This window comes from Actinoalloteichus hymeniacidonis (assembly GCF_014203365.1).
Lineage (GTDB): Bacteria > Actinomycetota > Actinomycetes > Mycobacteriales > Pseudonocardiaceae > Actinoalloteichus_A > Actinoalloteichus_A hymeniacidonis.
On sequence record NZ_JACHIS010000001.1, the window covers coordinates 5,005,389 to 5,234,698 of the forward strand.

The 229,310-nt window shown below is 67.7% G+C and carries 210 protein-coding genes, 1 tRNA gene, 1 pseudogene and 1 CRISPR repeat array (2 of these 213 cut by a window edge); of the genes and pseudogenes, 106 read left to right on the top strand and 106 right to left on the bottom strand.

Annotation, left to right across the window (positions count from 1 at the left end):
• Positions 1–761: the 3' end of a phosphonate ABC transporter, permease protein PhnE gene (phnE, locus tag BKA25_RS21025; RefSeq protein ID WP_069847259.1), read on the top strand. 952 nt of this gene lie to the left of the window's left edge; 761 of the gene's 1,713 nt are visible here — the last part of the coding sequence; its start codon lies beyond the left edge, outside the window; its stop codon occupies positions 759–761.
• Positions 762–1,091: 330 nt separating this feature from the next.
• On the opposite strand, the gene BKA25_RS21030 is transcribed toward phnE, so the two are convergent.
• Positions 1,092–1,616, bottom strand: a complete 525-nt coding sequence (locus BKA25_RS21030; RefSeq protein WP_069847257.1) for a helix-turn-helix domain-containing protein — start codon at positions 1,614–1,616, stop codon at positions 1,092–1,094.
• Positions 1,617–1,699: 83 nt separating this feature from the next.
• Here BKA25_RS21030 and BKA25_RS21035 point away from each other — a divergent pair, with 83 nt between their 5' ends.
• Both BKA25_RS21035 and BKA25_RS21040 read left to right on the top strand, forming a co-directional pair.
• A complete protein-coding gene (locus tag BKA25_RS21035; RefSeq protein WP_236750516.1) occupies positions 1,700–2,602 on the top strand; it encodes an alpha/beta hydrolase in 903 nt (300 codons plus the stop codon).
• 39 nt (positions 2,603–2,641) lie between these two features.
• Positions 2,642–3,505 (top strand): CPBP family intramembrane glutamic endopeptidase, encoded by an 864-nt coding sequence (locus BKA25_RS21040; RefSeq protein WP_084642624.1) that lies wholly within the window; start codon positions 2,642–2,644, stop codon positions 3,503–3,505.
• Positions 3,506–3,534: 29 nt separating this feature from the next.
• Here the strand turns inward: BKA25_RS21040 and BKA25_RS21045 are convergent, their stop codons facing one another.
• Positions 3,535–4,017 carry a MarR family winged helix-turn-helix transcriptional regulator gene (locus BKA25_RS21045; protein WP_236750514.1) on the bottom strand — a complete coding sequence of 161 codons (483 nt, stop codon included), beginning with the start codon at positions 4,015–4,017 and terminating at the stop codon, positions 3,535–3,537.
• A gap of 69 nt (positions 4,018–4,086) precedes the next feature.
• On the opposite strand from BKA25_RS21045, the gene BKA25_RS21050 reads away from it, so the two are divergent.
• Entirely contained in the window at positions 4,087–4,602 is a 516-nt protein-coding gene (locus BKA25_RS21050; protein ID WP_069853339.1) for a hypothetical protein, read from the top strand.
• A gap of 549 nt (positions 4,603–5,151) precedes the next feature.
• Here BKA25_RS21050 and BKA25_RS21055 read toward each other — a convergent pair.
• The 6 genes from BKA25_RS21055 to BKA25_RS21080 form a co-directional block, all read right to left on the bottom strand.
• Positions 5,152–6,072, bottom strand: a complete 921-nt coding sequence (locus BKA25_RS21055; protein ID WP_069847253.1) for a Vgb family protein — start codon at positions 6,070–6,072, stop codon at positions 5,152–5,154.
• Positions 6,073–6,210: 138 nt separating this feature from the next.
• Positions 6,211–6,939, bottom strand: coding sequence for a class I SAM-dependent methyltransferase (locus BKA25_RS21060; RefSeq protein WP_069847251.1), 729 nt, complete (start codon positions 6,937–6,939; stop codon positions 6,211–6,213).
• Between the two features lie 41 nt (positions 6,940–6,980).
• Positions 6,981–7,574, bottom strand: a complete 594-nt coding sequence (locus BKA25_RS21065; protein WP_069847249.1) for a hypothetical protein — start codon at positions 7,572–7,574, stop codon at positions 6,981–6,983.
• A gap of 103 nt (positions 7,575–7,677) precedes the next feature.
• On the bottom strand, positions 7,678–7,905 hold the full coding sequence (locus BKA25_RS21070; protein ID WP_069847247.1) for a hypothetical protein: 228 nt from the start codon (positions 7,903–7,905) through the stop codon (positions 7,678–7,680).
• Positions 7,902–8,279, bottom strand: a complete 378-nt coding sequence (locus tag BKA25_RS21075) for a hypothetical protein (protein WP_069847246.1) — start codon at positions 8,277–8,279, stop codon at positions 7,902–7,904. The genes BKA25_RS21070 and BKA25_RS21075 overlap by 4 nt, the downstream gene beginning before the upstream one ends.
• The gene (locus BKA25_RS21080) at positions 8,276–8,497 is read right to left on the bottom strand and encodes a hypothetical protein (protein ID WP_069847244.1); all 222 of its coding nucleotides are present in this window, start codon (positions 8,495–8,497) and stop codon (positions 8,276–8,278) included. Before BKA25_RS21080 ends, BKA25_RS21075 begins: the two co-directional genes overlap by 4 nt.
• Before the next feature lie 185 nt (positions 8,498–8,682).
• Here BKA25_RS21080 and BKA25_RS21085 point away from each other — a divergent pair, with 185 nt between their 5' ends.
• The 4 genes from BKA25_RS21085 to BKA25_RS21100 all read left to right on the top strand — a co-directional run bounded on the left by BKA25_RS21085 (position 8,683) and on the right by BKA25_RS21100 (position 10,465).
• Positions 8,683–9,549 carry a helix-turn-helix domain-containing protein gene (locus BKA25_RS21085; RefSeq protein WP_069847242.1) on the top strand — a complete coding sequence of 289 codons (867 nt, stop codon included), beginning with the start codon at positions 8,683–8,685 and terminating at the stop codon, positions 9,547–9,549.
• Positions 9,546–9,740, top strand: a complete 195-nt coding sequence (locus BKA25_RS21090; RefSeq protein ID WP_069847241.1) for a DUF397 domain-containing protein — start codon at positions 9,546–9,548, stop codon at positions 9,738–9,740. The genes BKA25_RS21085 and BKA25_RS21090 overlap by 4 nt, the downstream gene beginning before the upstream one ends.
• Before the next feature lie 146 nt (positions 9,741–9,886).
• Positions 9,887–10,084, top strand: coding sequence for a DUF397 domain-containing protein (locus BKA25_RS21095; protein WP_069847239.1), 198 nt, complete (start codon positions 9,887–9,889; stop codon positions 10,082–10,084).
• A 135-nt stretch (positions 10,085–10,219) separates the two neighbouring features.
• Positions 10,220–10,465: a DUF397 domain-containing protein gene (locus BKA25_RS21100; protein WP_311734502.1), complete on the top strand. Its 246-nt coding sequence runs from the start codon at positions 10,220–10,222 to the stop codon at positions 10,463–10,465.
• A 53-nt stretch (positions 10,466–10,518) separates the two neighbouring features.
• Here the strand turns inward: BKA25_RS21100 and BKA25_RS21105 are convergent, their stop codons facing one another.
• Positions 10,519–10,869, bottom strand: coding sequence for an immunity protein CdiI family protein (locus BKA25_RS21105; protein ID WP_069847237.1), 351 nt, complete (start codon positions 10,867–10,869; stop codon positions 10,519–10,521).
• A 108-nt stretch (positions 10,870–10,977) separates the two neighbouring features.
• On the opposite strand from BKA25_RS21105, the gene BKA25_RS21110 reads away from it, so the two are divergent.
• The 3 genes from BKA25_RS21110 (at position 10,978) to BKA25_RS21120 (ending at position 12,462) form a co-directional block, all read left to right on the top strand.
• Positions 10,978–11,754 (top strand): hypothetical protein, encoded by a 777-nt coding sequence (locus tag BKA25_RS21110; protein WP_069847235.1) that lies wholly within the window; start codon positions 10,978–10,980, stop codon positions 11,752–11,754.
• Entirely contained in the window at positions 11,751–12,101 is a 351-nt protein-coding gene (locus tag BKA25_RS21115) for an immunity protein CdiI family protein (RefSeq protein WP_069847233.1), read from the top strand. The genes BKA25_RS21110 and BKA25_RS21115 overlap by 4 nt, the downstream gene beginning before the upstream one ends.
• 94 nt (positions 12,102–12,195) lie before the next feature.
• Positions 12,196–12,462 (top strand): immunity protein CdiI family protein, encoded by a 267-nt coding sequence (locus BKA25_RS21120; RefSeq protein WP_157420970.1) that lies wholly within the window; start codon positions 12,196–12,198, stop codon positions 12,460–12,462.
• A 49-nt stretch (positions 12,463–12,511) separates the two neighbouring features.
• Here BKA25_RS21120 and BKA25_RS28780 read toward each other — a convergent pair whose 3' ends face one another.
• On the bottom strand, positions 12,512–12,979 hold the full coding sequence (locus BKA25_RS28780) for an immunity protein CdiI family protein (protein ID WP_512699153.1): 468 nt from the start codon (positions 12,977–12,979) through the stop codon (positions 12,512–12,514).
• Here BKA25_RS28780 and BKA25_RS21130 point away from each other — a divergent pair.
• Positions 12,890–13,243, top strand: coding sequence for an immunity protein CdiI family protein (locus BKA25_RS21130; RefSeq protein ID WP_069847228.1), 354 nt, complete (start codon positions 12,890–12,892; stop codon positions 13,241–13,243). The two genes, BKA25_RS28780 and BKA25_RS21130, sit on opposite strands and share 90 nt — an antisense overlap.
• A 95-nt stretch (positions 13,244–13,338) precedes the next feature.
• Here BKA25_RS21130 and BKA25_RS21135 read toward each other — a convergent pair whose 3' ends face one another.
• On the bottom strand, positions 13,339–13,479 hold the full coding sequence (locus BKA25_RS21135; protein ID WP_184285098.1) for a hypothetical protein: 141 nt from the start codon (positions 13,477–13,479) through the stop codon (positions 13,339–13,341).
• 236 nt (positions 13,480–13,715) lie between these two features.
• Positions 13,716–14,465 (bottom strand): SDR family NAD(P)-dependent oxidoreductase, encoded by a 750-nt coding sequence (locus tag BKA25_RS21140; RefSeq protein WP_069847227.1) that lies wholly within the window; start codon positions 14,463–14,465, stop codon positions 13,716–13,718.
• 89 nt (positions 14,466–14,554) lie between these two features.
• Here BKA25_RS21140 and BKA25_RS21145 point away from each other — a divergent pair, with 89 nt between their 5' ends.
• Together BKA25_RS21145 and BKA25_RS21150 are read left to right on the top strand one after the other, a co-directional pair.
• Positions 14,555–15,154: a TetR/AcrR family transcriptional regulator gene (locus tag BKA25_RS21145; protein WP_216637801.1), complete on the top strand. Its 600-nt coding sequence runs from the start codon at positions 14,555–14,557 to the stop codon at positions 15,152–15,154.
• Between the two features lie 168 nt (positions 15,155–15,322).
• Positions 15,323–15,613, top strand: a complete 291-nt coding sequence (locus BKA25_RS21150; RefSeq protein WP_069847223.1) for a putative quinol monooxygenase — start codon at positions 15,323–15,325, stop codon at positions 15,611–15,613.
• A gap of 85 nt (positions 15,614–15,698) precedes the next feature.
• On the opposite strand, the gene BKA25_RS21155 is transcribed toward BKA25_RS21150, so the two are convergent.
• On the bottom strand, positions 15,699–16,091 hold the full coding sequence (locus tag BKA25_RS21155; protein WP_069853337.1) for a MerR family transcriptional regulator: 393 nt from the start codon (positions 16,089–16,091) through the stop codon (positions 15,699–15,701).
• Positions 16,092–16,485: 394 nt separating this feature from the next.
• On the opposite strand from BKA25_RS21155, the gene BKA25_RS21160 reads away from it, so the two are divergent.
• Positions 16,486–17,997, top strand: a complete 1,512-nt coding sequence (locus tag BKA25_RS21160) for a SulP family inorganic anion transporter (RefSeq protein ID WP_069847220.1) — start codon at positions 16,486–16,488, stop codon at positions 17,995–17,997.
• 121 nt (positions 17,998–18,118) lie between these two features.
• Here the strand turns inward: BKA25_RS21160 and BKA25_RS21165 are convergent, their stop codons facing one another.
• From BKA25_RS21165 to BKA25_RS21175, 3 genes are all read right to left on the bottom strand, one after another.
• Entirely contained in the window at positions 18,119–18,373 is a 255-nt protein-coding gene (locus tag BKA25_RS21165) for a hypothetical protein (RefSeq protein ID WP_069847218.1), read from the bottom strand.
• Positions 18,374–18,833: 460 nt separating this feature from the next.
• Positions 18,834–20,240 (bottom strand): aminopeptidase P family protein, encoded by a 1,407-nt coding sequence (locus tag BKA25_RS21170; RefSeq protein ID WP_069847216.1) that lies wholly within the window; start codon positions 20,238–20,240, stop codon positions 18,834–18,836.
• Between the two features lie 288 nt (positions 20,241–20,528).
• Positions 20,529–21,371 carry an AraC family transcriptional regulator gene (locus tag BKA25_RS21175; protein WP_069853336.1) on the bottom strand — a complete coding sequence of 281 codons (843 nt, stop codon included), beginning with the start codon at positions 21,369–21,371 and terminating at the stop codon, positions 20,529–20,531.
• Positions 21,372–21,447: 76 nt separating this feature from the next.
• Between BKA25_RS21175 and BKA25_RS21180 the strand changes: the two genes are divergently transcribed.
• The gene (locus tag BKA25_RS21180) at positions 21,448–21,858 is read left to right on the top strand and encodes a DUF2000 domain-containing protein (RefSeq protein WP_069847214.1); all 411 of its coding nucleotides are present in this window, start codon (positions 21,448–21,450) and stop codon (positions 21,856–21,858) included.
• Between the two features lie 12 nt (positions 21,859–21,870).
• Here BKA25_RS21180 and BKA25_RS21185 read toward each other — a convergent pair whose 3' ends face one another.
• Both BKA25_RS21185 and BKA25_RS21190 read right to left on the bottom strand, forming a co-directional pair.
• Positions 21,871–22,977: a DNA alkylation repair protein gene (locus BKA25_RS21185; protein WP_069847213.1), complete on the bottom strand. Its 1,107-nt coding sequence runs from the start codon at positions 22,975–22,977 to the stop codon at positions 21,871–21,873.
• 235 nt (positions 22,978–23,212) lie between these two features.
• A complete protein-coding gene (locus tag BKA25_RS21190) occupies positions 23,213–23,614 on the bottom strand; it encodes a winged helix-turn-helix transcriptional regulator (RefSeq protein ID WP_069847211.1) in 402 nt (133 codons plus the stop codon).
• Between the two features lie 111 nt (positions 23,615–23,725).
• Between BKA25_RS21190 and BKA25_RS21195 the strand changes: the two genes are divergently transcribed.
• Together BKA25_RS21195 and BKA25_RS21200 are read left to right on the top strand one after the other, a co-directional pair.
• The gene (locus BKA25_RS21195; protein ID WP_069847209.1) at positions 23,726–23,923 is read left to right on the top strand and encodes a hypothetical protein; all 198 of its coding nucleotides are present in this window, start codon (positions 23,726–23,728) and stop codon (positions 23,921–23,923) included.
• Between the two features lie 236 nt (positions 23,924–24,159).
• Positions 24,160–26,112, top strand: a complete 1,953-nt coding sequence (locus BKA25_RS21200; protein ID WP_084642621.1) for a LamG-like jellyroll fold domain-containing protein — start codon at positions 24,160–24,162, stop codon at positions 26,110–26,112.
• 131 nt (positions 26,113–26,243) lie between these two features.
• On the opposite strand, the gene BKA25_RS21205 is transcribed toward BKA25_RS21200, so the two are convergent.
• Positions 26,244–29,351: a bifunctional cytochrome P450/NADPH--P450 reductase gene (locus BKA25_RS21205; RefSeq protein ID WP_069847208.1), complete on the bottom strand. Its 3,108-nt coding sequence runs from the start codon at positions 29,349–29,351 to the stop codon at positions 26,244–26,246.
• Positions 29,352–29,543: 192 nt separating this feature from the next.
• On the opposite strand from BKA25_RS21205, the gene BKA25_RS21210 reads away from it, so the two are divergent.
• The 5 genes from BKA25_RS21210 to BKA25_RS21230 all read left to right on the top strand — a co-directional run bounded on the left by BKA25_RS21210 (position 29,544) and on the right by BKA25_RS21230 (position 35,679).
• Positions 29,544–30,182, top strand: coding sequence for a TetR/AcrR family transcriptional regulator (locus BKA25_RS21210; protein ID WP_069847206.1), 639 nt, complete (start codon positions 29,544–29,546; stop codon positions 30,180–30,182).
• 90 nt (positions 30,183–30,272) lie between these two features.
• Positions 30,273–31,775: an MFS transporter gene (locus BKA25_RS21215; RefSeq protein ID WP_157420969.1), complete on the top strand. Its 1,503-nt coding sequence runs from the start codon at positions 30,273–30,275 to the stop codon at positions 31,773–31,775.
• 32 nt (positions 31,776–31,807) lie between these two features.
• Positions 31,808–32,389, top strand: coding sequence for a TetR/AcrR family transcriptional regulator (locus tag BKA25_RS21220; protein WP_069847205.1), 582 nt, complete (start codon positions 31,808–31,810; stop codon positions 32,387–32,389).
• Positions 32,390–32,445: 56 nt separating this feature from the next.
• Complete coding sequence (locus BKA25_RS21225; RefSeq protein ID WP_069847203.1) at positions 32,446–33,030, top strand: sugar O-acetyltransferase; 585 nt, start codon at positions 32,446–32,448, stop codon at positions 33,028–33,030.
• A 723-nt stretch (positions 33,031–33,753) separates the two neighbouring features.
• A complete protein-coding gene (locus BKA25_RS21230) occupies positions 33,754–35,679 on the top strand; it encodes a M48 family metallopeptidase (protein WP_069847201.1) in 1,926 nt (641 codons plus the stop codon).
• A 474-nt stretch (positions 35,680–36,153) separates the two neighbouring features.
• Here BKA25_RS21230 and BKA25_RS21235 read toward each other — a convergent pair whose 3' ends face one another.
• The 3 genes from BKA25_RS21235 to BKA25_RS21245 all read right to left on the bottom strand — a co-directional run bounded on the left by BKA25_RS21235 (position 36,154) and on the right by BKA25_RS21245 (position 38,225).
• Positions 36,154–36,822: a hypothetical protein gene (locus BKA25_RS21235; protein ID WP_069853333.1), complete on the bottom strand. Its 669-nt coding sequence runs from the start codon at positions 36,820–36,822 to the stop codon at positions 36,154–36,156.
• Positions 36,819–37,337: an RNA polymerase sigma factor gene (locus tag BKA25_RS21240; protein WP_069847199.1), complete on the bottom strand. Its 519-nt coding sequence runs from the start codon at positions 37,335–37,337 to the stop codon at positions 36,819–36,821. Before BKA25_RS21240 ends, BKA25_RS21235 begins: the two co-directional genes overlap by 4 nt.
• A 375-nt stretch (positions 37,338–37,712) precedes the next feature.
• Entirely contained in the window at positions 37,713–38,225 is a 513-nt protein-coding gene (locus tag BKA25_RS21245) for a MarR family winged helix-turn-helix transcriptional regulator (protein ID WP_069847197.1), read from the bottom strand.
• Positions 38,226–38,430: 205 nt separating this feature from the next.
• Between BKA25_RS21245 and BKA25_RS21250 the strand changes: the two genes are divergently transcribed.
• Positions 38,431–39,582: a cytochrome P450 family protein gene (locus tag BKA25_RS21250; protein ID WP_069847195.1), complete on the top strand. Its 1,152-nt coding sequence runs from the start codon at positions 38,431–38,433 to the stop codon at positions 39,580–39,582.
• Between the two features lie 48 nt (positions 39,583–39,630).
• Here the strand turns inward: BKA25_RS21250 and BKA25_RS21255 are convergent, their stop codons facing one another.
• The 8 genes from BKA25_RS21255 to BKA25_RS21290 all read right to left on the bottom strand — a co-directional run bounded on the left by BKA25_RS21255 (position 39,631) and on the right by BKA25_RS21290 (position 48,455).
• A complete protein-coding gene (locus BKA25_RS21255) occupies positions 39,631–41,676 on the bottom strand; it encodes a heavy metal translocating P-type ATPase (RefSeq protein ID WP_084642617.1) in 2,046 nt (681 codons plus the stop codon).
• Positions 41,677–41,837: 161 nt separating this feature from the next.
• Complete coding sequence (locus BKA25_RS21260; protein ID WP_069847194.1) at positions 41,838–42,119, bottom strand: metal-sensitive transcriptional regulator; 282 nt, start codon at positions 42,117–42,119, stop codon at positions 41,838–41,840.
• Positions 42,120–42,422: 303 nt separating this feature from the next.
• Complete coding sequence (locus tag BKA25_RS21265; RefSeq protein WP_069847192.1) at positions 42,423–43,028, bottom strand: TetR/AcrR family transcriptional regulator; 606 nt, start codon at positions 43,026–43,028, stop codon at positions 42,423–42,425.
• A gap of 78 nt (positions 43,029–43,106) precedes the next feature.
• Complete coding sequence (locus BKA25_RS21270) at positions 43,107–44,303, bottom strand: cytochrome P450 (RefSeq protein ID WP_069847190.1); 1,197 nt, start codon at positions 44,301–44,303, stop codon at positions 43,107–43,109.
• A 93-nt stretch (positions 44,304–44,396) separates the two neighbouring features.
• Positions 44,397–44,657, bottom strand: coding sequence for a helix-turn-helix domain-containing protein (locus BKA25_RS21275; protein WP_069847189.1), 261 nt, complete (start codon positions 44,655–44,657; stop codon positions 44,397–44,399).
• 232 nt (positions 44,658–44,889) lie between these two features.
• Positions 44,890–45,996 carry a winged helix DNA-binding domain-containing protein gene (locus BKA25_RS21280; protein WP_069847187.1) on the bottom strand — a complete coding sequence of 369 codons (1,107 nt, stop codon included), beginning with the start codon at positions 45,994–45,996 and terminating at the stop codon, positions 44,890–44,892.
• Positions 45,997–46,316: 320 nt separating this feature from the next.
• A complete protein-coding gene (locus tag BKA25_RS21285; protein WP_084642615.1) occupies positions 46,317–47,351 on the bottom strand; it encodes a radical SAM protein in 1,035 nt (344 codons plus the stop codon).
• 93 nt (positions 47,352–47,444) lie between these two features.
• Positions 47,445–48,455, bottom strand: coding sequence for a radical SAM protein (locus BKA25_RS21290; RefSeq protein WP_069847183.1), 1,011 nt, complete (start codon positions 48,453–48,455; stop codon positions 47,445–47,447).
• Positions 48,456–48,919: 464 nt separating this feature from the next.
• On the opposite strand from BKA25_RS21290, the gene BKA25_RS21295 reads away from it, so the two are divergent.
• Entirely contained in the window at positions 48,920–50,371 is a 1,452-nt protein-coding gene (locus BKA25_RS21295; protein WP_069847182.1) for a DHA2 family efflux MFS transporter permease subunit, read from the top strand.
• Positions 50,372–50,428: 57 nt separating this feature from the next.
• Here the strand turns inward: BKA25_RS21295 and BKA25_RS21300 are convergent, their stop codons facing one another.
• From BKA25_RS21300 to BKA25_RS21310, 3 genes are all read right to left on the bottom strand, one after another.
• Positions 50,429–51,703 (bottom strand): DegT/DnrJ/EryC1/StrS family aminotransferase, encoded by a 1,275-nt coding sequence (locus tag BKA25_RS21300; protein WP_069847180.1) that lies wholly within the window; start codon positions 51,701–51,703, stop codon positions 50,429–50,431.
• A gap of 219 nt (positions 51,704–51,922) precedes the next feature.
• Positions 51,923–52,702, bottom strand: a complete 780-nt coding sequence (locus tag BKA25_RS21305; RefSeq protein WP_069847178.1) for a class I SAM-dependent methyltransferase — start codon at positions 52,700–52,702, stop codon at positions 51,923–51,925.
• Positions 52,703–52,824: 122 nt separating this feature from the next.
• Positions 52,825–53,307 (bottom strand): carboxymuconolactone decarboxylase family protein, encoded by a 483-nt coding sequence (locus BKA25_RS21310; RefSeq protein ID WP_069847177.1) that lies wholly within the window; start codon positions 53,305–53,307, stop codon positions 52,825–52,827.
• 271 nt (positions 53,308–53,578) lie between these two features.
• Here BKA25_RS21310 and BKA25_RS21315 point away from each other — a divergent pair, with 271 nt between their 5' ends.
• Positions 53,579–54,841, top strand: coding sequence for a glycosyltransferase family 4 protein (locus BKA25_RS21315; RefSeq protein WP_157420968.1), 1,263 nt, complete (start codon positions 53,579–53,581; stop codon positions 54,839–54,841).
• A 58-nt stretch (positions 54,842–54,899) separates the two neighbouring features.
• Here the strand turns inward: BKA25_RS21315 and BKA25_RS21320 are convergent, their stop codons facing one another.
• The 3 genes from BKA25_RS21320 to BKA25_RS21330 are packed head-to-tail and all read right to left on the bottom strand — an operon-like array spanning position 54,900 to position 57,777.
• A complete protein-coding gene (locus BKA25_RS21320) occupies positions 54,900–55,898 on the bottom strand; it encodes a zinc-dependent alcohol dehydrogenase (RefSeq protein WP_069847173.1) in 999 nt (332 codons plus the stop codon).
• A gap of 8 nt (positions 55,899–55,906) precedes the next feature.
• The gene (locus tag BKA25_RS21325; RefSeq protein ID WP_069847171.1) at positions 55,907–56,650 is read right to left on the bottom strand and encodes a TylF/MycF/NovP-related O-methyltransferase; all 744 of its coding nucleotides are present in this window, start codon (positions 56,648–56,650) and stop codon (positions 55,907–55,909) included.
• Positions 56,650–57,777 (bottom strand): radical SAM protein, encoded by a 1,128-nt coding sequence (locus tag BKA25_RS21330; RefSeq protein ID WP_084642608.1) that lies wholly within the window; start codon positions 57,775–57,777, stop codon positions 56,650–56,652. The genes BKA25_RS21325 and BKA25_RS21330 overlap by 1 nt, the downstream gene beginning before the upstream one ends.
• An 881-nt stretch (positions 57,778–58,658) precedes the next feature.
• Between BKA25_RS21330 and BKA25_RS21335 the strand changes: the two genes are divergently transcribed.
• Positions 58,659–59,861 carry a 2-deoxy-scyllo-inosose synthase gene (locus tag BKA25_RS21335; protein WP_157420967.1) on the top strand — a complete coding sequence of 401 codons (1,203 nt, stop codon included), beginning with the start codon at positions 58,659–58,661 and terminating at the stop codon, positions 59,859–59,861.
• Complete coding sequence (locus BKA25_RS21340; protein WP_069847166.1) at positions 59,858–61,498, top strand: FAD-dependent oxidoreductase; 1,641 nt, start codon at positions 59,858–59,860, stop codon at positions 61,496–61,498. The genes BKA25_RS21335 and BKA25_RS21340 overlap by 4 nt, the downstream gene beginning before the upstream one ends.
• 69 nt (positions 61,499–61,567) lie before the next feature.
• On the opposite strand, the gene BKA25_RS21345 is transcribed toward BKA25_RS21340, so the two are convergent.
• Together BKA25_RS21345 and BKA25_RS21350 are read right to left on the bottom strand one after the other, a co-directional pair.
• Positions 61,568–62,530, bottom strand: a complete 963-nt coding sequence (locus BKA25_RS21345) for a hypothetical protein (RefSeq protein WP_069847164.1) — start codon at positions 62,528–62,530, stop codon at positions 61,568–61,570.
• A gap of 8 nt (positions 62,531–62,538) precedes the next feature.
• The gene (locus BKA25_RS21350) at positions 62,539–64,284 is read right to left on the bottom strand and encodes a hypothetical protein (protein ID WP_069847162.1); all 1,746 of its coding nucleotides are present in this window, start codon (positions 64,282–64,284) and stop codon (positions 62,539–62,541) included.
• Positions 64,285–64,643: 359 nt separating this feature from the next.
• Between BKA25_RS21350 and BKA25_RS21355 the strand changes: the two genes are divergently transcribed.
• The 7 genes from BKA25_RS21355 to BKA25_RS21385 all read left to right on the top strand — a co-directional run bounded on the left by BKA25_RS21355 (position 64,644) and on the right by BKA25_RS21385 (position 73,430).
• The gene (locus BKA25_RS21355) at positions 64,644–66,098 is read left to right on the top strand and encodes an NAD(P)/FAD-dependent oxidoreductase (RefSeq protein ID WP_084642607.1); all 1,455 of its coding nucleotides are present in this window, start codon (positions 64,644–64,646) and stop codon (positions 66,096–66,098) included.
• A gap of 25 nt (positions 66,099–66,123) precedes the next feature.
• Positions 66,124–66,924, top strand: coding sequence for a methyltransferase domain-containing protein (locus BKA25_RS21360; RefSeq protein WP_069847159.1), 801 nt, complete (start codon positions 66,124–66,126; stop codon positions 66,922–66,924).
• Positions 66,925–67,319: 395 nt separating this feature from the next.
• Positions 67,320–69,122: a hypothetical protein gene (locus tag BKA25_RS21365; RefSeq protein ID WP_069847158.1), complete on the top strand. Its 1,803-nt coding sequence runs from the start codon at positions 67,320–67,322 to the stop codon at positions 69,120–69,122.
• Between the two features lie 116 nt (positions 69,123–69,238).
• Positions 69,239–70,585, top strand: coding sequence for an aminotransferase class III-fold pyridoxal phosphate-dependent enzyme (locus BKA25_RS21370; protein ID WP_069847156.1), 1,347 nt, complete (start codon positions 69,239–69,241; stop codon positions 70,583–70,585).
• 49 nt (positions 70,586–70,634) lie between these two features.
• Positions 70,635–71,408: an APH(3') family aminoglycoside O-phosphotransferase gene (locus BKA25_RS21375; protein ID WP_069853331.1), complete on the top strand. Its 774-nt coding sequence runs from the start codon at positions 70,635–70,637 to the stop codon at positions 71,406–71,408.
• A 21-nt stretch (positions 71,409–71,429) separates the two neighbouring features.
• Entirely contained in the window at positions 71,430–72,194 is a 765-nt protein-coding gene (locus BKA25_RS21380; RefSeq protein WP_069847154.1) for a PIG-L deacetylase family protein, read from the top strand.
• 81 nt (positions 72,195–72,275) lie between these two features.
• Positions 72,276–73,430, top strand: a complete 1,155-nt coding sequence (locus BKA25_RS21385) for a DUF371 domain-containing protein (RefSeq protein ID WP_069847152.1) — start codon at positions 72,276–72,278, stop codon at positions 73,428–73,430.
• A 136-nt stretch (positions 73,431–73,566) separates the two neighbouring features.
• Here the strand turns inward: BKA25_RS21385 and kamB are convergent, their stop codons facing one another.
• Complete coding sequence (gene kamB, locus BKA25_RS21390) at positions 73,567–74,253, bottom strand: 16S rRNA (adenine(1408)-N(1))-methyltransferase KamB (protein ID WP_069847150.1); 687 nt, start codon at positions 74,251–74,253, stop codon at positions 73,567–73,569.
• A gap of 103 nt (positions 74,254–74,356) precedes the next feature.
• Here kamB and BKA25_RS21395 point away from each other — a divergent pair, with 103 nt between their 5' ends.
• Positions 74,357–75,538 (top strand): epoxide hydrolase family protein, encoded by a 1,182-nt coding sequence (locus BKA25_RS21395; protein ID WP_069847148.1) that lies wholly within the window; start codon positions 74,357–74,359, stop codon positions 75,536–75,538.
• Positions 75,539–75,580: 42 nt separating this feature from the next.
• Here the strand turns inward: BKA25_RS21395 and BKA25_RS21400 are convergent, their stop codons facing one another.
• Positions 75,581–78,913: a DUF4132 domain-containing protein gene (locus BKA25_RS21400; protein ID WP_069847146.1), complete on the bottom strand. Its 3,333-nt coding sequence runs from the start codon at positions 78,911–78,913 to the stop codon at positions 75,581–75,583.
• Between the two features lie 1,437 nt (positions 78,914–80,350).
• Between BKA25_RS21400 and BKA25_RS21405 the strand changes: the two are divergent.
• The 3 genes and pseudogenes from BKA25_RS21405 to BKA25_RS21410 form a co-directional block, all read left to right on the top strand.
• Positions 80,351–83,065: pseudogene (locus BKA25_RS21405) on the top strand (helix-turn-helix transcriptional regulator); the annotation flags it as partial.
• A 159-nt stretch (positions 83,066–83,224) separates the two neighbouring features.
• Positions 83,225–84,451 (top strand): class I SAM-dependent methyltransferase, encoded by a 1,227-nt coding sequence (locus BKA25_RS28050; RefSeq protein WP_069853330.1) that lies wholly within the window; start codon positions 83,225–83,227, stop codon positions 84,449–84,451.
• The gene (locus BKA25_RS21410) at positions 84,444–85,448 is read left to right on the top strand and encodes an NAD-dependent epimerase/dehydratase family protein (protein WP_236750502.1); all 1,005 of its coding nucleotides are present in this window, start codon (positions 84,444–84,446) and stop codon (positions 85,446–85,448) included. Before BKA25_RS28050 ends, BKA25_RS21410 begins: the two co-directional genes overlap by 8 nt.
• 119 nt (positions 85,449–85,567) lie before the next feature.
• Here BKA25_RS21410 and BKA25_RS21415 read toward each other — a convergent pair whose 3' ends face one another.
• Entirely contained in the window at positions 85,568–86,674 is a 1,107-nt protein-coding gene (locus tag BKA25_RS21415) for an alpha/beta fold hydrolase (RefSeq protein ID WP_069847142.1), read from the bottom strand.
• Positions 86,675–86,698: 24 nt separating this feature from the next.
• Between BKA25_RS21415 and BKA25_RS21420 the strand changes: the two genes are divergently transcribed.
• Positions 86,699–87,004: an AbrB/MazE/SpoVT family DNA-binding domain-containing protein gene (locus BKA25_RS21420; RefSeq protein ID WP_216637798.1), complete on the top strand. Its 306-nt coding sequence runs from the start codon at positions 86,699–86,701 to the stop codon at positions 87,002–87,004.
• 120 nt (positions 87,005–87,124) lie between these two features.
• Here the strand turns inward: BKA25_RS21420 and BKA25_RS21425 are convergent, their stop codons facing one another.
• Genes BKA25_RS21425 through BKA25_RS21435 form a run of 3 tightly spaced genes read right to left on the bottom strand, consistent with a single transcriptional unit; the run spans position 87,125 to position 88,544 of the window.
• The gene (locus BKA25_RS21425; RefSeq protein WP_069847140.1) at positions 87,125–87,394 is read right to left on the bottom strand and encodes a hypothetical protein; all 270 of its coding nucleotides are present in this window, start codon (positions 87,392–87,394) and stop codon (positions 87,125–87,127) included.
• Positions 87,391–87,906: a hypothetical protein gene (locus BKA25_RS21430; RefSeq protein ID WP_069847139.1), complete on the bottom strand. Its 516-nt coding sequence runs from the start codon at positions 87,904–87,906 to the stop codon at positions 87,391–87,393. Before BKA25_RS21430 ends, BKA25_RS21425 begins: the two co-directional genes overlap by 4 nt.
• Complete coding sequence (locus tag BKA25_RS21435; RefSeq protein WP_069847137.1) at positions 87,903–88,544, bottom strand: hypothetical protein; 642 nt, start codon at positions 88,542–88,544, stop codon at positions 87,903–87,905. The genes BKA25_RS21430 and BKA25_RS21435 overlap by 4 nt, the downstream gene beginning before the upstream one ends.
• Before the next feature lie 119 nt (positions 88,545–88,663).
• Here BKA25_RS21435 and BKA25_RS21440 point away from each other — a divergent pair, with 119 nt between their 5' ends.
• The 7 genes from BKA25_RS21440 to BKA25_RS21470 all read left to right on the top strand — a co-directional run bounded on the left by BKA25_RS21440 (position 88,664) and on the right by BKA25_RS21470 (position 96,425).
• Positions 88,664–89,518: a helix-turn-helix domain-containing protein gene (locus tag BKA25_RS21440; protein WP_084642601.1), complete on the top strand. Its 855-nt coding sequence runs from the start codon at positions 88,664–88,666 to the stop codon at positions 89,516–89,518.
• Positions 89,515–89,703 carry a DUF397 domain-containing protein gene (locus BKA25_RS21445; protein WP_084642599.1) on the top strand — a complete coding sequence of 63 codons (189 nt, stop codon included), beginning with the start codon at positions 89,515–89,517 and terminating at the stop codon, positions 89,701–89,703. Before BKA25_RS21440 ends, BKA25_RS21445 begins: the two co-directional genes overlap by 4 nt.
• A gap of 150 nt (positions 89,704–89,853) precedes the next feature.
• Positions 89,854–90,036 (top strand): DUF397 domain-containing protein, encoded by a 183-nt coding sequence (locus tag BKA25_RS21450; RefSeq protein ID WP_069847134.1) that lies wholly within the window; start codon positions 89,854–89,856, stop codon positions 90,034–90,036.
• 303 nt (positions 90,037–90,339) lie between these two features.
• Entirely contained in the window at positions 90,340–91,104 is a 765-nt protein-coding gene (locus tag BKA25_RS21455; RefSeq protein ID WP_157420965.1) for a hypothetical protein, read from the top strand.
• 4 nt (positions 91,105–91,108) lie between these two features.
• Positions 91,109–91,447 (top strand): immunity protein CdiI family protein, encoded by a 339-nt coding sequence (locus BKA25_RS21460; protein ID WP_069847132.1) that lies wholly within the window; start codon positions 91,109–91,111, stop codon positions 91,445–91,447.
• Positions 91,448–91,588: 141 nt separating this feature from the next.
• Entirely contained in the window at positions 91,589–93,991 is a 2,403-nt protein-coding gene (locus BKA25_RS21465) for a tetratricopeptide repeat protein (RefSeq protein WP_069847131.1), read from the top strand.
• Positions 93,992–94,166: 175 nt separating this feature from the next.
• Positions 94,167–96,425: a tetratricopeptide repeat protein gene (locus tag BKA25_RS21470; protein WP_184285099.1), complete on the top strand. Its 2,259-nt coding sequence runs from the start codon at positions 94,167–94,169 to the stop codon at positions 96,423–96,425.
• Positions 96,426–96,594: 169 nt separating this feature from the next.
• On the opposite strand, the gene BKA25_RS21475 is transcribed toward BKA25_RS21470, so the two are convergent.
• From BKA25_RS21475 to BKA25_RS21555, 17 genes are read right to left on the bottom strand one after another with little or no spacing between them, the layout of a single operon-like run.
• Positions 96,595–97,740 carry an ABC transporter permease gene (locus tag BKA25_RS21475; RefSeq protein WP_069847127.1) on the bottom strand — a complete coding sequence of 382 codons (1,146 nt, stop codon included), beginning with the start codon at positions 97,738–97,740 and terminating at the stop codon, positions 96,595–96,597.
• Positions 97,737–98,915 carry an ABC transporter permease gene (locus BKA25_RS21480; protein WP_069847126.1) on the bottom strand — a complete coding sequence of 393 codons (1,179 nt, stop codon included), beginning with the start codon at positions 98,913–98,915 and terminating at the stop codon, positions 97,737–97,739. Before BKA25_RS21480 ends, BKA25_RS21475 begins: the two co-directional genes overlap by 4 nt.
• A 2-nt stretch (positions 98,916–98,917) precedes the next feature.
• The gene (locus BKA25_RS21485; protein ID WP_069847124.1) at positions 98,918–99,856 is read right to left on the bottom strand and encodes an ABC transporter ATP-binding protein; all 939 of its coding nucleotides are present in this window, start codon (positions 99,854–99,856) and stop codon (positions 98,918–98,920) included.
• On the bottom strand, positions 99,853–100,896 hold the full coding sequence (locus BKA25_RS21490; RefSeq protein WP_069847122.1) for a right-handed parallel beta-helix repeat-containing protein: 1,044 nt from the start codon (positions 100,894–100,896) through the stop codon (positions 99,853–99,855). Before BKA25_RS21490 ends, BKA25_RS21485 begins: the two co-directional genes overlap by 4 nt.
• Entirely contained in the window at positions 100,887–101,411 is a 525-nt protein-coding gene (locus BKA25_RS21495; protein ID WP_084642593.1) for a 4'-phosphopantetheinyl transferase superfamily protein, read from the bottom strand. The genes BKA25_RS21490 and BKA25_RS21495 overlap by 10 nt, the downstream gene beginning before the upstream one ends.
• On the bottom strand, positions 101,408–102,193 hold the full coding sequence (locus tag BKA25_RS21500) for an alpha/beta fold hydrolase (protein ID WP_069847120.1): 786 nt from the start codon (positions 102,191–102,193) through the stop codon (positions 101,408–101,410). Before BKA25_RS21500 ends, BKA25_RS21495 begins: the two co-directional genes overlap by 4 nt.
• Positions 102,194–102,205: 12 nt before the next feature.
• Positions 102,206–103,072: an ester cyclase gene (locus tag BKA25_RS21505; RefSeq protein ID WP_236750500.1), complete on the bottom strand. Its 867-nt coding sequence runs from the start codon at positions 103,070–103,072 to the stop codon at positions 102,206–102,208.
• A complete protein-coding gene (locus BKA25_RS28490) occupies positions 103,069–103,527 on the bottom strand; it encodes a holo-ACP synthase (RefSeq protein ID WP_069847118.1) in 459 nt (152 codons plus the stop codon). The genes BKA25_RS21505 and BKA25_RS28490 overlap by 4 nt, the downstream gene beginning before the upstream one ends.
• Positions 103,524–104,426 carry an ACP S-malonyltransferase gene (locus tag BKA25_RS21515; protein ID WP_069853325.1) on the bottom strand — a complete coding sequence of 301 codons (903 nt, stop codon included), beginning with the start codon at positions 104,424–104,426 and terminating at the stop codon, positions 103,524–103,526. The genes BKA25_RS28490 and BKA25_RS21515 overlap by 4 nt, the downstream gene beginning before the upstream one ends.
• 17 nt (positions 104,427–104,443) lie before the next feature.
• On the bottom strand, positions 104,444–105,307 hold the full coding sequence (locus BKA25_RS21520) for an alpha/beta fold hydrolase (protein ID WP_069847116.1): 864 nt from the start codon (positions 105,305–105,307) through the stop codon (positions 104,444–104,446).
• Positions 105,304–106,545 carry an NAD(P)/FAD-dependent oxidoreductase gene (locus tag BKA25_RS21525; protein ID WP_069853324.1) on the bottom strand — a complete coding sequence of 414 codons (1,242 nt, stop codon included), beginning with the start codon at positions 106,543–106,545 and terminating at the stop codon, positions 105,304–105,306. The genes BKA25_RS21520 and BKA25_RS21525 overlap by 4 nt, the downstream gene beginning before the upstream one ends.
• Positions 106,542–107,273 carry a nitroreductase family protein gene (locus BKA25_RS21530; protein ID WP_069847115.1) on the bottom strand — a complete coding sequence of 244 codons (732 nt, stop codon included), beginning with the start codon at positions 107,271–107,273 and terminating at the stop codon, positions 106,542–106,544. Before BKA25_RS21530 ends, BKA25_RS21525 begins: the two co-directional genes overlap by 4 nt.
• A complete protein-coding gene (locus BKA25_RS21535; protein ID WP_069847113.1) occupies positions 107,270–109,570 on the bottom strand; it encodes a beta-ketoacyl-[acyl-carrier-protein] synthase family protein in 2,301 nt (766 codons plus the stop codon). The genes BKA25_RS21530 and BKA25_RS21535 overlap by 4 nt, the downstream gene beginning before the upstream one ends.
• A 27-nt stretch (positions 109,571–109,597) precedes the next feature.
• Positions 109,598–110,662 carry a glycine cleavage T C-terminal barrel domain-containing protein gene (locus BKA25_RS21540; RefSeq protein ID WP_069847111.1) on the bottom strand — a complete coding sequence of 355 codons (1,065 nt, stop codon included), beginning with the start codon at positions 110,660–110,662 and terminating at the stop codon, positions 109,598–109,600.
• A 3-nt stretch (positions 110,663–110,665) separates the two neighbouring features.
• Positions 110,666–111,190: a 3-hydroxyacyl-ACP dehydratase FabZ gene (gene fabZ, locus BKA25_RS21545; RefSeq protein WP_084642591.1), complete on the bottom strand. Its 525-nt coding sequence runs from the start codon at positions 111,188–111,190 to the stop codon at positions 110,666–110,668.
• On the bottom strand, positions 111,187–111,489 hold the full coding sequence (locus BKA25_RS21550) for an acyl carrier protein (RefSeq protein ID WP_069847109.1): 303 nt from the start codon (positions 111,487–111,489) through the stop codon (positions 111,187–111,189). The genes fabZ and BKA25_RS21550 overlap by 4 nt, the downstream gene beginning before the upstream one ends.
• 35 nt (positions 111,490–111,524) lie before the next feature.
• A complete protein-coding gene (locus BKA25_RS21555) occupies positions 111,525–112,274 on the bottom strand; it encodes a 3-oxoacyl-ACP reductase family protein (protein ID WP_069853322.1) in 750 nt (249 codons plus the stop codon).
• A 305-nt stretch (positions 112,275–112,579) separates the two neighbouring features.
• On the opposite strand from BKA25_RS21555, the gene BKA25_RS21560 reads away from it, so the two are divergent.
• Positions 112,580–114,193 carry an FAD-dependent monooxygenase gene (locus tag BKA25_RS21560; RefSeq protein ID WP_069853321.1) on the top strand — a complete coding sequence of 538 codons (1,614 nt, stop codon included), beginning with the start codon at positions 112,580–112,582 and terminating at the stop codon, positions 114,191–114,193.
• 298 nt (positions 114,194–114,491) lie between these two features.
• Here the strand turns inward: BKA25_RS21560 and BKA25_RS21565 are convergent, their stop codons facing one another.
• Complete coding sequence (locus BKA25_RS21565; RefSeq protein ID WP_084642589.1) at positions 114,492–115,367, bottom strand: HD domain-containing protein; 876 nt, start codon at positions 115,365–115,367, stop codon at positions 114,492–114,494.
• Between the two features lie 209 nt (positions 115,368–115,576).
• On the opposite strand from BKA25_RS21565, the gene BKA25_RS21570 reads away from it, so the two are divergent.
• Together BKA25_RS21570 and BKA25_RS21575 are read left to right on the top strand one after the other, a co-directional pair.
• On the top strand, positions 115,577–116,023 hold the full coding sequence (locus BKA25_RS21570) for a hypothetical protein (RefSeq protein ID WP_157420964.1): 447 nt from the start codon (positions 115,577–115,579) through the stop codon (positions 116,021–116,023).
• Between the two features lie 6 nt (positions 116,024–116,029).
• Positions 116,030–116,726: direct repeats of the CRISPR family, unit length 38 nt; unit sequence AGTTGCGATCCTCAGCGGGCCCGGAGGCCCGCTGCCAC.
• Positions 116,727–116,950: 224 nt separating this feature from the next.
• Entirely contained in the window at positions 116,951–117,637 is a 687-nt protein-coding gene (locus BKA25_RS21575; protein ID WP_069847106.1) for a YdcF family protein, read from the top strand.
• A gap of 10 nt (positions 117,638–117,647) precedes the next feature.
• Here the strand turns inward: BKA25_RS21575 and BKA25_RS21580 are convergent, their stop codons facing one another.
• Together BKA25_RS21580 and BKA25_RS21585 are read right to left on the bottom strand one after the other, a co-directional pair.
• Positions 117,648–119,222: an AfsR/SARP family transcriptional regulator gene (locus BKA25_RS21580; RefSeq protein ID WP_069847104.1), complete on the bottom strand. Its 1,575-nt coding sequence runs from the start codon at positions 119,220–119,222 to the stop codon at positions 117,648–117,650.
• Positions 119,222–120,415, bottom strand: coding sequence for a macrolide family glycosyltransferase (locus BKA25_RS21585; RefSeq protein WP_069853319.1), 1,194 nt, complete (start codon positions 120,413–120,415; stop codon positions 119,222–119,224). The genes BKA25_RS21580 and BKA25_RS21585 overlap by 1 nt, the downstream gene beginning before the upstream one ends.
• A gap of 485 nt (positions 120,416–120,900) precedes the next feature.
• Here BKA25_RS21585 and BKA25_RS21590 point away from each other — a divergent pair, with 485 nt between their 5' ends.
• Positions 120,901–122,010 (top strand): DegT/DnrJ/EryC1/StrS family aminotransferase, encoded by a 1,110-nt coding sequence (locus BKA25_RS21590; RefSeq protein ID WP_069847102.1) that lies wholly within the window; start codon positions 120,901–120,903, stop codon positions 122,008–122,010.
• Here BKA25_RS21590 and BKA25_RS21595 read toward each other — a convergent pair.
• Both BKA25_RS21595 and BKA25_RS21600 read right to left on the bottom strand, forming a co-directional pair.
• On the bottom strand, positions 121,976–123,439 hold the full coding sequence (locus BKA25_RS21595; protein ID WP_069847100.1) for an NDP-hexose 2,3-dehydratase family protein: 1,464 nt from the start codon (positions 123,437–123,439) through the stop codon (positions 121,976–121,978). The two genes, BKA25_RS21590 and BKA25_RS21595, sit on opposite strands and share 35 nt — an antisense overlap.
• Positions 123,440–123,527: 88 nt before the next feature.
• Positions 123,528–124,133, bottom strand: a complete 606-nt coding sequence (locus tag BKA25_RS21600) for a dTDP-4-dehydrorhamnose 3,5-epimerase family protein (RefSeq protein ID WP_069847099.1) — start codon at positions 124,131–124,133, stop codon at positions 123,528–123,530.
• 663 nt (positions 124,134–124,796) lie between these two features.
• On the opposite strand from BKA25_RS21600, the gene BKA25_RS21605 reads away from it, so the two are divergent.
• The gene (locus BKA25_RS21605) at positions 124,797–125,627 is read left to right on the top strand and encodes a nitroreductase/quinone reductase family protein (RefSeq protein WP_069847097.1); all 831 of its coding nucleotides are present in this window, start codon (positions 124,797–124,799) and stop codon (positions 125,625–125,627) included.
• Positions 125,628–125,724: 97 nt separating this feature from the next.
• Here the strand turns inward: BKA25_RS21605 and BKA25_RS21610 are convergent, their stop codons facing one another.
• The gene (locus BKA25_RS21610; protein ID WP_216637797.1) at positions 125,725–126,744 is read right to left on the bottom strand and encodes a LacI family DNA-binding transcriptional regulator; all 1,020 of its coding nucleotides are present in this window, start codon (positions 126,742–126,744) and stop codon (positions 125,725–125,727) included.
• Between the two features lie 275 nt (positions 126,745–127,019).
• Here BKA25_RS21610 and BKA25_RS28495 point away from each other — a divergent pair, with 275 nt between their 5' ends.
• The 8 genes from BKA25_RS28495 to BKA25_RS21645 all read left to right on the top strand — a co-directional run bounded on the left by BKA25_RS28495 (position 127,020) and on the right by BKA25_RS21645 (position 134,616).
• Positions 127,020–127,577: a hypothetical protein gene (locus tag BKA25_RS28495; RefSeq protein WP_069847095.1), complete on the top strand. Its 558-nt coding sequence runs from the start codon at positions 127,020–127,022 to the stop codon at positions 127,575–127,577.
• Positions 127,507–128,655 carry an HAD-IA family hydrolase gene (locus tag BKA25_RS21615; protein ID WP_311734522.1) on the top strand — a complete coding sequence of 383 codons (1,149 nt, stop codon included), beginning with the start codon at positions 127,507–127,509 and terminating at the stop codon, positions 128,653–128,655. Before BKA25_RS28495 ends, BKA25_RS21615 begins: the two co-directional genes overlap by 71 nt.
• A gap of 36 nt (positions 128,656–128,691) precedes the next feature.
• Complete coding sequence (locus tag BKA25_RS21620) at positions 128,692–129,609, top strand: DUF8171 family membrane protein (protein ID WP_216637796.1); 918 nt, start codon at positions 128,692–128,694, stop codon at positions 129,607–129,609.
• A gap of 57 nt (positions 129,610–129,666) precedes the next feature.
• Positions 129,667–131,409 (top strand): ABC transporter ATP-binding protein, encoded by a 1,743-nt coding sequence (locus BKA25_RS21625; RefSeq protein WP_084642585.1) that lies wholly within the window; start codon positions 129,667–129,669, stop codon positions 131,407–131,409.
• Positions 131,406–132,242 (top strand): energy-coupling factor transporter transmembrane component T family protein, encoded by an 837-nt coding sequence (locus BKA25_RS21630; protein ID WP_069847090.1) that lies wholly within the window; start codon positions 131,406–131,408, stop codon positions 132,240–132,242. The genes BKA25_RS21625 and BKA25_RS21630 overlap by 4 nt, the downstream gene beginning before the upstream one ends.
• Before the next feature lie 132 nt (positions 132,243–132,374).
• A complete protein-coding gene (locus tag BKA25_RS21635; protein WP_069847088.1) occupies positions 132,375–132,716 on the top strand; it encodes a YciI family protein in 342 nt (113 codons plus the stop codon).
• Between the two features lie 10 nt (positions 132,717–132,726).
• Positions 132,727–134,022 (top strand): RNA polymerase sigma factor, encoded by a 1,296-nt coding sequence (locus tag BKA25_RS21640; protein WP_069847086.1) that lies wholly within the window; start codon positions 132,727–132,729, stop codon positions 134,020–134,022.
• Between the two features lie 66 nt (positions 134,023–134,088).
• Positions 134,089–134,616, top strand: a complete 528-nt coding sequence (locus BKA25_RS21645) for a GNAT family N-acetyltransferase (protein WP_157420962.1) — start codon at positions 134,089–134,091, stop codon at positions 134,614–134,616.
• Between the two features lie 49 nt (positions 134,617–134,665).
• On the opposite strand, the gene BKA25_RS21650 is transcribed toward BKA25_RS21645, so the two are convergent.
• Entirely contained in the window at positions 134,666–135,598 is a 933-nt protein-coding gene (locus BKA25_RS21650; RefSeq protein WP_069847085.1) for a LysR family transcriptional regulator, read from the bottom strand.
• Between the two features lie 97 nt (positions 135,599–135,695).
• On the opposite strand from BKA25_RS21650, the gene BKA25_RS21655 reads away from it, so the two are divergent.
• The 3 genes from BKA25_RS21655 to BKA25_RS21665 are packed head-to-tail and all read left to right on the top strand — an operon-like array spanning position 135,696 to position 138,835.
• On the top strand, positions 135,696–136,949 hold the full coding sequence (locus tag BKA25_RS21655; RefSeq protein WP_069847083.1) for an MFS transporter: 1,254 nt from the start codon (positions 135,696–135,698) through the stop codon (positions 136,947–136,949).
• Positions 136,946–138,196, top strand: a complete 1,251-nt coding sequence (locus BKA25_RS21660) for an LLM class flavin-dependent oxidoreductase (RefSeq protein WP_172803738.1) — start codon at positions 136,946–136,948, stop codon at positions 138,194–138,196. Before BKA25_RS21655 ends, BKA25_RS21660 begins: the two co-directional genes overlap by 4 nt.
• Before the next feature lie 57 nt (positions 138,197–138,253).
• Positions 138,254–138,835, top strand: coding sequence for a GNAT family N-acetyltransferase (locus BKA25_RS21665; protein ID WP_069847080.1), 582 nt, complete (start codon positions 138,254–138,256; stop codon positions 138,833–138,835).
• Here BKA25_RS21665 and BKA25_RS21670 read toward each other — a convergent pair.
• Positions 138,822–139,751: a LysR family transcriptional regulator gene (locus BKA25_RS21670; RefSeq protein WP_069847079.1), complete on the bottom strand. Its 930-nt coding sequence runs from the start codon at positions 139,749–139,751 to the stop codon at positions 138,822–138,824. The two genes, BKA25_RS21665 and BKA25_RS21670, sit on opposite strands and share 14 nt — an antisense overlap.
• Positions 139,752–139,836: 85 nt before the next feature.
• Here BKA25_RS21670 and BKA25_RS21675 point away from each other — a divergent pair, with 85 nt between their 5' ends.
• Entirely contained in the window at positions 139,837–141,150 is a 1,314-nt protein-coding gene (locus BKA25_RS21675) for an aspartate aminotransferase family protein (RefSeq protein ID WP_069847077.1), read from the top strand.
• A 218-nt stretch (positions 141,151–141,368) separates the two neighbouring features.
• Positions 141,369–142,583, top strand: a complete 1,215-nt coding sequence (locus BKA25_RS21680; RefSeq protein ID WP_069853315.1) for an acyltransferase family protein — start codon at positions 141,369–141,371, stop codon at positions 142,581–142,583.
• A 25-nt stretch (positions 142,584–142,608) separates the two neighbouring features.
• On the opposite strand, the gene BKA25_RS21685 is transcribed toward BKA25_RS21680, so the two are convergent.
• The 3 genes from BKA25_RS21685 to BKA25_RS21695 are packed head-to-tail and all read right to left on the bottom strand — an operon-like array spanning position 142,609 to position 145,162.
• Positions 142,609–143,082, bottom strand: a complete 474-nt coding sequence (locus BKA25_RS21685) for a hypothetical protein (protein ID WP_069847075.1) — start codon at positions 143,080–143,082, stop codon at positions 142,609–142,611.
• A complete protein-coding gene (locus BKA25_RS21690; protein ID WP_069847073.1) occupies positions 143,079–144,491 on the bottom strand; it encodes an ATP-binding protein in 1,413 nt (470 codons plus the stop codon). Before BKA25_RS21690 ends, BKA25_RS21685 begins: the two co-directional genes overlap by 4 nt.
• Positions 144,488–145,162, bottom strand: a complete 675-nt coding sequence (locus BKA25_RS21695) for a response regulator (RefSeq protein WP_069847072.1) — start codon at positions 145,160–145,162, stop codon at positions 144,488–144,490. The genes BKA25_RS21690 and BKA25_RS21695 overlap by 4 nt, the downstream gene beginning before the upstream one ends.
• A 112-nt stretch (positions 145,163–145,274) precedes the next feature.
• On the opposite strand from BKA25_RS21695, the gene BKA25_RS21700 reads away from it, so the two are divergent.
• From BKA25_RS21700 to BKA25_RS21710, 3 genes are all read left to right on the top strand, one after another.
• The gene (locus tag BKA25_RS21700) at positions 145,275–146,036 is read left to right on the top strand and encodes an SGNH/GDSL hydrolase family protein (RefSeq protein WP_069847070.1); all 762 of its coding nucleotides are present in this window, start codon (positions 145,275–145,277) and stop codon (positions 146,034–146,036) included.
• 215 nt (positions 146,037–146,251) lie between these two features.
• Positions 146,252–146,995 carry a MerR family transcriptional regulator gene (locus tag BKA25_RS21705; protein WP_069847068.1) on the top strand — a complete coding sequence of 248 codons (744 nt, stop codon included), beginning with the start codon at positions 146,252–146,254 and terminating at the stop codon, positions 146,993–146,995.
• Between the two features lie 55 nt (positions 146,996–147,050).
• Complete coding sequence (locus BKA25_RS21710; RefSeq protein ID WP_069847066.1) at positions 147,051–147,689, top strand: GOLPH3/VPS74 family protein; 639 nt, start codon at positions 147,051–147,053, stop codon at positions 147,687–147,689.
• A gap of 23 nt (positions 147,690–147,712) precedes the next feature.
• On the opposite strand, the gene BKA25_RS21715 is transcribed toward BKA25_RS21710, so the two are convergent.
• The 3 genes from BKA25_RS21715 to BKA25_RS21725 are packed head-to-tail and all read right to left on the bottom strand — an operon-like array spanning position 147,713 to position 149,696.
• Entirely contained in the window at positions 147,713–148,315 is a 603-nt protein-coding gene (locus tag BKA25_RS21715) for a response regulator transcription factor (RefSeq protein ID WP_069847065.1), read from the bottom strand.
• The gene (locus tag BKA25_RS21720) at positions 148,312–149,472 is read right to left on the bottom strand and encodes a sensor histidine kinase (protein WP_216637795.1); all 1,161 of its coding nucleotides are present in this window, start codon (positions 149,470–149,472) and stop codon (positions 148,312–148,314) included. The genes BKA25_RS21715 and BKA25_RS21720 overlap by 4 nt, the downstream gene beginning before the upstream one ends.
• Positions 149,472–149,696 carry a hypothetical protein gene (locus BKA25_RS21725; protein WP_069847063.1) on the bottom strand — a complete coding sequence of 75 codons (225 nt, stop codon included), beginning with the start codon at positions 149,694–149,696 and terminating at the stop codon, positions 149,472–149,474. The genes BKA25_RS21720 and BKA25_RS21725 overlap by 1 nt, the downstream gene beginning before the upstream one ends.
• Positions 149,697–149,859: 163 nt before the next feature.
• On the opposite strand from BKA25_RS21725, the gene BKA25_RS21730 reads away from it, so the two are divergent.
• From BKA25_RS21730 to BKA25_RS21740, 3 genes are all read left to right on the top strand, one after another.
• Positions 149,860–150,744 carry an ABC transporter ATP-binding protein gene (locus BKA25_RS21730; protein ID WP_069847061.1) on the top strand — a complete coding sequence of 295 codons (885 nt, stop codon included), beginning with the start codon at positions 149,860–149,862 and terminating at the stop codon, positions 150,742–150,744.
• Between the two features lie 47 nt (positions 150,745–150,791).
• Positions 150,792–151,514 (top strand): ABC transporter permease, encoded by a 723-nt coding sequence (locus BKA25_RS21735; RefSeq protein ID WP_069847059.1) that lies wholly within the window; start codon positions 150,792–150,794, stop codon positions 151,512–151,514.
• Positions 151,515–151,943: 429 nt separating this feature from the next.
• A complete protein-coding gene (locus BKA25_RS21740) occupies positions 151,944–152,651 on the top strand; it encodes a DUF3159 domain-containing protein (protein WP_236750498.1) in 708 nt (235 codons plus the stop codon).
• A 478-nt stretch (positions 152,652–153,129) separates the two neighbouring features.
• Here BKA25_RS21740 and BKA25_RS21745 read toward each other — a convergent pair whose 3' ends face one another.
• Positions 153,130–155,022: a S9 family peptidase gene (locus BKA25_RS21745; RefSeq protein ID WP_069847056.1), complete on the bottom strand. Its 1,893-nt coding sequence runs from the start codon at positions 155,020–155,022 to the stop codon at positions 153,130–153,132.
• Positions 155,023–155,304: 282 nt separating this feature from the next.
• Between BKA25_RS21745 and BKA25_RS21750 the strand changes: the two genes are divergently transcribed.
• The 3 genes from BKA25_RS21750 to BKA25_RS21760 all read left to right on the top strand — a co-directional run bounded on the left by BKA25_RS21750 (position 155,305) and on the right by BKA25_RS21760 (position 159,162).
• Complete coding sequence (locus tag BKA25_RS21750; RefSeq protein ID WP_069847055.1) at positions 155,305–156,066, top strand: MerR family transcriptional regulator; 762 nt, start codon at positions 155,305–155,307, stop codon at positions 156,064–156,066.
• 121 nt (positions 156,067–156,187) lie between these two features.
• On the top strand, positions 156,188–157,732 hold the full coding sequence (locus tag BKA25_RS21755) for a GMC family oxidoreductase (protein ID WP_069847053.1): 1,545 nt from the start codon (positions 156,188–156,190) through the stop codon (positions 157,730–157,732).
• Positions 157,729–159,162, top strand: coding sequence for an aldehyde dehydrogenase family protein (locus tag BKA25_RS21760; RefSeq protein ID WP_069847051.1), 1,434 nt, complete (start codon positions 157,729–157,731; stop codon positions 159,160–159,162). The genes BKA25_RS21755 and BKA25_RS21760 overlap by 4 nt, the downstream gene beginning before the upstream one ends.
• Positions 159,163–159,232: 70 nt before the next feature.
• Here BKA25_RS21760 and BKA25_RS21765 read toward each other — a convergent pair whose 3' ends face one another.
• Genes BKA25_RS21765 through BKA25_RS21775 form a run of 3 tightly spaced genes read right to left on the bottom strand, consistent with a single transcriptional unit; the run spans position 159,233 to position 161,705 of the window.
• Positions 159,233–160,870 carry a WXG100-like domain-containing protein gene (locus BKA25_RS21765; protein WP_069847049.1) on the bottom strand — a complete coding sequence of 546 codons (1,638 nt, stop codon included), beginning with the start codon at positions 160,868–160,870 and terminating at the stop codon, positions 159,233–159,235.
• Positions 160,867–161,190, bottom strand: coding sequence for a WXG100 family type VII secretion target (locus tag BKA25_RS21770; protein ID WP_069847047.1), 324 nt, complete (start codon positions 161,188–161,190; stop codon positions 160,867–160,869). The genes BKA25_RS21765 and BKA25_RS21770 overlap by 4 nt, the downstream gene beginning before the upstream one ends.
• Complete coding sequence (locus BKA25_RS21775) at positions 161,190–161,705, bottom strand: YbaB/EbfC family nucleoid-associated protein (RefSeq protein ID WP_069847046.1); 516 nt, start codon at positions 161,703–161,705, stop codon at positions 161,190–161,192. Before BKA25_RS21775 ends, BKA25_RS21770 begins: the two co-directional genes overlap by 1 nt.
• A 456-nt stretch (positions 161,706–162,161) precedes the next feature.
• Here BKA25_RS21775 and BKA25_RS21780 point away from each other — a divergent pair, with 456 nt between their 5' ends.
• From BKA25_RS21780 to BKA25_RS21815, 8 genes are all read left to right on the top strand, one after another.
• A complete protein-coding gene (locus BKA25_RS21780) occupies positions 162,162–163,184 on the top strand; it encodes a zinc-dependent alcohol dehydrogenase family protein (protein ID WP_069847044.1) in 1,023 nt (340 codons plus the stop codon).
• Positions 163,185–163,220: 36 nt separating this feature from the next.
• Positions 163,221–163,622 (top strand): (R)-mandelonitrile lyase, encoded by a 402-nt coding sequence (locus BKA25_RS21785; protein ID WP_069847042.1) that lies wholly within the window; start codon positions 163,221–163,223, stop codon positions 163,620–163,622.
• A gap of 201 nt (positions 163,623–163,823) precedes the next feature.
• On the top strand, positions 163,824–164,873 hold the full coding sequence (locus tag BKA25_RS21790; protein ID WP_069847041.1) for an NAD(P)-dependent alcohol dehydrogenase: 1,050 nt from the start codon (positions 163,824–163,826) through the stop codon (positions 164,871–164,873).
• A 113-nt stretch (positions 164,874–164,986) separates the two neighbouring features.
• Positions 164,987–165,883, top strand: coding sequence for a helix-turn-helix domain-containing protein (locus BKA25_RS21795; RefSeq protein WP_236750496.1), 897 nt, complete (start codon positions 164,987–164,989; stop codon positions 165,881–165,883).
• Between the two features lie 92 nt (positions 165,884–165,975).
• Positions 165,976–167,505, top strand: coding sequence for an MFS transporter (locus BKA25_RS21800; protein ID WP_069847039.1), 1,530 nt, complete (start codon positions 165,976–165,978; stop codon positions 167,503–167,505).
• Positions 167,506–167,543: 38 nt separating this feature from the next.
• On the top strand, positions 167,544–168,119 hold the full coding sequence (locus BKA25_RS21805; protein ID WP_069847037.1) for a TetR/AcrR family transcriptional regulator: 576 nt from the start codon (positions 167,544–167,546) through the stop codon (positions 168,117–168,119).
• A gap of 68 nt (positions 168,120–168,187) precedes the next feature.
• On the top strand, positions 168,188–169,855 hold the full coding sequence (locus BKA25_RS21810) for an alpha/beta hydrolase (RefSeq protein ID WP_236750494.1): 1,668 nt from the start codon (positions 168,188–168,190) through the stop codon (positions 169,853–169,855).
• 366 nt (positions 169,856–170,221) lie between these two features.
• Positions 170,222–171,604, top strand: coding sequence for a glycoside hydrolase family 10 protein (locus tag BKA25_RS21815; RefSeq protein WP_375791863.1), 1,383 nt, complete (start codon positions 170,222–170,224; stop codon positions 171,602–171,604).
• 155 nt (positions 171,605–171,759) lie between these two features.
• Here the strand turns inward: BKA25_RS21815 and BKA25_RS21820 are convergent, their stop codons facing one another.
• Positions 171,760–172,773: an NADP-dependent oxidoreductase gene (locus tag BKA25_RS21820; RefSeq protein WP_069847036.1), complete on the bottom strand. Its 1,014-nt coding sequence runs from the start codon at positions 172,771–172,773 to the stop codon at positions 171,760–171,762.
• A 203-nt stretch (positions 172,774–172,976) separates the two neighbouring features.
• On the opposite strand from BKA25_RS21820, the gene BKA25_RS21825 reads away from it, so the two are divergent.
• Positions 172,977–173,837, top strand: coding sequence for a helix-turn-helix transcriptional regulator (locus tag BKA25_RS21825; protein ID WP_084642582.1), 861 nt, complete (start codon positions 172,977–172,979; stop codon positions 173,835–173,837).
• Positions 173,838–173,887: 50 nt separating this feature from the next.
• Here BKA25_RS21825 and BKA25_RS21830 read toward each other — a convergent pair whose 3' ends face one another.
• Positions 173,888–174,802 (bottom strand): LysR family transcriptional regulator, encoded by a 915-nt coding sequence (locus BKA25_RS21830; RefSeq protein ID WP_069847034.1) that lies wholly within the window; start codon positions 174,800–174,802, stop codon positions 173,888–173,890.
• 116 nt (positions 174,803–174,918) lie between these two features.
• On the opposite strand from BKA25_RS21830, the gene BKA25_RS21835 reads away from it, so the two are divergent.
• From BKA25_RS21835 to BKA25_RS21845, 3 genes are all read left to right on the top strand, one after another.
• On the top strand, positions 174,919–175,365 hold the full coding sequence (locus BKA25_RS21835; protein ID WP_069847032.1) for an ester cyclase: 447 nt from the start codon (positions 174,919–174,921) through the stop codon (positions 175,363–175,365).
• 189 nt (positions 175,366–175,554) lie between these two features.
• On the top strand, positions 175,555–175,953 hold the full coding sequence (cmtR, locus tag BKA25_RS21840; RefSeq protein ID WP_069847030.1) for a Cd(II)/Pb(II)-sensing metalloregulatory transcriptional regulator CmtR: 399 nt from the start codon (positions 175,555–175,557) through the stop codon (positions 175,951–175,953).
• Positions 175,950–177,941 (top strand): heavy metal translocating P-type ATPase, encoded by a 1,992-nt coding sequence (locus tag BKA25_RS21845; protein ID WP_084642580.1) that lies wholly within the window; start codon positions 175,950–175,952, stop codon positions 177,939–177,941. The genes cmtR and BKA25_RS21845 overlap by 4 nt, the downstream gene beginning before the upstream one ends.
• Positions 177,942–177,973: 32 nt before the next feature.
• Here the strand turns inward: BKA25_RS21845 and BKA25_RS21850 are convergent, their stop codons facing one another.
• Complete coding sequence (locus BKA25_RS21850; protein WP_069847028.1) at positions 177,974–178,813, bottom strand: helix-turn-helix transcriptional regulator; 840 nt, start codon at positions 178,811–178,813, stop codon at positions 177,974–177,976.
• Between the two features lie 283 nt (positions 178,814–179,096).
• On the opposite strand from BKA25_RS21850, the gene BKA25_RS21855 reads away from it, so the two are divergent.
• Positions 179,097–180,041 (top strand): SDR family oxidoreductase, encoded by a 945-nt coding sequence (locus tag BKA25_RS21855; protein WP_069847027.1) that lies wholly within the window; start codon positions 179,097–179,099, stop codon positions 180,039–180,041.
• A 99-nt stretch (positions 180,042–180,140) separates the two neighbouring features.
• Here the strand turns inward: BKA25_RS21855 and BKA25_RS21860 are convergent, their stop codons facing one another.
• From BKA25_RS21860 to BKA25_RS21875, 4 genes are all read right to left on the bottom strand, one after another.
• Positions 180,141–182,666: an excinuclease ABC subunit UvrA gene (locus BKA25_RS21860; RefSeq protein ID WP_069853309.1), complete on the bottom strand. Its 2,526-nt coding sequence runs from the start codon at positions 182,664–182,666 to the stop codon at positions 180,141–180,143.
• Positions 182,663–183,199, bottom strand: coding sequence for a pyridoxamine 5'-phosphate oxidase family protein (locus tag BKA25_RS21865; protein ID WP_069853308.1), 537 nt, complete (start codon positions 183,197–183,199; stop codon positions 182,663–182,665). The genes BKA25_RS21860 and BKA25_RS21865 overlap by 4 nt, the downstream gene beginning before the upstream one ends.
• A gap of 181 nt (positions 183,200–183,380) precedes the next feature.
• On the bottom strand, positions 183,381–184,418 hold the full coding sequence (locus BKA25_RS21870) for an aldo/keto reductase (RefSeq protein WP_069847025.1): 1,038 nt from the start codon (positions 184,416–184,418) through the stop codon (positions 183,381–183,383).
• 69 nt (positions 184,419–184,487) lie between these two features.
• On the bottom strand, positions 184,488–185,465 hold the full coding sequence (locus BKA25_RS21875; RefSeq protein ID WP_069847023.1) for a helix-turn-helix transcriptional regulator: 978 nt from the start codon (positions 185,463–185,465) through the stop codon (positions 184,488–184,490).
• Positions 185,466–185,579: 114 nt separating this feature from the next.
• Between BKA25_RS21875 and BKA25_RS21880 the strand changes: the two genes are divergently transcribed.
• Positions 185,580–185,999 (top strand): VOC family protein, encoded by a 420-nt coding sequence (locus BKA25_RS21880; RefSeq protein WP_069847022.1) that lies wholly within the window; start codon positions 185,580–185,582, stop codon positions 185,997–185,999.
• 92 nt (positions 186,000–186,091) lie between these two features.
• Here BKA25_RS21880 and BKA25_RS21885 read toward each other — a convergent pair whose 3' ends face one another.
• Positions 186,092–187,069, bottom strand: a complete 978-nt coding sequence (locus BKA25_RS21885; protein WP_069847020.1) for a helix-turn-helix transcriptional regulator — start codon at positions 187,067–187,069, stop codon at positions 186,092–186,094.
• 83 nt (positions 187,070–187,152) lie between these two features.
• On the opposite strand from BKA25_RS21885, the gene BKA25_RS21890 reads away from it, so the two are divergent.
• Positions 187,153–187,554, top strand: a complete 402-nt coding sequence (locus tag BKA25_RS21890) for a RidA family protein (RefSeq protein ID WP_069847018.1) — start codon at positions 187,153–187,155, stop codon at positions 187,552–187,554.
• Positions 187,555–187,653: 99 nt separating this feature from the next.
• Here the strand turns inward: BKA25_RS21890 and BKA25_RS21895 are convergent, their stop codons facing one another.
• Entirely contained in the window at positions 187,654–188,835 is a 1,182-nt protein-coding gene (locus BKA25_RS21895; protein WP_084642578.1) for an oxygenase MpaB family protein, read from the bottom strand.
• Positions 188,836–189,129: 294 nt separating this feature from the next.
• Between BKA25_RS21895 and BKA25_RS21900 the strand changes: the two genes are divergently transcribed.
• Together BKA25_RS21900 and BKA25_RS21905 are read left to right on the top strand one after the other, a co-directional pair.
• The gene (locus BKA25_RS21900) at positions 189,130–190,050 is read left to right on the top strand and encodes an ABC transporter ATP-binding protein (protein ID WP_069853306.1); all 921 of its coding nucleotides are present in this window, start codon (positions 189,130–189,132) and stop codon (positions 190,048–190,050) included.
• Complete coding sequence (locus tag BKA25_RS21905) at positions 190,047–191,684, top strand: ABC transporter permease (RefSeq protein WP_069847016.1); 1,638 nt, start codon at positions 190,047–190,049, stop codon at positions 191,682–191,684. Before BKA25_RS21900 ends, BKA25_RS21905 begins: the two co-directional genes overlap by 4 nt.
• 15 nt (positions 191,685–191,699) lie before the next feature.
• Here the strand turns inward: BKA25_RS21905 and BKA25_RS21910 are convergent, their stop codons facing one another.
• On the bottom strand, positions 191,700–192,167 hold the full coding sequence (locus BKA25_RS21910; RefSeq protein ID WP_069847014.1) for a GbsR/MarR family transcriptional regulator: 468 nt from the start codon (positions 192,165–192,167) through the stop codon (positions 191,700–191,702).
• 77 nt (positions 192,168–192,244) lie between these two features.
• Here BKA25_RS21910 and BKA25_RS21915 point away from each other — a divergent pair, with 77 nt between their 5' ends.
• From BKA25_RS21915 to BKA25_RS21930, 4 genes are all read left to right on the top strand, one after another.
• Positions 192,245–193,108: an ABC transporter ATP-binding protein gene (locus BKA25_RS21915; RefSeq protein ID WP_084642577.1), complete on the top strand. Its 864-nt coding sequence runs from the start codon at positions 192,245–192,247 to the stop codon at positions 193,106–193,108.
• Positions 193,105–193,815, top strand: coding sequence for a fluoroquinolone export ABC transporter permease subunit (locus BKA25_RS21920; RefSeq protein WP_069847011.1), 711 nt, complete (start codon positions 193,105–193,107; stop codon positions 193,813–193,815). Before BKA25_RS21915 ends, BKA25_RS21920 begins: the two co-directional genes overlap by 4 nt.
• Position 193,816: 1 nt before the next feature.
• Entirely contained in the window at positions 193,817–194,548 is a 732-nt protein-coding gene (locus BKA25_RS21925; RefSeq protein ID WP_084642575.1) for an Rv2686c family ABC transporter permease subunit, read from the top strand.
• A 261-nt stretch (positions 194,549–194,809) separates the two neighbouring features.
• A complete protein-coding gene (locus tag BKA25_RS21930; RefSeq protein WP_172803737.1) occupies positions 194,810–196,027 on the top strand; it encodes an NAD(P)/FAD-dependent oxidoreductase in 1,218 nt (405 codons plus the stop codon).
• 58 nt (positions 196,028–196,085) lie between these two features.
• Here BKA25_RS21930 and BKA25_RS21935 read toward each other — a convergent pair whose 3' ends face one another.
• Together BKA25_RS21935 and BKA25_RS21940 are read right to left on the bottom strand one after the other, a co-directional pair.
• Entirely contained in the window at positions 196,086–196,424 is a 339-nt protein-coding gene (locus BKA25_RS21935) for a helix-turn-helix domain-containing protein (RefSeq protein ID WP_069847007.1), read from the bottom strand.
• Between the two features lie 83 nt (positions 196,425–196,507).
• Positions 196,508–197,515, bottom strand: a complete 1,008-nt coding sequence (locus BKA25_RS21940) for an AraC family transcriptional regulator (RefSeq protein ID WP_084642573.1) — start codon at positions 197,513–197,515, stop codon at positions 196,508–196,510.
• 186 nt (positions 197,516–197,701) lie between these two features.
• Here BKA25_RS21940 and BKA25_RS21945 point away from each other — a divergent pair, with 186 nt between their 5' ends.
• Positions 197,702–198,442, top strand: coding sequence for an SDR family oxidoreductase (locus BKA25_RS21945; protein WP_069847004.1), 741 nt, complete (start codon positions 197,702–197,704; stop codon positions 198,440–198,442).
• Between the two features lie 95 nt (positions 198,443–198,537).
• Here the strand turns inward: BKA25_RS21945 and BKA25_RS21950 are convergent, their stop codons facing one another.
• From BKA25_RS21950 to BKA25_RS21960, 3 genes are all read right to left on the bottom strand, one after another.
• Complete coding sequence (locus BKA25_RS21950; RefSeq protein ID WP_069847002.1) at positions 198,538–199,581, bottom strand: CNNM domain-containing protein; 1,044 nt, start codon at positions 199,579–199,581, stop codon at positions 198,538–198,540.
• On the bottom strand, positions 199,578–200,966 hold the full coding sequence (locus BKA25_RS21955) for a hemolysin family protein (protein ID WP_069847000.1): 1,389 nt from the start codon (positions 200,964–200,966) through the stop codon (positions 199,578–199,580). Before BKA25_RS21955 ends, BKA25_RS21950 begins: the two co-directional genes overlap by 4 nt.
• A gap of 492 nt (positions 200,967–201,458) precedes the next feature.
• Positions 201,459–202,481: a quinone oxidoreductase family protein gene (locus tag BKA25_RS21960; protein ID WP_084642571.1), complete on the bottom strand. Its 1,023-nt coding sequence runs from the start codon at positions 202,479–202,481 to the stop codon at positions 201,459–201,461.
• Positions 202,482–202,510: 29 nt separating this feature from the next.
• Between BKA25_RS21960 and BKA25_RS21965 the strand changes: the two genes are divergently transcribed.
• Positions 202,511–202,972, top strand: coding sequence for a MarR family winged helix-turn-helix transcriptional regulator (locus BKA25_RS21965; protein ID WP_069846999.1), 462 nt, complete (start codon positions 202,511–202,513; stop codon positions 202,970–202,972).
• A gap of 10 nt (positions 202,973–202,982) precedes the next feature.
• On the opposite strand, the gene BKA25_RS21970 is transcribed toward BKA25_RS21965, so the two are convergent.
• Positions 202,983–203,915: a LysR family transcriptional regulator gene (locus BKA25_RS21970; RefSeq protein ID WP_311734523.1), complete on the bottom strand. Its 933-nt coding sequence runs from the start codon at positions 203,913–203,915 to the stop codon at positions 202,983–202,985.
• 241 nt (positions 203,916–204,156) lie between these two features.
• Here BKA25_RS21970 and BKA25_RS21975 point away from each other — a divergent pair, with 241 nt between their 5' ends.
• The 5 genes from BKA25_RS21975 to BKA25_RS21995 all read left to right on the top strand — a co-directional run bounded on the left by BKA25_RS21975 (position 204,157) and on the right by BKA25_RS21995 (position 208,258).
• On the top strand, positions 204,157–204,822 hold the full coding sequence (locus BKA25_RS21975) for a hydrolase (RefSeq protein WP_069846995.1): 666 nt from the start codon (positions 204,157–204,159) through the stop codon (positions 204,820–204,822).
• Positions 204,823–204,963: 141 nt separating this feature from the next.
• Positions 204,964–205,365 (top strand): nuclear transport factor 2 family protein, encoded by a 402-nt coding sequence (locus BKA25_RS21980; protein ID WP_216637793.1) that lies wholly within the window; start codon positions 204,964–204,966, stop codon positions 205,363–205,365.
• Positions 205,366–205,546: 181 nt separating this feature from the next.
• Positions 205,547–206,383 carry a CPBP family intramembrane glutamic endopeptidase gene (locus BKA25_RS21985; RefSeq protein WP_069846994.1) on the top strand — a complete coding sequence of 279 codons (837 nt, stop codon included), beginning with the start codon at positions 205,547–205,549 and terminating at the stop codon, positions 206,381–206,383.
• Between the two features lie 10 nt (positions 206,384–206,393).
• A complete protein-coding gene (locus BKA25_RS21990) occupies positions 206,394–207,578 on the top strand; it encodes a sensor histidine kinase (RefSeq protein ID WP_236750490.1) in 1,185 nt (394 codons plus the stop codon).
• Positions 207,575–208,258 (top strand): response regulator, encoded by a 684-nt coding sequence (locus BKA25_RS21995; protein ID WP_069846991.1) that lies wholly within the window; start codon positions 207,575–207,577, stop codon positions 208,256–208,258. Before BKA25_RS21990 ends, BKA25_RS21995 begins: the two co-directional genes overlap by 4 nt.
• 179 nt (positions 208,259–208,437) lie before the next feature.
• On the opposite strand, the gene rpmF is transcribed toward BKA25_RS21995, so the two are convergent.
• Together rpmF and mrf are read right to left on the bottom strand one after the other, a co-directional pair.
• Positions 208,438–208,599: a 50S ribosomal protein L32 gene (gene rpmF, locus BKA25_RS22000; protein ID WP_069846989.1), complete on the bottom strand. Its 162-nt coding sequence runs from the start codon at positions 208,597–208,599 to the stop codon at positions 208,438–208,440.
• Positions 208,600–208,761: 162 nt separating this feature from the next.
• Positions 208,762–209,991 carry a ribosome hibernation factor-recruiting GTPase MRF gene (mrf, locus tag BKA25_RS22005; protein WP_069846987.1) on the bottom strand — a complete coding sequence of 410 codons (1,230 nt, stop codon included), beginning with the start codon at positions 209,989–209,991 and terminating at the stop codon, positions 208,762–208,764.
• Between the two features lie 418 nt (positions 209,992–210,409).
• Here mrf and BKA25_RS28785 point away from each other — a divergent pair, with 418 nt between their 5' ends.
• Positions 210,410–212,119 carry an AfsR/SARP family transcriptional regulator gene (locus BKA25_RS28785; RefSeq protein ID WP_512699159.1) on the top strand — a complete coding sequence of 570 codons (1,710 nt, stop codon included), beginning with the start codon at positions 210,410–210,412 and terminating at the stop codon, positions 212,117–212,119.
• An 8-nt stretch (positions 212,120–212,127) separates the two neighbouring features.
• On the opposite strand, the gene BKA25_RS22015 is transcribed toward BKA25_RS28785, so the two are convergent.
• Complete coding sequence (locus tag BKA25_RS22015) at positions 212,128–212,862, bottom strand: glucose 1-dehydrogenase (RefSeq protein WP_069846984.1); 735 nt, start codon at positions 212,860–212,862, stop codon at positions 212,128–212,130.
• Positions 212,863–213,086: 224 nt separating this feature from the next.
• On the opposite strand from BKA25_RS22015, the gene BKA25_RS22020 reads away from it, so the two are divergent.
• Positions 213,087–214,292 (top strand): MFS transporter, encoded by a 1,206-nt coding sequence (locus tag BKA25_RS22020; RefSeq protein ID WP_157420959.1) that lies wholly within the window; start codon positions 213,087–213,089, stop codon positions 214,290–214,292.
• 203 nt (positions 214,293–214,495) lie between these two features.
• Here the strand turns inward: BKA25_RS22020 and BKA25_RS22025 are convergent, their stop codons facing one another.
• Together BKA25_RS22025 and BKA25_RS22030 are read right to left on the bottom strand one after the other, a co-directional pair.
• The gene (locus BKA25_RS22025) at positions 214,496–215,347 is read right to left on the bottom strand and encodes an LLM class flavin-dependent oxidoreductase (RefSeq protein WP_069846982.1); all 852 of its coding nucleotides are present in this window, start codon (positions 215,345–215,347) and stop codon (positions 214,496–214,498) included.
• A gap of 101 nt (positions 215,348–215,448) precedes the next feature.
• On the bottom strand, positions 215,449–218,133 hold the full coding sequence (locus BKA25_RS22030) for an AfsR/SARP family transcriptional regulator (RefSeq protein ID WP_184285100.1): 2,685 nt from the start codon (positions 218,131–218,133) through the stop codon (positions 215,449–215,451).
• A 103-nt stretch (positions 218,134–218,236) separates the two neighbouring features.
• On the opposite strand from BKA25_RS22030, the gene BKA25_RS22035 reads away from it, so the two are divergent.
• Positions 218,237–218,911 carry a hemerythrin domain-containing protein gene (locus BKA25_RS22035; protein ID WP_069846980.1) on the top strand — a complete coding sequence of 225 codons (675 nt, stop codon included), beginning with the start codon at positions 218,237–218,239 and terminating at the stop codon, positions 218,909–218,911.
• Positions 218,912–219,571: 660 nt separating this feature from the next.
• Here the strand turns inward: BKA25_RS22035 and BKA25_RS22040 are convergent.
• The 4 genes from BKA25_RS22040 to BKA25_RS22055 form a co-directional block, all read right to left on the bottom strand.
• Complete coding sequence (locus BKA25_RS22040) at positions 219,572–220,306, bottom strand: SDR family NAD(P)-dependent oxidoreductase (protein WP_069846978.1); 735 nt, start codon at positions 220,304–220,306, stop codon at positions 219,572–219,574.
• A 643-nt stretch (positions 220,307–220,949) separates the two neighbouring features.
• Positions 220,950–221,022 (bottom strand) — tRNA-Ala (locus BKA25_RS22045).
• 173 nt (positions 221,023–221,195) lie between these two features.
• Positions 221,196–222,029, bottom strand: a complete 834-nt coding sequence (locus BKA25_RS22050; RefSeq protein WP_084642569.1) for a DsbA family protein — start codon at positions 222,027–222,029, stop codon at positions 221,196–221,198.
• A 208-nt stretch (positions 222,030–222,237) separates the two neighbouring features.
• Positions 222,238–223,593 (bottom strand): MFS transporter, encoded by a 1,356-nt coding sequence (locus BKA25_RS22055; RefSeq protein ID WP_069846976.1) that lies wholly within the window; start codon positions 223,591–223,593, stop codon positions 222,238–222,240.
• Positions 223,594–223,857: 264 nt separating this feature from the next.
• On the opposite strand from BKA25_RS22055, the gene hrpB reads away from it, so the two are divergent.
• Positions 223,858–226,347: an ATP-dependent helicase HrpB gene (hrpB, locus tag BKA25_RS22060; protein WP_069853300.1), complete on the top strand. Its 2,490-nt coding sequence runs from the start codon at positions 223,858–223,860 to the stop codon at positions 226,345–226,347.
• Between the two features lie 67 nt (positions 226,348–226,414).
• Here the strand turns inward: hrpB and BKA25_RS22065 are convergent, their stop codons facing one another.
• Complete coding sequence (locus tag BKA25_RS22065; RefSeq protein ID WP_311734505.1) at positions 226,415–228,271, bottom strand: bifunctional metallophosphatase/5'-nucleotidase; 1,857 nt, start codon at positions 228,269–228,271, stop codon at positions 226,415–226,417.
• 239 nt (positions 228,272–228,510) lie between these two features.
• Positions 228,511–229,310, bottom strand: the final stretch of a protein-coding gene (locus tag BKA25_RS28065; RefSeq protein ID WP_069846974.1) for a choice-of-anchor I family protein. Its footprint extends 1,159 nt past the window's final position; the window shows 800 of its 1,959 coding nt (coding positions 1,160–1,959); its start codon lies beyond the right edge, outside the window; the stop codon is at positions 228,511–228,513.

Sequence of the window (229,310 nt, forward strand, 5' to 3'; positions counted from 1 at the left end):
CGTGGCGGATGCGCCGTCGAGGAATCCTGTATGCCGTGGTCAGCACGGTGATCGTCGTAGCATCGATCGCCGGGGCAGGCATCTCGCCGCTGGCCTTCTTCGAAGCACTGCCCCGGATTTTCGAGGTGCTCGGCCAGTTCCTCCCGCCGCAGACCGGCGGCATCCTGCCCACGCTGCTGGCCGCGCTGTGGGTGACGGTGAAGATCGCGCTGGCCGCGACGCTGATCGGCGTCGTGCTGTCGATCCCGATCGGCGCGCTCGCCGCCGCCAACGTGGCCCCGAATGCGCGGGTAGCGCGGTTCTTCCGCCTGATCATCCTCATCATTCGCGGGATTCCCGAGTTGATCCTGGCGATCGTCTTCGTCGTCATCACCGGACTCGGCGAGGTGGCGGGCGCGGTCGCCTTGGGCATCGGCGGGATCGGCCTACTCGGCAAACTCGTCGCCGACTCCTTGGAAGAGGTCGACCCCGGCCCGGAACGCGCACTACGGGCGACCGGGGCAGGCCGACTCCAGGTGTTCCTCGCCGCCACCGTGCCCGCAGCGGGCAAGGCGCTCGTCGGACACGCGCTTTACCTGCTGGACACCAACATCCGCTCCGCGACCCTGCTCGGCATCGTCGGCGCGGGCGGCATCGGCTTCTACCTGCTCAACGCCGCCCGAGTCCTGGACTTCGGCGTCGTCACCACGGTGCTGATCCTGATCTTCGCCACGGTGATGCTGGTCGAGCTGCTGGCGATGTGGCTGCGGAGTCGGTGGTGAGAGGAGGCGCCTCGCATGGGCGGGGCGCTTCCTGGAGGCGACGATCGGCGGCTTGCTGCGAAACACCCCCGCGTGCGCGGGGCGGATGGCGTGATGGTCGAGCCCGACCGAGCGGAAGCAGAAACACCCCCGCGTGCGCGGGGCGGATTTCGCGTTGCACCGCAGGATCACCGCCGCCGGGGAAACACCCCCGCGTGCGCGGGGCGGATACTTGTTGACCTGGGGTTCTACCGATCAGTAACCGAGTTTTCGACCACTTGGATTTCGAGTCTATCGATCAGGAGCCCCGACCAGAGCAGCACAGCCACCCTCAGCCGCCCCGCCAAGTCATCACACCGGCTTATCGGGCACCGCAACCAGACTGATGACGTGCCGGGTGCGCCCCTCGCCGGGCTCGTTACGGCGTTCGACGGCTGCTTCGAGTTCTTCGACGAGTTCGGTGTATTCCTCGTCGGTGACCCAGACGACGCCCTGCCGGTAGAGCAGGTTCTCCTGCGCGGGTTCGGTGTCCTCGCGGCTCAGGTAGCGGTCGAAGTCGCCGATCAGGGCGCCGCTGAAGACGGCGAAGGCCTTGCGGTGGTCGTCCTTGGTCATGGTCTCGCGGACGTCGCCCTCTATGCGCGCCTTCTCCTGCCGAACGCGGTAGCTGCGTTCGACGGTGCCGCGGACGGGTCTTTCCCGCACAACCTCCAGGATCTCGGCCTGGGCGAGCGCGGCGACGTGCCGGTACATCGTCGCCGCCGGGATATCGGGCAGCCGTTCGCGCAGCTGAGCGGTGGTCAGCTCATCGTGACCCAACAGGGTTTGCAGGATGCGCAGCCGAACTGGGTGGAGAAGAAGATCCGCGGTCGCCATGGCTACATGTTCTCACATCTGATAACGTTCTCGCCATTGAGAACATTCGCACGTCAGGGAGCGGAACGTTGTACGACCTCGATATGACGATCACGGCAGACGACGGCACCGCGCTGGCAGGCACCCTGTCGCTGCCCATCGGACCGGGTCCGCACCCCACCGTCCTGCTGTTGCACGGCTCCGGTCCGCTGGACCGCGATGGCAACGCGGCGAAGCTCAGGTCGAATATCGGCCCGGAGCTGGCCACGGCCTTGGCGGCCAAGGGAATCGGCATGCTGCGCTACGACCGGCGCGGCGCGGGCGCCACCCCCGGCGACTGGCAGCGCACCGGCTTCTACGACAACCGCCGCGATGCCGCCGCCGCGATCACGGCGTTGGCCGCGCATCCCGACGTGCGCACCGATTCCATCGGCGTCATCGGCCACAGCGAGGGCGCCCTGCACGCCATGGCTTTGGCCGCCCAGGACGAGGTCCGCGCCGTGGTGTTGCTGGCCGGTTTCGCCGGAGTGGGCGAGGACGCCCTGCGTTGGCAGGCCCGTTCGGTGATCCAGGGCATGCCCGCGCCCGTGCGGCTGCTGCGCCGTCCGGCCGAGGCCCTGCTCAACCGGGTTCTCAACCGCCTCAAGAACTCCACCACCGACGTGGTCCGGATTGCGGGCGCCCCGATGAACGCCCGATGGATGCGCGAGATGCTCACCCACGACACCCGCAAGGACCTGGTGGCCGCCAAGGCCGAGGTCCTCGCCATCACCGGCGACAAGGACATCCAGGTCGATCCCGCCGATCTGATCGCGATCGAACGGCTGGTGCCCGGCGCCGTCGAGATCCACCGCAGCCCCGACCTCACCCACATCCTGCGCCGCGATTCGGGCACACCGAGTTTGCGGTCCTACCGCCGACTGTTCGGCGAGCCGGTCGACCCCGACCTGCTCTCGCTGGTCGGCACCTGGTTGCGCGAGCGACTGACCGCTACCCCGAACGCCTGATCCACTCCCCCAGCACTATCCGAGAAGGAGCACTTCGGCATGTCCACGTCAGCTTCGAACACCGGAAAATACAGCGGCGATCTCGTGTTGTTCATGGCGATCGCCTTCGTCGTGAGCTGGGCGTTGTGGGGAGTGGCGATCGCGATGGGCGGGCCCGCGGTGAACCCGGCCGCGACCCTGCCCCACCTGGTGGGGGCGTTCGGCCCGGCGATCGCGGCACTGGTGATCCGCATCCGCCGAGGTCGACGCGGTGAACCCGTCCCCGAACACGCGGTGCGCTCCCGATTCAAGACCCTGGGCTGGGTGCCGGTGTTGATGGTGCTGGCCTCGGCGACCGTGCTGTCGGGCGGCCTGCTCGCGGGCGTGTCGGGCAGTGCCCCCATGCCCAGCGTCGACACCGCGATGGCCGTGTTGACCGCGCAGAGCCCGGTGATGTTCCTGGCCATGATGGTGATCTCCGGCCCGCTGGCGGAGGAACCGGGCTGGCGCGGCACCGCCTACCCGAGGATGCGCGCGTCGATGAGCCGCCTCCAGATCGGTCTGGTGCTCGGCACCATCTGGGCGGTGTGGCATCTGCCGCTGTTCTTCATCGCCGGAACCGTCCAGTCCCAGCTCGGCCTGGCCACGCCCAGCGGCGTGCTGTTCGCGGTCAGCTCCATCCCGATGGCGATGCTGTGCTGCTGCGCCTACGAGCGGGCCGGCGTCGTGGCCTCGGTGGCCGTGCACTTCGCGGTGAACCTGACGATGGTCCTGACGAATGTGCAGGCTCCCGTCACCCTGGCGCTGATCATGGGAATTCAGGCGATCGTCGTCGCGATCCTGCTGGCCACGGGCAAGGACAAGGCCGCATCGGGAGCCCCGGCCGCGACCAGCGACGAACCGAAGGTCGCCGAGAACGCCTGAGCAGGTCGGCCAGCTCGCCCGCCGTTCGACTAGGACTCACCGGCCGATCCACGCCGCGTTGTCCGGGTCAGTTCCCGGGTCTGTTCTTGAAGGATGTCGATCGTGCGGGTCACGTAGTCCGCGATGAGTTCCTGCTCCGCAGGCGAGTAGCGCGCCACCATGGCCTGCATCGCCGTGGACAGGCCGCCGAAGATCTCCCCGAAACCTTCCCGGCCCCTGCCTGCCACGCTGATCACCACGCGGCGGCGGTCGGCGGGGTCGGGGGTCTTCGTCACCAGGTCCAAGCGTTCCAAGCGATCGACCATGCCGGTCACCGCTCCCGGTGTCAGACCGATCAGTGTCGCCAGTGCCCCCGCCGAAAGTGGGCCGTGGGCGCCGATGACCCCCAGCGCCCGCTGATCGACCGCGCTGACTCCCAGGTATGACCCGACCGCCTCATGGAACGCGACCACCGCCGTACTGAGTTCACGTCCCAACGCAGGCCCCGGATCGCCGTCTTCTCCTCGCGCCACCAAATCAGTATACCGAGCTAAATATTTCGGTACGCTGAAGTAATTCGTGCTGCGATGGGAGGGCTCTCGATGAGTACGGCACTGCGTGGTGAGTTCAGGTTGGCGTTGGAGGTGCCCGGCTGGGCATGGCGGTTCTACCTGCGTCATTTCCTGCCGATCGTCGGGTTGTCGCTGGTCGCCTCGGTGCAACGGCTGATGGTGGTGAACTGGGCGGAGCAGATCCCGACCGCGGCCGTGGTGGCCTCGGAGATCCTGGTGCTGGGCGCGCGGCTGCTGCTGTTCGTGGTGCTCTGGCAGTTGGCCATGCGCAACACCGCGTGGCACTGGGACAACCTGTCCGAGTTCGCCCGGCTGCATTGGCCGAGCCTGCTGATCCAGGGCGCACTGCTTTCGGTGGCATTCCTGGTCTTCGACCTGCTCGCGGAGAACGTCGTGGCGGGCTTACTGGCCGAGGAAACCAGGTCGACCTACCTCGCGGTGCTGCTGTTCGTGAAGAACCCGACCGTCATCGCCTTCACCTTCGTCTGGTGGGTGGGGCTGGCGCGTCAGATGCTGCGCACGGCCCCCGAGAAAACCCCGGCCTGAAGCGCGGCCGTCTGGGTCTCGCGCGCACCAGGATGCTCGGTCTGCGGTGGGCAATCCGGCATCACGCGCGCGATCGATCGATTCGAGGGACACCCACCGCGCGCCGCCGGGGCCGGGCGCGATGCCATGCGGTTCGGATCCGGTGGACAGTTCGTCGCTTCGGATGTCGTCATCGCGGGCGAATGCACCGCCGCAGCTCTCGGCTAGCTCGAGCAGGGGAACACCCCCGCGTGCGCGGGGCGGATCCCGTCGGCGTGGTACCTGACCGTCAAGGGGCAGGAACACCCCCGCGTGCGCGGGGCGGATATTATCGTAGAGGTGGCAGCGTGAAGCACACAGGGAACACCCCCGCGTGCGCGGGGCGGATACTTGTTGACCTGGGGTTCTACCGACCGGTAACCGGGTTTTCGACCACTAAGAATTCGAGTCTAGAGATCGATCGACGCCGCGACCACACCGCCACCGTCGCACCCGACAGACCGCCCGCCCCGCGACCAACGGCCCTCGAAAGCCCGCCAGCCCCATCACATTCACCACCCGAACAAAACCTCAGCGACCAGACGTACGTTCTCCCGACGGCGTCACGCGCGCGATCGCGCCAGCCTCCAGTGCGATCCAGAGCCCACCGTCGGCGCCGAGCGCGATGCCGTGTGGTTCCGGCTTGTCGGCGGGAAGGTCATAGCTTCGGATAGCGCCCTCATGATCGATTCGACCGGCCCGTCCCGCGCCCCATTCGGTGAACCAGCAGGCCCCATCGGGCCCGGCGGTGATGGCATGGGGCCGGGCGTCGCGGTCGGGCAGTGGAAACTCGGTGATGGCTCCATCGACGGTGATCCGACCGATCTGGCCTGCGATGATCTCGACGAACCACAGTGCGTCGTCACTGCCCCGCGTGATGCCGACCGGCCCCGCGCCCTCGGTCGGCAGCGGGAAGACGGTCACCTCGCCGCCGGTGGTAATACGGCCGATGGCGTTGGCCTGGTTCATCGTGAACCACAGCGCGCCATCCGGGCCTGCGACGATCATGGAGGGAAAGGTGCCGGTATCCGGCAGCGCGAACTCGGTGATCTCGCCCGCGGGGGTGATCCGCCCGATTCGGTCGGTGTTCATCTCGGTGAACCACAGCGCGTCGTCGGGTCCGACCGCGAGGCCGTAGGGCGCGGAGTCCGGGGTGGGCAGCTCGAATTCGCTGATGTCGCCGTCGGTGGTGCTGCGGCCGATCCGATTTCCGTGCAGCTCGGTGAACCACAGGGCATCGTCCGGCCCGGCGACGATGAGCGCGGGCCCGGCGGTGGCGGAGTCCAGGGCGTGGGTGCGTTGAGTTCCGTCGAGCGCCATCCGACCGATCCGCCCCTGGTGGACATGGGTGAACCACATCGCGCCGTCCGGACCGGCCGCGGTCGCATAGGGCCCCTCGCCGGGCTCCCCCGCCGGAAACGCCACGATCGTCACATCAGGGCCGTTGGTCATGCCGGACAGTAAAGCCGCCGGACCCTACGGGCGCGAACGCATTTCGCGCCCGTAGGTCCCGTTGCTTCGCCCCGACCGCGTCTCAGGCGGCTCCGGCAAGCCACTCGTCACCGGAGCCGCAGAGCCAAGAAGCAGAGATCACTCGGCTTCGAGCACGAAGAACAGGAAGCTCGGCGCGGTCTCCAACAGGTAGAACACGTCGGGGAACAGCTCGCGCCCGGCTTCGTCAGGCTGGGGTTCGCTGATGCGCGCGATCCGGAAGCCCGCTGCGGTGAAGTCGTCGGTCATCTTGTGGAGCGGCCGGTTCCAGAAGGCGAGTTGGATGGTTGTGCCGCCCATCTCGAACTCGCCGACGTCGCGGTAGACCTCGAAGTAGTTGGGCCTGTGCCCGGACATCCGTTGGATGCAGTAATCAGCCGTCGGGTGATTGACCGAGGCGATGAGTCGCCCGCCGGGTCGCAGCACGCGCCGCAGTTCAGCGAGTGTCGGCCCCCAGTCCTTCAGGTAGTGCAGGGACAGCGAGGCGATGACGTCGTCGAATTCGCCGTCCGCATAAGGCAGTGGCTCGGCGAGGTCGTGGACCCGCAGGTCGACGTCGTCCCCGAGCCGTTTCCTGGCGATCTCCAGCATCCCGGCGCTCTTGTCGAATCCGCTCACGAGGGCGCCCCGGTCGCGCAGCTCCTTGCTGAGCGGGCCCGCACCACAACCGGCGTCGAGGATCTTGCGTCCGGCCACGTCGCCTGCCAGCCGCAGGGTCGCGGGCCGTTCGTAGTAGGCGTTCTCGAGGCTGCTCTCGTTCTCGGTGTTGTATATCTCGGCGAAGCTGTTGTAGTTGTTCACCTGGTCGGACTCGGGGATCGACGTCATACAGACGATCTTGGCAGTCTCGGCTGAGCCAAGTCTGTCGATCAGAATTCTCCGGACACCGCAAGGTGTTCTGGCAGCGTGGCCGGGCCCGATAACGAGGCCAGCAGACAGCGGTTGCAGGGCGCACCGCAGCCGGGGGCGAGTTGTTCGAGGTCCTCGCCGAGCCGGAACAGCGCGCCGCACCGGGCCGTCATCGTGGTGGCGGATAGCCCGCTGTCCTCGACGATGTGGACGTCGATGGTGCCGCGTCGCCGGACGAACAGCCGGAAGTCGGAGCCGACCGGTTCGATGGCGGGTTCGTCCCAGATGATCGCCTGACAGTCGGCGCAGTCGACGACCTCGGCGGGCACGCCCGGCAGCATCTCGGCTGGCGGCGGCCCGATGGTCAGCGGGATTCCGCAGAGCGAGAAGGCCTGTTCTCCGGCGCTGGGCAGGGTTTCGCCTTCGTCGACGAACACGGCGTGCCGCTGGCAGACGATGCCGACCTCGGGCAGCGTGACCTGGTCGATCAGCAGCGGGTCGGTGGCGCGGAGGGGTTCGTCGGGGTTCGCGGTGGGTTCGACGACCGGCTCGGATGCCGGGATCGCGGGCTCGGCATTGCTGCCGTGTTGGTCGCCGGGTGTGCGGTCGGTCATCGTCGGTCTCCCGCCATCGCCAGGACATAGGGCCGAATCCGCGCCGCCCGGCGGAGAAATCGTGCGGTGATCTGACTGCGCCGCCGGGGCTGGGGAAGAGTGGTCACGAGGCACGCACCAGGGTGAGAGCGGGCGAGGCGAGGAGCCGCAGACAGTCGGGGCAGCGTTGATCGTCGTAATAGCACTCGTGGATCGGCGACCGATTGAGCGCGACGAACCGCGACCGCCCGCACATCGGGGAGACGACCACCGATTCGGCCCGGTAGTCGGCTCGACCGTGGTGTGTCTCGCCTGGGCGCACCGCGCGGACGAACCACTCGACCGGCCTCACGACGGCCTCGCCGCGAACTCGGCTTCCCGCACCAGCCGGAGGAGTTCGGGTAGCTGGCGATCCTCGATCACCCAGCGGCCCAAGGAACCGAGCCGATTCAGGACGGACAGCTCCAGACCGTGACCCACATGCCGAAGCTGGAGTTGGTTCGGCTCGGTATGCCGCATCGCCGCCAGCCTCGCCATGCCGCGCTGTTCCACGGTCGTGAGGAACAGCCGGGCATCGCGCCGGGCGAGTTCGGTGCTCACGGTCGATCTGGTGCCGCGCCCGCCATCGAAAACGAGGACCCGACCCTCATAACCGACGGCCACCCGCACCGCATGCCGCACACACCGGTGAATCCAGTGGGCGGGCACCGATCCCATCACGATCACCGGGCACCCCCAGCTGGAAGCGGCGTGCGGGCACCAACGCGAAACTCCTCCTGCATCGCCGCCGCCTCGGCGGCACAGCGAGCCAGGATCGACGCGGCCGAGACCGTGCGGGGCCGCCGATGCCGGGCCGGATCTGGGGAAACGGGCCGGTAGCTCCACACCGTGAGGACCGCGCCGAAGACGACGAGCAGAACGCCGGTCAGGACGAGCGCGGTCATGAGGCACCGCCGGGACGAAGCCAGCAGTAGCGCTGGGATCGAACTATCTCTTGCTCTTGCACTGACGAGACCTCCGAAAACCTTGGTTCAGTGGCGCAGAACCAGTCTGCGATTCGGAAGCAACACGCGTCAATGACACGTTCGGGTGTACTCGCCCAACAAGGCGCTGATCTAGCCTGTGCTGCATGAACCGCACCAGAAACGGCGCGAAAAGCCCTCGCGCACGAGCGTTGGGGAGCGCGCTAGCGGAAGCCCGACATGCTGCGGGCCTCACTCAACGCGCGACGGCTTCGCGCCTCGGCGTGCACCACACTCGTATCGCTCGCGCCGAAACCGGTGCGCATCCGCCTTCATCCGAGGACACCGCAAGCATCCTGGCGCTCTTCGGTATCACGGGCGCGCACCGTGACGAGATTCTGGAGATGGCCCGCGACATCGATCGCGGAAACTGGACTGTGACGGGTGCTGGCGTGCCATCGGCGCTTACCACTCTGGTCGACTACGAACGGGAAGCCACCGCGATCACCGTGAGCACACCGTTGTTGGTGCCCGGTCTGCTGCAAACCATGTCCTACGCGCGGGCGATCATCAGCGCCGGTGATGCCACGCCGGAGGAGATCGAAGCCCGAACCATGTACCGGATGGGACGCCAAGAGATTCTTCGGGCCGCCACGGCCCCGCGCTTCATGTCGATCTTCCATGAGTGGGCGCTGCAAAGCCCGGTCGGCGGACACGCGGCGATGGCTGAACAGATGAAACGTCTGCTGAGCTGGATCGAACACGACCACATCTCGGTGCAGGTCGTGCCGTCCTCAATAGGCCCGTCTGTCTCGTCTTCCGGCAACTTCTCGATCTACGAGTTTGATCGGTCACCGCCCATCGTCCACTTGGAACACCTCTCGGCATCGACTTTCGTCGACGACGCCCGCCATATCGCGAATTTTCTGGCAGCCCGGGAAATTGTCCTGAAGGAAGCGATGAGCCCCGAAGAGTCAATCAAGCTCATCACCGATGTATATCTACCTCACCATCAAGAAAGGCAGGACCGATGACCTCTGTGAGGCTTCAGCATTGGCGGAAATCCAGTCGAAGCGCACAAGAAACCGACTGCATCGAGATCGGTGATGCACCCGGCATCGTCGGCATCCGCGACACCAAGAACCGCGACGGCGGCACCCTCATCGTCGACCGCCCCGCCTTCGACAGATTCATCGCCGCCACCAAGGCGAACCGGCTGGCCTAGGACGATCGGCGGTGGCGGGCACGATGGCTGTCCGCCACCAGCGACACCACCCGAACGGCCATTGCGCGAAACCCTTTCCGCAGTCGACCATCACGACATGGCGCTAAACCCTACCCAACATTTCCGCATGAGGACGGAGTTCAGCTATGACGCGACACCCGCAACTCGCCGGATGGCGCAAATCCAGCCGCTCCCAGAACACCACTGACTGCGTCGAGGTTGGCGCAGCACCGGGCATCGTCGGCATCCGCGACACCAAGAACCGCGACGGCGGCACCCTCATCATCGGCCGCCCCACCTTCGACAGATTCATCGCCGCAACCAAGGCGAACCGACTGACCTGAGGCTATCCCGTGTGGTGGCGAGCAGACACCACTCGCCACCGCCGCCGCGCTCGTTACAGTTTGCGGCAAGTCGCCCACCAGTCCACTTGGCAACTTTCGCCATGAGAGACGGGTCGAGGGACCTGATCACAACGTATGCGGACCGCCATCGCCGAAGGGATGACAACCATGAACGCGTTGCGGGGATGGAAAAAGGCAACAAGATCGGCTGAGGCGACCAACTGCGTCGAGGTAGGCCGAGCCTCCAACCAGTTCGGCATCCGTGACACCAAGAACCGCGACGGCGGCACCCTCGTCATCGACCGCCCGACCTTCAACAGGTTCATCGCCGCAACCAAGGCAAGCCAACTGACCTACCAGGTCAAATACGCCGAAGCATGATCTAACGAAGCGTGTGCTCTAGGGCGCACCGGACTGGGGTTCCGAGTCCGAGCTCACTGGTCCGCGAAGACGACCGCACCGCTAGGAATCGCCCCGTACCCCCGATACTCGACGCTGGTCACGACCGGCGACTCCTGGTGGATCCGCGCCGCCAACCGTCGCCCTCGCTCCAACCAGGCACCCTCTTGCGCGGGACTGGAGAAATCGGAGTCCTGCGGGACATCCGCGTTGTAGGTGGCCTGGAACTCCTCATCCCACACCACGAGTTCACGCACTAGATCCGGACCAAGCCGAAGGTCCTCGGCCGCCTCGTCGATCTCATGGTCGGTGGTCTCCTCCGGATCGGCGACGTAGTAAACCGGAGTCTCCCGAAAACCGGCGTGCAACCGGACCTCGTATCCCATCAAACATCTCAACCCCTTCGGTCTTCCTGCGGCCGCGCTACCCGCTCTACCCCACGCCCCGGCTTTACGGCACCATGGGGTCCGTCACGAAGAGTAGGGGGGCGATTCGTGTCTGTCACCGAGGTCATCGCGCAGCTGCGCCGAGCGCACGCCCTGCTGACCGAAGCCCGCAACGCCACCAGTCAAGCCGACAAGGCCATCACCGACGGCGCGGCAACCTTCGCCACCGCCACCACCGGGTCAAGCCAGCCCGAGGTAGAGAAGATCGCCCACCTAGCCGCAACCGCCAGCAGTCAGGTCCAAGACGCCCGTGGCGACTTCGCCCAGGTCCAAGCCATCATCGATGCCTACTGCCAGCACATCGCCGGACATGACCTGACCGATGTCACTAAACCGCAAGGGTTGAGCCCTGCAACAGTTGAGAACCCGCCAATAGAGCACGACAAGACCAACTCATCCGACGGGCCGCGCGCAGCCCCGGAGTCTTACGCCGACCTGATCGCCGAACTGCAACGCAACGGCGCGAAAATAAGTTCTGACAAGGTGGTGCGAGTTGGCAGGCACCGCGACGGGCGTGTGATCTGGCTGGAGGAGGGAGACATCGACCGTTCTGGCCGGGCCCACATCCTTCGACCAGCCCGGCGCAAGGATTTCGAGGCTGCGGGAATCCCACTCGATAAGGTTATCGACACAATTTTTCACCTGGTTGAGAATCACGAACCCATAGATACAGATGGGCGCGGAGGCGCTATCTATGAGATAGACACCGCAGGAGGACCCAAAGGCCTCAAGGTCGCGATAGGCGACAACGGCTACATAGTAACCTCGCACCAGGTCCACAAAAATCGACTGAGAAAACGATCAAAGTCGAGCGAAGGGCGATGACCATGAAACTAGAAATGGTGCTCCTGGCAGGCTTTTTCCAAGGACCACTTTTCTATGATGATCCCATGGACGGCCTATGGACCAGCCATACGGCGGACGAGGCGGGCGAAGACCTCGGCCTCAGTTCAGCGCTGGTCGCCGACCTCACAGCCTGGGACGACGAGTTCCAAGCCATCTACGATGGGAACTACCCGCCTGACTCCCACTTCCCCAGCCTCGAAGCGGAACAAGCATGGGTCGAACGCGGCAAGGAACTCGCCGCAAGGATCAAACAAGAATCGGATCTGGTCACCAGCGTCGATTACCAGGCCGACGGCCAGATCAACGACGGCGAGTGTGTGATCTGAAGGTGTGTGACGCACCACGCGAGGCCTTCGGTATCTCGATGTTGGCTGGTTTTTCGAGGGGATGCTCTACTACCGGGATCCAGACAACTGCTGGATGCACCACTGGCCCGACGAAGCGGGACAAGATCTCGGGCTCAGCTCAGGACTCGTCGCCGAACTCAACGCTTGGGACGACGAGTACCAGGCCATCTACGACGACAACTACCCACCCGACTCCCGCTTCCCCACCCCTGAAGCCGAACAAGCCTGGGTCGAGAAAGGCAAGGAACTCGCAATCCGGATCAAGCAGGAATCCCCACTCCTCACCAGCATCGACTACCAAGCCGACGGCCAAATCCTCAACGGTGAGTGCATGATCTGACGCGGCAAGCATCCTGCGATGCACCCGGCTACGGCTCCGCGTTCAGGCTTCACCGATCAGAGAAGACGACCGCACCGCTTGGAGTCGCCCCGTACCCCCGATACTCGACGCTGGTCACGACCGGCGACTCCTGGTGGATCCGCGCCGCCAACCGTCGCCCTCGCTCCAACCAGGCACCCTCTTGCTCGGGACTGGAGAAATTGGAGCCCTGCGGAACATCCGCGTTGTAGGTGGCCTGGAACTCCTCATCCCACACCACGAGTTCACGCGCTACATCCGGACCAAGCCGAAGGTCCTCGGCCGCCTCGTCGATCTCATGGACGATGGTCTCCTCCGGATCTGCGACGTAGTAAACCGGGTCTCCCGAAAACCGGCGTGCAACCGGACCTCGTATGCCATTGCTGCCTTGGCCTCCATAGGAGTCACGTTGCCCCACCCCATCGACGTCGCCCTGCTGGTCGGCTGGCAGGAGGACCCGTTCTACTACTACGCCGACGACCCCGAGGAGTACGGCCACTCGATCGACGAAGCACAGGAAGACCTTCAGCTTCCGGCAGCCTTGGTGGCCGACATCAAGACGTGGGATGCCCAGTATCAGGCAACCTACGATCCCGATGGATATGTGTGGTCGAAGTCCGGGTTCGCCTCACCGGAGATCGAAGCCGCGTGGCGGGAACGCGGCAAGGAACTGGCCGCCCGCCTCAAACAGGAGTCCCCCGTGGTCGCCAGCGTGAACTATCGCGCCAACGGCGTGATCCCGGACAAGACCTGCATGTTCTGACCATCGCTCCCCGGCCCCGCCCGCACATCCGCTCCCTCAGCCGCCATCCCCCGCCAACCGAATCCGCAGGATCTCGGCGAGATCCTCGGCGCGGCTCAACCGTTGCGCAGTTGGTCGATCTGCTCCACGGCGGCTCGTTCATCGGATCGGACGCGCTCCAGCAGGATTCCCCGCTCCTCGTCATCGGAGACGGTGCCGCTGTCGAGCCGGTCGGTGCTCTCCGGCAAGTCACGCATCTCGTCGAGGCTGAAGCCCAACGGTTTCATCCGACCGGATCACCATCAGCCGCGCCACAACGGCCTCGGCGTAGAGGCGGAAAACGCCCTGCGAACGAGCTGACGAGGCGACTCCGACCGAGCTGGCGTCCTGGGTGCACGACGTACTCGCGCGGGCTCGGTAGGGAACGCGACCCGACGTGAAGGGCAGCCGCTACGGTCGCCCTTCGCGTCGGGTTCGCCGAGGACGCTGCCCGTCAGATCTGGTTCTCTCCGCCGTCGACGTACAGGTTCGCACCGAGCATGAAACTGCTGTCGGACGAGGCGAGGAAGGCCACCGCAGCCGCGATCTCGTCCGGGCGGCCCATCCGCTCGATCGCGATGTTGGCTCCCTTTTCCGCCTTGAAGGCCGCTGCGTTCTCCTCCCCCACGACTTCGTTGATGCCCGTGGTGTCGACCGGTCCCGGCGAGATGGCGTTCACGCGGATGCCGCGCCCCACCAGCTCGTTCGCCCAGACGCGCACGAACGTCCGTAACGCCGCCTTGGACGCGGCGTAGGCGCCGAATCCCTCCATCCCGTTATCGGCGGCCGTGGAGGCGTTGATGATCACCGAAGCGCCCTCGTTGAGCAGCGGCAGAGACTTCTGCACGGTGAAGACGGTGCCCGTGACGTTGACGTCGAAAATGTGGTTGAGGGTTTCCGGCGTAGTCGCCTCAAGCGTCACGAGAGAGGCTGCGGCGGCGTTGGCGAACAGAATGTCCAGGCCCTGGCCGCGAGCCGCGACCATCTCATAGAGCCGGTCCAGGTCGTCCGGGTTCGTGATGTCACCCGGCACCGCCGTCACGTTCCGGCCGATGACCTTCACCGCATCGTCCAGTTCGGCCTTACGCCTGCCCGTGATGAACACATGTGCGCCCTCATCCACGAACCGCGCGGCGGTAGCCCGGCCGATTCCCCGCGTGCCGCCACCGGTGACGACGGCGATCTTGCCTTCCAACCGGTTCATCCTTGCCCCTCTCATTTCGGCACTGATCGGTGCCGAATTCAACGGTAGCACTTCAGCACCGATCGGTGCAGAAGTGCTACCGTGTGGCCGTGGACAAGGCACAGATCGGTCGACCACGGGCGTTCGACGCCGAGGCGGCACTGGAGAAGGCGGTGGGCGTCTTCGTGGAACATGGCTACGAGGGAGCGAGTCTCACCGCTCTGACCGAGGGCATGGGCATCTCTCGCAAGAGCATGTACGCCGCCTTCGGAAACAAAGAGGAGCTCTACCGGAAGGCGCTCCAGCGCTACACGGAGGGTCGCGGCTCCTATATCTGCGAAGCGCTGGAGGCGCCTACCGCGCATGAAGTGGCCACCCTGTTCCTCACCGGGGCGGTCGAAGCCAACACACAACCGGGATGCCCCAGCGGCTGCCTAGGTGTCCAGGGCGCACTCGCCGTCGGCGAGACCGGGCAGGCCGCGCGCGAGGCCTCGTCCGAATGGCGCACCCGGGGCCAAGAGCACCTGCGCAAGCGATTTCAGCGGGCCGTCGACGACGGCGACCTACCCTCCGAAGCCGATCCGACACTCATCGCCCGCTACCTCGTGACGATCTCCAACGGTATGGCCGTGCAGGCGACCGGCGGCGCGAGTCGCGAGGACCTCCAGCGAGTCGCCGACGCCGCCCTCCGAAACTGGCCACCAAGGTGACCAGGGCTACGCGAGAACCTCGGCGCAGCCGAGGCTGCACCTGACTTGTCGGTGAGTCCACTTATCGTCAATTCCGGCAGCCTCGAACAACACGATCTGCGTTTTCTGCGCGGTTCGATGCGAGGGCGGAGCCACCACCGGATCGTGACTACGGAAAGGTCGCCGTCGATGCTGATCATCTCGGGCATGCTGCAGGTCGCACCCGAGGACCGGGACGCATACCTCGCGAGAACCTCGGAGTTCCTCGTCCGCTCCAGAGCAAAGCCGGGCTGCGTCGATTTCGTGATGGCCGCCGATCCCGTCGAGCCCGGACGCATCAATCTTCTTGAGATCTGGGAGTCCGAAGAACACCTTGCCGCACATCAGGCGACCGCCAATCCCCCGGAGCCGATGCCTGCGGTACTCAACGACGACGTGAAGAAGTATCAGGTCGGTTCGGTGGGGCCTGTCTTCGGCTGAGCGCACCGAATCGGGCTAGCCGCCCCGATGTCCGTCCACTATGGAAACACCGCGATCTCCCGACCTGGCAGGACTCCGACGACCTTCAACGATCGGCGGAATCCCCCGCCAACCGGATGCGCAAGGTCTGGGCGAAGTCCTCGGCGCGGCTCAACTGGATGCGCAGTTTGTCGATCTGCTCGACGGCGGCTCGTTCATAGACGCGGATGCGCTCCAGCAGGATCTCGCGTTCCTCGGCGTCGGAGACGGTGCCGCTGTCGAGGCGGTCGGTGCTCTCCAGCAGGTCGCGCATCTCGTCGAGGCTGAAGCCCAGCGGTTTCATCCGGCGGATCACCATCAGGCGCGCGACATCGGCCTCGGTGTAGAGGCGGAAACCGCCCTGGGAACGAGCCGACGGGACGACCAGGCCGGTCTCCTCGTAGTGCCGGATCGTGCGCAGCGACAGCTCGGTGCGCGCCGCGACCTCGCCGATCTGCATGTGCTCGTCGCCCACTCCTGGTGACCCCGTTCGCCGCCGTCCGATGGGATGTCCGCCACCCCGATGAACTCTACCCTTACGTCAGGGTAGAGTTGCCGATCGCGAGTGGCTCTCCGCCATCGCGCCATCGTGTCGGGGTCGGCGTCGCCTCCGGTGAATCGTCGATCCCCGCAGGAGCCAGTGTGCGCGATCCCAGGATGCTCGGCGTCACCGCCTGGCCGCCGTGACGCCCATCCCGGAGCTGAGTCTGGGCGCAGGTAGCGCCCGCATCCGACGTCCCATTCTGCGGTTCCGGCTCTGTCGGGGCCGTTCGCGCGGCGTGCCGCACCGGCACCGCGCGCCGCATCGCCCGTCCCGCAAGGGCGGGCCCGAGTACGACAGGTAACCGCTTCCCGTGTCCTCCCCCGGTTCCGCCGTGTCGCCGCGCGCCCGGCTGCGCGCCCTGGCCCCCGATTGGCTGCGCGACCCCAAGGTCTGGCGCACCGAGATCCTCGGCGGGCTCGTCGTCGCGCTGGCGCTGATCCCCGAGGCCATCTCGTTCTCCATCATCGCCGGAGTCGACCCCGCCATCGGGTTGTTCGCCTCGTTCACCATGGCCGTGGTGATCTCCGTGGTCGGCGGCCGTCGCGCCATGATCTCCGCCGCGACCGGCGCCGTCGCCCTGGTCATCGCCCCGTTGAACTTCAACCACGGCCTGGGCTACCTGGTCGCCGCGGTCATCCTCGCCGGTGTCTTCCAGATCGTCTTCGGCGCGCTCGGCGTGGCCAAGCTGATGCGCTTCATCCCGCGCTCGGTGATGGTCGGCTTCGTCAACTCCCTCGCGATCCTGATCTTCCTGGCCCAGGTGCCGGAGATGCAGGACGTGCCGTGGGTCGCCTACCCGTTGTTGCTCGGCGGGCTGACGATGATGGTGCTGTTGCCGAAGATCACCACCGTGGTGCCCGCGCCACTGGTCTCGATCGTGGTGTTGACCGTCATCACCCTCGGCGCGGGCCTCGCCGTGCCGACGGTCGGCGACAAGGGCGAGCTGCCGTCCGCGCTGCCGACGCTGGGGCTGCCCGACGTTCCCTTCACCCTGGACACCCTGACCATCATCGCGCCCTACGCGTTCGCGATGGCGCTGGTCGGGCTGATGGAATCGTTGATGACCGCCAAGCTGGTCGACGACATCACCGACACCCATTCCTCCAAGACCCGCGAGTCGATCGGCCAGGGCATCGCCAATATCGTCACCGGCTTCTTCGGCGGGATGGGCGGCTGCGCGATGATCGGCCAGACCATGATCAACGTGAAGGTCTCCGGCGCCCGCACCCGGCTGTCGACCTTCCTCGCGGGCGCGTTCCTCATGGTGCTGTGCATCGTGTTCGGGCCGATCGTCTCCGACATTCCGATGGCCGCGCTGGTCGCCGTCATGGTCATGGTGTCCTTCGCGACCTTCGATTGGCACTCGATCGCACCGAAGACTCTGCGCCGAATGCCCCTCGGCGAGCTCGCGGTCATGCTGATCACCGTGGCCTGCGTGGTGCTCACCCACAACCTCGCGGTCGGTGTCGTCGCAGGCACGATCACCGCGATGGTCATCTTCGCCAACCGGGTCGCGCACCTCGCGGAGGTCACCGCCGTCGTCGACCCCGATGGCACGACCGTCGTCTACCGGGTCACCGGCGAACTGTTCTTCGCGTCCTCCAACGACCTAGTCGGCCAGTTCGACTACGCGGGTGACCCGCCGAACGTCGTCATCGACCTCGGCGCGGCGCACATCTGGGATGCGTCCTCGGTCGCCGCGCTCGACGCGATCGAGACGAAGTACGCGAAGCGCGGCAAGAGCGTCGAGATCACCGGGCTCAATCCGCCGAGCGCCCGGATCCACGGAAAACTCACCGGAGAACTCAGCGCGGGACACTGACTTCGAACCCAACCGATAAAGCGCCGCCAGTACCGAAGGATTCCCGGATCTGGCGGCGCTGCTAAATCAGATTAAGCGGAAAGCGGCCGAGAAAGTCATTCGATACCCGACCACGCCACCGTCACCCACCGAGCAGGCCGGAATACTCGGGACCGTGGCCATAGTGGCCCCAGACCGGCGAGTTCTCGTAGTGCGAGACGATGATGCTGATCGGGACCTTGATGACGAAAGAATTGTCCCCATAAGAATTATCGCCGTCCAAGAACTCGTCCATGTTCACCATCACGTCACGTCCCGAATAGTCGGCGCGGCCCGCCACCGAGTCCTCGGCCTGCGCGGGAACCGCCGAAATGACGGCGAGGGCGGCACTGGCCACGACGGCACCTACAGCGATACGGGAAACACAGTGGGACATAGTCGTTCTCCGTTCTTCGCAATCAGGATCGAACAGCGGACAGTCTGGCGGATAAAACAGTTGCGTGGCGAAGCAAACATCAGGTTCACCCAAAAGAGCTCAAACCGGACTAACCGTTCACATTTAGTTCGCCACTTGATTGAATTGCGACGAACCGACATCTACCACACGTCGGATCCCGGATGAAGAGAAGTCACCCGCCGCCACCTCAGTCAACGAATCAACTATTGACAGCCGAAGAATGGCCTTGCTAAGTATGCGGCCGAATGGGTTGAACCGCTCATTCGCTCGGGTCCGAATCCTTGACCGATCATCAAACGTCCTGCTATTTGCCCGCTGGCAGGCCGCCGACCCGGTCACCGGCCCCGAAGACGACGGTGGGCCGACGAGAGATTCACCCGTCGGCCCACACCCTGCACGCTCAGCTCTGGTGGTCCCGCACCCACCGCTCGATGTCGGCCGAGTGGATCGGCAGCTCCGAGGACAGCACCTCGGGTGCTCCCGAGGTGACCAACAGGTCGTCCTCGGTGCGGACGCCGATGCCGCGCAGCTCCGGCGGCACGGTCTCGTCGTTCGGGTGGAAGTACAGGCCGGGTTCGACGGTCAACACCATGCGCTCCTCCAGCGTGCCCCCGTGATACGCCGCCGCCGAGGCATGCGGGGAGTCGTGCACGTCGATGCCCAGGTAGTGGCCGATGCCGCAGACGATGAACCGCCGATGCTGCTGGCCGTTCGGGTCCATCGCCTCATCCACCGACACCGGCAGCAGGCCCCAGTCGTGCAGGCCCTCGGCCAGCACCCGCAGGGCCGTGTCGTGGAAGGCCAGGTAATCCCGGCCGGGCCGGACCTCCTCGATCGCCGCCAGGTGCGCGGCGGTCACCAGGTCGTACACCTGACGCTGTGCGGCGGAGAAAGTGCCCGAGGCCGGGAAAGTCCTGGTCACGTCGGCGGTGTAGCAGGATTTCACCTCGACTCCGGCGTCCAGCAACACGAGGTGATCGGGCCGCACCGGCCCGTCGCAGCGCACCCAGTGCAGCACCGGGGCGTTCGGTCCGGAGGCGACGATCGTCGCGTAACCGGGGCCGTTGCCCGCGCTGCGCGCCACCCGGTCGAAGGTGCCCTGCAACCAGCGTTCGCCGCCGCCCTCGATCGCTGCGGGCAGCGCGGCGGCCACATCACCGAAGGCGCCGATGGTGGCGTCGACGGCCTCGCGCAGCTGGCCGATCTCCCAATCGTCCTTGATCCGGCGCAACTCCGAGCAGACCCGCCGGACCTCGCCCGCGCCGCCCCGGCCGTCGCCCACCGCGTCGAGCAGCGGATCGACCCCGGTGACGACCATGGTGGGCGGGGTCATGCCGCGCAAGGAATCGGCAAGCCGCTCCAGCGGCAGGCAGGTCAGCCCGAGGGCCTCGCTCCACTCGGCCAGGCCGGGCTGCGGGCCGTTCCATAGCGCGCCGTGATGCGGATCGGCGAAGAAGTCGGCGAGTTCCGGGCCCGCCGGTTCCGCCAGGTAGAGCACCGCGTCGTGGCCATCGGCGGTCGGGGTGATGACCAACACCGCGCCCTCGGCATTGCAGCCGGTCAGCCAGACGAAGTCGCTGTCGGGCCGGAAGTCGTGATAGGTGTCGTTGGCCCGAACCGGCGCGCGGCCCGAGGCCACCGCGATCCGTCTACCGGGCAGCTCCGCGACCAGCCTGCGTCGGTGTTCCGCCGCCGCTGCCGCGGCCCCGGCGGGTAGATCGGGTTGGGTGGACTGCGCCGACCATCCCTGCTTGATGTTGTCGAGGAAACCCGTCGCCGCACTGAGCCGCACCCGCTGACGCGCCATGATCCGCCTTTCGCCTTGCCAAACCACACGAGAACTGCGGTCCGTTCTAGCACCTGCGGCGCTCCGGGGTGGCCCGGCGCCGGCGGTCGACGGGCCCGATGCCCTGCGGCACAGGCCATCCGGGGTAGTCAGTGTGATCCACATTTTCAACTGCATGTGGTCGATGAAGCCGCGAACCGGCCTCGCCCGAACCGGTCCCCCACGCGATATCAATCGATGCCGCAGGATCCGCCGTCCCGTGTTGGTGAATCGAGCCAGGCCAGCAGGCCGAAGTCGGCCGGCCTCGGGTCAACCGTGCGCGGCGGCGGAACGGTAGACGGCCGGGGTGATGCCGTAATAACGACCGAACCAGCGGGTCAGGTGACTCTGATCGGCGAAACCCACCGCCGTGGCAGCCGCTGCGGGTGGCGTGCCCTCGGCGAGGAGTCGGCGGGCCGCGCGCAACCGCAGCTGTCGCTGATAGTCGCCCAGCGCCAAACCGGTGGTCCGCATGAACCCTCGGTGCAGGGCGTAACGGCTGCACCCCGCGACCTCGGCGAGGTCCTCGACCCGCAGATCCTCGGCATAGGAGGCGTGCAGCAGTTGCCGCACCCGGTCGACGCCCGACGGTCCGCCGTATTCCCCTGCCACGCGCGGCGGGCGCACCGAGGCCCGGCGGACCAGGGCACGCACCGTCGAGTCGAGGGCCTCGCCGCGTTCCAAGGCGCTGCCCGCATCCAGCAGTCGATGCAGGCGGAACAGGGCGCGGAACAGCAACGGGTCGTGGACGACGGGTTCGATGAACAACGGCAGCCCTGCCTGTTCGGCTCCGCTGTCGGCGATCACGTTCTCGATCAGCTTCGGTTCGAGATAGACCATCCGGTAGGTGAAGCCGTGGGCTTCGGCGGCGTGTCCGTCGTGCGGCTCATCGGGGTTGAACGCCATCACCATGCCCACCCCACTGGTCCGCGCGGCGCCCCGGCAGGTGAACGCCTGGGAGCCGGCCTCGGTCAGGCCGAACGAGTAGGCGTCGTGGGTGTGTCGGTGATAGGTGTGCCGTTCGAAGTGGGCGTGTATGGCCTCCACGCCCAGGTCCGGAGCCCGCCAGTACCGGGACCACTCACCGCTCGTTGCGCCCCTCACCTCGTCCATGATGCCCACGCCTGCGAACCGCCTGCCGCACCAGCGTTCAAGACGCGCGCGCCCGCACGGGGCGAGGCTGCCCGACATGCAGAACCGAACGAAGATCGCCGTCGTCGTCCGGGACGATCTGGCCGCCTGGCAGCGGCTCAACGTGACCGCATTCCTGGTCAGCGGGATCGCCGCCCGGTTCCCGGAGACCATCGGCGAGGACTATCTCGACGCGTCCGATGTCTCGTACCTACCGATGTTCGGCCAACCGATCGTGGTGCACGCCGCCGAAGCCGAGGGCCTGCGCAAGGCACGGGAGAAGGCGGTGACCCGTGAGTTGGCGGTGGCGATCTACCCCGAGGAGCTGTTCGCCATGTCCACCGACGCCGAGAACCGAGCGGCAGTCCGCACGATGCCCACCGAGAAGCTGGCGTTGGCCGGGCTCGCCGTCTATGGCGGGCGCAACGCCGTCGACAAGGCATTGAAGGGCCTGCCGCTGCATGGCTGACGCGGCGTCGCTCTAGTCCTCGGCCAACAGTGTGAATTCGGCGCGACCGGAGGAGATCCCGTTGATCTGGAGTTCCACGGCGTGGGCACCGGGGTGGTACCTACGGGTGGTGATCACCTTGAAGGAGTGCTCACGGGTGATGTCGTAGGTCTCGCCCGGTTCGAGGGTCTTCGTGGTGAGTTTGAAGGTCTTGCCGGTCTGCACGCCGCTCGCCTTCTGGTGATGCACGATGTAGTCGATCGCCAGCTGCGCGGGTTCGGTGTCGAGGTTGCGGACCGAGGCGGTGAAGGTCAACGTCTCGCCGATGGTGACGGAATCGGTGGCCGGGATCGGCCCCGTCACCTCCAGCCGGGCCGGGGTGAAGCCCAGCAGGCTCAACGCCTCCGGGTGCCCCTTCTTGATGAGGCTGCGCAGGCCGTGCCGGACGACGTGCACGGTGTTGGCGTCGGGCTCGGCCAGCCAGGCCGTCGCCGTGGCCACCACGAGTTCCGGTTCCTGTCGGCTCAGGTCGTTGAGATGGTTGGCCACCGACCGGCGGACGTATTCGGCCTCGTCCCGGTAGAGCGCGTCGAGGATCGGCAGGGTCGTCTGCGGTTCCGCCAGGATCGCGGGCACCCGCACCGCCCACGGCAGAAACGGCCGGGTGCCCTCCGAGGCGAGCCGCCGCAGGTCGACGTCCGAGGAGCCCGCCCAGTGATAGATCTTGGCCATCGCCCGGTCGAGATCGTGGTTGAGCAGGGCCCGGATGGCGAACTCGGAGCTGAGCAGCGAGGTCAGCTCGCCCAGCAGGTTCAGCGCGTCGTCGAAGGCCTCGGCGCTGCCCTCGTCGATGGCCTTGGCCGCGACGGCGCTGGTGACCGGCCAGATAAGCCAACCGCTGAACTGGGTCGCCTCGTCCCGCGCCCGGCGGATCGTGGCCGCGAAGGAGTCGTAGTCCCCCGGCAGGTCGGCCAATAACGCATACCGCAGCAGGTCACTGCGCTCCCGCAACGACAGCGGGCCCAGCTGGGCCTCGGCGGCCCGCAGCCCGATCAGCGGCGCGTCCGGCGCTGCGGTCTCAATGGCCTCGGTGAGGACCTGCACGGTGTTGGAGCCGATCAGTTCGTCGGCGAAGGGCATGTTCGGGGTCTCCTCAGGCGGGCACCAGGCAGTGCAGAACTCGTCGAGCCGTGGCCGGTGTCTCCCCGGACGGAATTGAGGGGTCCATCCCGAGATCACGCGGCCGCTGGCCCCGCGCGGTCTGTCTACAGTGCACGGCGCGGCGCCTCGCTGGCTCTGTTGTAGACAGTAGTCATCGGCGTCCGCGAGCCGGTGCTCGATCGAGTATTCCGCACGTAGGCGTGGTGCATCGGCTTCAGCGGCCTCGGGCATCGTGCGCCGCACGGGCGCTGTCGATCTGTTCGATGTGTTGGTCGGCCCACTGCGCCACGGCCTGGATGACCGGCAGCAGGCTGTGGCCCAGCGCGGTCAGTTCGTAGTCCACCCTGGCGGGCACCTCGGGCGTGACCGTGCGGGTGAGCAGGCCGTCTCGCTCCAGGTTCCGCAGTGCCTGCGTCAGCATCTTCTGACTGGCCCCGGGAATCGCCCTACCCAGCTCGCCATAGCGTCGAAGCCCGCCGGACAGTTCCTTGATGATCAGCGCAACCCACTTCTCACCGATGCGGTCGAGCATCCGATTGGTCGGGCAGCGGACACAGTGCTCCCGGTGGGCGATGCGGGCCGCCGTGTGGGCTTGCGCTGCGGTGCGAGTGGTCATGGCATTCCTCCGAGTGCGCTGGCCACCTTGAAGTGCGTACTCCCGGCGAGGCCTAGCTCTGCATAACTTCGGTGCGCAGCGATCCCTTCCCGATCAAGGAGCGAACCGGCCATGACAACGATCACGATCCTCGGCTCCGGCACCGTGGCCACGGCACTGGCGGGGCCCCTGCACGCCGCCGGGCATCAGGTCATCATCGATCTCGGCGGGGTGCATACCGCCCTGGGCCGGGAGGCGTTCCTACTGATGGTCCGCAGTCTGGTCGGGGCGTTGGGGCCGGTGCCGTTCGGGATGGCCGTCGCGCGGTAGGACCCGGCGTGCCAGGCAACGCAACCGCCGAATCGAGCGATGTACCGCTTCGACGGAGCACGCATAAATTACCTGCGCCGAGGCGAAGCTGCGGTTTCGTCGAGGCCGAGGTCGGCGGCGCGGGGTGTGGACGAACACTTCCGGCAGGGGGCAACGAGTGTTCGTGCCCGGTCCATCTGCAGGCCATCCGGGTTCGACAGAGTGCGAACGCCCGTACCGACCCAGGGAGACCGCAGATGGACGACCCGCGCCGCACCGACCGCGACCCCGCCGAGGCAGCCGCTTCGCCTGCCGAGGCCACGCAGGCGGCGGGCGGGCCCGCCCTGGGACGTCGGACCCTGTTGCATGCCGCTGCCGCCGTGCCGGTGATCGGCGCCGCCGCGAGCCTGCCCGCCGTCACCGCCCCGGCGGCTCACGCCCAAGACGAGGCATCGACCGCCTCGGCGGGTCGCGGCGCCGATCTGGAGAGCACTCGGTTCGTCATCGCGGTGCTGCCCGACACCCAGTACCTCTTCGATGAGGACAGCTCGGACCCGACGCCGCTGCGGGACGCCTTCCGCCATGTGGTCGACCGGCGCCGCGAGGAGGACATCGTCTTCCTGGCGCACCTCGGCGACGTCACCGAGCACGGCAGCCAACACGAGATCGACCTGGCCGAGCGCGCCTTCCGGTTCCTGGACCGCAAACTGCCCTACAGCGTGCTGGCCGGTAACCACGACGTGGACGGCAGCACCGACGACCAACGCGGCGACAGCCCCTACCTGGCGGCGTTCGGGCCGGACCGCTTCCGCCGCAGCTCGACCTACCTCGGCTCCTCCCCCGGCGGCTACAACAGCGCCCACGTGCTGCGGGCGGGCGACCGGGACTGGTTACTGCTGGCGCTGGACTGGCGGATCTCCGACACCGGTTTGGACTGGGCCCGAGGTGTGCTTGCCGAGCACCCGACGCTGCCCACCATCCTCACCACCCACGATCTCGCCTTCGCCAGCGACGACGGCATCGCGCAGCTGTCCGAGCACGGCAGGCGGCTGTGGGACGGGCTGATCAACGACCACGACCAGATCTTCCTGACCCTCAACGGGCATTACTGGCCGTCGGGTCGCACCGTCCTGCAGAACGCGGCGGGCAACGATGTGCACGTTCACATCGCGAACTACCAGGACATGTACTACGGCGGCGCAGCGACGCTGCGGTACTACTCCTTCGACCTGGTGCGGGGTGTCATCGACGTCGAGACGTTCTCGCCGTGGTTGCTGGGCATCGACCGCGAGGACCGCAGCCCGCTGGAGGCCGAGAACGTCGAGCGCACCGGCGAGGTCGACCGGTTCAGCGTGGCCATCGACTTCGAGAAGCGCTTCGCAGGCTTCTCCGGGGTGACCCCGCCCGCCGCGCGGCCTGCCGACGAGGTGGTGGGCCGGGGCACGGTCGCCTACTGGCGTTTCGACGAGTCCGGTCTTGGCGAGACCGGCGCCGACGGGAACGCCGTCAACGAGGGCACCGTGGCCCGCGACCTCACCGGCAACGGCAACGATCTGGTGGCCACCCGCCTGCACAACGGGCCCGCCGACGTGCTGACCTTCTCCGCCGACCACCACGTCGACCAGCCCGCGCACGCGAGCCTGCGATTCGACGGCGCGAAGGACCCGAACCGGGGTGCCCTGCTGCGGGCCGTGACCGAGGCGCCGATCAACAGCATGACCTTCGAATCGGGCTACACGATCGAACTGTTCGCCAAGCTGCCCGATCCGATGGTGGGCGACCACTCCTTCATGGGACTGCTGAGCTGGGAGGGCCGCGCGGGGGATGCGGGCAAGACCAGCGGTTGGTCGCAGGACGAGCCGACGTGCAGCCTGAACCTGTCCGGGGAGCGGTTCTTGCAGTACGTCGTCTACCCCAACGATCGGGACGCCGACCCGACCTCGTGGAGTCACGCCCTGCCGATGGGGCGGTGGATGCACCTGGCGGTCGTCAACGACGGACGGCAGACCGTGGTCTATGTGGACGGTTCGAAGATCGCCCGCAATCCCACCCAGCGGTCGAAGGGCATCACGACCTTGGGCAAGCCCTTCGTCATCGGCGGCACCCAGTTCGCCGAGGAGTACAGCCACGGTTTCTACGGCTGGATCGGCGATGTCCGGATCTCCTCGCGGGCGTTGCGCACCACCGAGTTCCTGACCACCCGCCGCTAGCCGCACGAGCGGGTCGGGGCCGTCGACAGGCTGGGGACCGTCGATGGCTTGGGAAGGTGGGGGCGGCCATGGGGGTGGCCGCTCCCGCCTCCCGTCTTTCCTGCGGTTGTGATCGGGGCCCGCGGATGGAGCTAGAAGAGATCCGTCGCGTATCTGCCCGCCGCGCGGAGCCGGTCGAGCCAGTCCTCGTCCGGGCCGATACGGCGCAGGCATTCCTCGACGGCGGGGCCCATGCCGGTGACATCGCCGCAGACGTAGAGGTGGGCGCCCTGCTCGACTAGGTCGAGGACGCTGCGGCGTTCGGCCCACAGGCGGTGTTGGACGTAGTGCACGTCGCCGTCGGGTCGGCGGGAGAACGCCCGGTGGACTTGCAGCGTTCCGGCAGCCACGAGCGGCGCGAACTCCTCGGCGTACAGGTCGTCCGAGTCGGGGTGTCGGCAGCCGAAGAACAGCAGGTTAGCGCCGTGCGGCTCGCCCTTCTCGGCGCGTGCCCGGCGGGCGGCGATGAAGGCGCGGAAGGGTGCGATCCCGGAGCCTGCGGCGATCATGACGACGGGCACCGAGTTGTCGGCGGGCGGTCGGAACTCCTCCTGCGGCGCGGCGAGCGCCACGGTGAGCCGGTCGCCGGGGTGGGTGCGCTGGAGGTAGCTGGAGGCCGCGCCGCGATAGGTGCCGCTGCCTGCGCGATCCGGGCCCTCGACGACGGAGACGGTCAGGGCGACCTCGGTCTGCACCTCGGCGGCCGAGCTGATCGAGTACTGGCGGGCTCGGGGTTCGGGGAGCCGTTCCAGCACCCAGGCGAGGTCGACCGGGCAGGAGGCGAACCGCTCCAACAGGTGCAGCAGTGAGGGCCGTCGCTCGCCGGATTCCGCCTGGTTCGCGAGCTCGGTGAGTTCCCGACGTTCCGGGGTGCAGCGGGTGGTCTCGGCGAGTGCGGCGATGACACCGGGGGTCGCGGGGGCGGAGAGATCGGTGTGTCGGGTCAGCAGGTCGTCGACGCGGATCGGCAGTCCGACGGGGATGCGGCCGTTGGGCGCGTCGGACGCGATCGACACCAGGTGCTCCGGGTCGATGCCCAACCGCGTGAGCATGCGCGTCACCAGCTCGGGATGGTTCTGCGGCAGCACCGAGAGGTAGTCGCCGGTGCGGTAGGTCCGTCCCTCCGGTAGCCGCAGTTCGAGGTGACGCTTGGAGCGGGTTCCGGTGGTCAGCTCACGGTTCTGCACCACCACCGCCGTGGCGTCGGTCCGCTCGGGCCTCGGCGCGTTGGTGGGGGTGATCCGGTAGCGCGGGCCGGTGGGGGCGGTGTCGGCCACGCCGTATCGGGCGGCCAGTTCGCTCCACAGCGGTCGGTACCAGCGTTCCCAGTCGCCGAAGAAGTCGGTGCGTGCGTCCGTGACGCCGCGCTCGCGGATTCGGTTGGCCCCGGCGGCGGCCATCGCCTCGTCGATGCGGGTGGGGATGCGCTGGTAGGTAGCGGCCCAGTCGAGACTGCCGCAGCCCAGCACGAGGTAGTCGACGCCGGTCAACTCCGGCTCGGATTCGGTGAGCCAGTCGACGAAGCGGCGCGCGTTGTCGGGCGGGGTGCCGTTGTACGAGGAGGTCACGATCACCACCGGCCCCTCGGTGGGCAGGGTGCCCGCGTGGTCGTCCAGCGGCGCGACCTCGGTGTTCCAGCCGCGCGCGTGGCCGTCGCCTGCGATGGTGCGGGCCAGGCTCTCGCTGCTGCCGCCGTTGGAACCGAAGAGCACCAGCATCGGGGTGCCGTGCGAGGGACGCACCTCGGCGGCGGTCGGGGCGTGCGGGGCGGCTGTGGCGGGCTCGGATCGGGGTTGCGGTGCTGCGCTGCGGGCGCGGGCCTTGATGGTGAGGTCCTTGGGCTTGATGGTCAGCGTCTCGCTGATCGTCATCCGGTAGTCGGGATCGGCCAGGGCGATGTCGAAGCGTTGCAGCATCATCGCGAGCACCAGGGTGGCCTCCTGCAACGCGAAGGGCCTGCCGATGCAGGCGCGGGCGCCGTGACCGAAGGGCATCCAGGCGTATTCGGGGATCCGGTCCATCCGGTCCGGGGCGAACCGGTCGGGGTCGAAGCGCTGCGGTTGCGGCCAGACCTCGGGGTCCTGGTGCAAAACCGGCAGGATCACCATGACGCTGTCGTCCGGGGTGATCCGGTGGCCGCCGAGGGTGGTGGGCTCGCTCGGGGTGAGCGCGAAGGCCGGGGCCGTGGGGTGCAGGCGCAGCGTCTCGCGCAGGATCTGCCCGAGGTAGCCGAGGTCGGCGAGGTCCTCGAACCTCGGAGTCCGGTTCCCCAGCACCTCGTCGACCACCTCGCGGGCCCTGGCCAGGACGTCGGGGTTGGCCAGCAGCTGGTGGGTGGCGAAGGACAGCAGGCCGGACGTCGTCTCGTGCCCGGCGACGAGGAAGGTCACCAGCTGGTGCCGGATGTTCTCCTCGGACAGCTTCTCGCCGGTGAGCGGATCGGCGGCGGTCAGCATCCGTTGCAGCAGGTCGTCGGGCTGATCCTCGGCAGGAAGACCATTGCGGGTGGCCACGATGTCGTCGGTGATCCGCTGCATCGCGGCGATGTCGGTGCGGTACTGCCGGTTCGTGCCGACGAGGAAGGGCTGCACACCGGGCAACCGCTCCGGGCGGGCGCCCGCCTCGACGAGCGACCGCACCATCGCGCCGACGAACGGGTGCGGCTTCTCGGAGTAGAAGGAGTTGAAGCGGACGTTGAACGCGCACAGCGCGATCGTGTCGAGGGTCAGCCGCGTCATGTCCTCGGCGACGTCGATGGTGTGGTCCGAGCCGAACCGCTGCCAGCGCACCATCAGCTGCTCGGCGATGTCGAGCATCTGCGGGAAGTAGTCCTTCATCGCCATGGTGCCGAAGGCGGGCATCAACAGGCGGTGCGCCCGTCCCCAGTTCGGTTCCTCGGAGTACGCGGTGAACAGGCCGTCGCCGCCGAAGTCCCGGATCTGTTCCAGGGCGTCGTGGACCGACTTCGACCACAGCGGGCTCGAGCACATCTCGGCGACGAGGCGATGGTCGGAGGCGAAGATCTGCCGGTTGCCGACGATGTCGAGCGCGAAGATCCCGCCGTACCGGGCGTGATAGTCCGCCGTCAGTTCGATCGAGGTCTCCTGCGGGGCGCGGAGCATCTCCAGCAGGTTGCCCAGCACCGGCAGCGGCGCGGGCCCGGGGATTCGGGGACTGTCCTCGGCGAGCTGCGAGGTCATGGAATGGCCTCCCTGTTCCAAAGATCGGGCGGGGCGCCGGTGATCGACGTGCCCCGGATCTGCCCGATTCGCATGTCCGGCTCGGGCTCGGCAACCGGCGTGATCCCACTCTCAAACTAACTTGGCCAACCGGTTAGGTCAACTGGCCAAGTCATCTGACCCAGTCTCGTGGCCAATGGCTAGGATGCGGACATGAGCGACGCGACGACGCAGGCCCCTCGGAAGCAGATCAGCGCCGATGAGCGCCGCCGCCAGCTCGTCGGCGCGGCACTGCGCGTGATGAAACGGGACGGGATCGCCGCCGCGACCACCCGCGCGATCTGCACCGAGGCAGGCATGCCGCACGGCGCCTTCCACTACTGCTTCCACTCCAAGAAGGAGCTCTACGCCGCAGTCCTCGCCAGCGACATCGAGATCGACCTGGCCGCGGCCTGGCCTCGGATCTCGGCCGAGACCAGCCCCGCCGAGAACATCCGGACGCTGCTGCTCGCGTTCTGGTCGCAAATCGAGGCCGATCCCGACAGCCAGCTGGTGCTCTACGACCTCGGCAGTTTCGTGCTGCGTGACCCAGAACTCCAAGAGCTTCCCCGGCAGCAGCACCTCGCGGGCCTGGAGCGGGCCATCGGCTACATCAGGCGACTCCGGGACGAGGCGTCGTTGACCCTGCTGCACGAGGAACGACTGCTCGCCGAACTGACCCTCGCCACGCTCAACGGCGTCGCGTGGTCCTGGCTGGCACACCGCGACAACCACGCCGCACGCGAAGCCCTGAGCCGGTTCGCCGACCTGCTGGCCACGCTCGTCCGCAGCGCCGACGACCGCGCTGGCTGACCGACGACCACCCGATCCCCGCATTTGCCGTACCGTTCGGTCGTAGAACTGTACCGGCTGGACGGTTCAGTTTTTCCCGAGGAGACCACGTTGAGTGAAGTACTGAGCCCGGCACGCCGCTGGGCATCGCTGGCGGTGCTGGTCGGCGCCGTGTTGCTGTTGGCGATCGATGCGACCGTGCTGTACCTGGCGGTGCCGTCGCTGACGGCGGAGTTGTCGCCGACCGCGACGCAGGTGCTGTGGATCGGCGACGTCTACTCGCTGGTCCTGGCGGGCCTGCTGGTGACCATGGGCAACCTGGCCGACCGGATCGGCCGCAAACGGCTGCTGCTGATCGGCGCGACCGCGTTCGGCGCGGCCTCGGTGCTGGCCGCGTTCGCGCCGTCCTCGGAAGTGCTGATCGTGGCCCGCCTGCTGCTGGGCGTGGCGGGGGCGACGATCATGCCCTCGACGCTGTCGCTGATCCGGAACATCTTCACCGAGCCGATCGAGCGCACCAGGGCGGTCGCGATCTGGTCGGCGGCGGCCGCGAGCGGCATCGCCCTCGGCCCGCTGGTGGGCGGCGCGCTGCTGGAGCGCTTCTGGTGGGGCTCGGTGTTCTTGATCAATCTGCCGGTGATGCTGCTCGTGCTCGTCGTCGGCGGCTGGTTGCTGCCGGAGTCACGCAACCCGAATCCCGGTCGCTTCGACCTGATCTCCAGCGGCCTGTCGATGCTGGCGATCATCCCGTTCGTCTACACGATCAAGCAGCTCACCAGCGGTTCCTTCGGTCTCGGCGTCGTCGCCGCGATCGTGGCCAGCGTGGTGGGTGCGGTGCTGTTCGTGCATCGGCAGCGCCGGGTGGCGGCACCGATGATCGACGTGGAGCTGTTCCGCAATCCCGCGTTCAGCGGGGCGGTGCTGGTCAACTTCATCTCCGTCTTCGCCCTCAGCGGGGTGCTGTTCTTCTTCTCCCAGTACCTCCAGCTCGCCCGTGGTCTTGGCCCGTTGGAGGCCGGGGTGGCGCAGCTGCCCGCCGCGCTCTCCGCGATGGCCGCGGTGGCGGCGGTCGGGTTCCTGCTCACCCGGCTCGGACGGGGACGAGCCATCGCGACCGCCCTGCTGATCGGCGCGGCCGGGCTCGGCCTGCTGGCCGCGTTGGAGGGCAGCGAAGAGCTGATCTGGGTGCTGCTGCCGATGATCCCGCTGGGTCTGGGCATCGGCATCGCCGAGACCCTGAGCGTCGACGCCGTGGTCTCCTCGGTGCGGCCGACCAAGGCGGGCGCGGCGGCGTCGGTGGCCGAGACCGCCTACGAGCTCGGGGTGGCCCTGGGGATCGCGGTCCTAGGATCGGTGATCACCGTGCTCTACCGAGGCAATCTCGACCTGCCCACCGAGGTGGCGGGCGAGGTCGCGGCGCGGGCCGAGGATTCCCTGGCATCGGCGACCGCGATCCTGGAACCCGGCAGTTCGGCGTTGACAGCAGCACAGGAGGCGTTCATGTCCGCGATGCAGACGACGACCCTGGTCGCGGGTGCGGTGATGGTCGTCGCCGCGATCGTGGCCTTCACCCTCATCCCGAACGACAAGGCCGCCGTGTCGACGGAGCACTGAGGCGCCACCACACGAGCGAGGACTGACTACCCATGGCACGCACCGCAGGCCGCCAGGCGGGCGAGACGAAACGACTGATCCTGGCCGCCGCCACGCGCTTGATCGGCAGACACGGCACCGGCGTGCCGCTCGCGGACATCGCCGAAGCCGCAGGCGTGTCCAAGGGCGGCCTGCTCTACCACTTCCCCAACAAGGAGGAACTCCTCAACGGGCTCGCCACCGACCTGATGGACCGGTTCCGCCACGACGTCGAACAGGCGGCGACCGAAGAAGCGGAGGGCACCCCGGGCAGGCTGACCAGGGCCTATATCCGGGTGAGCTTCGAGCACGGCGGCGACGACGTCGAGCTGCGCGAACACATCGCGCTGGCCGTGCACCTGATGTTCGAACCGGGCCTGGAGGAACTCGCCCAACGGGATGCGCAGCGATGGCGGACCGCGCTGCTCGACGACGGCCTCGATCAGACCATCAGCCGAATGATCATCGCCGCGACCGATGGCACCAACAGCGCGCCGCTCTGGGGAGCCGTCCTGAGCGACGCCGACCACGTCGCATTGCAGGCGGACCTCATCGCCCTCACCCACGGGCGTTTTCCCGGCCTGCCAGGTGATTGACGGCGCGAGCCGCGACTCGGCTGGCCGAGTCGATCGATTTCTCTACGCTGACGACCATGACTGACGCAGCGCACGGCGCGGGCGACGACACCCGCAGCAACCGGGAGAAGATGCTGGCGGGCGAGCCCTACGTCTTCGACGCCGAACTCGCCGAGCACAACGACCGCGCCGCCCGGCTGGCCGCCCGCTTCGGCGAGATCGCCCCGCACGACGCGGCAGCCGGGCGAGCCATCCTGGAGGAACTGCTCGGCGCCATCGGTGAGGAGACCGTGATCAGGGGCCCGCTGTATGTCGATTACGGCAGCGGCCTGCACATCGGGGCCCGCAGCTTCGCGAACTTCGGCCTGGTCGCGCTGGACGTCGCTCGCATCACCATCGGCGACGACGTCCAGATCGGGCCGAACGTGCAACTCCTCACCCCCACCCACCCCGTAGCGCCGGAACCGCGTCGGCAGAAGTTCGAGAGCGCCGAGCCGATCACCATCGGCGACAACGTATGGCTCGGCGGCGGCGCCATCGTGTTGGCCGGGGTGACCATCGGGGACAACACCGTGGTCGGCGCGGGAGCGGTGGTCACCAAGGATCTGCCTGCCAATGTGGTCGCGGTCGGGAATCCGGCGAAGGTGGTTCGGGAGATCTGAGTCCGGGGTGAGTGCCCCCGGGTCGCTCACTGTTACCTGGCGGTCTGCGGGCGGGGTCGGAGTACCTCTGCGGGTGCGGGCAGACACTTCTTGACCTGGCGCTCTATCGGCGGTCAGCCGGATTCTCAGCCACTTCAGTCGGGGCCCGAGGATCTCCACGGCACGGGCGGCGCCCGGCAACGCGGGCTCCGCCGACGCCCGAAGTCGGCCGGGCCCGGCGCACCCGCCAGCGCCGCCTGATCGAGAAATCATGGCGGTCGGGGAACCGTCTGCCCTGCTTCGGGGTCCAACCCCCGATTGAAGTTGCTAATGCGCTTGGGAAGTCCACTGTAGAACGTCTAAATTGATTGCGATCACCGCGCTACATCGAGTTTTCACTCGATATCAAGAGAATACTTTTCCCGACTCGGCCTCGCGCCGGGATATCTTCACCGCTCACGCTCGGCACCTCTATCGGCACTATCGGTGAGCGAATCGTCGATCGACGACGGAGTCGGTCCGAGGTTCAGCCGACTCTTTTTCATCGAAACGCCCGCTCAGCAACGTAGGCGGGGGCAGAATGACCAGCCTCAACGCCCGCGATCAGGCCGGTCGACGTCGAGCGAGACGTCTCCGGTGGTCTGACAGCGGGGATGAGAAGTCGTTCGCAGCCCAAACAACCGATGTACCAGCGGAATCCCCCGAGACCGCTGCCGCTACCCCACTTTCCTCTAGGAGGCCGAGATGCGTGGTGCCGTACGCGCATTCCTCGCAGTGCTGTTATTGATTCTGTTCCCCATCTTCGTTCTCGCGCTCGGTATCGGCGGGACGATTGCCGGGATCAACATCGGCGGGCGGGGTGGCATCTATCTGGCCATCGTCGCCGTCGGTCTGATGCTCGCCCTCGGATTCGGCCTGGTACAGGCACTGCGCACCCGGCTGACCCCGCCGGACGGTCCCCGGCTCACCCGGCAGGAACAGCCGATGCTGTGGCAACTGGTGGACGAGCTCGCCGCCAACGCCCAGACCCGACCGCCGGACGAGATCATCCTGGTTCCGGAGATCAACGCCGCAGTCCAGGAGGATGCGCGTGGTCTCGGTCTGCAAGCCGGACGCCGCTACATGATGATCGGCCTGCCGCTGCTCGCCGGTCTCAACGTCTCCGAGCTGCGTTCCGTTCTCGCGCACGAACTCGGCCACTACGGCGGCGGCCACACCCGACTGCTCGCCATCACCTATCGGGGCGCCGAGACCCTGCGGCGCACCGTGGGCAGGCTGGATTCCGGGCCCGCGCGGTGGATTCTCAACGGTTACGCCCGGTTGTATCTGATGGTCTCCCGGTCGGCGACCCGTAGCCAGGAGTTGCAGGCCGACGCCTACTCGGTGGCGGCCGCGGGCCGGTTCACCGCGAGCGAGGCGCTGCGCAAGATCGCCACGATGGACATGTTCTGGGAGGCCTACGCCGACCGCTTCCTGAACCTACCGCAGTTGGCACAGCGCACCCCGGACATCCTGCTGGGCTTCCGCTTCTTCCTGGACGCCCCGGAGAACCAGCGGATCAGGGCCGAGTACGAGCCGAAGGTGCTGGACGCGGAGTCCTCTTCGGTTTACGACAGCCACCCGACCATCCGCAAGCGGATCGCCGCCATCCAGAATCTGCCCGACAATCCGGCGGCGCCGGATCAGCGGCCCGGCTGGTCGGTCATCATGAACCCGGCCCAGGTCCTGCCCGCCGCCGAGGGCGTTCTCTACATCCGGGGCGAGATCGGCCCGAAGGCCGGCTGGGACGAGATCGCCCGACTGGGCTGCGCCGAGTTGGCCGCGAAGAACGCCGCAAGGCTCGCCGAAGCGGCCCGCCAATCCGGCGCAGCCCCCAGTGGCGCGTTGGGCGAGATCCTGAACGCCGTGGGTCGCGGCGAGATGGTGCGGCTGATCGCGCCGCTGGTGCGTGAGGGCATCGACCCGAACGAGCAGATCGACGCCGTGCGCAACCTGCTCACCGGGCTGCTCGGCGCTGTCATCGTGACGGCGCTGATCAGCCAGGGCCGCGCCCACCACGAGTTGCGTTGGGGCGGTCCGGCACAGGTCATCGGACCGAATGGCCCGCTCGACGTGGCCGAGCTCGTCGGCCCCGCCGTCGCGAACCCCGGGCTGGTCCCGCAGTTCGTCGCCAGACTGCAACAGCTGGGCGTGCCCTTGGACTTCGTCCGGCTGCCCGCGCCGGAAGCCGCAGCGCAGCAACGGCCCAACGACGGACAGCCACAACTGATGTCGGTGGCGCCCGGAATCATGGCATTCCGCAAGACCTGGGACGCCTTCGTCACCGACATCGGGCTGTTGTTGATCCCGGTGAAGATGAGCAAGCTCGCTGGTCAGAACCTCTCCGGAATGATGGGACAGGGTGGCCAGGCGCTGAACGGTCGGATCAATACCCTGCTGGAGAACGGCGCGGCGGGCCTGTTCGCCAGGGACGATGGCCGGTGGGTGCTGAACCAGAACATCGTGGACGGCGAACACAAGAAGTTCCTCACCGGCGGCGGGAAGATCAAGCTTGACTTCGCCGACGGCACCAAGGCCGAGATCCGCACCGACTCGGATGAGAACTTCGAGGTGCTGCTCACCTACTTCAGCGAGGTGGCGGCGCAGTCGAGGCAACAGGCAGGCGGCTGATCAGGTAGTAAGGCAGGGCGCGGGCGGGTTCTCCGCCCGCGCCCTGTGCCTTGGTTTGACGGCAAAATCCGCATGGGCGGTGCGGCAGTAGCAACCGCGCCCGCCGGTCAGCCTGTTCATGGGTGGAGACGATGGCGTTTGCGGTGTGGTGGCGTCGGGTCACGGATTCTTCGTGCGTGCTGGCCATTCCGGGAGGGAACGCACCCGACGTGCGCGGGGCGGGTCTGCTCGGCCTCGGGTGTCGTCCGTGACCATGTCGGAACACCCCCGCGTGCGCGGGGCGGATCACCACTCTTGATCATTGGCCTTCTCGGCATCGGGAACACCCCCGCGTGCGCGGGGCGGATTGACGGATCGCGGTGATCCCCTCGGCGGCTGCCGGAACACCCCCGCGTGCGCGGGGCGGATACTTGTTGACCTGGGGTTCTACCGGCCGGTAACCGGATTTATGACCACTTGGAATTCGAGGATCGCCTACTCACCAAGCCCTAGCTCCGCAAGTAACTCGCCGCCGAGGCCCACCTCGTTGTGTTGGCCCGCGATGGCCCGGCCCTCCGCCACGGTATAGGAACCCTGGGTGCTGTTGACCAGGGTGCGGCGGCCGTCGCCCCAGTCCTTGAGCAGCAGCACGTATTCGCCGCCCTCGGCGACATCGGCGGTAGACGGTGCGGCGCCCCGGATCACGTAGGCCACGTCGATGGTGTCGCCCACGGCGACCGTGTCCCCGACGCTAGCCAGCACGGTGACCTCCGCCCGGATCTCGGGGAGGTCGTCCATGGTCTGCCGGTGGGTCGCATCGATCCGGCCCCGCACGATCAGGTCCGCTTCGGCGACCAGCTCTTCGGTGCTGGCGTAGTACGGCTCGTCGGTTACGACCGGGGTTCGCTGGCCCCGTCGGTCATCCGAGAAGAACAGCACGAGGCCCACCACACCGACGACCAGGATCACGGACAGCGCCACCGCGACAGCTAGCACCGGGCCCCGGCGGCCCGGAGCCGGCGGCTGGGGACGAAACTCGGCGCTCTGCTGCTCGCCCACCAAGTCTGCGAGTTCGGCGGCGGCCCGGCCGGACAGCAGATCCGGCGGCGGGGTGGGCACGGGATTCGCCCGGATGATCAACGACTTGACGAGAACTCGACTCACCACGATCCACTCCTCGACAGGTAGGCCGCGCGAAACGCCCGCCGCGCCCGGTACAGGCGCAGCCAGATCGCACTACGGCTGCGACGCAGGGCGTAGGCGACCTCGACGGAGTCGAGTCCTTCCCAGTAGTGCAGCAACAACACCTCGCGCTGCTCCTCGGTCAGCGAGTCCAACGCGTCCAGCGCGGCCAGCGCCCTAAGGTCGTCGCCGGTAGCCGGCGGCCTGCCGAACTCCACGGCCGGTCGGCGATGCAGCTCGGCGAGTCGAGGGGCCCGGTGGTGGTGCTCGGCCAGCACGGTGCGCGCGGTACCGAAGAACCAGGCGTTGGTCCACAGCAGCCTGCTATCGACATGCTCCCAACCGATTTGAAACACCTTCGAGGCCAGGTCCTCGGCCACACCGCGATCGCCGACCCGGCGCAGCATGAAGGCAAGCACCCTCGGATATAAACGGTGGTACGCCTCGGTGAACGCGGCCGCACGCTCCGCCGGAGGCGGTCTTCTGATTCTGTGCATAACCATTACATGGTCGCTCGTTCGCCAGGCCTTTCCCACGACGCCCTCATGTTTTCGAGCTTGCATGCCGAACCGGTCCGATCCGCACAGAAGCCACAGCGCAGACCGAGCCCTTACATACGGGGCGGATGCGTGTCCATCGAGGACCAGCCCTGTGCCGACCGGAACACCCCCGCGTGCGCGGGGGCGGATGCCCGACTCGCCGTCGCCGTAGACGTCGTTGTGGGAACACCTCCGCGCACGCGGGGCGGATGCGACCACCCCACTGCGGTCCGACTCAACCACCGGAACACCCCCGCGCACGCGGGGCGGATACTTCGTGACCTGGGGTTCTACCGGCGGGTAACAGGATTTACGACCACATCGGATTCCAGTCTAGGGCTTGCCCTCCGACCGCCCCGATGCTTCGGCCTGCTCGGCCAACAACTCGTTCATGCTGACGCGCAGCCCATCGAGGAATCTCTCGAACTGGTCCAGCTGTTCCGGCGGGTACTGCGCCACCAACGCGTCCAGGTGGACGGCCAGCGGGCCGAAGAACTCGCGGGCGGGCGCCTCGATCTCCTTGCTGCTGCGCAGCGTCACCGCGCGCCGGTCGGCCTGTTCGCGAGTGCGGACGATGTGGCCGAGGCGTTCGAGGCGGTTCAGCAGGTTCGTGGTGGCGCCGGTGGTGAGGGCGAGGCGTTCGCTGAGGCGGGTGGGCGACAGCGGGGTGCCCTTGTCCTCGGCGTAGAGGATCTCGACCAGCGCCCTGGCGTCGGTGGAGTGCAAACCGAGCCAGGCGGCGAACCGGTCGGTGAACTCGGTGTAGTTGGCGCCGAAGGCCCGGAGTCCGTCGAGGATTCGGCCGCTGCGCTCGGTGTCGTCGGCAGGCTGCGGTGCCTCCTCCATCGTCGTTCTCTCCTGTCCGGCGCTCGGTTCCGATGATCATTTCGGGTTGCCAATCTACCCCGCCACGATATAGCTTCATCATGAAGCTACTTCTCGGGGAAGCTACTGCGAGAAGCGGCCGCAGTCCTCACGCGCCCACCCCACCGGTGGCGATCAGCCGTACCCGCCAACGCCCGCGCTCTCCCACGCACCAGAGGAATCCGCGATGCCCGACGCAGCCCGACCCGTCGTCAATCCGTTCGCACCCGTCGACCGACCCCATACCGAACCCGATCCGACTCGCGCGGCTCTTCGAGTGGCCGGACCGATCAGCCGATCGACCGCGCCGACGGACGGTCCCGTGTGGATCGTGACCACCGAGGCGCTGGCCAAGGAGGTCTGCTCCCATCCGGATATCGCCAAGGACCCGGCGTTCGCGCCGCCGTATTGGGATCCGGCGGAAGCAGGTTTGGAGCGGACCGCCGCAGAGCAACCGTCCCTGACCACGCTCGACGGCCCCGCGCACGCCGAGTTGCGGCGGGCCCATGCACCGTTGTTCAGCGCCAAGCGCATTCGCGCCCAGTCCGACCGCATCCATCAGATCGCCCGCGAGCTACTCACCGAGGCCGCCGCGCGGGGCCCGGTGGTCGACCTGATGGCGGGCTTCACCACCCGCTACCCGCTGACCGTGTTGCTCGATCTGCTCGGTATCCCGCTCGATCTCGTCGACGAGGCCACCGACGCCTGTCTCATGATGGTCAACGGCGTTCGAGGCGATCAGGGCAAGGCCATCGGCGCGCTGGCCGAGCTGGCCGCCGAGGGTCTGCGCGCCGACAGTCACGGACTCGCCGCCGAACTGCGGGATCGGCTGCCCGCCGGAACCGCCGAGGCCGAACTGCGCTACCACCTGTTCGCACTGATCTTCGCCGGTCAGCTCACCACCGACTCAGCCGTCGGCTTCCTCATCGCCCGTGCTCTCGGCGAGGCCGCTCCGCACCAGGACACCGTGCACGACCTGGTCGACGAGACACTGCGACAGCACGCGCCCGCGCCGTTCAGTCTGTGGCGGTTCACCACCACCGAGGTCGAACTGGCGGGCGTACGGTTGCCCGCGCGCACGCCGTTATTGGTGGACATCCTGGGGATCAACACCGACCCGGCCCGCACGTCCGGCACGGATCTGACCTTCGGCTCGGGCGCGCACTTCTGTATCGGTGCCCAGCTCGCCCGCGAGGAGCTGCGCGCGGTGGTCACCGTGCTGCGGACCGACTTCCCAGCGGCCCGGCTCGCCATGCCGGCCACCGAGATCCGCCAGGTCGGGCCCGGCGGCATCATGGGGTCCCGGTTGGCCATGCTTCCGGTGGCGTTGCGCGGCTGAAGATCGAGCTGCGGGCGGCCGATATCTCGGATACCGGCCGCCCGCCCCTCACGCCGACTCGGTCAGCTTCACCCGGCGCAACAGCTGCGCGTTCACCGCGACGACGATCGTGGACAGGCTCATCACCACCGCCCCGACCGCGGGCGGCAACACGAAGCCGACGCCCGCCAGCACCCCGGCGGCCAAGGGCACGGTGAGCAGGTTGTAGCCGGTGGCCCAGGCGAGGTTCTGCCACATCTTGCGGTGGGCGGCCACCGACAACCTGCGTACCGCGAGCACGCCGCGCGGGTCGTCGGAGGCCAGCACCACGCCCGCCGATTCGATGGCGACGTCGGTGCCCGCGCCGATCGCGATGCCGACCTCCGCCCTGGCCAAGGCGGGTGCGTCGTTGACGCCGTCGCCCACCATCGCGACCCGGCGGCCGCGCTCCTGCAGTTCGACGACCTTGCTGTCCTTGTCGGCGGGCAGCACCTCGGCGAACACCTCGTCGATGTCGAGGTCGGCGGCCACCGCCTCGGCCACCGGTCGCGCATCGCCGGTGATCATCATGACCCGGACGCCGTGGCGATGCAGGGCTTCGATGGCCTCCCGCGACTCCGGACGCACCTCGTCGGCCAGCGCGACCGCGCCGAGCACCACGCCGTCTCGCAGTACGTGCAGAACGGTGGCGCCGCGCGCCGCCCACGACTGGGTCTCGGCGGCCAGGTCCTCGGGCGGTCGGATCTCGCGCTCCGCAAGCAATCCGGGCCCGCCGACGGCGATGGTGGCGCCGTCGACCACCGCCTGCACACCCCGGCCGGTCAGCGAGCGGAAGTCGCGGGCCTCGGGGATCGGGCCTTCCTCGCGCGCGGCCGCGACGATCGCGGCGGCCAGCGGGTGTTCCGAGTCGATCTCGGCGGCTGCGGCCAGGGCCAGCACCTCGGAACGCGAACCGCCCGGCGCCGCGCGGACCTCGGTGACCACGGGGCGGCCCTTGGTCAGGGTGCCGGTCTTGTCGAAGACCACGGCGTCGATGGTGCGCATCCGTTCCAGGGCCAGCCGGTCGGTCACCAGGATGCCCGCCTTCGCCGACATCGAGGTCGAGATCGCGATGACCAGTGGAATCGCCAGCCCGAGGGCATGTGGGCAGGCGATCACCAGCACGGTGACCATCCGCTCCACGGCGGTGGTCGGATCGCCGATGACCAGCCACACCACGAAGGTCAGCGCGCCGACGATCAGGGCGAACCAGAACAGCGCCGCCGCCGCGCGGTCGGCCAAGGCCTGGGCCCGCGACTTCGAGGACTGCGCCTGTTCGACGAGCCGGGCGATCCCGGCCAGCGCGGTGTCCGAGCCGATGGCCTGCACCCGGACCCGGATCGAGGAATCGGTGGCCACCGTGCCCGCGACCACCCGGTCGCCGACCGAGCGTCGCACGGTGTTCGACTCGCCGGTGATCATCGATTCGTCCAGCTCGGCGGCGCCCTCGGTCACCACGCCGTCGGCGGGCACCCGGCCGCCGGAGCGGACCAACACCACGTCGTCCACGGCCAGCTCACCCAGCCCGACGGAGGAGATCGAACCGTCCTCGGCGATACGTTCCGCGCTGTCCGGCAGCAGTTCGGCCAGGGCGTCCAGGGCCCCGGTGGCCTGCCCGAGCGCGCGCATCTCCAGCCAGTGGCCGAGCAACATGATCACCACCAGCAGGGCCAATTCCCACCAGAAGTCCAGTTCCAGCCCGGCGACGCCGAAGGTCGTCAGGGCGCTGGCGACGAAGGCGACGGTGATGGCCAGCGCGACGAGCGTCATCATCCCCGGCGTTCGAGCCCGCAGTTCGCCGACGGCGCCGGTGAGGAACGGCTGCCCGCCGTAGAGGAAGACGACGGTGCCCAACACCGGCGCCACCCACCCGGCCCAGGTGGGCACGGTGTAGCCGAGGAGGTCGGCGATCATGTGGCTGGCGAGGACCACCGGGATGGTCAGGGCCAGGCTCAACCAGAACCGGTCCCGGAAAGCGGCGGCGTGGCTGCCGTGACCTGCGTGTCCGGTGTGCTGGTGTTGTCGATCGACGGAGTGGGATCCGTCGTGGTCGTGGTCGTGGGACTGCGGGTGCATCGCCGCGCTCCTCTCACAGGCAGGACAACCGCAATATACCCCTAGGGGGTATTCGGTGCTTGCAACGACGCGCCCGGCCCACACACGGACCACCTAGAGCAAGCAGACGGCCCGCCACGCCGTAGCGGGCAGGCCGTCACGAAACGCCGAGCGGGGACCTGTCAGGAACGGACCAACCGTGCCACGGCCTCGCTGGCCTCGCGGACCTTCTCGTTGGCCACCTCGCCGCCCTCGGCGATAGCCTCGGCCACACAGTGCTTGAGATGCTCGTCGATCAGACCGATGGACACCGACTGCAGCGCCTTGGTCGCCGCCGAGATCTGAGTGAGCACGTCGATGCAGTACTCGTCGGCCTCCACCATCCGCTGCAGACCACGGATCTGACCCTCGATCCGGCGCAATCGCTTCAGGTAGCCGTCCTTATCCTCGGTGTAACCACGCATGTCTCGCTCCCTCATCGACGTCCGCCTGCCGAGGGTACCCCGTACCGGTAAGCACCAAGGGGTGCTTTCGGGGCGAAGCAGCGCGGACGCACGCTGCCACGATCCCGGTACTTGCCCAGCTCGCAGGCCCATCGAGCACACGAGCCACCGCATCGGCATCCGGTCGTGCCCTCGCGACAACCTATACCCCTAAGAGGTATGGACGTGCTGCCGAGGCGGCCCTGTCGGGTGCTCGCGCGACCACCACATCAACGAGCCTCGGACCCCGCCGGGCACAGCCCTACCGGGAGTTTCTCGATGGCATCAGCAGGGCATGATCGGCTCCAGCGGTACGCCGGGCAGCACATTCGACGTCGGGCGTAGGCCGTCGAGAAGCAGCGCGAGATAGCGCCTGCGCGCGGGAGAATCCGACTCCCCCCGCACCTGGGTCATCGCCAGCACCATGATGATCACCGCGCCGAGATCCTGGCCGACCAGCTCCGGTCGAACCAGGCCGGCGTCGACGAGTCTGCCTGCCAGTTCATCCATCCAGCGCAGGAAGGGCGCGAAGGCCTCCGGCCCGATCGCGTCGGTCTCGCGTGCCAGAGCGATCATCACCCGCCTGCCGGTGAGCGCGTCCAGGCTGCGGTTCAGGAAGTCGGTCAGGTCCTGCCACGGGTCGTCGGACGCGACGATGTCCACGGGCTGGATCTCGGTGGTGATGACGTGCTCGACGACGGCGCGCACCAACTGATCGCGATTGCGGAAGCGCCGATACACCGTCGCGACGCCCACCCCGGCCTGCCGCGCGACCTGTTCCAGCGTCACTGCGGGCCCGACCTCCTCGAAGGCCTGACCCGCAGCGACCACGATCCGTTCATAGTTACGGGCCGCGTCGGCCCGCAGCCCCAGCGCCCGCGCGTCTGCCATTCGGGCAAGCTAGCAGCAGCGCGCGAAACGGCGTCGATGCCGCAGCGGCGCTGCCCGCGACTCCGGCGGGGCGTCGCCTCACCAGGTGATCGGCAGCGAGTTCACCCCGAAGATCGCGTGGTTCGAGCGGAACCCGACCTCTTCGAAGGGCACCGCCAGAGCCAGCTTCGGGAAGCGTCGCAGCAGAGCGGGGAAGCCGATGCGCAACTCCATCCTGGCCAGTGGGGCCCCGATGCAGTGGTGCACGCCGTGGCCGAAGGCGACGTGACCGGATACGCCCCTGGTGATGTCGAAGCGGTCGGGATCCTCGCGTAAGGCCGGATCACGGTTGGCGCCGGGCAGCGACATCAGCAGCAACTCCCCCGCCTTGACGGACCGGCCCGCGACCTCCGTGTCGGTCTTCGCGACCCTGGCCACCCCGGCATGCACGATCGACAACCAACGCAACAGCTCGTCGATGGCGGGCTCGACCGCGGCCGGGTCGTCGCGCACCATGGCCAGCTGTTCGGGATGGGTCAGCAGGGCCAGGGTGCCGAGACTCAGCATGTTCGCGGTCGTCTCGTGGCCCGCGATCAGCAGGATGGTGGCGATGCCGACCAGTTCGTCGGCGGTCAGCTCGGTGCCGTGCTCCCGAACCAGCATGCCGAGCAGGTCGTCGTTCGGCGCGGCCATGGTGCGGGCGATCAGCTCCGCCAGGTAGAGGCGGATCTCGTCCTCGGCCACCTTGCGCTGTTGGTCGGTCGCCGACAGGTCGAGCATCTGATCACTGCGTCGTTGGAACTCCGCCCGGTCGGCATAGGGCACGCCGAGGAGTTCGCAGATCACCAGCGAGGGCACCGGAAGTCCGAAGTGCGCGACAAGATCGGCGGGCCTGCCCGCGTTCTCCAGGTCGTCGAGCGCGGCGTCGACGATCTCGACGATGCGAGGCTCCAGCCTGCGCATCCGCCGCATGGTGAACTCGGGCGTGAGCAGCCGCCGGATGCGGGTGTGGTCGGGCGGATCGAGCGCGAGCAGTTGGCCCGCCCGCATCCTGGCCTCCTCCTCGGTGTATTCGACGGCGGGCCCGGCCAGGGCGGCCGCTCGGTCGTTGCCGAAGCGGGTGGTGTCGGCGAGCACCATGCGGACGTCCTCGTAGCGGGTCACCAGGTGGACGGACTCGCCGAACGGTGTGTCGACGAGCCGGATGCCCTCGGCACGGCGGGATTCACCCAGTTCGGCGGTGGGGTCGAATCGCTCGCGCCGCATGTACAGCGGCAGTTGCCCTGGTTGCGCCATCGGTTGCCAACTCTCTTGCTGCGGTCGTGGACGATCCCCACAGTACACACAAGTGATAGTCGACTATCGTTTACGCCGAAGGGCAACCCTCGATCAGTTCTGGCCGGTCGGCCCGTCGGCCGGTTCGTCTGGCTTACCGCCGGAGGTGCCGTAACCGTGTTCGATGCCCCAATCGATGAGGGCGGCCAGGCCGTGCAGACCGAGTTCGATCCACATGTCCTTGATGTAGTTGCGAACCGTGCCCAGTGCGATGCCCATCAGCCGGGCACAGCTCTCCGCCGAGTGCCCCGCGACGAGCAACGACAACAGCTCCTGCTGTCGCGGACTGAGCGCGCCGGGCTCGCGTCGTCCCATGCCGTCACCGAACCGGGTCGAAGTAGGTCGTCTCGAACATGAGCTCTCCTTTGTGGATAGTCGCCGTAGCTCAGGGCACAGCGGCGGCCGAAAGAGGAGAACGCTGCGCGGCAGGCGGTGGTGGGTGGCGTTCGGGATCGGGCGACAGCGGGTTCCGGTACCGCCAAGATGACGCGGAACCCGGTCGGAAACGCCACACTCGAACGGAAATCCGCCCGTTCGGACGACATCTTCAGCCGTCGGCGCCCACCTCGGTGATCTCGATGCGACTGCTGTCGCCGTCGGTGAGGAACGCGGCCACCGCCTCGCCTTCTTCGGCCACGGCCGTGCGGTCGGTCGGGGCGAGCTCCCGCAGCGGCGTGATGCTCACCGTGTCATCCCGAACGAGCCAGGTCGCCGCGACCCGCCCGTCGACCAACACCACCCGGATCCCGGCGACCGACAGACCGCGATGCGCGTCGTCGATGATCCGGCTGCGGTCGTGATAGCCCAGGATCGCGTTGTCGAACGCGGGCAAAAACCGCACCGGAGCGGGCACCCCGGGGTCCGGCCTCGGCGCATCGCGCAGGTCCAGCAGGGTCCGACCCCGCTCATCCCGGAAGGTCACCAACTCATCCCGGATCGAGGCCACCGCAGCGGGGAGGCCCGCCAATCCACACCACGCGCGCAGGTCGGCCGAGGCGGCGGGCCCGAAGGCGGCGAGATAACGCCGGACCAGCGCCGCGCCGACCGGATCGGTGCCCTCGGGCGCGGGTGGATCGATCTCACGCCCCACCCAGGAGGACAGCAGCAGGTTGCGCACGCCGGCCTTGGTCCGCCACAACCCGCGCGGCGGCAACTGCACCATGGGCAGCAAGGCGGCGACCAGCATCTCGCCGAGCGGCCTCGGACCCGGTTCCGGCCAACGCCCCGCGACCGCCCTGGCCAACTCGGACATCGACCTCGGTTCCCCGTCGGCCAACACCTCGCGGCCCTCGGCGGCGAGTTCGTCGAGATCGACGTCGGCCAACTCGTTGCGATACACCCCGAGGACCCGTTGGCGCAGCATCGGATTGTGTCGCGTTCGCCAGGCGAGGGTGTCGGCGGCGGTGAGCAGGTGCACGGTGCGGCGCATGAGATGCGTTCGCACCACGGTGCGCCCGATCAGCAGGTCCGACAGCGTGGTCGGATCGAAGTCACGCAGTCTCGACCACAGTCCGATGAACGGCTCCTGCGGTTCCTGAGCCTGCAGCCCGCCCAGATGCGCGATCGCATCGGACACCGGCAGATCGGAACGTTCGAGGAGCAGTTGACGGGCCAGGGTCGCCCGGTTGAGCGCCCGCGTGTCCAGGACGGTCATCGGATCGGCCCCTGAGCGGCAACGGTCCAGACCGAGGCGCCGCCCGTCATCGGCGGACGTCGGTGCGGATGCTGAATACGGGACGTCGAATCGCTGTCATTGCCTGCCACCGCGCCAGGATCGCAGAGAAAGCGGACAGATCCCGTCCTCTTCTCCCGTACCAAGGACGAAGTGTCGAAGGCGGGTGACCGTGCGAGGCAAGTCGTTCCCGCGTCGAGCGTGGACACCCGAACCCGCCGGCACTGTCCCCCCAGAGCCTGCCGTCGGGTCGGGTCGGCATACCACTGATCGCCTCCCCCATCAGGAAGACGCTGATCCGATCACACGGTGGTCAATGCCCGCTGTCGCTGCTGCTCCTCGACGACGGCGGGCAGGTTCGACTGGAGCCACGCGGCGGTCCGCTGGTCGCGGAACAGCTCGAGGTAGTAGTCGATGACCGAGAAGTACGAGCGCTCCGAGAAGGTCTCGCGGTAGTAGTCGCCGAAGGCCTGATCGTTGGCCATCAGGTTATGCAGCGCCGGGTGCGGGTTGTGGTAGATGAACTGCAGGACCGGCGATTGCGCTTCGGCACGCAGGATGTCCTCGAACGACTGTTCGTGGAAATTGCCCAGGAAGAAGGGGGTGTCCTTGAACTTGGCGTTGTCATAGGTCATGTTGCAACTGGTGACGACATGACCATGCGGGTTGACCGCCAGGTGGACGCTCAGGCAGTCGTCCAACTGTTCCGGGGTGCGCCTGGTGTAGATCTTCTCCAGGTTGGCGATGGTCTCGGAGTTGTTGCCCGCGGTGACGAGACCGTCGTAGTACAGCGTCTCGCCCTCCAAGCCCATTTCCTGCTTGATGTGCTCGTCGGCCTCGGGCTGGTCGGAGTAGACCCAGTTGAGTTCGTAGACCATGTCGAGTTCCCGGCAGGCCGCCCGCAGGTTCTTGACCCGCTCCAGGGGCACGTAGCGCAGGTGATAGGCGCTGGCGCTGGGGAACACCGCCTGCACGCCCGCCGCCTTGAGCCCGGCCAGCGTCTCGACCGCCTTGTCCGGCGTGCGCGCCCAGTAGGCGTTGGTGTTGAGGCAGATGTAATAGCCGAGGTCGCGGGCCGCCGATGCGACCTCCAGGACCTCCTCCGGGAACAGCATCGCCTCGCCGCCGGAGAGGTCCAGGAAGCTCTTCCCGTACTTCGCCCCGGTGGTCAGAAGGTCGATCGCGGTCGCCGGATCGAGCTTCTTCTTCTTTCGCGGATTCGATTCCACTAAACAGTGATCACACGCGGCATTGCAGCCGAACGTGTAAATCATATAGATTTTCGAGTTCTCACCGTGGTCATAGCAGACGCCGGTCTTTGGATAGTATTCGTACATGCCTCCTATTTTACTTGGAATCCGCGATGAAAAGTCGAGAAGTTAAGTATAAATTGGGCCCGAAAACGCTCGGCACATTACCCGCCGAGCAGGTCACTTATCGACCCCGGCACCGACCGGTAACGATTCACTCCGATGCGCGGCCAAGATCTCCCGCAAGGCCGCCACCCGCGCCGGGTCCCGCAATGCCAACAAACAGAAGTCGCAGATGTTCTGGTACCGCTCCGAGGTCAACCCCTGGAACAACGGGTGTTCCTCGACCAGTTTCCGGAAGTAGATCGGCGAGTTCGGATCGTAGAAGGAGGTAACCAGGTGCTCGCGCTCGTCCCGTTCCTGTTGGGTCCGATCTCCGACCCGGATCGAACCGAGGAACACCGGCGTCCGCTTCATCGCATCGGTGCTGATATCCAGTTCACAACAGGCATACATATCGCCGGTCGCGTGCACCGTGGTGGTGAGGCTGTCGCAATCCGGCAGCTCGTCCACTCGCCGCCCGATACTGATATTCAGCAGCCCCTTGCCCCGACCCCGGTCGAGCAGTTCGTTCATGATGAACGGCTCGCCTGCCGCGGTCAGCGCGGCCTTGATCTGTTCGTCGACCTCGGTCTGCGTCGAAGGGCAGAAGTTGATCTCCGTGACTAGACCGAACTCCCGGCCGATCCTCGCCGCGTTGATCGTGCGATCGACGGGGAAGAACTCGACGTGGAAGGCGTCCGCACTCAACGCCATGCCCGCCAGTCCCGCCTCGACGAACGGCGCCAACTTTTTCCTGGCGATGGCCTCTGACCTGGCCCAGAAGGCGTTGGACTCGACATCGACCACGAAGCCGAGGCCGGTGGCGAAGCTGATGACCTCGACCATCTGCTCCGGGTAGAGGAAGACCTCGCCGCCGCTGAAGGTGACATGCCGCTTACCGTTGTGTCGCCCGGATTCCAGCGCCGTCCTGACCTCGTCGAGAGTGAGGCGCTCGGTGCGTTGCGGGCTCGACTCCACGATGCAGTGTGCGCAGGAAAGGTTGCAGGTCAGCGTGAAGTTGATCGCCAGCCGCTCATTCGCGGAAAAGCGATCCCAAATCGGTGGTGGACCATCCGGTGAATCCGCCATCAGCTGTCTCTCTCATTCTGCGCATGAAGAATCACGGAAGGTGAACATTCCGGTGCGCGGCGCCCCCACGATGCCGCATAGGCCGCGAGAATGCCGTCGAGAACCCCAGTAGCCGACATCGCGCCGCTCTAGACACAAGCGTACCCGATGTTACCGACAATGTTCCTGGCTGCCACGAAGTCCACGACCTCGTGACCCCTGCCGTTCCCTTCTCGTAGCTCACTGACACCGACCCCAGACGCAGGCACCGATACGGCACCTACGGACTTACCTCAACCCGAGCTTCACTTCCGCCCAGATCGCTGAACCGCCCCAGTTTATCTAGCTAATGCATACCATGCCGGATCCCACGGTGGCCAGAGTTTCCTACCCCTGATGTGCTTCTCGAACTTACCCCGGAAATCCACTTTGCGGTCTATGGTCAGCAAACTCACAGGTAGCTTAGGAAGCGGGAGGGGTCTGGCGTGAATCAGACCGAACCGGCGCGCGTGAAGTCGCGTTGGCTGGGACTCGGTGTGCTCTGCACCGGGATGTTCATGATCGTTACAGATGGCACCGTCGTCAATGTCGCGCTGCCGACCATCCAGGTCGAACTCGGCTTCACCCAGGCGAATCTGGCCTGGGTGATCAATGCATTCCTCATTCCCTTCGCCGGGCTACTTCTACTCGCGGGCAGACTCGGTGACCTGATCGGACGTCAACGGCTGTTCCTCACCGGACTGGTGACGTTCACCCTGGCGTCGCTGCTCTGCGGATTAGCCGGTACCCAGGAGCTCCTCATCGCGGGTCGGTTCGGTCAGGGTGTCGCAGGGGCGATGTGCGCGGGCGTCATCCTCGGCAAGATCGTCACGCTGTTCGACGACCCTGGCGAGCTCGGCAAGGCCTTCGGCATCTTCGCCTTCGTGCTGACCAGCGCCGGTGCCGCAGGCCTGGTGCTCGGCGGCGTCCTCACCCAGCTCATCGCCTGGAACTGGATCTTCTTCATCAACGTCCCCGTCGGGATCGCCACCATCGTGCTGGCCATCCGAGTGCTCGACGACGACCGAGGTCCGGGCCTCGGCCGGGGAACCGACTTCCTCGGCGCCGTGCTGGTGACCTCCGGGCTGATGCTCGCGGTGTACACCCTGGTCGAGATTCCCAACGTCGGCTGGGGATCCAGCAGCACGCTCGGCTTCGGTGCCGCCGCCCTCGCACTGCTGGTCGGTTTCGTCGTGCGCCAGGCGATGGCCGCCAACCCGCTGATGCCGTTGCGCCTGTTCCGCTCCCGCAACCTCTCCGGTGGCAACATCCTGCAGGCCGTCTACGTCTCCGCCTCCCTCGGAATGTTCTTCATCACCTCGCTGTACCTACAGCTGGTCCTGGAGTACACCCCGCTGCAGATCGGTATGACCTTCCTGCCGATGACCGCGATCACCGCGGTCATCACCCTCGGATTCGCCCCCAAGCTCAACGCCAGGTACGGCGAGCGACGCATGCTGATCATCGGGTTGATCCCGATCGTCATCGGCCTGGCTCTGCTGGCCAGGGTTCCGGTGGACGGCACCTTCCTGACACACCTGCTGCCCTCGATGGTGTTGATCGGTGGCGGCGGGCTGGTCGTGCCCGCGATGACGGCGTTGGCGATGGCCGACGCCCCGCCGTCGGACGCCGGGCTGGCAGGCGCGCTGTTCAACACGATGCAGCAGGTCGGTGGGGCGATCGGCGTCGCGGTGCTCGCGGCGGTCTCCACCGCGCACACCGCCCGGCTGGCAACCGAGGGCACCCCGCAGGTGGAGGCGCTGACCGGCGGCTATCGACTCGGATTCCTGGTCGCCATGGGCTTCATCCTGCTGTGCCTGGCGATCGCCGTGCTGGTGTTGCGCAAGACCGCCCGGCCCGTTCCGACCGACGACGCCGCCGAGCCCGCTGCGGCCTGATCCCGATAGCCGAACCGGGTGGGGTCCGAGGCGACCCCGCCCGGTTCGGCGAGATACCTAGCGCAGTTCCTCGTGGTGGTCGCGAACCTTCTCGACCGCCGCCACGATGTCGGCCATGTCGGAGGCATCCCCGAGCAGGGCCTTGTGGTGGAAGATCAAGGTCGTCTCGCGGTACTGCTCCGCACCCGGGTACTCCCGACCCAGCGACCGCTGCCTGCCCTCCTCGGTCCACACCGAGGCGAAACGCCGCTTGGTGTGCGGGTGGAACATGACACTGCGGTGCAGCGGCAGGTCCGGCGGCCACAGCGCCATCCCCAGCTCGGCGCCGATGGCCTCGGCGACCTTGCCCACCGGCACCGCACCGAAGGTGCCCGGCCGGAATCGGATGCCGTACTCGTAGATCGACCGGGCATCGGCCGCCTCGGGCAGCGGGATCGCACTGAAGTCACCGAGCTCGGCCAGACCCGCCTCCAGGACGGCCGCCGACTTCTCCCGGTGTTCGTGCTGACCCGCCAAGCGCGGGAGCTGATCGAGCAGGACTCCCGCGGTCAGCTCGGACATGCAGTAATTCCCGCCCATCACCTCCCCGGCCTCGACGAGTTCCTCGCCGCCCGCGGGCGGGTCGACGTCGGCATAGCGGCGCGAGTCGGCACGCAGTTGTTCGGCCCGGCGGTACAACGCGGGATCCGAGGTGATCACCGCGCCGCCCTCGCCGCCTGCCAGCACCTTGCCGACCTGGAAGCTGAACACGCCCAGCGCGCCGAAGGTACCGACGTTGCGGCCTCGCCACCGCGCGCCGTGGGCCTGGGCGCAGTCCTCGATCAGCGAGATCCCGGCTTCCTCGGTGACCTCGCGGATGCCGTCGAGGTCGGCGACGGTGCAGGCCAGGTGGACCACGATCGCGGCCTTGGTCCGCTCGGTGGTCGCGGCCCGGATCGCCTCCGGCGTCACGCAACCGGTCTCGGGATCGACGTCCACCACGATGGGCAGCGCGCCGACCCGCAGCACCGAGGTCACCGGCGCGACCCAGGTCATGACCGGGACGATGACCTCGTCACCGGGGCCGATGTCCAGTGCCTCCAGGGCGACGACCAGTGCGCTGGAACCGTGGTCGACGCTGGCGCAGTAGTTGACGTCGTTGTAGCGGGCGAACTCGGCGGCGAATCGACGTTCGCGCGACTGGGTTCCGTCCGTCGGCCAGCTCACCGCCCAGCGTCGCGAGCGCAGCGCGGCGAGCAGCTCCTGTTCCGTTGCGTCGTCGTACTGCGGCCACTGTGCCCAGGGCCTCGGCCGACGAATTGGTGTGCCCCCAAGAAAGGCGAGTCCGCTCATGGCTCTCCTCGATAGTCGTTGTGCCGGTGAATCGCGATGCCACGCCCGCCGAATCGCTCGGCTCGGCGCCCGGAGTGACCCGGGACGCGCTTTGCGGTACGGCGCAACGCCGAAGCGTCTGCCCGCCGCCGCCTCATCCGAATGGCGCAGCATCGCCGTCGTTCGAGAATTCGCCGCCCCCAGGCACGTTGTTCTCGACGACACCATGGTGTAGTCGTGTTACTTCGCGGTGCAGGCCTTACGCAGCACCATCAAGACGTCGCGAACCCCCAATTGGGTCGAAACGCCCCGGCGGTGCGAGACCTCGCGAGCCAGCTGTGCCGGATCGACCGTTCGCAGCAGCCCCGCGTCGTACTCGGGCGGTGCGATCTGGTAATCGAGTTGGTCGGTGGCCGATAGCTGAACCCACTCCAGGCCGCTGGCCAATGCGGCGGCCACGTAATCCTCGAAGAACGACCGGTTGATCGTGTCGTCGTCGTGTACGTGCGCCACCAGCAGATCCGCGAGCTCCTCGGTCAGTCCACTGCGGAGCAGGGCGCGCAGCTCCTCCCGGTCATAGGCCAGGTGCGCCCACGGCGGCAGGAGTGTGTCGTCCCAGAAGGTCAGGTCTCGGTCCTGGTAGCGCACGTATTCGAGCTGGTGGCCGTCGACGGCGCTCCAGATCGGGCCGAAGTGCGCGTAGAGCAGCCCGCCGGGTCGCAGCACCCGGTGCGCCTGAACCAGGGTGGCGGCCACATCGAGGAACTGGAAGGCGTTGCAGGAGAAGACGGCATCCACACTGGCATCGGCCAACGGCATCTCCTCGGCACGGGCGGTGATGACCTCCCGAATGCCGTCCTGACTCGTCTCGGCTGCCCGATGCGGGTCGATGGAATACCACTTCGCAACGCCCTGCCGATGCAGCAAGTCGATCGGGAATGCGCCGCCGATCTCGGCGACAACGGCCCCGCTGAGATTCACGCGACTCAGGAAGTCCGCGAACACCTCGGCTTCCGACATTGCCAATCCCGGGGCCGCTATGGTGTCCTCCCCGGTTGGCGAAGTTGTTGTCATCTAGCGCTTCGTCTCCTCGGAAAGAATGGGCGACGATTCACCAAGCGTGCCCGTCAACGGGTAATAGATCACTCGATGGTCCAGGGTCGAGCCGGGCCCGCAATACGGTTATAGGTATTGATGATGGCAATTGTCCACACCAGCTCGGCGAGTTCTACCTCACTAAACTCGGCAGCCGCCGCATTCCATACCTCATCGGTGACCGCGCCTTCGCTGAGCCGAGTGATCGACTCGGTCAGTTCGAGGGCTGCACGCTCCCGAGCAGTGAAGAACGGCGCCTCTCGCCACACCGGCAGAGCCAACAGTCTGCGGGTGCTCTCGCCGAGGTCGACGGCTTCGGCGCTATGCGAGTCCGTGCAGTACGCACAGCCGTTGACCTGCGATGCCCTGGTACGTACCAGTTCGAGCAGTCGCGGATCGAGACTGATCTTCTCGGCGGCGGTGTCGAGTGCGTCCATCCGCTTGTTCACATGCGGAACGAGCTCGTCGACTGCCAACCGGAATGGCGGGCTGATCGGTGTGTCCGACCCCTCGATGCCCGAATTCCCCATAGTAGTCCTCCGTAGTCACGCCGTCGGCCAGTACCGAACGGTACCCGAGATCTTCTGCAATTCGACGAGCTTTCACAAGGTTCGCGACGACAGTTTCGCAGGGCGCCAACAAAACCCACCCCGTAGCATCCGAGGTGGTGCTAGCGTAGGAGATCTGGGGCTCGGCTACGTTCCGTAGCGAATGGTGACGCGACTGATCCAATGTGGTTCGTGACCGTCTAATTCGGTCCGGCTACTGGCCGATCAGATACACCGACGCGGAGAGTGGCCAGTGAACACTGAACGTGCTTCGAAGAAGCGACCACTACGAGTACTGCGGTTGACGCCGCACTTCTACTGGCCGCAGCTGGCGAAGACTTCATGGCCGGTCAAGTTCGACGCCATCGGCGGTATGCAATCGCAGATCTATCGATTGACGAGTCAGCTCGACGCCCACGATGTCGAGCAGACCGTGTTGACACTGCGGATTCCCGGTGCGCCGAGAAAGTGGGCGATGTCGGATCGGACCACGGTGCACGGCGTGCGGGTGCCGGTCCTGCCGCTGCGCTCGCGGATCCGGGGGATGGTGGACCTCAACCTCGCCTGGGCGCTGGGCGTGCTCGCCTACCTGGTGCGCACCCGGAGCCGACCCGACGTGCTGCACGTGCATTGCAGCGGCGTGATCATCCCGCCGCTGTTGGGCTGGCTGTTGACCCGCGTGCTGCGGATTCCGCTGGTCCTGACCGTGCACTGCTCGATCATCGTCACCTACCACCCGATGAACGCCCTCGACCGGTTCTTACAGCCCTTCGCCCGCCGCATCGAACGGCTCGCGATCCGTGCCTCGGCCCGCACCATCACCCTGACTCCCCGCACCGTCGGCATCCTGGCCAAGTACACGGGGGTCTCGCCGGATCGCATCTCGGTCCTACCCGATGTGATCGACGCCGACGAGTTCGCCGGGCGATCCACCCCCGAGGCCGTCGACGAGCTGCGGCGCCGCTGGCGACTGCCCGAGGGAACCCCGGTGGTCGGCTATGTCGGCCGGATCGCCAGGGAGAAGGGCTGGCCCATCATCCTGGACATCGCCGAGGAGCTGCGCGACACGGATGTGCACCTGCTGATCTGCGGTGATGGCAACGAACGGGATCTGTTCGAGGAAGAGGTCCGGACGCGCGGGCTGGTCGATCGGGTCACCGTCACCGGCTATCTGCCCAATGAGGACATCCCGGCCGCGATGGGTGCGATGGACCTGCTGCTGATGGCGCCGCTGCACGAGGAGTTCGGCAGCGTGATGCTGGAGGCGATGGCCTGCGGGCTGCCGATCGTGGCGGTCGGCGTCGGCGGCGTGGCCAACGTCCTGGAGCAGGGCACGCTGGGTTGGCTGGTCCCCGAGCGGACCGCGCCCGCGTTCGCGACGGGCATCCGGGATGCGTTGGCCGACAAGGAATGGCGGGTCACCACGGCGGAACGCGCGGCCAAGACCGTGCGAGCGCGCTACGACCTGGCCAATGTCGCCGCCGACACGGCCTCGGTGTATCGCTCGATCGTCTAGCAGGGCGAAGCGGGTGGGGGCCGTCCTTGATACGACCCCCACCCGCTCGTTCCAGCACTTATTCGACGCCCGTCACGAAGACGCTGCGCAACGGCGGGTTCTCCTGCTCGTCGAGGACCGATCGGTAGTTCTCGATCGGAATCGAGTCGCTCAGCAGGGGCCGCAACCGCACGGTTCCCTCGGCCACCACCCGCAGTGCCTCGTCGATCTGGTCGTAGCCCGAGAGCACGCCGTACACCGTCAGCTCGCGCAGCATGACGGTGCTCGGCGCCGAGGTGGTCGACTCCTCGCCGGAGTACCCCACCAGCACATAGGAGCCACCGAGTCGGGTGGCCTCCAGTCCCAGCGGGAACACCGAGGCGACCCCGGTGGCGTCGAAGACGACCTCGGGCTGGTTCTCGGCCCAGTCCCCCATCGCCGTACAGGAACCGAGACCGAATTCCGTGGCGATCGAGCGACGATGCGCCGAGGGCTCGGCCACCGTGACGCTGCCTGCACCGGCGGCCACGGCGAGCTGGCCGATCAGCAGACCGATCGTGCCTGCCCCGATGATGCCGACGTCGCGTCCGGCGAGGTCCGGGGCCCGCTCGACCGCGTGCAGTGCGACACACAAGGGTTCGAGCAGGCAGCCCTCGGCACCGGTGAGGTGATCGGGCAGCAGCCGCAGGTTGGCCTCGGGAACGGTGAACGCCTCGGCGAAGGCACCCGCCCTGGTGAAGCCGACCTCGTCGAGATCCAGGCACAGGTTGTGCCTGCCCGCCACGCAACTGGTGCACCGGCCGCAAGGTGTGATGCCCTCGCCGACGACGGCCTTGCCGATCAGCTCCGGCCTGCTCGGCGCCTCCAGCACCCGACCGGCCCACTCGTGACCGGGGATGACGGGATACTCGGCGTCGTGCAGCGTGCCACGCAGCAGCCGCAGGTCGGTGCCGCACACCGCCACATGCGTCACCGCGACCAGGGCCTCGCCCTCGCCCACGACGGGCCGGGGCATCCGCTCCAACTCGTGCTGCTTCGGGCCCCGCACGATGAGGGCCAGAATCTCGTTGTCGCTCATGGTCCTCCTCACGCGTCCGGGTCGGGGCTGTCGCCGAGGCGGTGCACGAAGAACGCCCGCCCGTGCCAGCCGTAGCGAAGGAACTCGCTGTACTCGTAGAAGCCGTCGGTGCGCTCGAAGACCTCGCGCATCGCCCGTCGCATGCCGAACCGAGGGTTGGCGCGGTTGCAGTTGTAGTCGTCGAGCAGCAGCACGGCGCCGTCCGGCAGCAGCTTGCGACCGACGAGGTGGTCCAGCACCTCCACCGAGGAGGAGTAGAGGTCGCAGTCCAGATTGGCGATCGCGACCTGCTCCTCGATGGGCGATTCCACCAGCGACTGCTCGAACATGCCGCGCACCACCGACCAGCCGGTGTCGCCGAAGCGCTTGGCGAACTCCGTCCGCAGCATCTCCTCGGTCCCGGGCGGCGAGGCGTCCTCGTTCTCCCGCCAGTAGCCGCTGTCGGCGACCTCGTAGGAGATGGAGTCCACCTTGTTCACGCTCTTCGGGAAGCCCGAGAAGGAGTCGTAGACGTAGAGGTGGCGGGGGAAGAATGCCGTGTAGAAGTCGGTCTGCGCGTCGAACTCACCGATCAGATCGGCCAGCAGGAGCGAGCTGAAGCCCTCGAAGCAGCCGAACTCGGCCACCGCACCGGGGATGTGGCTTCCCCAGATGTATTCGAAGGTCTTGCGGAACGCCTCGCCGTAGACCTGCTGTGCTCGGCTCAGGTCCTGGTAGGTCGCATTCTCGACCTGCGCTGCTGTGCGCGTCATCATCCCTCCACGCCCGCGGCAACCGGCGCGTACAACGCGGGGTCGACGTCGATGTCCATGTTCAGTTCGCAACAGCGATGGCAGATGGGCTGCAATCCCTGCTTGATGGTCTCGCGCATGCGCTGGTAGGTGTCGCCGTGGAAGACCTCGCCCAGCGAGCTGTCCTTGATGTTGCCCATCACGGTGTCGGAGAAGGTGGTGCAGCTGATCACGTCGCCACTGGGCAGCACGGTGGTCTGCGCCCACAGCTTCATGCAGGTGTTCTCCCGGACGATCCCGCGCCATTCCTTGGTGAAGAACTTGCTCTTCTGCTTGGCGTCGTAGCGCGTCGGGGCGATGAGCACCTCGACCTTGTCCGACAGGCCCTCGGCCTCCTCCATCAGCTCCTGGAGACGCTGCGGTTCGATGTCGGCGTGCTGGTGCTCGTTGCAGTACCCCGCCCAGGACAGGAAGGGCCGCGACGTGACGTCCTCGAAGGCCGCGCGGCTGGCCTTGCCCTCTGCCGGGGTGAAGTAGCTGGCCAGGCCGACGGTCACCTCGCTGACCCCGACCTCTTCGGCGAGCCGCACCATGTCGGGCAGGTAGGTGTAGTTCATGCCGGTGACGGTGAAGTTCAACGCGATCTTCGGGCCACGGCCTGCCTTGCGGGTCGCCTCCTGGAGGCTGCGCAGGCCCTCGATGGCCCGCTCGAAGGACTTCCGGCCCCGGATCGGGTTGTTGACCTCGGCGTTGGGGCCGTCGATGGAGACATAGACGTCATCGATCCCGGCTTCGACGAGCTTGTCGGCGTACCGGGGTAGCAGGGTGGCGTTGGTGCTCATGTCCAGGTTGCAGTCGGGCATCCTGGTCTTGGCCTGCTTCACGAGTTCGACGATCTCGGGGTGCATGAGCGGTTCGCCGCCCATGATCGTCAGGTAGACCTTCTCCTGCTGGTTCGTGGCCAGCTCGTCGACCACGGCGTTCCACATCTCGATGCTGATCTCGTCCCGCTTCACCTCTTTGAGCCAGTGGCTCTCGGCAGATGAATCGCCATACATCCAGCACTCGCGACAAGTGAGATTGCAGGCCCAATTCACGAAGACCGTCACATGTCTAGGCACAACCGGAAGTAAGGGCAGTGTAACCATTGCATTCCTCCGAAAGGCGCGGCTTGACGCCGCGATACCGGTCGGCCCCCAGAAGGCTCGACGCTTGACAGGGTCAGCTCAAGAGTCTCTACTAGATCACGCCCCGTGCCCGGGATCAACCAACAACTCAGGGGTTCGACAAACCCGGACTGGCGGACGGATCTCGCCTTGATCGAGCGGCCGGAAGGCGAGAACTCCGAAGCCCGACACTAGCAGTTCTTCGAACGAGCTACACCGTGTTGACGGATTCGGGTATCGTTCGAGTCAAGCAGCAGACAGCACGCAGCTACGCCGACTTGACCAGCAGGAACTCCACCTCGGACAGTGGTGGTAATAGTCGGACACTGTGCACTGTCACACGACAGCCTGGGGGGCTGACGACACCGAGATGGACCACCACACACGCTTGCGACAGGTTCCGATCCCTACCGTTTCGATGCCACAGAGCTTCATTCGGTAGCCGACGGTAACCGACCGCATACCCGGCTGACTCCCGAACGCGTGATCATTTCGATCACGTGCACTTCGGCAATGAATTCAAAGTAATTCAGCGATGCCTCAGCCGGGTTAGGAAACTGTGATAATGCGCTCGCAATACTCATCGGCTGCGGCATTACAGTAGATTCCTGGGCGGCGCATTGCCGTTGGCGATGAGTTGGATCAATCCACTGGGGAGTGGCGTCGTGCGCGACGGCGCGACAGCACACGCATGCGGGTGCCCACTCGCCGATCGAACGCTTCCGTCGCAGGCGATACCCGACCGGCGAACGACGCATGAGGGCAAATGATCGTCGCCGTCGGAGTCGAAGGACACCAGATGCCTCCTCGCTGCTCCTTTCGAGGCTGCGCAGGTGGCACCCCGGCAGGACAGGAGATGGTTGATGGCGACTCGGGACGAAGTCGGCGCCGAGAAGCAGGACCTTTTGCAAGTCCGCCAGGTCAGGATCGGTGATGCCGAGTACCCGTACCGCTATGGAGCGGGCTGTATCGGCGCGATCCTCGAAGAACTCGCGACCCTGAACGCCGACAGCTTCGTCGTCGTCTCCGACGAGACCGTCATCGGTCTACACGGCGACGCGTTGCTTCCCGGTCTACGCGCGCTCGCCCCCGTCGACGTGATCAGCCGTCCACCGGGCGAGGGGATGAAGACCCTCACCTGTCTCGCCGAGGACATCGAACGCGTACTGGCCGCAGGTGCCACCCGGCGTACCGTCGTCGTCGCCTTCGGCGGTGGGGTGCCCGGCAACCTCGCAGGGGTCATCGCCGCCCTGCTGTTCCGAGGCATCCGGCTCGTGCACATCCCCACCACCACCACGGCGGCGATGGACTCGGTGCTGTCGTTGAAGCAGGCCATCAACAGCAGCCGGGGCAAGAACCACATCGGCACCTATCTCCCGCCGCACGGGGTGTTCACCGACGTGAATCTGCTGGCCACGCTGCCCGCGAGAGAGTTGCGCTCGGGGTTGTGCGAGGCCGCGAAGAACTGTCTGGCGATCCGTCCCGGTGACCTGCCCGCGCTGCGCGAGGTGCTCGCCGAGGGCAGGCTCGCGGAACCGCGATCGTTGCTCTGGCTGCTGGAATGCAGCATCGCCGCCAAGACCAGCGTCACCGCGCACGACTCCCATGAGAAGCGGGCCGGGCTGATCCTGGAATACGGCCACACCGTCGGGCACGCCGTCGAGCTGGTCGATCACCGCCGTCGAGGCGTCGCCGGGCTCTCCCACGGCGAGTCGATCGCCTTCGGAATGCTGGTGGCGGCCCGGATCTCGCACAACAGGGGCCGACTCTCACTGGACAACGTCCGGGTGCACGACGAGATCGTCGAGGCGCTCGGCGCACCGACCCGGCTTCCCGTCGGCATCGACATCGAGGACGTCCTGGCCGTGGTCCGCGACGACAACAAGCGTGGTTACCTCCCGGCCGGACCGGGCCAGATTCCCTTCGTGCTGCTCGACGACCTCGGCACACCCACCGGGGATCGCGAACTCCCGCTGGTCCCGGTGGACCTGGCCGAGGTGCGGGTGGCCTTGGAATCCCTGGCGCCGCAGCGCATCGCCGAGCCGGTCGGGGCCGAGGTCGGATGACCGCGGCGGGCGACACCGGATACGGTCCGGCCCCCACCGAGGCCGATCTGGCCGATCCCTTCGACGTCTGCGTGATCGGTAGCGGCGCGTCGGGGGCGACCACGGCGTGGCTGCTGGCCAACGCGGGCCTGTCGGTGGCCGTCGTCGAACAGGGCCGACACGTCACCGAGGACGTCGACTACGACGATCTGCTCGCCGAGTCGGAGGCCGCCTGGGTGCGGCAGGAGAACGGCACCTGGGGCAAGGTCGGCTACCCGTGGACGACCTGCAATGTCGGTGGTGGGACCGTGTTCTACGGCGGGGCGTTCTTCCGCAACCGTCCGGTGGACTTCGATCCGGAGACCGCGTTGGGCACGGCGGAGCTGCCACTGCGGTGGCCGTGGGACGCGACGGAACTCGACCCGTATTACACGGCGATCGAGCAGCTCGTCGGGGTGGCCGGGGACACCGACGCCGACCCGACCCTGCCCGCCAGGGACGCGCCGTACCCACTGCCGCCGGTGGCCCGCTCGGCCGAGGGCGCGTTGTTGGCGCGCGGCGCCGAGGCCATGGGTTGGCAGCCGTTCACCACGCCGCTCGCGGTGAACAGCCACGGCTATCGTGGGCGACCGGGTTGTGTGGGCGATGCGCCGTGCATCTGTCGGCAATGCCCGGTGTCGGCCAAGGGTGACGCGGTCACCCGGTTCCTGAACCCCGCGATCCGAGCGGGCGCCAAGCTGTTCGCCGGGATGAAGGCCGTCCGACTGCACACCGAGGGCGGCCGTCGGGCCACCGCGTTGGAGTGCGTTCGGATGGATTCCGGGCAGCGCTATCAGGTTCGTGCCTCGCGGTTCGTGGTCTGCGGCAACGCGGTGCAGACAGCGGCGCTGTTGCTGCGTTCCACCTCGGATCGGTATCCGACCGGGTTGGGCAACAGCCGGGACCTCGTCGGCCGCGGGCTGTGTTTCAAGCTCAGCGAATACCTCGTCGGCTACCGCTACAACGCGGAGTCCGCCGCCACCGGCAGCGAGGTGATGGGTCTCGGACCGTTCTCCACCTGCGCGGTCACCGACCTGTACCAGCGGCCGGAGGCACCGGGCGGGCTCGGCGGCATCCTCTACGAGGCCAGGCCGGAACGTCCTTTCCGACTGCGGGGCAACGAACAGCTGGTTCGCATCGAGGCGCTGGTCCCGGACGAACCGCAGTCGACCAATCGGGTCCGGCTGGGTTCCGGGGTCGATGCCCACGGCGTGACCGACGTGATGATGGACTACCAGGCGCATCCGAGGGATCTGGCGCGGCTGGAGTACATGCTGCGCCAGGGCGAACGACTGTTGGACGCGGCCGGGTGCGATGTGACCGTGCGGGAACCCTCGGGTTGGGCGATGGGCAGCAGCCACCTGCACGGCACGTGCCGGATGGGCACCGACCCGGCCAGCAGCGTCACCGATCCGGATGGGCGCTTGCACGACACCGAGAACGTCTACGTCGCCGATGGCGCGGTGCTGCCCTTCCCCGGCGGTGCCAATCCGACGCTGACCATTCAGGCCGTCGCGCTGCGCACGGCGCACCGACTGCTCGCCTCGGATTTCGCGATCACGCTGCCGATGTCGTCGATCGCGGCAGCTCCGACGTCGGTGATCACCACGATCGGCTAGCGACGCCCACCCGCATGAGAAGGGCCGCCCCGGCTTACGGGACTCCGGTCGGGGCGGCCTTCTCGATGGTCAGGCCGGGGCGTCGAACTTCACGCGCTCGCCGAGGTAGCGGCGCACGGTGTCCAGCCCGGCCACGGCGTAGGCGTTGCAGGTCCCGTCGATGCCGATGCAGCGCAGCGAGCTGTCCCACCGCTGTGGCAGTTCCCGGTACACCCGGTGCACGACGGTGCCCTGCCGGTCCTCGTCCGGGGTGAGCGGGAACTGCAACAGTCCGAGCTCGGTGATGTCGGTGCGCTGTCGGGTCCAGGCGACGACGGCGCTGAGCAGGATCGGAATCCAGTAGCGCTGGAAGGTGCGCCGCAGCACCGGAACGTGGTCGGCGAACCTCTCGGTCAACGCGGCGGAGGACTCCTCGACGACCTCGTCTCCCCGCCGGATCTCGGTGCGGTCGTCGCGGCCCTGGAACAGGTAGGCGTAGCGCACGGCCAGGTCGCTCTGCACGCCCGCCAGGTAGACGGCGCCCTCGTGGTGCACGCCGTAGGCGTAGCCGAGGAACCCCGGCCTGCCCGCGTCCATGAAGTTCCAGTCCGCCGCCTCGAACATCTCCTGCGGCAGCAGCGTCGGATCGTCGAGGTAGCACCGGAAGGTCACCGGCGTGCCGAACAGCGGGAATCGGCCGTCGGCGATGTCGTCGCAGGTCCCGTCCATCGCCACCGAGGTGAAGGGGATGCCCCGGTAGGTGAACGGCATGGCGGGCGACAACGGCGCGGTGTCGTTGAAGGTCCGCAGCAGCTCACCGAGCGAGAGACCCAACGACGCGGCGATGTCCTCCCTCGGTGTCGGGTCCTCCAGCCAGCGCGCGAACAGCGCGCGCCGCTCGGCGGACAGCCTCGGATTCTCGTACACCCAGTCGCGAAGTGCCGCTGGTGGCCAGGGCGTCACGGATTCGACCGCCGGGCCCGCGATGCACTGATGCGCACCGGGCCCGGTGGTCGGTTCCGCGGCCGAGGTGGTGGTGATCGGCGCGGTCATCTGAAGCCCTAGACGTCGTAGGCGGCGGTGGCCGAATCGGGGATCAACGCCGCGCCTGCCATGACAGGGGTCCGACGACGCTTGGCCCAGCCGAGGCCGCGTTCGGCCGGGTGGGTTCGGCCGGGTACCGGCAACTCGTCGGTGTGCAGCCTGCCCGCGTGCACGAGCAGCCGGTTCCAGTCGGACAGGTCGAGCGAGGCGAGGAAACGCCTGCTGAGCCGGGCTTGCTCCATCTTCGCCGGGTCGATCCCGGGCTGCACCGGCTGGATGTGCTCGTCGACGCTGGCGTCGAGCCACACCTCGGTGTCGTCCTGAATGCCCTTGGCCAGCGCGGTGATCGCCTGTTCCGGTGCGACGCCCGCCTCGCGCCGACGCCAGTAGTCCAACACCCGGGAGCCGTGGCCGACCATGCCGACGATCGAGTCGCCGCTGTTCAAGAAGTGTCCGTTGCCGTAGGTGTCGCCCGCGACAACCCCGTTGCCCGCCACCCTGGCGTCGTTGCCCGCCCGCTGCACCAGGTGGACCAGCTTCGGACCGTAGAAGGTGTTGATCTTCTGGATCTCCTTGCGCGGCATCTCGAGGAGTTCCTCGGCGCGCTCCATCAGGAAGTCGTAGATCAACAGTTGGTAGGCGGCGAAGTACTCCGGCGATGCCGTGTCGACCTCCGGCGGAACCATGCCCGCGAGCACCGGATCAAAGGTCAGGTAGTCGGGCACCTGGACCATCATCCAGCCGACCTCGGGGTCGTTCTCGTGTCCGAGCAGCATCTGGCGGACCCAGTACTCGTTGCCGTCCGGGTCGAACTCGGAGGCGATGCGGTACCGGAATCGGCCGGTGGCGTGCAGGCTGAACAGGATCGCCACGTAGTCGGCGCTGGCCGCGACCCTGCCCCGGCCGTTCTCCCGGTCGGACTCGATGTCGAAGCGGGTGAAGCCGAGCTTGGCCGCGTCGGCGCTGTTGGGGCCCTGCGCGATGACGAAGAGTTCGGGAACTCCGATGTCGATGATCGGGGTGCCGGGCTCGCGTACGTGGACGAAGTTGCCTCGGTAGTCGAGTTCGTGCAGCGCCTCGATCCGAATGCGCCTGCGTCCGTCGGGCAGCTCGATGAGACCGTCGCCCTCGACGTCGATGGCACGGTGCTGACTGAACAACCGGACTCGCGGGTACTGCGTGTCGGTGGCGAGGTCCATGGCCTCCAGTGCTTCGAGGTACCGACGCATCAGCGTCAGCAGCTCGGCCGCGGAGACCTGGAACGGGTGCGGGCCGCGCAGTACGTCTTCGAGGTTGCTGCGGATCGCCCGGGGGTCGGGTCGGTTCGGGATCTTCGCGGTGGGCAGTTCGCGGACGACTCGGTGCGGCCTGCCGTCGACCCACCGGTCGTCGATGTACTCCAGGTGATCGACGATGCCCGCGATCTTGAGTTCTTCGTCGTCGAAGTCGAAGAAGCAGTTGATGACCTCTTCGACGGCGATGGTTCCGGTCACCGCGCCGGGCGAGTGGAAGCATTCGGCGAGCAGGAACAGTCTGCCGTCGCCGCGTCGGGGCAGCCGGTCCGCGCCATAGCGCGCCAGCATCATCTGATCGATCAGTCCGAGTTGGTGATAGGTCTCGGCAGCGATGTTCCACGAGGCGCCGGGCGACGGGTCACCGCGCATGTCGATACCGACTGCCCGCTTACCCATCGCGACGGACCAGAGCATGGCCATCATGTTCGTTCCGCCGAGCCCGAGTGCCAGGAAGTCCGGGTCGGTCACTCCACGTAAGTCTTCGTTATCTCCGTGGGTGGAAAAAGACATCGTTCGCCTCCCTTGAGCGTCTCTCAAGACTCCTGCGGCGCACTGGAACACGAGATAGAGCCGATGAGCTCACACAAGGATCTGACAGTGCCCGAACGAGACGCCCCCAGTCTCGAGTCTGAAGCCACCATACCCGAGCGGACGACCGAAGAGCCCTCAGTTAGGCAAATTGTCGACTGCACTTCGCGGTGGTCAGGTAAGACACAATCGCTAAAGTGTGACCTATATCACTATGCGTTGACTGTGTCGATGAGGCGCTGCAACTCTCACTGCCGTGCGGACAACTCACAATTATGCGTCTATTCAGTGGACCGCAAATGTCCACTAACAATTCTGGGGATTCTAAGATTTTTGATGCTGTCGTAGTCGGAAATGGCACTCTTGGCCTTTCCCTGGGACTCGAATTAGCTCGCCGAGGCGTGCAGGTAGCGGTCCTCGGAAAGGCTAGCCGGCCCTTTGCCGCTTCGGCGGTCGCGGGCGCCATGAATGGCTGTTTCGGCGAGGCGACTCCGGGTTTGCTGCAAAGCGAACATGGCCGCACCAAACTCGCCATGGACGTCCGCGCCACGGCCTTGTGGAATGACTGGGAACAATCGATTATCGAAGCCTCCGATGAGCGCGTTATTCGCAGCGCCGAAGGCACGATAATCATTCTGAACACCATCGGCGTTCCGGAGATCGACACGGCCGGATACGCATCGATTCGTGCCGCGCTCGACGAATACGACGAGCCCTACGAGGACCTCGATCCCGACCAGATCGACTGGCTGGCGCCCGAGCCGACCTCGCGCCCGATGAAGGCCATGTTCATCCCCAACGAGCACGCGGTGGACTCCGCCGCACTGCTGCGCGGGCTGGCCACCGCCTTCGTCCGGGCGGGCGGCACGCTGATCGACGAGCAGGCCGTCGAGGTGCTGGTCGACAACGGCCGCGCCACCGGCGTAGTCCTGGAGTCCACCGACGTGGTGTCCGCGCCATCGGTCGTGCTCGCGGCCGGTGTGGCCTCCGGTGACCTACTGGGTTGCCTGCCTCCCGACGTCCGTGCCCGGATCCCCGCGATCGTCTCCGGTTACGGGGTCGCGCTGCTGCTGGAGACCGAGGACAGCACCGCTCCGGACCACGTGATCCGCACCCCGAACCGGGCGTTCGCCTGCGGCTTGCACGTCGTTCCGCGTGGCGACGGCACCATCTACCTGGGCGCCACCAACAACATCTCCACCCAGCCGAGGACCTCGGCTCGGATCGACGACCTGAATCTGCTGCTCGGCTCGACCCGGCAGATGCGCAGCGACCTGGTCGAAGGCGCGGTGCACCGGATCATGGTCGGCAACCGCCCGGTCCCGCTGGACGGCTTCCCGCTGCTCGGCGAGGTCGGTATCGACGGGCTGTGGATGATGACCGGGACCTACCGGGACGGCCTGCATCAGTCGCCGCTGATCGCGAAGGACTTCGCGGCCCGGCTGCTGGGCGAGGAGCACGACACCACCCTCGACGTCTTCACGCCCGTTCGGAAGCCGATCCAGGCGCTGAGCAGGCAGGACTGCTTGGAGACCGCGGTGCGGCACACCCTGGCACTGGGCTACGAGCAGGACTGGGGCATCCCCGTCGACTGGCCGCCACTGATCGAGGAGCAGCTCCGGGGGATGTTCCAGCGCTCGCTGGACGAGTTGCATCCCACCTTCGTCCCGCCCGCCGAACTGCTGGCCTTCGACGATCCCGAGATCACCGCAGCGCTGAGCGCCTACTACCGCGCCCACGACGAGGCGTCGTGATCAGCAGATCCCGCAAGAGAACAGGGTGGGCACCGTGATCGATCCATTGAGAACATCAGGCAAGCAGCAGGACCCCCGACGGGTCGACACCCATACCGCCTGGGGCGAGTACTGGGCCAACATCCACGACGAGTGGATGGGCCCCGAGATCGACGACGACTGTCTGGAGACGCTCGTCTCGCTCGCGGGCGATGGCAAGGTGCTCGAACTGGGCCTTGGCACCGGGCGGGTCGCGCTTCCGCTGGTCCGTGCGGGCCTCGAGGTGCACGGCTTCGAGCTCGCCGAGGAGATGCTCGAGAAGCTGTTGGAGAAACCCGACGCCGATCGGATTCGGGTATTCAAGAAGAACTACATCAACGAGAAGGGCGATGGCCTGTACCGGCTCATCCCCTGGATCGACTGGGGCCCATTCGTCCTGCATTCGCAGGAGGAGCAGACCCGTTGTGTGCAGAATGCCGCCGATCAACTCGAACCCGGCGGTTATCTGATCGTGGAATTGCCGACAAGGCTGCCGCTACCCGCGCCGATTGGCGACGACAATCAGCACCTTCTCGTCGAGTCGATCAATACGACGAGCGTCGGATTGTGGGCCGTCGATTACAATCCTATCGATCAGACGATGTTCACCCAGCAGGTTCTTCTGGAGAACGGCTCGGTTACCGTGCGGCCCGTCCGCATGCGTTATCTGACGCCGCCCGAGTTGGATCTGATGGCGCAGCTGGCCGGGCTGCAGGTGGCCCACCGGTGGAGCGACTGGCGTCGTTCCCCAGTAACCACCGCGAGCAACAATCAGATAGTTGTATACCAGAAGCCGCTGACAGACTGACCTTCTCGATCTTCATCTCTCGGTGCGCACACCGTAGTCGGGCGCATCGGTACGGTAACGGACGGTGCGCTCGACACGATTCCGGCCAGCAGTTTCCAGGAACTCTGGATATGCGGCCGTCTGGGCAGGTAACGTGACAGCACTGGGATTGAAGTAAGCGTACGGACGAAGTCGATGCGCGCCGGCACCGGCCGCACCAATCCCGCGACTCTCTGGGGGGAGTCAGCGGCGACTTGGCCGGTGTCGGTTGACGCCGCGGTATTAGCCGTAGGCGAACTGGGGAGATCAACACACAAGGCATTCGACGGTCGTCGGCGTGCGGGAATCCGCTCGGCGGACCCGCCGTCGCCGAACTGTGCCCTGGGTGCGATCTGCTCATCGACAAGGAGGATCTGGTGACCGACTTCAACCACGGCAGCCACGCCCGGTTGGGCGACGACGAGGATCTACGAGGCGTACTGAACCCGGATTTCCTGGCGCTCGGCCTGGGTGGCACGAACATGATGGCGATGCTGTGGAGCGTTGCCATGGGACAACGCACCGTCGGCGTCGAGATGCGCGGTGAACCCTCACTCGGTGTGCACTGGAATATCCGGGAGGACATGTTCCACCAGCTCGGACTCGTCGATCAGCTGATGTTGGACCGCTACGGCGAGGAATGGGTGCCCAAGCGCGGCGACGGTTCGATCTTCAAGCTCGCCGATTGCTTCTACCACCCGGACACGATCGCCGGTCAGATCTCCGCCGACGAGGTCATCACATGCTTCGAGACCCGAATGCACGTCGGCGGCACCATCGATCACATCGAGTTCATCGACGACCGATACCGGGACGGCAAGCCGTCCCGGACGATCACCCGCACCCCGCCGGTGCCCCGCCCCGCGGTTCCCGATCCCTCCAAGATCCGTACCGACATGGCCGAGGTCCTCGATGGACCGTCGACCTTCCAGACGGCGGCCTCCGAGTTGCTGCGCATGTGGCGGCGCTACCTGGAGAAGATCGAGGAGATGGACCTGGCGGCAGGCCTGGCCGAGCCTCGGGTCCGGATGTTCCTCAAGCACCGGGTGATCCCGACCGAGGGCGACGGCTTCATCCCCGACCGCGATGGCCGGATGCGCATCCGGATCGAGTCGGTGCAGGAGATGGACTACCGGGGCCGTTTCGTGCGGATGCGCGCGCCGGGCACCGACATCATCGACATCGGCATGCCCGAACTGTTCGTGATCGCCGAGGGCTTCTTCAGCAGCGATGCCGAACGGCTCGGCTTCCACCAGCACGACGTCGAGGTCGACCACCAGGACGGTCGGGGCCCGGTCGTGGCCCAGGCCGACTACCTCGCCGGGTTCTGCGAGGTGTTGGTGGACGGCAGGCTGCGTCGCCGGATCTCCTCGGAGTTCGACAAGGACGGCAACGAGTACTGGGTCCGCCAGATCGCCGTCGGCCACGAGGACGACCCCGAGGTCGGCTGGATCCTGGTGCAGGTGCCCGATTTCGAGACCTTCGACCCGATCGCGGAGGGCCTGGTGCCGCCGGACACCGATCGGACGTCGCCGGAGTACTTCGCCGGATACCAGCAGCTGCTGTATCAGTGCTTCATCACCCACGCCGCGGCGGTGTTGGAGATGGAGCCGGAGGAACTGGCCAAGATCCAGATGGACTACGGGCCCAAGCTGTTCAGTCTCATCGAGCGGATCGGCGACGACGCGCGCATCGCCCGCAACGGCCTGATCGCAGGCGACTCCTTCGGCAACGGCCACTTCCTGACCAGCGGCGGCGCCAACTGCGGCATCATCGGCCACACCGCGCGCATCCTGCGCTATTGGCAGGACCGGGCCGCCGGGGTGTCCGCCGAGCAGGCCATCCAGCGGGCCGCAGCGGGCATCAAGGAGGACACCGAGGCGTGGCTGCACGTCAGCGCGCCCGAGTTCAGCCAGGCAGCGCCGATCAACTTCGGCGCGGAGCGGATCCGGCAGATCTCCGAGCAGAGCGGCATCAAGCAGGAGGCCCGCGCGACCACGGTCGACGCGTCCCGGCGCTTCCGGCACAAGCTGGTCACCCTCGACTACTCGGACTGGCGTCGGTTGTTCATTCGCGGCGGCAGGCTCCGCACGGAACCGCTACCCCCGCTGGACCCGGAGCACCCCGCACTGCGTGCCCCCAAGCCCGCTCACGAGACGAGCCGGGTCACCGTCGGCTGAGACGCCGAGCTGTTTTTCCTTTGAGCGGACCGGAACCGTCCGCACGAACAACGCGAGAGCTTCGCAGGGTTGAGGCGGACGGTTCCCGGCCGACCTCGGTAACGGAAAGGATCTAGATGACCAGCACAGCCGGCCAGACCAACCTCGAGACCATCGAGCGCGCCCGCCGCGTCACCGCAGCGGAGAACTACGACATCGGAACCCGGTTCCCCGGCGTGTTCGTCAGCGCAGAGGGCTCGTGGATGCGCGACGTCGAGGGCAATCGGGTGCTCGACGTGACGGCGGCGAGTGGTTCGCTGCTGTTGGGCAACCAGCACCCCGCCGTCGTCGAGGCCGTCGTCAAGTGCGTCCGGGACCACGGCGCCGCGTTCGCCAGCACCCTCACCCCGCAGCGGATCGAGCTGGCCGAGCGGCTCTGTGAGCGGTACCCGGCGGGCGAGAAGGCCGTGTTCTGCAAGACCGGTTCCGAGGCGACCACCACGGCGATCCGGCTGGCCCGCGCCTACACCGGCAAGGACCTGATCCTGACCTCCGGTTACCACGGTTGGCACGACTGGCAGCTCACCTACCTGCAGATGGGCTTCGACCCGGCGTCGCGGGTGGCGAACTTCGGCTACAACGAGACCGGCCTGGCTCGGATGCTGGAGGAGTTCGGCAGCGAGGTCGCCGGAGTCATCGTCACACCGGAACCGGCCTGGTTCGACGCCGCGTACTACCGCAGGCTCTCCGAGGTGTGTGCCAAGCACGGCGTGCCGTTCATCATCGACGAGGTCATCACCGCGCTGCGCTGGGGCCCGCGTGGCCTCAACGGCACCGGCGAGGTGCCCGCCGACCTGATCACCGTCTCCAAGGGTCTGGGCAACGGGCACGCCCTCTCCGCGGTGCTGGGCAAGCGGGAGATCATCGACTCCTACGACAAGGCAGGAATCGCGGGCACCTACACCCGTGAGGTTCCGCCGATGGCTGCGGCGCTGGCCGTGCTCGACGTCATCGAGGACGGCTCGATCCACGAGCACTGCGAGAAGATGGGCGCCAAGCTCAAGGCGGGCATGGGCGAGATCCTCAAGAACATCGGCATCCCGGCCTACATCACCGGCCCGAACATGATGTTCGACGTCGTGGTGGAGTCCGAGGCGCTGTCCTGGGATCTGTACCGCTCCGCATTCGACTTCGGCGCCTACTTCGAGGACAGCGGCACCCACATGGTGACCTCGGCCTTCGGGGACGCCGAGGTGGACCACGCACTCACCGCGTTCGACAAGGGTGCGCGTGTCGTCGCCGAGAAGTTGGAGGCCGACCACGGCGAGCTGCCCACCGAGCGGCGGCTGCAGTTCGCCCTGGAGGCCTTCGGCGGCTCCATCCACGATGACGAGGCGGTGCTCAAGCGCATCGACGAGGTCGTCGACCAGGTGAACAAGCGGGACCGCGATCTACCCAGCGCCCTCGACCGGGCCTGTGGCTGATACATCTTCTGGGCTCGGGACGTCGGCACCGCCGGCGTCCCGACCCGCCCTGGACGGCGAGTGGATTCACATCGCCACCCGCTCGGACGGGGCCAGCGTGTACCGGGTGGAGGGCAGGCACGCCTTCTATGTGAAGACGGCCCCGCCGCGCGAACCCGGTGATCTGCGATTCCGGCCCTCCGACGAGGCCGAACGGCTGCGCTACCTGGCTGACCGGGGCTTCCCGGTCCCCGAGGTGGTCGAACTCGGCGGGGACGACACGCTGACCTGGCTGGTCACCACGGCCCTGCCGGGGGTGACCGCCGACTCCCGATGGACCCCCGACGAGCAGGGATCGGTGCTGCGCGGCGTCGCCGATCTCCTTGCGGCCCTGCATGACGCGCCGCTCGCCGACTGTCCCTTCGACGGCACGCTGGCCCACACGCTGGTCTGGGCGCAGGCCGCGGCCCGCACCGGTCTCGTCGACGAGGACGACCTCGACGAGTCGCGGCAGGGCTGGACCGCCGAGCGGTTGCTCGCCGAGTTGCACGCGACCCCGGCACCACCGGAGGACGACCTGGTGCTGTGCCACGGCGATCCCTGCCTGGACAACGTGCTGGTCGACCCGGACACCTTGGCCCCGACCGGTTTCATCGACGTCGGCAGGTTCGGCATCGCCGACCGGTGGCGTGATCTCGCGGTGTTGCTGCGCAATCTCGGCGGCGAGAACGAGCAGTGGCTTGTCGAGGACGACCGCCACGTCGCCCGGTTCCTACGGCGTTACGACGTCGAGTACGACGAGCGCAAAGCCGCCTTCTACCGGCTGCTCGACGAATTCTTCTGACCACCACAGCACGGAGGCGTCGTGACCGATCGGATTCTGTTGCTCTCGCCGCATCCGGATGACATCGCCTGGTCGTTGGGCGGGCTGACGGCCCGGCTGCGGGCGGTGGATGCCGAGCTGCGCGTCATCACCTTCTTCGGTCGCTCCCGCTATGCGCCCGGCCACCCGACCCATGGGACGGTGGACGCGGTGCCGGTGCGGGCCGCCGAGGAGGATGCCTGGGCCACACTGGTGGGAACCCGGATCCGCCGCGCCGATCTGCCCGATGCCAGCCTGCGTGGTTTCGACGACGACACCGAGATGGGCGCCGTGCCCGAGGACGACATCGTCGCCCGGATCGCCGGATTGCTGGACACGGCGATCGAGGAGTTCCGGCCCGATCTGCTGCTCGCGCCCCTGGCGATCGGCGGCCACGTCGATCACGCTGCGGTGCGCCGCGCGGTGCAGCCCTGGGAGGCCCGCGAGTCGGGCGAACGCCCCGAGGTCCTCTGGTACGAGGACCTGCCCTACGCGGCGCAGGCGGTCGCCGTGCACACCGGTCATCCGCTGGTCGTGGACATCGCGGCGCACTGGCAGGCGAAGGAACTCGGGGTTCGCTGCTTCCCGTCTCAACAGCCCGAGGAGGTCCTGCCGGTGTTGCGGCGACATGCCGCCGAGGTGGCGGGCGAGCGGATCTGGGCCTCGGATCCGACGACGATCAAGCGGTTGGCGACGCTGATCGACGAGCCCGCGCGGCGGCAGCTGTCCCCGGCGGGCCCGCGAGCGGGCACGACGACGGTGCGCTGAGCCGCCGTTGGTGCGGTCCGCAGCCGCACGCCGGCTATGCTCCAGGCGCCCGGTTAGCTCGGCACGAAAGGCGCGCGGACCATGTCGAACGAGCTGTTGCGGCTGCGCTGCCGGGGTCATGCCGAGGTGCGGGGCACCCATGCCAAAACGGTCGAGTTCACCTCCGATGCCGACATCACCGGCCGGGCCACCTGCGTGGTCGGGGTGGCCGCCGAGGCGATCGGGCCCGCCGATCCCGCCATCGCCGGTCCGCTGCGGATCACCATGACCTCCGGCGAGCACCGGGCCGTTCTGCATGCCACCGGCAATTCCCGATGGCGACCGGGTTCGGCGGCGGTCGTGCGGCTCAGCTCGGAACGGCTGCCCGGCACGCTGGCCACCGATGCCGACACCTCGGCCGCCGATCTACCCCGGGAGTTGATGCGCACGCTCGCCGACCCGACCGCCGAACTCGACGTCCGCATCGAGCGCGCGCCCGGACCGCCCGGCGGCGTGCTGGTCCGCTACCGGGCCCAGCCGGACCATGACCGACGGCTGGCTGTCGAGTGTGCCGCCGCCGATCTGGTGATCGCCGAGGACATTCCCAGCCGAGCGGTGATCGCCGAGCACGGCGCGGAACTGGGACTGTCCTCCCAGGTGGTGGCCTGTCTGGCCGAGGGCGGCCGGGTGTTGGCGGTGTCCACCGCAGGGCTGGCCGATCCGACGGTGTTGGCCGTGTTGGCGGGACCCGACCGGCCTGCGGTCGAGGTGCTGGGCCTGCCGCCGGAACTGGCCGTGTCGGCCGTGTCCCCGCAGCGAGCGCCGGTGCTGCTGGCCACGGCGACGGCGCCGCGCGAGGTGCCGCGTCTGGTCGGCAGCCGCCCGGAGGTGGCGGTGGTGTTCGGTGCGCCCGCTGCCGAGCTGCCCAAGATCCTCGCCGAGGTCGACAGGCAAGCTGCCGGTCCGCGCACGGCGGCGGTGGCTGTTGCCACGACCTCGGGGGCGGAACGGCCGAGCTGGGGTCGGGCGGCCGAGCTGCGGCTGCCGCGTCGGGGCGAGCTGCTGTGTCGGGTGGATGCCGTGACGCAGCCGGGCGGCGAGGTGCCAGCGGTCGACCCGGCCGGCCTGGTCACCGCGTTGTTGGCCGATTCGGTCTCGACGCGGACGGTGGCGCTCGCACTGGCCGGTCAGCCCGGTTGGTCGCGCAAGCAGGCCTATGACTTCGTGCTCGCGGTCAGCGGCAAGCAGCCGAAGTGACCTGCTCGCAGTACGCCCACTTTTGTTGGCTTATCCGCACTGAAGTTGCCCTATCTGTACTTTAGTTGGCTTATCTGTCTAATAGTTGGGGTGAACCGGCGACAACACCGTCGGGTGCCTCGGCGAACGGCTGAGCTCAACCCGGCTGCTGCCCTGTCTCGGCAGGCTCGGCGGTCGCGTTGATCACGCCGCGCAGGGCTAGCACGTCGAGCTGATCGCGGGAGCTGTTCAAGCGGCGGGTCCACGAGGTGGCCAGGGCGTCGATCTGCTCGGCGTCGAGGTATTCGGCCTCGTCCAACCGCCACCCCTGAGCGGCCAACACCGGAGCCAGATCCCGCAGGGCCGATTCGGGGGTCGGCTCGGGGTGCTCGCCGACCTCCGGCACCGAGGGCCGCCAGGCGTGCAGGTTGAGGCTGATCAGGAATTCGGCGTCCGGCACGCAGATGGCGGCCAGGTCGCGCAGCATCGTCAGATCGGAGCCGAGCATCCCGCGCAGCAGGCTGCCCCAGGGCATCAACACGTGGATCTCGGTGACGCCCCGGAGTTCGGCGGGCAGCCGCTCGACGCCCGCCCATACGTAGAGCAGGTTCGGCTGGCCGCCCTTGGCCGGTTTCGCCGAGGCCTTGGCGGCGATCTTGCGCAGGTTGTCCTTGGCGGCGTCGAGACCGATGACCAGGTCGTCGGGCCTGCGGCGAGCGACGTGATAGGCGTGTTTGCCGTCCCCGGTGCCGACATCCAGGACCACGCCCTGGTGTCGAGACAGCAGCTCGCCGAAGTCGGCCGCGTTCATCTCGACGATCTGTTTCCCGGTGACCCGACGCATGGATCGGGAGCCTAATGCGTGTCCCGCGCCCTTCCGCCGTACGCCACCGATCCCGTGGTTGAAAGCGTCACCACCACGGCGTCGGCCGTGTCAGGCTGTGCCGATGAGCCCAGCCGGAGCCGAGTCGGCCGAATCGACCGTGCGGCCCTTCACCATCGCCATCGACGAGGGCGAACTCGTCGAGCTGCGGGACCGCATCGCGCGCACCCGGTGGCCGAGCCCGGCGCCCGGCGCCGCCTGGGAACAGGGCACCGATGCGGCCTATCTGCGGGAGATGCTCGACCACTGGGCCCATCGATTCGATTGGCGGGCCACGGAAGCCGAACTCAACCGCTTCCCGCAGTTCCGGATGGATCTCGATGGCGTGCCGATCCACTTCGTCCACCAGCGGGCCGCCCACGGTCCCGGTATCCCGCTGATCCTGACGCACGGTTGGCCGAGCACCTTCGTGGAACTGCTGCCGCTGGTGCCGCTGCTCACCGATCCCGCAGCGCACGGCTTGACCGGTCCCGCGTTCGACGTGGTGATCCCCTCGCTGCCCGGTTACGGCTTCTCCGGTCGCCCCGACCGCGAACACACGATGCGCGACACCGCCGCGTGGTGGCACCGGCTGATGAACGGCCTCGGCTATCGGCGTTATGGCGCGCACGGCGGCGATCTCGGTTCCGGGGTGAGCACCTTCCTCGCGCTGGATCATCCGGAGGCCGTGTCGGGCCTGCATCTGTCCAATCTGGAGTTCGCGCCCGTCCTGGATGACCAGTCCCCGCCGCTGTCTCCCGCCGAGCGGGCCTACGCCGAGGCCGAATCGGCCTGGGAGGAGCACGAGGGCGCCTACAACCTGCTGTTGTCCACCAAACCGCAGACGCTGGCCTACGGGCTCGCCGACTCCCCCGCCGCGCTGGCCGCGTGGGTGTTGGAGAAGTGGCGGGCGTGGAGCGACTGCGGCGGCGACCTGGATTCGCGATTCTCCCGCGACTTTCTGGCGACCACGCTGACCCTGTTCTGGGCGGCCCAGGATGTCGGGCTCTCGCTACGGGACTACCACGACAACCGTGCGGTCTACGACGCGGTGACCCCGCAGGATCGGGTGCGGGTGCCGACCGGGATCGCGTTGTTCGACCACGAGTTCGTCGATTGCGGGACCCCGCCGCGCGAGTGGGCCGAGCGGCTTTACGAGGTCCGACGATGGCGGCGGATGCCCAGGGGCGGCCATTTCGCGGGCACCGAGGAGCCGGGCCTGCTCGCCGAGGAACTTGGCGCGTTCTTCGGCGAGCAGGCGGGCTGATCGGCCGGTCCTAGGCCGTCACGGCGGTGGGACCGGCATCGCTCACTCCGGCAGGCCGTGCAGGTCGGACAGCAGTTCCGAGACGGTGATCGGGTCGAGATCGCCGAACTTCTCGATCGGTGCGGCGTAGTAATAGCCCGGGGCCGGCCGCACGATCTTGAGTTCGATGATTCGTTGCTGCGGGGCATTGGACATCCAGGCGACCTGGATACCAGGCGTGAGATCGGCGACGATGATGCGATCGCCCGGAATCGGCCGGGCGATCCAGAGCTCCAAGCCATCGCTCTTATCGGTGGACCGCAGCCAACCGCGCTTCTCCAGAGCGACCAATGCGTAGGTCGACACCGGCCGGTCGGCGAATCGGGTCAGCCGCTTCTGTTCGGCATCGCCAGGTTCGAGGGTGTGAATCGGGCGGCCCAGCTGCGGGAACGGCTGGAGGATCTCGTAGTCGCCGAACACGGTCGTCCAGGCGGCGAGGTCGCCGCCGAGGTCGATCGGGTGGGCGATGCGAACCCCCGTCGTCTCACCGAAGCTGACCTCGGCATCGTCGAGATCGGCGAAGGTCCGGTCCTCCGCCAGTCGAAACGCGCTGCCCTCGGTGGTGATCCAGACGAGTCTGCTCACCAGGTGCCACAGCAGCGGATGCTCGACGAACAGCGAGCGGAAGTCGGCGATGCTCCACTGCCGTTGCGTCACCATCGCGCGTTCGAAGCGGCCGATCTGGTCCTTCGCGACCGTGCGGAGGTCCTTCTTCAACGCGGTGAACTGCTTATGCGCGGCCGGGGCAAGCTGAGCATCGTCCTTGGCGCCCGGCTTCGGCAGTGTCTTGCGCGGGGTTCCGCCCTCATCGAGCACCACCGGGGTGAGGTTGTTGTCCAGCGTGATCCGGAAGGAACGCGTCCCGTAGTCCAGGGTCAGGCCGCCCTGGTCGTCGAGGTCGAGATCGGGCACCAGCCGGTCGGCGAGCTGGTCGGACGTCAACCCGCTCTCCCTGGCGAGGGTGTCGATCTTCTCGGCCGCCTTGGTCCTGATCCCCTGATACTTCACCTTGGTCGCGATGCTGTTCAGGTGCAGCAGAGCCACGTCGGATTCAATCGAGGCTAGGACCTCCAAGGCCTGCACCGCTTTCGCGTGCGCGCCCTCGCCGGGCCAGGTCCGGATCTTGGGGGTAAGCCTTCGTGCCGTCTCGTCGTCGCCGATCACGGCGAGCGAGTACAGGAAGGAGTCCCCACGGGTCCGTTCGCAGAGCTGCCAGCCGAATTCCGCCAGCGATGCGGAGTCAAGATGCTCGCGGAGAAGCGCCAAGCCCGCGTAGGGATCATCTCGATTGGACATCATCAGCATCGTGATGAGGTGCAGGACCGCACTTCGGGGCAGCGCACTTCGCCGGTGATGAAGGAGCACCTGCGGCAATAGGTCCAGGTCCGGCGTCCACCACTCTGCGTCGTCGTACTCACGAACTCTGGCGGGCAGGACATACGCGGGCTCGACAGCCAGGAACTTTTCGAGCGCGTTCGCCACCTTGGCGCCGTGTTCCTGAGCTGCATGGACGATCTCGGCCGCGTCGGGGCCCGCGCTGTCGGCGGCGATGAATCGCAGCGCGGCCTCTGCGGCCCGCCGCGCCGCCCCGAGCTTGCCCATGGCGTCGGGGATCAGCAGCCGTACCGCGTTGCTGCCATGCCTGGCGAACCACTCCTGCGCGACGGACCGCACTCCGGGCAGCCGGAGGAACCAATCGGCGATCTGCCGGGCGATCGGCACCGTGCACAGTGGCAATAACCGATCCGCGTAGGCGGGCGGGTTGGTGCGGGCCACCGTCAAGGCCACCTCGGCGGCGTCCACTTCGTGTAGCGCCACGATCCGCTTGACCAGCAGCGGATCCCAGTGCTGCCGGGTCTGCGCATCCTTACGCAGTCGGCGGCGGAGATACTTCACAGTGGATTTCGTGGGCTCGACGGCGAATAACAGTTGCGACTGGTGGTCGTCGAGTTTGCCCCGCTGGTAGGCCTCCATGTGCTGATCCCAGTCGGGATCGTTCGGGGTGGTCACCGAGTCGGGCAGGATGCCTTCGGCAGCCCACCGCTGCTGTTCACCCGCTGCCCAGGAGACGGTTTGCTCGTCGAGGGTGATGAGTTTCTTGTGGACCACTCGCCGGGCACGCGGGGCTTCGCCCGACCAGGGCGGGCTGGCCAACAGGGCCGGCAGTTCTTCAGTGGTGGCCTCCCGCACCTTGCCCGCCTTGTGGATGAGCTTGGCCCGTTCGGCCTCGGAGAGCACGGATTCGGCAAGCTCGGGGTGGGCGTCGATATGGGCAATCAACAGGCGCCGCATCAACGTCGCCTTCTTCGATTCGCCTGCCGAAGCCGCCGCGAGCAACCGCATCGCCCGGACCGGGAACCGCTGTGCAGCTTGCCGGACGAGCTGATGGACGCCACTGTCCTCCAACCGAGAGAGCAGCATGGTGAACGCCTGATCCGTGGGCAGGACACTCAGAACCTCAAGCACGTTCTGCACCCCACGACCGTCGTCCAGCACCTTCTCAAGCACCGGTAGCACCGACGTCCTGAGCGTCGCCGTCAAGGTGAAGGCCAGCTCGGGTCGCGCCAGCCAGCTCCAACTACGCCTCCGGGAACCCAATTTCTCCAGCTGACCGGTGGTTCCGACCGCACCGATCAGCAACCGCCACGGGACCTGTGGCAGGTCGACGGTGGCCATGCCCCGACACAGCCCGTCGATCCACGTCTGTTCCGTAGGCACCAGGAACGACACGACGATTCGTTGGAAATCCGTGGTCCGATGCGCCGCGAGGGCCTCGACGACCTGTCGATACTCGGTGTCCGCCGCGACAGCCACGAACGCGCGTAGCCGGGCTGCGATGTCCTCGTTGACGCCGATCCCCCAGTCCTCGTGATGATCTTCGCGGACCCGCAGATAGTTGTAGCTGGTGCGAGTCGGGTGCTTGAACACGTAGACCCTGGCCAACTCAGCGACGGCCTCGGCGGCGAAGGTCAGTCCCCAGGTTTGAATCCAGGCATCGGCGAAGAACCCGAGGTGCTTCCAGTCGTCGATCTCGCATTCCTCGCTGATGACCGTGAAGACCACCGCAGCGCCGAGCGGGGTGGCCTTGCCTGCCAGATGTGCGCGCCCGGCCTCGTCGAGCGTGGCGTCCCCGGCCATTCTCGACAGGTGATCCCGGATCGCGTTCTCGTGGGAGCGCATCCGCTGCACGGCCGCGTCATCCAGGACCATCCGTCTACCCGTCGCCTCACCGCGCCGAGCGAGGATCTCCGCCCGCCATGCCTCGGGAATCACCAGGACGGATTCATCGGCTTGTGCTTCGACCACGTCGGCTTCCTCGGTCGATGTGTTGCTCATCGGTTTACTCCTTGTGAAGACTGTGTTCGCTACCCCGAATGCCTGATTCGCCCCCGAAGTCCGATGCGCGCACGGACTCCAGACACTCGGTGTTTCGCTGCGCCGGAGGATAGGCAGCCCCACCGACATGAACCGGTGGACCTACAGTTCCCGCTTCCCACTACCCGCACGGGAACGGACGTCCTCACCGGATTCCTCCGACGCGAGGCGACATTGAATGGCTCTCCAGCCGGGTCTCGAAGTCGATACCCGCCGGTAACACATTTCGAGCGGCGCGTCCCGCCGATAAACGACCGCCCGTCGCGCTAGCGGGTTTCGACCACGCCCATATCTCCGCCACAAAGCATGATGCGAGTTGGCGAACCAGGCTCGTATCTCACGCGGCGACCACACCCGCTTCGTCCCTCGCCGAACACGAAGACAGATCCGCAACCAGAGTCGAAATACCCGATAAACGAGGTTAACCGGACAGAACAGGGCGACCTATTCGCAATGGTCGTCGAGCTAACCGACCGCCGACTCGAAGTCGCCACGCGCCGACAATCGGCTACGGCTTCCTCCCGACCACCAAGGCGCTACATCGGTAGTGATGCCGGCGCGATGCCCGACGCGGGTCGACCGAATCCGCCGCCATGCCGTCCGGAAACCCGCTCGGCGACACCGACGGCCGGGCCATCGTCGAACCACCAGGCGGTACGCGGTCATTCGACAGGCGTCCGCACGGCCCAATTTCTGGCACGGTGAGCCAGCCGATTCACGTCACACCGAGACCTGTGGCAGATCCGACGACATGCCACCCGAGGCACCGACCACGCCCGTTCCCGACTCGTACCACCTGGCGAAGAACATCCCGATGAGACGCAACGGCGCACGTCGCGGCTCCCTCAACCATCCACCGGTAACCATTCCGTAATACACTGTATATCTCCGGACCGGCTAAAGTGCATGGTCAGCATTGAGTTCCGGTGCGATTGCACTATCTGCAACGGAGAACAATCGGCCACCGTCAGACCAACAGTGACCGAACAGAACGAAGCGGCAGCCAGGCATCCGGCTCTAGCACAGCGATCATCGGTTGTCCAGAGGCAGCGCAGACCCTAGGATTGAAATAGAGAGTGATCGTTTCCATTGCTCGAACGATCGGCAAGATGGTGCGCCTCTCGCCCACCACGCAAGTCGCGCGCGGATAACACATTCGACGGCGGAATGACTAGCCACGGTTGCGACAAGACTCGCGGGATAACCCTTGACCGACCACGATCGTGTGTTAGGCTCCCGCCGAGAAGTGGCCGGCCATCTGGGGGCGTCAAGGCAATTCTGCACGGCACGATAACCAACCGTTTTTGTCCACGTTCGGCGCCGAATCCGGCAGCCGTCGGACATCGACGGCGCAGCAATACTTTTTCAACTCGACTCGCCAGCTGGGGGTAACACGGCATGGCTTATTCGGGTCACCGTGAAGCACTACATACACTTAAAATCCTACTCGATGAGAGTAGCGCACATAATGGCAGATTAGCTCTCATTACCGGAGGTCCCGCAAGCGGCAAGACGGAACTATTGCACCGCCTATCGCGAATTGCAAGCGAATCGGGAGCATTGGTTCTGAGCGCCACCGGTTCGCGTGCGGAGAGCCTGCTTCAGATGGGCGTCGTCGAACAACTCTTCTACAGTTCCGATGTTCCGCCGGAGATCACCGATCAGGTATCCCGGCTCGTCACCGCCGAGACCCTCAGCGTCGAGGATGTCGGCCCGGATATCCGCACCCTGCAACACGCGGGCGCGCGGATGCTGCAAGAGGTCTGTGCGGCGCTGCTGAAGCTGTCCAGAAAACAACCGGTCGTCGTGTGCATCGACGATGTCCAATTCGTGGACAGCTCCTCCCTGCAACTGCTGCTCTACCTGCGGCGGCGGATGCAGTCGGCGCCGATCCTGCTCGTGCTCAACGAATGGGAGTACCTCCAGACCACGCTGCCGCTGTTCTACGCCGATCTCACCAGACGACGCCATCACCGGATCAAGCTCGGCCCGCTCTCGCTCGACGAGGTCACCGACCTACTCGGCGAGTCGATGCCCTCGGTGATCGCTGCTCGACTCGCCCCGGCGTATGCCGAACTCACCGGCAGTAACCCGATGCTGCTCAACGCCCTGGTGGAGGACTACGAGAGCGCCGAGGCGACCTCGGGAACCGAGCGCCAACCCGTGGTGGGGGCGGCGTTCGGCCGCGCGGTGCAGGCCTGTCTGCATCGTTGGGGCAGCGAACTGATCGGCGTCGCCCGATCGATCGCCGTGCTGGGTGCGCAGGCGACGCCGGTGCTCATCGCCAGGTTGGCGGGCCTCACCCCGGAGACCTCGGGCCGCATCGTGGATATCCTCACCTCCGCGGGTTTGTTGCGCGACGGCGAGTTCCGGCATCCGGCGGCCGTCGAAGCGGTGCTGACCGGGCTCTCCGAGGAGGACCGCCCGCTCGTGCACCTGTTCGCCGCCGAACTGCTGCATCAGGAGGGGGCGGCGGCACCGAAGGTCGCCCATCATCTGGTCGCCGCGAACTCCGTCGACTCCGATTGGGCGGTCGGTGTCCTGCGGGATGCGGCGAAACAGTCGTTGGCAGGCAATCAGGTCGACCTCGCGGTCCAGTGTCTGAAACTCGCGTTGGCCAACGCCGAAGATGAGGACGAGCGGCTGGAGATCTCGGTATCGCTGAGCCGGGCGCTGTGGAGCATCAATCCGTCGGCGGCCGCGATCCACCTCACCGGGCTGCTTCCCGCGTTGGAGGACGGCAGACTCGCTGGTCAGGACGCGGTGACCGTGGCGCAACACGCCATCTGGAACGGCAACCGGGCGACTGCGGCCAAGACACTGGAGATCCTGCTCGGTGCGTTCGGCGGCGTGGACCCGCAGACGGCCGCCGAACTCCGTATCGCCTACGAATGGGTGTTCGGCTCCGCGCACGACGTCTTCGGCGCATTGGGCACGACGTCCCCGCCGCCAGGCGAGGACCCGGTGGTGGACACGACCCGGATGTTGGCCACCGTCTGGGAACACGGCGGTGACGGCACCGCCATCGCCAGCGCCGAACACATCCTGCAGAGCTGCCGCCTGGGTGCGATGCCGCTGGAACTGGCGGCGACCGCCATTCACACCCTGGTCTACGGCGGCAAACCCGTGCAGGCGGGCCGGTGGTGCGAACGGCTCGCCGCCGAGGCGGCCCGGCAGGGCGAGGTCACCTGGCAGGCCGTGATCGGCGCGCTGCACGCCGACATCCTGTTCCGCTGCGGGGACGCCGTCTCGGCGATCCGCACCGCGAACCAGGCGCTGTCCCGGTTGCCACCACGAGGTTGGGGCGTCCAGATCGGCTATCCGCTGGGCATCCTGGTGCTGGCGGCCACCGCGCTGGGCAGGCACGACGTGGCGAACGAGGCGTTGCAACAGCAGGTCCGCGAGGCGACGTTCACCACGCAATGGGGACTGCGCTACCTACACGCCAGGGGGCACCACCATCTGGCCACGGGCCGAGTGTTGGCGGCGATCGACGACTTCCAGCGGTGCGGTCGGCTGATGAAGGAGTGGAGCATCGACTTCCCGATGCTGGTGCCGTGGCGCAGCGGCCTGGCGGAGGCGAATCTCCAGCTGGGCAGGCCGAGGGTGGCCCGCGATCTGGTGCGCCAGCAGTTGGAACGCATCGGCCCCGCCGACACCCGCACCAGGGGGATCTCACTGTGCACGCTGGCCGCCAGTAGTGAACCGGCGCAGCGCGGTGCGTTGCTGCGTCAGGCCATCGATTGTCTGCGGGCCTCGGGTGATCGCCTGGCACTGGCCAAGGCGGTGCACGAGCTGAGCAGGCTTCGCCCCGGTGCGGAGCCGGATCGGCCGGGTGCCGTGGTGGCCGCGCAGCGGGCGGAGATCACCGCCCGGCGGCTGCCGATCCCGGCCCCGAAGCGCCCCGAGGAGCACCGCCTCCCGCGCGCCTCGACCGGCGCGTCGAGCAATGAGGCGACCGGCCTCGGCTCGCTCAGCGACTCCGAGCGTCGCGTCGCGGAGTTGGCGGCGATCGGCCACACCAACCGCGAGATCAGCGACCAGCTCTACGTCACCGTGAGCACCGTCGAACAGCACCTGACCAGGGTTTATCGCAAGCTCGGGGTCAAACGTCGCACCGAACTGCCCAGTGCGACGGCGACAGGTGCGATGTCACGGCAGACCTCTCGACCAGATCGGCATGTCCCGCTCAAACCCGAGCGTCGACAGGCTCGGGCGCGTCATCGAACACCGACACGGCGAGACATCGCCACCAACCACAGGAGTAGTCACATGTCAGCCACCTCGTCGTGCCGGATCTGCGGAGACACGGTCACCGAGTTCATCGACTTCGGCAAGCAGCCCGCCTCCGACGCCTTCGTGAAGCCCGGCGAGGAGGATCGGGAATTCTTCTTCAGACTCGCGGTCGGCATCTGCGGGTCCTGCGACATGGTGCAGCTCATGGAGGAGGTGCCCAGGGAGCAGATGTTCCACGAGGACTACCCGTACCTGTCCTCGGGTTCCTCGGTGATGCGCGCCCACTTCGAGGGCCTGGCCAAGCGGTTCCTGACCACCGAGCTGACCGGCGAGGACCCGTTCATCGTCGAGCTGGGGTCCAACGACGGCACCATGCTGAACACGATCGCCAAGGCGGGCGTGCGGCATCTGGGCGTCGAGCCGTCCGGCGGGGTGGCCGAGTTGGCCGCCACCAAGGGCATCCGGGTGCGTAAGGACTTCTTCGAGGAGTCGACGGCCACCGCCATCCGCAGCGAGGACGGCGCCGCCGATGTCATCTACGCGGCCAACACCCTCTGCCACATCCCCTACATGGAGTCGATCCTGCGCGGCGTGACGACGCTGCTTGCGCCCAACGGCGTGTTCGTCTTCGAGGACCCGTACTTCGCCGAGATCGTCGAGCGGGCATCCTTCGACCAGGTCTACGACGAGCACTTCTACTTCTTCACCGCGCGGTCGGTGGACGAGATGGCCCGCAGGCACGGCCTCGAACTGGTCGACGTCGAACGGCTCGCCGTCCACGGCGGCGAGGTCCGCTACACCCTGGCCCGCCCGGGCGCGCGGCAGCGGACGGCGGCGGTGGCCGAGCTGCTGGCCTCGGAGGAGGCGGCGAAGCTGACCTCCCCGGCGACGCTGACCGATTTCCGCGAGCGGGTGGAGAAGAACCGCGACGACCTGATGGCCTTCCTGCGCGAACAGCGGGCACAGGGCAAGCGGGTCGTCGGTTACGGGGCGACGGCCAAGAGCGCGACGGTGACCAACTACCTGGGCATCACGCCCGAGCTGGTGTCCTTCGTGTGCGACACGACGCCCGCCAAGCAGGGCAAGCTGACGCCGGGCGCGCACCTGCCGGTCAAGCCGCCGTCGGCCTTCCACGCGGACTACCCGGACTACGCGCTGCTGTTCGCCTGGAACCACGCCGAGGAGATCATGGCGAACGAACAGGCCTTCCGCGAAGCCGGCGGCAAGTGGGTGCTCTACGTGCCGACGGTCCACATTGTCTGAGCAGGGCGGCCTGGTGTCCCGGTCGGCGGGTTCGCGGATCGCGGTGCTGGGTGCCTCGGGGTTCATCGGTTCGACGGTCGTGGCGGCGCTGGCCCGCCGCCACCCGGAGGCCGGATTGCGGCTGGTAGCACGGGGACGAAGCCCGGTGCCGCCGGAAGCGGAGAACATCGAGGTCATCACCGCGGACCTCACCGACTCGGACGCACTGGCCGAGGCGGTGGCCGACGCCGATGTGGTGTTGAACCTGCTGCTCTACACGGGCGGCGGCACCTGGCGGGCGGCCGAGGAGGATCCGAGGAGCGAACAGGTCAATGTCGGGGTGACCCGCGATCTGGTCCGCATCCTGCGCCGGGTTCGGCGGCCTGGTCCAGCGCCGATCGTCGTGGTGCCCGGCTCGACGTCACAGCTCGGGCCCGGCGGTTCGGGTTTGGTCGATGGAACGGAGATCGACGAGCCCGCCACGGTGTACGACCGCCAGAAGTCGGCGGCCGAACGGGTGTTGCTCGACGCGGCGGCCGAGGGCATCCTGCGCGGGGTCTCGCTGCGCCTACCCACGATTTTCGGCGCAACCCCGAACGCGGTGGACCGGGGCGTGGTCACGGCGATGGCTCGGCGGGCGTTGGTGGGCGAGAGCCTGACCGTGTGGGGCGATGGCAGTGTGGAACGGGATCTGCTGTGTGTCGACGATGTCGCGCAGGCAGTGCTTGCCTGTGTCGATCACGCCGATGAACTATCGGGTTCGCATTGGCTGATCGGCACCGGGCAGGGCGTCTCGTTGCAGACCCTGTTCACCACGATCGCCGAGGTGGTGGCCTCGGAAACCGGGCGCCCGACGGTCGATGTCGTGTCGGTGGCTCCGCCGGAGCATGCCACCGAGATGGATTTCCGCAGCATCATCGCCGATCCGGCGAGGTTCCGGGCCGTGACCGGCTGGCGGGCCGAGATCCCGCTGCGGGCCGCAGTGCGGCAGACGGTGGCGGCTTTGGTTGCCGGTTGACCTCGTTCGAGGCGTCGGGTGGGGCGGCCGTGCCTGTTGTGGTGCGGCTGCCCCACCTTGCTCGGGCGTTGGATGGGAATGGCGCCCGGGATGAAAGTGAATAGGGATTCGGTGACCTGTCAGTGGAGGGCCAGGTCTTCCCCATCTGCGCCGGGGTATTCCCTCCGCGACCGTAACCCGATGCTGTCACGGAGTTCGCGGAGGAGCCTGACGAAGGTGCGCGGGTCTTCGCCGTGGAATCCGTGGCCGGTGTTCACGCGTTCGATACGGCAGTTCGGCAGTGCGGTGCAGGCGCGTGAAGCGTCATCGTCGGTCATGGCTCCTTCGAGGATGCCCGCGTCCGTGATCCGCCAGTTCGCGTGTACCAGGATCGACGGGACGCCGACCGCCTCAAGGGTCGCTTGCTGGTCGAAATCGCCCTGCCACTGGCAGGTATAGAACGCGTCGGCGAAGGCCGGGTCGAACTCGTGCATGAACTGGAACGACCTGTTCACCCCCGGAGGAAAGAACCAGATGGACAGCGGGGAATCGGGGTGCGCCGTCCGGTAGTTGCGCGCGTGCCGGGCGATGCCCGCACGGCCGTTTCCGAAGTAGCGCAGCCAGGCGTTGTGTTCCATGTACCAACTTGCGAAGTCGGTTTCGGTGTCCTGTTGGAGGAATTCGTGTGCGGGGGACGCGAGGTCGACGTAGTTGAACTGCTGCGGCATGCGCGCCGGCTCGGTGGAGAAGAACGGCGGATCTTCGAATAACACCCCCGCGATGTGCGCAGGCTCGTTCGCGGCAACCCAGGCGGCGATGAGCCCGCCCGAGGAATGGCCGGACAGGATCACGGGCTTGCCGATGACGTCGTCGATGAACGCGGCGATGTCGGCGCCGATGGCGTTCACGTCATACCTGCCGGGGGTGCGGCTCGACGAACCGTGTCCCACCACGTCGACGGCGAAGACGTGGAAGTCCTGCGCGAGCTGCGGCAGCACGGGCGCGTAGTCCTCCCAGGCCACGCCTTGACCATGCACGAGCAGCACGGCGGGTCCGTTCGCCGGTCCTTCTGCGTAGTTCAGCCGCACGCCTGTCGGGAGCTCATGCGTGCGCTCGACGTAGCCGGCCTTCTTCACCGCGTTGCGCTCACGGTTGGCGAAGGTGGTGTTGTTCCAGGCGTAGGACCCGATCCCCAGACCTCCGCCGACGATGACCGCTCCGAATACGGCCCCGAGGATCTTCAGCATCCGGCGAGTCCCTCCTCTGTCTGCATGCAGTACATGAGAAACATGTATAACATGTATTTCATGTCATCTAACGACGAGGAGACTCCCGAGGTCGTGACCGGGCCGGGAGATCGAAAGTTCTACGGTTCCGTCACGGTCGGCGAACGCGGGCAGGTCGTCATCCCTGCGCGGGCCCGCCGTGATCATGGTTTTGAACCGGGCGACAAGCTCTTGGTGCTGGGAAACTCCGACGGGCTGGCGCTCATGAGCGCGGAACGCCTTATGGAGGTGCTGGAGAGTTCCGCCGTCCTGTCGAAGCTCATCTCGTCGGCACGCGATGACACGAAGTGAACTCACACCGCCGATCTGTGGTCGGTCGAACGGCGCGGATCCTCCGGAATAGCGTGAATCCGGTGCCAGAGCACGCTTTTCCCGCGTGTGCGGGGTGTTCCCGCTCCCGAGCGCGACCGACTAGCCCGGCCGCTCCCCCGCGGCCCGCACCGGATTACCTCGGAGCAGCCAGGCGTGATCGGCGCAGTCGGAGCAGGTGATCTGTGGTCGGGTGGGGTCGCAGCGGGCGGCTTCGATGTTGATGGCGAGCCGAGCGCCGCAGAAGGCGGTGATCTCGGTGCCTGCGGGCGGGCGCGGCGGGGCGGCGGCGTGTCGGTCGGATAGTGCGGAGCGGGGACGGATGGCCGGTTCCCAATACAGCTGCGGGTCGCCGTGCCAACCGGGGATCACCGGCCCGCCCGCAGGATGCGCAAGGTCTGACGGCGACCGGTGATGTCGGGTCGACGGCGCTCGGTACGGCTGTCCGCAGGGCGTCGCGGTGGTTCGACCATGGCGGGCAACGGGTACGGGTCGACGAGGTGGATCGCGTCGACCAAGGTGATGATCAGACGCGGGACCTCGTCGCGGCCGACCCGCCAGCGGCCCCGCAGCGCGTGGTCACCGAGCACGGCGAGGTCGACACCGAGGCCGGGTTGCACCGTCGATGACAGGAATACGGGAGCGAGTCCCCGACCAAGGGCGGGCAGTCGGATTTCGCCCGGGTGTCCGAGATCGAGGTTGTCGATCAGCGAGCGGGTGGCGGTGGGGTTGAGCGCGGCCAGCCCAGCGGGTCGGGAGCCGAGTTCGAGTAGCACTCGGCTGGTGGTTCGGTCGACGGTGATCCCGATGGGTTGCGGTCGGCGAGGCATCGCCACCAGGTCGGCGGGAATGACGGCGTGTAGACAGGGGTCGGGGTAGATCACGCGGCACTCCTGGCGTGGGTTGTAAGGCTGCCTGCGAAGGCGGTGACATAACCGGCGGGCCGCGTCGAACGGATTCCATCGGTGGGCAGCGGGTCGAGGGGTGCCGAGCACTGCGCTGTCGGCGTGGCGGAGCGCTGCCGGTCGACCTCTGGCGAGCATTGAGGACTGGATTCGCTGGCACACCGGGCCACAATCGCGGCGACACAGTAGAAGTCGTCTTCCTCGGGGTCGGCATCGAGCGAATCCCGCAGCAGAAGCGCATCGGCCGCACCGCTGTCGAATCGAATCGGGTCGTAGGCGTACTCGTCGTGGGGCGAAGGGTCGGGCGCGTAGGCATCGATGTGCCGAGAGTCCAGCGGGACCGTGTCGAGCAACGCGATGGCGAGTAATGCGTCGTCAAGGCGCTGCCGGGCAGCTCTGGCCGCACGCTGTGGGGACTCGACCGGGGATGGCGCGGTGCGCGGAGCACGTCGGGCTGAGGTGGCGCCGGAGTTCACTCTCCCGCCTTGGCCGTCCGAGGCGGAGCGCGCGGAAAGCGCGGCGACCGGACTCCCCAATGAAATCCAGATCAGCACCGCGCCGAACACCATCAGCGCCAGCCCACCCAGCGCGGTACCTACGAAGCCGTCGATCGGCATGAAGTGGCTCCCGATGAGGTTGTAACAGGAACCACTTTATTCTTATGTAACGGTTACAATCGGGCAATTGCCTGATCGGGTGTATCTACTGGAGCCAGCTGCACGGCTAGCCTCTGGCTATGGTCCGCAAGGTCGTGTCGCCCAGGACGAGAGCGTTGGGCGCAGCGCTCAAGGGTGCAAGAGAAGCAAAAGGCTTGACCGTGCGCGAACTTGCACGACGGCTCGGCATCAATGCCATGGCCGTCTCTCGGATCGAGAACGGAACACGGGTCGTCGGGGTTGAAGACGTCGCCGCGATCCTGGGCGCACTCAGCACGAGTGTTGCCGAGCGAGAGCAGGTGCTCGCCATCGCCAGGGAAGCAGAGTCCCCGAACTGGTCCGTGATCGGATCACCCGGGGTGCCCACGCAACTCACGGCACTGGTCGCCTATGAGCGCGAAGCCCGGAGCATCACCGAAGTCAACCCGTTGCTCGTGCCCGGCCTGTTGCAGAGCCGCGAGTACGCCCGAGCCATCGTCGGTTCCGGTACAGCAAATGCAGAGGAACTTGAGCAACGCGTCAACTATCGATTGGCTCGGCAAGATGTCCTCACCGGCAGAAACGCTCCGCACTATCTTGCGATCATCACCGAGTCGGTGCTTCGCATCCCGGTCGGCGGTCACCTCGCGATGGCCGAGCAGTGCATTCGTTTGCTCTCGATGGTTGAGCGGTCCAACGTGGATATCCAGGTGATCCCAGACCGAGCAGGGGCACATGTGGGCCTCGCAGGAGAGTTCGTCTACATCGAGTCCGACCACTCACCACCAGTCGCTCACTTGGAACACCTCTCCGCGAGCGCGCTCGTGACCAAGCCCCGCGATCTGGTCGTCTTCCAACGAGCGGTCGATACGCTTCGAACGGTCTCCATGAGCACGAACGAGTCGATCGAGCTGATCAGGCTCTTCGCAACCCATCATGAAAGCGAGTCATCGTGAAGCCTCTACGGGCATGGAAGAAGTCGAGTCGTAGCGCGGTCCAGACCTCGTGTGTCGAAGTCGGCTGGGCGCCGGGCGTGGTGGGTATCCGCGATACCAAGAACAGAGACAGTGGGACGTTACTGCTGGATAGACCCGCCTTCACAAGCTTCCTCGCCGCAGTGAAAGCCGATCGGATTCGCTAACCGCGATCCTGTAAGCGAGCCACCGAAGTCCGTCACGCCTGTGGTCAGGCAACAGTAAGCTGATGAGATCGCGTATTCACTCGTGAACCCCCAGCGCACCAAGTGCACCTCCGCGCACACGGTGGTGGTTTCAGGCGAGGAGCTATAACCATGATCGAGGGATGGCGGAAGTCCAGCTACAGCGGCACAACGACCGCATGTGTCGAGGTCAAGCGGGCTCCAGGCATGGTGGGCATCCGCGACACCAAGAACAGAGCCAGCGGCATGCTGTCGTTGCCGAGCACAGCGTTCTCCGCCTTCCTCGCTGCGGTGAAATCGGACCGGGTTCGATGAACTGACAATGGTTACGGCGGCGGGCGCGGTAGCCGCGCCGTCCTTGACGGCAAGGAGCGCATCAACGACGGACTTGGCATCCTCACGCCCTCTGGCCTTCCCTTATTCCCCGATCCGAAGCAGTAGCGGCGCTGATGCAAGTGGACGAAAATGCAGGTCAACAAGTGTCTTCCCCGTACACGCGGGGTGTTCCGTTGGAGCACCCGATCGTCGGGTTCAGCCGAAAGTCTTGCCCGAGAATGTCTCACCGCTCGATACGATCACTAAACGCATGCGAATAAGTACCATCCGCAGGGGAGCTGGATGTCTGTAGCGGAAGTGGTTGAACGGTTACGTGCTGCGTATATCCTCGCGGGGGAGGCTCGCGCGGCCTGCGCCGTAGCAGACCGCGCAATCGACGATGCGACGGAGATCTTCGACGCCGCTACTCGAACTTCCATCTGGCCACAGGTTCCGAAGATCAGGGGCCATGGTGACGCCGCAGCCGAAGATGTTCGCCTCGCGGCGGCTGCGCTCACCGAGGCACAGCGGATCATGGAGGGTTACTGCTGGAACATCGCAGGCCACGGCCTTGGTGCGGTGGCACCGCTCGAAGCTGAGCTACGTGCGTCCAGTACAGACAGTTCCCCCACAGAATCTCCGCAGACCGACGCTGCGGGCATCGAACCCACCGCGCAATACGCGGAATGGGCTGCTGAGCTTGAGCAGACGGGCGCCGACATCGATCGGACGAAGGTCGTCCGCATGATCCGTCTCCGGGACGGCCGAATTGCCTGGTTGGAGCGTGGTCATCCAAGAAAAGGGCTGGACCATATTCTCGAAAAGCAGAAGCGTGATGCGTTCGAGGGTACGGGCGTACCACGGGAAAAGATCGTGGAATTGGTGTTCGCTGCGATCGAACACGGTGTCGTGGTCGGCTACAGCGGTCGAAATCGGCCGGTGTACGAAGTGGTGTTCGATGGCGAGACTCGCAGAGTAGCCATCACCATCGCCGACGACGGTGGCATCATCGGTGCCCATCCCATCCCAGCGAAGCGCAAGATTCGACCGAACCCCCACCGGAGGTAAGACGATGAGGCTTGACATCGCCATCCTTGCGGGATGGCAGGAAGACCCGTTCTACTACGACGCTGGTGACGGCGACTACAACCATTCGATCGAGGAAGCGGCAGCGTTCCTCGGGCTCGGGGTGGCTCTCACTCGCGACATCGCTACTTGGGATGCGGAGTTTCAAGCGATCTACAGCCCAGCGGACACTCGCACGTCCGCCTTCGCCACGCCGGAGCAGGAGAGCCGTTGGCTGGAGACGGGCAGAAAGCTCGCCCAGCGCATCAAGCAGGAATCCGCCATCGCCGCCAGCGTGAACTATCGAGGCGACGGCACCATTCCGGATCAGACCTGCGTGTTCTGACGCCTCGATTCAAGATACGGCGCCGCGTTGGTTGCACAGAGGCTCCCCGTCGGACGGCCGCGCCACTGCCAGGAGTCAACGGCACGAAACGTTTCCGTCGATCCATGCCGTGGTGGTTTCCACAGTCGTCACACTGTCCGTATGTCTGAGGAAGCAGGCACCCGCAACGAGATCAGCGGCACCGTGCACAACGCCCTGCAGGCCGGAACCATCCACGGCAACGTCTTCCAGGGCGGCGTGCACCACCATCACGCCCCACCGGTGGAATGGCCCTGCCGGGTGGGTGTGCTCCCTCCCCGCGCGCACTGCTTCCAGCAACGCGACGTCGGCGCCGCACTCAGCACAACGGTGGCGTGGCAGGTGATCACCGGTTTGGGCGGCGTTGGCAAGACACAACTCGCCGCCGACATCGCCCGACAGACCTGGCAACACCGGCAGGTCGACCTGTTGGTATGGATCACCGCCAGCTCGCGCGAAGCGGTCATTTCGAGTTACGCCGCCGCTGCGACGAAAGTAGGGCACTACGTCGGCGATCGAGGCGACGAAGAGGCGAGCAGGCGATTTCTCGAATGGCTCGACACGACGGATCGCCGCTGGCTGATCGTCCTCGACGATGTGCAGAACCCCGCGCACCTTCGTGGCCTATGGCCGCCGCAGCAGCCAACCGGCCGCGTGCTGCTGACCAGCCGACGCCGAGACGCCGCGCTCATCCGGCGCGGTCAGCTCAGGGAAGTCGGTCTGTTCACGCCGTCGGAAGCGACCGACTACCTGCATGCGGTCCTTGCCGAACGTCCGGCCTTGGTCGAAGGGTCCACAGCGCTGGCCACCGAACTCGGCCTACTTCCCCTGGCGCTGGCCCAGGCCGCCGCCTATCTACTCGATCGGCAGTTGTCCTGCGCGACCTACCTACAACGCTTCACCGACCGACGTAGACGGTTGGCCGAGTTGTTTCCCGACGTCGACAGCCTGCCCGACGATCACCACGCCACCCTCGCGACCACCTGGTCCCTCTCGATCGAGCTTGCCGATCAGCTCGAACCCGCCGGTCTCGCCCGCCCGCTGCTGGAACTCGCCTCGGTGCTGGATCCCAACGGCATCCCCGCAGCCGTCTTCGGCTCGCTCGGGGCACTGGACCACCTCACCACCAGGCTCGCCCCGACGGGCCAGGTTCATGCCGAGGACGCGCAGGACGCACTACACAACCTGCACCGCCTCAGCCTGGTCGCCGTCGAACTCGACGATCCGTATCGCAGCGTTCGAGTGCACGCCTTGGTGCAACGCGCCACCCGCGAACAGCTTCCCGCCGACGACCTCGCCACCATCGCCCGTGCCGCAGCCGATGCGCTCTTCGATAGCTGGCCGACGATCGCACGCGATACCGAATACGAGCAGATCCTGCGCGACAACACCGACACGCTGCACGCCCAGGATGGCGATCACCTGTGGGATTCGGGCTGTCATTCCGTCCTGTTCCGCGCCGGTAGAAGCAGGAGCAGAACAGGGCTGGCCTCCGAAGCCGCCAGATACTTCCACGATCTCTACGAACTAGCCAACGAGATTCTTGGTCCCGATCACCCGGACACCTTCGCGGCTCGCAGCGATCTGGCGGCCTCGCGCGGCGAGGCCGGGGACGCGGCCGGGGCAGCAGCCGCCTTCCAAGCCCTGTTCGCCGACCGCCTCCGCGTCAACGGCCCCGACCATCCAGACAGCCTGATCGCCCGGAGCAACCTGATCTCTTGGCGCGGCGAGGCAGGGGACGTGGACGGCGCAGTCGAGGAATGCGAGGCCCTACTTACCGACGAATTGCGTGTGCTGGGTCCCGACCATCCGGACACGCTGACCACCCGTAGCAATCTGGCGTCTTGGCGAGCCGAGAGCGGAGATGTCCTGCGGGCGCTCGACGAATTCGAAGCGGTCCTCGTCGACCGAGTCCGTATCCTCGGCCCGCACCATCCAGACACCCTGGGCACCCGGGGAAACCTGGCCTCCTGGCGGGGCGAGGCAGGGAATGCGGCTCGCGCGGCCGCCGATTTCGAAGAGCTCCTGACTGCCGTGGACCAGGTGCTGGGGCCCGATCATCCGGACACGCTTTCCGTCCGCAGCAACCTGGCTTCCTGGTGCGGCGAGCTAGGGGACGTGGCCGAGGCGATCTCCCGCTTCGAAGCCCTACTCGCCGACCGAATCCGCATCCTCGGCGCCCACCACCCCCAAACCCTGGGCGCTCGCAACAACCTGGCCTACTGGCGTGGCGAGGCGGGAGATACGGCAGGCGCGATCGTCGAGTTCGAGATCCTGCTCGCCGACCATTCGCGGGTGCTCGGTCCGGAGCACCCACACACCCTCACTATCCGGGGCAACCTTGCCCGCTGGCGCGGCGAGTCGGGCGATGCCGCCCAAGCGGTGGCCGACCTCGAAGCCCTGCTTGCCGACCAGACACGGGTCCTCAGCTCCCACCATCCGAATACCTGGGCCACGGCCCATAACCTGGACTTCTGGCGAGATGAGGTGGAAGAAGGACGCGGCGGAACGGTTGGCCTCGGATGACGGCGGTTCGGTCGGGTACTTCATCGGGCGTGGGTTAAATCGGTCGAAAAGGCATAATTCGGGGTCGTTCCGATCCGTTGTGGACACCGGCTCCGGTCGCGTGGTTACCACGTCAACACCCATCGCGACTGCTCGAAGGATTCGGGCGACTCTTCGAATTTGGCAGACTGGACTCATGTCTGAGGAACCAGGCACGCACAACGAGCTGAGTGGCAGAGCCCGCAACGTTTCTCAGGCGCGAGACATTCTCGGCCCTGTCTTCCAAGGCGGCGTGCACCACCATCAGGCGCCACAGGTCGAATGGCCGTGCCGAGTGGGGACGCTGCCGCCGCGTGCACATTGTTTCCAGCCACGCGATACCGCCGCCAGGTTGTCCGAGGTCGATAACGCTGCTGACGCAACACCGTGCCGAGTGATCACCGGCCTCGGCGGGGTCGGGAAGACACAGCTCGCCGCCGAGCACGCACGACAGTCGTGGCAGGACCGCCGGGTCGATCTATTGGTGTGGATCACCGCAGACTCGCGGGAAGCGATCGTGTCGAGCTATGCCAGCGCAGCAAGAAAGCTCGGGCAGAGCACCAGCACCGACGAACACGATGACGCGGAATCGAGCAGGCGTTTCCTGGAATGGCTGGACACGACCGACCGTCGATGGCTGATCGTCCTCGACGATGTCCAGAATCCCGCGTATCTACGAGATCTGTGGCCACCCCAGCAGCCCACAGGCCGAGTGTTGGTGACCAGCCGCCGCCAAGATTCCGCATTGGCCTGGCGCGGTCACCTCGTCGAAATCGGCCTGTTCACCTCGCAGGAAGCGACCGATTACCTGCACGCGGTACTCGCACAACGCCCGGCCTTGATCGACGGCGCCGCAGAGCTGGCGGCCGAACTCGGTTGCCTCCCCCTCGCATTAGCTCAGGCCGCTGCCTACCTCCTTGATCGACGGTTGTCCTGTTCGGTTTACCTGCAGCGGTTCACCGACCGACGCAGGCGGCTGGCCGAGTTGTTTCCCAGAGCTGAAAACCTGCCCGACGACCACCACACCACCCTCGCGACCACCTGGTCCCTCTCGATCCAACTCGCCGATCAGCTCGAACCCGCCGGGCTGGCCCGCCCGCTGCTGGAGCTTGCCGCGATGCTGGATCCCAACGGCATCCCCAAGGCCGTCCTCACCGCCCCGGCGGCTCTGGATTACCTCACCAGCATGCTTAGCCGAACAGACCCGCTTCAGGCCGAGGACGCAGCAGACGCGCTGCACAACCTAAACCACCTCAGCCTGGCCGCCGTCGACTTCGACGATCCGAACCGCAGCGTGCGAGTGCACGCCTTGGTGCAACGTGCTACTCGTGATCAACTCTCTGACGACAATCTCGCCATCGTCGCCCACGCCGCAGCCGACGCACTCCTGGACAGCTGGCCGGAGGTCGATCGCGACAACGAGTATGGGCAAGCCCTGCGCGCCAACAGCGACGCTGTACAGACTCACGGCGAAGAACACCTCTGGCACCCCAACATCCATCCCGTGCTTTTCCACTCGGGCGCTAGCAGAGGCAAAGCCGGTTTTGCTTCCGACGCAGCCGCCTACTTCCAGCATCTCCACGAACACGCTGTCCGAGTGCTCGGTTCGGAACATCCGAACACCCTGACCGTCCGCAGTTTCCTCGCAGGCTGGCAAGCTGAGGAAGGTGATGCGTTCATGGCGATCGTCGAATTCGAATCACTGCTCGCCGATCAAGCTCGCATACTGGGTCCCGACCACCCCGACACCCTGAACACCCACAACAATCTCGCAGTCTGGCGGGCCGAGCTCGGGGACACGGCCGGGGCAGCAGTCGCGATCAAGACCGTCTTGCCTGCCATGGTTCGCGTGCTGGGGCCCTACCACTCGAGCACGCTGAGCGCCCGTGGCATTCTGGCCAACCTGCGAGGTAAGGCGGGCGATGTGGCCGGGGCCGTCGCCGAATACGAAGCCATCCTCGCTGCCATGCTTCGTATACTGAGTCCCGATCACCCGCGCACCCTGAAAACCCGAAGCGAGCTCGCGAACTGGCGGGCTGAGGCGGGAGACACCGCCGAAGCGATCATTGAGTTCGAGGCCCTAGTCGCCGATCGATCGCGCATACTGGGGCCCGACCACCCGGACACCCTGAATGCCCGCAACGCCCTTGCAGTTTGGCGAGCTAGGGCTGGCGAGGTCGTAGCGGGAGCCCTCGAACTAGAAGAAGTCTTCCGTTCCATGCTTCGCGTACTAGGGCCCGCCCACCTGTACACCCTGAATGCTCGGGAGAATCTCAGGTCTCTGCAACAACAGATAGGAGAAATGATCAGTGCGATAGGCCAATTCGCAGCCATGATCGACAAACCTTCCTCCGATCGACCGCACGCCCCGACTCGCTTCGAGGAGGGAGTTCAGAATACCGACGATGCCAGCTGACAATGATCCGTCTTCATCTTGACCTGCTGAGAGCCCTGCGTGAGTTACCTTCCTTACGCCCCAGTACACAGAACGCTCGACCGGGAATTCCCAGCCGAGCGTCCTGCTCCTCGAAACCACTAGCTCGAAGCCGGCCACTCTGTGAAGTGGAAACCGAGGCCGGAAGTCCCTAACTCACCACCAGATTCCGCCGCCGGAACACGGCGATGGCGATCACCATCATCACCACGGCCATGCCCAGCAACACGCCTACTTCGAGGAGCACCTGGCTGATGCCGGTGCCCGGCGTGGTCAACGCGATCAGGGCGTCCATTGCCCAGGCATGTGGGAAGGCGTAGCCGACCGCGTTCAACGCATCCGGGGCTACCTCCCTCGGCCAGAAGCAGCCGCCGAGCATGCCCAGGATGATGCCGATGGGCGGGCCGAGCGCGGGCGGATGGGAACTCGACTTCGCGAGGCTGCCCATCAGCATCGCCGCACCCGTGGCTACCAGACAGAACGAACCGACGATCGCCACCACGGCCAGCGGATCACCCCAGTTGATGCCGAACATCAGGCTGCTGACCACGGTGATGAGCACGGCCTGCACCACCGCCACCAGCAATCGGCTGACGGCCTCACCGAGCAACACGGCCCGTTGGGACACGGGCGCGGCCAGGGTCCGCCGGGTCATGCCGAGCCTGCGACTCTCGACCAGTGCCGCGGCCACCGCCATCGAGTTGATGAAGGTGAACAGCAGTAGGTTCGCCGGCGCGGTGTAGGCGAAGCCGGACGGCGTGCCGTCACCGGAACCGGAGGTGGCGACCGAGACCGAGACCGCATCCTCCTGCGCGGCTTGGACATCGGCTGCGGCCTGCTCCGGGGAGGAGCCCGCCGATTCGGCCGCCCTGGTGGCCTCCAGGACGCCTGCCACCTTGCCGACCGAGGCGTCGATGGCGCTGCGGGCCGCCATGCCGGTGCCGTTCATCTGGGTCATGACCAGATCCAGCTCGGTGGAGCCGGTGGGGATCACCAGACCGGCGGCCACGGAACCCTGGCGCACCGCATCTTGCAGGGCATCCGCGCTCTCGACCTCTTCGACGGCCAAGGATGAGTTGTTGCGGAGTTCGGCGAGGATCGCCTCGCCCGTGGAATCGGGGTTCTGGGCGACGACTCCGATCGGGATCTGCGAACCCGAGGAGTTCCCGCCCATGGCGAGCCCCACGAAGATGATGGTGATGAACGGCATCACCACCATGAAGAACAGACCCATCCGGTCGCGGGTCTGACGGCGGAGGTTGGCGGCGACCAGCGCGCCGATGGCACGCAGCGTCATCCGAGTAGTCCTTTCCGGAAGCGGAGCGCGGCGAGCGCGCCCGTGACCAACGCGATTCCGCCGATCACCGCGAGCGGCAGGGCCACCGTGGCGATGCCGCCGCCGGAGACCGCGAGTTCCGACAGCCCGGTCGACGCCCAGCCGTTCGGCGTGATCAACGCCAGGGTCTGGAGGAAGTCGGGCAGGTTGTAGAGCGGAACGAGGCTGCCGCCCAGCACCGCGAACACGAAGGCGATACCCAGGTTGAAGCCGTCGGCCTGCGCATCGGTCTTGGCGCCGCTGGCGATGAGCATCGTGATCGCCGTCGCCGCCAGCGCATGCGCCGCGCACAGGGCGAACACCGCGAGCGGATCACCCCAGCTCGACCCGAACAGCAACACCGAGGAACCCCAGGTGACGCACATGCTCGTCAACGCGAGGCCGAAACCGACGATGCCCTTGCCCGCCACCGCAGTCCACTGCGGCACCGGGGCGGCCCGAATCCGGCTGAGCGTCCCGTTCTGCCGCTCGGTGAGCAGGCTTCGCGCGGACGTACCCACGACCAGGAAGGCGAACAGCACCGCCATTCCCGAGCCGTAGTAGACGGCCGAGTCGATGCTGCCGCCGGTCATCGGGTCGCTGCTCAAGGTCAGCGCGGGTCCATCTGCGCCGTTGGCCTCGACGAACTCGCCGACCTCGTCGCTCGGGATGCCAGCGTCCAGCGAGGCCCGCACCGCGAGGGTGCGTGCCTCGACCAGCGCCGAGATCCGGTCGACCATGCTCGTGGCGACCACCCCGGCCAGGGGCGCGGCTTCCGAGGTCATCACGTCGACCTCGCCGCCCTGGCCCTCGCCGACGCTGTCACTGAATCCGGGTGGGAACACGATGGCCGCGCCGATCGCGTCCTCATCCAGCGCCGACCTGGCCTGGTCCTCGGAGTCGAAGGCCTCCAAGGTGAGGATGCCTTCGAGTTCCTCGGAGTCCAAGGCCTCGCTCTGCACGCTCGCCGGGAACTGGCCGCCGTCGAGGTCGACGATGCCGATCGTGGCCTGCAACGGCGGGTCGTCGCCGCCGAGGGCGAAGCCGAACATCGAGGCCAGGGCCACCGGGGCGACCAGGGCGATCAACAGCGCCGTGCCGTCGCGAAGCCGGGTGCGCAGCTCGTGGCCGCTGACCACCAGCAATGCTCTCAGCATGATCAGTCCCTCAGCTTGCTGCCGGTCAGGTGCAGGAAGGCCGCTTCGAGGTCGGGCTCGACGACCTCGACACCGGTGACCGCTGCGGCGCCTTCGACGGCACCGATCAGCGCGGGCAGCAGATGCCTGCCGTCCTTGGCGACCAAGCGCACCATCGAGGTGTCCACGACGACGGCCTCGGTCACGCCCGCCACGGCCCGCAGCTTCTCGGCGGCCGCGGTGACATCGCCGTCGAGCACGAGTTCCACCCGGTCGGCGGTGCCCAGTCGGGACACCAGTTCCTTGCGGGTGCCCTCGGCCACCAGCTTGCCCCGGTCGATGACGCCGACCAGTTCGCTGATCCGCTCCACCTCCTCCATGTAATGGGAGATGTAGAGCAGGCTCATGCCCTGGTTGACCAGCTCTTCGACGCCGTCGAGGATCGCCTTGCGGCTCTGCGGATCGACGCCGACGGTCGGTTCGTCCAGCACCAGGATCTTGGGCTCGTGCAGCAGGGCGGCGCCGATGTTGATGCGCCGCTTCATGCCGCCCGAGTAGCCGCTGATCTTCTCGTCGGCGCGGTCGGACAGGGTGACCAGTTCGAGGACCTCGTCGATGCGCCGACGCAGATCCCGTCGCGACAGGCCGTAGAGCCTGCCGAAGTAGCGCAGGTTCTCCCGGCCGGTCAGCTCGGGGAACAGCGCGATCTCCTGCGGCACGTAACCGATGTGGGCCTTGGCCTTCATCGGGTCGCTGGCTAGATCGGCGCCGCAGATCCGCACCGTGCCCGCATCCGGGCGCAGCAGGCCGACCAGCATGGACACCGTGGTGCTCTTACCCGCACCGTTGGGCCCGAGTAGGCCGTAGGACTGGCCTGCTTCGATCTTGAAGCCGACGTTGTCCACGGCGACGTTGTCGCCGTAGCGCTTGACCAGTCCCTCGCACTCCAGCGTGAGTGTCATCGGACACCTCCGGTCGAGCAGCCCTCGATGGTCTCCGGGGACGTGCGTTCGACGAGGTTGTTCTCGAAGTACTGCTTGTCCAGGTTGTCGCTGATGTCGACGTCGAGCGGCTCGTTGCCGGTGATCCGATTCCACAGCACCCGGTTGTCCTGCACCGGACCGCCGCCCCACTCGGTGGAGGAGGCCATGGCCACCGCGCCACCGATGACCGAGGGGCCGCTGGGGTGGTGGTCGACGATGTGGTTGCCGACCACGGTGGTCCGCTCGGCACCGATCAGGCCGACGCCGACCCCGGAGATCGGCGGGCCCGCGTCGCCCAGTCCGTCCGGCACGACTCCGGCGGACAGCCCGTTGTCACGCAGCTCGTTGTCCATGATGAGGTTGTCGGTGGAGCCGCCCTCGGGCTCACCCGGGTAGACCTGGTTGAGCACCAGAACCCCGGCGGCGTTGCCATGGCTGCGGTTGCGGCGCACCTGGGCGAACGAGGCGTTGTCGACGAAGATCCCGAAGGCGTTGCCGAAGGTCTCGTTGTCCTCGATCAGCGCTTCGGAGCGCTGACAGAAGCTCAGTGCGACGCCGCCGTACTGGCTGCCGGAGGCGCGGCAGCCGCGCACCTGGATGCCGCTGGATTCCCGCACGTAGATGCCCCAGAGCGCGTTGTCCTCGGCGACGACGTCCTCGATGTGCAGGTCGGTGGTGGTGTGGGCGTAGACGGCCGCGCCGGTGAAGCCCTTGATCGCCAGGCTTCGCAGGGTGAAGCCGGTGACGCCCTCGGCGTAGACGACGATGCCGCTGGAGACCTCGGTCTTGGCGTCGGTGAGCACCGGGATGCCGGCCGGGGCGTCGCCGCCCGGTTCCAGGACGGTCCGCTCGGCGCCGTCGCCGACGAGCGTCACGCCGCTGTGTCTGATGAGCAGATGTTCGGCGTAGGTGCCCTCGGTGAGTCTGACGATGGCGCCCGCCCCCGCGCTGTCGAGCGCTTGCTGGATGGATTCGCCCGGTCTCACGACCGTCTCAGCAGGGGCTTGAGCTAAGGACATCCTGGTGCTCCCTTCTCCTTCTTGGTCCACACCACGGCCAGTGCGGCGATCACGATGTCGTTGTGGCCCCATCGGGCGGCGCCGAGGACGCGCTGCGCGGGTCGGCCCGGGGCCAGCCGCGCCAGCGCGGCGGCGCGGCTGGCCCCGTGCACGTCATAGGGGGCGGCGGTGGTCAGTTCGATGCCGGTGGCCGCCTGCAGCGCGGCGGCGGCCTCGTCGAGCAGCGCCGTGGGGTCGTCGCCCTCGACGGTGGCCAGGGTGGTCGCACCGGGCGGTTCGGCGCAGGCTTGTTCGAAGTCGTGCCAACGAAATCCGTCGGGACGTCCTCCCACGGCTTTGATCAGGCACTCCTTGATGGCGAACGCTGCGGCGGCTTCGATGGGCTCTCGGTGACGGTGTCGCTCCGTCTGAGTGACGACCTGCTTGCGATAGGCATCGCCGAGGTCTGAGATCATCCGCCCCAGTCGATCCCGTTCCACGATGTCCACACCCAGCAGGACCGCCGCCCCAGTCACGCAGGCCCGCTCGCGAATTTTGTCATGAAACGGGCCAAACGAGAAGAATATTCATCTGGGCGTTCCAACATGGGGATATGTCCACAGTCCTCCACCAACGCAACCTCGCTGGTGGGATGGGCTTCCAGCACATCGAGCCACGCATCGACCGGCGTCATCCGGTCGTAGCGGCCCCACACGTACAGCGAGGGACAACGCACCTTGTCCAAGGCGGCCTGCACCGGATAGGACCTGGTGGCCCGCAGGCTCTTGGCCATGCTCAGCATCGACTGTGGCTTCTCCAACAGGGTGCCGGTCTCGCGAAGCTGCTCGTCGCTGAAGTGCCGTCCGGAGTGGAACAACGCCGCCATCATCCGCGCTTCGAACTCCGCACCGCTGGGCTTGACGCCCGCCCGCCGATCCATGCTCAGACCCACATCGGGATCGGCCGTCAGACCGGGGGCACCGCTGACCACGATGCCCTTGACCCGCTCCGGAAACCGCATCGCCAGGTCGATCGCGACCAGCCCGCCGAGCGAGTTGGCGCACACCACCATGTCGTCGACGCCCGCCTCGTCGCACACCGCGACCATCGCGTCGCCGAGGCCCTCGATGGTGCTGGCGACCTTCGGATCCACCGCGCACACCGGCTGATGGGTGCGCAGCACGGGCCAACCGTCGGCGGCCAACGTCTCGTAAGGGTGATCCCAGATCCAACCGCCTGCGAACAGCGCGGACACGAACACGGCGGTCGGGCGGCCACTCTCGTCGAGCTGATGATCCGCGGTGAACAACGACGTCATGATGCGCTCCAGTCAGAGAAGGGGTTCCGGCTCCGGGGACCAGCCGCAGTCGCACACGCCGATGCCGTCCTCGGCCTGGTGCATCGTGACGACCGTGTCGCATTCCGGGCAGCGGGCGTACTCGCGAATCGCGGTGGGCACCCAGATGCTGGTCAACGCCCGGGTGCACAGCCCGCTCTTGAAGAATCGGCGCATCGCGCGCTGATGCGGTCGCGCGTGGACGGCGCGCACCGACTCCTCGCGGTCATAGGCCGTCATGGTGAATTTCCGATTGCCGATGTCGAAGGTGGCCGCCCCGAGGAAGCCCTTCGAGGCGCGCAGCGACTTGACGACCTCGACGCTGAGCAGATCGACGTCGGCGGCCTCGGCGTCGTCACGGACGTCCAACCAGGTCAGGGCGAGCACACCGGGGCGCGCGGTGCGTCCGACCGGCGTTCGCGAGCTGACCCCGAACTGACGGTCGCCGTCGGCCTGCGGGGTGAACCGGGCCTCGAAGCCCAGGGCGGCGGCCACCGCGAGCCGGTCGAAGGTGCGCACCACGTGCACGCCGGTCTCATCGACGGTGAACACATCGGTGCCTCGGACCGACACCGTGCCGCCGGTGGCGGGCATCCCGAGGTAGGCGGATCGGTGATCGGCGGTCAGCCGCCAGGACACCAGTGCGACGGTCGGCGAGGGAACCTGCTGTTCGACCTCGATCTTCAGACCGGCGAACTGGGCGAACACTCGCTCGGCGTGCGCGGCGAGCGCGGCACCGCCGAGGGGTTCCTCGGTGTCGGGGTCGCTGAAGGTGGCGACCGAGTCGGCGACGGCGGCAGGGTCGCCGTCCTGCCAGGCCGTCAGATGCCGCTGGACGATCTCGGTGAGTTCCACGTTCACGCCGCCTCGTAGTGGTGGTCTTCCGGTAAGCGCGCCGAGGCGATGGCCACCGACAGCGCCGTGTCCTGGGTGTGGCTGATCGACACCCTGATCTGTTCGTCGCCGCGTTCGGCGACCCGACGGGCGAGGTCGCCGCCGAAGCGCACCCCCGGCGGATGTCCGTGCAGGCAGGCGGTGTTCGCCGCGCACATCGGCGAGGGCTGCGGCAGCACCTCGACCTGACCGAGGTGTTCGGCCGACTCCTCGACCGCCAGCAACCGCAGGACCGCGTGTTTGGCCGCCAACCGCCCCGCCCAGTGCTGCAGGGTGCGGCCCGCGCCGGAGCGAAGTCGCTCGGCGCGGGTGAACACCTCGTCCAAGGCGGGCGGCGTGTCCGGAGTGGACAGGCCTGCGAGGAGCTGTCCCGGCTCGGCGAGTCCGGCGAAGCGGACGACCGCCGAACCCGCCCGCCTCACGCCGCCCCGTCTCGAACGATCTTGCGGGCCACCGAGGGGTCGACCATGCTGACGCATTTGGTGGGGGTGCCGCGCAGCAACGCGGTCAGCGTCTTGCTGTCGCCGACCTCGACGCAGCTGGCGCCCTCGATGCGGTCCATCGTCTCCGCCCAACGGACCCGCTGGGTGAGCTGCGCGATCAGGGCGTCGCGCACCACGTCCAGGTCGGTGGTCGGTTCGGCCGTGACGTTGGGGATCACCGGGATGCGCGGCGGACTCATCGGTTCCGCGCGCACCGCCTCGGCCCACCGCTGCGCCGCCGGTTGCATCAGCGGCGAGTGGAAGGCGTCGCTGACCTCGACCTTGCGCACCTGCCCCGCGCTGCCGACCGCCTCGGTGAAACGTTCGATCGCCGCCTTGGCACCGGAGACGACCACGTTGTCCCTGGCGTTCTCCAAGCCGACGACCAACGGTTCCTCGGCGGTCGAGGCCTCGGCGACCAAGGCCGACACCTTCTCCACGGCCAGACCTCGCACGGCGATCATCCCGCCGAGACCACCGCATTCGGCCATCAGCCGGGCCCGGGTGGAGACCAACCGCAGCGTGCCTGCCAGGTCCAACACCCCGGCCGCGTGCAGCGCGCTGATCTCGCCGACGCTGTGCCCGGCCACCAGATCAGGCTGGTGGCCCTCCTCCGCCAGCACCGCCAGGGCCGCCAGATTGCAGACGGTCACGGCGGGTTGGGCGTTCTCGGTGGCGATCAGCGCACTGGTCGGACCGGAGGAGCAGAGCGTGGAGATCGGTGTGGGCAGCAGCTCGTCGGCCTGGGCGAACACCTCGGCCGCGACCTTCCTGGCCCGCAGCCGGGCACCCATGCCGACGCGCAGCGTGCCCTGACCGGGAAAGAGAAACGCGAGCATGATCCGACCTCCCCGATTCACAACCGCCGACGACGCCGCGTGGCCCCGGCGGGCTCCTGGGTGCCGAGGAAACCGAGGATCAGTTCGTTGACCTTCTCGGGCGCGTCCAACGGAATCCAGTGGCTCGCGTCCTCGATGCGCTCGTAACGCCACGGGCCCTTGACGTGCCTGCCGGACTCGGCCATGCCCTCCTCGGTCAGAGCCTTGTCCCCGCTGGACCAGATGCCCAGCGTCGGCGCCAGCACGGGCGGGAAGTTGCCCTGCGGCTCCAATTCGGCGGCGGGCGAACGGTTGGCGCGGTACCAGTTCAGGCCCGCGGTCAACGCGCCCGGCTTGGCCAGCTCACGCAGGTAGCGGGCGTGGTCGCCCTCGCCGCCGATGATCTGCTTGAACAGCCGCCACCCGTTGCGGCGCAACAACTGCTCGCTGATGCCGGGGAACTGGTAGTAGAGCATGTACCAGGACTTCTCCCGCTGTTCCAGCGACGGAGAGATCGAGGTCGCCGGGTGGCCGACCGAGAGCACGGCGAGGTGGTCGACCCGACGCGGCATCAGGAAGGCGTACATCCAGGCCACGGCGGCACCCCAGTCGTGGCCGACGACGTGGGCCTTCTGGATGTCCAGGGCCTGGGTCAGGGCGACGAGGTCGTTGATGATGGTGCGCAGGCTGTAGGCCTCGATCTCCTGCGGCTTGCTCGACTCGCCGAACCCGCGCAGGTCGGGCGCGATGACCCGGTAGCCCGCGTCGACCAGCGCCGGAATCTGGTTCCGCCACAGGTGATGCGAGTCGGGGAACCCGTGCAGCAACAGCACCGGGTCGCCCTCGCCCTCGTCGACCAGCGCGATGTCGACGCCGTTGACGTGCAGCTTCTTGTTGATCACACCGTCTCCTTCAGCAGCCGCTCGACGAAGAACTCGCTGAATCCGAACTCCGGCACGTTCTCCGGGCCCACCATGTTCAGTAGCCCGGTGACCTGGAAGGCGTCGTTCTCGGTCATCAGCCTGCGGGCCCGCCTGCGCCGTTCCACGGCGTGCGGACCGAATTCCACCTGCAGCTTCGTCATGATCTTGGCGCCGTAGTGCAGCCGGTCCATCCGCGCGTTGCGCTCCTTGATGAACGGCTCGAACGCCTCGGGCGACCAGTCGTCGCCGCCGGTCAACACCTCGCACACCATCCGCGCGTCCCGCAGGCTCGTGGAGAGTCCGGTGCCGAGGATGGTGTCGCTGGTGCCCGCCTCGTCGCCGATGAGCACCACGCCGTCGACCACCGGCTTCTGGTCGGTGATGCTGACCACCGACGGCCACACCACCAGCGGACCGGCCTGCTTGGCCGCCTGGACCGCCTTGCCGCCGTCGGGCAGCGCGGCGAGGTCGTAGGCGGACAGGAACCGCTCGACCCGGTCGGCGCCCCGATACTTCTCCTGGTCGCCGGTCGCGAAGTTCAAATACAGCCGGGCGCGGCCGTATCCCTGGGGGAACACCATGAACATGACGTCGCCCTCGGTGCCCATCGCCTGCACGTCCACCGGCCAGTCGTCCAGGCCCTCGACGAGCATCCCGGCGCCCCAGTGGTGCACCTCGGTGGTGGTGCTGACGCCGATCTGCCTGCCGACCGCGCAGGCCCGGCCGCTGGCGCCGAGCACCATGCGGGCCTTGACCTCGTGCTCGCCCTCGGCGGTCCGGTAGCGCACCGTGGGTTCGGGGCCCGCCGTAACCTCGATCTTGGACGCGCCCATCACCACCTCGGCGCCCAGACTCACGGCCTGCTCCGTCACGGCCTCGCAGACCTTCCAGTGCGGGAAGGACTGCGGGCCGCCCACCTCGGGCAGGAACCGGGTCATGTCCACGGCCATCGCGTCGTCGGGGTGCACGACCTCGTCCCACTGCACCCATTCACGGATCTCCCAGGCGCCGCCCGCCGCGAAGGCGTCGTCGACCCCGAGAAGCTGGGTCTCGCGGATTCCCCATGGTGCGAGCCATTCGCCGCGCACCAGGTCGGTGTAGGCCTTCTGCTTCTCCAGCATCAGGACCTTCAGACCGTGCGAGGCCAGGTTGCTCGCCGAGGACGATCCGGCGATACCGCCGCCGATCACGACCACGTCGACGTCGTCGTGGGTCACTTTCCCCACCCCTCCCAGAAGGTGCGCTGCCCTGCGTCGACGCGCTGGGCCGGTCGAAAATTCGTGCCGAGCGTGTACGCGACGGGCACCATGCAGATCTGCGTCACCCCGGACGGGATACCGAGCAACTCCGCCGCCTGCCGAGCGAACGGCAGGTGCATGCAGGTGATCGTGCTGCCGAGTCCCCTGCTGCGTAGGGCGAGTTGCAGAGACCAGATCGCCGGGAAGATCGAGCCGTAGAAGGTGCTGGCCCGCAGTTGCCCCATCCGGACCTGGTGGGCCGGGTCGTCGGCGGGCTTGTGCGCGTTGAGGCGTTCCCACTCGGAGTCGATGGTGGCCGAGTCCGGTGGTTTGCCCACCACACAGGGCAGGATCAGCGCGGGCACCTTCGCGATGGCCTCCGGGAGCGCCGCCGCGGATTCCTCGTTCTTGCGGGCCTGCGGCGAATTGCGTCGCCTGCCGGACTTGGTGGAGATCTCCGCCTTGTGGAACTTCCAGGCCCGTCGGAACAATCCGGCGAGCGACTCCTTCATCTCCGGATCGGTGATCACCAGCCAACGCCAGTTCTGCGCGTTGTCGGCGGTCGGCGCCTGCACGGCCAGCCGGAGCGATTCCTCGATCAACTCCCGGGGCACCGGGGTCTCCAGGTCGAGCCTGCGCCGGACCGACCGGGTGGTGCTCAGCAGTCGGTCGGTCTCGGCGAGGTCGAACGGAGCAGCCGAACTCACGGCTTCCCCAGCAGGATGGTGCCCCGAACCGATCCCGGTGCGGCGGTGAGCGCCAGGGCCGAGGTCACCGTGCCGACCATCTCGGGCTTGGTGACATAACGGTCCACGGCACCGAACCGGGGGCTGGTCAGTTCGGTCAGTGCGGGTGCGACTCCGTCGCGGACGGCCATGGCGGCCACCGCGAGGTTCATCGCGCCGGAGGCCGACTGGCAGTCGCCGGTGTGACCGATCGGGCTGGTGAGCAGCCCGCCGGGCACCGCGTCGAACAGCACGGCGGCCTCGTCGGCGTCGGCGCTGCCACCGACACCGGCCCCGACGACCAGGCCGACCTCGCCGGTGGCCAGTCCGTCGAGACTGCGCTTGATCATCTCGGTGTCGCTCTCGGCGCCATCGCCTGCGGCGTGCCGGGTTTCGAGGATCTCCGCGTAGGCCGTGCCGCCGCGAGCCTGACAGTGTTCGGCGGACTCCACCACGAAGGCCACCGCGCCGGAACCGGGAATCGGCGCCGCGTGGTCCTGGCCGTATGGGGTGGTGCCGGGGGCGTCGGGCGCGGGCCGGTCGGTCTCGTCGGCGGCCACCACCAGCACGACCTCGGCCTTACCGGCGCGGATCGTCTCGACCGCGCAGTCCAGGGCGATCGACGCCGAGGCGCCGCCGTTACAGATCGTGGTGGTCGGCCCGCGCAGGCCCAGGGTCTGGCAGACCGCGCCGCCGGTGGCGTTGAGCACCACGTTGGAGAAGCTCAACACCGAGGGCTTGTTCGGGTTCGCCGCGACGCTCTCGTCGAAACCGCCGGTGCTCTCCACCGAGCCCTGGGCGGTCGCGAACATCACGCCGATGTCCTCCATGGCCGCCCTCGGCAACTTCAGCGCCGCGTCCTCCCAGGCCAGCCGGGAGGCGGCGATGGCAAGCCGCGACAGGTCGTTCATGTGCCGCCACAGCGAACGCGGGGCGAAGGTGCGGCCGGTCAGCGAGGGAACCTCGCCGGGGGCCTGCCGCCCGTTGGCGATGGCCTCGGCGAGATCCGCGACGCCGATGCCCAGCCCGCTGACCGGGCCGATACCGCTGATGACGACCGACTTCTTCGGCAGCTCCTCGTACTCCCGCTCGCCACGCGGGGTGGTGAGCACGAGCGAGACGTTGTTGCCGCCGAAGGCGTAGTTGTTGGACACCACCGTGTCGATCGGGAAGGACCGCGCGGCGTTGGGCACGAAGTCCAGCGGAATCGGACCCGATTCCGCGTTGTCGGCGGGCGCGGCCTGCTCGGCGGGCTCGTCGAAGCCGATGGTGGGCGGCGCCGTGCTGTTCTGCAACGCCAGCACGCTGGCCACCGCCTCCACGGCACCCGCCGCGCCGAGCGTATGCCCCAGGAAGGATTTGATGCTGCTGGTCGGGACCGCACCGGCGCGCTCGCCGAAGACGGTCCGCATGACCTTGATCTCCATCGAGTCATTGGCGGGCGTACCGGTGCCGTGACCCGACACGTAGCTGACGTCGTCGGCGGTCATGCCCGCATCGGCGAAGGCCCGCCGCATCGCGCTGACCCCGCCGCGACCGGTGGGGTCCGGCGCGGTCGCGTGGTAGGCGTCGGCCGAGAGCCCGTAGCCCGCGACCTCCGCCAACGGCGTGCCGCCCCGGGCCAACACCCGATCCAGCGGCTCCACCACCAGGAACGCGGCGCCCTCACCGAGGTTCAGGCCGTCCGAGGTGCTGTAGGGCCTGCACGGGTTGTTGCTCAGCGCCTGCAAGCCCGCGAATCCGGCGTAGGTGCCGAACAACAGCGGGTCGACGCCGCCCGCGAGCACGACGTCGGCCTCGCCGGTGAGGATCTTGTCCCTGGCCAGCCCGACCGCGTTGCCGCCCGCCGCGCAGGCGGTCGACACGAGGATGCGGGGGCCCAGCGCGCCGAGCTTGCCCGCGACGACGTCGCCGGTGCGGTGCATCGGCTGGTATCGGCCCTCGGCGTCAGGCGTGGCCTGACACTTGCCGAGGACGATGCCGAAGCGGTCCGACGCGACGTCGGTTTCCAGGCCTGCGCCCTGGACGGCCTGCCGCGCGGCGACCAGGGCCAGTTGAGCGGTCCGATCGAGGTCGGCATCGCCCTCCGGGAGTTGATCGGTGATCCACTCGGTGGGGACCTGCCCGGCGAACCGGGCGTCGAAAGCGGCGTAGGCCCCATCGGAGATCGGCGTGATGCCGCTCTCCCCGGAGGTCAGCCGCGCCCAGAATTCGACCGGATCACGGCCGATGGCACAAATGACACCGAGTCCGGTGATGACGACTGGTCGCAGCGCCATGCTCGTTCCTCCTAGACGATCAAGCGATCAGACGATCGGGATGCTCCAGCTCTTGGGCGAGACATACGGGCTGGTCAGCGTCTCGATGTCCGCGTCGCCAGCCGTGAGGTTCAGCCCGGCGGCCGCGAGGTCGGAGTCGACCCTGGCCAGCCCCAGCGCGGCACCGAGGCCGACGCTGTACACGGCGTGCACGACCTCGCCGATGTCCTGTCCGCCCGCCGACACGCGGGTGCCCTTGGCCGGAACGGCCTCGCCGCCACGGAAACCGATGGTGCGGGGGCCGCTCTGCTCGGCGAAGGCCGCGAGTACCGCGTCCCGTCCGACGAAGGACTCCTTGGTGATGTCCACCAGCCAGCCCGCGCCGACCTCCAGGACACCGGTGCCCTCGGGCGCCTCGTGGCGGACCACCGGCTGGCGGACCTCCAGCATCGCCAGCTCCAGCACCTCCTGACCGGCGGGCACGGCGTGCTCGCAGGCCTGGGTCCACAGCTTCTTGGCGACCTCGTGCGCGGCGATCACCTTGTAGCCGTACTCGCCGCTGGAACCGGTGCGGCCGAACAGGATGTCGGAGCCGTCCCACTGGGTGTCGACGACGCTGTCCAGCGGCAGGGCGGCGAGTTCGCTGTCGATCAGCCTGCCGATGACGCCCCAGGAGTACGGGCCCTCGACGGCGATGACGGTCAGCTCGTCGGAGCGGTCGACGATCTCGACCTCATCGGAGTTCTGCGAGGCCAGGTACTCCAGCAGCCGGGTGCCCGCGCCGCAGGAGCTCTCCAGGATGGCGCCGTCCTCGCGGCCCCACACCACGACCGAGTCGACGATCGCACCGGCGTCGTCGAGGATCAGGCTGGTGGTGGAGCGCTCCGAGGTCAGGTACTCGACGTCGCGGGCCAGCACGCGCTGCAGGAAGTCGCCCGAGGCGGAGCCACGCACCTGGATGAGCCGCGAACCACCGAGGTCCAGCACGGCGGCGCGGCCACGGATCGCCTCGTACTCGGCCTCGGTGGTGGAGTAGCGCAGCGGGACGGAGGCCTCCAGCACCTGGCCGTAGACGGTTCCCTCAGGATGAACCGGGGTGAGTGCGGATTCCATTCGTCACACCTTTCTCAACGTGTTGTTCGCACCGGGATCGGTGATCGTGATGACGCCCTCGGCGGCGACCTGGTCGTCCGTCCGGGCCACGACGCGGTATTCGCCGACGCCGCGTGCGCCTGCGGTCCGCACGGCGGAGAGCACGATCCGGTCGCCCGGCACGATCCGCTTCTTGAAGCGCATCGACCGGACTCCGGTGAGGTAACTGATCTTCCCGGCGCCTGCCAGCGAGAAGACCACGCCTGCGAGCTGGGCCATCGCCTCGATGACGACGATGCCGGGCAGGATGGCCTCGTCCGGAAAATGTCCCTGGAACCAGAACTCGGTTCCCGCGACGTTCTTGATCGCCACGCCCTCGACGCCGGGCTCGACCTTCTCGATCCGATCCAGCAGCAGCATCGGCCAGCGATGCGGGATCAGTTCCTTGATGTCGTCGTTGCTGAGATTGGTCAGCGTCTTGGGCTTCTCGGGCGCCGCTTCGGTGCTCGCTTCCGGGGTCACGCCCGGAGTCGCGTCGGTACTGGTCATGCCACGGCTGCCGGTGCCGTCCGCAGCGCTGGGTTCACGGAGTCGGCGAGCCGCGAGACCGAGCCGAACACCGACATGTCGCTGTCGTAGAGGGCCACGCCGAACTCGGCCTCGATGGCGACGTAGAGCTCCAGCACGTCCAGGCTGTCCAGTTCGAGGCCCCGACCGAACAGCGGCTGGTCGTCGCTGATCCACTCGGGCTCGATCGGCAGGTCCAGCCGCGACACGATCATCTTCTTGATCTGGGCACAGGTCTGCTTCCGCACGTCTGCACGCGCCCGCAACTCGTCGATGGTCATCTTCTCTCCTTGCCGGTCGTTTCGGATGACGCTTCTCAGCCGAGCCCGCCGCCGTTGGCGACGAGCACCGCCCCGGTGACGTAAGAGGCGTTCTCGGAGGCCAGGAAGCTGACGAGTCGAGCGATCTCGTCCGGACGTCCCATCCGGCCGAGTCGGATTCGGGATTCGTACTGCTTCCGGATGGGTCCGGAGAGCGCACGGGTCATATCGGTGGCGACGAAACCGGGCGCGACCACATTGGCCCGCACACCGTGCGGGGCGGCCTCGTAGGCCAGGGCCTTGGTGAAGGAGATGATCGCCCCCTTCGACGCCACATAGTTCGTCTGTCCGGGGAACCCGCCGTCCAGGCCGCTGGAGGAGGACAGCGTCACGATCGCGCCGCTGCGCTGGTGCTGCATGATCCGCAGCCCCTCGCGGCACACCAGGAAGGTGCCGGTGACGTTGACGTCCATCGGTTCGCGGAACTGCGCGAGGCTCATCGCGACCAGGTGCCGGTCGCGGGTGATCCCGGCGCTGGTCACCAAGACGTCCAGCCTGCCGTACTCCGAGCGGACGGTCTGGAACATCTCCCGGACCGCGGCCTCGTCGGTCACGTCGGCGCAGATCGCGGTGGCCTTGCCGCCCGCCTCCTCGATCTCGGCGACGGCTTCCTTCGCGTCGCTCTCGGACCGGGCGTAGTTCACCAGGACGTGGGCGCCCTCTCTTGCCAGGTCGAGTGCGGCGGCGCGGCCGATCCCGCGGGAACCACCGGTCACCAGGGCTACCGAGCCTTCGGGGAAAAGCATCCTCGTCTCCAGCCGTCGGCGGTTGCTCACACACACGCGGCAGGCGGGTCAGCGTCGAGCCACGCCTACTCGTTCGTCGATGTGAGGCACCGCACCGGATTCGCCCCGAATGCGCCTGGCGGGTGTCGGTCCGGTTGTCTCACCGGGATATGACACCGTCTACCAGCGCATTCGCGGGCACGTCGTTCTCAAGCGTCATGTCCGCCTCGCTTGAATCCGAACCGTAGTGCGGCCCGCTATCACGGCTTTCTCGTTTCGATACTCGGTGATTGACCAGCCCCGACAACGGGGAGATCCTCTGTGCCATGACAGCGAACGAGGTCGAGGTCCTGATCATCGGCGGTGGGCCGGTCGGCCTTGCCACCTCGATCGAACTCTCCCGGCACGGGGTCTCCTCGTTGCTCGTCGAGAAACATCCGAGCACCTCGATCTTCCCCAAGGCGAGGCTCGTGACCACCAGGACGATGGAGATCATCCGATCCTGGGGCGTGCAGGCCGCCGTGGAGGAAGCCGGGTTACCCCGAGGGGACAGCCTCGCGCTGGGCATCGGCCCGACCTTGACCTCGCCCGATTTCCGCCGCGAGGTCGCGCGGATCCACGAGGATGCGCCGCAGAGCCCCACCTACAACTACATCTGCGCGCAGGACAACTTCGAGGTCATCCTCCGTGACCTCGCCGAATCGCTGCCCGCAGGCGCGGTCCGCTTCGGCACCCGGATGTCGGAGTTGACCGTCGACGAGGACGGCGTCACCGCCACGATCTCCTCCGAAGAAGGCGAAAAGCAGGTCCGCGCCCGCTATGTGGTGGCCGCCGACGGCAGCCGCAGCGGGGTCCGCGAATCCCTCGGTGTGGCCGTGGAGGGTCCGCCGCCGTTGAGCTACATGGTGAGCGTCCTGTTCGACGCCGACCTCGGAACGCTGTTGCAAGATCGTCTCGGCGCGTTGTACTTCGTCTACGGCGAGGTCTATTGCGCGGTGGAGTCGGTGGACAACAAGCGGCGGTGGACGTTGCAGACCGGCTACGAACCCGACGAGGGCGAGAGCGCCGACGACTTCACCCACGAGCGCTGCATCGAACTGGTGCGGGCGGCGGTGGGCGTCGCCGATCTGGACGTGCGGATCGTCGGCAGGATGCCGTGGATCCAACAGGCCGTGGTCGCCGAGGACTTCCGCAAGGGGCGGGTGTTCCTGGTCGGCGACGCCGCGCACGTCGCCACCCCGCAGGGCGGGTTCGGGATGAACTGCGGCATCCACGACGCGCACAACCTGGCGTGGAAACTCGCCGCCGTCCTCCGGGGAACGGCAGCCGACGCCCTGCTGGACACCTACACCACCGAACGCCGCCCGATCGCCGATTGGACCGTGCAGGAGAGCCTGCGCAACGCGCTGATCACCATCGACATGATGGAGGATCGCCTGACCATGCAGGAGGCGGGCGATGTCCAGGCGCACCGAAGACGCGCGGAAGGGTTGGTGCTGGGCTTCCACTACGACTCCCCCGCGATCACCGCCGACGGAACGCAGGCGCCCGCGCCGGAAGACCCCTACGAGATCTACCTGCCCACCGCACGCCCCGGCCACCGCGCGCCGCACGTGTGGTTGTCGCAGCAGGGAACCCAGGTCTCGACGCTGGATCTCCTCGGCACGACACTCACCCTGATGACCCCGGCAGGCAACGGTTGGGACACTGCCGCCGTTCAGGCCGCCGACCGCCTCGGCGTCACCCTGAACATCGTGCAGATCTCCCCGGACAACCCCGAATTCCCGACCTCCCCCACCTGGGCCACCGAGTACGGCCTGACCGAATCCGGCGCGGTCCTCATCCGCCCGGACGGCCACGTCGCCTGGCGCTGCGCCGCCGGAATCCCGTCGGCCGACGAACTCGTCAAGGTCGTTGACACGGTGCTTTGTCGGGGGTGAGGTGAGTTGCGGGTAGCGGGCCTTAATGCCCGCTGCCACCCGAGGATGTTGCCGGAGTTGCGGGCGTAGCGGGCGCCGTTGCGATCCTCAACGGACCCGGAGGCCCGCTGCCACCCTGGTTTTCCAGGGGTATTGCGTTCTTGCTCGGCGCGAGGTTATCAGCCAGTTACCGACACGCCCGGAATCCACTTGAGACTGACACGGCGTTTCGCACGACGCTTGCCTTCCCTAGGTTAAAGGAGATCGGCGTACGTTCGCGTTGTTCCGTTCAGACTCGGCGATTTCGTATCCCACAGGATCACGGCTTGAGCCCTTGACGAGCGCGAGTGGTCGCGCGCAGTTCCTGGTAACTAGAGGCGAAATTGCGCCACCAGTCGCGCGGATCGGATGTGATGATCGCCTGCGCAAGCTGCTTGGCCGAGTCCGTCCGTAGGGCTTGGATCGAGCTGTCTTGCCAAGGCTCGGTGGCGTAGCCCTGTGTCGCGTACTCCCGCGCCTGCAACAAGGTCTCGATCTTGTCGGCGTCATGCGCGACCTTGGATTCCAAGGTCTCGGTGTCCTCATATTCGGCGGTCATGGCTTGATACACCGACGCGATCTCGTCCGGCAACGCCGCCGTCTGATGCGCCGACACAGCCTGCGGGACGGCAGTAGTGACATACGCTCGCCCAACCGAGGGCACATCGCCGATCCGAGTTTCGTGCACGTCGTGCATGAGACACAGGGCTGCGGTCCGGCCCGGGTCAGCGCCTTCCATCACGGCCAACGCCATCCCGATGATGCCGACCCGATAGGAGTGCTCGGCCACACTCTCCGCCTGTCGGACGCCCAACAGCGCCCAGCCGGAACGCGGCAGGTTCTTGAGATGGCCCGCCTCGTGAAGATAAGCAGCGAGACCGACCAGCGGGTGTGTTTCACCTGGTGCAACCGGCAGGCTCGCCTGCCCAGTCACATACACGCCGCCGCCTGGTTTGCTTGTCAGAAACCCCTCATCACGCAGGATGCGGGTCGCCGAACTGACGGTCGCCCGGGTAACGCCATAAAAGTGTGCCAGCTCGTCTCCGGTCGGCAATTGCGCCTCCGGCTCAAGCTCGCCGGAGAGGATCGCCGCGCGGATGCTGGCCGCGATCTTGATGTAGGGACTGCGGGGATCACCCGGGTCGAGTGGCTGCATGACCAAGAGCCTACCGGCTTAGACACATTTCGGTTCTGCTTAGCCTGAAACTTGACTTGACTTGGCATTCAGCCTTACGTTCCGCATAGTCCAGACATGACCTTGCTTAGACAGGTCGCCCGTCGAGATCGTCGCCGCCTACCCAAGCCACTGGAGCACAACCGGTGAATAGTCGAGCCTTGTCCCTTCGCACTTCACAACCAGCGCCAATGAAGCCGACCGTAAGCATGGAGCAAGCATCCGGCCGGTGGCCCACCATCAGGCGCTACCTTCTCGCCAAGCCTCGAATCGCAAAGATCACCAATCCCTTCTTGGACTGGCATTGCGCCAACGCTTCCACAACCTTGCCGAATGAACAGATTGCCGACGCGCTAACCGAATGGGCCGACTACTTCGAGTGGGATCTTCAACAGCGAACCGACGAGCTAGTTGCGGACCCGGCACGCCAACACTTCCTGGAAAACTGGACCGACAGCATGGCTTACTGCTGTCGACGTTGGGCAGCATGGGCACGCGGCGAGGATCCCGGTAAGCCGATTCCGCTTCACGAGCGGCGTCCGGACCTCGCAAGGCGCGGGAACGCGATCACGGACGAGATCATCGCTGGCTTGGCAGTGCGTTCCCACACCGACGACTGGCAAGGCACAACACCGTAATCCTTCGGTTGCGATCCTCGACGGGCCCGGAGGCCCGCTGCCACGAGCATCGCGACTCCGGCGAACGCGGTCGCGACGAGGTTGCGATCCTCAGCGGGCCCGGAGGCCCACTGCCACCTTCCGTCCGCCGAGGTGATCGACCAGACAGGGTCGTTGCGATCCTCAGCGGGCCCGGAGGCCCGCTGCCACACGCCCTAGAGGCGCCGCACGACACCCCGGTAGCGGTTGCGATCCTCAGCGGGCCCGGAGGCCCGCTGCCACACCCACCACCCGACCCGCCGATCACCAACGAGAGGGAGTTGCGATCCTCAGCGGGCCCGGAGGCCCGCTGCCACGCTCATGACCCAACCGGGCGTGACCTCGGTCGAGGAAGTTGCGATCCTCAGCGGGCCCGGAGGCCCGCTGCCACTGGCGCGGGTGCGGGTGCAGGTGCGGACGCGCGAACAGTTGCGATCCTCAGCGGGCCCGGAGGCCCGCTGCCACGCTCATGACCCAACCGGGCGTGACCTCGGTCGAGGAAGTTGCGATCCTCAGCGGGCCCGGAGGCCCGCTGCCACTGGCGCGGGTGCGGGTGCAGGTGCGGACGCGCGAACAGTTGCGATCCTCAGCGGGCCCGGAGGCCCGCTGCCACCGTGCCGCCAACGGCGTAGCCAAGACCTCGTCGGTGTTGCGATCCTCAGCGGGCCCGGAGGCCCGCTGCCACCCTGTTTTTCCAGGGGTATTGCGTTCTTGCTCGCCGTGAGGTTATCAGTCGGTGATCAACACGCCCGGAATACACTTCGGACTGAGACGGCGTGTCTTACGACGCTTGCCCTCCTAAGCTGAAGGCCATGGCCCAGCCGGGTGCCAACGATGATGCGGCCGAACGGTACCGCCAAGCGTGCAGACCGTCGCATGGCCGATCAGGTATCTCCATAGAGGAGCTCAATGTCGTCGCGTGATCGCGAGCCCGCAGGTGCCATCGAGGAGATTACCGCCCAGCAGTGGCGTGCGGCGGAGCTGATCTGGGATTACCACCAACTAGGCCATGAACTTCGAACCTGCGATGCGGCCATCGCGTTGGGCAGCCACGATTTGGGCGTCGCCACGGTCACCGTGGAGCTGTATGCGGCCGGGTGGTTCCCGCTCGTCGTGTTCAGCGGCGGCAACAGTCGCACCACCCGGCAGCGCTTTCCGCGCGGCGAAGCGGTCCACTATCGCGAGCACGCGATCGAGCTGGGGATGCCCGCAACGGCCATCCTCATCGAACAGCAGGCGGCGAACACGGGCGAGAACATCACGCTGTCGCGGGCCTTGCTCGCCGCGCAGGACATCCGGCCGCGCCGGGTACTGCTGATCTGCAAGCCCTACGCGCAGCGTCGCGCCTTCGCCACCTGCGCACGGGTCTGGCCTGCGGTCGACATCGTCTGCGTGTCAGAACCGCTGGGGTTCGCCGACTATGTGCTGTCCATCGGCGACGCCAAACTCGTCGTCGACATGCTCGTCGGCGACCTGCAGCGGGTCATCGACTACCCGGAACTAGGCTTCATGGTCCCGCAGGACGTCCCTGCGGCCGTCCGCACCGCATATGACCAGCTCGTTGCCGCAGGGTTCGACAGCAGGCTGGTGTCCTAGGACAAGGCCACTAGGCGAAGCTCGGCCGCGCCCGCCTACCAGCGAGGTCCAATTGCAGGTCCTCCAGTTCCTCGCAGTGCAGGGGCAGCGACGGGGCCAGGTCTGCCAGGGATCTCGGCGGACGCGAGGACAGTCGGGCCGCCGCCATGCGCAGGGCCATCGGGAAACCTCGGGAGCTCAACGCCAGCCGACCGGCCGCGTCGGGTTCGGCCGCGACCATGGGCAGGCCGACCAGAGCCACCAGTAGTTCCTGGGATTCCTCCGGGCGCAGCGGGCCGACGAAACTGCGTACCGCGCCCTGGCGGGCCACCAGTTCGTCCAGCGGATCGCAGCTGGTGATGATCACGCGACAGTGGATTCCGCCCGGCAGCAGCGGCAAGACCTGTTCGGCGTCGCTGGCACCGTCCAACACCACCAACAGCCTGCGATGGGCGGTCATCGAGCGGAACAGGGCCGTCTTCTCGACGAGGTCGGCCGGGATGGCCCGATCCGGCAAGCCGAGCGCGCGGAGGAAGCGGTCCAACACCACATCCGGACGCACCCGCGTTCCCGACCTACCGTCGCCGAGATCGGCGAAGAGCTGGCCATCGGGGAAGAGATCCTGCCTGCGATGGGCCCAACGCAGCGCCAACGCCGTCTTGCCGACCCCCGCCGGACCGGCCAGGATCACCGGTGGCGCCGTCGCCCCCTGGTTTTCCAGGGCCGCATCGAGTTCCCGCTCCTCTTGGGCCCGCCCCGCGAAGGGCAGCGCCAACGGCGGCAACTGGGAGGGAATGACGAACTGCTGTTCCGGCTGCTGCGCGGGCATCACCGGCGTCGGCGTCAGATCGGCGGCGTCCCGCAGGATGCGTTCGTGGAGTTGGCGCAGTTCCGGGCCGGGTTCCAGGCCGATCTGGTCGATCAGCTGTCGCCGCGCGTCGTGATAGGTGCGCAGGGCCTCGGCCCGTCGACCCGCCCGATATTGGGCGAGCATCAGCTGCACGCGGGCACGTTCTCGCAACGGATGCTCCGCGACCACGGGAGTCAGTTCGGCGATCACCTTCTGATGCGCGCCCAACTCCAGTTCCATCTCGACACAGGCCTCGACCGCGTCCAGATGGGCCTCCTCCACGCCCGCCGCCTCGCAGCGCATTCCGTGCACACCCTCGAAGGCGACGCCCCGGCGCTGGGTCAGGGCCTCGCGCAGGACGGTGACCGCCTGCTGTCGGTTGCCGAGGGCCGCTTCCCGGCGGGAATCGGCGACCAGGCTGCGGAATCGAGACCAGTCGATGGTGTCGGGATCGGCGTTCAGCGTGTAGCCGGGGTTCGAGGTGCTGATCACCTCGTCCGCGCCGGACTGGCCTGCCGCCTGGCCCAGGGCACGCCGCAGCCGGGACACGCAGGTGGCGATCTGGGCGCGGGCGCTCTTGGGCGGGGCACCCGCCCAGACGGCGTCGATGAGCCTGCCCACGCTGACGATCCGGTTGGCCTCCAACACCAGCATGGAGAGCACGGCCCGTTCGCGCGCACCATCGAATTTGAGCGCCACCCCGTCGCGCAGGACGGTGAGCGGGCCCATGATGCGGAACTCGATCCCGACCGTCATCAGACCGTCCGTGCCAGGTACTTCTCGATCTCGTCGGCCGCGCGGGTTGCGCCGCCCGCCGCCTTGATCTGCTCGCGCATCTCCTCGGTGCTGCGCTTGATCGTCTCGTCGGCGGCGACGGCGAGCACGGCGTCGATCAGGCGTTGTGCGGTGACCTCTTCCGGCTTCATGGTGCGGCCGAGGTTCAGCTCGGCCAGCCGATCAGCGGTGACGCCGTCGATCGAGGAGGTGGGGACGACCACCATCGGCGTGCCCGTGTGCAGGGCCTCCATCACCGTGCCCATGCCGCCGTGGGTGACCGCGATCTGTGCGTGTTCGAGCACCGCCACATGCGGGACGAAGCGGTGCACCTCGACGTTGGGGGGCAGTGGCCCGAGGTCGGCGGGATCCATGCCGCCCGCCACGGTGATCACCGCGTGCCAGGGCATCCCGGTGAAGGCGCGCACACACTCGTGGAAGAAGTCGGAGTGCTCGTTGAAGACCGCGCCGAAGGAGATCAGCACGATCGGCAGGCCGTTGTCCGGCGGGCTCCACTCGCCGAAGAAGGCGCGGCGGCCCAGGCAGGGGCCGACGAAGGCGAAGCGCTCGTCGAAGGTGTCGCCCTCGATCTGGAAGGACTGCGGGATGTTGACCACGCTGAAGTCGGGTACCTCCCACCACAGTTCCTGCGGCGAGCCCTCGATGCCGTGCACGGCCATGAGTTCGCCGATCCTGGCCAGCTGCTCGCCTACCCAGTCGGGCATCGACTTCTCGGCGCCGTCGGAGTTGTAGATCGAGTTGATGTAGGAGTAGTTGCCGTTGGAGGCGAACATCGGGATGAGCTGCACGGCGGGGATGTCCCATTTCCGGGACAGGATGCGGCCCGCGTAGAGCATCGAGATGTCGTAGGAGACCGCGTCCGGCCGGTCGTCGCCGAGCTGTTCCTCCGCCTTGGCCAGCATCGACGCGCTCTCGCTCAGCAACAGTGTCATCAGATACAGCGGGTCGTAGGCGACGTCGGTGAAGTTGGCCTGCCGATATCGGGAGTCGTAGACCAGCGGGGTCGCCCCGGCCTCGGTCACGAGGTCCACCATCGTCTCGCCGGTCAGATAGGTGACCCGGTGGCCTCTATCCACCAGTGCGGTCACCACCGCGAGATTCGGAAGCACGTGGCCGTGATCCGGGTGGCTCATGAACAGGAAGTGCTGCCCCATCTGGTTCACTCCGTTCTCGGGTGCGTCCTGCTCCGACGCGCAGCACGGTCGCCAATCCCGTCCGCGGTGTCGGGTCGAACATCGGCGGATCGGGCGATAGGGTGCCGCGCCAAAGCGCTGTACACCGAAGGAAAAGCCACGCCGAAGTCGACGAGCGTCACGCTAAATGACGTCCTCCGACCGTGGAAACCCCTAGATCGTTTCGGCGAACGCCGGGAAAACAATGCCGCAATGGATCTCGAACATCGATGGCCTCGACTCGCCGCCGCGTGCCTGACGGGCATCCGCGCGGCGCGGTACCGGTCGATCGTCACCCGGGAAACCGGCGGTGACAGCCGCTTCGACCAGCGAGAAGACATGCGGTCCACCGTGTCGTCGTCGCGACCGACAAGATCTGGGGTTTGTCACCCACCTTTATCGACTAGGGGTTGCTCGCCTTTTCCGTAGCCGCTTATGTTCCCCAGCGAATAACGGAAGGGGTTATCATGCCGACTCGGGTATGGGATTATCTGCCAGAATACGAGAACGAGCGCGCCGAGATCCTCGATGCCGTCGAGACGGTGTTCTCGTCCGGACAACTCGTTCTCGGCGCCAGCGTGCAGGGCTTCGAGTCGGAGTTCGCCGCCTATCACGGTGTCGAACACTGCGTGAGCCTGGACAACGGGACCAACGCGGTGCGTCTCGGACTCCAGGCGCTAGGGGTCGGGCCCGGCGACGAGGTCATCACCGTGTCCAACACCGCGGCGCCGACGGTGGTCGCGATCGACGCGGTGGGCGCGGTCCCGGTGTTCGTCGACATCCGGCGCGACGACTATCTGATGGACGTCGAGCAGGTCCGGGCGGCCATCACTCCCCGCACCAAGTGTTTGTTGCCCGTGCACCTCTACGGGCAGTGCGTCGACATGGCCCCGCTGGAGCAGTTGGCCGCCGAGCACAACCTGGTGATCCTGGAGGACTGCGCGCAGTCCCACGGCGCCCGGCACCACGGCAAGATCGCCGGGACGATGGGCAAGGCCGCCGCGTTCTCCTTCTATCCCACCAAGGTGCTGGGCGCCTATGGCGACGGCGGGGCCACCATCACCTCGGACGACACGGTGAACCAGAACCTGCGCCGGGCTCGCTACTACGGCATGGAGAAGGTGTACTACGTCGTCGAGACGCCGGGCAGCAACAGCAGGCTCGACGAGGTGCACGCCGAGATCCTGCGGCGCAAGCTGCCCAAGCTCGACGACTACGTGGCGGGCAGGCGGGCCGTCGCCGACCGCTATGCGGCCGGTCTCGCCGACACCGATCTGATGTTGCCCAAGGTCGCCGAGGGCAACGAGCACGTCTACTACGTCTACGTGGTCCGGCACCCACGCCGCGACGAGATCATCGCGCGGCTCAAGGAACGCGACATCCACCTCAACATCAGCTACCCGTGGCCGGTGCACACCATGACCGGCTTCGCGCACCTCGGCTACCAGCCCGGTTCGCTGCCGGTCACCGAGGAGCTCGCCGAGGAGATCTTCTCGCTGCCCATGTATCCCTCGCTGCCGCCGGAGGTGCAGGAGAAGGTGATCAGCGAGCTTCGCGAGGTGCTGTCGACGTTGTAGCCAGGCTGCGCAGACAGACCACCAGGCTGCGGGCCTGCACATTGAGATAGAAGCTGTGCCGCATCAGTTCCGCCAGTTGGCAGACCGTCAGCCAGCGATGATCCCGATGTTCCTGCGCCAGATCCAGGTCGGTCTCCACCACGAGGTAGCGATTGCGGGCGCCGAAGAAGCGCCCGCCTTCCTCGGAGAGGATCGTGTCGAAACGAATCCGATCCGCCTCGGCCGCCAGCACCTCGTCGAGGAAGGGCGGCCGGGCCTCGGCGGGTAGGAGGTCGTAGTTCTGCGGCACGCACTGAACCGTGGGCGCCAGTTCGGTGACATCGGTGTATCCCGGTTCGGTGCGCGCGTGCATCAGCACGTGCAGCACGCCGTCGATGCGTTTCACCAGGAACGCGACCACGCCCGTGCCGACCTGCTCGATCATCGGCTGTGTCCAGCTGGCGATCTCCCGGCCGCCCGCGTCGACCCCGACGCCGATGACGTCGAAGAACAGGCCGCTGTCGTGGGAGATCCGGCCGTCGGCGCGGCGCCAGTCACGGAGTTGCGCCAGTGAGCCGCGTTCGGCATGCAGGTCGGTGCGGATGCGGGTGTCGGTGATCCAGCTCAGCACCTCGTGCGTGGAATGCACCCCGCATTCGGCCTGCTCGGAACGCAGCAGGGCCGCCACGAAGGCGTTCTCAGCTTCCGGGTGCTCGGTCTCGGCGCTGCGCCGCAGCGCGGGGCGGCCACCCTCGAAGGGCAGGCAGGCCAACACCGTCCTGGCGTCCATGTTGACCAGGTCCGGGACGCTGAGCAGTTCGTAGAGCTGATCCAGGCTCAACCAGCAGAAGCCGTCGACCAGCTCTACCTCGCCGGTCACCTCGACGATCATGTTGCGGTTGCGCTTGCGGTAGAACCAGGCGCCCTGCTCGGACTGGCGGGTGTCGGCGATGACGTCGGCCGCGTCCGGGTCGCGGAAGTAGTCGAGGTAGGGCACGGACCGACCGCCGTGGACACGGGTGTAGTTGCTCTTGGTCGCCTGCACGGTCGGGGACAACTGCAGCCCGTTGTGATTGCCCGGCTCGTGTTTGGCCTGCATCAGGCAGTGCAGCACACCGTCGAACTCCTTGACCAGGATGCCCAGGATGCCGACCTCGGGTTGGTTGATGATCGGCTGCGACCAACGCTGCACCGGACCGCTGGTGACCTGGACATCCAGGCTCTCGACGGTGAAGAACTTCCCGCTGCGGTGCCGGATGTGGCCGGTGGTCTCGTCGTAGGCCCAGCCGTCCAACTCGTCCAAGGCGAGCCGCTCGACGGACATGTGCGTGCGGTCGGCGACCACGGCATACCAGCGGTGGAAGGCGTCGATGTCGGCGAACTGGACGCCGCCGGAATTCGCGGACTCCGCGCTGTCCGGTCTGGCCGACGAACGAGAAGGGGCGGACATGAGGGCTCCTTAGCGGGTTCCACAGCGGTTCGACGGCGAGGTCACGACGGGCTGAGGCGAGGCGGGACGCACGGGACGGCCAGATCCGTCAGGGGTTCGGGAAGCCCTGTTGGATCTTGAGACACGTCGCATACTCGGGAAGCAATCCCTGCGTACGGGCCTGCGCCAGCGTCATGGCGGCGCGGTCGCGATCGGACTGGATCAGCTCTAGGTCCGCGGGCAATCGCAGTGCCAGCTCCGCGTCGTGCGGGGTGATCGCGAGTTCGTTGGCGGGCACGTAGTTCTCCGACAGCAGGTAGGAGATCACCGTGTCGTCCTCCAACGCGACGAAGGCATGGCCGACGCCGGGCGGGAAGTACATGGCGCGATGCGAGACGGTGTCCAGGATGGTGCTGTCGGACTGGCCGAAGGTCGGCGAGCCGATCCGCAGGTCGACCACGATGTCCAAGGCACTGCCCCGAGCACAGTGGACGTACTTGGCGGTGCCCGGTGGCGTCCGGCTGAAGTGGATGCCGCGCAGCACCCCGCGCCTGGACCGGCTCTGACTGGCCTGCGCGGTCGGGAAGAGTTTGTGGCCGAGTGTCTCGGCGAAGACGGGTTCCTGGTAATACGAGAGGAATTCCCCTCGGTCGTCGGGGAAGATCTCGGGGCTGAACTCGACGGCCCCCACGACAGCGAGCTCACGCGCCTTCATCCGACTGCGTCACCCGAATCCGATGTGTCGTGCACGCCGACCCCTCCTCGCGCGGGCGCAGGGCCCGCGATTCGCACCGTCCACCACGGCGCCGACAGGTCGCCGGTCGGCACGCGCCCGCGACCTTCGGGGATGCCCGACGGCACCGCGTGGACCTTCACCCGGAAGTGTGAGGAGCGGGGGCATTGCAGGTCAACGGGTTAGGGGTGGCTCACCGGGAAAGTCAGGGGTGGGGTTCGAACGGCGTCGATCGACGGAATTAGGGGTGCACGTCGACCGGCGATCATGGTGGCGTGGCGAAGGCCGACCCGCCGATCCGGACCGCGCAACCGCAGTTCGGCGTCGCCGTCGGCAGCGAGTGAGGGGCCGATACGCCGCAGGTGCCCCGAAGCCACGGGAAACGACGACTACAGCTTTCTCGGTGTCGTGATGCCCAGACGATGTGCTAGCTTGCCCGCGTGACTGCCGGGTCGGCCATGGGCCACGATCGAGGAAGTTACCCGGCTGGCGCGTGACGGCCGGGTGGGCCAGAGGCCCGCCTCTCCAGGTGTGTAGGTATCGGTTCTCCTTTCCGAGAAGTGGCGTCAACGCTGCTGTTCTCCCGCATGATCCAGCCGAATCCGGCGGATCGCGGAACCACCGCACCTGGAGATTTGTTTGAGCGTGTCCATCCATTCCGATCAGAACCTCGTCGAGGAATTCCGTGCCAACCGAGGAAACCTCGGCGGCCGGTTCGCAGACTCCCGCATCCTCTTACTGACCAGCACCGATTCCGCAGGCGCGAAGCACACCACACCCGTCGCCTACCTCCAGGATGGCCTCGGGCGCCTGTTGGTCATCGCCTCGGCGGATAGCGCGGGATCACCACCTGCCTGGTATCAGCACATCGTCAGCGAGCCGAACGTCGAGGTCGAGACCGGTTCCTTCACCTTCCCGGCGGAGACGATCGCGCTGGAGGCCGAAGAACGTCAGGAGGCCTTCGACCGCGCGGCCGAGGCCGACCACCGGCTGGCGGACGAGCAGGCGCGGACCGCTTCGCTGATTCCAGTGCTCGTGCTGAATCCGCTCGGTGGGAGGCCGAACGGCGACACCTGGTCGGAAAGTCTCAAGATCATTCACGACGCGTTCCGCCGAGAGCTGCGCCTGCTCCGCAAGGAGATCGCCGCATCCGGGCCACGGTTGGGTGCGCAGTTGCGGATCAACTGCCTCTCCTTGTGCGCAGGCCTTGGCCACCACCACACGATGGAGGACTCCGGAATGCTGCCCGCCGTCGACAGAAGCCACCCCGAGCTGGCGGACGCGACCCGGCGGCTGCGCGAGGAGCACCAGGCGGTGAAGCTGCTGCTCGAGGAACTCCAACGTGTCGTCTCGACCGCGAACCCCGACCCCGTCGTGCTGCTCGCGGACGTGGAGCGGCTCACCAGCGAGGTCGAGAATCACTTGGACTACGAGGAACAGCAGCTGTTCCCGATCCTCGACACCCTCACGCCCTGAGTCGGCGGGCCGCGATGACTCGCGGCCTAGAGTGATCGACGCGGGGCGTTCGAGGTCGGTGTTCAGCCTCGTTCTTCGCGTGTTGCCTACGAACCGATCAGTTCACCGTGCCCGCCGCCCGCCCGGTGGAGCCTCGGACCACCAGTGTCGGTTCGACGACCTCGTGGCGGGCGTCGGCGCCGCCGAGCATCTCGGTGAGGATGTCCATCGCCAGTCGCCCCATGGCGAGTCGAGGTTGGTCGACGCTGGTGAGGCCGGGGCGCACCGAGGCGGCGAGGTCGGTGTTGTCGTAGCCGACGATGCTGAGGTCCTCGGGGACCCGTAGGCCTGCGTCGAGGGCGCCACCGAGGATCGAGGCGGCGCGACGGTCGTTGGAGGCGAAGACGGCGGTGGGTGCGTCCGCCCTTCGGACGAGGATCGAATCGAGCAGTTCGGTCTCACCGCCCGCCTCGGAGTCGAGAACCTGGATGCCCTCGGCGTAACCGAGGGCGGTCATCAGGTCCAGATAGGACTGTTTTCGCGCGGTGGCCGCCGCCCGGTTGGAGTGCGTGAGATGCGCGATGCGGCGATGACCGAGGGAGGTCAGGTGCTCCACGGCGAGGCGGGCGCCGCGTTCGTCGTGATTGGCGACGCCGCCCACGGTGTCGGGTAGTGCGGGTGGACGTCCGACGACGACGGTCGGTTTCCGGCGGGCCGCATCGCGGAGTAACTGCGGGTCCAGCAGGGCCGAGATCACCACGATGCCGTCGACGCCGAGCGCGAGGACGTCCTCCAGCCGTTGCGCCAGCACCGTCGCCTCGCGACGGCCGTGGCTGATGATCACGCCGAGGCCCTGTTCGGCGGCCGCGTCTTCGATGCCGTGCACGATGTCGGTGTGGTAGGTGTTGTGCAGATCGTTGAGCAGCACGCCGACCAGCTGGCTTCGGCCGCGCACCAGGCTGCGCGCCCAGAGGTTCGATCGATAGCCGATCTCGTGCGCCACCGAGAGAATGTGCTCCCTGGTCGCCGATCCGACCCCGGCGTCGCCCCGAATCGCCAATGAGACGAGCGATTTCGAGACTCCGGCGGCCCGTGCCACGTCGATGATCGTCGGCGATGGCCGCTGTTGGTTGGACACGGCTCAAGTTGTATCAAATGCCCACGGGAGCCCCGCCGCTGCTCAGGCAGATGTGGAACGCTCCAGCTTTCATCTCTAGAACGTTCCAACTCCCGTAACCATTCCGGGGTCGCCACGTCACCTTCACGACCTAGCGTCCCCGCCATACCTCGCGTCAACCCGGCAGGCCGAGTCCCGACAGACGCCCTCGGCGGCCGATCGCACCAGACCGTCTGCCACCGCAGGAACCGGCGACCGGCCACCTTTCGCTTCGAGGCAACACGAAACGAGTCCCGATGAACTATGCGAACCCCGACACCGGACGCACCGCGCTGGACCACGTGCCGGACGCACTACTCCTGGACTTCGGCGGCGTGATCTTCGAGACCGTCAAACACCCGCAGGGCCGCGCGGAGTTGGCCACCCGCATCGTCGAACTGCTGAGAAGGGCCGGTCAGCCGCTCGAAGCCGGGTTCGTCCGCCGCTCGCTGGATGCCGCGCTCACCGCGCTCAAGCACTGGAAACACGCGTCGAGCCGCCGGGTGGAGCCTCGCGAGCTGACCCATCGGGAGATCGCAGCCGACTTCCTGGCCGCCGACTACCCGCCCGGCCCCCGCGACGTGCTCATCGCCGAGGCTGCGGAGGTACTGGACCTGGTCACCTCGACGCTGTCGGCGCATGTCATCCGCCCGGGCATCGGCAGGTTGCTGGCCTGCGTCCGCCGAACGAGGCATCCCGCTCGGGATCGTCTCCAACGCGCATTCCGGCCGCAGCCATCGGCGCATCCTCGCCGAACACGGGCTCGATCGGGCCTTCGGTGTCCAGGTGTACTCCGACGAGGTCGGCATCCGTAAGCCGAATCCTCGGATCATCGAACTGGCCGCGACCGCGTTGGGTGTCACCGCCGACCGATGCTGGTATGTCGGTGACACGCTGGATCGCGACGTCGTCGCGGGCCGCCGGGCCGAGGTCGCCGCCGTCGTGGTGACCAGGAGCCACCACACCGACGCGCCGCCCTTCGGGGTCGCCGCCGAACCGGACGCGGTCTTCGACACCCCGGAGGGCCTGGCCGACGCCCTCGAAGCAGCCGGACCGGCACGAAGCCCGGTACGCACCTCGATTCCAGCCGCGAAGCCGGCTCGGGCCGCGCTGCTCATCGACCACGGCGGGGTGATCTCCCATTCGCAGCCCGATCCCGACGCCATGGGCGAGTTCGCCGCCGAGGTGGCCCGCCGGTTGACCGGGGCTGGCGAACAGGTCGCTCCCGCGCAGGCGTTGGAGCTGATCGAGAAGGGCCGCGAGCGGCACCACCTTCGCAAACAACAACGCCACCGGGCACACGTCGAGACCGGGGCGCCGCTGGCCGAGGTGCAGCCCGTCGACTTCTGGCGCGACCTCGTCGGCGCCGAGCTGCCCGAACGGCAACGCGCGATCCTCACCGCCGAGGCCTTCGATCTGATGCACCTGTTGGGACGCGCCAAGAGCCGCCGCATCCTGCGCACCGGCGTCCGAGAACTCCTGGAGACCTGCCGCGATGCCGGCCTTGCGGTGGTGGTCGTGTCCAACACCATCAACGGGCGTGCGGTGCGCGCGCAGTGCGCCGAGCACGATCTCGACGGGCTGATCGGCGCCTACGTCTGCTCCGACGAGGCAGGCGTGCGCAAACCCGACCCGACGATCGTGCGGGAAGCACTCCGGGTCGCGGCCGCCGATCCCGCACGCACCTGGTTCTACGGCGACAAGCCGGAGAACGACGCCGAGGCGGCCCGGGCCTGCGGCATCACCCATCGCGTGATCGTGCGCGGTGGCAGCACTCCCGACGAGACCGTGGATCGGGCGTTGACCAGTGGACTCGTCACCACCGCAGTACCCGACGCCGGGCAGCTGGCGGCGCTCATCGCCGCCGAGCACCGCACCGACGCCGATGCCTGACTCATCCCGTCTGCCGATGGACAAGGAACTCGCATCGTGAGCTCGTCGCCTGACACCGAATACGTCCGCGCAGGCGAGCTGCGCGGCGGGCCCGCCGGAACTGCGGGCGGGTTACGCGCCCCGCAGAAGCTGATGATCTTCGTCCTGTCGATGGCGCTCTTCGGCCTGGCGAACATCATCCTGGAGATCATCCCGGACATCACGATCGGACCGGTCGACGTCTCGGTCGCCTACTTCGTCTTCGTTCCCCTCACGATGGTCACCCTGTTCAGCCCGTTCTGGGCCGCGCTCGGTGCCCCGCTCGGCGAGATCGTCTTCACCGACCTGCTGATGGGCGACTTCTCCGGCCTCGCCGAGGTCGAGGGCTACCTCCAGATGTTCCTCGCGCTCTACATCGCGGGATCGATCGTCCGCAATCCAAGGAACCGGGGTCAGCTCGCCATCGCGGCCATCACGGTCGTGGTCATCGACAAGGCGCTCTCGGCCATCGTCGATCTGTCCAAGGTCTGGATCGGCGTCGAGGACGCCGAGTTCGTCGAAGGGCTGCCCGAGTCGATCCTGCTGCTGGAGGGCATCGGCTTCGGGGTGGACATCGTCATCAGCGGTGTCCTGTTCGGCATCCTGCCCGCGTTGTGGCTGGTCCCGATTCTGCACGGCAAGATCGAGCCGCTGCTCGGTCTGCGTCCCCGAGTGCCGGGGCAACCGTTCCACGGCGCCGCCCCGGGGTCGGCCTGGTTCGTCTCCCTCGCCGTGCTGCTGGGCATCGGATCGTTCTTCTTCGCCTTCCTGGAGGCGTGGGATCTCAACGTCGGCACCTTCGAGCCCGGCTTCATCGACGAGTTCGGCGCCGGGTTCCTCTGGGCCAGCGTCGCCGCCATCCTCGTGGTCGCCGCCATCGCCATCGGATTGTTCGCCGCCGCCAAGCGCCGGGGCGAACGGGCGGACCGCGACTAGAAGCACCGAGGCCGAGTTCGAACCGGGCCGCCGACCGCGTCGATCGAGAGACTGGCAATGCCGAACATCATCGAGATCACCAACCTCAGTTTCCGCTATCCGGGAGCCACGCAGGACACGCTGCGCAATGTCGACCTGACCATCGAGCGCGGTGATTTCGTCGCCGTGGTCGGTGGCAACGGTTCGGGCAAGACCACCCTGTGCAAGACCCTCAACGGGCTGGTGCCGCACTACTGGGCGGGCGAGTTCGCGGGCATGGTCCGCGTCGATGGCGTCGACACCTATGAATCGTCGGTCGCGGCGCTGTCGAGCCGGGTCGGCTACGTCTACCAGGATTTCCAGAACCAACTCGTGCGGCCGACGGTCCGCGACGAGGTGTCGTTCGGGCCGGTGAACTTCGGCCTGGACGACCACGCCGAGCGCACCGACGAGGCGTTGCGAGCGCTACGCATCGAGGAGTTGGCCGACCGGTTCGTCTGGCAGCTCTCCGGTGGTCAGGCGCACCTGACGGCGTTGGCCTCGGTGCTGGCGATGCGCCCCGAGATCATCGTGGTCGACGAGCCGGTCGCCGAGCTGGACCCGGCCCGCGCCAGGGAGATCTACCAGAATCTGGCCGCGCTCAACCGGGAACTCGGGATCACCATCATCACCATCGAGCACCATGCCGAGTTCGTGGCCCGCTATGCGAACTCGGTGGTGCTGATGGCCGACGGCGCACCGGTCTGGCATCTGCCCGTCGCCGAGGCCATGCAACGGGCCGCCGAACTCGAACAGCACGGCATCCCGGCGCCGCAGGTGGCCAGGGTCGGTCTCGGTCTGGGGATCGAGGTGGTGCCCCGCACCCCGGTGGAGGCGGCCGGGCTGATCCGCGCGGCCGGGTTGTCGCCGCGATCGGATTGGCGGCCCACCGACGCAGATCAATCCGACGGCGGGAAGGTCGTCGCGAGCACGCACCGGGTCGCCCACGGCTACAAGACGGTCGGCGGCGCGTTGCAGACGGTCTTGCCGGGTCTGGGTCTGGAACTCCGTGCGGGGCAGCGGGTCGCCCTCGTCGGCGGCAACGGCGCGGGTAAGACCACGCTGTTGAAGCTGCTCGCGGGCATCACCGTCGCGCGCGAGGGCGAGGTCGTGATCGACGGGGTGAACACCCGTTCCCAGCCTGCGCATCGGCTGGCCGACCGGGCGGCGTATCTCTATCAGCATCCGCAGCAGATGTTCCTCACCGACAGCGTCCGCTCCGATGTCACGCTCTTCCCGAAGGGACGGCGGGTGGCCGACACGGCGGAGTTGGTCGATCGAATCGTCGAGCGGGTCCGGCTGACCGAACTCGCCGACCGGGACGGCCGGACGCTCTCCGGCGGGCAGCAGCGGCGGGCCACGCTGGCGATCGGGCTGGCGATGCGGCCCACGCTGCTGTTGTTGGACGAACCGACCTCCAGCCTGGACGTCGCCAGTCGCGACGACGTCACGGCGATGCTCGACGAGCTGGCCGACAGCATCGAATGCACCGTGATCGCCACCCATGACATGCATCTGGTCGCGGAGTGGGCCAGCAGGGTGATCGTGCTCGACGGCGGGCGGATCGCCGCCGACGTCACCGCGCGGGAGTTGTTCGGCGATCCCGAGCTGCTGGCCAGGGCGAATCTCGTGCCACCGCAGATCACCGAGTTGGGCCTGGAACTCGGGATGCACCCGGTCCCGTTGCGCGTCGAGGAACTGCTCGAAGCCTGTCGACCGGATCCGCTCGGGTCGCAGGCCGCGGGCGAGACGCCCCTACTTCCGGTGGGAGAACGCCGGTGACCAACCGAAAGCAACACGACGTCCTCTCGGTGGAGTGGGTCAAGCTCGAACTGATCCGCACCGCCTATGCGACCAGGGGCGGCCTGTTCGCCACGATGGACCCCCGGATGGTGATCGGCTGGTATCTGGTCTTCGCCGTCGCACCGTGGCTGACCCACAACCTCACCGTGCTGGCGCTGCTCTTCGCTGCGGGCGTGGTCTCGATCGTGTTGGCCAGGGTCGGGCCGTTGATCCTGGGGCTGTTCGTCATCGGCCTCGGCTTGGAACTGCTCTACATCGTGATCGCGGCGTCCTTCTTCGGCGGCGACCTCGCCACGTTGGTGGCCCTGCTGGAACTCACGCTGAAACTCGGTGCGGTGTCGTTGGCGAGCATGGCGGCCTTCGTGTCGCTCGACCCGGAGAAGCTGTCCGACGCACTGTTGGCGCTGCGGATGCCGTCGATGCTGGCCTTCGGGGTCAGCTACGGCTATCGGATGTTGCCGATCCTCATCGAGGAGTTCAGCACCGTCTTCGAGGGCTACCGGCTTCGCTCGGCCGCGCCCGCCAGGCGTGGGTTGCTCGGCTGGCGGGTGCTGGTGCACTGGTCGCGGCTGGTGGTGCTGTGCTTCTATCCGATCTTCCTCAACACCGCGAAGTCGGTGCGCACCACGGTCGAGGCCCTGGAGACCAGGGGGTTCACCTATGCCACGGTCGACGGTCGGGGCCGCAGGATCCGGCTGAGCTATCTACGATTCGGCTTCCGCGACTACGCGGTGCTGGCCGGGACCGTGCTGTGCATCGTCGGGTTCTTCTGGGCCGGTGCGGTGTGGCCGGTCTACCGGACGGCGGGCTGAGTAGGCGGAGCAGAGTCGCCGCGCGGAGGATTCGGCGAAAGAAATCTCGGTCGGGCTGTCGAAAGGCGGGATGCCCGTTCGTCGTCATCCCGTACGGCGACCGCCGGACGAGTCCAACCCGAGGAGCCCAGAGTGAAGTACATGCTGTTGATCACCGCCGACACCGGACCGGACGCCACGCAGAACGAGTGCAGCGTCGAGGAATGGCTGAGCTTCGACGCGGCCGCCAAGGACGCCGGGGTCCTGGTGGACTCGGCCCAACTGGCGGATCTGACCACGGCGACGGCCGTGCACGTCGACTCCGCAGGCAACCGCACCATCACCGATGGTCCGTTCACCGAGTCCCGCGAGGTCCTGGGCGGCTACTACGTGATCGACGTGCCGAACCTCGATGTCGCGCTCGACTGGGCGGCCCGCTGTCCAGGAGCACGGGACGGCGGTTCGCTGGTGGTCCGCCCGGTCGCGGAATTCTGAGGTAGCGAGGATGACCCGGCGAGCAGCCGAAGGACCCGAAACATCGGTGGGTTCGCCCGTCGAGGCGGCCTTCCGTGAGGAACACGGCAGGCTGCTCGCCGCCCTCGTCCATCGCTTCGGCGACCTGGACCTGGCCGAGGAAGTGGCGGCCGAGGCAATCGAAGCGGCGTTGACGCACTGGCCGGTCGATGGGGTGCCGAGCAAGCCCGGTGCCTGGTTGTTGACGACGGCTCGACGGCGGGCGGTCGACCGGTTGCGCCGGGACAAGACCTACGCGACCCGGATCGCCGTGCTGCAGGCGGAGGCTGATCGCGCCGAGCCCGCACCTCGGGTCGAGGGCGGCGGGCTGCCCGACGAACGGTTGGAGCTGTTCTTCACCTGCGCGCATCCGGCACTACCCGCCGATGAGCGGGTGGCGCTGATGCTGCGGTGTCTGGCCGGTCTGACCACGACCGAGGTGGCGCGGGCGTTCCTCGTGCCCAGCGCCACGATGGGTCAGCGGATCGTCCGCGCGAAGAAGAAGATCCGGGTGGCCCGCATCCCGTTCCGGGTGCCCGACGCCGAGGAGCTGCCCACTCGGCTGCCCGGTGTCCTCCAGGTGATCTATTCGATCTTCACGGAGGGCTACGCGGCCAGCTCCGGCCCGCAGCTGCAACGACTCGATCTGGCGGAGGAGGCCATCCGGCTCGCCCGGATCCTGCGCTCGCTGTTGCCGGGTGAGCGCGAGATCGCCGGGCTGCTCGGACTGCTGCTGTCGGTGCATGCGCGGCGCGCCGCCCGCAGCGGTCCGCACGGCGAGATCGTGCTGCTCGACGAGCAGGATCGCGGCCGGTGGGATCGGCCGATGATCGACGAGGGCCGTGCGCTGGTGGTCCGGTCGCTGACCGGCGGAAAGCCGGGGCCCTACGGGGTGCAGGCCGCGATCGCCGCACTGCACAACGAGGCGAGCGGGGTGGAGGCCACCGATTGGCCGCAGATCGTGGCGCTGTACGACGTGCTGGTCGGGCTCGCGCCCTCGCCGATCGTGGCGATGAATCGCGCGGTGGCGGTGGCGATGCGCGATGGCCCGGCGGCGGGACTCGCGCTGTTGGCCGAACTCGCCGATGAGCCGCTGCTCCGCCGTCATGCGCCGTTTCGCACCGTCCAAGGCGATCTCCTGAGCAGGCTCGGGCGGCACGCCGAGGCCGCCGACAGCTTCCGGCGGGCACTCGAACTCGCCGGTTCCGAACCCGAGCAGGACCACCTGCGGCGGCGGATCGCGGCAGCGGAACAGCAGAGCGGCTCGGCCGGTCCGATGGCGGATTGATCGACGCACCGCAGCTCACGGCCCGGCCGCAACACGCAGGCGACGTCGGCCGGCTAATCTCGGCCGGTGTCAGAGGACCGGAGGATCCGCGCCGCGACCCGCGAGGACGCCGCAGCCTGCGCGGCGATCTACGCCCCCTACGTCACCGATACGGCGATCAGTTTCGAGGAGGTGCCGCCCACCCCGGCGGAGCTGGCCGATCGCATCGAGCAGGCGCAGCGTGGTCATGCCTGGCTGGTGGTGGAGGACGACGGTCGGGTGGTCGGTTACGCCTACGGCAGTCCGTTCGCCTCCCGTCCGGCCTACCGGTGGTCCTGCGAAGTCAGCGTCTATCTCGAACTCGGCAACCGCCGGACCGGCGCGGGCCGGGCGCTGTATGCGGCGCTGCTCGATGTGTTGGCGCAGCGCGGTTTTCGGACCGCCGTCGCCGGAATGACCCTGCCGAACCCGGCGAGCGAGGGTCTGCACCGGGCCCTGGGCTTCGAACCGGTCGGGGTCTTCCGAGACATCGGCTGGAAACACGGCCGGTGGCACGACGTCGCCAGGGTCCAACGGCGTCTCGGCACCGAGCACGGGGCGCCCGCCGAGAGGTAAGGCGTGTCGGGCTCGCGGAAGCCCGCTGGTCGTGATGGGCGATCCGCGATCAGGACACCGCCGCGCACGCGGGCAGACGTTCGGGTGGATCGGCGGCGAACTCGTCGTGCAGCAGTTCCGCGAGCGACGCCAACTGTTCGCCCGCGTGTTCGGTACGCCAGACCAGGGCCAGCTGCGAGGGCGCCAGGCCATCGACCGACAGGTAGCGCACATCCTCGCGGAGCGTGCGCTGAGCGAGTGGGCGGCAGAGGAGCATGGCGTGTTCGCCGCCCGCCACCAGGGCGAGGCCCTCCTGGATGGTGGTGATGCCCGTGCTGGACCGGATCGGAGCGCCCGCCGGGGTGGCGCGCGGGACGCGGGCGTTCATCCAGTATTCGGGGGCGTCCCCGCTGCGATGCAGCAGGTCGAGGTTCGCCAACTGCTCGATGTCGGCCTCGCCGCGGGCCGCGAGGGGATGTGCGGCGGAGACCGCCAGCAGCTGATCCTGCGGTGGGAAACGAAAGCCGATCGACAGCGCGGCCTCGTGCACGGGCAGCTCGACCACCACCGCATCGACCCGGCCGTCCAACAGGGCTTGGAACGGCGAGCCGAGCGGGATCTCGCTCAACATGACGGCCACGTCATGCTCGGCGCGCAGCCTGCGGAAGGCGAGCGTGATCTCCTCGTAGACGCTGCCGTGGAAACCGATCCGCAGCTCGCACAGCGTTCCCCGGCCCGCGCGCTGCCTGGCATTGGTGAACACCATGTCCAGCGCCGCATAGGCGGGCCGAACCTCGTCGACGAACTGCGCGCCGAAGCGGGTCAGCGCCACCCGCCTGCTGGTGCGCTCGACCAGCCGCGCTCCCACCCTGGATTCCAACCCGGAGACCAACTGGCTGACCCGACTCTGGGAGCAGCCCAGTCTCGCGGCCGTGTGTCCGAAGTGCAGTTCCTCCGCCAACACGAGCAGGCATTCGAGCTGCTGGAGTTGCAGCTGATTCATCGCGCCCTCCCGCCCATGCTGGATCGATCATTCTGGCTCATCGAACGATGAACAGATCGTCGTTGTTCCCCGAAAAAACCGGCTGTTGACTGACTTTATGGGTTTGTCGATGCCGGTCGGTACCGCCGGTCCGGATTCTGTTCGCACCACCGCACGCCAATGGCTGGCGGTCGCGGTGCTGGCGTTGAGCACCTTCATCGTGGTGACCTCCGAGATGCTGCCGGTCGGCGTGTTGACCCCGATGGCCGATGGGTTGCGGATCTCGACCGGCACCACCGGCTTCAGCCTGACCATCACCGGGTTGGTCACGGCAGGCGTCGCGCCGCTGGTGCCCCGGTTGCTGGGCGGGCTGGACCGACGGCTCGTGTTGGCCGTCGCGATGGTTGTGCTCGCGCTCGGCAATGTCTTGACCGCCGCCGCACCCGGATTCGCGCTGCTGGTGGTCTCGCGCATCGTGCTCGGAGTCGGGATGGGCGTGGTGTGGGGGTTGGCCGCCGCCGTCGCACCCCGGCTGGTGGCACCGCGCAACATCGCGTTGGCGGTGTCCTTCGCGGTCAGCGGAGTCGCGGCCGCCTCGGTCATCGGGGTGCCGCTCGGCACGCTGGTGGGCAATGTCCTCGGGTGGCGGGCCGCGTTCGTGATGCTGGCGGTGGCGGCCGTGGCCTTGGCGGGCGGCCTGCTGCTCGTGCTGCCCAGGCTCCCTCGGCCGAGCGCATCGGCGAGCACGCAAGCCGAGGCGCCTCGGGGCGCGCTGTGGCGCCGCGCCGCCGTGTTGACCGGTTTGATGGCGGTCGTCTTCCTTGTCACCGCGCATTTCGCCGCCTACACCTATGTGCGTCCCATCCTCGAGGAACGCACCGGGCTCGATCCGGCGGCGGTCGCGCTGCTCCTACTCGTCTACGGCGTCTTCGGCTTGGCGGGTAACTTCGCGGCCGGTGCGTTGGCCGCGCACCGCGCCAGGGCCACGGTTCTGCTGTTGGCCGTCGGCATCGGCGCCTCGATCGTGCTGCTGGCGCTGTTCGGCACCGCCGGTGTGCCGACCTCGATCGCGATCGGCCTGTGGGGCCTGGTCTACGGCGGGTTGTCGGTCGCAGGACAGACCTGGATGACGCAGGTGGCGCCGGATCGAGTCGAACAGGTCACCGGTCTCTACGTCGGAGTATTCACCGCAGCCATCGCGCTGGGCGCCTTCCTCGGCGGCACCATCGTGGAGACTGCGGACATCGGCATCCTGCTGTGGAGCGCGGGTCTGCTCGCCGTGGTGGCCTTGGTCGCCGCGCTGGTCGGGCCCGGACCGGCGCCCCGGTCGCGCCCCCGCAACGAGGACGCGGCTCCGGTCGGTGCGCCGTGAGAGCTCAGCGCAGACCTCTGCTGTTGCTCAACGCCGCTTACCTGCCGTACAGCCACGATTGGCGGTCCGCAGCGGGGCGCGCGAACTCCCCGTTCGAGGCCGAGACCTTCATTCGTGCGGCGCGGCAGGCCGAGGCCGCGGGTTTCGATGCCTTCTTCCAGGCCGACTTCTCCGGCGTCAATCGGGTAGCCGCCCGGACCGGGCGGCCGATCAACACCGTCGAACCCTTCCAACTCGCCGCGCTGGTGGCCGCCACGACCAGCCGGATCGCGGTGCTGCCCACGGTGTCCACCCTGCACACCCATCCGTTCACCTTCGCGCGCAACCTGGCGAGTCTGGATCGGCTCTCGCGCGGTCGGGCCTGGATCAACGTCGTCTCGTCCTTCCGCCCCGGCACGGCGCTCGGAGTCGCCCGCGATACCACCGCCGCCGACCGCCACGCCCAGACCGAGGAATTCCTCACGGTGGCCAGGCGGCTGTGGACGAGTTGGCCACCGCAGGCGACCGAGCCGGACCGGCAGACCGACCGATTCATCCGCGACGACCTCATCACCGATGTCGACCACGATGGTGCGTTCTATCGCCAGCCCGGTCCGATCGATCTGCCGCCTTACTCGGCGGAATTCCCCTTCACCCTGCAGGCCACCTCATCGCTGGCGGGTCTGCGGCTGGCGGCGCGCAGTGCCGATGCGGTCTTCGCGGGCACCCCGACCCTCGGTGCGGCCCGCGCGCTACGGAGTTCGCTGCGGCGGGAGACCGAACAGGCGGGTCGACACGCCGACGAGGTGGCGTTGCTGCCCGGTGCCTTCCTACAGATCAGCCGCGATCCGGCCGAGGCGGCGGCCCTCGCCCGCGCCGAGGGTACGGCGGCGAAGACGCCTTCGGCATGGGCGGCGGTGCAGCGGCTGAGAGCCCGCTTTCCCATGCTTGAGCTGGCCGATGTGTCGCTCGCTGATCCGCCGCCGCGCGGCTTGCTCAGCGCGGACCCGGCGGAAGTACTCGCGCTGCACGGTTCGCGGGCGCTGCCGCTGTGGGATCTGGCCCGGACGCCCGGTCGATCGCTCGGTGAGCTCGCGGTCGCCGAGGCGGCGCTGGGCGAACATGCCCGTTTCACCGGCACGCCCTCGGAGATCGCCGTTGAGCTGCGGCGCTGGTTCGACGAGGGCGGCGTCGACGGTTTCCAATTCATCCTCGGCAACGACTTCACCGCGTTGTGCTCGGAGGTCCTGCCCCGGCTACTCGGTTGACTCCGGGTCGCGACAAAGGAGTCGACGCCTGCGGCCGAAACCGGCGAGACTTCCCCGATGACCACCACCCCACTGCGGATGCCGTCCGTCGCGCCGACGTTCGGGCGAGTTCGGCTGCGCGCGTTCCAGGAGCGCGACGTGGCCATGCTGCGCGATATGTCGACCGATCCGTATGTGCCGACGATCGGCACGCTGCCCGCCGACGCCGACGAGGCCGATGCGCTCGCCTTCATCGAACGACAGCGGCAACGCCTGACCACCCGCACCGGCTACTCCTTCTGCATCGCCGACGCCACGACCGACGCGGCGCTGGGAAACGCCGGTCTGCACCTGACGCAGATCGCCACCGGCCGCGCGACCGCCGGTTACTCCGTCGCCCCGAAAAATCGGGGCAGCGGAATAGCGGGGCAAGGGCTCACCGCGTTGACCCGGTTCGGCTGGACACTGCCGGAGCTACACCGCATCGAGCTCTACATCGAGCCGTGGAACATCGCCTCGCAGCGCACCGCCGAGGCGGCGGGCTACGCACGCGAGGGGCTGCTGCGCAGTCACCAGGAGATCGCGGGCAGGCGGGTGGACATGCTGGTGTACGCGGCGATCCGCGCGGACGGGCCCGACATCGGGGCTACTCGCGGGTGATCCGTTGTCTCGGCGCTGCCAGGGCGGGCAGGTCGGGGTGATCCCGCAACGCCGCGACGACCGCGTCCACCGCGGCTCGCTGGGTGGCGCCGCGCCGGACGACGATGGTGACGTTGCGGCGGACCGGGGTGCTCAACTCCCTGGTGACCACGTCGTGCTCCGGGGTGACGGCCAGGGCGGGTAGCAGGGCGATCGAGCGATACGACTCGACGTGCCGCAACAGCATCAGCGTGTTGCTGAAGCGGCAGGCCACTCGGGGTTCGAAGCCCGCCTCACGGCACAGCCGGGTCGTCAGGTCGGCCATGTAGGAGCGGGGCCGGTCGCACGCCCAGGTCTCCTCGGCGCAGGCGGCGAGGTTGACGGTCGGGCGCCGGGTCAGCGGGTGGCCACTCGGTAGCACCAGCACGATCGTGTCGGTGCCCAGCGGGATGATCTCCAGGTCGGCACCCCAGGTCAGGCCCGAATAGTCGGTGGTGGTGACGATGACGTCCGCCTCCCCCGCCCGCAGCGCCGCGCCGCTCTCGTGCGGCTCCAGCTCGATCAGTTCGAGGTGCAGGTGGGGATGGGTGGCGGCGAGCCGGGTGGCCGTGGGCACCGCGAGGGTATAGATCGCGCTCTGGAAGACACCGAGCCGGACGGTGCCGATGGGCTCGTCGTTCAGTGCACGCAGATCGGCCTCGGCCTCGGCCATCTGATCCAGGATCTCGCGGCCGCGCCGGGCCAGCAGCAGGCCGGCCTGGGTGAGTCGGACTCGGCGGCCGGTGCGTTCCAGCAGTTGGCAGCGGGTCTCGGTCTCCAGCACGGCCAGTTGTTGGGACACCGTCGAGGCACTCAGGTGCAGTGTCTCGGCCACGGCACGCACCGTGCCCAGGGTGTCGAGCAGGCTGAGCAGGCGAAGTCTCCACGAGCTGAGCACGCCTAAGACTGTACGGTTCCACCGAACAGAACCATGCGATTTGTGCGATGGACACGCGCAGCGATGCGTCCCTACCGTCGAACGCATGCCTACCGAGACAGCCCCGGTCGATCCAGCGCGCCATCTCATCCGCTACGCAGGTAGATCCCCCTTCACCCCCGAGGTGATCGCCCGCGCCGCAGGCACCTCGATATTCACCGAGAGCGGCCGGGAGCTGCTCGACTTCACCTCCGGCCAGATGAGCGCCATCCTCGGGCACTCGCATCCGGCGATCGTCGAGACGGTCCGCGAGCAGGTCGCACACCTCGATCACCTGCACAGTGGCATGCTCAGCCGCCCGGTCATCGAACTCGCGGGCCGCCTCGCCGACACGCTGCCCGACGGTCTGGACAAGGCCCTGCTGTTGACGACCGGCGCGGAGTCCAACGAGGCCGCCGTGCGGATGGCCAAGCTCGTCACCGGCAAGCACGAGATCGTGTCCTTCGCCCGGTCCTGGCACGGCATGACCCAGGCCGCGGCGGGCGCCACCTACAGCGCGGGGCGCAAGGGCTACGGGCCTGCAGCACCCGGCAACTTCGCGCTCCCGGTCCCGCACAGCTTCCGCCCCGACATCGTCGACGCCAACGGCGCCCTGGACTGGCGGCGGCAACTCGACCTCGGTTTCGACCTGATCGACGCCCAATCGGTCGGCAGCCTGGCCGCGTGCCTGGTCGAACCGATCCTGAGCTCCGGCGGCATCATCGAACTCCCGCCCGGCTACCTCGCCGCGCTGGCCGAGAAGTGCCGCGAGCGGGGCATGCTGCTGATCCTCGACGAGGCGCAGACCGGGCTGTGCCGGACCGGCGACTGGTATGCCTTCCAACACGACGGCGTCGTCCCGGACATCATCACCCTGTCCAAGACCCTCGGGGCAGGCCTACCGCTGGCCGCTGTGCTGACCAGCGCTGAGATCGAACAACAGGCCCACGACAAGGGTTTCCTGTTCTTCACCACCCACGTCAACGACCCGCTGCCCGCCGCGGTGGGCAACACCGTCCTGGACGTGCTGACCCGCGACCGGCTCGACGAACGGGCCCGCGAACTCGGCACGATGCTGCTCGGCGGCCTCGGCGATCTCGCCGCCCGCCACGAGGTCGTCGACGACGTCCGTGGTCGCGGGCTGCTGATCGGCGTGGAGCTGGCAGGCGAGGACGTCTTGGGCGCGGGCGGAGCCGACCGGCTCGGCGCGGCGATCACCCGCCGCTGCTTCGAACTCGGACTGCACATGAACATCGTCCAACTGCCCGGGATGGGCGGCATCTTCCGCATCGCACCGCCGCTGACGGCGAGCGACGCCGAGATCGCCCGAGGCGTGGCCATCCTCGATGAGGCCATCACCGACGCGGTGCGCGAACTGTGAGCCGTCCGGCTCGCTGAGCACCCGCCCCACCAAGCCACCGGTGTCATGGGGGTCACCGGTGGGGATGCCGCGCTGTCCCGGTGGTCGTCGACGATGCCGATCTCCGGGGCGGCCTGCGGCTTTCGCAGGCAGGCGCCCCGCCGAGGTACCCACCGGCTGCGACCCGACTGCGACATCGCTCGGACGCCATCACGATCCACGCCCGCCACCGTTGGGGCATGACGCACGTTCACTCGGCCGAGCCTGCCGCGCGACCGCAGCGCGACCGGCCCTATGTGCCCTCCTTGGACGGGTTGCGCGGAGTCGCGATCCTCGGGGTACTGCTGTTCCACACCGGTCACCTCTCCGGTGGTTTCCTCGGGGTCGACCTGTTCTTCGTCCTGTCGGGTTACCTCATCACCGATCTACTGGTGCGGGAGGCCGAACGGTCGGGTCGTGTGTCGTTGACCCGGTTCTGGGGTCGCCGCTTGCGCCGACTACTGCCCGCGCTGGCCGTCATGCTCGGCTGCGTCACGGTGCTGGTCTGGGCATTCGAGGCACCGAGCCTGGTGCAGACCACGCTCTCCGATGGTCCGTGGGTACTGCTGAACGTCCTCAACTGGCATCTGCTCGCCGAGTCGGCAGGCTATTGGGACCGATTCGGGTCCGACCGGGTGTTCGAGCACCTGTGGAGCATCGCGGTCGAAGAGCAGTTCTACCTGGTGTGGCCGGTCGTCGTCCTGGTCCTCGCCCGGTGGCGGCACCGGGTTTCCCACCGGGTCGCGGTGGTCGCCGTGCTTGCGTCGGTCGGCTCGCTACTGCTGATGATGCTGCTGCACAACCCCGCCGATCCGAGTCGGGTGTACACCGGCACCGACACCCGGGCGTTCGCCCTGCTGCTCGGCGCGCTGGTCGCCTGCTACGGGGCACGCGCCGGAAAGGCCACGGTGGGCGGGCGCTGGGCGTCACCGCTATCGGCGCTGCTCGCGGTCGGTCTGGGTGCCTCCTGGTTCCTCGTCGATGGAGTGGGCACCGAATGGTTGTTCCCCGGCGGACTACTCCTACATTCGCTGGCCGCCGCGTTGCTGATCGGGTTATGTGTGCAGCTGCCGCAGACCTGGACCGCTCGGGCGTTGGCCTGGGGGCCGCTGCGCTGGCTCGGGACGATCTCCTACAGCCTCTATCTGTGGCACTGGCCCGTCATCGTGTTGCTCTCGCCCACGCAGACCGGGCTCGACGGCTGGCCGCACACGGTGGTGGTGTGTGTGGTCTCGGTCGGGCTGGCCGCACTGTCGAAATACCTGGTGGAGGATCCGATCCGCTTCCACGCGCGGTGGGCGCGCGGCCGCAGCGGGCTCCTCGTCCTGGCCGCGCTGGTGGTGTCGCTGCTGCTCTTGTGGCTCGCGCTGCCCGCCCCGCCACCGATCGCCATCGACCTCACCGAACTGAGTTGAGTCGACCGACTGCGGATCTGCCCATTCAGCCGTGCAGTGGGCAGGTCCGTAATTCCTCCGACTCCGGGGTGGACAGCGTGAAGCGGACCTGAACCTGCAGATCGGGTGCGCCGCCGCCCTGCACATGCACGGCCAGCGCGGTGCACACGATCTGATCGATGCCCAGCGGCGTCACGTCATCGATCGTCAGGGGCACCATGATCTGCAGGACGCCGGGACGGGCGATCATCATGACCCGAGTCGTGTCGGTCGCCGCGATCTCGGTGCGCAGCCCGGAATCGCCGGGTCCCGCGATCAGCAACGACATCGCCTCGGACACCGTCCCCAGCACGCCGGTATCCCGCAGTTGTGGTGTGAGCGCTCCGTCATCGTCGACGAAATACAGCATCGGCCCGGGTGCCACCCCGGTCGGGGCCGGACCCGCATCGGTCACCGCCGAGGTCGAGATCCCGCAGCCCGTGAGCAACAGGACCAGTAACGCCAACCAGGTCCGTTTCACAGCTCCTCCTCCAGACGCGGTAGCCGCAACAGGAATCGGGCACCACCGCCGTCGGCGTTGCCCGCGGTGAGGTCACCGCCATGCAGCCGGGCGTTCTCCAAGGCGATCGCGAGCCCGAGCCCGCTGCCCGGGGTCCGGGTTCGGGCGGCGTCGGCCTTGTAGAACCGGTCGAACACCTGGGGCAGAACCTGCTCCGGCAGGCCGGCACCACTGTCGACGACCTCGATCCACACCTGGTCGGCACCTGCCCAGGCCCGTAGGCGCACCGGATCGGCGCCGTGCCGTAGGGCGTTGCCTGCCAGATTGGCCACGATGACATCGAGCCTGCGTCGATCCAGCCGCAGCCGGATTCCCGTCGGGATCTGGACGTCGATGCGATCCAGCCAATCGCGGGCGCGCAGGCAGTCCCGCACGACGACCGCCAGGTCGACCTCCTCGGGATGCAACACGGCGGTTCCCGCGTCGAAGCGGGACACGGCCATCAGATCCTCGACGAGCCGCACCAGCCGGTGGGTCTCGGTGATCGCCAGCTGAGCCGACTCCCTGGCGTCGTCCTCCATCCCGTCGGCGGTGGTGGCCAGCACCTCCACCACCGCCGTCAAGGTGCTCAGCGGGGTGCGGAGTTCGTGGGAGACGTCGGCGGCGAATCGTCTGGCGTCGTCCTGCATCCGCTGCATCCGCGCCATGGAGGTCTGCACGGCCTCGGCCATCTCGTTGACGGTGGCCGTCAGCTCCGCCAGTTCATCGGTGCCCCTCGGCGCCGATCGCGCGTCGAGGTCGCCGGAGGCGAGGCGACGAGCGGTATCGCGCAACGTGCGCACCGGGCGCAGCACACTGCGGGCGGCCAGCAGGGCCAGCAGGGTCGCGGGCAGCAGCACCACGGCGGCGGTGCCTGCGGCCGATCCGGCCAGGGCGTGGATCTCCTGTTCGACATCGCTCAGATCGCGTGCCGTGTACACCTCTATTCCCGAGGCCGTGCGCGTTCCGTCCGGGGAGGTGGTCATGACGGGCATGCCGACCAACAGCCAGGGTCGGTCGTCGGCGTCGACCCGCTGGGTGACGATCCGGTTCCCGGTGCGGACGGCGTTGCGGAGCTCTCCGGTGATCAGATCCGGGCCGCTGCCCGCCATGGAAGCGAGGTCCTCGTGCCGCACCATCGTGTCGGCGCCGACGGCGAGACGCAGTCGATCGAGATCGGCCTGATCGGGCGGAAAGGTCAGGGTGGGTGCGATGGCGGCGATCTGGCCCGCGATGTTCTCGGTGATCCGATCCTCGGTCGAGACGACCAGGGCGTTGCTCGCCGCTCCGGCGCTCGCCCACGCCGCCGCGGCCGCCCCCAAGACGGTCACCGTCACGAAGGCGATCAGCAGCCGGGCCCGCAGGCCCCGGGGCCACGGTCGCCAACTCATACCGGCCCGAACCGATAGCCGAAGCCCCGGACGGTCTGCACGTACTCGGGTCTCGCCGGGCTGATCTCGATCTTCGCGCGTAACCGCTGCACACAGTTGTCGACGAGCCGGGAATCACCGAGATAGTGGTGTTCCCAGACCTCTTCGAGCAGCTGTTGCCTGCCGAACACCCGGCCGGGCGCACGGGACAGCGTCAACAACAGCCGGAACTCGGTCGGGGTCAACGACACCGGGGCGCCCCGGAGCGAGACCGTCAGGGCCACGGTGTCGATGTGCAGGTCGCGGTGCGCTCGAACGCCGTCGTGCGGACCGTTGCTGCGGCGCAGCACCGCACGGATGCGGGCATCGAGCACGGTCGGCTGCACGGGTTTGACGACATAGTCGTCGGCTCCCGCAGCCAGGCCGCCGACCACGTCGAAATCGTCGCCTCGGGCGGTCAGCATGATCACCGGCACCTCGCCCGCCGCTCGGATCCGGCGGCACACCTCGAATCCGTCGATTCCCGGCAGCATCAGATCGAGCACCACCAGATCCGGCGGCGTTGTGGCGAACTCGCGCAGCCCGGCCTCCCCGGTATCAGCGGTGCGCACGTCGTGACCGTGTCGCCGCAGCGCGAGCTGCATGCCGCGTCGGACCAAGGGGTCGTCCTCGATGAGTAGAAGAGCCGCCACCGGGCCAGTATGAGCAGGCGGCTGGGCCGATCGAGGCAGAGCTGCGCGCCCGCGACACGACTGCGACACAGCGGCGGAGTTCCCGGGACTCGGCGCGGCCACAGTCGAGGCCATGTCCAAGACACCCAGCCTCGTCCTCGTTCTGACCGGTCTGATCCTGTCGACCGCATCCTGTGCCGGTGAATCCACCGCGACCGATACCAGCGCCGACCTCGCCGAAGCGGACCCGTTCACCGTGTTGCTGATCGGCGACTCCATCGCGGAGGGCGCGGCATTGCCGTTGACCGAGGCCTTCGCCCAGGCGGGCGCCCGGTTCCAGTCGCTGGCCGCCGTGGGCGGCGGCAACGTCGTCGGCCCGTTCGCCGAGGAGAACTGGGCCGAGCTACCCACGGAGATCGCCGAAGCCGACGCGGACGTTGTCCTCTACCAACTCACCACCTACGACTGGGGAACCCGGGAAGAACAGGAAGCCGGTTACGAACGACTGTCGACCACGGTCACCGAGGCCGACGCGGAACTGATCTTCGTCACCGCGCCCCCGATTCGGCCCGATGACTTCTACGAGCCACACATGGCGGATCTCGAACGCGCCCCGGAGGCCGCACGAGCCGTCGCGCAACGGTCCGAGGGCCGGGCGATCGTGCTCGATGCGCAAGAGGTGTGGGGCGCCGAGTACTCGGAGGTCCGGGAGGGCAAGCCGGACCGCAATCCCGACGGAATCCACCTCTGCCCGCAGGGCGCCGCCCGGCACGCGCAGTGGCTCCTGACCGAGTTGGCGGACCGGTACCCGACTTTCGCGCCGCCGCCCGCCGAGGAGTGGGCCAACAGCGGTTGGTCGGGCGACGACCACTTCGGGGCGTGCGCAGGCGAGTAGGCGGATCTTCCGGGGCTGCCCCGCAGGTCACGGTCGGACCCAGACCGGCTGATCGCCTGCGGCGGCCACCCGCCGTCGCAGGTGATCATGATCCGAGTCACTTCCGCTCGAACATCCGCCGCTCGCCCTTGACTATGCCGCGACGGCAGGGTTTGGACTGGTCCTCGTCAACGTGGACGCGTTGACGTCAACCGGTTCAACGAGGAGCGGCAGTCATGGCGTGGAGCACTCGTCAGGTGGCGGAACTCGCCGGCACGACGGTGCGGGCGGTGCGGCACTACCACCAGGTCGGTCTACTCGATGAGCCCGAACGCGCCGCCAACGGCTACAAGCAGTACGGCGCCGCCCACCTGGTACGCCTGTTGCGGATCAAGCGGCTGAGCGACCTCGGGTTCTCGCTGGCCGAGATCGCCGAGATGGGCGACACCGACCAGCATCCGGAAGCCGCGCTGCGCACGCTGGATCGCGAACTCGAGGCGACCATCGAAAGTCTGCGCCGCATTCGTGCCGAGCTGAGTCTGATCCTGCAACAGACCGCGCCGCTTGATCTGCCACCCGGGCTGGTGCCCGCCTCGGTCACCGCCACATTGTCCGAGACCGACCGCGCCATGTTCGTCGTGATGAGCAGAACGCTTCCGCCCGCACTGTTCGCGGCGTACGCCGAGGTGCTGCAACGCGATCCCGTGGACCCCATGGGCGAGGAATTCGCGCAGTTGCCCGCCGACGCCGACGAGCGCACCCGCCGCATGCTGGCCGAACGGATGAGCGCCGTGGCGGACGCGCTCGTGTCGCTGCACCCCGCGCTGGGGAATCGCAAGAAACTCGATGCGGACAACAGACCGCGCACGACGCAGACCATCGAGACCGCCGTCCGTGCCCTGTACAACCCGGCGCAGATCGACGTGTTGGAGCGCATCCGTCGAGGTGTCACGACCGCACCGCATCGAGCACCGGTCTGATCCGACCCGAAACCGGCACATCGTGCCCTGCCCTGACCGAATCCGAGGAGTCGACATGACGTGGACCCTGCCCCAACGAATGTTCCTGTTGAGCTACGACCTGGACCGCAGCAAGCTCGATTCCGAGAGCGTGCTGGTTCGGGGTCAGCTGATGCGCGCCGCCGCCGTGGCCCAGCTGACCATCGACGGACTGCTCGTCGACGACGATGGCAAGGCCGTGCGCAACACCGTCGAACCGCCCGCCGACGCGTTCCTCGCCGAGGTGCTGGACCACGTCTCGGCGAAACCACGGAAGTGGTTCGCGCTGGTGGATCGCCATTGGCACACCTCGGAGAACACGGTGCGGGACCAGTTGGCGGAGTCGGGGGCCATCACCATCCACCGCAGTCGGACGCTCGGGGTCTTCCCGACCACCCAGATCATCCTCGACAACACCGCGCCGGTCGCAGCGCTGCGCGAGACGGTGCGCAACGTGGTGTTGCTCGGACAAGACCCCACCACGGTCGCGCTGCCCGAGGTCGTGCTGGCGGTGCTCGCCGTCGAAGGCGACGTCTGCTGTGTGTTCACCCGCAAGGAGCGCCGGGAGCACAAGCGGACGATCGCGGGGCTGACCGAGTACGTCGACGAGGTCCTGCCCGGTCTGCGTCGGGCGTTGGTGCTGTCCATGGCCGCGCGGCGAGCGGGCGCGGCCTGATCCTCGCGACCGGTTGCCGCGAACTACAACCAGTTGTGGCTGCGCGCGTACCGGGCCGCCTCGTGTCGGGTCCTGGTCTGGGTCTTCTGCATCGCGTTGGACAGGTAGTTGCGCACGGTGCCCAGGGCCAGGTGCAGCTGTTTGGCGATGTCGGCGGCCGAATAGCCCTCCGAGGTCGCCCGCAGTACGTCGATCTCGCGTTCGGTCAGCGGGCAGTCGTCGACCACGGCGAGCGCGGAGACGTCCGGGTCGATCCACCGTTTGCCCGCGTGCAACGCCTTGATGACCGAGGCGATATGCGCGGGCTCCGCCGACTTGCTGACGAAGCCCTGGACTCCCAGTTTCAAGGCCTTTCGCAGCACGCCGGGCTTGGCATGTCGGGTGAGCATCAGGATCACCTGCTCTGGCCGGTCGCGGCGGATCTCCGCCACCGCGCCGAGTCCGTCCACATTGGGCATCTCCAGATCGATGACCAGGACGTCGGGGCGATGTTCCAGCGTGGCGGTCACGGCCTGGGCGCCGTCCTCGGCCTCCGCGAGCACGGTGATCTCGGCTTCCAGCGGCAACAGGGCGGCCATCGCCTTGCGGAGTAGGACCTCGTCGTCGGCCAACACCACGGTCGTCATCGGCTGTTCTTCCCCGCTTCGGTCTCGGCGGTGCGGCGCAGGTTCGGGAACCGGGCAATGGTGTGGAAACTACCGTCCTGCTGTTGCACGTCCAGCTCGCCGCCGCTGCCCGCGAGCCGTTCGCGCAGCGTGGCAAGCCCGCGCAGATTCGGAAGTGGCTCGTCAGGCGCGCCGTCGTTGACGATGACGATGCCGCCTGCCGACAGCGTGATCCGGACCTGCTTGGCCTCGGCGTGGCGCAGGATGTTGGTGGTCGTCTCGCGGAGGACCTGGCCGAGCAGTTGACTCACACCCGGGTCGACCTCGGCCTGCCGGGTGACGCGCACCCGGATACCCGCCGCCTCGAAGAGGTTCTTCGCGTTCTCCAGCTCGGCGCTGAGATTCAGCTGCCGCTGCGCGTAGGCGAGTTCCTTGGTCTGTTTGATCGTGTCGCCCACCAGGGCGTGCACCTCCCGCAGTTCCTCCGCCGCGCGGTCGACGTCCACCCGCACCAGCTTCTCCGCCAAGGCGACCTTGAGCTTCACGACGTGCAGGGTGTGTCCCTGGATGTCGTGCAGGTCGCTGGCGAACCGGGCCCGTTCCCGGGCGACCGCGACCTCGCCCTCCCGCTCCCTGGCCTGCTCGACCTCCTCGAACAGCGCCATGAACGCGCGATTGGCCGCCATGAGTCCGGTGGTGATCGAGATGATCACAGCAGGAAGGAACGCGAAGAAGACCACGATCCTGACCGTGTCCCCCTCGGTGACCAGCAGTCTGCCCAGACCGATCAGGCCCGCGAAGGCCACGAACCCGACCGTGGCAATGACCCGATGGCGTGGCAGCGCCGAGATCACCAGGGGAGCCAGGATGGTGGTGCCGTAGGAGGCGCTCGGCGCATCCGCGATGAAGGCGCCCGCGACCCACACCGACAAGGTGACGACCAGACACGGCACCGCGAAGCGCTCGAGATCGCCCATCGCCCATCGCTGAGCCGCGAGCAACCCGGCCGCCACACCCGCCGACAGGATCGCGGCGTGCACCCAGGTCTGGGATTCGACGGCGACCAGCAGGATGCCGGCCGGGCCGAGAGCCGCCAGCACGCTGATGACGTTCAGCCTGCGCAGCCGTCCGCGTGTCGACGAGGGGTTCTCCTGCTCGTCCTTGGGCAGCGCGATCACTAGTCCTCATCCCGTTCGTTGAGACTGAGCAGCGAGACTCCCAGCCCACTGATCACGGCCACGGCGGCGGAGGTCCACATCGCCCACTCATTGCCCCCGAGCCAGGATCCGAGCCCGTCGGGCAACAACCCGGTGCCCACGCGATTCAGGAAGAACAGCACGCACACCAGGACGAAGACCGTCGTCAGGACGGTCAGCAAGATGCGTAGTGGCCGGGTGTTCATGATCGGGCTCCGAATCCGAGGAACAGCATCCGGCGAAGTATCGCCCCCGCCCCTGACCAGCCACCAGTGACACAGCGTCATACCTACCCGGGTGGAATGTCATGCCGCAGTCATGACGCAGGCACACTGCCCGTGACGCGTCGAGAAGACTGGAATAGGTGCCATGACCTCGACGCCAGTAATCGACGTAGAACGCCTGAATCTCAAGTACGGCGATTTCCACGCGGTGAAGGACCTCTCCTTCCAGGTGAGCAGGGGCGAGCTGTACGCCCTGCTCGGCACCAACGGAGCGGGCAAGACCTCCACCCTGGAGATCATCGAAGGCCACCGCAAGCCGACCTCGGGCACCGTGCGGGTCTTCGGGCAGAGCCCTCGGGACCGGGTGGCCGTGCGCCCCAAGATGGGCGTGATGCTGCAGGAGAGCGGCTTCTCCCCCGACCTGACGGTCAAGGAGTCCGTCGCGCTGATCGGCAAGCTCACCCAGCGCACCGACACCGTCGACCGGGTGCTGAGCATCGTCGACCTCACCCGCAAGGCGAGCACCCAGGTCTCCCAGCTCTCCGGTGGTGAGAAGCGCAGGCTGGACTTCGCCACCGCCGTCTACGGCACCCCCGAGCTGATCTTCCTCGACGAGCCGACCACCGGCTTGGACATCCAGTCCCGAGACGACCTCTGGGAAGCCGTCGACAAGCTGCGGGAGGACGGCAGCACCATCGTCCTGACCACGCACTATCTGGAGGAGGCCCAGCAGCGTGCCGACCGGATCGGCCTGATGCACCGCGGCAGCTTCCACCAGGAGGGCACGGTCTCGGAGCTGACGCAGACGCTGCCCGCCGTCATCAGCTTCTTCCTGCCGCCGCACACGCCCGCGTTGCCGCTGCCCGCCGAACGCGAGAGCGATGGAAGGTTCCTCATCAAGACGACCGACCGGCAGCGAGACCTGTACGTCCTGCTGCGTTGGGCGCTGGAGAACTCCGTGCAGCTGCGGGACCTCGAAGCGGGGCCGACCCGGCTCGACGACGTCTTCCGCTCCATCGGCAGCGACTGACCACAGCCTTCTCCTCTTCCTTTCGCACGAGAACGGATCTCTTCACCATGCTTTCGATCGCCCGCAGTGAGCTTGTCCAACTATTTCGGAACAAAGCCGTTCTGCTCACCATGTTCATCATTCCCGTCGCGATGGCGGGGTTCTTCATCTACCAGCATGAGCTCTTCGAATCGCTCGGCGGCGGCCTCGGCGCCATCGCCGCCATCATGATCTTCTATGTCGCAGGCCTCGGCCTTTACACCACCGCGGTGACCACGCTGGCCTCTCGCAGACAGAATCTCTTCCTCAAGCGGCTGCGGTCCACCGCAGCGAGTGATTCCACTATTCTCTTCGGCCTGATGCTTCCCGTGGTCGTCATCTCGGTGCTGCAGTCGGTCGTGATCCTCGGCGTGCTCGGTGTGGTCGCAGGCGCACCGGGCGACATCCTGATGCTGGTGCTGGCGGTGCTCTCGCTGTTCGTGATGATGGTCGGATTGGCCCTGGCCACGGCCGGTATCACCAACTCCCCGGAGCACGCCCAGGTGACCACGCTGCCCATCGGCGTCGGCACCGTCGCCCTGGCGAGCTGGATCGGCTTCGCAGGTGGCGGGGACCTGCAGATTCTGCAGCGGGTTCTGCCCGGCGGTTCGGCCGCCGAGCTGATCGTCGAGTCGTGGAACGGTGGCATCTCGCTCTCGGATTCGCTGCCGCTGTTGATTCCCACGGCGGCCTGGATCGTCGTTTCCGTGGTGTTGGCCATTCGGTACTTCCGGTGGGAGCCGCGCCGCTGAGCACGAAGGTCAGCGGCCGGTCTTTCGGGCCGGAGCACCACAGCTGTTTTATTGACACCGGCTGCCGCCGAACCCATTGCGGTGGCCGGTGGACGCCCTCGATATCCGAGCAGTGATATTCCGGTTTCGGATACCTCGAACGCCGGCGCACCAACCCGCTCAAGCGATTCACCTCCCGCGCTGATCCGCCGATTCCCGGCAACCGGCGAGAAATCGGCATTACGCGCCTGACATCCTCGAACATCCGATCACGGACAGAACACGAGGTCAGCGCGGTTTCGCATCGGGGTCGCGTTACACGACCAGTCACTATTCGTGTCTCACGTCACACGCTCTCAGCTTGAGTGTGCCCTTACGTCACCGTCTTTCCTTGATCCAGGCAAGCCACGACCACCCGGGTCGAGGCGAATCGGGAGTTGATCACAAACCATGTCTGAGAACCGCCACCCCCAGATGAGGCCCGAGCAGGACGCAACGGAGGTCCACCCCACGATCGCCCCGACGGAGGCCCCACCCGCGACGCCCACGCTCCTCGAACAGTCCGGGGGCGTGTCCGGCGCGATCTACGCCGGAATCCCGGTGGTGGTGTTCGTCGTCGCCAACAGTGCCTGGGGCCTCACGATGGCCATCTGGCTCTCGGTCGGCGCCGCCGTACTGATCACCCTGGTGCAGCTGTTGCGCAAGGTCCCCTTCAGTCAGGCCAGCTCCGGCCTGATCGGCGTGGGCATCTGTGTGCTCCTGGCGCAGCTGACCGGATCGGCCGATGGCTTCTTCCTGTTCGGCATCTGGTCGAGCCTGGTCTTCGCCGTGGTCAGCCTGCTCACCATGGTGCTGCGTTGGCCGCTGGCCGGTGTCATCGGTGGCCTGACCAACGGCAAGGGCAACGTCTGGCGCGAGGACAAGCCGTCGATGCGCGCCTACAACATCGCCACCCTCGCCCTCGTCGCCATGTTCGCCTCCCGCTTCGTGGTCCAGCAGTGGCTCTTCGTCGAGGAGAGCACCGGTTGGCTGGCCGTCGCCGACATCGTCATGGGCTTCCCGTTGCTCGCCGTCGCAGGCTTGGTCGTGGTGTGGGCGGTCCGCTTCTCCACCAAGCGACTCAAGGCGCTCGAAGAGCAGCCGGTCCAGAACGGCTGAAGCACCCGCACCGCCGCAGCACCCTCCCCCTGCAGCTAGGCCAGGCAAGGCACGCACGAGACAGAGGATCGGCGCGATCATGGATCTGACGGAGCTCAAGCCGCTACCGGCGAGTCCTCCCTCCGCAGTCCGCTCGCTCGCCCATCGGTTCGCCGCCGATCCGCTGCCCGTGACCTGCACCCCTCGATACACCGACGCCGCAGCGCCGACCGCGTCCACCGAGTCGCGGTCGGAGACGACCGCTCCCCGCAGGCGCAACCTGATGCGGACGAGGTCCTACCCCGCTCGGCAGGCCCCCGATTCAGCGTGTGGAAGGAAAGTGGTCCCCGCCAGGTACCACCGCCCGCTCTCCCCCGCACCACGACTGTCGACAATGCGATGGAGCATCGGAACGCAGCAACGCCCGAGCTCCACCGCGGCTGTCCACCTCGTCAATCCCCCGGCGCGGAATCTCCGGACGCGCGAGGCCTACAGCGGCTCAGCCCTCGGCCTGCCGACCGCCCAGGTGTTGCGCGAGGAAACGCTCCACCCTTCGGAACATGTCGATCTGGTTCTCCGGGTTGACGAAGCCGTGTCCCTCGTTGTTCTTGACCAGGTATTCGACGTCGACGCCCCTGGCTCGCAACGCTTCGACGATGTTGTCGGACTCGGCCTTGACCACCCGCACGTCGTTGGCGCCCTGCACCACCATCAGCGGCGTGCGGATCTGATCGACCCGGCTGATCGGCGAGCGGGCCAGCATGTCGGCGTACTGCTCCGGATCGTCGGGATCCCCGACATAACGGAACCAGTTGTTGATCAACTGATACTTCACGAAGGACGGGAGAGTCTGCATGAAGGTGGCGAGGTTGGAGATGCCGACGTAGTCGATGGCTGCGGCGAACAGGTCCGGGGTGAAGGTCACCCCGACCAGCGTCGCGTAGCCGCCGTAGGAACCGCCGAAGATCCCGAGTCGTTTCGGGTCTGCATAGCCCCGAGCAACCGCCCATTCGACAGCGTCGACCAGGTCGTGGTGCATCGCCCCGGCGAACTCGCCGATCGCGGCCTGCATATGGGCCTTGCCGTAGCCCACCGAGCCTCGGAAGTTCACCTGCAACACCGCATAACCACGGTTGGCCAGCAGTTGGACGTTCGCCTTGAAATTCCAGAAATCGCGCGCCCACGGGCCACCGTGCGGCAGCAGCACCAGGGGCAGTCCGACCGGCTCGATGCCCACCGGCAGCGTCAGGTAGGAGGGCAGCGGCCTGCCGTCCCGCGCGGTGATCGTCACCGGGACCATCGGCGCCAGCGTCTCGGGATCGAGATTCGGGTACGCCGTGAACAGCAGTCGGCTCCGGCCGGTGGCATGGTCGTAGAACCAGGTCGCACCCGGCTGCCGGTCGTGGAGGAACGAGACGACCCACCGTTGTCCACTCCGGTCGGAGGACATCTCGCCGAGGTCGCCCTCCGAGAGGGCCGTCAGCCTCTCCAGGATCACCGCGAAATCCGGATCCACCGCCTGGATCACCTGCCGCTCCCCGAGATAGCGCACCCCGAGCAGTTCCCCGGTCCCTCGGCTACGGATCAGCGGCGAGGTGGTCTGCAGGACCGCTCGGCGGACCCCATCGAGTTCCAAGGTCGGGTGGCTGTCGACCTCCGTCTCCTCTCCGGTGGTCAGGTCGAGCCGGGCCAACCGGGTGAGATCGCGATCCCGGCTGGACCCGATCCACACCCCCGTGCCGTCGGCGGCGAGTTCGAAGGGGGCGACATCCAACGGGTAGTCGATGCCGTCGAACACCGCGATGGGTTCGGGTTGCCCGTCCGCGCCCTTCCAACGCGACACCACGATGTCGCCGTCGGCGGACAGGGTGCGGGCGAACAGCTCACCGTCGGGCGTGTGCAGCCAGCTGGTGACGTGCCCCGGGTTCTCCGCGAGCACCGTCAGCTCACCCGAGGCGATGTCCAGTTCGAGCAGGTCGAATTCGGCGACGTCGCGGTTGTTGAGTTGCAGCAATGCCTTTCCCGGCCGACCGGGCGGCTGCTCGAAACCGACGACCCTTGCTTTGGGGAACGGCGTGAGATCGACCGCCGGGGCCGCCGAGTCGGTCAGGTCGACGCGGAACACATGGTGGTTCTCATCGCCGCCGGTGTCCTGGAAGTACAGCAGCCAACGCTGATCACCGGCCCACTGGAAATTGGTGACGCTGCGGGTCTCGTCGGCGGTCACACACCGCGCCTCGGTATCGGAATCCAACGATTGGACCCAGACGTTCAACCGATTCTTCCACGGCGCCAGATAAGCGAGCAGCGTACCGTCCGGCGAGATCGAAGCACCCAATTTTCCGGGCGGGTTGAACAGTTCTTCGACGGGAATGATATCTGGCAGTGCCATGCGGATTCCTTTGCTCTGGAACTGTCTCGGACTTGCCGCAGTGCGCCATCTCGGCTCACTGTCGCATTCGACGGCGATGACGGACTTCGAAGCACTTCGGCATTGCCACAAGGCAAAACGATGCCGTCACGGCATACTCAAGACATTCGACGCAAATGTGAGGCGCCTCACCAGCCGCCCACTCGAGCACGGCTTGACCCTGCCGCAAGGGCATGGTTTTCACTGGCCGTTGCCGGCGCAGTTATCTCGTCGGGATCCGGCGAAACCGAAGGAGCGGCAATCATGGCGTGGAGCACTCGTCAGATCGCCGAGCTCACGAATACGACTGTGAAAACCATCCGACATTATCACAAGGTCGAGCTGCTGGCCGAGCCGGAACGCGGCTCCAATGGTTACAAGCGATATACCGTCGCACATCTGACCCAAGTACTTCGGATCAAACGACTCGCCGAACTCGGCTTCTCGCTGGCGCAGATCGGCGAGATGGGTGACACCGACGAACATCTCGGGCAGGCGTTGCGGGTACTGGATGCCGAGTTGGCCGAGACCATCGACCGACTCCAGCGGGTCCGGGCCGAACTCGCGGTGCTCCTCCACAACGCGGGACCAACCGACCTACCACTCGAACTGGGTGGCTTCATCGCCACCAAGAAGCTGCCCGAGGCGGACCGCTCATTGACCGTCGTCGTCAGCCGGGTCCTCGGGCCCGCCGCGCTCGACGCCTACCAGGAGATCCTGCGGGAGCACTGCGACGAGGCGCTCAGCACCGCGTTCGAGCAGTTGCACGCCGACACCGACGAGTCGACCCGCCGGGAGTTGGCCGCGCGGCTCGTCGAGCACATCCAGGCTCTCGACGCCGAGCACCCCGGTCTGCTTCGACCGATCGTCGGCGCCGGTAATGACGCGCAGTTCACCTCGAACACCATCAGGCTGGCGATCAACGATCTCTACCACCCGGCTCAGACCGACGTCCTGGACCGCGTGCAGCGCGGATTGCGCTCCGCCGTGATCGCGCAGCAGGGGAACTCCCCGCTGGTCGGCTGATCGGCCTCCCGAATCTCGCCGCCTGCGGGCGCAACTCAGACACCACCACCAGACCGAAGCACCGCTGAGCAGGCCAGTTCCACGCTCAGCACCTACCCACCAACGAGGGGTGAGGAGCTCCATGTACGACACGATCATCATCGGCGCCGGATCCGCCGGGGCCGCGGTTGCGTCGCGGCTGACCGAGGACGAGCACCGACGCGTGCTGGTTCTCGAAGCGGGCTTGGACTACCGCTCCGCCGAGACCGGTCCAGAACTGCAGAGCGTCGAACCCGGCAAGATCAAGGTCGCCATCGAGTTCGCCGAGACCCATACCTTCCCGAAGCTCCTGGCGCGGAGATCCGCCGCGCAGTCCGCACTGCCCTATGTGCGAGGCAAGGGAGTCGGCGGCAGCTCCGCCATCAACGGCCTGTTCGCAATCCGGGGGGACGCCTCGGACTTCGATGGCTGGGCGGCACAGGGCTGCACCGGCTGGGGCTACCAGGATGTCCTGCCGCTGCTGAACAAGCTGGAGAACGATCAGGACTTCCCCGACGCCGAGTACCACGGCGCCGACGGCCCGATTCCCATCGTCCGACCCAAGCGGGAGAACTTCGCCACGGTCGAGACGGCCGTGGACCAGCTCACCCAGCGGCTCGGTCACCCATGGGCCCCGGACCACAACGCGCCCAACTCCACCGGCGTGTCTCCCTACGCCTACAACAGTTTCGGCACCAAGCGGGTCTCGACCAACGACGCCTACCTCGAACCGGCGCGGGATCGCGCGAATCTGACCGTCATCGGCAATGCGCTGGTCGACCGCGTTCTGTTCGTGGGCAACCGCGTGGTCGGGGTGCGGGCGATCGTCGACGGGGAGCCGACCGACTTCCACGCGGGCGAGGTCGTGTTGTCGGCGGGTGCCATCCACTCGCCCGCACTGTTGCAGCGCTCCGGCGTCGGCATCGCCTCGGAACTTCGGGAACTGGGCATCGAGCCCATCGCGGACCTGCCGGTCGGACGCAACCTGCAGGACCACCCTGGCATCGGCCTCGTGCTGGGCATGAACGAACCGCCGGACTTCGGCGATCAGCCGGAACGCGGCCAGCTGTGTCTGCGTTTCACCACCGGCATCGGCGACGAGGTCAACGACGTCATGCTCGCCACTCCGGGTGCGCTGGGCATCGGCGTCCCCGCCGCCGCGATCCTCGGCTGGGTGAACCGGATGAGCGGCACCGGCCGCGTCCAGCTGGCAGGCACCGACCCGACCCTGGATCCGACGGTCGACTTCGACATGCTGTCGCATCCGGATGATCTGCGACGGTTCCGCGCGCTGGTCGACGAGCTGCGCACCTTCGCAGCGCAGCCAGAATTGCAGAAGATCACCGTCGCGATGGGACTCGGCTCCGCCATGGCCGACCCCACCGAGTCGATGTCGGACTCCGAGTTCGTCGAGTTCGCCCTCGCCAATGTCCACGACACGGTGCACGCCGCAGGCAGCTGCCGGATGGGCTCGGCAAACGATCCGGCCACCGTGGTCGACCCGCAGGGCCGCGTGCTCGGCATCGAGGGCCTTCGGGTCGCCGACGCGAGCATCTTCCCGTGGGCGACTCGGGCGAACACCCACCTCACCTCGGTACTCGTCGGCGAGAAGATCGCCGACTCGATGCGAAACGGAAGTGTGGCATGAGTGAATCCGACGCAGGCAGCATCCGCGAGCTGATCGGCGGCACCGCCGGTATCCCGGCGGGCGAGCTGACCCAGGTTCTGACCGACCCCAACACCGGGGCGGCGCTGTATCCGCAGCGAGCGACGACTCCCGAGAACGTCGAGAAGGCGCTGGCCACGGCCTGGCGGGTACACACCGAGGGCGTGTGGGCGGAGCTGCCCAGGGCGGATCGCGCCGCCGCGCTACGCAGGCTGCAGGCCGAACTCACCGAGCGCGTCGACGAGCTGGCGAGGGCGGACAGCCTGGACAACGGCACCCCGACGACGTTCACCGCGATGTTCACCGGTGGGGTGATCGGTCTCTTAGAGCTGGCCGCGTCCCAGATCGAGGACGGGTTCGGGCACACCGAACAGGTCTCGGCGACCGCTGGGGTCTGCGATCAGTGGCGACTGCCCTGGGGCCCTGCCGCAGTGTTCCTGCCGTGGAACGCCCCCAGCTCCATGGCCATCATGAAGACCGCGAGTGCACTGGTCGCCGGTGCGCCGATCGTGATCAAGCCCTCCGAATGGGCACCACACTTCTCCGGGGCGTTCGCCGAGGCGGTGCAGGCCGCACTTCCCGAAGGCGTGGTACAGATCGTGCACGGCGACCGCACCGTGGGTCAGACCATCGTCGCCGATGAACGCATCGCCGCCGTCTCCTACACCGGCGGTGTCCAGGGCGGCCGCGCGGTGGCCCAGACCTGCGCCCGCGACTTCAAGCCGATCGACATGGAGCTCTCCGGCAACAACCCGGTCATCGCGCTGCCGGACGCCGATCCGACATCGGTCGCCGAACAGCTCGCACCGGGGATGGTGATGCTCAACGGACAGTTCTGCATCGGGCCGCGCAGGCTCATCGTCCCCGAATCCCAGATCGAGGCGTACCTCGAAGCGCTGGCGGCCGTGCTGTCGGCGGTGCCGATCGGCGCCACCGACGACCCGGCGGCGCAATTGGGTCCGCTCGCACACGAACAACAGCGCAACCGGATCGAGGAGCAGCTCGAGCAGTTCGCCGCCTTGGGCTGTGAGGTGCGTCGATACGGGAAGCTGCCCGGCCTGACCGGACACTTCTTCGCTCCGGCCGTGGTCCTCGCCGACCAGAGCGCGGATTTGAAGGACGAGATCTTCGGCCCGGTGATCCAGGTTCGGACCTACCGCGATGTCGATGAGGCGGTCACCATCGCCAACGACCACGCCTACGGTCTGAGCGGCTACGTCTTCGGGGCCGACCGCGACACCGCCCGCGCGGTGGGCAAGCGGCTGCGTTCCGGTGTCGTCACCATCAACTCGGTGCTGGGCGCCCCCGCGGACGTTCCCCGGGTGGGAAGCATGTGGGGGATCAGCGGCCTCGGCGAGATCGGGGTCGGCCACGGCCCGAACTTCTTCGGCGGGCTCCGGTTCGTCGGCTGAGCCAGGCACAGAAGCGCCCGCCGACCATATCCGGGTCGGCGGGCGCATTCGGTTCTCGAACTCCGATGAGTCAGAGGTCAGGCGGGTTCAGCCTGCCCTCGAAGTTACCGGTCTCCGCCTTGTTCTCCTCGCCCTCGTACGGGCTGTCCTCATTGGACTGCACCATGTGCGGCGGGTAGTCGGCCATGAAGTTCGCCACGTCCTCCCCGACGTCCTGCCAGCGGGCCGGTCCCTCGGTCTGTGGGTTACCCAGGCCATCCGACGGCGTGGGCCGCACCTCCGACGCCCACTCGGGCGCGCTGCTGTCGAAGCCGGGCGGAGTGGTCAGCGGCGGAGTGGGAGGCGGCGAGGTCTCCGTCTGCCAGGCGGAGGTACCGCCGTCGAGATCGTTGGGCATGGAGATGGGTTGTCCGCCGCCGGGTCTGATCTCCGATTCCCACGCCGGGCCGCTGTTCAGGACGTCGGAGTCGGACATGTTGCCGCCGCCACCCGATCGGTCGCCACCGCCGTTGCTGAAGTCGGAATCGATCGGCGGGGCGCCGTCCCACTCCACCCACGAGTTGGAGCCGTTGGACCCGCCACCCGGTCGGTCGCCACCGCCGTTGCTGAAGTCCGAGTCGATCGGCGGGGCGCCGTCCCACTCCACCCATGCGTTGGAGCCACCGGATCCACCACCCGACTGGTTGCCACTCGAGCTGTCGGGTCCTACCAGCGAGGTGACATCGGTGTCCAACGGCGGGGCCCCGTCCCACTCGGTCCACGCGTTGCCACCGGCGGCGTTATCCAGGTCGCCCTTGATGCCCTTGATGCCACCGCCCAGGCCGCCGATCGCGCCACCGACCGCACCCGAGATCAGCGACTGGTCCGTCTGGTCGTCGCCCTGGAACTCGTTGTTGAGCGAGGCGCCGATCACGCCGCCTGCTGCGCCGCCGCCGATGCCGGATCCGACGTTGATGCCGTAGGCACCCTTGCCGCCTGCGGCGAGGACGTCACCGAACTTGCCGCCGATGCCCTTGGTGACTCCACCGAAGACGCCACCGCCGATCGCGCCACCGAGGCCGCCTGCCACGCCGGAGAGCGCAGCGGCTCCGGTCTTGTCGGTGTCCCACTCGGTCCGGTGGCCCTCGGCGATCTGACCGACCTGGATCGCGGCGTCGACACCGAGGTTGATGCCGATGTTGAGGGCGAGCTGCATGGGCAGCTGCTTGATGATGCCGATGATCACCTGCTGCAGGATCGCCCACGCGGCGCGCAGAACGCCCTGCGTCGCGGCCTGCGCAATGGGAATCCCGGCCGTGCTGGCGCCGAAGGTGACCACGGCCAGTGCCAGCATCGCCGCGATCTGCGCGAACAGGATGACCAGCGCGGCGATGATGCTGCCCTTGGCGTACTCGATCTCCAGGGCGACGTTGTCGCAGGCCTCGCCGAGTTGCGCACACAGGTTCTGCAACTGCACGAGGGGCGCCTCGTCGCCGGTGGTGATGCCCTCGGCGTACTTCTGGAACGAATCGGCGGTCTCGCCGATCATCGTGCTCAGCGCGTCGGCGGCGGCGGCGTCGGTATCGCCGATGACGCCCTGCACCTCTTCGGCACAGGCCGTCCAGGCGTCGGCGAGGCGCCGAAGCGCGTCCTCGTCGCCCTCCGGGAAGTCGGCTCCCACAACGACCGACGCGAGGTCCTGCAAGCCCTGCGGCATCGTGAGAGTCATAGCCCGCCCCCGGCGCTCTTGATGTTGTCAGCGTTGGTCTCGTCGTCGGATTCCCACTGGTCGGCGGTCTTGTCCAGACCGTCCTTCGTCGCGGTGAGACCCTCGACCAGGTAATCGCGTCCCTTGTCCGCCTCCTCGGAGGCGGTGATGTAGTCGGGCTCGAAGTTCTTGCCCGTCTCGTCGGCTCCCCAGCAGCCATGCTCGGCGTCGCGCACCGTCTGAAGTGTCTCGAAGGCGGCGGTCAGCCGGTCGGCGGCTTCCACGAACTTCGGGGACCTGGTGCGTAACGCGCCCGGATCGCTCTCAAACCCGTCGGCCATCAGCGGTACCTCTCTTCCCAGCGGGACGCCAACTCGTCGTCCTCGTCATCGTCGTCATCGGAGCGACCGCGATCGTCGTCGTCGACGACGCCCGTGTCGGGGATGTCCGGAACCTTCGGCGTCAGATCCTTGAACGAGGGCGCGCCCTCGAAGAGATCCGGCATGTCCGGCAGGTCCGCGAGCATCGGCGCGAGGACCTCATCCGCCTGGGCGCGCGCGTTGCGGGCGGCCTGCTGGATGGTGTGGACGATGGCTTGCGAGAGCTTCACGGCGGTGGTGGACCGGAAGGCCGCCGGGTTGATCTGGAGGTCGGTGACGATGCCTGCGGAGTTAACCCGGACGTTGACCAGTCCGTCCCGCGACGTCGCCTCACCGGTAGCGGAGGCTGCGTGCTCCTGCACCTGTTTGAGCTGTTCGGCCTGCCTGCTCACGCCTGCTAACAGCGAGGTCATCTTCTCTCGCATGGCAGCGTTACGGGCTTCGAGTTCGAGTCGCTGGTTCGAGGGATTGGTCATATACCCAACTTGGAGTAAGGGGGGCGGATGTTATCGAACGCGTCGGCCATGGTCGTCTCCAAACCAGCCGGTCCCCACATTGGGGTACCCGATCGACTCGGGCACCCGACGCCCGACCGGTAAATCCGGGCGGAGGGACCGGAAGCAGTCCGCGTCTTGAGCTCTGGCGATCCTCAGTGAGACGCAGCCGCGACCGCAAGAGGAATCCGTGCAATTCACCAAGACTTTCGGGCAGAAGGACGCCAGGACGCTGCTGTTATGGGGCCTGCGGGCCGTCTCGTGTCAGATCGCCGTCAAGTCCGACGCGACCGAGCGGTCGACTCGTTCGCGTCCCGTCGTGATGGCTGTTCGGGGGTGAACGCGGGTACCCCACCGGCGCGAGCAGGTCTCGGATGCTCGGCGGCGACGGCGCGGCAGGCCGTTGCTCGGCCGGACTGAGCGAAGGAGCACGACATCATGCGCGGAGCTGTCATCCATGCCCCCGGGGACGTCCGTTTCGAGGAACGCGCCGACCCCGTCATCGAGGCGCCGACCGATGCGATCATCCGGCTGACGGCCACCTGCGTGTGCGGCTCGGATCTGTGGACCTACCGGGGCGTGGACCCGATCACCGCCCCGACGCCGATGGGCCACGAGTACATCGGGGTCGTCGAGGAGGTCGGGAGCGCGGTCGGCACGATCCGTCCCGGTCAGTTCGTCGTCGGCTCCTTCTTCGCCTCCGATGACACCTGCGAGATCTGCCGGGCCGGGTTTCACACGTCCTGTGTGCACCGGATACCCATCGGGTCGATCGGTTCCCAGGCCGAGTACCTCCGGGTCCCCCTCGCCGATGGCACCCTGGTGGCCACCCACGAGCTGCCCAGCGCCGATCTCCTGCCGAGTCTGCTGGCGGCCTCCGACGTGTTGGGCACCGGTTGGTACGGCGCCGTCGCCGCCGAGGTCCGCCCCGGTTCGACGGTGGTGGTCGTCGGTGACGGCGCGGTCGGGTTGCTGGGCGTGCTGGCCGCCAAGCAGCTGGGTGCGGAGCGGATCATCGCGATGAGCCGACACGAGTCCCGCGCGAGGTTGGCGAGGGAGTTCGGGGCCACCGATGTCGTGGCCGAACGCGGCGACGACGGCGTGCAGGCGGTCAAGGACCGCACCGACGGCTTGGGCGCGCACTCGGTCATCGAGGCGGTCGGCACCCAGGAGTCGATGATGCAGGCCATTCGCTCCGCCCGGCCCGGCGGCGCGGTCGGCTATGTCGGCGTCGCCCACGACGTCACCCTGCCGGGCGAGGAGCTGTTCTACTCCCACGTCCGGATCCTCGGCGGCCCCGCCCCGGTACGCCGCTTCCTTCCGGACCTTCTCGATCGGATCCAGGCCCGCGAGATCGACCCCGGCAAGGTCTTCGACCTCGAACTGCCCCTCGGCCAGGTCGCGGAGGGCTACCGCGCCATGGACGAGCGTCGATCGATCAAGGCACTGCTCTGGCCGTGACCTCGCGCCGGTCGCTCGATCTCGAAAGGAACGCATATGCGTCTCATCCCCGTCCAGGACGCGGCCAAGGCACCCGAGACCAACTTCACCGGCGACGTCCATCTCACCCCGATCAAGCAGGCGCAGCCGCCATCACGGCTGGTGGTGGCCCTGGTCCGCTTCACTCCGGGGGCTCGCACCAACTGGCACTCGCACGCCAACGGCCAGACGCTGCACGTCACCGAGGGAGTCGGGCTGGTCGTCAACCGCGACGGCCAGGTGATCCGGATGCGTGCGGGCGACACCGTCTGGACCCCGCCAGGTGAGGAGCACTGGCACGGCGGCACCGACAGCACCATGCTGTGTCACCTCGCGATGGTGGAGGGCACCGGGGACGGCGACGGCACCACGTGGCTGGAGGCCGTCACCGACGAGCAGTACGCCGACGCCCAGTTCTGACCGGGCCTTATTCCCGCGGGTCCGCAACGCTGAGGGGTCCTGACAGAACCTCCCCCGGCACGGCGATAGATGTTGAAGTGGATGACACAGGGCAGTCGCGCCGTGGAGCGCACCGCAGGCCGCGATCCGAGGCGGCCGCAGCGCCGATCCGGTGTCTGACCGCCCTGATCTTCGATGATCGTCATCAGGGAGTCATGCACTATGTCTCAAGCCCGTGCCTACACAGCCACCTCGGCGACCGCCCCGCTGGAGCCGGGAACGATCGAACGCCGCGCGGTGGGTCCGAACGACGTTCGGATCGACATCGTCTGGGCCGGTATCTGCCATTCCGACATCCACACCGTGCGCGGCGACTGGGGACCGGTGCCCTACCCGCTGACGGTGGGCCACGAGATCGCCGGGGTGGTCGCCGCCGTGGGCGACCAGGTGACGCGGTACCAGGTGGGCGACCGCGTCGGGGTCGGCTGCATGGTCGACTCGTGTCGCGAATGCTCGAACTGCCGTGCCGGGTTCGAGCAGTACTGCCGTAAGGGGATGGTGGACACCTACGGCGGCAACGACGGCAACGGCGGCGTCACCCAGGGTGGCTACTCCAGTGAGATCGTGGTGGACGAGAACTACGTTCTCCGGATCCCCGACTCGCTGCCCTTCGAGAAGACCGCGCCGCTGTTGTGCGCGGGGATCACCACCTTCTCGCCGCTGCGCCGCTGGGGCGCGGGCCCCGGCAAGCGGGTCGCCGTGGTCGGAATGGGTGGCCTCGGACACATCGCGGTCAAGATCGCGCACGCGATGGGCGCCGAGGTCACGGTCCTGTCGCAGAGCCTGAGCAAGCGCGAGGACGGCCTGCGGTTCGGCGCCGACCACTACTATGCAACCAGTGACCCGGCGACGTTCGAGCAGCTGGCGGGGTCCTTCGACCTGATCCTCAACACGGTCAGCGCCTCGATCGATCTCGACGCCTACTTGGAACTGCTCGCACTGGACGGCACCATCGTCAGTGTGGGCGCGCCTGCCGAGCCGGTGCCGGTGACCCTGTTCACGCTCTTCGACAACCGGCGTACGTTCGCGGGCTCGAAGATCGGTGGCATCCGCGAGACGCAGGAGATGCTCGACTTCTGCGCCGAGCACGGCATCGCCGCCGAGGTCGAGGTGATCCCCGCCGAGGGCATCAACGAGGCGTGGGAGCGCGTGCTGGCCTCGCAGGTCCGCTACCGGTACGTCATCGACATCGCCACGCTCGCCAACGCCTGAGCGAGAGGGCGGGCGCGGCGCCCGACGAACACGCACTAGGGCCGGTGGGGAGCGTCAGGCACATCGCCTTCGCTCCCCGCCGGCCGTGATCTTTCGCACGGAAGGGTGGTTCGGTGCACGACAAGCACGCGGTCCGGGATTTCCTCATGACCCGACGCGCCCGTCTTCGGCCCGCCCAGGTGGGCCTGCCCGACCTCGGTGATGCGCGACGTGTCCCCGGCCTGCGCCGCGAGGAGGTCGCCGTGCTCGCCGGGGTGAGCCTGGACTACTACACCCGACTGGAACGCGGGAACATCGCGGGCGCCTCGGACAGCGTGCTCGAAGCCGTCGCGGGCGCCCTGCTGTTGAACCAGACCGAGCGGACGCACCTGTTCGACCTGGCCCGCGCCGCCGCCTCGACCTCTCGGCGCCGGAAACCGACCCGTTCCCCGCACCACGTCCGGGGGTCCGTCCGGCGCATGATCGAGAGCATGGACACGGCCGCGGTCGTGCAGAACACGCGGCAGGACATCGTCGCCGCGAATGCGCTGGGTCGGGCCCTGTACGCGCCCATGTTCGACGCCGAGGACGAACCCAACACGGCGCGGTTCGCCTTCCTCGATCCGAGGGCGCAGAGCTTCTACGTGGACTGGGCGCAGGTGCGGCGCATGACGGCGGCGATGCTGCGCATGGAGGCGGGCCGGAATCCGCTGGATGCGGATCTGACCAGGCTGATCGGCGAGTTGTCCACCCGGAGCAGTGAGTTCCGCAAGGACTGGGCGGCCCACCATGTGCACGTGCACGAGACAGGCAAGAAGATCTTCTGCCATCCAGAGGTAGGCGAGATCGAGGTCGAGTTCGACGTCTTCGAGCTGGTGGGCGATCAGGGGCTTCGGCTGGCCACCTACGGCACCGAGCCAGGCACGCCGTCCGCCGATGCCTTCGCACTGCTGGCCTCGCTGACCATGACCGACCGGCAGGCCCGCACCCCGTCTCGGAGCAACATCCACGCATCGCACGAGGCCGATTAGCGCCACCGAGGCACACCCTCCCACTCGTCAGGTATTTGAACGATGGTACTAGTTGTACCATCGTTCAATTAGTCGATCCTGGGAGGAGACCGATGTCGGAGCTGGTCGCTAGGCGCGCGGGGATGCGCGAGTGGGCGGGCCTTGGCTTGTTAGCCCTGCCGACCGCACTGCTGGGCCTCGATGTCACGGTGCTGTACCTGGTACTGCCGAGCATGTCGGAGGCGCTGACCCCCTCGGCCACCCAGACCCTGTGGATCATGGACGCCTACGGATTCCTCATCGCGGGTTTCCTCATCACGATGGGCACGCTGGGCGATCGAGTCGGTAGACGTCGACTCCTCATGATCGGCATGGCTGCCTTCGCGGCGATCTCGATCTTCGCGGCCTTCGCGCCGAACGCCGAACTGCTTGTGCTGGCCCGCGCGCTGCTGGGCATCGCAGGCGCGACCCTGATGCCGTCGACCCTGTCGCTGATCTCGAACATGTTCCCCGATCCACGCAGTCGGGCGGTCGCGATCGGCGTCTGGGCCACGATGTTCGCCCTGGGCATGGCGGCCGGGCCGGTCGCGGGCGGCATGCTGGTCGACCGATTCTGGTGGGGCGCGGCATTCCTGCTCGCGGTGCCGGTCGCCGTAATCGTGCTGCTCGGCGCACGCACCCTACTGCCCGAGTACACCGCCCCCGACGCGGGCAGGCTGGACCCGGGCAGTGTCGTGCTGTCACTGCTGGCGATCCTGCCGGTGGTCTACGCGGTCAAGCACACCGCCGCCGACGGCCCCGACCTCGGTGCCGCGCTGTTGGTGGTGTTCGGGACGGCGGCGGGCTGGCTGTTCGTCCGCAGGCAGCGCAGCCTGGCCTCGCCGCTGTTGGACGTGACGCTGTTCGCCGACCGGGCTTTCTCCGCCGCACTGGCGGTGCTGCTGATCGGGCTGGTCGGAGTCGGCGGCACCATGTACCTGGTCACGCAGTACCTCCAGCTCGGGGAGGGGATGAGTCCGCTGACGGCCGGCCTGTGGATGGGGCCGCCCGCGCTGGCGATGTTCGCCGCCGCGGTCGGCGCACCGCTCATCGCGCGGCGGGTGCCACCCGGGCTGGTCATCGCCATCGCGCTGGGCCTCTCGGTTCTCGGCTACGCCCAGCTGACCTTCGTGGACACCGGGCAGGCGTCGAGCGTGGTCCTCGGCTTCGCGTTCGTCTACCTGGGACTCGGCGCCCTCGCCGCCTTGGGCACCGACATGGTGGTCGGCGCAGCCCCGGCGACGAAATCCGGTTCGGCGGCCGCGCTCTCGGAGACCGTCCAGGAACTCGGTGTCGCCATCGGCGTCGCCATCCTGGGCAGTCTCACCACCGCGGTCTACCGCGCGCGGATGGTCGTCCCCGCCGAGGTCGAGCCCGAGGTCGCGGATCGGATCACCGACAGCCTCTCCGGAGCACTCTCGGTGGCCGACCAGGTGCCTGCGGCCGTCCTGACCGATGCCGCGCAGGTCTTCACCAGCGGCGTGAATATCGCCTCGGCCGTGGCAGGCAGCGCGATCCTGGCGGCGACCGTGCTCTGTCTGGTGCTGCTGCGCCAGGTACGGCCCATCAGCGCCGATCACGGCGGTGCGTCGAGTCCGCACTGACCCGCTCGACTACCCTCACGCCTGACGGGGAGGCAGGCGTGCAGGGGGACGAGAAGGAGAACGTCGACGGGCGAAAGGCTCGTGGGAATCGGCGGCGCACCGAGATCATCGAGGCCACCCTCGCCGTCGTCACCCGGGACGGCGCAGCAGGCGTCACCCATCGCACCGTCGCCAAGCAGGCGGGCATCACCACCAGCCTGAGCACGTATTACTTCGCCACGCTCGACGACCTGCTTGTCGCGGCCCTGACCAGCGTCGTCGACATCTACACCGAACGCATCCGGCAGATCATCGACGATCCGGGCGACCGGCTGCGCGCGCTCGCCGAGCTGATCGTCGAATCCGGTGGGCCCGGCCGGGAACGGGCCCTGGTCGAACGAGAACTGTGCACGCTGGCCGCTCGTCGCCCGGCGCTGGCACCGGTCGCCCGGCGCTGGCGATCGGACATGGCCGAACTCGCGGCAACCCTCACCACCGACGAGGAGGCCATCGCCGAACTCGTCGCCGTCGCCGATGGACTGTGCACCGCGATCCTCATCGACAACATCCGTGCCGATACCGACTATGTACACGCGCTGCTGCTTCGCGCCCTGCGCCCCCACGACGCCGCATAGTTTGTTTCCCACCGATAGCCAGTGACGTCACGTCACATTTCCGCCATGTCGAATGTCATCGACGAGCCATGACACAGGTCCACTACCCGGTCGGCGCTGCGGCGGGTGAGATCGAAGGCATGTTGTCGACACGCGAAAGCAGAGACTCCCGAACCCGAAGCCGGGTGCTGCGGGCATCCGGAATAGCGGTCGCGCTGCTGGTCGTGGGCGCCTGCACCTCGGCCAACGAGGAGCCGGAGTCCGCGCAGGAGGCCACCCAGGAGATCGGCGAGAACGCACCGGCGCTCGCCCGGTTCTACGACCAGGACTTGGAATTCGGCTCCTGCGCGGACTACGCGGCCAATGAGACCGAAGAGATGATCTACGTCGACCCGTTCGAATGTGCTCGGTTGGAGGTGCCGTTGGACTATGCCGAGCCCGAGGGCGAGACCGCGCAGGTCGCCGTGCTGCGCATCGCGGCGAGCGGCGAGGACAAGATCGGCTCGCTGGTGACCAACCCCGGCGGTCCGGGCGGTACCGGACTGACCGGCGTGGTGGTGGCGTTCGCGGGTCTGAAGGACACACCGCTGCCCGAGAAGTTCGATTTCATCGGCTTCGATCCCCGTGGTGTCGGGGCCTCGACGCCGGCGATCGATTGCTTCACCGATGAGGAGCACGATCGCGGCGAGGATATGACCACCCTGCTGGGTGTCTCCGGCGAGTGGAGCGAGGAGGACACCCGAGGACTGGTGGAGCGTTGCGCCGAGAACTCGGGCGGCGAGGACGTCCTCGCCAGTGTCGGAACCCGCAACACGGCTCAGGACATGGATGTGTTGCGGGCGGCGCTCGGCGATGACCAGCTGACCTTCGCGGGCCAGAGCTACGGCACCCGGCTCGGCGCGGTCTACGGCGAGATGTTCCCGGACAAGGTCCGCGCCATGTCCCTCGACGGCGCGGCCGACCCGACGCTGGGCAGTGCCGAACGCAGGTTGACCCAGCAGGAGGGCTTCCAGGGCGCGTTCGACGAGATGGCCGCGTTCTGCGCCGAGGATGCCGAGTGTCCGCTGGGCACCGACCCCGAACAGGCCACCGAGGCCTTCCAGGACATCGTGCAACCCTTGCTGGACAACCCGGTTTCCACCGATAGCGGCCGGGAGTTGAGCTACAACCGCGCCACCGGCGGCGTCATCGCCGGGCTCTACACGGAGCAGCAGTGGCCCCGGATCATCGACGGTCTGGCCCAGGTCAAGAACGAGGGCCGAGGCGACGAACTCCTCGCCCTCTACGAGGAGTTCGGGGGCCGCAGTCCCGACGGGAAGTGGATCAACTTCTCCGAGGCCAACTACGCGATCAACTGTAATGACGAGGAGCGCCGCAGCCCCGAGGAGGAGGCCGAGCTGCGCGCCGAGGTGATGAGCGTGTCCCCGTTCATGCAGACCGGCGAGCCCACCGAGGGCGTCACGCGCGACGCCTGCGAGTTCTGGCCCGTGGAACCGTCGCTCGGCCTGCCTTACGCCCAGGACGTCGAAGGCCTGCCGGAGACGCTGGTCATCTCGATCACCGGTGACCCCTCCACCCCGTACGGCGCGGCCGAGAACCTCGCCGAATCCCTGGGCGGCACGGTGCTCACGGTCGAGGGCGAGCAGCACACCGTCGCCTTCAGCGGCGCCAACGCATGCGTGAACGAGGTCTTCGCCGACTACCTCATCGATCTGGAGATTCCTGCGGCAGACAAGACCTGCACGCTGGGCGAGTAGACGTCGTTACGCGAAAGAGGGCGGTGCGTGCTCCGCACCGCCCTCTTTCGCTTGCGCGCGCTCCGGAAGGCCCACCCCTTCGAAACCTTTCGATAGTCCTGCCCGAAGACGACGGCAACACGGCGTCCATTCTTCACGCTCGCACCGCGAAGGTGGCATCGATCTACGGCCGATACGCCAACGAGCCGAACGTGATTATCCAAGTTGAGCACCGCCCTTAGCGCGTTTGCCAACCCGGTGACCCGGTAGCCCGCCGCAGGCACGCTTTCCATTGACAGTTTCCGAAGTTATATCGAAACTTTAGGAACCATCGGGTGGGTGGGCGTCCATTTCGCCGCCGACCCGTCACTCTGCTCAAAGGAGAGCATGATGATCGGTTCGAGCCGCTTGACGCGGCCTGCGAGAGCCGCCACCTTCGCGGCGGCGCTGCTGATGCTCGTCGGCATGACCACGGTGTCGACCACAACCCACACCGCCTCGGCGGCCGACGCCCCGGGCGCGGCGACCACCTCCGATACCGCGCAGCTGCAGCAGGACACCCTAGCCGCGGCCGCAGAACGCACCGGTCGCTATTTCGGCGCGGCGGTGGCGGCGCACAAACTCTCGGACTCGACCTATGTCGGCATCCTCAATCGCGAGTTCAACTCGGTCACGGCCGAGAACGAGATGAAGATCGACGCACTGGAGCCCCAGCAGGGCCAGTTCACCTACGGCAACGCCGACCGGATCGTCAACCACGCGATCCAGCAGGGCAAGGACGTTCGTGGGCACACCCTGGCGTGGCATTCCCAGCAGCCGCAATGGATGCAGAACATGAGCGGCAGCGCACTGCGGCAGGCGATGCTGCATCACGTCACGCAGGTCGCGAGCTACTACCGAGGCAAGATCCACTCCTGGGACGTGGTGAACGAGGCCTTCGCCGACGGCAACTCCGGTGCGCGTCGAGACTCCAACCTGCAACGGACCGGCGACGACTGGATCGAGGCCGCCTTCCGCGCGGCGCGGGCCGCCGATCCGAACGCCAAGCTCTGCTACAACGACTACAACACCGACAACTGGCAGCACGCCAAGACCCAGGCCGTCTACCGCATGGTGCAGGACTTCAAGTCCCGGGGCGTCCCGATCGACTGTGTCGGCTTCCAGGCCCACTTCAACAGCGGTAACCCGGTGCCGAACAACTACCACACCACCCTGCAGAACTTCGCCGATCTCGGCGTCGACGTCCAGATCACCGAGCTGGACATCGAAGGCTCCGGTAACAGCCAGGCCGAGCAGTACCGGGGCGTGACCCAGGCCTGCCTCGCGGTGACCCGTTGCACCGGCATCACCGTGTGGGGCATCCGGGACAGCGACTCCTGGCGCGCCTCGGGCACTCCGCTGCTCTTCGACGACAACGGCGGGAAGAAGGCGGCCTACTACGGCGTCATGGAGGCGCTCGGCGGCGACGGCGGGACCAATCCGCCGGAGGAGCCCGGTCCGGGCGACTGCACCACCACCTACACCGCAGGTCAGCAGTGGAATGACCGCTTCAACGGCGAAGTGCGGGTCTCCGGCACCGACAACTGGATCGTCACCGTCACGATCGGCAGCCGTCAACAGGTGATCAACACCTGGAACGCCACCGTCAGCTGGGATTCCAGCGGCAGGGTGATGACGGCGCGACCCAACGGCAACGGCAATACCTTCGGACTCACCATCCTGCACGGCGGTGACTGGGCCTGGCCCAGTCTGAACTGTCGAACGGCCTGAGGACGGCGGTCACGGAAGGGCTGACCGAACGACGGTCGCGAAGTCGGGTCTGGTGGCGAATCCCCTCTCTTCGTCACCAGACCCGACGCCGTGGGGCGGTGCGTACCCGGTGTCGACCAAGATCGGCGACCGACCGTCGCCCCCGCGACCCTCGATCAGCCGTGGTCGAGCCGGACGAGCATCTTGCCGACGTTCCGGCCACGCATCATCGCCAGGAAGGCCTCGACGGTCTGATCGATGCCGTCGACGACGGTCTCCTCGGAGACCAGCGAGCCGTCGCCAAGCCAGCCTGCGGCCTTGGCCGCGTAGTCGGCCGCGAGATGCTCGTGGTCGATGACGTTCATCCCTCGCAGGTTGAGCCGGCTGTCGATGGCGACGCGAAGCGAGGACGGCCCGGGGATCGGTTCGGTGGCGTCGTAGACCGAGATGGCCCCCACCAGCGCGATCCGGCCCGCGATGTTCATGTTCAGGATGGCCGCGTCGAGGTGGTCGCCGCCGACGTTGTCGACGTAGACGTCGATCCCCTCGGGTGCTGCGGCCGCGAGCTGGCCGGTGAGATCGCCCTGCCGGTAGTCCAGTGCGGCATCGAAGCCGAAACGCTCGGTGACCAGGGCGGTCTTCGCGGGTCCACCCGCCGAACCGATGACCTTGGATGCGCCGAGTGTGCGGGCCAGCTGTCCGGCCACGGAGCCGACGCCGCCCGCAGCGGCGGAGACGAACACGACGTCGCCGTCCCGGACCGGCGCGACCTCGGTGAGGGCTGCCCAGGCGGTCAGGCCGGTGACGCCGAGCACGCTGAGATAAGCCTGCACCGGAACCGATTGCGGATCGACGATCCGAACCTCGGCCGCGTCCAGGAGCGCGTGCTCCCGCCAAGCCAGGAAATGGGTGACGGTCGACCCGACGGGAACGGCCGGGTCCGCAGAGGCCACGACTCGCCCCACCGCGTTGCCCGTCATGGTCTCGCCGAGCGCGAACGGGGCCATGAACGCCTTGTCCTCGCTCATCCGGCCGCGCATGTACGGATCGACCGAGATGTAGTCGTTGCGCACGATCACCTGGCCGGGGCCGGGATCGGGGACCGAGCTGGTGACGAGTGCGAAGTCCGATGGCACGGCCGCGCCGACCGGACGACGGATCAGGTGCCATTCGCGGCTGGAAAAAGGCATGACGAAACACTCCAAGGGCGGATGCTCAGGTCGGACGGGCACGGATCACGCCGGGGCCACTGACGCGGTGTGGTCCGCATCGACGCCTGCCGTTTCCGTTGCCACCCATCTCAATCGCGAGGACGGCCGCCAACCAGGGCCGCCCGCAACGGAGGGATTGGCAGTACCACCCTGGGAAGGGCGCAGGCGGCCATACTGGGTTCGTGGTCATCCAGGACAATCCGCTGGGCACGGCCCTGCGCCGCTGGCGGGATCGGGTCTCCCCGCTCGACGTGGGGCTACCCGTCGCCGGAAGACGCCGGGCCGCGGGCCTGCGCCGTGAAGAGCTCGCCACGCTCGCCGGACTGTCGGTGGACTACCTCGTGCGGTTGGAACAGGGTCGGGCCGTGCGGCCCTCCGAGCAGGTCGCCGGCGCGCTGGCTCGCGCGCTGCAATTGGAGACCTCGGAGCGGGATCACCTCTTCCGGCTGGCACACCTGCCGCTGCCGGGTCCCGAGCGGATCGCGACGCATATCCCGCCCAGCGTGCAACGATTGATCATCGCGCTGGCAGATCAGGCCTTGGCGGTGTTCGCCGCAGACTGGACGCTGATCAGCTGGACTCCGCTGTGGGGTGCACTCATCGGCAATCCCGAGCGGGAGCCCGCGCGCCGCTACAACCTGGTTCGCGACACCTTCATCCACGATGAGTCCTTCGGCTGTGTGCCGTTCACGACCGCCCGAGGCGATGCCGCCAAGGAGGCCGCGCTCGTCGCCGACCTCCGTGCCACGCAGGGCGCTTTCCCGAACGACCCTCGGCTGCACGCGCTCATCGAGGAGTGTCGCGCCCGCAGCGACCGATTCGCCGCGCTCTGGTCTCAGGACGCCACTGCTGGTGCGATGGGCCATGATCGGAAGACCTTCGCGCACCCCCTCGCGGGAGACATCACCCTCGACAGCGACATCCTCACCGTTCCGGGCTCCGACCTGCGGATCATCGCCTTCACCACCGCCGCCGGGACCCGAGCCGCCGCACAGCTCGACTTCCTCCGGGTGGGCGCGGTGCACACATCGTTTGCGCCGTAACGCATTTCGCTTGAGCCGCTGATCCGACCACCGCGCGCCCCGCTTCCCGTCTACCCCGGCCGGTTCCACGATCTGAGTTCCTCGCCCAGGGCATCGACCATCGCGACCGCAGCCGGACTGGGATCCGGCCCCGTCACGGCCCATGCCGCGCGGCCGAGTCCGGCGCCGTGATCGTGGACGGGAATCCAGCGAACGCCCTGAGGCATCGCCTGCGCCGCGAGGCCGGGCACGAGCGCGATCCCAAGGCCTGCGGCGACGAGCCCCAGTCGGGTGGACCAGTGGCGGGCAGCGAAGGCGATGATCGGCTCGGCGATGCCGGGCCAGGCGCCGAACTCGGGGGCTTCGCCCACCCGCGCGCCCACCACCCACGCCTGATCGACGAGCTCCTCCGGTGCGACGGATTCGCGGTGGGCGAAGGGATGCGCGTCGGCGACGGCCACCCCGACGCGGCGTCCATTGCGCAGCTCGGTGAGTTGCAGCCCGGTCAGGTCGTAGTCAGGCAGGTCATCGCCGGTTCCGAGGACCGCGACCTCCAGCCTTCCGCGACGCAAGGCGCTGAGCTGCGCGGGCGTCGACTCCTCCGCGAGCCGCACTCGGAGTCCCGGGTGGACCGTCGTCAGCCTCGCGATAGCGCGGGGCAACAGCACCGCAGCCGCCGTAGGGAAACCTCCGACCACCAGGCGCCCCGCGAGACGATCACGCATGCCCGCCAGCTCCTGGGTCGCCGCCGCGATGCCATCGAGCACCCGGTTCGCATGCCGGACCAATGCCACGCCGGCCGCAGTCGGGCGAACGCCCCGTGCGTGGCGCTCGAAGAGCGGAGTCTCCGCGATCTTCTCGGCGACCGCCACCTGCCGCGAGACGGCCGACTGGGTGTAGCCCAGTTTCTCAGCGGCCGCGCTGAAAGAGCCGGTTCGCGCGACCTCGACGACGACGCGCAGCCCGATGAGTGTCCAGTCCGCCACGACGGCAGCCTAACGAAAGGTATGCGTCTGGCGCATGGATCACACCGAAAACAGTCGCTTGTGTGATACCTCGGCCGACCGCAAGCTGGCGGGGACACCATTGCGAAGGGAACGGCATGACTCACAACTACCACCGAGACGAACTCGTCGCGCGCCTCGTCCGGGCAGGCGAACTCCTGGTCTCCGGCGAGAACCCGGAAGAGCTCGACTCGTACTTCGACACCGAGAACTTCGCTTTCCACGGCCCAGACGGTTTCGACACCGACCACACAGGGCTCACCGAGTACTTCCAGGCTCTGCGGTCCGCGCTCGACGACCGGAGCATCCGCCGAGGGATCGTCCTCGTGGAAGGCGGTCGGATCGCCTGTCAGACGTGGATCGATGGCACCTTCGTGCGTCCGTTCACTCACTCGCCCGCCGGACGCCTCGAACCCACCGGCGATCGCGTGGTGATGGACCTCATCAACATCTTCAGGTTCGACGACCGGGGCAGGCTGATCGAGGAGTTCGTCAGGTTCGACAATCGCAGTTTCCTACGCCAACTAGGCGCGGAGGGCGCGTAACGCCCAGCGTGAACGAACACTCGGCCGGAGAGACCATTCTCGGCGCGATACCCGACAGCTCCAGGCGTGTTCTGCGTTTCATTCCCGGGTGACGCGCCCATCGCCATGGCGACTCCGCACAGACGGGGCTGGCGGGCCTGCCACCAGGACCGCCGGCCAACTAGTCAGCATCTGCTGTATAGTCAGCACATGCTGACCATAGCTTCGCAGGTGGATGCGATGAATCGGTTGGGGCGGGCGATGGCCGACCCGACCAGGTCTCGAATCCTGTTGTCGCTGCTGGCCGGACCGGGATATCCGGCGCAGCTCGCCCGCGACCTGGAGTTGACCAGGACGAATGTGTCCAACCATCTGTCCTGCCTGCGCGGCTGCGGGATCGTGGTCGCCGAGGCCGAGGGGCGGCAGACCCGGTACGAGATCGCCGATCCGCATCTGACGCGGGCGTTGGAGGCGTTGGTGACCGTGGTGCTCGCCGTCGACGACGGCACGCCCTGCACCGAGCAGGACTGCACTGTGCCCCTGTGCTGCGGCTCCGGTGCGAGGACCGCGATAGCCGAGCCCGGGCCGGGCGACAGCCCGGGGAGATGACGAAACCGATGGACGCGTGTTGCGGCACCGAGCCGACCAGCAGCAACGATCACGAACCGGATCCTGTGCGGAAGGCCGTCGAACCGTGGTGGCGTGATCGTGCCCTGCTCTTACCCGTGTTCGCAGGCATCGCCTGGACAAGCGGTCTCGTCCTCGACTGGGCCGGTCTCTCGATCGCCGCGTTGACCGTCCATTCCCTCGGCCTGATCGCAGGCGCCTGGACCTTCGTTCCCGGTGCGCTACGCCTGTTGGTCACCGGTCGGGGACGTGGTCGGCTGGGCGTGAGCCTGCTGATGACCATCGCCGCGGCCGGAGCCGTCATCCTCGGGCATGTCGGGGAGGCCGCCGCGCTGGCCTTCCTATTCTCGATCGCCGAGACCCTCGAGGACCGGGCGATGGACCGGGCCCGACGCAGTCTCCGCGCGCTGTTGTCCCTGGTGCCCGAGACCGCTCGCGTGTCCCACCCGACGGGTGCGGAGACGGTGCCCGCCGAGCGAATCCGGGCCTCGGACGTCCTTCTCGTGGGCGCAGGCGAACGGGTGGCCACCGATGGCGTGATCACCAGCGGGCGTTCCTGGCTGGACACCGCCGCGATCACCGGTGAATCCATTCCCGTCGAGGTCGGTCCCGGCGACACGGTGTCGGCCGGATCGGTCAACGGTTCCGGCACGCTGCGGGTGACGGCGACCGCCGATGGGCGGGACAACTCGCTGACGCAGATCGTCCGGTTGGTCGAGCAGGCCCACGCGGCCAAGGGCGAGCGGGCGCGGTTGGCCGACCGCATCGCCCGACCACTGGTACCGGTCGTCCTGATCGCGGCAGCGCTGATCGCGGTATTCGGCTTCATCGTCGGCGATCCGGCGACGTGGAGCGAACGGGCACTGGTCGTCCTGGTCGCCGCCTCGCCGTGCGCGCTGGCGATCGCCGTGCCGGTGACGGTGATCTCGGCAATCGGCTCGGCCAGTGGATTCGGCGTGATCATCAAGTCCGGGGCCGCCTTCGAACAGCTCGGCACGATCCGTCGGGTGGCCTTCGACAAGACCGGCACGCTGACCCGCAATCGTCCCGAGGTGGTCGGCGTGCACACCGCAGCCGAACACACCGAGGACGAGGTACTCGCGATGGCGGCGGCGGTGGAGGCCACGAGCAACCATCCGTTGGGCCAAGCCGTGACGGCGGCGGCGACGCAGCGACTCGAGGCGACCGAGGTGCAGGAGCATCCCGGCCACGGCCTGACCGGTGTCGTGCGCGCGAGACGAGTCCGGGTGGGCAGTCCTCGCTGGATCGACCCGCAGGCGTTGAGCGAGGCTGCGGCTGCGATGGCAGGCGAGGGAATGAGCATCGTCGTCGTCGAGATCGACGAGCAGGTGGCCGGAGTGATCGGGGTGCGCGATCAGCTGCGGCCCGAAGCGCCCGAGGCCGTCGCCGCCCTGCACGGTCAGGGCATCGCCACGGTCATGCTGACCGGCGACAACACCCGGACGGCACAGGCGATCGCGGCGCAGGCCGGAATCGACGAGGTACGGGCCGAGCAGCTGCCGCCGGACAAAGCCGAGTACGTCCGCGATTCGGCTGCACGGACAGCGACGGCGATGATCGGCGACGGCATCAACGATGCGCCTGCGCTGGCATCGGCCATCGTCGGGATCGCGATGGGTGCCACCGGATCGGCGGCGGCAGTGGAATCCGCCGATGTCGCCTTCACCGGCACGGACCTGCGGCTGATCCCCGACGCACTCGCACACGCCCGTCGTGGGCGCCGCATCATGACCGGCAACATCGCACTGGCGTTGTCGATCATCGTGGTCCTGTTCCCCCTGGCGCTGTTCGGTGTGCTGGGGCTGGCCGCAGTCGTGTTGGTGCACGAGGTCGCCGAGGTAGTCGTGATCGTCAACGGTCTGCGAGCCGCTCGCATCCGACGTCCGGCCGTCCGCGCCTCCCCCGGTCCTACCTCGGCGGTGCCGGATGAGCGCAGCGAACTCGGATAGTCGCGCGCACTCCATGCCGTCGGCCGGGCTGGTCAGTGCGATACCTGGCTGCCGATCACGGACAGCACCTGAAGTCGGTCGTAGCTCTCGGTACCGGGAACGGCCGTGTAGACCAGCAGCGCGTGCGATTGGCCAGGGTCGATCAACCGCTGACAATGCAGTTCCAGGGCACCGACGTCGGGATGGACGTAGTGTTTGACCTCGTGCGGGCGCACCCCGATCTCGTGGCCGTTCCACAACCGCCGGAACTCCTCGCTCTGCGCCAGGAGCAGTTCGGCGAGGTGCGCGGCACGGGAATCGGGGCCGCGCAGGGTGACGATCTCGCGGAGCCCCGAGGCGTACATCCGGGAGAGGAATTCGTGTTCCTCCGGCGCGTGGATCAGCCGCGAGGCCGGATCGGTGAACCACCGGTAGCCCGTGCTCCGGGCCGGCCCGGTGAAGTTGGTGGTGTCCCCGGTCAAGGCAACGCCCATCGGGGTCTGCCGCAGGGTCTCGCCGAGTTCGGTGACGATCTCCGCCGGTGTGTCGCTCAGCCGGTCGAGAATGCGAAGCAGGCCGGGGCTGATGTGTTCGCTGAAGGCTCCCCGCGCCGGCGGGTTGTGCCCGGCAAGCCGGAACAGGTGGTCGCGTTCGTCGAGGGACAGGTGTAGTCCCAACGCGATCGCGGTGAGCATCTGGGGCGAGGGCTGCGGTCCGCGTTCCCGTTCGAGGCGCGCGTAGTAGTCGGTCGACATGTGGCACAACAGGGCGACCTCCTCCCGGCGCAGCCCATTGGTCCTGCGCCGACGGCCACGCGGCAGACCGACGTCCTCGGGTTGCAGCGCTTCCCGCCGGGTGCGGAGGAATTCCGCCAGCCCGATGCGATCGATCACTCGCTTCTCCTTCTCGAGTACTGCCCTCGTTGCTACCGCGTGCGCGCCGAGATAACCACGGACCGCCGATCCCCCCATGTCCTGCGCAGGGACGACCTCGGGAGCCGGGGATCAGCAGGCCGTGGTTAGCGCCGCGCAGCCCGCCGAAGATCGATGGCGGGGTCGGACCGCGAACACCTCGTCGACGGGTCGACCGGCTCTCGGAGTCCGGTTCCCCGCGATTGGGTCCAGGCGCTGCCGGCAAACCCCGACACAGCGAATCGTCATGACAAGGAGCAGCACCATGGCACGCCGAACCATCGACATCACGATCCCCGATCTGACCGGGAAACGCGCGCTCGTCACCGGTGCCAGCGACGGGATGGGACTGGGAATCGCCGCCCGCCTGGCCGAGGCAGGCGCGGAGGTGATCATGCCGGTTCGCAACCGGGGCAAGGGCGAGCGGGCGATCAACCGCATCCGCAAGACCGCTCCGGACGCGAAGCTCGAACTGGCCAGCCTCGACCTGTCCTCGCTGGACTCGGTCGCCGCACTCGGCGAGGGGCTGCGCGCCGCCGGTCGGCCCATCCACCTACTGATCAACAACGCGGGTGTGATGCAACCGCCTGACCGGCAGACCACGGCCGACGGCTTCGAGATTCAATTCGGTACCAACCACCTGGGTCACGTCGCCCTCGTCGGCGCGCTGCTGCCCCTGCTGCGGGCGGGCCGGGCGCGGGTGACCTCGCAGATCAGCATCGCGGCCCGCAGCGGCCGCATCAACTGGGACGACCTGAACTGGGAGCAGGGCTACCACGGACAACGCGCCTACAGTCAGTCCAAGATCGCCTTCGGACTCTTCGGCCTGGAACTCGACCGCCGCAGCAGGACCCACGGCTGGGGCATCACCAGCAACCTCTCCCATCCCGGGGTGGCCCCGACCAGCCTGCTCGCCGCCCGCCCCGAACTCGGCCGCAGCGAGGACACCCCACAGATCCGGATGATTCGCAGGCTCTCGGAACGCGGCATCCTGCTGGGCACCGTCGAGACCGCGAAACTGCCCGCGCTGCTGGCGGCGACCAGCCCCGATGCCCAGGGCGGCACCCTCTACGGGCCCAGCGGCATCGGCAACCTCGGTGGTCCGCCCGCGCAGCATCGGCTGTACGCGCCGCTGCGCAGCGTCGAGGAGGCCGCCCGGGTCTGGGACGTCTCCGTGCAGCTCGCCAACTGCACGTTCCCCGTCGCCTGACCCCGGCGCTTCGGCCAACCCGTAGGACGACGCCCAGCACCGGAGTCCCGAAGATCGCGGCCGTCGACTCCGAGAGGGCGTCGCATCGGCAGGCTTCCGCTAGCCGAGTGGGCCGGGATCCGTCGTCAACAGCGGCAACCCTGCGGCATGGCGACGCAGGAACGTCGCGGTCGCCGTGTCGGCCTTCGCGACGGTATCGACGGTGCCCGCCGCGACGACTGCGCCACCGTTGGGCCCGGCGCCCGGTCCCAGGTCGATCACCCAGTCCGCCGAGGCCACGACGGGGATGTCGTGTTCGGCCACCACGACGGTGTTGCCCGAGTCGAGCAGCATGTCGAGCGCGTTCACCACCCGTTGGACGTCGGAGGGATGCAGGCCGGCGGTGGGCTCGTCCAGGATGACCAGACCGGCCTGACGACTCGCCGCACCGCGTTGGATGGCGGCCGCCAGTTTCAACCGCTGCGCCTCGCCACCGGACAGTTCGGTGGCGCTCTGGCCGAGTCGGAGGTAACCCAGCCCGACTCGGTACAGCGCGTCGAGGGTCTCCGCGAGCTGGTGCGGTGTCGGAAAACGTTCGACGGCCTCGGCGACGGTCAGCTCCAACACCTGGTCGATGGTCATCCCCCGGTACTGGATGCGCAGCGCCTCCGGTGCGTAGCGCCGCCCATCGCAGGTATCGCAGACCACCCACACATCCGGCAGGAAGTGCATGTCGACCAACTTTCGACCGTGGCCCGAGCATGTCGCGCACCGGCCGCCGTCGGCGGTGTTGAAGCTGAACCAGGACGCCGTCACTCCGAGTTCGCGGGCCGCATCCGTCTCGGCGAATAACCGGCGGATGCTGTCGAAGGCCTTGCTGTAGGTGGCTGGATTGGACCGAGGGGTTCGGCCCAACGGTTCTTGATCGGCCACCGCGACCCAGCCGAAGGCCTCGATTCCGGTCACTTCGCGCACGACATCGGTCGCCGTTTCGGCCAGCGCTGCCTGCACGCCGGTCGCCAACGCCCCGAGCAGGCTGCTCTTGCCGCTGCCGCTCACCCCGGTGAGGCAGGTGAGCCTGTTGACGGGCAGCCGCACCAGATCCGAGGTCACGTTGTGCGACCGCAGGCCGTGCAACCCCAACCAGCCGGTGGCGGTGTCGATCGATCTGTGGACGCGGCGCAGTCGAGGTCCCGCACCGGACAGATACCGGCCGGTCACCGACTCCGGGTGGTCGACTACGGCGGCGGGCGGCCCCGACACCAGGACCTCGCCGCCGTGGCTGCCCGCCCCCGGGCCGAGATCGATCACCCAGTCGGCCTTGGCGATCAGCTCGGGATCATGCTCGACCAACAGCACCGTGTTGCCCGCCGCGCGCAACTCCAGGGCGATGTCGAGCAGCTGTGCCTTGTCCGCCGGGTGCAGGCCGGTTCCCGGCTCGTCCAGCACGAAGGTGAGGTCGCTGAGTTCGGTGCTCAGCTGCGCGGCGAGTCTGCTGCGTTGCAGTTCGCCGCCCGACAAGGATGCCGCGTTCCTGGACAGCTGCAGATGGGCCAGCCCAAGCCGATCGAGGACGCCGAGTCGTCGATCGAGGTCCTGCAACAGCGGTTCGCCGACCTCGCGATGTCGAAGGTCGAGCTCGTCGGTCACCTGTGCCGTCCAGTCCCGCACCCGCCGGACCTCCACCGCCAACAGTTCGGGATAGCTCAACCCGCCCAGCCGCACCGATCGGGCCGCCTGGTCGTACCCGCTGCCCCCGCAGGTCACGCAGGGCTGCTTGCGCAGGTACGGCAGGTATCGCTGCTTGGCGTTGGCGGTCTGCGCGTTGACGAACACCCGCTCCACCTCGGCCAGCGCGCCGCGCAGCGGTTGGCTGGAGGTGTAGGTCATGTGGGCCGTCTCGTTGCGGTTCGGCAGCGCGACCGTCGCCTCGATGCTCTCCGACCCGGTGCCGTACAGCACGCAGTTGCGGAACTCCGCAGGCAAGGACTGCCACGGCAGGCTCAGATCCACCCCCCGCTGCTGAGCGAGCGCCGGGATGAACGCGTGCTCGCCGGACCGCCATTTCGCGTACCAGGGCGAGGCGCCCTCGAAGAGCGGTAACGCGGGCTGCGTAATGATCAGATCTTCCTGAGCCTGCCAGCGTCCGCCGACCCCGTGGCAGTCCGCGCAACCGCCTTCCGGTGTGCCGCGGTCGAAGTGCGCGGTGGTCAGCAGGCCCGATGCTTCGGGACCTGCGTCGATGGCGGGTAGCCGCGAGTACAGCAGTCCCAGGTGTCCGTCGATGCCGGTCATCGTCGCGACCGTGGACCTCGGGTTGCGGTTCAGCCGCCGTTGGTCCACCGCGAGGGTGGCGCCGAGGCCGAGGACACGATCGACCCTGGGCCGGTTCCGCTGGGTGATGTACTGGCGCACGAACGGCGAGAGGCCCTCCAGATACCGCAGTTGGGCCTCGTTGTGCAGGGTGTCGATGGCCAGCGAGGTCTTGCCGCTGCCACTGACCCCGGTGAAGGCGACGAGTCGTCCCTTCGGGATGCGCACCGACACGTCGCGCAGGTTGTTGGTCCGCGCGCCCACCACCTCGATGAGGCCGCGCTCGCCCTGCGCGGCCGAAACCTCGGCCTGGGCGGTGATCGACCCGGTCATGCCCACGCGCCCTGGTCGGCCACCAGCTTGGTGATGTCGGGTGCGTACGCGGTCATCCAGTGCGGATCCAACCGGTAGTAGACGACTTCCGACTCCCAATCGAAGGCGTCCGACCCGTAGAACTCCTGGAGGTACGCGCGCAGGTACGGCCAATCGGCAGCCGGTTCGCCGCCTGCCGGGTTGAGGACCTGCACGGTGCCGTGGGTGAACACGCCCAGTTCCTCACCCCGCAGATGCGCGGCGCTGACGGCGGGCCGCGCGGCCAGATGGCGGGCCTTGGCGGCGGTGGGCGCGGTGCCGAAGTACCACTTCCCGTGCAGGAAATGCCCGTCCACCGCACTGATCCTCGGCTCGCCCTTCGCCGTCACCGTGGACAGCGCCAAGGTGCACATGCCGGTGAGCACCTCGGTGAGCTGCACGGCGGTCGGGGTGCTGTCGGTGTTGATGATCGAACGCAGGTGTGCGGTGGACCGGGACAGCGAGGCGTCCAGCAGTCCTTGCAGCTCATCGAGGTCCCGTGTTGTCTCGCGCATCGAACACCCTTCGTCCATCGGTAGGTCCGCGGCCGACGGCAGGCGTCGACCACCGGTCATCCTCGACGCGAGACCTGACATCTACTGTCAGGTTTCCCGACGTGTTTTCTCGGCCGTCCTCATCACCCTGGGCCTGCTCGCCCCGACCCGCGAATCCCGACGAACGCCGCAGCCGGCGCGTTTACCCCGCCGCGCGATCGGCCGGGACGCGACGACGTAGCCAGGCCGCCCGCAGACTCGGCGGCACGAAGGCGACATCGACCGGCCCGAGATCGGTGCCGGGCGGCACGATCTCATCGATGCGATCGAGTAGGTCGTCGTCCAGCGAGGTGCCGACGCCCGCCAGCAGGTCGTCCAGCTGGGTCATCGTGCGCGGTCCGATGATCGCCGAGGTGACCGCCGGATGGGCGATGACGAAGGCCAGTGCGAGGTGTGGCAGCGGCACCCCGGCCTGCTCGGCGACCGGGATGAGCGCTTCGACGGCATCGAGTTTGCGCTCGTCGGTCATGTGCTTGGGCGCCCATCGCAGGCGCGAGGCCGAGGCAGCCTCGCCGCCCTGCTTGCGAAAGCGGCCGGTGAGCAACCCCATCGACAACGGACTCCACACCAGCGTGCCGAGGCCGTAGCGTTCGCAGATCGGCAGGATCTCGCGTTCGATGCCTCGGTTGAGGATCGAGTAGTGCGGCTGTTCGCTGCGGTATCGAGCCAGCCCGCGCCGCTGAGACACCCATTGAGCCTCGACGATCTCCGAGGCGACCAGGTTGGAGTGCCCGATGGCCCGCACCTTGCCCGAACGGAGCAGGTCGGTCAGCGCGCCGAGCGTCTCCTCGTGGTCGGTGTCCGGATCGGGGTGGTGGAGTTGGTAGAGGTCGAGGTGATCGACCCCGAGTCGGCGCAGCGAGCCCTCGACGGCCTCGACGATCCACCGACGTGAACCGCCCTGCTGGTTGGCGCCCGGCCCCATCGGGCCGCTGAACTTGGTGGCGAGGACGACGTCGTCGCGTCGGCCCCGCAGCGCCTTACCGACGATCTCCTCGGATTCCCCGTCGCCGCCGTAGACGTCGGCGGTGTCGATGGTGTTGATCCCGGCGTCGAGCGCGCGGTGGATGATCCGCACGCAGTCGTCGTGGTCGGTGTTGCCCGCCCGGCCGAACATCATGGTGCCCAGCGCGTAGGGGGTGACCTGGATGCCGGTCCGTCCGAGTGGTCGAGTGCGCACGAGGTTTCTCCTCCGATGGCTTCGCGGTTCTCGCGCACTCTGTCGGCGGTACCGGTCATCTGACGTCCGCTACCGACGGTGTCTTTCCGCCGCATCGGCGAAGCGCTGCGCGAGCAATCGGAAGGCGTCGGCGAGTTCGACGGGCGCCACCTCGGTGATGGCGACCTCGAAACGACCGATCGAAGCGGCCAGGGCCTGCCAGGACCACGACCCGGTGATCAGCCTGCACCGGTCGGGTCCGAGTTCCTCGACAATGCCGTCCGGTACGAAGGGCGCGACCCGATCCGCAGGCAGCTCCAGGACGACCTCGCCCGTGCAGGGCCACCTGTTGCCCCGATCCGAGCCCTTGAAGCGAGCGGCGAGGAATTCGCGCACGTCACCACCCGGCACGGTGCGCGGGGTGAAACGCGGACCGGTGGGGACCCGGGGCGTCAACCGGTCCAGCCGATACACCCGCCAATCCTCGGCGTCGAGGTCCCAGGCGACGAGGTACCAGCGTCCGGCACCGAGCACGACGTGATGCGGCTCGACCCGCCGCCGAGCCGGTGCGGCCGACGCATCGCGCCCGACCGAGACGTAGTCGAACCGCAGGATCTCGCGCGCCCGGACCGCCGTGCTCACGGCGATGAGCACCTCGGCGTCGACCGAGGTCCCGGCGTCGGCGGGCAGGGTCGTGAAGGTCATCGCGTCGATCCGGTGCCGCAGTCTGGCCGGCATCACCTGCCGCACGGTCTGCAATGCACGCAGCGCCGTCTCGCCGTCGGCCGCGCCCGAGGCAGCGGCGGCCTGCAGGGCGACGGCGAGCGCGACCGCCTGGTCGTCGTCGAACAACAACGGCGGCAGCTCCGAACCCGCATCGAGTCGATAGCCGCCGTCCGGGCCCTTGATCGCCACGATCCGATAGCCGAGTTCGCGCAGCTGGTCGATATCGCGGCGCATCGTGCGGTCGCTGATCTTCAACCGCTCGGACAGCACCCGGCCCGGCCAGTCACGCCGAGTCTGCAACAGCGACAGCAGCTTCAGCATCCGCGACGGTGATCCGGCCATGTCACCGATTCTGGCAGAGAAGCGGACGCGATATGACCGGTACTGGTGTGAAGCTGCTCGGCGAGCGGGGAAGACCACCGGCTCGCAGACCCGAGAACAAGGAAGAAATCCGACATGAGCGTCAACGTCACACCGCACCTGAACTTCCGAGGCGACGCCCGGAAGGCGCTGGAGTTCTACCAGTCCGTGTTCGGCGGCAAGCTGGTGATCGCGGCCTACTCCGACATGGGCAACACCGACCCCGCCACCGCCGACCACGTCAGCTTCGGCCAGCTCACCGCCGAGAACGGCTTCAGCGTCATGGCCTACGACGTCTACCCACACCTGGAGTGGGACCAGGGCAAGGACCCGTTCTTCGTGTCCGTTCGAGGCACCGACACGGCCGAGTTGCAGGGCTACTGGGACAAGCTCGTCGACGGCGCCGAGGTGAAGCAGCCCCTCGGCCCCTCGGAGTGGGCGCCGCTCTACGGCCAGCTCACCGACCGCTTCGGCATCACCTGGGTGTTGGACATCGCGGTCGCCTACCCCGCCTGATCGGCGTCGACAACTGCGGCCGCCGCGACCAACTTGGTCGCGGCGGCCGTTCGCGCGAAGATCCCAGCGGAGGCGACGTTCAAATCTCGAGATCAGTGGCTCGGCCCGTAGCGGGTGGCGATCCCCTCGGCGCGACCGTGCAGCGTGGTGCGCAGCCACTGCGGGGTCAAGGCTTCCGCGTCCGTGGCAAGCGTCCATAACGCCCATTCCGCGTGTCGCGAATCCTGGAAATCGGCCTCCAGCCGCAGCCAGCCGTCCGCGTCGGCTTCCTCGGCGCGGACGGCGAGCGCGGTCCGCGCCAGCTCAGCCCGCCGCGCCGGATGCAACCGCAGCAGCACGGTGACCTGCTCGCCGCCAGACCGAAAGCTCGTGCTGCGTGCCCGCCAGGTGTGGTCCAGGTCGATACGGTCGGGTCGTTGAGCAGGCTCCGTCAACTCCTCGGCGGCCAGGATCCGAGCCAGCCGGTAGGTGCGGTCCGCACCGGACCGAGTGGCGAGTAGGTAGCCCTGTCCGCGTGCCGTGACCAGCCCGATCGGGTCCACCGTCCGCCACTTCGGATCCTGGTTCACGGCTGTGTAATGGATGCGTAGTCGATGGCCCGCGAGCACCGCGCGCCGAACCTCGGTCATCACGGCGTCGGGGACCTCCTCCTCGGCGCCTCGGGCGCGGGAGAGCAGATCGGCCGCTGGTTCGACGAGCAATCGGCGAGCCGCATCGGCCGAGGTAGATCGATAGCTGTCGGGCAATGCATCGACCACCTTGCGCATCGCCGAGGCCAGCGCGGAACCGAGACCGAAGGCCTGCGCACCGCTGCGAGACCCGGCGACCAACAGGGCTAGCGCCTCGTCGTGGTTCAGCCCGGTGAGATCGGTCCGGAAATCGGACAACAATACGAAACCGCCGTGCCGACCGCGCTCCGCGTAGACCGGCACGCCTGCAGCAGACAGCGCCTCGATGTCGCGCAGCACGGTGCGGGTCGAGACCTCCAGCTCGCCTGCTATCGCCGCCGCGGACAACCGCCCGCGCTGGCGGAGCAGCAACACCAACGAGATCAGCCGGTCGGCGCGCATTCGAAGAAGTTACCGGAATACACGACACAGGATGTCGTGTATTCCGGGAAGGCTCGCCTCATCACAACCGAGAGGAAGCCCCCATGGCACACACCATCGTCAACCCCGCCGGTCTACACAATCCGGTTCCGCGTGGTTACAGCCACACCGCCGCTATCTCCGCGGATACGGGTCTGGTGTTGATCGCGGGTCAGTACGGATCGACCCCGGATGGCGAGATCGTCTCGTCCGACTTCACCGAGCAGGTCGAGCAGACCTTCCGCAACATCGGTGTCGCCTTGGCCGCGCACGGGCTCGATCTCGGCCACGTCGTCCAACTCCGGACCTATGTGGTGAACCACGACGTCGGCAAGCTCGGGCCGATCGCCGCAGCTGTACGGAAGAACTGGGGCGAGAATCCGCCCACGCAGACCCTCATCGGAGTCGCAGGCCTGGCCACGCCCGACGTGCTGTTCGAGGTCGAGGCGTTGGCCGCCCGCCCCTGACCCGCAACCGACGGCGGACACCCGCCGAGCAGTGAGCTCGGCGGGCGTCTCCCGTTGGTCGGGCGATCCAGGCGCCATGCCTAACGATCGGCATCGGTCTCACGCTGCGGCGGCGTGCTCCTGGTACGCGGTCGGGTCGGGGAGGGCCGCGATGAGACCGTTGAAGGCGCGGATGCCCGCTTCCTCGGCCGTCTGCAAAGCACCCGGAAGCTGCAACTGGTGGCTGCGCGCTTTCGCCTCGCCTGCGGCAAGCAGGGGCAGCACCGCCGTGACGGGCGATTCGGGAATGCCCAGTGCATCGGCGGTGGCCGCGCCGTGGAAAGACCGGGTCACCGCATGGACCAGATCGCGCCAACCCGTAGCGTCCATCGGTGACTGCGGTTGGGCGGCAAGCGTGGTGATCGCGGCGTCGAGCAGCGCCCCAACCAGCGCCCTGCTGTCGTCGTCCGGCGGGGCGGTCGTCGAGTCGAGCAAATCCAGCAGTTCCGCCGCCTGCTCGTGGTTCTCGATGCCGAGGAAGAATCGTTCGTCGAGCCCGAGTAGCCGCGCCACGTACCACCAGTACCGGTAGAGACGGGACTGTTCCTCCTGAGTCAGCGAGTAGCCGATGCCCGCCAGGAAGTTGAAGGGCACCACGGTGAAGTCGAGCCAGGTGCGCGCGATATCGGCCTGGTTGATCGGCACTCCCCACCGGCCTGCTTCCCACCCATGCGCGGTGGCCGTGGCTCGAACCCGCGCATGCAGCAACCGGACCTGCACCGTCTGCACATAGCCCGGGGCGCCACGCAGCAGACCGCCGGGCAGGATCGCCGACGCATTCCACAGCCCGGTCTCGGCGAGCCGACGCGGCGCGGTCGAGGTCAACCGACCGGTGCCGACCAGCAATCTCGCAATCGACGGAGAACTATAGGTGTGGACCAACGATCCGCAGGAGAACGCCAGATTGCTCCAGTGAAACGGCACCGCGAGCGAGGTCCGATCGCCGTCCGCCAGCTGCATCGTGGAAACCCACTCGGGCAAGGTCTCCACCTGGGCGAGCAGCGCGTCGACGGCGGGCGGCGCATCCGACACAGCCGCTCGCCCCTCGGCGAGACCGCGCTGTAGTGCAACGCGAGCGGATCGACCCAACTCGTCGAACTCGACGATGACGGCATCGGCCAGCGGATCCCCCACCTGCAGCATCCGCAGGATGAAGTCGAACCGATCCCCGTGGCGGGCCCGGGCGGCAGCGGGATCCACGATCCGCTCCGGCATCGGCGAGACGTCGTTCAAGATGGTCATGAGGTCGTTTCTATTCGCCCCGAGCCGGGACAACCACGGACTTCCGATCCCCCTCTCGGCACGAACCTCCGGCACGGTCGTGGATCTTCGGAGGCGTTGCAGGGCACCGCGCCACACGATTGCCGCCGGGTCCGCTCAAGCGCCGACCTCGGCGATCGGTCGCGGAACAGATTTAGCGGTGCCGATTCACCGAGCAGTCTGCTGTCGCGCGAACCAGCGGAGTACCGTCTCGATCGGTGCGCCGGGAAGTCTGGTCGGCATGGTGTGATCGTTGTCGTCGAGAGGAACGAGCCCATGGCCGCTTCATCGGACGCTGCCTGCCCAGCAGATCCACCTGCGATAGATCTGCGGGGACTCACCAAACGCTTCGGGCGTACAACGGCTGTCGAGGACCTCTCGCTCACCGTCGGACGCGGCGAGGTCTTCGGCTTCCTAGGACCCAATGGCGCGGGCAAATCGACGACGATTCGGATCCTGCTGGGCCTGGTCCGGGCCTCCGCAGGCAGCGCCACGTTGTTCGGCGACGATGTCCGAGACGTCCGGCGGGCGCATCGCCATGTCGCCTACGTGCCCGCCGATGTGTCGCTGTGGCCCTCGCTGACCGGCGCCGAGATCCTCCGGTTACTCGAACGGACCGGTTCCGCGGTCGATCACGAGTATCGAGGCCTACTGGTCGAGCGGTTCGCTCTCGACCTCGACCGCGCGGCCAAGACCTACTCCACGGGCAACCGTCAGAAGGTCGCGCTGATCGCCGCGTTCGCCACTCGAGCGCCGCTACTCATCCTCGACGAACCGACCAGCGGTCTCGATCCGCTGATGGATCGCGAGTTCCGTCGGTGTGTCATCGAGGCTCGGGACCGAGGTCAGACGGTGTTTCTCAGTTCGCATCTGCTCGACGAGGTGGAGGCGCTGTGTGACCGCGTCGCGATCCTGCGGTCCGGCCGCTTGGTGGAGGTCGCTCGGATCGCGGAGCTGCGGCGACTCCGTCGGACGGAGGTCGAGGTGTCCTTCACGGGCCAGCCACCAGACCTGACCCGGACGCCCGGCGTCCTGGAGACGCAGGACCTCGGCGACTCGCGGCTCCGCTTCACGTTGTCGGGGGCGGCCGCCCCAGCGTTACGCACGCTCGCTTCCTCCGAGATCCAGACGATCGAGGTCCGAGTTCCGACGCTGGAGGAGATCTTCCTCGAGTACTACGGCGGGCAGGACCGATGATTCTGGAGGAGTCGACCGCAAGGCGACCGTCGGCGCAGACGAATCGGCTGACACCGCTACGCGCTATCGCCGCCCTGTACTTCCGGCAATCGCGCCGTAGTGCGGTCGCGGTCTTGGCCGTCGTGGCCGGGCTCTCCGGCCTGGTGGCAGCTCAGTTCGAGACCATGTTCGCTGGCGCACTCGACGCCCGGGCGCTGGTGGAACTGACGGGGAATCCGGCGATTCGCATCATCTTCGGTACGCCGCTGGCTCTGGACGATCCTGGCGGATTCACGGTCTGGCGGACGGGCATACCCGTCACAGTGCTGGTGGGAGTGTGGGCCTGCCTGATCGCGATTCGTCTCACCCGAGGGGAAGAAGAGGCCGGGCGTTCAGACCTTCTTCTAGCTGGGCGAACGACCCGCGCCGAGGCGGTGGCGCTATCCCTCCTGGTGCTCGTCTGCTGTCTTCTCGCCATCGGCGTGGTGCTCGCTGGAACGCTCGTTCTCACCGGGACAGCCGTGGTCGGGTCGGTATTGCATGCCGCCGGATTGTTCGGTGTCGGCATGGGCTTCGCCGCTCTCGGCACGTTGTGCGCGCAGATCCTTCCCTCGCGAGCAGGCGCGACAGGACTGAGCATCGGACTGTTGGTGGCTGCGATGTTGGCGAGGATGGTCGCCGACGGGATCGAGAACGTGGACTGGCTGCGATGGCTAACGCCCTTCGGAGTCGTGGGCGAAGTGGGTCCGTACTGGCACGATCGGTCCGCCCCGCTCATCGTCCTGTTTCTATTACCTGTGTTGTTCGCCGGGGCCGCGCTCGCCATCGCTCGGGAACGTGACATCGGCACCGGGGTCCTATCGCCTACTGCGCGACGGCCATCGCGGATGATGTTCCTCGGGTCGCTCGGTGCTTTCGCGATCCGACGAGCGCTGCCAGCGCTGGCGGGTTGGGCGATCGGGCTCGCGGCGTTCGCTGGGCTGCTTGGCATGCTGGCCATCTCGATCGTCGACTTCCTCGCCGGTAGTGCCCGGTTCACCGAGTTGGCCGCCGCTGCCGGGTTCGGTCTGTTGAACGCCACCAGCGGTTACGCCGCGACGATGTTCGTGCTGCTCTCGATTCCGGTGAGCTGCTTCGCGGCGACACGCATTGCCGCCATGCGGGAGGACGAACACAGCGGCCGATCGATTCCGCTGTTCGCGACGGCGGTGTCCCGGCAATGGCTCGTGGCCGTCGAGTTCGTGATCAGTCTGTTCGGTGCGATTTTCCTGTTCTGTGTGATCGGTGCCGCGATGTGGTGGGGAACCCGCGTCATCCAGGCACCGCTGAGTCTGGGGCAGGCTCTCACGGGGGCTTTCAATCTGCTGCCGATCGCGCTGTTGTGCCTCGGAGCTGCGACCGCCGCGCTCGGTTGGCTCCCTCGACATGTCTTGGCGATCGGCTGTCTACCGGTGACCGCGGGTTTCCTGCTCGACGTCCTCGCCGAGAGCACCGGCGCTCCGGCGTGGGTGCGTGATCTCTCCCCGTTCGCCCATCTTGCGGCGGTTCCGCACTCCCCGCCGGATGGGGCGGGGTTCGCCGCCCTGTCGGTGATCGCCCTACTCCTGGCGATTCTCGGTGGTGTCGGTCATGCACGTAGAGACCTCGGTGGCTGATCCGCTCCCCTGTCGTCAGTCTCCTCCGGCACGCTCGATTCGCTCGGCGTTCCATCGGTCGATGACCTTCGGAAGTTCGACCATGAGGTAGCCGTAGAAGTCACGCATCGCGATGAGCCGACGACCGGAGATGCTGTCCTCGCCTGCCGCGTCGATTCCGTGCTGTGCCGCGTCCTGCATGACCTTGAGAGTCGAGTTCTTGCTGGACATCAGGGTTGTCCATGCGTCATCGCGGAAACGGAAGTGTTCTCGACGACTCCCGGGAGCAGGTACCCGCTCGATGAGCCCCACGGTGACCAGATTCTTGATGGCGGTCGACACCGTGCCGGGGCTGATCTGCAGCCAGTCCGCCAGTTCACCTGCGGTGACCGTCTCCTGGTCGGCGAATAGCAATGCACTCATCACCCGGGCGGTCATCCGCTGCATTCCGCCTTGGGTGAGCGTCAGCGCGAGCCGTTCGGCGGCCTGCATCGGGTCGTTCATCACTCTCCTTCGATGTCCGCCACATCGTATAGGTTTTGAACCTTCGCAAAAGTGCAAACATTGAGTACGGTGTAGGCATGGCTGTGATCGAGGTCGACGACCTCACCTTCACCTACCCCGGCGCAACGGAAGCAGCGGTGCGAGGAATGGACTTCACCGTTGACGCCGGTGAGATCTTCGGATTCCTCGGACCGAGTGGGGCCGGGAAATCGACGACCCAGAAGATCCTGATAGGCCTGCTGACCGGACATGGCGGTTCGGTCTCGGTATGGGGCCGTGAGCCGGAAGCCTGGGGTCAGGACTACTACCAACGCGTCGGCGTGTCCTTCGAACTGCCCAACCACTATCAGAAGCTCACGGCGCTGGAGAACCTGTCGTTCTTCGCCTCGCTCTACGACCGGCCCACGCGGGACCCGCTGGAACTACTCGACGCCGTGGGCCTCGCAGCCGATGCGAATACCCGGGTCTCGCGTTTCTCCAAGGGCATGCAGATGCGTCTCGTCCTCGTGCGTTCGCTGCTGCATGACGCCGACCTGTTGTTCCTCGACGAGCCGACATCCGGGCTCGACCCGGTCAACGCACGCAATGTCAGAGACATCGTCCTCGCCGAGAGAGCACGCGGAAAGACGATCTTCTTGACCACCCACGACATGGCGACCGCAGACCAACTCTGTGACCGAGTCGCCTTCGTCGTCGACGGCAAGATCATGGTGCTCGACTCGCCTCGGCAACTGAAGGTCCAGCGCAGTCAACGCCAAGTGCGGGTGGAGTACCGGGATGCAGCACAGACGCTGCATTCCCGCGTCTTCCCGCTCGACTCGCTGGCTGACGATGCGGACTTCCACACGCTATTGCGCACCAAGCAGGTCGAGACCATCCACAGTGGCGAAGCCACCCTCGATGACGTCTTCGTGGAGGCCACCGGCCGGAGCGTGGCATGAAACGACTCGGGACCGCGCTGCGCTTAGAGCTCACCCTCCAGATCCGGTACCGATTCCTACACGCGGCAGTGTTCTCCGGCGTGCTCTGGCTGGCGCTGCTCCTGCCGATGTCCGACGAACTGCGGTCCGTGGTCAGTCCGTATGTGATCTTCGGTGACCTACTGATCGTCGGGTTCTTCTTCGTCGCAGGTGCCGTCTTCTTCGAGAAGGGCGAACGGACGTTGAACGCCGTGGTGAGCACGCCGTTGCGGTTCCACGAATACCTTGCTTCGAAGGTGATCGTGTTGACCGGACTCTCCGCCCTCTTGGCGGTGTTCATCACGACGGTGACACACGGGGTCGACTATCACCTGCCACTGCTGCTCGTGGGTACGACGCTGGGCACCGTGCTGATGTTGCTGGTCGGCTTCCTCACGGTCCTGCCGTTCCGATCGATCAGTGACTGGTTCATGCCCGCCGTCATCCCGATCGCGGTCTTCAACCTGCCGCTCCTCGGCTACGCCGGGCTGTGGGAAACACCGTGGCTCTATCCGCTTCCGACCTACGGCCCGTTGCTGTTCCTCGGCGCGGCCTTCGAACAGACGACGTTGACCGGCTGGCAGATCGGTTACGGCCTGGTTTACCCGATCCTTTTCACCTTCGGGCTATCGCTCGTGGCCAGAAGACTCTTCGACCGGTATCTCGTCGCCAGAACAGGTGGCTCGTGACATGGCAAGGGCTCTGACGGTCTTCGCCCGCAACGACCTTCGCGGAGCGCGGCGCGACCCGCTCATCATCGGGATGATCCTCGCGCCCTTGGTGTGGATCGCCACCGTTCGGTTCGGCACTCCACCGGTAACGCGCATGCTCGCGGAGAACACCGGATTCGACCTCACGTCGTACTACCCGCTGATACTGGTCGGGTTCCTCCTGCTCACCAGCCCGATCGTGATCGGAGGTGTTACCGCGCTGCTGCTGCTCGACGAGCGGGACGCAGGCACACTCACGGCCATGCGGGTCACCCCCGTTTCGCCGGGGGACTACCTGGCCTACCGATCGATTACCGCAGTCGGCGTCACGCTGATATTCGTTCTCGGCACGATGTCGGCGAGCGGCATCCTCCCACTCGCGCTGCTGCCGTCGCTCGTTCCGATCGGTGTACTGACCGGCCAGTCCACCCTGGTGATCGCATTGGCCATCCTGCAGATGGCCAAGAACAAGGTCGAAGGCCTCGCCGCGCTGCGCGGGATGGGCATCGTGATCGCGGGCTTACCGCTGCTGCCCGCCTTCATCGAAGCACCCTGGAGCCTCGTCTTCGGAATCGTGCCCACCTACTGGCCTGCCCAGGCGTTCATCGCCGCGAGTGACGGGACCACCTGGTGGCCGTATCTCGTCGGCGGCATCGTCTACCAGACGCTGCTGCTCTGGCCGCTGTATCGGCGGTTCGGACAGAGCATGTAGTCGGTCATCTCGATTACCCGGGCCGACCCTGCCCGATCCCGGCCACCGGCCCGACATGCCCTGATGCAGGCCGATCGGGATCGCCGATGCTGCTGGTACCGACCATTTCGAAATCGCCATGTGCATATGAGGGTTCCGCTCGGCTAGCGTCGTCGACGACATCCGAGATATCTCGATTCAGGAATCGAGACGGGCGCGCTCACCCACCGGGTAATGACCGCGCCCGACTTAGCGATGCCCTTCTACGCTTTGGAGTGTGACATGGCCGATCGTGCCGAGGTCGTCGTTGTCGGTGGTGGGGTGATGGGCTGCGCCATGGCCCTGCACCTGCTGAAAGCCGGCGTGCGAGACGTCCGGTTGATCGAACGGGATGAGGTCGGTCAGGGGACCACTGCGGCGGGCGGCGGATTTCTCGCGGATTGGGCACCACAGGAGCCGGAGATCCAGGCGTCGCGTTATGGCCGCGAGTTCTATTCCGCGCTGCACGACAATGGACACGATATCTCCTATCGCGCGAACTCGACGCTGTATATCGCGGCAGGCGAGGCCGCCTGGCGCGCTTTAAGCGATGGCGGGAATGCGGCGGATGAATCGGTACTGAGTCCAGCGGAGGTCGAGGCACGGACCGGCGGCGCCGTACCCGCCTCCGGTGTCCACGCCGGACTTCTGGACGAGGACGGGGCTCAGGTCCACGCGCCGAAGGTGGTATCGGTACTCGCCGACCGTGTCCGCGCGGCGGGTGGCGTGATCGACAGCAGACGACCGGTCACGGGGATCACCGTCCAAGGCGGCCGAGTACGCGAGGTGCAGACCGTGCGCGGTTCCGTCGGCTGTGAAGCGGTGGTGCTCGCTGCGGGCGCGTGGAACAACACCATGGCGAACTGGCTCGGGTTCCTCCTACCCCAGGTACCGCAGGTGACCTCGCGGGTCCACACCGGGCCACTCGGTATCCCGGACACGATGCCTGCCCTCTTCCTGACCGGTCTCGCACCCGAGGAGCCGGCTGGCGGCACGATGCTGTGGGTCCGGGGCCAGGACGGCGGTCTGCTGTGGGGTGGCACCTATGAGGTCTGGCCACGCGATGTCCTGGTCGGGGAACCGGTACCCGACCGACTGGACCAACTGCCGATCGATGGCGTGCTGGAGATCCTGCGGATCGCGGAGCGTGGCAGGGCGACACTGCCTGCGCTGGCGAGCCGGGAACACCTGCGGATCAGCCACGGCGCTCCCTGTTACACACCGGACATGCGGGCCCTGGTCGGTGCGGTGCCCGGTGTCACCGGGGCCTACATCCTCGCCGGGGACAACGAGTCGGGCATAACCTACGGACCCGGTTATGCGCGAGCGTTGACGCGCCAGATCACCGAGGGGACCGGCGGATCGGCAGGCCCGGACGAATGGCGGCCGGACCGGTTCGCCGACCGATTCACCGACCCGCAGCAGATCCGCGAGGCGTTGCGCGAGCATTCCTGGACGTGACCGGATGGGCGTGGGACGACGATTCCGCGTCTCCCGAGCGGCGGCTCCGACCCGTCCCTCACCCGCGGGCGGGATCTCGGCGCGGACGTCCCGCGCCGAGGTCCCGACCCCGCGCAGCGGCGCCGCGTAGTCGCTGAACCTCGACATCGGACAATCCCAGTGCCCAGATGAGCCTGCGTACGGTGTCGGACCTCGGTCCCAGAACGCGATGCTGTTCGATGTCGCGCACCCCTGCGACGCTCATCCCGGTGATGTCCGCCAATTCCTGCTGCGTCAAGCCCGCACGTTGGCGGAACTCAGCGAGGAGCCCGCCGAGATCGTCGACACCCGTCGAGGCTGCCGCACCGATCCTCCCCCTGTGGACCCGCCCGCTTGCTATTGCTTCCCCCCGGAGCATGTGATCAATCTAGGACCCGGTGCCCGCCGGCTGCTTGCGCTGACACGAACGGTCATTGCTCCGATACGCTTTCTCGGCCTCGGCTACGGCTCCCCGGTGGGCGCTGCTCCGGAGTGCGGTGGGCGCAGGTCGCGGGGTGTGTTGCCGAAACGCTGCCGGAAGGTCGTGCTGAACGCGCTGTGCGAGGCGAAGCCCGCGGCATGCGCGATGTTCGAGATGGACAGGTGTCGGTGAGCGGGGCTCATCAGTAGCTCTCGGGCCAGCCGAAGCCGCTCCTCACGGATCAACTCGCGGGGCGTGGTGCCGGACCGTCGCAGAACGAGTTGGACATAGCGCAACGACCAGCCGAGGGCGTGCGCGATGCTCTCGCCCGTCAGGTGTGGATCGCGTGCATGGTTGCGAACATGGCGGCGAATCGAGGTCGCCACCGTGTCGGCGTGCGACGCGACACCGGGCCGATCGTCACCGACCACGGCCATACACAGCATCTCGACCATGCGATCGCAGATCGCGTTGAACTGGTCCGCGTTCAGGACCTCGGCTTCGGCCATCAGCCCGGTCACGATGTCGCGGACGATCCGGCCGACGCCCGTGGACAGGTCGATCGCGCCGAAGAGGTCGCAACGATCGAGCCGGGCATCGATCTCGCGGCTGGGGATGGCCAGCACGGCGGCATGCAGGCCCGCCGCGCCCAGTACGTCGATCGGCTCGTTCACGGTGAGCAAGACGCCTGTCTGCGGAAACAGTTCGGCTTCGGCATCGTTGGCCGTGACCCCCAGCGAAGCCCGAAAGGGCAGGACGAAGAGGTAGTTCTCATACGGATCCCGAGAGATCTGCCGCTTGCCGCGTAAGAGCCTGCATTCGTCGCGCTGCCGCCAGTCCAAGATCTGGTAGAGGCCGGAGGTCTGTCGGAATCCGTGTGCCACGAAGTCCTCGTGCTGGGAGAACCGGATGTCCATCTCGCAGTGGTATCGATGCACCAGGTCGGCGAAGAAGTCACCGCGTTCGCCCGCCCGAACATCGGGGGTTGCCCAGCGTTCCATGAGGTAGCCGCCCGCAGGTGCCGACGATATGTCACGCACCGTGCTCATAACAGTCGAGTGTAGTGATCAATAGTCTGCGCAGGAGCCGCCCCGTGGGTCGACCAACCGGACAGACGGCGGACGTCCATGGCGCCGCGACACTCTAGAGGCGGTGCCCGAGTTCTCCCAGGGTGCGCGGCAGCCTGGAAAGCAGGGGCCTTCCTCCTCGGCCCGGCGCCGTGGAGCGTGGCGTCCATGACCACCGATAACGAACAACCACGAGTGATCCTGGTGACGGGCGCCTCCAGCGGTATCGGCGAGGCCACGGCGCGACATCTCGCGGCCGAAGGCCACCACGTCGTGTTGACCGCGCGGCGCACCGACCGTCTCGACGCGATCGTCGCGGATATCGAGCAGGCCGGGCACAGTGCCGAAGCACGCGCTCTGGACGTGACCGACCGGACGGCGTTCCAGGCTCTTGTCGAGGACGTCGTCACGACCAGAGGGCGACTCGATGTCCTGGTCGGCAACGCCGGCGTCATGCTGCTGTCGCGTCTCGATGTGCTGCTCGTCGAGGAGTGGGACCGCATGTTCGAGGTCAACGTCCGAGGGCTGTACAACGGGATCGCCGCCGTGTTGCCGCACTTTCAGCGGCAGCGGAGCGGACACGTCATCACCATGGCCTCGACCGGCGCCCACGAGGTGCCACCGACGTCGGCGATCTACTCGGCAACCAAGTACGCGGCCTGGGCGCTCACCGAAGGACTGCGAATCGAATCCGATCCCGCCATCCGTGTCACGACCATCTCCCCCGGCGTGACCCAGTCGGAGCTGGCCGACCACATCACCGACGCCCATGCGGCCGGCTTCATGGTCGATTACCGCAGGAGCGCCATCCCGGCCGATGCGATCGCCAGGGCCGTCGGCTTCGCCATCGCCCAACCCGCCGACATCGACGTCAGCGAGATCATCGTCCGTCCGACCGCCCAACGCTGACACGGATCCGTCCGGGCCGATCAACGAGAGGTCCCTCCCACCCGGTGCCGGGTGGGAGGGACACCGTCGTTCACGACACCGTGTCTGCGCCGCGATTACCCGGTGGGACTCAACGAACTCGAACCCTTCCTGGCGCCGTCACGCGGCATGATCCGACGCAGGATGTCCGTCACCGTGAGCACGCCGACCACCTCGCCCTCCCGGGCGACGAGTGCGAGCTGCTCGCTGCTGGCCCGCATCTGCGCGAGCGCCTCGTAGACGGCGGTGGCCGCATCGAGGGTCAGCACCGACCTGGCGATGCTCTCGGCCGGGCGGTCGGGTGCCTCCAGTAGACAGTCCCGGACGTGGATCAGCCGGGATGGCGAACCCTGCTCGTCGGTCATGAGGATGCGCAGGTGACCGGACTCCGCGGCCGCGCGCCGGACGTCGTCCACCGACGCATCCAGGCCCACGCTGGTGAGCAGGCCCCGGCTTCGAATCAGATCGCCGACGGTCAACCGCTCCAATTCGAGCACGTCCGACAGCTGCCTGCGGAAGGGCGCCTCGAGCGTCCCCACCGAGGCGGAATGCTCCACCAGCGCACGGATGGTGTCGACATCCTGCCCGCCGACCGCCGCCCGATCCACCGGCGTGATGCCGCTTGCGGCGACGAGCCGGTTCGCCATGGCGTTGATCCACAACAGCAACGGTCGGAACACCCAGGCGAAGGCCCGGGAGGGCACGCCGATGATCTTCGCCGCCGTCTCCGGATGCGCGATGGCCCAGGACTTGGGAGCCATCTCCCCCACCACGAGATGCAGGAAGGTGACGAACACCAAGGAGATCGCGAAGGCGCCGCCGTCGGCGAGCCACGCGGGCAGTCCCCACTCCGCGAACAGCGGAGACAGCGCATAGTCGACGGCTGGCTTGGTGACCGCGCCGAGCGCGAAGGTGCACGCGGTGATCCCCAGCTGTGCCACGGCCAGCATGATGGTGAGTTCGTGCGCGCCGCGCAGCGCGGCACGAGCAGACCGGCTGGTGGTGGCCTCGGCCTCCAGGCGATGCCTGCGCGCACCGAGCAACGCGAACTCGATGACCACGAAGAACGCGCTCAGCACGATGAGGAGAACCGTGATCACGATGACGGAGAATGCGCTCATCGTCCGTTCCCTTCCTCGTCGTCGATCTCGGTGCCGCGTTCCTCGACGAGTCGAGCTCGCAGCTCGCCGGGGACATGTCCGGACAGCTCGATGACCTCGATGCGCAGCGCCCTACGGACCGGTTCGGTGTCGACCAGGTCGCCCGGATCCTCCGGCAACGCCACCTCGATCGACTCACCGGCCGTGGGCAACGCACCGTGGTAGGCGATGAACAGACCCGCGAAGGTCTCGTAGTCGCCCGTCGGCAACACATGTCCGATGGCCCGTTCGATCTCGTCGATGTGCACATCCCCGCCGACCCGCCACACGCCGGACTCCTCGACGAGGATGTCGGGCGCGGTCGTCGCGTCGTGTTCGTCCGTGAGCTCCCCGACCAGTTCCTCCGCGAGATCCTCGACCGTCAGAATGCCCGCGAAGCCGCCGTACTCGTCGATCGCACAGGCCAGCTCACCGCGCTCCCGGGTGAGCTGATCCAGTGCGTTGGGCAACGGCATCAGGGTCGAGACGACCACCGGTGGCCGCATGATCGTCGTCACCGACGCGCCGTCGGAGGCATCGCTGCGCAACAGGTCGACCAATTGCACCGTTCCGACGGGTTGTTCCGACTCGTCCAGCACCGGATAGCGGGTATGGGCACCTGCCATCAGGCTGCGCAGCTCGCCGATCGTCGTATCGGCATTGACCACTCCGACCTGCGAACGCGGCACCATCGCGTGTGCCACGTCCTGATCCGGGAAGTCGAGTACTCGATCGATGAGCATCGACAGCTCGGGCGGCAGATCGCCGCTCGCCCGCGAGTCGGCCACCGCGCGCTTGAGGTCCTCGGCGTTCATCGTGATGTCGACATCGTGTACCGGCTCCACCCGGACGATGCGCAGCAGCAGATTCGCGGCGTGATCGAAGAACGTGATCAACCACCCGAACACCGCCAGGTAGATCAAGGTGGAACGGGACAGACCACGGGCCAAGCGCTCCGGTGCGGCGATCGCCAGGTTCTTCGGATAGAGTTCACCGAAGATCATCTGGACGAGCGAGGCCACCACGAGCGCGCCGACGGTTCCGATGGAGATGGCGACCGCAGCCGATAGGCCGGTGTCGCCGAGGAGTACGGCCAGGGACTCCCCTACCAGCGGCTCCGCGACATAACCGACCAGCAGGCCGGTGACCGTGATGCCGAGTTGGGCGCCCGAGAGCATGAACGAGGTTCGGCCGGTGACCTGCAAGGCACGGCGGGCTGCCGCGTCGCCCTCGGCTGCCCGGGCCCGCAACCTGGCTCGGTCGACGGACATGTAGGCGAATTCCTGGGCGACGAAGTACCCGTTCGCTGCGATGATCACGAGAATTACGACGACGCCGAGCAGAAGGGTAAGCGCTGCGGCGATCATGAGAGCACCTCGCTGCTGCGGTCACGACAGGCAGACGCCTGGGCCGCGGAACGAGGCGACGGACTATGACTGGGGTCGTCGGCTGACGACCCTGGGCTCGCGGACGAGTCCATAAAGGGTTTCACTCTCCAGTGATGACAGGGCCGCGCGGAGGGGTCTGGCGACCCACGGTACGACCGCCCCCGATGATACGTATGAGCACTATGTCGCTTTTACGAGGCCGTTTGCGGTGGTGAGGCGTCGACCGCCGAGGCGCGTCGGGCGTTCGAGGCCAGCTTCACACGAGACGTCCGCGCGGGGCGCGCACCGACCCTCACGGCGCGTCGCGGCGCGCACGGCGTGCGCGGTCAGCGGGTCGCCCGCGCAACCCAACGAGATCGCGTTGGCCAGGTCGACGAGTTCCCGGGGCGGCACCTCGGTGCGCAGCTCCGAATGGGCCCGCACGGCGTTCTGATCCGCTCCTCCCCGGCGAACAGCGGTCTATCGGCGGTTTCAATGCTCGTCGGTGGTGAGGACGATCTTCTCGCCGGGATCGCCTGCCTCGGCGGCGGCCATCGCGCCGGCGTAGTCGCTCAGCGCGAACAACCTCGGACCGGGTGCGATCAACCGCCCTGCGGCGACCCCGGCCAACAGCTCGGCCAGTAGCCGCCGACAGCGGTCGCGACGAGTCATGAGCAGCATCGGAACCGAGCAGAGGCGTTCGTCGGGACGCGCATAGCGACGCAGTTGGGTGGCCAGGGATCCGGCTGCGGTTGCAGCGCACTGCGTGCCGGGGCTGCCGCCGAAAGCGATGCGGACGATGCGGCCGGACGGTCGGACGGCCCGACGCAAGGCCCGGCTTCCGGTGTGGTCGATCGCTGCGGAGACTCCGCCGCCGGTGATGGCGCGCAGCTCGTCGATCCAGCCGAAATCGCCGTAGTCGAGCACCGTGGCCCCGAACCTCTCGGCATGCTCCCGCGATCGTCGTGATGCCGTGCCGTAGACGGTCCGACCACCCGCCGAGGCCAGTTGGACCGCCCAGGAGCCGACGGCCCCGCCTGCGCCCTGCACCAGGATGGGGCGGCCGTCCGGCCGCAGGGCCTCCAGCGCACAGCCTGCGGTCACGGCGTCCAGCGGCACGGTCGCGGCGATCGCACTGTCGAGTCCGTCGGGGATCGGGACAAGCAGTGAGGTGGGAACGTCGATCACCGTGGCGTGCGCGCCCATCCGGGGCAGCACGGCCGCCACCCGCTGTCCGATGCGCAGGCCACGGGCATCCCCCGACGGCAGGTACTCGATGATGCCGACGAGGTCGTAACCGGGCACGAAACCCCGTCTCGGTTGAAGCAGGTAGTCCCCGCGCGCCGCCATCACATCGGTCACGCCCACCGAGGCATGGGTGATCCGGACCAGTGCCCGAGGACCCCTCGGCGCTCGCGTCTCGGCCTGGCGACTCGGGCCGGCGGGGATGGTGCCGAAACGCTCGATCCGGACGGCGGACCGCTCGACCCCGGACGAGTTTAGGTAACGTGTCATGTAATTCAGCCTAGCCAGAAATAGATGACATGTCACCTGAATCTGACGAGAACGCCGTCCTGAGGTTCGCCTTCGCGGTCCGGAAGCTCACCACCGAACTCAATGCCGCATTGGCCACGCGGTTTCGGCCGCTCGGCCTGACCTGCGTGCAGGCCGAGGCCCTGATGGCCCTGGACGCCCTCGGTCCGGTGACGTTGAAGCAGCTCGCCGAGCACCTGGTCGCCGAGTCCGGACATCCCAGTCGGCTGATCTCCCGACTGGTCGACGACGGGCTCGTCACCCGCGCCGCCTCCGAATCGGACGGACGTGCCGTCACCCTGCTGTTGACCGAGCGGGGGCGTGACCTGGCCGCCCAGGCTCGCGCCGCCCGCGCCCCACTGGTCGCCGAGTTCGCCCGTCGCCACGGCGATCGACTCGATGCGACGACCGATCTGATGCGCGAACTATGGACCGCAATGGCCGAACAGCAGGACTCTTCCCGCACTATGTGATGGGTCCGCGCTACGTGATGGGACTGCCGCCAAGCCAGCCGTTGCGTTGCGCGCAGCGGCGAGCGGTGTCCAGGACGGCTGCGAGGGCGGGTGCGAGATCGTTGGTGGGCCACAGGATCGAGAGGTCGGCCCGAATCGACGGATCGACGACCTCGCGGACGACGATGCTGGTGTTGGACTTCGCGACATGTTCGGCGAGCGAGGTGGGTGCCAGGCCGATCTCGCCTCGGCTGGCGAGCCGGGCGAGCATGGCGCTCAACGGCGGGTCCTCGAAGGCCCGCACCTCCGGCTCGAAACCGGCTTGACGACACGCGGCGATGATGCCGTCGTAGTACATCGGGGCGAGGCGCCTCGGGAACAGCAGCAGCGTCTCGTCACGCAGTTCCGCCACCGGGATCTTCGGTGCTTCGGCGAGGCGCTGGCTATCGCACAGCAGCGCGGAAATGGGCTCCCGGCGGAGAATCTCGCCTGCTACCCCGTCGACCGGTGGCGGCGAGAGCGCGAGGCCGAGATCCAGATCGCCATCGCAGAGACGGCCGGGAATCTCGGCGCTGAATAACTCCTGCGGGTTGACCGTGACGTCGGGGTGCTCCTCTTGGAGCGCGGTCAGCAGCGTTTTAAGTGTGTCGAAACCCGTGACCGGGGTGTAGCCCAGCCGAATCGTCGTCACGATCCCCGACCCGACCCGTCGGGTGAGCTGCACGGCCTGCTCCAGCGCGGCCAGCGCGATCGGTGCCTCCTTGGCCAAGGTGCGACCTGCGGCGGTGAGCTGCACCCGACGGCTCGAACGCACGAAGAGCGGCGTTTCGAGCGTTTCCTCCAGCTTGCGGATCTGATGGCTCAACGACGGCTGGGAGATGTAGAGCCGCATCGCCGCGCGGCCGAAGTGGAGCTCCTCGGCCACGGCTATGAAATAGCGCAGTACGCGGGGACTGATATCGATAGCCGAATTCTATCGCTGCGTGCTCGGACAAGTCTTGGACGCCGAACGATCATCGACGTAGCGTCGTCCACGACACGGAGAACACCGCAAGCGTTCCCGTTGTCGCTGGTCAAGCTAGTTCTGTCCCGATCTTCCCGATCGTGCGGACCTCGCTGAAACCTGCCGGTCCACCGGGTGGCGCCGCCCGCGCACTTCTGACTCGCACCATCGAACGTCGCACCCATTCACGCAGGAGAAGAACGTGACGCGTACCGCAAAGGCCGGGCTCGAAGCACTGCTCACCCCCGAGGACAGCATTCTGGTCCTCATCGACCACCAGCCCTTCCAGTTCGCGAACCTCAACAGCCACGACCCGGCCACGATCGTCAACAACGTGACCGGTCTGGCCAAGGCCGCGAAGGCGTTCGACGTCCCCACCGTGCTGACCACGGTCCTGGAGGAACGCGGCGGCAACATCATCAAGCAGATCCAGGACGTCTTCCCGGAGCAGACGCCGATCAACCGGACGTGGGTCAACACCTGGCAGGACCGCAACGTCGTCGACGTGGTGGAGAAGACCGGCCGCAAGCAGCTGATCATCGCAGGCCTGTGGACCGAGGTCTGCGTCGCGATGCCCGCACTCCAGGCGTTGGGCGAGGGCTACGACGTCTTCGTCGTCACGGACGCCAGCGGTGGAGCCAGCGCGGAGTCGCACGACATGGCGGTGCGCCGCTTGGTGCAGGCAGGCGTGGTCCCGATCACCTGGCTCGCCGTGGCCTCTGAATGGCAGCGCGACTGGGCCCGTACGGAGACCGTCGATGCGCTCACCGGGATGCTCACCGAGCACGGTGGCGGCACCGGGGTGGCCTTCGCCTGGGAGCTGCAGTTGCTGGCCACCACTCCGCCCGCCGGTGGCATCGGCAGGTAGTTCCGACGTTTTGTCGAGTCGGGGGGTGGGTCTAGCGCACGAGTCGTGCGCTAGACCCGCTTGCCCTTCCCGGGTATACCGGCCGCCTTTCGAGGGCCGCCCTGCACCCACACCCATCGGTCCCATCGTGAAGGCGTGATCATGACAACCGACACCGGCGCAGGCACCGAGAGCGATCGGGCCGAGCGCAACACCGCGATCGTCCGCACCGCGATGCGCGAGCTCTTCGTCGATGGCGACCTCACCGCGCTGGACCGCTACTGGGCAGAGCCCTACGTGCAGCACAGCCCGCAGCTGCCCAACGGTGTGGACGCACTGCGCACGGCGGTACCCCGACTACAGGGCTTCTCGTGGGAGCCGCAACGCACCGCGGCCCAAGGCGACCTCGTGTTCACCCACAGCCTCGTCCACGGCTGGGCACCCGGGCCGGTGGTGATCGTCGACGTCTTCCGGTTGGAGAACGATCGCATCGTCGAGCACTGGGACGTCGTGCAAGACCTCACCCTGCCGGAGGCAACCGCCAACGGGAATCCGATGGTGTGAGGGAGTCCGCACGGAGTCTCCGCAGTCCAATAGCGGTTCGCTTCCCGCCATCGAGAGTGCCTCCCTTCGCCGCCTCCCCCGTGAGAGCTACCCGAATCGTCCGCTCAGCGGGGATTCCCCGCCAGCCGCGCGCTCCTAGCCTTCAACCCGTTGGAGAGCCGGGTGACGATGGAGGTCATGGGTGGACGCGGATACCGCCGCACACACGGATCGCGGGATCGGGCGATTCGCCCGCATCACGCGGTCGCCAATGGGCTGGATGCTGGTCGGCATCCTCGGAATCGGCGCGGTATCGGCGCTGACCCAGGGCGGGCATCCGGTGCTGGCCATTGTCGGTGCGGTGGCTTCGGTCGCCGTCTATCGACTGGTCATGCGTCACCTGGCCCGGCGCGCAACGCCGGAGATCGCGCCGAGGCGGGCGGTGTCCCACACGGTGATCGGCGTCGTGCTCGGGGTGGTCATGATCACGGCCTCGGTGCTCATGGTGTTCACGGAGTTCTCCTTCGCCCCAGTGTCCGGCGACGTCATGGCCATCGTGGCGGGCATGGTGGTCGTCCAGCTGTGGGCGGCGGTGACCGAGGAGTTGATCTTCCGGGGCCTGTTGTTGCAGGCGTTGGAACGGTGGTGCGGCAGTGCGATCGCACTGGCGATCACCGCCGTGCTGTTCGGACTGCTGCACCTGGCCAACCCGGGCGCCACGCTGTGGAGTTCCTTCGCGATCGCCGTCGAGGCCGGGGTGCTGCTCGGTGCGGCATTCCTCTGGCGACGCAATATCTGGTTGGTCGTCGGCCTGCACTTCGCCTGGAACACCTGCGTGGCGTTACTCGGCATCCCCGTCTCCGGCCATGAGAACGCCGGGGTGCTGGACACCCAGCCGATCGGACCGGACCTGTTGACCGGTGGTGACTTCGGTATCGAGGCGTCGATCGCCCCCATCGCCGTGAGTCTGTTGCTCGCCGTTCCCATGCTGATCGCCGCCCGCAAGCGCGGGAACCTGGTGCCCTGGCGCCGCCGCTAGGCTACGCCGGGTGCTCGTTGACCCGGCATCTCTGCGCGCCATGGTCCGGCGGCGCGACCGCCCGGTTCCCCTGCAGGACATCGCGTTGGCGGCGGGAGTCACGGTACTGGCCTTCGTCCCCACGGTGGCCCACATCGGACCGGAGATCGGTGATCTGCCGCGACAACAGGCAGGCACGTCCGGCGCGGTGCTCGGGCTGGTGTTGACGCTGACGCTGTGTCTGCCCCTGGTAGTGCGGAGCCGGTGGCCTGCCGGGTGTGTCCTGGTCATCGGCGGCGGCTTCGCGGTCAGCCAGGTGTTGGGTTATCCGGATACCTTCGCGAAAGTGGGTTTCCTGCTGGCCCTGTATGCCGCGGGAGCACACCTTGCCCGGTTCCGGCTGGTCCTGGCTGCGGTGCTGACGACGAGTTACGTGGTGCTCGCGGCCGTCCTGCACGAACTCGGGTCGCCGCAGCAATTTCTCGATTACCTCGCGTTCTATCTGTTGTTGGCGGTGGTCTGGTTGGTCGGGAGCGGGGTGCGCAGGTGGCGAGCCGAAGGGGCCGAACGCGAGCGGTTGGCTGCCGAGGTCGCCACGGCCGCCGAGCGGGCGCGCATCGCCCGCGACCTCCACGACGTGGTCACCCATCATGTGACCGCGATGGTCGTCCAGGCCGATGCGGCGCAGTTCGTGTTCGACACCGCACCGGCAAGCGTCGAAGGCGGGCTGACCGCGATCAGCGAGACCGGACGCCGAGCACTGACCGAGCTGCGTGCGTTACTGGACGTGCTGGAGGCGACCGGTGATTCGCCGACCCCGGCCACGACACCGACCTTGGGCAGGCTGAGCGATCTGGTGGAGCAGGCCCGACTGTCGGGGCAGCCCGTCGAACTGGTCGAGCAGGGCACCAGCGGGCCGCAGCCGGTCGACGTGGAGCTCACGGCCTATCGGGTGGTCCAAGAAACGCTGACCAACGCCATCAAATACGCGGCCGGACAACCGACCACGGTCCGCGTCCGACATGGCGACGAGCACGTCGAGATCGAGGTGACCACCACGGGAGCCGCCACCGGCACCCCGGTCGGCTCCGGCGGACGTGGCCTCAGCGGGCTGCGGGAACGGGTGCGGATGCTCGACGGCGAGCTGGTGGCCGAGCCACGCCCGGAAGGCGGATTCCGTGTCCGAGCCTTGATCCCAATGGGAAGTGCCGAATGACCGAGTCGATTCGTCTCCTGATCTGCGAGGATCAGGCCTTGGTTCGTACCGGGTACGTCACCATTCTCTCGACACAGCCGGATATGACGGTCGTCGGCGAGGCAGCGGACGGCCGCGAGGCGGTCGAGCTGGGCAGGCGACTGCGCCCCGACGTGGTCGTGATGGACGTCCGCATGCCGGTTCTGGACGGCATCGAGGCGACCCGGCGGCTTGCCGGTCCCGAGGTCGAGGCACCGCCGAAGGTTCTGGTGGTCACCACCTTCAACGTCGATGCGTATGTCTTCGACGCCCTTCGCGCGGGTGCCAGCGGTTTCCTGCTCAAGGACACCCCGCCGCGCCAGCTGATCGACGGCATCCGCACGATCGCCCGGGGCGAGTCCCTATTGGCGCCCGCGGTCACCCGCACCCTGATCGGGCGCTTCGCCGAACGGCTGCGCCCCAACGACACGGCGCACCCGGAACGAGACCACGTCGTGCGGACGCTCACCCGCCGCGAACTGGAGGTTCTCGAACAGCTCGCCGCAGGCCTGTCCAACGCCGAGATCGCCGCGCAGCTGGTCATCGCGGCGGAGACGGTGAAGACCTACGTGTCCCGAATCCTCACCAAACTCGACTTACGCGACCGGGTGCAGGCAGTCGTACTCGCCTACCGGATCGGACTGGTGCAGCCCGAGCGCTGAGCGGCAACGGCCACACGCTGCGATTCCGCTATTTCGTCGGTATCGCAGCTCGCACCCAGGTGTCATTCGCGCTATGTCGATGGCCGTGCGTGAACTCGTACCGCACCGCCGGACGCTGGATTTCCGTCGGTCGGCACGAGTTCGCTTTCTCCGCATGGGGTGGGCCTGCCCGTGCGAAGCTAGTTTCCGTACCGCTGGAAGTACGCCACCAGCCGACGCGGCACCAGCTGGCGTTCGCCGTTGACGACGATCGGCACCAGATCCGGCGGGGTCGTCTTGAGCCATTGAGCCCGACGCGATCGGGTGTTGGATCGCGAGGTCTTTCGCTTGGGGACCGCCATGTTCGCTGCTCCTTCTGATTATCGTGTCGTCACGATTGCTCTCGCTGCCCGGCGTAAGCCATGCGGCAGCCGGGTTTCGTTCCGGGAAGTACCGGAATACGCGGCCGAGCCCCGCACCGGTCGACAGGCCCAGAACGCCACGGAATGCCAGGCCGAATAGATTCAGTTATCGAATCCGCCCGTATTGCTCGCCGAGATCTCCCCGGCGGATTCGGCAGCATCGTCCGGTTCCCTGACGAAAGGATCGGGATAATGCGCCCAAGCCTCCGGTCCGTCGGCGAGTTCTTCGTCGGTCAGCAATGCATCGCGGAGGGCTTCCTCGATGTCGTGTGAGTACGCATCATGTGCGACGACGACGAACTCTTGATCACGATCGGCGAATACCGGATCCCACCGCAGCGAGGCGAAGGCCCGGCGCTCGGGAGATACGTCGTCCCACCCCGGGCCGTCCGCCGCACCGAGCCACGCGCCGAGATATCCGATGTTCAGGCCACCGCCCGCCGATTCGATCCAGAGCGCGATGTCGGGTTGGCTGGCGATCCACACCCGACCGCGAGTGCGGATCACCCCTTCCAGCAGTACGTCGAGGGCGTCGTACAAGCGCATGGGGTGGAACGGCCTGCGTGCGGAGAACGGCACGACCGTGATGCCGCAGTCGGCGTGCAAGGGCGGCTCGCCCCGCAGCAACGATCCGTGCGGGTCATCGATCTCCCCACGCCGCGCGGTTGCCTGCACAGCGTCCAGGAGCGTTCGCTCGTCAACGGTGGACAGTTCCAGGGTCACCGCCGACGGTGCCACCCGCCGCAGGACCGCCGCAGTCTTGGCGGCCGTCCACGTGTCGGTTGCCCGGCCTGCCGCGACGAGTACGTCGGCGAATTCGACCTGGGCGAGAGCGACTTGAGCGAGGGTGCGCTGGTCCCCGGGCGCTCCGAGCAGGCCACGCTCCGCCAACGTCTCGTTTCCCGAGGCATCCTCGAACCACGTTCCCTCGTCGAAGGTGGCGACGATCGCTTGGATCTCGGCGACGTCGGTGACGACACCCTCTCCGACGAGCACATTGTCCATAGCCCAGCTCACGCGCTCGGGTTCCATGGTCTCGTCGAGCTGCACCACGATGCGTGCCACGTCCTGCCTGCCTGCGAGTTCACACAGCAGCGGGAGCAGGTCCTCCCGCAGCGTGCAGGACACACAGCCGTGGGCCAGCTCCAGCGTGGTCGAGGACTCGCGCGAGCCGATTTTCACCGTACGCAGGACCACGCCCGACGAGATCTGCCGAAGGTCGTGGTGGACCACGGCTGTGCCGTCGCCACCGAGTCGGTCCGCCAGACGCTGGTTCGCATCTCGGGAGATTCCGCAGCTCAAGATCAGTGGGGTTCGGTTCGCGTCGGTCACAACGCCAGACCCTAGCCGACAACGACAACCGTTCTCAATAAGGCTGCACCGTGTCGCGTAGTAGTGCTGCCAGCACCGTCGGACCCCCGGTCGCGGCTCGGCCAGACCTGCGGCCGCGACACCAGGACCGGGACCGCATGCCAGGGCGTCGCGGGACAGGCCAGGTTGTTGAAAGTGGGTGTGGCGCTCCCGAAATATCGACGGGCCTGCTCGTGTTGCACCAGTGATCGCGGTGCACCAGTGAGCATGGTTCGCCCGCCCGGCGGCTCAGGCACCAGAAGCGGAAGAGGGTGACGGGTTGCGGTTTCGGGTTCTCGGCCCTTTCGATGTGGACGAAGCCCCGGATGGTCCGGTGTCGGCGGCGATGCCGCGCCGGGTTCTGGCGATGCTTCTGGTGAACTACAACCGCCCGGTGTCGATGGGGTCGCTCATCGACGAACTGTGGGAATCCGGACCGCCTCGGCTAGCGCGCAAGACCGTCCAGACCTACGTCTACCAGATCAGGCGACAACTCGGCGATGCCGGAAAGACGCTGATCGAGTCCCGGGCCGACGGTTACGTGCTCCGCCTTGCCGAGAATGAGCTGGACCTGCAGCAGTTCGATGCCACAGTCCGCCACGCTCGTGCGGCAATGGGCGACCAGGACACGGCTGAGGCGCTGGCCATGTTCCGGGAAGCCCTGGGGTTGTGGCGCGGTCGCGCCCTGGAGGACGTCGAACCCGGCAGTGCGCTGGCTGCTCGAATCGAGCACATCGAGCGGCAGCGCACGCAGGCCCACGCGGAAGCCGTCGATGCCGCAATGAAACTCGGCAGGTACCGCGAAGTCGTAGACGACCTCGCGCTGCTGACCCGTGAGCATCCGTTCCACGAGGGTTTCCATGTCCAGTTCATGACGGCGCTGGCTGGGGTTGGGGACCGTAGCCGTGCACTCGACGTGTTCGAAGGCCTTCGCAAGCGTCTCGGTGCCGAGCTTGGGCTGGATCCCTCGGATCGGTTGTCCGATCTTCACCTTGCGCTGCTCACGAATGCTGTTCGTCTCGCGCCGGGGAACACGTCTTCGGGGAGGACGAGGGTCCTACCGGCGGAGTTACCGGCCGTGGCTGTCACTCCCGTCGGACGAGAAGACATCCTCACCAAGCTCACCGGGCTCCGCGAAAGCCGATCGAAGTCACCGGCCGTCGCTGTCCTCACGGGGCAGACCGGGATCGGCAAGACCCTGTTAGCAGTGCGTGCAGGGCACGATCTGCGTGCCGATTTTCCCGATGGACAGTTGTTCGCCCGGCTCGGTTCGGGCGACCCCTGCACCGTGCTCGGGTCGTTCCTGCGTTCGGTGGGCATCGCCGAGCACGAGATTCCCCCGAACCTGGCGGACCGAGAGCGCCTGTACCGGAGTTCGACCGCTGACCGGCGGATACTGGTTGTGCTGGACGACGCGAGTGACGCAGCGCAGGTACGACCGCTGCTACCGGCCGGCTCGGGCTGCGCCGTCATCGTCGCCGCTCGCACGCGGCTGGCCGGCCTCGACGGGGCCTCGGTGACCACCGTCGGCCCGTTGGGCCCGACCGAGGGCGTTGCGATGCTGGCCAGCCTGCTCGGTGCGGACCGCGTTGCCCGCGAGCCCGAGACTGCGACACGTCTGGTCCAGCTCTGCGAGGGTCTGCCGTTGGCGATTCGCGCGGCGGCGGAAAAACTCCTCGCGCGTCCGCTGTGGCCGATCGACGAACTGGCAACCCGGATGGAGGACCCCGCGCGGCGACTTCAGGAACTCGTCACCGGAGACCATGATCCCGCAGAACGATTCGAGGAGGCTTTCCACAGGTTCACACCGCCGTATCGGTGGGCGTTCCGGCGGCTCGTCTCGCTCGGGACGCAACCGTTCACCGTCGAGCAATCCGCGGCGATGCTCGGCGTCGACTCAGGCAGCGCGGAGTGCCCGCTGGCGGAACTGGTCGCCGCACACGCGCTGATGGTCGTCGGGATTGGCGAGGATGGATCAACACTTTTCCGGTTTCCCGAGCTGATGCGACTGCATGTTCTCACCCATCACGACGAGACGCGGCCGCCGGAGTGTCTCCCAACCGATGTCCGGGAGTGGACCGGAGCCAGGATTCCGGCGGCCGCCGTCTGAGGTGTTCGTTAGGACAGACCGCCAGAGGCGCCGATGGTCTGGCCGGTGATCCACCGCGCTTCGTCTGAGGCGAGGAACGCGACGACTTCGGCGATGTCCTCGGGGTTTCCGATGCGCCCGAGCGGGGTCATCTGAACGATGGACTGGGCGTTCTCCCGAATCTCCGGGCGCAGGCCGTCGGTGTCGGTGAGGCCCGGCAGCACGGCGTTGACCGTCACGTCGCGTGCGCCGAGTTCCTTGGCGAGCGAGAAGGTCAGCTGCTCCACCGCCGCCTTGGTACCGGCGTAGACACCGATGAACGGCATCGTGACGCGGGTGTTTCCCGTGGAGATGTTGACGATCCGGCCGTTGTCGGACACCAGTCCGGCGGCGTGCTTCATCACCAAGAACGAGCCCTTGAAGTTCACTGCGACCGTGCGGTCGAAGTCGGCTTCGTCGGTCTCCGCGATCGGGGCGACGAGGTTGATGCCGATGTTGTTGACGACGATGTCAAGACCGCCCAGCGCTGAAGTGGTCTCGGAGAACAGTCTGCCGACGTCGGCCGCATCGCCCAGATCGGCCCGAACGGCGAACGCTGTGCCGCCGGCATCGGTGATGGACTCGACAAGTGACTCGGCGGCCTGCCGGTCCTGGTGATAGTTGATGACGACGCTGGCTCCGCGGGCGGCAAGCACCGTGGCGATGGCTCGGCCGATCCCGCGCGAACCCGCCGTGACGAGCGCGTTCTTTCCTACAAGGTTCATCTGTGTGGTTCTCCACTTGCTGAGGGCAGGTATTGCGCCCTCACCTTCGCGATCTGCGTTCAAGCCCCGGTCAAGGACGAACCAGTAGCCGCCGGAACAGTCGGCCGGTGCTCGGCCTTGGTCCGTCCTTGGTCGGCCCCTGGCCGACACCCGCGATCGTCGAACCGAATGACCGACGATTGAGGAGAGCGGATGACCTTGCCGCCAGCACGCACCGAGACGACGTGCCCGACGACGTACGCATCACGGGACGAGCGGTGAACCGGACGATCACGGTGCTCATGCTCAGCCTGTTCACCGTCGGGAGTGCTGAGTTCGTCATCGCGGGCCTACTGCCCAGCATCGCCACCGACCTCGACGTGACCATCTACGCTGCCGGGATGCTGGTGAGCGCCTATGCGATCGCCATCGTGCTCGCCGGGCCTGCGATCACATTACTGACCGCGCGGTTCTCGCGTAGGCCGCTGATGCTCGGGTTGATGATCTTGTTTGTCGCCGGAAATGCGCTCGGTGCTATCGCGCCAACGTACGAGATTCTGCTGATCAGCCGGATCGCCAGCGCACTGACGCACTGCACCTTCTTCGCGCTCGCGCTGGTGATCGGCGCGGGCGCGGTGCCTGCTCACAAGCAGGGCGCCGCGATCGCCCGGCTGGCGATCGGCCTGAACATGGCCAATGTGCTCGGGGTCCCGCTGGGCACACTGCTTGCGGCTAGTTGGGGCTGGCGGTCCACCCTGTGGGCCGTTGCCGCCCTGGGGGCACTCGCGCTCGTGCTGGTCAGGGTGGTGATCCCCGCTCCAGAGGGAATACAGCGGACCGGGAAGGACTCCGTCGTCGGAGAACTCCGGGTACTGCGTCGCAGGCCGGTGCTGATGGCGATCGCGATGAGCGCTCTGAGCTGCGGTGGTGTCTTCGCTGCCTACACGTTCATCGCCCCCATCCTCGAGAATCTCAGCGGATACCCCGCGCAGGCAACCGGCGGCCTACTGCTGCTATTCGGACTCGGCGCATTCACCGGCAGCATCATCGGAGGCCGACTCACCGATCGGACGCTTCTACCTTCGCTGACCGGCGTCCTCGCCGCCGTTCCCGTCGTGCTCGCCCTCTACGCACTGCTCGCCACCAACCGCTGGCCATCTGCGGTCGGACTGTTCGTCTTCGGCCTGTCCTTCGGCGCGATCCTTCCCGCTCTCCAGGCTCGGGTGATGCGTTCCGCCGGTTCGGACGCACCGACACTCGCACTCGCCGTCAACATCGCCGCAATGAACATCGGCATCGCCTTCGGATCCTGGCTCGGCGGAACCATCCTCGACCAGGGCCACGGCCTGCAGTTCGTCATTCTCGCTGGAGCGGTCATCGCCGCAGCAGGTTTCCTTCTCGCCCTCGCCGAGCTGCTGAAAGAGCGTCGAATCAAGGAGATGACCGGATGAAGGAGAGGCGCGCGGGAAGGTCGTCGTCATCACCGCCACTCACACCAGCCGGTCCGGAACGAACCGCACGAAACCCGCACCGTGGGGCCTGCGGGGGTCGGCCCCGCAATATCGTCGCGAAACGCACAAGGCGAGTGCTCGCCACGAGCACTCGCCATTCATGCGTGAAGCTGGGGGATCGAACCACTGACCCTAGCTTCGGATCAGAGCACTATGTCGGCCAGGCGGGTGATCTCGTCGAGGTCGTCGGTTCCTGGGCTGAGGATCAGTTCGTCGGCGCCCAGGGCCTCGAATTGCTTGACGGCGTCGCGCAGTGATTCCGCGTCGGTGTGCACGTTGTCAACGACGAGGTCCTGGAATTGGCCGGTAGCGGCGTAGTAATCGGCGATGTTGGCCCGACCTCGGTCGGGATCTCCTAGCGCGAAGTAGTTGAGGCCGATCAGCCGGGGCTGTCCCGACCGCCCGGCCGCCTGCCACGCGGCACGGGCGGCATCGAAAGCGCCGGACGCCAGGTCGGCAGGCACCGATCCGGCTATGTAACCGTCTGACGACGTGGCCATCCGGCGGAAGGCGGCCGGGGTGTTGGCGCCGAACAGCAGCGGCACCTGCCGTCCTCCGGCCGGAACTGCCGGGTTCGGGCTTCCCGGAATGGGTTCGCCTGCCCATATCGACCGGTAGGTCGCCAGGTCGCGGTCCATCCGGGCCCCCCGATCCCGGGGTCCGTGCCCGGGCACGACGAAATCGTCCTCGCGGATGCCCACCCCGAGGCCGAGAGTGAGCCGGCCGTTGGAGACCCCGTCGATCGACGCTGCCTCCTTGGCCAACAGTGCGCCCGGCCAAGTGGTCGCCACCATCACCTGGCTGAGTAGCCCGATCGTGGTGGTGGCCCCGGCGGCCGCAGCAAGGGCGACGGTGTCCATCACACCCGGATAAGCGACCCGACCGGTGGTGCCCAGCGTGGCGAAACCCGCTTCCTCCGCTCGACGTGCCCAGGCGGGAATCACCGGGGCGTGGACGTCGCGGACCTGGTTGGGTAAACCGATGCCGATGCGCATGAAGATGCTCCTTGGCTGGTGCGGGTGTCGACGTTGCACGGGCCGTGGACCGGCTCGCCCGGTGATCATGGCCGGACTCCTATACAGCCCGGTTACAACCGTCAGACAGTACGCCCCGGGCCGGTCAGGATGGCGACAGCGTCGTTGGGCGTCGGCGCCTGTGTGGGAGGAGGGCCCTCGTACCAGCCGTGCGGCACGATCGACTGGAGGTAGCGGCCGGTCGGCCGGATGCCGCTCTGTGCCTGGTGAAAATGGACGATGTTGCGAAGCAGCGCTGCACCGGCCGCGTCGCCAGCCGCATCCAGGGCCAGCGCACCGTTGTGCAGTACGGCCAGCTGGTTGCTCAGGTCACCTTCGTCGAGGAAGCGCCGCAGCGAGGTCCGCAGCAGGGGCAGCGCTTCGCCGTCCCTCGAATCGATCAGGGTCTGGGCGAGCATGAGTTCGCTGAGCGCGGCCGTCCAAACCAGCCCGGAGGCGTCGGCGAGCTGCACGGCGGCCCGCAGCCGGTGCCTGCCGTCGGTGATCCGGCCGCCGGTGACAAGGGCTGCGCCCCATGCCATCGAGGCAGCCGCGATCAGCCAGGTGGTCTGCGTCTCGGTGGCGATGGCGTGCGCCTCGGCCGCCGCGGTCAGCGCGATCACCGGGTCGCCGCCCGGTAGCTGGACCAGCGCCTGGTAGTAGCGGACCTCGGCGAGCAGGCTGCGAAGCCCCGGGCGCAGGCTCACCGCCAGGAACGCCTCGGACAGCATGCGCCGTGCCGTGGTGACGTCGCCGGTGTAGTACAACAGGCCGGCCGAGGAGGTCTTGGCCCGCACGACGTCGCCGAGCGGGGCGTCCGGCGCGGCGGCCAGGGCTGCGGTCAGCACCCGGTTGCCCTCGGCGAGCAGGCCGCTGCGGATCCAGAACCACATGAGCCGCGCGGCCGTACGCAATGCCTCGACCGGGGCATGCGTCAGGTCGTGCGCGAGCCCCGCGCGCAAATTCGGCAACTCCAGACGCAGCGCCGCCATCGTGGTCGCGGACCGCACGCCCTGCAGATCCCCCACAGCCCGGGCGACGAGCTCACGGACCCAGACGGCATGGGCGGTCCGGGTCGCCGCCGGATCTCTGTCCACGGACCGGCAGTACGCCCGGATCGTCTCCAGCATCCGGTAGCGCGCCGTGCTGCCGCCGGTCTCGGCGGTGACCACGGACTGGTCGACCAGCGAGACGAGCGCGCGGAGCCCGGCGGCGGAGGCCGCAGCCTCCAGCGGAAAGCCACCCTCATACGGCCAGAGCTGCACCGCGAGGTCACGCTCCTCGACGGAGAGGAGATCGAAGCTCCAGGCAACGGCGTCCTGCAACGTCGCGTGCGGGGTCATCGTGCCGTGCGGGATCCGGCCCAGCACGGTGAAACGGTCGTCCAGATGCTCGATCAGCGTCCGTACACCGAAGGTCCGCACCCGCGCCGCCGCCAGTTCCAGTGCCAGCGGCAGACGGTCCAGCGCGTCGGCGAGGCGGCGCAGATCCTGGCGGTCGACGTCCTGTTCGGACCAGCTGGGCCGGCCAGCGCGGATGCGATCGGTCAGCAGCGTCACGGCGTCGTCGGCGGCCAGCGGCTCGAGTGGCAGGTTGTGCTCACCGTCAACGCCGAGCGGGCTGCGGCTGGTGGCCACCACCCGCAACGCGGGAATCCGGTCGAGCAGGTTGACGACGAGCCGGGCCACCTCCCCGGCGAGGTGCTCGCAGTTGTCGAGCACCAAGGGTTCCCCGCGCAGGCGCAGCCGCTTGACGAGCGCCTCGTACGGATCCCCGGCGAACTCGGTGACACCGACCGCTGCGGCGACCGCAGAGACCAGGGGCGCGGGGTCGGTCACATCGGCGAGCCGGACGACGGCGTTTCGCCCGGCCCATTCCACGGCCAGGCGGGTCTTGCCCGCCCCTGCGGGTCCGACGACGGTGACGAGCCGGTGCATGCCGACGAGACGGTCCAGCAGGGCCAGGTCGGCGTCGCGGCCGATGAACGACGACAGCGGCCGATCACCGGGCGTCGCGGCCGCGGCGCCAGTGGCCGCCAGGGCCGGGTCCTGTGCCAGGATCCGGCCTTCGAGCTGACGTAACTCTGGTCCGGGGTCGACACCCAGTTCCTCGGCGAGCAGGGTCCGGACCCGGCGCACCGCGTTCAGGGCGTCGGCCTGGCGTCCCGAACGATAGAGCGCCAGCGCCAGTAACTGCCAACGGCGTTCGCGGTACGGCGCGGCGTGCACCAGCAGCTCGAGTACGGCCACCGCACCTGCGTGGTCGCCGGCTTCCAGCAGCGCCGCAGCACTCTCCTCCTGGGCGCTGTCGTGCTGTTCCACCAGGGCGGCACGGATCGCGGTCGTCCACTCGTCGTCGGCCAGGTCCTCGTACGGTTCCCCGCGCCACAACCGCAGCGCCGCATCGAAGGCCTCGTGCGCATCGGCGGGGCGGTCGCCTGCCACCAATGCACGGGCGCGAGCGAGGTGGCCGCGAAACCGTGTGACGTCGGTATCGGGGGCGAGGAGCCGATAGCCACTGGCGGAGCGCTGCAACGCCGTGCCCGGCAGCACCCGGCGCAGCCGGGAGACGTACACCTGCAGGGCGCCTGCGGAATTGCGTGGCCGACGGTCACCCCACAGTCCTTCGGCCAGGCTGTCGTCCGAGACCGGTTGCCCTTCCGCAGCGAGCAGAATCGCCAGTAGCCTCCGAGGCAGCGGGCCCCCGACATTGATCAGCTGATCCCCCGCACGGACCTCGAATGGACCCAGCACCGCGAACGTCAGCACCGCACCATGTAAGCCCAATTCACTGTCGGCGGACAACTGGCGCGGTGGCCGCCCGTATCCGTGTTGTATGCGGTTTGCAAGGTGCGGCCTCGAAGCTGCGATCATGAACAACGAGAAGATGGCCGACAGCCGCGACATGATCGGCGCGCACGACGCTATGCGGCGGCAGTTCGGCGCGCTGCCCAAGCTGATCGCCGGTGTGTCGGCGGGTGACGCGGACGGCACCGCCGTTGTCGCAGGCCACGTCCTGATGATGGTCGACTTCCTACACGCCCATCACACCAGCGAGGACGACCACGTGTGGCCCCGGCTGAGGGAACGCTGCCCCGACGACGTAGGGCCCCTCATCGAGACGATGGACGAGCAGCACGCCTTCATCGACGGTGAGCTGGAGGCGCTCGCTGCGGGCGGCCGGTCTTGGTTGGCCTCCGCCGACGCCACTGACCGAGATGCCGTCGCCGCCGTCGCGGAGCGTCTGTTGCCTGCGCTGTACGAGCATCTGGCGCTGGAGGAGGAGCGGATCCTGCCGCTCATCGATCGCCACCTGACCGAACGCGAGTGGAAGGCGACCGTCGAGGCGTCCTTCGGCAAGGTGACCTTCGCGCGACGTCTGTTGATGCTGGGAATGGCCCTGCACGGAGCGAGCGAGGAGCAGGCCCAACTCCTGCGCGCCGCCGTCCCCGCCGTCGTCTGGCATGCCGGTCGCCCGCTCGGGACCCGTCTCTATCGCACCCACCGCAAGCGCCTGGCCGCCGCCAGCCGGGGTTCGGATCGCTGATCCTCGACCACTCGCGCGCGCGAGTTTGCGCTGCGGCTGCGATCTCGTATTGCTTCGGACGGTCGCCAGGGCCGACGTTCTTGGCCGTCAGCGCCAGAGAGCCGCCGACCGCTCCAACGCGGTGATCGGCGAGCACCAAGCCGCTTTCCGCAACCGTCTCCTCCGCTCGCTTCGGATAGGACGTCCCCACACACCTGGACACCGCTCGGCGCGACTCTGTTCTAGGCCATCGCCGCGCTGGTGACCTGGACCCGCGAGCATCACGGGCCGGTCGTCGCGCGCGCGCCGCCGACGACGATCGGCAGAGTGGCAGCCGCAGTCCGGTTCGTCATGCGCCCCATTGCAAGCAGCAGAAGGGCCACCCGCGCGCAGCGAGTGGCCCTTTCGGCTTCCCTGTTCAAGGCATCGACGCGGGCAAGGCCCCTGCAATGCCCTCCAGGGTGGAGCCGAGGCGACTCGGGCCCCCGCACTGCCGCCGTGCGGCAATTCCCGTACTGACCGGCGAGAAAAGAAGGACATCACGTCAAACGGTGTCGCCGATTCCGGTTGCCGCAGGCAGCGGAACGCACAGCCACTCGCAGACGCCTCGGCATACTCGGCGACAGCGCGGACGGGACGCGACCGTCGGACATCCGACCGGCCCGCCGTGGTGGGCCTGCGTCAGATCTGAGCGAAGCCGCCGTCCACGGCGAGTTCGGAGCCGTTGACGTAGCTGGACGCGTCGGAGGCGAGGAAGACCGCTGCGGCGGCGATCTCCGCTGCTTCGGCCAAGCGGCCAAGCGGAACCGACGACCCGGCGGCGGCGAGTTCCTCGGTCGAGAGCAGCTCCTGCAAACCCTGGGTGCGGGTACCACCGGGCGAGAGCACGTTGATCCGGTAGCGGCGTGTCCCGGCGTCGTGGGCGAACCCGCGAACCAGGTTGCGGATTGCAGCCTTGGTCGCCCCGTACGCGGGCAGGTTGGGCTGCGGGCGCGAGGCCGCCGTCGAACCGGTGAGGATGATCGACGCCCCGGGCGACAGCAGTGGCAACGCCTTCTGCACGGTGAACAGCGGACCCTTGACGTTGGTGGTGAACATCGCGTCGAACTGCTCTTCGGTGATCTCTCCCAGCGGGGCAGCAATCGCGATCCCCGCGTTGGCCACCAGGACGTCGATCCGGCCCGCCTGCTCGGCGACGGTCGCGTAGAGCGCGTCGAGGTCTTCGAGTCGACCCACGTCGCAGCGAATCCCGGTGACGTCGGGGCTTAGTTCGGCCTCGACCTCGTCGAGTTGCGCCTGGCGACGACCGGCGACGAACACCCGCGCACCCTCGGCGCGGTAGGCCCGCGCGATCGCCAACCCAATACCCGAGTTCGCCCCGGTCACAACCGCGACCTTGCCTTCGAGCACCTTCATGACAGCTCCCATCCAAATTATTGACCGTGCGGTCCATAATGTTCCCCATCTGGACCGAGCGGTCAATAACCTAGGAAGCACTGTGTCGTGCACCACTGCAACAGGGTGCTCGGGTGCAGTTCAGAAGCACGGCGAACCGTTCATACGCCGCCAGGTCCACGCCCACACGCTCAGGGACCTTCGAAGTGGAGCAGCTTCGCGACGGCGGCGTCCTATCAGGAGATCAGGGCCACCGGTTTAGTCAGGTTGAGATGGATACCGGGCAGCGGTTCACCGAGTAGCTCCGCACGAACAATTGCCAGCCCTCAAACCGAATCCGGCGCTGGTCAACACCCCACCAACCACGCGGAGATCGCAACAAGCCAGCACCGTGGGGCCTGCGGGGCTCGGCCCCGCAACATCATCGCGAAACACAAAAAAGGCGAGTGCTCACCACCAGCACTCGCCTCCTCGTATGGAAAACCGAACGCCCACCACGGAAACCAAACCACGGCTCGCCCAAACCCCGCGCTGGTCAACACCCCACCAACCACGCGGAGATCGCAACAAGCCAGCACCGTGGGGCCTGCGGGGCTCGGCCCCGCAACATCATCGCGGAACACAAAAAGGCGAGTGCTCATTACGAGCACTCGCCTCCTATGTGTGGAGCTGAGGGGACTCGAACCCCTGACCCTCACACTGCCAGTGTGATGCGCTACCAGCTGCGCCACAGCCCCGCATCGGCTTGGGCTTCCCCGTGCCGTGCGATGCATACAGTACAACACCCTCGAACCAGGTCTGAAATCGGGGGTCGTGTTCCGATCAACGACGCGGCCGAGACGGCTCTACCAGCGAAAACGGGGCGCCCTTCATGCGGAAGGGCGCCCCGGGGCTACGCGTGCGATTCGGCTCAGCTTCCCGAGGCGATCGCCTTGTTCAGCCACTCGGAGTCGCGGAAGTCGAAGCGCTCACCGTCCACCGAGATCAGCGGGGTGCCCGCGAAGCGGCCCTCCTCGTTCTGGAGGTGTTCGGTGGCGTCGGCGGTGACGAGTTCCTCGGTCACCTGGCTGGCGTTCTCGCCGTTGCGGACACAGACCGGGAACTCCGGGGAGTCGATGCCCAGTTCCTCACCGAGGGCGATGAGCTGGTCGTCGTTCCACACCGTGCTGCCGGAGCCGGGCTGGGCCGCGAAGAGGCTGGCGTGGTAGTTGACGAACTGGTCCTCGTCGGCGGCGCACAGCGTGGCGTTGGCGGCCCGCATCGAGTAGCCGGGTGCCGCGTCCGAGTCGTTGAGCATCGGGAGCATGTGGTACCTGACCTGGATGGAGCCGTCGGCCAGTGCCGAGTCGATCTGGTCGGCGTAGATCTCTTCGAACTGTGCGCAGCCGGGGCAGAGGAAGTCCTCGTAGAGGTCGATGACGACCCCGGCGTCCTCCTGTCCGACCAGCACCGCGCCCGCTTCCCGGGTGACGGGGTGATCGCCGTGCTCGACGACCGGGATGGTGTCGGCCGCCTGTTCCTCTTCCCTGTCCTGGGTCAGTAGTACCCCGCCGATCACTGCGATGGCGATGACCACGATCACCACCACGCCGATCAGCACGGGGTTCTTCTTCCCACCACCGTCCGACTTCAATGCCTTGGCCGCCGCAGCCTGGGTCTGCTGCTGCCGAATCTTTCGAGCACTGCGCTCCGCGCCGCCCACCGTCCACGTCCTTCCTGCACCTGCGAGGTCCGGCACGCCCATCGCACGGAGGATCGTCGCGGAGTCGGTGCGCGCCCTTCGGGGCGACCGCCTCGTCGACGGGGATTTCGCCGACGAGGACGCCGATCACGCCGGGTGATGGTCCGGATCAGGATGGCGAGCGTACCGAGCCAAGCTGAAAACAAGCTTAGGACGTAGCCCGCGCGTCCCGTGCCGACAAGCCATCGAGACCGACGGTCACGATGTGTGATCACACATCCGGTTGGTCCGGTTTGCCGCCGACCCGCTCGCCCACGGGCGGTTCGGGCGCCTCGGACAGGATTCCCGACTCCGGGGCCAGCTCGGTTGCCGTTCCCGGCTCCTCGTCGGCGGTGGTGACCGGGCGGGGCAACGTCTCGGGGGCGGGCACCCAGAAGAACACGGCGAGCAAGGTGATGAGTCCCGTCACGCCGAAGGCCGCTCCGTAGGAGAAGCTGTCGGCCAGCAGACCGGCGACCAGCGGGCCGATGATCGCGCCGACGTCGGCGGCCATCTGGAAGCCTGCCAGCACCGGGCCACCCTTGCCCTTGTTGCCGATGATGTCGGCGACGACGGCGCTCTGCGGCGGGCTGAGCAGACCCGATCCGATGCCTGCCACCACGGAGGCGATCAGGAACATCGTCACCGAATCGGTGAAGCCCAGCCACACGGTGCCGCCACCGGAGACCAGCAGCCCGGCCAGTGCCAGCGGTTTGCGGCCGATCCGGTCGGCCAGCCTGCCGGAGAAGGTCAAGGCGATGGCGTTGCCCGCGGCGAAGACCGCGAGCGAGATGCCCGCCATGCTCTCCCGCTCGCGCAACACCTCGACGACGAACAGTGGCAGCAGCGAGATCCGCACGCCGAACACGGCCCAGCCGTTGCCGAAGTTCGAGGCCAGCGCCGCCCGGTAGGTGGGGTGTCGAAGCGCGTCGCGCACTCGCAGCGGCGTGACGTCGGCGTCGTCGTTGCCTCGGTCGGCGAGCGTGGAGTTCCGCAGGAAGATCAGCGAGACGAAGGCCGCGAGCAGGACGGCGACGCCGTAGACCAGGAACGGCAGTCGGATCGAGATCTCGACCAGGCCGCCGCCGATGAGCGGGCCGGTGATGTTGCCGAGCAGGAAGGACGTCGCCCACAGGCCGGAGGCCCGGCCGCGCATCGCCGGCGGGGCGAGTCGGATGAGCATGGCGACGCCGGAGACGGTGAACATGGTGGAGCCGATGCCGCCGATCGAGCGGAACAACAACAGCTGCCAGTACTCGGTGGCGAAGCCGCAGACCGCGGTGCCGACCGCGACGATGATCAGCCCCCAGAAATACACCTTGCGCTCGCCCCAGCGGGTGACGAGACGGCCGCTGGTGGGGGCGAAGAGCAGCCGCATGAACGCGAAGGCACTGACGGTGAGCGAGACCGCCGTGACGCCGACGTCGAAGCTGGCCGCGAAGGTCGGAAGCGCCGGGGCGAGGATGCCGAACCCGACCGCGATGATGAATCCGCAGATGACCAGGATCCAGATCTCGATCGGAAATCGGGTGTCGTCCCGTCTTGGCGGGTTGGTCGATTGCTGGTCCGTCCCGGCCGACGATGACACCCTGTGTCCTCCCTCTCATTTTCTTAGCAGCGCTAAGAATACCGGCGAACCAGGCAGTTGGGAAACCATTTCAGGTACGGCCGTGCAGGTGCTTCTCGCAGCCTGCGGGTACGCCGGAGGGCGCTTTAATAGTTACCCACGGTGACTAGAATTTCGGTGGACGGCCGCCGCCCAGCAGTACCCGGATCGCCGCCGCGGACACCTTCGGCGCCCCCGGAGTCCGGTCGAATGCCGTCCCGAAACCGGCCCTTCTACGGTGTCGACATGACTGCAGGAGGCGGCGCCCTTCCCACCGAACTGCCCGCGCTGCCCATCCGCGAGGTGCTCGACGAGGTACTCGCGGCCATGTCCGACCGGGGCGTCGCGGTACTCAGCGCACCGCCGGGCACCGGCAAGACCACGCTGGTGCCGCTCGCGCTAGCCGCCGCCGGGCTACGTGTGTTGGTGGCCGAACCGAGGCGGCTGGCCACCCGCGCCGCGGCCGCCCGGATGGCCGAGCTGTGTGGCGACCCGGTCGGCGGGATCGTCGGCTATTCGGTGCGGGGTGACCGCAAACGCTCGGCGGCCACCCGCGTCGAGGTCGTCACCAGCGGCCTCTTGGTACGCAGGCTGCAATCCGACCCGGAGTTGACCAGTGTCGACGTCGTCCTACTCGACGAGTGCCACGAACGGCACCTGGACGCCGATCTGGCCTTGGCGCTGCTGCTGGACGCGCGCGCCGGGCTGCGCCCCGATCTCCGGCTGCTCGCGGCATCGGCGACGGTCGACACCGACCGGCTGACCCGGCTACTCGATGACGCACCGGTCATCCACGCGACCGCCCGCACCTTCCCGGTCCAGACGCACTACGTCGCGCCGGTCCGTCGCGAACACATCGAGGGCACCGTGGCCAGGGCGGTGCGCACCGCCCTGGCGGAGAACACCGACGACGTCCTGGTGTTCCTGCCCGGCGCGGGCGAGATCCGCCGGGTGACCGGACTGCTCGCCGGACTGCCCGACGTGGATGTGCTGCCCCTGCACGGCAGGCTGCCCACCGAGCAGCAGGATCGCGCGTTGCGGATCGGCGCCCGCCGTCGAGTCGTGCTGGCCACCTCGGTGGCCGAATCCAGCCTCACCGTGCCCGGAGTGCGGACCGTGGTGGACTCGGGGCTGGCGCGAACCGCCCGCACCGATCACCGCCGGGGCCTGTCCGGCCTGGTCACCGGCCGTGTCTCGGCCGCCGTCGCCGAGCAGCGTGCCGGTCGGGCCGGCCGCCAGGGGCCGGGGCGGGTCTACCGCTGCTGGCCCGAACACGAGCATTCGACACTGCCCCGATATCCGGACCCGGAGGTCCGCACCGCCGACCTCACCCGGCTGGCCCTGGAGCTGGCCTGCTGGGGCACCCCGGACGGCACCGCGCTGCGGTGGTGGGACACGCCGCCTGCGGGCCCGTTGGCGGCGGGGCGGGCGGTGCTGACCGCGATCGGCGCGTTGGACGCCTCGGGATCGGTGACGCCCCGGGGAAGTCGGTTCGCCGGTCTCGGCCTGCATCCCCGGTTGGCCAGGGCGCTGTGGGACGGCGCCGCGCTGGTGGGGGCCGAGGCCGCCGCCGAGGTGGTCGCGCTGCTGGACGAGGAGCCCACCGGCCAAGCCGACCTGTCGGACGCGCTTCGGCAGGCCCGCAACGACCGTGGCGGCTCGGCTCGACTACGTCGCGAGACCACCAGGCTCGCCCGGCTGGCGGCCCAGGCCCAAGCCCAAGCCGGGGCCGACGGCGGAGCGGGGCGCAGAGCGGATTCGAGGCGCGGCACCGACGCGGCCGCGTTGATCGTCGGGTTGGCCTTCCCGGAACGGCTGGCCCGTCGCCGAGGCACCTCGGGATCGACCTATCTGATGGCGGGCGGCACCGCCGTCGAACTGCCTGCGGGCAGTTCGCTGACCGGCGCGGGCTGGCTCGCCGTCGCGGTCGCCGATCGCTCGCCCGGTCAGACCCACGCCATGGTCCGGCTCGCGGCCCGCGCCGATGTCGACCTCGCGACAGCGGCGGCTCCGGCGCTGCTGTCGGACGCCGAGGAGATCGGCTGGGTGGACGGTGATGTCCGGGCCCGCCGCGTGCGCAAGCTCGGTGCGATCGTGCTGCGCGAACGCGAGCTGCCCGATCCCGACCACGCCGAGGTGCACGGCGCGATCCTGGCCGGGCTGCGTCAGGAGGGCCTCGGCTTGCTCCGGTGGGACCCTGCGGCGGAAGCGCTGCGCAACCGCATGGCGTTCCTGCATCGGACGCTGGGCGACCCGTGGCCCTCGGTGGACGAGGCCGAGCTGATGGCGGGTCTCGACGACTGGCTCGGACCGGCGTTGGGTCGGGCCCGTCGACGCGCCGATCTGGCGAGCATCGACACCGCGGCAGCGCTGCGCAGGCTGCTGCCCTGGCAGGTGGCGGGACGGTTGGACGAGTTGGCGCCGGAGCGCATCGAGGTGCCCTCCGGTTCGAAGGTCCGGCTGGACTACCGGGCCGATCGGCCCGTGCTCCCGGTGAAGGTTCAGGAGGCCTTCGGCTGGACGCGGACGCCCCGGTTGGCCGATGGCCGGGTGCCGGTGTTGCTGCATCTGCTCTCCCCCGCAGGCCGACCCGCGGCCGTCACCGACGATCTGGAGTCGTTCTGGCGTACCGGGTATCCACAGGTGCGTTCCGAGCTGCGCGGTCGCTATCCGAAGCATCCGTGGCCGGACGATCCGACCACCGCGACGCCGACCCGGCGGACGCGACCACGCTGAGGACGACGAACGGGCGGCCGGGACCTCGTGGGTCCCGGCCGCCCGGTTTGCGTAACGCTGGTCGTACTCAGCCGATCGCGGTGATCCGGCCCTCGCCACCCACCGGGTACTGCTCGGCGCTGATCGCACCGGACAGCCCATCGCGCAGGTACTCGTTGAAGGCCTGCTGATAGGTCTTGCCGACCGGGGTGAAGTCCAGGCCGCCCAGCGGGTAGCCGTCGCCGCCGCGCGCCGAGAAGTCGTTGGTGACGACCGAGATCGGTTCGCCCGCCACGACCTCGCCGTCGGCGACCAGCACGGTGCCGTCGTCGAGGACGATGCTGCGGACCCGCTCGCCCGGCGTCAGGATCTCACCGGTGTTGGCGTCGATCTCCTGAGCGACCTGGGTCGCGTCGTACTCGAAGCGCAGTCCGGCGACCTGGATGAACTGCCCGGCAGCGCCCGGCGCGCCCGCGACACCGCGTTCGAGCAGCTGACGCAGGGTGTCCCTGGGAACCTCGGGCAGCACCGAGACGAAGTTCGCGAACGGCGCCACGTCGTAGGTGTTCAGCTCGGTGACCGCGCCCGCCGGGATCGTCGAGTCGTTGCGGATGCCGCCACCGTTCTGGATGCCGACCTGGGGTGCGGGCACCCCGTACTCCTCGGCCTGCTGGGTGCCGGACCACTTGATGGCGTCGGCCAGCAGGTTGCCGAGGTTGGTCTCGCGGGTACGCACCGCGTCGCGCACGCCGTCCAGCGGCACCTCGCTCTGGGCGACCGTGGTCTCGGCCAGCCCCGCGATGTACTCCTCGACCGGCTCCTCGACGGTGCGCTGCACCCGACGGTCCGGGCGGACCGCGTCATCGCCGACGCCCGAGACCCGCACCGGCTCGCTCTTGTCGTCGTCGTAGCCCAGCAGGTTGCCCTGTCGGTCGAAGTGCAGCACCAACCGGCCGATGTACTTGTAGTTGCCGGTCGTGGTCACCACCGGCACGTCGCGCCCATCGCGGTCCTGTGCCACCAGCGGGAACTCCCGCTCGGCCGCGTCGCCGGGGATGAGCTCGACGTCGGAGTCGGCGAGGATCTCGCCACCGCCCGCGCCGACGATCGCGTCGATGCCGGAGAGCTCCGGTGCCAGGGCCAACTCGTTGTCGATGTCCTGGAGGTGCGAGAGCAGCACCACCTGGTCGACGCCGCGTGCCTCGAACTCCTCGGCCAGCCCGTTGGCGATCCCGGCGAGGTCGTCACGCACCTCGACACCGCGCGGGCTCGACAGCGAGGGCAGGTCGGGGGTGGTCAGCCCGATGATGCCGACCGGCTTGCCCGCCTGCCACGAGACGTGACTGGACACCAGGGTCCCGTTCTCGGTGTAGGCGGTCAGCGAGGGTTCGGCGGAGACATCGAGATTGGACCCGACGAACTTGGTCACGTTCCGGAAGGTGCTCATGAACTCGGCGAGGACCTCGGGGCCGAAGTCGAACTCGTGGTTGCCGATGGCGCTGGCGTCATAACGCATCGCCTTGAAGGCCAGGGCGTCGTAGTAGGGCGCGCCCTTGTCGGTGCTGGCGGCGAACTCCGGCCCCGGCAGGTAGTTGTCGCCGCCGGAGACGACGAGCACGCCCCGGCGCAGCGCGGTATCGGGGCCGACCCGACCGGAGATCGCGTCCCGGCGCAGGTCGTCCATGAGGGTCTTGTTCCTGGCCACACCGCCGAAGGAGCGTTGCTCGTCCGGGGCGATGGTGCCGTCGCCGTCGATGTCGGCGTCGACGCCTAAGAGCTGCGACTCGCCGTCGTTGGTGAACAGCACGGTCAGGCTGTAGGCGGGGCGATCCCGCCAGCGGTCCGCGCTGGCCGGGGCGGCAACGGCGGCCATGGTCAGTGCGGCGAGCGAGGTCGCGATCAAAGCTCTGCCAGCGCGGTTGCGCACAGGGCGTGGGAGGTGCACAGCACTCCTTCTTGATCTCTGAGTCGAGCGTCTGCGGAAGCTCTTCGGCAGGCGGACGCCCGCGCCTACCGGGAGCGGCGAGCAGGTGCAAAGATTCCGGACTCGGCCGAATACCGGCCCCTCACCTGCGTAGACACAGGCGATCGGGTCGCTTCGGCGCCGAGGTCGAGTAGAGGCTACCGCCGCCGAGCGGCGGCCCATCGGCGAATTCGCCGCCGGGCCGCCATCGATCGGCCTGTTCAGGCGGATCGGCGTCGCCTGCCGAACAACCACAGCGCGGCGCCACCGCCGAGGAGCAGCAGGCCCGCGAGCACGGCCAGCCCCACGTCGGCTCCGGTGTCGGCGAGGTCGTCGGGGGTCGGAGCGGCACTGTCGTCGTCCCCACCGTCGGCGCCGGGAACGCTCGGCGTGGTGGTCTCGGATTCGGTGGGCTGAGGTGGGTCGGTCGGGTCGGTCGTCTCCGGCGGAGTACTCGGGTCCGGGTCGCCCGGCTCACCAGGCCCGTCCGAGTCGCTGCTGCCGATCTCGAAGAGCGTGGTGGTTCCGGAGACCTCGTTGGCGACCACGAGCACGGGTGTGCCGGGCACGGGGCTGTTGGCCTCGGCGATGAAGGTCAGTCCCTCCGCGCCGAGGTCGCCCGCCTGCTGCCACTGGTCGGATTCGGGGTCGCCGTCGAAGTTCCGGTTGTTGACGTACTGCACGAACTCCGGCGCCGTCGGGTCGGAGACGTCGTAGATCATGACGCCGCCGATCCGCTCCAGGCCGATGAACGCGTAGGTCCGGCCGTCGACCTCGCCCAGCGTGATGCCCTCGGGCTCGGGGCCCTTGTCGTCGCTGCGGTTGTCGAAGGTGTTCTCCGTGTGGTTGCTGTTGAACATCTCCGGGTACAGCTCGGCGGTGATGCGCTCGAAGTCCGAGCCGGAATCGAAGACCTGCTCGCCGTCGGTGGTCCACACCGAGAAGGAGCGGGCGCCGAAGGAGTGCAGCTCCTCGTAACACGGTTCGTCGCCATCGCGCAGTCCGTTCGCGGCGGTGACGT

Bases quoted from the DNA above. Each gene is read 5' to 3' on its own strand.
- BKA25_RS21030 (WP_069847257.1), bottom strand. From the start codon at position 1,616: ATGGCGACCGCGGATCTTCTTCTCCACCCAGTTCGGCTGCGCATCCTG.
- BKA25_RS21035 (WP_236750516.1), top strand. From the start codon at position 1,700: ATGACGATCACGGCAGACGACGGCACCGCGCTGGCAGGCACCCTGTCG.
- BKA25_RS21040 (WP_084642624.1), top strand. From the start codon at position 2,642: ATGTCCACGTCAGCTTCGAACACCGGAAAATACAGCGGCGATCTCGTG.
- BKA25_RS21050 (WP_069853339.1), top strand. From the start codon at position 4,087: ATGAGTACGGCACTGCGTGGTGAGTTCAGGTTGGCGTTGGAGGTGCCC.
- BKA25_RS21055 (WP_069847253.1), bottom strand. From the start codon at position 6,072: ATGACCAACGGCCCTGATGTGACGATCGTGGCGTTTCCGGCGGGGGAG.
- BKA25_RS21060 (WP_069847251.1), bottom strand. From the start codon at position 6,939: ATGACGTCGATCCCCGAGTCCGACCAGGTGAACAACTACAACAGCTTC.
- BKA25_RS21065 (WP_069847249.1), bottom strand. From the start codon at position 7,574: ATGACCGACCGCACACCCGGCGACCAACACGGCAGCAATGCCGAGCCC.
- BKA25_RS21080 (WP_069847244.1), bottom strand. From the start codon at position 8,497: ATGACCGCGCTCGTCCTGACCGGCGTTCTGCTCGTCGTCTTCGGCGCG.
- BKA25_RS21085 (WP_069847242.1), top strand. From the start codon at position 8,683: ATGAACCGCACCAGAAACGGCGCGAAAAGCCCTCGCGCACGAGCGTTG.
- BKA25_RS21090 (WP_069847241.1), top strand. From the start codon at position 9,546: ATGACCTCTGTGAGGCTTCAGCATTGGCGGAAATCCAGTCGAAGCGCA.
- BKA25_RS21095 (WP_069847239.1), top strand. From the start codon at position 9,887: ATGACGCGACACCCGCAACTCGCCGGATGGCGCAAATCCAGCCGCTCC.
- BKA25_RS21100 (WP_311734502.1), top strand. From the start codon at position 10,220: ATGCGGACCGCCATCGCCGAAGGGATGACAACCATGAACGCGTTGCGG.
- BKA25_RS21105 (WP_069847237.1), bottom strand. From the start codon at position 10,869: ATGGGATACGAGGTCCGGTTGCACGCCGGTTTTCGGGAGACTCCGGTT.
- BKA25_RS21115 (WP_069847233.1), top strand. From the start codon at position 11,751: ATGACCATGAAACTAGAAATGGTGCTCCTGGCAGGCTTTTTCCAAGGA.
- BKA25_RS21120 (WP_157420970.1), top strand. From the start codon at position 12,196: ATGCACCACTGGCCCGACGAAGCGGGACAAGATCTCGGGCTCAGCTCA.
- BKA25_RS21135 (WP_184285098.1), bottom strand. From the start codon at position 13,479: ATGCGTGACTTGCCGGAGAGCACCGACCGGCTCGACAGCGGCACCGTC.
- BKA25_RS21140 (WP_069847227.1), bottom strand. From the start codon at position 14,465: ATGAACCGGTTGGAAGGCAAGATCGCCGTCGTCACCGGTGGCGGCACG.
- BKA25_RS21150 (WP_069847223.1), top strand. From the start codon at position 15,323: ATGCTGATCATCTCGGGCATGCTGCAGGTCGCACCCGAGGACCGGGAC.
- BKA25_RS21155 (WP_069853337.1), bottom strand. From the start codon at position 16,091: ATGCAGATCGGCGAGGTCGCGGCGCGCACCGAGCTGTCGCTGCGCACG.
- BKA25_RS21170 (WP_069847216.1), bottom strand. From the start codon at position 20,240: ATGGCGCGTCAGCGGGTGCGGCTCAGTGCGGCGACGGGTTTCCTCGAC.
- BKA25_RS21175 (WP_069853336.1), bottom strand. From the start codon at position 21,371: ATGGACGAGGTGAGGGGCGCAACGAGCGGTGAGTGGTCCCGGTACTGG.
- BKA25_RS21180 (WP_069847214.1), top strand. From the start codon at position 21,448: ATGCAGAACCGAACGAAGATCGCCGTCGTCGTCCGGGACGATCTGGCC.
- BKA25_RS21185 (WP_069847213.1), bottom strand. From the start codon at position 22,977: ATGCCCTTCGCCGACGAACTGATCGGCTCCAACACCGTGCAGGTCCTC.
- BKA25_RS21190 (WP_069847211.1), bottom strand. From the start codon at position 23,614: ATGACCACTCGCACCGCAGCGCAAGCCCACACGGCGGCCCGCATCGCC.
- BKA25_RS21195 (WP_069847209.1), top strand. From the start codon at position 23,726: ATGACAACGATCACGATCCTCGGCTCCGGCACCGTGGCCACGGCACTG.
- BKA25_RS21200 (WP_084642621.1), top strand. From the start codon at position 24,160: ATGGACGACCCGCGCCGCACCGACCGCGACCCCGCCGAGGCAGCCGCT.
- BKA25_RS21205 (WP_069847208.1), bottom strand. From the start codon at position 29,351: ATGACCTCGCAGCTCGCCGAGGACAGTCCCCGAATCCCCGGGCCCGCG.
- BKA25_RS21210 (WP_069847206.1), top strand. From the start codon at position 29,544: ATGAGCGACGCGACGACGCAGGCCCCTCGGAAGCAGATCAGCGCCGAT.
- BKA25_RS21220 (WP_069847205.1), top strand. From the start codon at position 31,808: ATGGCACGCACCGCAGGCCGCCAGGCGGGCGAGACGAAACGACTGATC.
- BKA25_RS21225 (WP_069847203.1), top strand. From the start codon at position 32,446: ATGACTGACGCAGCGCACGGCGCGGGCGACGACACCCGCAGCAACCGG.
- BKA25_RS21230 (WP_069847201.1), top strand. From the start codon at position 33,754: ATGCGTGGTGCCGTACGCGCATTCCTCGCAGTGCTGTTATTGATTCTG.
- BKA25_RS21240 (WP_069847199.1), bottom strand. From the start codon at position 37,337: ATGCACAGAATCAGAAGACCGCCTCCGGCGGAGCGTGCGGCCGCGTTC.
- BKA25_RS21245 (WP_069847197.1), bottom strand. From the start codon at position 38,225: ATGGAGGAGGCACCGCAGCCTGCCGACGACACCGAGCGCAGCGGCCGA.
- BKA25_RS21250 (WP_069847195.1), top strand. From the start codon at position 38,431: ATGCCCGACGCAGCCCGACCCGTCGTCAATCCGTTCGCACCCGTCGAC.
- BKA25_RS21255 (WP_084642617.1), bottom strand. From the start codon at position 41,676: ATGCACCCGCAGTCCCACGACCACGACCACGACGGATCCCACTCCGTC.
- BKA25_RS21260 (WP_069847194.1), bottom strand. From the start codon at position 42,119: ATGCGTGGTTACACCGAGGATAAGGACGGCTACCTGAAGCGATTGCGC.
- BKA25_RS21265 (WP_069847192.1), bottom strand. From the start codon at position 43,028: ATGGCAGACGCGCGGGCGCTGGGGCTGCGGGCCGACGCGGCCCGTAAC.
- BKA25_RS21270 (WP_069847190.1), bottom strand. From the start codon at position 44,303: ATGGCGCAACCAGGGCAACTGCCGCTGTACATGCGGCGCGAGCGATTC.
- BKA25_RS21275 (WP_069847189.1), bottom strand. From the start codon at position 44,657: ATGGGACGACGCGAGCCCGGCGCGCTCAGTCCGCGACAGCAGGAGCTG.
- BKA25_RS21280 (WP_069847187.1), bottom strand. From the start codon at position 45,996: ATGACCGTCCTGGACACGCGGGCGCTCAACCGGGCGACCCTGGCCCGT.
- BKA25_RS21285 (WP_084642615.1), bottom strand. From the start codon at position 47,351: ATGTACGAATACTATCCAAAGACCGGCGTCTGCTATGACCACGGTGAG.
- BKA25_RS21290 (WP_069847183.1), bottom strand. From the start codon at position 48,455: ATGGCGGATTCACCGGATGGTCCACCACCGATTTGGGATCGCTTTTCC.
- BKA25_RS21300 (WP_069847180.1), bottom strand. From the start codon at position 51,703: ATGAGCGGACTCGCCTTTCTTGGGGGCACACCAATTCGTCGGCCGAGG.
- BKA25_RS21305 (WP_069847178.1), bottom strand. From the start codon at position 52,702: ATGTCGGAAGCCGAGGTGTTCGCGGACTTCCTGAGTCGCGTGAATCTC.
- BKA25_RS21310 (WP_069847177.1), bottom strand. From the start codon at position 53,307: ATGGGGAATTCGGGCATCGAGGGGTCGGACACACCGATCAGCCCGCCA.
- BKA25_RS21320 (WP_069847173.1), bottom strand. From the start codon at position 55,898: ATGAGCGACAACGAGATTCTGGCCCTCATCGTGCGGGGCCCGAAGCAG.
- BKA25_RS21325 (WP_069847171.1), bottom strand. From the start codon at position 56,650: ATGACGCGCACAGCAGCGCAGGTCGAGAATGCGACCTACCAGGACCTG.
- BKA25_RS21330 (WP_084642608.1), bottom strand. From the start codon at position 57,777: ATGGTTACACTGCCCTTACTTCCGGTTGTGCCTAGACATGTGACGGTC.
- BKA25_RS21335 (WP_157420967.1), top strand. From the start codon at position 58,659: ATGGCGACTCGGGACGAAGTCGGCGCCGAGAAGCAGGACCTTTTGCAA.
- BKA25_RS21340 (WP_069847166.1), top strand. From the start codon at position 59,858: ATGACCGCGGCGGGCGACACCGGATACGGTCCGGCCCCCACCGAGGCC.
- BKA25_RS21345 (WP_069847164.1), bottom strand. From the start codon at position 62,530: ATGACCGCGCCGATCACCACCACCTCGGCCGCGGAACCGACCACCGGG.
- BKA25_RS21355 (WP_084642607.1), top strand. From the start codon at position 64,644: ATGTCCACTAACAATTCTGGGGATTCTAAGATTTTTGATGCTGTCGTA.
- BKA25_RS21370 (WP_069847156.1), top strand. From the start codon at position 69,239: ATGACCAGCACAGCCGGCCAGACCAACCTCGAGACCATCGAGCGCGCC.
- BKA25_RS21385 (WP_069847152.1), top strand. From the start codon at position 72,276: ATGTCGAACGAGCTGTTGCGGCTGCGCTGCCGGGGTCATGCCGAGGTG.
- kamB (WP_069847150.1), bottom strand. From the start codon at position 74,253: ATGCGTCGGGTCACCGGGAAACAGATCGTCGAGATGAACGCGGCCGAC.
- BKA25_RS21395 (WP_069847148.1), top strand. From the start codon at position 74,357: ATGAGCCCAGCCGGAGCCGAGTCGGCCGAATCGACCGTGCGGCCCTTC.
- BKA25_RS21400 (WP_069847146.1), bottom strand. From the start codon at position 78,913: ATGAGCAACACATCGACCGAGGAAGCCGACGTGGTCGAAGCACAAGCC.
- BKA25_RS28050 (WP_069853330.1), top strand. From the start codon at position 83,225: ATGTCAGCCACCTCGTCGTGCCGGATCTGCGGAGACACGGTCACCGAG.
- BKA25_RS21415 (WP_069847142.1), bottom strand. From the start codon at position 86,674: ATGCTGAAGATCCTCGGGGCCGTATTCGGAGCGGTCATCGTCGGCGGA.
- BKA25_RS21420 (WP_216637798.1), top strand. From the start codon at position 86,699: ATGCAGTACATGAGAAACATGTATAACATGTATTTCATGTCATCTAAC.
- BKA25_RS21435 (WP_069847137.1), bottom strand. From the start codon at position 88,544: ATGCCGATCGACGGCTTCGTAGGTACCGCGCTGGGTGGGCTGGCGCTG.
- BKA25_RS21440 (WP_084642601.1), top strand. From the start codon at position 88,664: ATGGTCCGCAAGGTCGTGTCGCCCAGGACGAGAGCGTTGGGCGCAGCG.
- BKA25_RS21450 (WP_069847134.1), top strand. From the start codon at position 89,854: ATGATCGAGGGATGGCGGAAGTCCAGCTACAGCGGCACAACGACCGCA.
- BKA25_RS21455 (WP_157420965.1), top strand. From the start codon at position 90,340: ATGTCTGTAGCGGAAGTGGTTGAACGGTTACGTGCTGCGTATATCCTC.
- BKA25_RS21460 (WP_069847132.1), top strand. From the start codon at position 91,109: ATGAGGCTTGACATCGCCATCCTTGCGGGATGGCAGGAAGACCCGTTC.
- BKA25_RS21465 (WP_069847131.1), top strand. From the start codon at position 91,589: ATGTCTGAGGAAGCAGGCACCCGCAACGAGATCAGCGGCACCGTGCAC.
- BKA25_RS21470 (WP_184285099.1), top strand. From the start codon at position 94,167: ATGTCTGAGGAACCAGGCACGCACAACGAGCTGAGTGGCAGAGCCCGC.
- BKA25_RS21475 (WP_069847127.1), bottom strand. From the start codon at position 97,740: ATGACGCTGCGTGCCATCGGCGCGCTGGTCGCCGCCAACCTCCGCCGT.
- BKA25_RS21480 (WP_069847126.1), bottom strand. From the start codon at position 98,915: ATGCTGAGAGCATTGCTGGTGGTCAGCGGCCACGAGCTGCGCACCCGG.
- BKA25_RS21485 (WP_069847124.1), bottom strand. From the start codon at position 99,856: ATGACACTCACGCTGGAGTGCGAGGGACTGGTCAAGCGCTACGGCGAC.
- BKA25_RS21490 (WP_069847122.1), bottom strand. From the start codon at position 100,896: ATGTCCTTAGCTCAAGCCCCTGCTGAGACGGTCGTGAGACCGGGCGAA.
- BKA25_RS21500 (WP_069847120.1), bottom strand. From the start codon at position 102,193: ATGACGTCGTTGTTCACCGCGGATCATCAGCTCGACGAGAGTGGCCGC.
- BKA25_RS21515 (WP_069853325.1), bottom strand. From the start codon at position 104,426: ATGCTCGCGTTTCTCTTTCCCGGTCAGGGCACGCTGCGCGTCGGCATG.
- BKA25_RS21535 (WP_069847113.1), bottom strand. From the start codon at position 109,570: ATGGCGCTGCGACCAGTCGTCATCACCGGACTCGGTGTCATTTGTGCC.
- BKA25_RS21540 (WP_069847111.1), bottom strand. From the start codon at position 110,662: ATGGAATCCGCACTCACCCCGGTTCATCCTGAGGGAACCGTCTACGGC.
- fabZ (WP_084642591.1), bottom strand. From the start codon at position 111,190: ATGACCAGTACCGACGCGACTCCGGGCGTGACCCCGGAAGCGAGCACC.
- BKA25_RS21550 (WP_069847109.1), bottom strand. From the start codon at position 111,489: ATGACCATCGACGAGTTGCGGGCGCGTGCAGACGTGCGGAAGCAGACC.
- BKA25_RS21555 (WP_069853322.1), bottom strand. From the start codon at position 112,274: ATGCTTTTCCCCGAAGGCTCGGTAGCCCTGGTGACCGGTGGTTCCCGC.
- BKA25_RS21560 (WP_069853321.1), top strand. From the start codon at position 112,580: ATGACAGCGAACGAGGTCGAGGTCCTGATCATCGGCGGTGGGCCGGTC.
- BKA25_RS21565 (WP_084642589.1), bottom strand. From the start codon at position 115,367: ATGCAGCCACTCGACCCGGGTGATCCCCGCAGTCCCTACATCAAGATC.
- BKA25_RS21570 (WP_157420964.1), top strand. From the start codon at position 115,577: ATGAAGCCGACCGTAAGCATGGAGCAAGCATCCGGCCGGTGGCCCACC.
- BKA25_RS21575 (WP_069847106.1), top strand. From the start codon at position 116,951: ATGTCGTCGCGTGATCGCGAGCCCGCAGGTGCCATCGAGGAGATTACC.
- BKA25_RS21580 (WP_069847104.1), bottom strand. From the start codon at position 119,222: ATGACGGTCGGGATCGAGTTCCGCATCATGGGCCCGCTCACCGTCCTG.
- BKA25_RS21585 (WP_069853319.1), bottom strand. From the start codon at position 120,415: ATGGGGCAGCACTTCCTGTTCATGAGCCACCCGGATCACGGCCACGTG.
- BKA25_RS21590 (WP_069847102.1), top strand. From the start codon at position 120,901: ATGCCGACTCGGGTATGGGATTATCTGCCAGAATACGAGAACGAGCGC.
- BKA25_RS21595 (WP_069847100.1), bottom strand. From the start codon at position 123,439: ATGTCCGCCCCTTCTCGTTCGTCGGCCAGACCGGACAGCGCGGAGTCC.
- BKA25_RS21600 (WP_069847099.1), bottom strand. From the start codon at position 124,133: ATGAAGGCGCGTGAGCTCGCTGTCGTGGGGGCCGTCGAGTTCAGCCCC.
- BKA25_RS28495 (WP_069847095.1), top strand. From the start codon at position 127,020: ATGAACTATGCGAACCCCGACACCGGACGCACCGCGCTGGACCACGTG.
- BKA25_RS21625 (WP_084642585.1), top strand. From the start codon at position 129,667: ATGCCGAACATCATCGAGATCACCAACCTCAGTTTCCGCTATCCGGGA.
- BKA25_RS21640 (WP_069847086.1), top strand. From the start codon at position 132,727: ATGACCCGGCGAGCAGCCGAAGGACCCGAAACATCGGTGGGTTCGCCC.
- BKA25_RS21650 (WP_069847085.1), bottom strand. From the start codon at position 135,598: ATGAATCAGCTGCAACTCCAGCAGCTCGAATGCCTGCTCGTGTTGGCG.
- BKA25_RS21655 (WP_069847083.1), top strand. From the start codon at position 135,696: ATGGGTTTGTCGATGCCGGTCGGTACCGCCGGTCCGGATTCTGTTCGC.
- BKA25_RS21665 (WP_069847080.1), top strand. From the start codon at position 138,254: ATGACCACCACCCCACTGCGGATGCCGTCCGTCGCGCCGACGTTCGGG.
- BKA25_RS21675 (WP_069847077.1), top strand. From the start codon at position 139,837: ATGCCTACCGAGACAGCCCCGGTCGATCCAGCGCGCCATCTCATCCGC.
- BKA25_RS21680 (WP_069853315.1), top strand. From the start codon at position 141,369: ATGACGCACGTTCACTCGGCCGAGCCTGCCGCGCGACCGCAGCGCGAC.
- BKA25_RS21690 (WP_069847073.1), bottom strand. From the start codon at position 144,491: ATGAGTTGGCGACCGTGGCCCCGGGGCCTGCGGGCCCGGCTGCTGATC.
- BKA25_RS21700 (WP_069847070.1), top strand. From the start codon at position 145,275: ATGTCCAAGACACCCAGCCTCGTCCTCGTTCTGACCGGTCTGATCCTG.
- BKA25_RS21705 (WP_069847068.1), top strand. From the start codon at position 146,252: ATGGCGTGGAGCACTCGTCAGGTGGCGGAACTCGCCGGCACGACGGTG.
- BKA25_RS21710 (WP_069847066.1), top strand. From the start codon at position 147,051: ATGACGTGGACCCTGCCCCAACGAATGTTCCTGTTGAGCTACGACCTG.
- BKA25_RS21715 (WP_069847065.1), bottom strand. From the start codon at position 148,315: ATGACGACCGTGGTGTTGGCCGACGACGAGGTCCTACTCCGCAAGGCG.
- BKA25_RS21725 (WP_069847063.1), bottom strand. From the start codon at position 149,696: ATGAACACCCGGCCACTACGCATCTTGCTGACCGTCCTGACGACGGTC.
- BKA25_RS21730 (WP_069847061.1), top strand. From the start codon at position 149,860: ATGACCTCGACGCCAGTAATCGACGTAGAACGCCTGAATCTCAAGTAC.
- BKA25_RS21735 (WP_069847059.1), top strand. From the start codon at position 150,792: ATGCTTTCGATCGCCCGCAGTGAGCTTGTCCAACTATTTCGGAACAAA.
- BKA25_RS21740 (WP_236750498.1), top strand. From the start codon at position 151,944: ATGTCTGAGAACCGCCACCCCCAGATGAGGCCCGAGCAGGACGCAACG.
- BKA25_RS21745 (WP_069847056.1), bottom strand. From the start codon at position 155,022: ATGGCACTGCCAGATATCATTCCCGTCGAAGAACTGTTCAACCCGCCC.
- BKA25_RS21750 (WP_069847055.1), top strand. From the start codon at position 155,305: ATGGCGTGGAGCACTCGTCAGATCGCCGAGCTCACGAATACGACTGTG.
- BKA25_RS21755 (WP_069847053.1), top strand. From the start codon at position 156,188: ATGTACGACACGATCATCATCGGCGCCGGATCCGCCGGGGCCGCGGTT.
- BKA25_RS21760 (WP_069847051.1), top strand. From the start codon at position 157,729: ATGAGTGAATCCGACGCAGGCAGCATCCGCGAGCTGATCGGCGGCACC.
- BKA25_RS21765 (WP_069847049.1), bottom strand. From the start codon at position 160,870: ATGACTCTCACGATGCCGCAGGGCTTGCAGGACCTCGCGTCGGTCGTT.
- BKA25_RS21770 (WP_069847047.1), bottom strand. From the start codon at position 161,190: ATGGCCGACGGGTTTGAGAGCGATCCGGGCGCGTTACGCACCAGGTCC.
- BKA25_RS21775 (WP_069847046.1), bottom strand. From the start codon at position 161,705: ATGACCAATCCCTCGAACCAGCGACTCGAACTCGAAGCCCGTAACGCT.
- BKA25_RS21780 (WP_069847044.1), top strand. From the start codon at position 162,162: ATGCGCGGAGCTGTCATCCATGCCCCCGGGGACGTCCGTTTCGAGGAA.
- BKA25_RS21785 (WP_069847042.1), top strand. From the start codon at position 163,221: ATGCGTCTCATCCCCGTCCAGGACGCGGCCAAGGCACCCGAGACCAAC.
- BKA25_RS21790 (WP_069847041.1), top strand. From the start codon at position 163,824: ATGTCTCAAGCCCGTGCCTACACAGCCACCTCGGCGACCGCCCCGCTG.
- BKA25_RS21800 (WP_069847039.1), top strand. From the start codon at position 165,976: ATGTCGGAGCTGGTCGCTAGGCGCGCGGGGATGCGCGAGTGGGCGGGC.
- BKA25_RS21810 (WP_236750494.1), top strand. From the start codon at position 168,188: ATGACACAGGTCCACTACCCGGTCGGCGCTGCGGCGGGTGAGATCGAA.
- BKA25_RS21815 (WP_375791863.1), top strand. From the start codon at position 170,222: ATGATGATCGGTTCGAGCCGCTTGACGCGGCCTGCGAGAGCCGCCACC.
- BKA25_RS21820 (WP_069847036.1), bottom strand. From the start codon at position 172,773: ATGCCTTTTTCCAGCCGCGAATGGCACCTGATCCGTCGTCCGGTCGGC.
- BKA25_RS21835 (WP_069847032.1), top strand. From the start codon at position 174,919: ATGACTCACAACTACCACCGAGACGAACTCGTCGCGCGCCTCGTCCGG.
- cmtR (WP_069847030.1), top strand. From the start codon at position 175,555: ATGCTGACCATAGCTTCGCAGGTGGATGCGATGAATCGGTTGGGGCGG.
- BKA25_RS21845 (WP_084642580.1), top strand. From the start codon at position 175,950: ATGACGAAACCGATGGACGCGTGTTGCGGCACCGAGCCGACCAGCAGC.
- BKA25_RS21855 (WP_069847027.1), top strand. From the start codon at position 179,097: ATGGCACGCCGAACCATCGACATCACGATCCCCGATCTGACCGGGAAA.
- BKA25_RS21860 (WP_069853309.1), bottom strand. From the start codon at position 182,666: ATGACCGGGTCGATCACCGCCCAGGCCGAGGTTTCGGCCGCGCAGGGC.
- BKA25_RS21865 (WP_069853308.1), bottom strand. From the start codon at position 183,199: ATGCGCGAGACAACACGGGACCTCGATGAGCTGCAAGGACTGCTGGAC.
- BKA25_RS21875 (WP_069847023.1), bottom strand. From the start codon at position 185,465: ATGGCCGGATCACCGTCGCGGATGCTGAAGCTGCTGTCGCTGTTGCAG.
- BKA25_RS21880 (WP_069847022.1), top strand. From the start codon at position 185,580: ATGAGCGTCAACGTCACACCGCACCTGAACTTCCGAGGCGACGCCCGG.
- BKA25_RS21885 (WP_069847020.1), bottom strand. From the start codon at position 187,069: ATGCGCGCCGACCGGCTGATCTCGTTGGTGTTGCTGCTCCGCCAGCGC.
- BKA25_RS21890 (WP_069847018.1), top strand. From the start codon at position 187,153: ATGGCACACACCATCGTCAACCCCGCCGGTCTACACAATCCGGTTCCG.
- BKA25_RS21895 (WP_084642578.1), bottom strand. From the start codon at position 188,835: ATGACCATCTTGAACGACGTCTCGCCGATGCCGGAGCGGATCGTGGAT.
- BKA25_RS21900 (WP_069853306.1), top strand. From the start codon at position 189,130: ATGGCCGCTTCATCGGACGCTGCCTGCCCAGCAGATCCACCTGCGATA.
- BKA25_RS21905 (WP_069847016.1), top strand. From the start codon at position 190,047: ATGATTCTGGAGGAGTCGACCGCAAGGCGACCGTCGGCGCAGACGAAT.
- BKA25_RS21910 (WP_069847014.1), bottom strand. From the start codon at position 192,167: ATGAACGACCCGATGCAGGCCGCCGAACGGCTCGCGCTGACGCTCACC.
- BKA25_RS21915 (WP_084642577.1), top strand. From the start codon at position 192,245: ATGGCTGTGATCGAGGTCGACGACCTCACCTTCACCTACCCCGGCGCA.
- BKA25_RS21920 (WP_069847011.1), top strand. From the start codon at position 193,105: ATGAAACGACTCGGGACCGCGCTGCGCTTAGAGCTCACCCTCCAGATC.
- BKA25_RS21925 (WP_084642575.1), top strand. From the start codon at position 193,817: ATGGCAAGGGCTCTGACGGTCTTCGCCCGCAACGACCTTCGCGGAGCG.
- BKA25_RS21930 (WP_172803737.1), top strand. From the start codon at position 194,810: ATGGCCGATCGTGCCGAGGTCGTCGTTGTCGGTGGTGGGGTGATGGGC.
- BKA25_RS21935 (WP_069847007.1), bottom strand. From the start codon at position 196,424: ATGCTCCGGGGGGAAGCAATAGCAAGCGGGCGGGTCCACAGGGGGAGG.
- BKA25_RS21940 (WP_084642573.1), bottom strand. From the start codon at position 197,515: ATGAGCACGGTGCGTGACATATCGTCGGCACCTGCGGGCGGCTACCTC.
- BKA25_RS21945 (WP_069847004.1), top strand. From the start codon at position 197,702: ATGACCACCGATAACGAACAACCACGAGTGATCCTGGTGACGGGCGCC.
- BKA25_RS21950 (WP_069847002.1), bottom strand. From the start codon at position 199,581: ATGAGCGCATTCTCCGTCATCGTGATCACGGTTCTCCTCATCGTGCTG.
- BKA25_RS21955 (WP_069847000.1), bottom strand. From the start codon at position 200,966: ATGATCGCCGCAGCGCTTACCCTTCTGCTCGGCGTCGTCGTAATTCTC.
- BKA25_RS21960 (WP_084642571.1), bottom strand. From the start codon at position 202,481: ATGACACGTTACCTAAACTCGTCCGGGGTCGAGCGGTCCGCCGTCCGG.
- BKA25_RS21965 (WP_069846999.1), top strand. From the start codon at position 202,511: ATGTCACCTGAATCTGACGAGAACGCCGTCCTGAGGTTCGCCTTCGCG.
- BKA25_RS21980 (WP_216637793.1), top strand. From the start codon at position 204,964: ATGACAACCGACACCGGCGCAGGCACCGAGAGCGATCGGGCCGAGCGC.
- BKA25_RS21995 (WP_069846991.1), top strand. From the start codon at position 207,575: ATGACCGAGTCGATTCGTCTCCTGATCTGCGAGGATCAGGCCTTGGTT.
- rpmF (WP_069846989.1), bottom strand. From the start codon at position 208,599: ATGGCGGTCCCCAAGCGAAAGACCTCGCGATCCAACACCCGATCGCGT.
- BKA25_RS28785 (WP_512699159.1), top strand. From the start codon at position 210,410: ATGGGGTCGCTCATCGACGAACTGTGGGAATCCGGACCGCCTCGGCTA.
- BKA25_RS22015 (WP_069846984.1), bottom strand. From the start codon at position 212,862: ATGAACCTTGTAGGAAAGAACGCGCTCGTCACGGCGGGTTCGCGCGGG.
- BKA25_RS22025 (WP_069846982.1), bottom strand. From the start codon at position 215,347: ATGCGCATCGGCATCGGTTTACCCAACCAGGTCCGCGACGTCCACGCC.
- BKA25_RS22035 (WP_069846980.1), top strand. From the start codon at position 218,237: ATGAACAACGAGAAGATGGCCGACAGCCGCGACATGATCGGCGCGCAC.
- BKA25_RS22040 (WP_069846978.1), bottom strand. From the start codon at position 220,306: ATGAAGGTGCTCGAAGGCAAGGTCGCGGTTGTGACCGGGGCGAACTCG.
- BKA25_RS22050 (WP_084642569.1), bottom strand. From the start codon at position 222,029: ATGGGCGTGCCGGACCTCGCAGGTGCAGGAAGGACGTGGACGGTGGGC.
- hrpB (WP_069853300.1), top strand. From the start codon at position 223,858: ATGACTGCAGGAGGCGGCGCCCTTCCCACCGAACTGCCCGCGCTGCCC.